General features: G+C 33.7%; 198 protein-coding genes, 1 tRNA gene, 1 pseudogene and 2 riboswitches (2 of these 202 only partly in view). Of the genes and pseudogenes, 65 read left to right on the forward strand and 135 right to left on the reverse strand.

Annotated features, from left to right (window positions below; translation table 11 throughout):
* Positions 1–713: the 3' portion of an AraC family transcriptional regulator gene (locus NNL09_RS03195; RefSeq protein ID WP_152538228.1), read on the forward strand. The gene continues 304 nt to the left of window position 1, outside the view; only the last 713 of its 1,017 coding nucleotides appear in the window; its start codon lies beyond the left edge, outside the window; it ends in the stop codon at positions 711–713.
* Between the two features lie 45 nt (positions 714–758).
* Here the strand turns inward: NNL09_RS03195 and NNL09_RS03200 are convergent, their stop codons facing one another.
* On the reverse strand, positions 759–1,118 hold the full coding sequence (locus NNL09_RS03200) for a hypothetical protein (RefSeq protein ID WP_196909098.1): 360 nt from the start codon (positions 1,116–1,118) through the stop codon (positions 759–761).
* 96 nt (positions 1,119–1,214) lie between these two features.
* Between NNL09_RS03200 and NNL09_RS03205 the strand changes: the two genes are divergently transcribed.
* Positions 1,215–1,763, forward strand: a complete 549-nt coding sequence (locus NNL09_RS03205) for a flavodoxin (RefSeq protein ID WP_025662993.1) — start codon at positions 1,215–1,217, stop codon at positions 1,761–1,763.
* A 6-nt stretch (positions 1,764–1,769) separates the two neighbouring features.
* Here the strand turns inward: NNL09_RS03205 and NNL09_RS03210 are convergent, their stop codons facing one another.
* From NNL09_RS03210 to NNL09_RS03275, 14 genes are all read right to left on the reverse strand, one after another.
* A complete protein-coding gene (locus NNL09_RS03210) occupies positions 1,770–2,597 on the reverse strand; it encodes a crotonase/enoyl-CoA hydratase family protein (RefSeq protein WP_025662994.1) in 828 nt (275 codons plus the stop codon).
* 4 nt (positions 2,598–2,601) lie between these two features.
* Complete coding sequence (locus NNL09_RS03215; protein ID WP_196909099.1) at positions 2,602–3,720, reverse strand: heparan-alpha-glucosaminide N-acetyltransferase domain-containing protein; 1,119 nt, start codon at positions 3,718–3,720, stop codon at positions 2,602–2,604.
* Positions 3,721–3,726: 6 nt separating this feature from the next.
* Positions 3,727–4,665: a sterol desaturase family protein gene (locus NNL09_RS03220; RefSeq protein ID WP_196909100.1), complete on the reverse strand. Its 939-nt coding sequence runs from the start codon at positions 4,663–4,665 to the stop codon at positions 3,727–3,729.
* A 36-nt stretch (positions 4,666–4,701) separates the two neighbouring features.
* A complete protein-coding gene (locus tag NNL09_RS03225) occupies positions 4,702–6,543 on the reverse strand; it encodes an IucA/IucC family siderophore biosynthesis protein (RefSeq protein WP_231389142.1) in 1,842 nt (613 codons plus the stop codon).
* Positions 6,536–7,159 (reverse strand): GNAT family N-acetyltransferase, encoded by a 624-nt coding sequence (locus tag NNL09_RS03230; protein ID WP_231389143.1) that lies wholly within the window; start codon positions 7,157–7,159, stop codon positions 6,536–6,538. Before NNL09_RS03230 ends, NNL09_RS03225 begins: the two co-directional genes overlap by 8 nt.
* A gap of 11 nt (positions 7,160–7,170) precedes the next feature.
* A complete protein-coding gene (locus tag NNL09_RS03235) occupies positions 7,171–9,630 on the reverse strand; it encodes a GNAT family N-acetyltransferase (protein ID WP_025662999.1) in 2,460 nt (819 codons plus the stop codon).
* Between the two features lie 9 nt (positions 9,631–9,639).
* Positions 9,640–10,827 (reverse strand): MFS transporter, encoded by a 1,188-nt coding sequence (locus NNL09_RS03240; RefSeq protein WP_231389144.1) that lies wholly within the window; start codon positions 10,825–10,827, stop codon positions 9,640–9,642.
* Between the two features lie 60 nt (positions 10,828–10,887).
* The gene (locus NNL09_RS03245; protein WP_196909101.1) at positions 10,888–12,219 is read right to left on the reverse strand and encodes a lysine N(6)-hydroxylase/L-ornithine N(5)-oxygenase family protein; all 1,332 of its coding nucleotides are present in this window, start codon (positions 12,217–12,219) and stop codon (positions 10,888–10,890) included.
* Between the two features lie 12 nt (positions 12,220–12,231).
* Positions 12,232–13,734, reverse strand: a complete 1,503-nt coding sequence (locus tag NNL09_RS03250; RefSeq protein WP_196909102.1) for an aspartate aminotransferase family protein — start codon at positions 13,732–13,734, stop codon at positions 12,232–12,234.
* 376 nt (positions 13,735–14,110) lie between these two features.
* Positions 14,111–14,941, reverse strand: a complete 831-nt coding sequence (locus NNL09_RS03255) for a DUF5694 domain-containing protein (protein WP_196909103.1) — start codon at positions 14,939–14,941, stop codon at positions 14,111–14,113.
* 244 nt (positions 14,942–15,185) lie between these two features.
* Positions 15,186–16,289 carry an alkaline phosphatase family protein gene (locus NNL09_RS03260; protein WP_196909104.1) on the reverse strand — a complete coding sequence of 368 codons (1,104 nt, stop codon included), beginning with the start codon at positions 16,287–16,289 and terminating at the stop codon, positions 15,186–15,188.
* 151 nt (positions 16,290–16,440) lie between these two features.
* Entirely contained in the window at positions 16,441–17,877 is a 1,437-nt protein-coding gene (locus NNL09_RS03265) for a SusD/RagB family nutrient-binding outer membrane lipoprotein (RefSeq protein ID WP_196909105.1), read from the reverse strand.
* A 10-nt stretch (positions 17,878–17,887) separates the two neighbouring features.
* Complete coding sequence (locus NNL09_RS03270; protein ID WP_196909106.1) at positions 17,888–21,097, reverse strand: SusC/RagA family TonB-linked outer membrane protein; 3,210 nt, start codon at positions 21,095–21,097, stop codon at positions 17,888–17,890.
* A 408-nt stretch (positions 21,098–21,505) separates the two neighbouring features.
* Positions 21,506–22,234 carry a S24 family peptidase gene (locus NNL09_RS03275; RefSeq protein ID WP_025663007.1) on the reverse strand — a complete coding sequence of 243 codons (729 nt, stop codon included), beginning with the start codon at positions 22,232–22,234 and terminating at the stop codon, positions 21,506–21,508.
* Between the two features lie 310 nt (positions 22,235–22,544).
* Between NNL09_RS03275 and NNL09_RS03280 the strand changes: the two genes are divergently transcribed.
* The 5 genes from NNL09_RS03280 to NNL09_RS03300 all read left to right on the forward strand — a co-directional run bounded on the left by NNL09_RS03280 (position 22,545) and on the right by NNL09_RS03300 (position 40,699).
* Complete coding sequence (locus tag NNL09_RS03280; protein WP_025663008.1) at positions 22,545–22,823, forward strand: hypothetical protein; 279 nt, start codon at positions 22,545–22,547, stop codon at positions 22,821–22,823.
* Between the two features lie 405 nt (positions 22,824–23,228).
* Positions 23,229–24,080: a hypothetical protein gene (locus tag NNL09_RS03285; RefSeq protein WP_152538229.1), complete on the forward strand. Its 852-nt coding sequence runs from the start codon at positions 23,229–23,231 to the stop codon at positions 24,078–24,080.
* Positions 24,081–24,124: 44 nt separating this feature from the next.
* Positions 24,125–24,817: a hypothetical protein gene (locus tag NNL09_RS03290; RefSeq protein ID WP_196909107.1), complete on the forward strand. Its 693-nt coding sequence runs from the start codon at positions 24,125–24,127 to the stop codon at positions 24,815–24,817.
* Between the two features lie 233 nt (positions 24,818–25,050).
* Positions 25,051–28,656, forward strand: coding sequence for a hypothetical protein (locus NNL09_RS03295; RefSeq protein WP_196909108.1), 3,606 nt, complete (start codon positions 25,051–25,053; stop codon positions 28,654–28,656).
* Between the two features lie 73 nt (positions 28,657–28,729).
* Entirely contained in the window at positions 28,730–40,699 is an 11,970-nt protein-coding gene (locus NNL09_RS03300; RefSeq protein ID WP_196909109.1) for a hypothetical protein, read from the forward strand.
* Positions 40,700–41,047: 348 nt separating this feature from the next.
* On the opposite strand, the gene NNL09_RS03305 is transcribed toward NNL09_RS03300, so the two are convergent.
* From NNL09_RS03305 to NNL09_RS03335, 7 genes are all read right to left on the reverse strand, one after another.
* Positions 41,048–41,719, reverse strand: coding sequence for a DUF6796 family protein (locus NNL09_RS03305; RefSeq protein WP_196909110.1), 672 nt, complete (start codon positions 41,717–41,719; stop codon positions 41,048–41,050).
* 131 nt (positions 41,720–41,850) lie between these two features.
* Positions 41,851–42,300: an HAD family hydrolase gene (locus NNL09_RS03310; RefSeq protein WP_196909111.1), complete on the reverse strand. Its 450-nt coding sequence runs from the start codon at positions 42,298–42,300 to the stop codon at positions 41,851–41,853.
* 102 nt (positions 42,301–42,402) lie between these two features.
* Positions 42,403–43,143, reverse strand: coding sequence for a leucine-rich repeat domain-containing protein (locus NNL09_RS03315; RefSeq protein ID WP_196909112.1), 741 nt, complete (start codon positions 43,141–43,143; stop codon positions 42,403–42,405).
* A gap of 224 nt (positions 43,144–43,367) precedes the next feature.
* The gene (locus NNL09_RS03320; protein ID WP_025663016.1) at positions 43,368–43,853 is read right to left on the reverse strand and encodes a hypothetical protein; all 486 of its coding nucleotides are present in this window, start codon (positions 43,851–43,853) and stop codon (positions 43,368–43,370) included.
* A 238-nt stretch (positions 43,854–44,091) separates the two neighbouring features.
* Complete coding sequence (locus tag NNL09_RS03325) at positions 44,092–44,400, reverse strand: hypothetical protein (RefSeq protein ID WP_196909113.1); 309 nt, start codon at positions 44,398–44,400, stop codon at positions 44,092–44,094.
* On the reverse strand, positions 44,397–44,966 hold the full coding sequence (locus NNL09_RS03330; protein WP_025663018.1) for a DNA-3-methyladenine glycosylase I: 570 nt from the start codon (positions 44,964–44,966) through the stop codon (positions 44,397–44,399). The genes NNL09_RS03325 and NNL09_RS03330 overlap by 4 nt, the downstream gene beginning before the upstream one ends.
* Positions 44,967–45,040: 74 nt before the next feature.
* Positions 45,041–45,511, reverse strand: a complete 471-nt coding sequence (locus tag NNL09_RS03335; protein ID WP_196909475.1) for a Crp/Fnr family transcriptional regulator — start codon at positions 45,509–45,511, stop codon at positions 45,041–45,043.
* A 271-nt stretch (positions 45,512–45,782) separates the two neighbouring features.
* On the opposite strand from NNL09_RS03335, the gene NNL09_RS03340 reads away from it, so the two are divergent.
* From NNL09_RS03340 to NNL09_RS03435, 20 genes are all read left to right on the forward strand, one after another.
* Positions 45,783–46,388, forward strand: a complete 606-nt coding sequence (locus NNL09_RS03340; RefSeq protein WP_196909114.1) for an HAD family hydrolase — start codon at positions 45,783–45,785, stop codon at positions 46,386–46,388.
* Between the two features lie 86 nt (positions 46,389–46,474).
* Entirely contained in the window at positions 46,475–47,203 is a 729-nt protein-coding gene (locus NNL09_RS03345; protein WP_196909115.1) for a phytanoyl-CoA dioxygenase family protein, read from the forward strand.
* A gap of 140 nt (positions 47,204–47,343) precedes the next feature.
* Positions 47,344–47,907 (forward strand): Crp/Fnr family transcriptional regulator, encoded by a 564-nt coding sequence (locus tag NNL09_RS03350; protein WP_025663023.1) that lies wholly within the window; start codon positions 47,344–47,346, stop codon positions 47,905–47,907.
* 120 nt (positions 47,908–48,027) lie between these two features.
* Positions 48,028–48,222 (forward strand): 4-oxalocrotonate tautomerase family protein, encoded by a 195-nt coding sequence (locus NNL09_RS03355; protein WP_196909116.1) that lies wholly within the window; start codon positions 48,028–48,030, stop codon positions 48,220–48,222.
* A 5-nt stretch (positions 48,223–48,227) separates the two neighbouring features.
* Positions 48,228–48,971, forward strand: a complete 744-nt coding sequence (locus tag NNL09_RS03360) for an SDR family NAD(P)-dependent oxidoreductase (RefSeq protein WP_025663025.1) — start codon at positions 48,228–48,230, stop codon at positions 48,969–48,971.
* A gap of 10 nt (positions 48,972–48,981) precedes the next feature.
* A complete protein-coding gene (locus NNL09_RS03365; protein ID WP_196909117.1) occupies positions 48,982–49,350 on the forward strand; it encodes a nuclear transport factor 2 family protein in 369 nt (122 codons plus the stop codon).
* 883 nt (positions 49,351–50,233) lie between these two features.
* Positions 50,234–51,625, forward strand: coding sequence for an RtcB family protein (locus NNL09_RS03370; RefSeq protein WP_196909118.1), 1,392 nt, complete (start codon positions 50,234–50,236; stop codon positions 51,623–51,625).
* A 136-nt stretch (positions 51,626–51,761) separates the two neighbouring features.
* On the forward strand, positions 51,762–52,457 hold the full coding sequence (gene prfH, locus NNL09_RS03375; protein ID WP_196909119.1) for a peptide chain release factor H: 696 nt from the start codon (positions 51,762–51,764) through the stop codon (positions 52,455–52,457).
* A 3-nt stretch (positions 52,458–52,460) separates the two neighbouring features.
* On the forward strand, positions 52,461–52,994 hold the full coding sequence (locus NNL09_RS03380; protein ID WP_025663029.1) for a tetratricopeptide repeat protein: 534 nt from the start codon (positions 52,461–52,463) through the stop codon (positions 52,992–52,994).
* Between the two features lie 49 nt (positions 52,995–53,043).
* Complete coding sequence (locus NNL09_RS03385; protein ID WP_196909120.1) at positions 53,044–53,589, forward strand: 3'-5' exonuclease; 546 nt, start codon at positions 53,044–53,046, stop codon at positions 53,587–53,589.
* Between the two features lie 44 nt (positions 53,590–53,633).
* Positions 53,634–55,097, forward strand: a complete 1,464-nt coding sequence (locus NNL09_RS03390) for a cobyric acid synthase (RefSeq protein ID WP_196909121.1) — start codon at positions 53,634–53,636, stop codon at positions 55,095–55,097.
* Complete coding sequence (locus tag NNL09_RS03395) at positions 55,094–56,116, forward strand: histidinol-phosphate transaminase (RefSeq protein WP_196909122.1); 1,023 nt, start codon at positions 55,094–55,096, stop codon at positions 56,114–56,116. The genes NNL09_RS03390 and NNL09_RS03395 overlap by 4 nt, the downstream gene beginning before the upstream one ends.
* The gene (cbiB, locus tag NNL09_RS03400; RefSeq protein ID WP_196909123.1) at positions 56,098–57,042 is read left to right on the forward strand and encodes an adenosylcobinamide-phosphate synthase CbiB; all 945 of its coding nucleotides are present in this window, start codon (positions 56,098–56,100) and stop codon (positions 57,040–57,042) included. Before NNL09_RS03395 ends, cbiB begins: the two co-directional genes overlap by 19 nt.
* Before the next feature lie 72 nt (positions 57,043–57,114).
* Positions 57,115–57,639: an AAA family ATPase gene (locus NNL09_RS03405; protein WP_196909124.1), complete on the forward strand. Its 525-nt coding sequence runs from the start codon at positions 57,115–57,117 to the stop codon at positions 57,637–57,639.
* Between the two features lie 12 nt (positions 57,640–57,651).
* Positions 57,652–57,840: riboswitch (cobalamin riboswitch) on the forward strand.
* A gap of 99 nt (positions 57,841–57,939) precedes the next feature.
* A complete protein-coding gene (locus NNL09_RS03410; RefSeq protein ID WP_025663042.1) occupies positions 57,940–58,761 on the forward strand; it encodes a ferredoxin in 822 nt (273 codons plus the stop codon).
* Positions 58,748–59,563: an SDR family NAD(P)-dependent oxidoreductase gene (locus tag NNL09_RS03415; protein WP_196909125.1), complete on the forward strand. Its 816-nt coding sequence runs from the start codon at positions 58,748–58,750 to the stop codon at positions 59,561–59,563. Before NNL09_RS03410 ends, NNL09_RS03415 begins: the two co-directional genes overlap by 14 nt.
* Before the next feature lie 2 nt (positions 59,564–59,565).
* On the forward strand, positions 59,566–60,285 hold the full coding sequence (gene cobA / locus NNL09_RS03420) for a uroporphyrinogen-III C-methyltransferase (protein WP_196909126.1): 720 nt from the start codon (positions 59,566–59,568) through the stop codon (positions 60,283–60,285).
* 233 nt (positions 60,286–60,518) lie between these two features.
* The gene (locus tag NNL09_RS03425) at positions 60,519–61,457 is read left to right on the forward strand and encodes a sirohydrochlorin chelatase (protein WP_025663045.1); all 939 of its coding nucleotides are present in this window, start codon (positions 60,519–60,521) and stop codon (positions 61,455–61,457) included.
* A 527-nt stretch (positions 61,458–61,984) separates the two neighbouring features.
* Complete coding sequence (locus tag NNL09_RS03430; RefSeq protein WP_231389146.1) at positions 61,985–62,581, forward strand: superoxide dismutase; 597 nt, start codon at positions 61,985–61,987, stop codon at positions 62,579–62,581.
* Between the two features lies 1 nt (position 62,582).
* Positions 62,583–63,032, forward strand: a complete 450-nt coding sequence (locus tag NNL09_RS03435) for a tetratricopeptide repeat protein (RefSeq protein ID WP_109098271.1) — start codon at positions 62,583–62,585, stop codon at positions 63,030–63,032.
* A 111-nt stretch (positions 63,033–63,143) separates the two neighbouring features.
* On the opposite strand, the gene NNL09_RS03440 is transcribed toward NNL09_RS03435, so the two are convergent.
* The 4 genes from NNL09_RS03440 to NNL09_RS03455 all read right to left on the reverse strand — a co-directional run bounded on the left by NNL09_RS03440 (position 63,144) and on the right by NNL09_RS03455 (position 67,546).
* Positions 63,144–64,292, reverse strand: coding sequence for an NAD-dependent epimerase/dehydratase family protein (locus tag NNL09_RS03440; protein ID WP_196909127.1), 1,149 nt, complete (start codon positions 64,290–64,292; stop codon positions 63,144–63,146).
* A gap of 63 nt (positions 64,293–64,355) precedes the next feature.
* Positions 64,356–65,423 carry an AraC family transcriptional regulator gene (locus NNL09_RS03445; protein WP_196909128.1) on the reverse strand — a complete coding sequence of 356 codons (1,068 nt, stop codon included), beginning with the start codon at positions 65,421–65,423 and terminating at the stop codon, positions 64,356–64,358.
* Between the two features lie 304 nt (positions 65,424–65,727).
* A complete protein-coding gene (locus tag NNL09_RS03450) occupies positions 65,728–66,771 on the reverse strand; it encodes a hypothetical protein (RefSeq protein ID WP_196909129.1) in 1,044 nt (347 codons plus the stop codon).
* Positions 66,772–66,940: 169 nt separating this feature from the next.
* The gene (locus tag NNL09_RS03455) at positions 66,941–67,546 is read right to left on the reverse strand and encodes a hypothetical protein (protein ID WP_196909130.1); all 606 of its coding nucleotides are present in this window, start codon (positions 67,544–67,546) and stop codon (positions 66,941–66,943) included.
* A 180-nt stretch (positions 67,547–67,726) separates the two neighbouring features.
* On the opposite strand from NNL09_RS03455, the gene NNL09_RS03460 reads away from it, so the two are divergent.
* Positions 67,727–68,593, forward strand: coding sequence for a winged helix-turn-helix domain-containing protein (locus tag NNL09_RS03460; RefSeq protein ID WP_196909131.1), 867 nt, complete (start codon positions 67,727–67,729; stop codon positions 68,591–68,593).
* Between the two features lie 67 nt (positions 68,594–68,660).
* On the opposite strand, the gene NNL09_RS03465 is transcribed toward NNL09_RS03460, so the two are convergent.
* The 24 genes and pseudogenes from NNL09_RS03465 to cbiE all read right to left on the reverse strand — a co-directional run bounded on the left by NNL09_RS03465 (position 68,661) and on the right by cbiE (position 93,131).
* Positions 68,661–68,879, reverse strand: a complete 219-nt coding sequence (locus tag NNL09_RS03465; RefSeq protein ID WP_025663054.1) for a hypothetical protein — start codon at positions 68,877–68,879, stop codon at positions 68,661–68,663.
* A 14-nt stretch (positions 68,880–68,893) separates the two neighbouring features.
* On the reverse strand, positions 68,894–69,310 hold the full coding sequence (locus NNL09_RS03470; protein ID WP_025663055.1) for a hypothetical protein: 417 nt from the start codon (positions 69,308–69,310) through the stop codon (positions 68,894–68,896).
* Positions 69,307–69,852: an RNA polymerase sigma factor gene (locus NNL09_RS03475; RefSeq protein ID WP_025663056.1), complete on the reverse strand. Its 546-nt coding sequence runs from the start codon at positions 69,850–69,852 to the stop codon at positions 69,307–69,309. Before NNL09_RS03475 ends, NNL09_RS03470 begins: the two co-directional genes overlap by 4 nt.
* A gap of 233 nt (positions 69,853–70,085) precedes the next feature.
* Complete coding sequence (locus tag NNL09_RS03480; RefSeq protein ID WP_196909132.1) at positions 70,086–70,667, reverse strand: fibrobacter succinogenes major paralogous domain-containing protein; 582 nt, start codon at positions 70,665–70,667, stop codon at positions 70,086–70,088.
* A 194-nt stretch (positions 70,668–70,861) separates the two neighbouring features.
* Positions 70,862–72,079, reverse strand: coding sequence for a DUF418 domain-containing protein (locus NNL09_RS03485; RefSeq protein ID WP_196909133.1), 1,218 nt, complete (start codon positions 72,077–72,079; stop codon positions 70,862–70,864).
* An 86-nt stretch (positions 72,080–72,165) separates the two neighbouring features.
* Entirely contained in the window at positions 72,166–72,921 is a 756-nt protein-coding gene (locus NNL09_RS03490) for an alpha/beta fold hydrolase (protein WP_196909134.1), read from the reverse strand.
* A 235-nt stretch (positions 72,922–73,156) separates the two neighbouring features.
* A complete protein-coding gene (locus NNL09_RS03495; RefSeq protein WP_196909135.1) occupies positions 73,157–73,912 on the reverse strand; it encodes a hypothetical protein in 756 nt (251 codons plus the stop codon).
* A gap of 75 nt (positions 73,913–73,987) precedes the next feature.
* Positions 73,988–74,134, reverse strand: a pseudogene (locus NNL09_RS03500) (DUF2200 family protein); the annotation flags it as partial.
* A gap of 16 nt (positions 74,135–74,150) precedes the next feature.
* Positions 74,151–74,579 carry a hypothetical protein gene (locus NNL09_RS03505; RefSeq protein ID WP_196909136.1) on the reverse strand — a complete coding sequence of 143 codons (429 nt, stop codon included), beginning with the start codon at positions 74,577–74,579 and terminating at the stop codon, positions 74,151–74,153.
* A 158-nt stretch (positions 74,580–74,737) separates the two neighbouring features.
* The gene (locus NNL09_RS03510) at positions 74,738–75,235 is read right to left on the reverse strand and encodes a VOC family protein (protein ID WP_196909137.1); all 498 of its coding nucleotides are present in this window, start codon (positions 75,233–75,235) and stop codon (positions 74,738–74,740) included.
* 76 nt (positions 75,236–75,311) lie between these two features.
* Positions 75,312–76,127 carry a helix-turn-helix domain-containing protein gene (locus NNL09_RS03515; RefSeq protein ID WP_196909138.1) on the reverse strand — a complete coding sequence of 272 codons (816 nt, stop codon included), beginning with the start codon at positions 76,125–76,127 and terminating at the stop codon, positions 75,312–75,314.
* Between the two features lie 130 nt (positions 76,128–76,257).
* Positions 76,258–76,701: an acetyltransferase gene (locus NNL09_RS03520; protein WP_196909139.1), complete on the reverse strand. Its 444-nt coding sequence runs from the start codon at positions 76,699–76,701 to the stop codon at positions 76,258–76,260.
* Positions 76,702–76,807: 106 nt separating this feature from the next.
* Positions 76,808–80,554 (reverse strand): cobaltochelatase subunit CobN, encoded by a 3,747-nt coding sequence (gene cobN / locus NNL09_RS03525; RefSeq protein WP_196909140.1) that lies wholly within the window; start codon positions 80,552–80,554, stop codon positions 76,808–76,810.
* The gene (locus NNL09_RS03530) at positions 80,545–81,840 is read right to left on the reverse strand and encodes a cobyrinate a,c-diamide synthase (RefSeq protein WP_196909141.1); all 1,296 of its coding nucleotides are present in this window, start codon (positions 81,838–81,840) and stop codon (positions 80,545–80,547) included. Before NNL09_RS03530 ends, cobN begins: the two co-directional genes overlap by 10 nt.
* Positions 81,841–82,039: 199 nt before the next feature.
* The gene (locus NNL09_RS03535) at positions 82,040–83,704 is read right to left on the reverse strand and encodes a VWA domain-containing protein (RefSeq protein ID WP_196909142.1); all 1,665 of its coding nucleotides are present in this window, start codon (positions 83,702–83,704) and stop codon (positions 82,040–82,042) included.
* 398 nt (positions 83,705–84,102) lie between these two features.
* Entirely contained in the window at positions 84,103–84,555 is a 453-nt protein-coding gene (locus tag NNL09_RS03540) for a tRNA (cytidine(34)-2'-O)-methyltransferase (protein ID WP_196909143.1), read from the reverse strand.
* A gap of 82 nt (positions 84,556–84,637) precedes the next feature.
* Positions 84,638–85,348, reverse strand: coding sequence for a hypothetical protein (locus NNL09_RS03545; RefSeq protein ID WP_196909144.1), 711 nt, complete (start codon positions 85,346–85,348; stop codon positions 84,638–84,640).
* Complete coding sequence (locus NNL09_RS03550; protein ID WP_231389148.1) at positions 85,345–86,442, reverse strand: cobalt-precorrin-5B (C(1))-methyltransferase; 1,098 nt, start codon at positions 86,440–86,442, stop codon at positions 85,345–85,347. Before NNL09_RS03550 ends, NNL09_RS03545 begins: the two co-directional genes overlap by 4 nt.
* A 90-nt stretch (positions 86,443–86,532) precedes the next feature.
* Positions 86,533–87,270, reverse strand: a complete 738-nt coding sequence (locus tag NNL09_RS03555; RefSeq protein WP_196909145.1) for a precorrin-6A/cobalt-precorrin-6A reductase — start codon at positions 87,268–87,270, stop codon at positions 86,533–86,535.
* Positions 87,267–89,123 (reverse strand): precorrin-4 C(11)-methyltransferase, encoded by a 1,857-nt coding sequence (cobM, locus tag NNL09_RS03560; protein WP_196909146.1) that lies wholly within the window; start codon positions 89,121–89,123, stop codon positions 87,267–87,269. The genes NNL09_RS03555 and cobM overlap by 4 nt, the downstream gene beginning before the upstream one ends.
* Before the next feature lie 96 nt (positions 89,124–89,219).
* Positions 89,220–90,233: a glycosyltransferase family 2 protein gene (locus tag NNL09_RS03565; RefSeq protein WP_196909147.1), complete on the reverse strand. Its 1,014-nt coding sequence runs from the start codon at positions 90,231–90,233 to the stop codon at positions 89,220–89,222.
* Positions 90,230–91,237, reverse strand: a complete 1,008-nt coding sequence (locus NNL09_RS03570; protein ID WP_196909148.1) for an NAD(P)-dependent oxidoreductase — start codon at positions 91,235–91,237, stop codon at positions 90,230–90,232. The genes NNL09_RS03565 and NNL09_RS03570 overlap by 4 nt, the downstream gene beginning before the upstream one ends.
* A gap of 172 nt (positions 91,238–91,409) precedes the next feature.
* Positions 91,410–91,811: a hypothetical protein gene (locus NNL09_RS03575; protein WP_196909149.1), complete on the reverse strand. Its 402-nt coding sequence runs from the start codon at positions 91,809–91,811 to the stop codon at positions 91,410–91,412.
* A gap of 123 nt (positions 91,812–91,934) precedes the next feature.
* Positions 91,935–93,131, reverse strand: a complete 1,197-nt coding sequence (gene cbiE, locus NNL09_RS03580; RefSeq protein WP_196909150.1) for a precorrin-6y C5,15-methyltransferase (decarboxylating) subunit CbiE — start codon at positions 93,129–93,131, stop codon at positions 91,935–91,937.
* Between the two features lie 201 nt (positions 93,132–93,332).
* Positions 93,333–93,523, forward strand: a riboswitch (cobalamin riboswitch).
* Positions 93,524–93,627: 104 nt separating this feature from the next.
* Here cbiE and NNL09_RS03585 point away from each other — a divergent pair.
* The 3 genes from NNL09_RS03585 to NNL09_RS03595 all read left to right on the forward strand — a co-directional run bounded on the left by NNL09_RS03585 (position 93,628) and on the right by NNL09_RS03595 (position 97,526).
* Positions 93,628–95,967: a TonB-dependent receptor gene (locus NNL09_RS03585; protein ID WP_196909151.1), complete on the forward strand. Its 2,340-nt coding sequence runs from the start codon at positions 93,628–93,630 to the stop codon at positions 95,965–95,967.
* Between the two features lie 104 nt (positions 95,968–96,071).
* Positions 96,072–96,476: a hypothetical protein gene (locus tag NNL09_RS03590; RefSeq protein ID WP_196909152.1), complete on the forward strand. Its 405-nt coding sequence runs from the start codon at positions 96,072–96,074 to the stop codon at positions 96,474–96,476.
* Between the two features lie 27 nt (positions 96,477–96,503).
* Positions 96,504–97,526, forward strand: coding sequence for a PepSY domain-containing protein (locus NNL09_RS03595; RefSeq protein WP_196909153.1), 1,023 nt, complete (start codon positions 96,504–96,506; stop codon positions 97,524–97,526).
* Between the two features lie 133 nt (positions 97,527–97,659).
* On the opposite strand, the gene bluB is transcribed toward NNL09_RS03595, so the two are convergent.
* The 34 genes from bluB to NNL09_RS03765 form a co-directional block, all read right to left on the reverse strand.
* The gene (gene bluB / locus NNL09_RS03600; protein ID WP_025663077.1) at positions 97,660–98,316 is read right to left on the reverse strand and encodes a 5,6-dimethylbenzimidazole synthase; all 657 of its coding nucleotides are present in this window, start codon (positions 98,314–98,316) and stop codon (positions 97,660–97,662) included.
* 5 nt (positions 98,317–98,321) lie between these two features.
* Positions 98,322–99,677 carry a precorrin-3B C(17)-methyltransferase gene (gene cobJ / locus NNL09_RS03605; RefSeq protein ID WP_196909154.1) on the reverse strand — a complete coding sequence of 452 codons (1,356 nt, stop codon included), beginning with the start codon at positions 99,675–99,677 and terminating at the stop codon, positions 98,322–98,324.
* A complete protein-coding gene (locus tag NNL09_RS03610; protein WP_371877884.1) occupies positions 99,674–100,102 on the reverse strand; it encodes a precorrin-2 C(20)-methyltransferase in 429 nt (142 codons plus the stop codon). Before NNL09_RS03610 ends, cobJ begins: the two co-directional genes overlap by 4 nt.
* Entirely contained in the window at positions 100,056–100,367 is a 312-nt protein-coding gene (locus NNL09_RS03615; RefSeq protein ID WP_254514204.1) for an SAM-dependent methyltransferase, read from the reverse strand. Before NNL09_RS03615 ends, NNL09_RS03610 begins: the two co-directional genes overlap by 47 nt.
* Positions 100,368–100,372: 5 nt before the next feature.
* On the reverse strand, positions 100,373–100,957 hold the full coding sequence (locus tag NNL09_RS03620; RefSeq protein ID WP_074407359.1) for a cob(I)yrinic acid a,c-diamide adenosyltransferase: 585 nt from the start codon (positions 100,955–100,957) through the stop codon (positions 100,373–100,375).
* Positions 100,958–101,003: 46 nt separating this feature from the next.
* Entirely contained in the window at positions 101,004–102,095 is a 1,092-nt protein-coding gene (cobW, locus tag NNL09_RS03625; RefSeq protein WP_196909156.1) for a cobalamin biosynthesis protein CobW, read from the reverse strand.
* Between the two features lie 345 nt (positions 102,096–102,440).
* A complete protein-coding gene (locus tag NNL09_RS03630) occupies positions 102,441–103,283 on the reverse strand; it encodes a universal stress protein (protein WP_196909157.1) in 843 nt (280 codons plus the stop codon).
* A gap of 11 nt (positions 103,284–103,294) precedes the next feature.
* Complete coding sequence (locus NNL09_RS03635) at positions 103,295–104,890, reverse strand: SulP family inorganic anion transporter (protein ID WP_025663083.1); 1,596 nt, start codon at positions 104,888–104,890, stop codon at positions 103,295–103,297.
* A 151-nt stretch (positions 104,891–105,041) separates the two neighbouring features.
* Entirely contained in the window at positions 105,042–105,371 is a 330-nt protein-coding gene (locus NNL09_RS03640; protein WP_196909158.1) for a hypothetical protein, read from the reverse strand.
* A complete protein-coding gene (locus NNL09_RS03645; protein WP_196909159.1) occupies positions 105,368–106,039 on the reverse strand; it encodes a TetR/AcrR family transcriptional regulator in 672 nt (223 codons plus the stop codon). Before NNL09_RS03645 ends, NNL09_RS03640 begins: the two co-directional genes overlap by 4 nt.
* A 94-nt stretch (positions 106,040–106,133) precedes the next feature.
* Positions 106,134–106,703: an RNA polymerase sigma factor gene (locus NNL09_RS03650; RefSeq protein ID WP_196909160.1), complete on the reverse strand. Its 570-nt coding sequence runs from the start codon at positions 106,701–106,703 to the stop codon at positions 106,134–106,136.
* Between the two features lie 520 nt (positions 106,704–107,223).
* Positions 107,224–107,892: a response regulator gene (locus NNL09_RS03655; RefSeq protein WP_196909161.1), complete on the reverse strand. Its 669-nt coding sequence runs from the start codon at positions 107,890–107,892 to the stop codon at positions 107,224–107,226.
* Between the two features lie 12 nt (positions 107,893–107,904).
* A complete protein-coding gene (locus NNL09_RS03660) occupies positions 107,905–109,881 on the reverse strand; it encodes an ATP-binding protein (protein ID WP_196909162.1) in 1,977 nt (658 codons plus the stop codon).
* Between the two features lie 32 nt (positions 109,882–109,913).
* Complete coding sequence (locus NNL09_RS03665; protein ID WP_196909163.1) at positions 109,914–110,069, reverse strand: hypothetical protein; 156 nt, start codon at positions 110,067–110,069, stop codon at positions 109,914–109,916.
* A gap of 578 nt (positions 110,070–110,647) precedes the next feature.
* On the reverse strand, positions 110,648–110,887 hold the full coding sequence (locus NNL09_RS03670) for a hypothetical protein (RefSeq protein ID WP_196909164.1): 240 nt from the start codon (positions 110,885–110,887) through the stop codon (positions 110,648–110,650).
* Positions 110,888–111,652: 765 nt separating this feature from the next.
* Positions 111,653–112,480 carry an endonuclease/exonuclease/phosphatase family protein gene (locus NNL09_RS03675; RefSeq protein WP_196909165.1) on the reverse strand — a complete coding sequence of 276 codons (828 nt, stop codon included), beginning with the start codon at positions 112,478–112,480 and terminating at the stop codon, positions 111,653–111,655.
* 47 nt (positions 112,481–112,527) lie between these two features.
* The gene (gene nagB / locus NNL09_RS03680; protein ID WP_196909166.1) at positions 112,528–114,471 is read right to left on the reverse strand and encodes a glucosamine-6-phosphate deaminase; all 1,944 of its coding nucleotides are present in this window, start codon (positions 114,469–114,471) and stop codon (positions 112,528–112,530) included.
* 170 nt (positions 114,472–114,641) lie between these two features.
* On the reverse strand, positions 114,642–115,541 hold the full coding sequence (locus NNL09_RS03685; protein ID WP_025663092.1) for an ROK family protein: 900 nt from the start codon (positions 115,539–115,541) through the stop codon (positions 114,642–114,644).
* Between the two features lie 10 nt (positions 115,542–115,551).
* Positions 115,552–116,988, reverse strand: a complete 1,437-nt coding sequence (locus NNL09_RS03690; RefSeq protein ID WP_025663093.1) for a sugar MFS transporter — start codon at positions 116,986–116,988, stop codon at positions 115,552–115,554.
* Between the two features lie 17 nt (positions 116,989–117,005).
* Entirely contained in the window at positions 117,006–120,416 is a 3,411-nt protein-coding gene (locus NNL09_RS03695) for a VCBS repeat-containing protein (RefSeq protein ID WP_231389149.1), read from the reverse strand.
* A 40-nt stretch (positions 120,417–120,456) separates the two neighbouring features.
* Positions 120,457–121,944, reverse strand: a complete 1,488-nt coding sequence (locus tag NNL09_RS03700) for a SusD/RagB family nutrient-binding outer membrane lipoprotein (protein ID WP_025663095.1) — start codon at positions 121,942–121,944, stop codon at positions 120,457–120,459.
* Between the two features lie 11 nt (positions 121,945–121,955).
* On the reverse strand, positions 121,956–125,093 hold the full coding sequence (locus NNL09_RS03705) for a SusC/RagA family TonB-linked outer membrane protein (RefSeq protein ID WP_196909167.1): 3,138 nt from the start codon (positions 125,091–125,093) through the stop codon (positions 121,956–121,958).
* A gap of 184 nt (positions 125,094–125,277) precedes the next feature.
* A complete protein-coding gene (locus NNL09_RS03710) occupies positions 125,278–126,762 on the reverse strand; it encodes an alpha-L-fucosidase (protein WP_231389150.1) in 1,485 nt (494 codons plus the stop codon).
* Positions 126,763–126,795: 33 nt separating this feature from the next.
* A complete protein-coding gene (locus tag NNL09_RS03715) occupies positions 126,796–129,102 on the reverse strand; it encodes a GH92 family glycosyl hydrolase (RefSeq protein WP_196909168.1) in 2,307 nt (768 codons plus the stop codon).
* Positions 129,103–129,148: 46 nt separating this feature from the next.
* Positions 129,149–131,485 carry a GH92 family glycosyl hydrolase gene (locus NNL09_RS03720; protein WP_196909169.1) on the reverse strand — a complete coding sequence of 779 codons (2,337 nt, stop codon included), beginning with the start codon at positions 131,483–131,485 and terminating at the stop codon, positions 129,149–129,151.
* 42 nt (positions 131,486–131,527) lie between these two features.
* A complete protein-coding gene (locus NNL09_RS03725; protein WP_196909170.1) occupies positions 131,528–132,880 on the reverse strand; it encodes an alpha-L-fucosidase in 1,353 nt (450 codons plus the stop codon).
* A gap of 25 nt (positions 132,881–132,905) precedes the next feature.
* Positions 132,906–135,227, reverse strand: a complete 2,322-nt coding sequence (locus NNL09_RS03730) for a family 20 glycosylhydrolase (RefSeq protein ID WP_317193927.1) — start codon at positions 135,225–135,227, stop codon at positions 132,906–132,908.
* 93 nt (positions 135,228–135,320) lie between these two features.
* A complete protein-coding gene (locus NNL09_RS03735; RefSeq protein WP_254514300.1) occupies positions 135,321–136,331 on the reverse strand; it encodes an isoaspartyl peptidase/L-asparaginase family protein in 1,011 nt (336 codons plus the stop codon).
* A gap of 101 nt (positions 136,332–136,432) precedes the next feature.
* The gene (locus NNL09_RS03740; protein ID WP_196909172.1) at positions 136,433–138,685 is read right to left on the reverse strand and encodes a GH92 family glycosyl hydrolase; all 2,253 of its coding nucleotides are present in this window, start codon (positions 138,683–138,685) and stop codon (positions 136,433–136,435) included.
* A 57-nt stretch (positions 138,686–138,742) separates the two neighbouring features.
* Positions 138,743–139,852 carry a putative glycoside hydrolase gene (locus tag NNL09_RS03745; protein WP_196909173.1) on the reverse strand — a complete coding sequence of 370 codons (1,110 nt, stop codon included), beginning with the start codon at positions 139,850–139,852 and terminating at the stop codon, positions 138,743–138,745.
* A 1-nt stretch (position 139,853) separates the two neighbouring features.
* Positions 139,854–140,957 (reverse strand): carbohydrate-binding family 9-like protein, encoded by a 1,104-nt coding sequence (locus NNL09_RS03750; RefSeq protein WP_196909174.1) that lies wholly within the window; start codon positions 140,955–140,957, stop codon positions 139,854–139,856.
* An 11-nt stretch (positions 140,958–140,968) separates the two neighbouring features.
* The gene (locus NNL09_RS03755) at positions 140,969–141,937 is read right to left on the reverse strand and encodes a glycoside hydrolase family 130 protein (RefSeq protein WP_304506192.1); all 969 of its coding nucleotides are present in this window, start codon (positions 141,935–141,937) and stop codon (positions 140,969–140,971) included.
* Positions 141,938–141,976: 39 nt separating this feature from the next.
* Positions 141,977–143,800 (reverse strand): sodium:solute symporter family protein, encoded by a 1,824-nt coding sequence (locus tag NNL09_RS03760; RefSeq protein ID WP_196909176.1) that lies wholly within the window; start codon positions 143,798–143,800, stop codon positions 141,977–141,979.
* A gap of 10 nt (positions 143,801–143,810) precedes the next feature.
* Positions 143,811–146,081: a GH92 family glycosyl hydrolase gene (locus NNL09_RS03765; RefSeq protein WP_025663108.1), complete on the reverse strand. Its 2,271-nt coding sequence runs from the start codon at positions 146,079–146,081 to the stop codon at positions 143,811–143,813.
* Between the two features lie 140 nt (positions 146,082–146,221).
* Between NNL09_RS03765 and NNL09_RS03770 the strand changes: the two genes are divergently transcribed.
* From NNL09_RS03770 to NNL09_RS03800, 7 genes are all read left to right on the forward strand, one after another.
* The gene (locus NNL09_RS03770; protein WP_025663109.1) at positions 146,222–147,301 is read left to right on the forward strand and encodes a sensor histidine kinase; all 1,080 of its coding nucleotides are present in this window, start codon (positions 146,222–146,224) and stop codon (positions 147,299–147,301) included.
* Positions 147,301–148,008 carry a LytTR family DNA-binding domain-containing protein gene (locus NNL09_RS03775; protein WP_025663110.1) on the forward strand — a complete coding sequence of 236 codons (708 nt, stop codon included), beginning with the start codon at positions 147,301–147,303 and terminating at the stop codon, positions 148,006–148,008. The genes NNL09_RS03770 and NNL09_RS03775 overlap by 1 nt, the downstream gene beginning before the upstream one ends.
* 142 nt (positions 148,009–148,150) lie before the next feature.
* Positions 148,151–149,512, forward strand: coding sequence for an NAD(P)-binding domain-containing protein (locus tag NNL09_RS03780; RefSeq protein ID WP_196909177.1), 1,362 nt, complete (start codon positions 148,151–148,153; stop codon positions 149,510–149,512).
* 92 nt (positions 149,513–149,604) lie between these two features.
* A complete protein-coding gene (locus NNL09_RS03785) occupies positions 149,605–149,790 on the forward strand; it encodes a hypothetical protein (protein ID WP_025663112.1) in 186 nt (61 codons plus the stop codon).
* A complete protein-coding gene (locus tag NNL09_RS03790; RefSeq protein ID WP_196909178.1) occupies positions 149,781–150,962 on the forward strand; it encodes an MFS transporter in 1,182 nt (393 codons plus the stop codon). Before NNL09_RS03785 ends, NNL09_RS03790 begins: the two co-directional genes overlap by 10 nt.
* Positions 150,934–151,473: a sigma-70 family RNA polymerase sigma factor gene (locus NNL09_RS03795; protein WP_196909179.1), complete on the forward strand. Its 540-nt coding sequence runs from the start codon at positions 150,934–150,936 to the stop codon at positions 151,471–151,473. The genes NNL09_RS03790 and NNL09_RS03795 overlap by 29 nt, the downstream gene beginning before the upstream one ends.
* 178 nt (positions 151,474–151,651) lie before the next feature.
* Positions 151,652–152,704 (forward strand): ArsO family NAD(P)H-dependent flavin-containing monooxygenase, encoded by a 1,053-nt coding sequence (locus NNL09_RS03800; RefSeq protein ID WP_196909180.1) that lies wholly within the window; start codon positions 151,652–151,654, stop codon positions 152,702–152,704.
* A gap of 268 nt (positions 152,705–152,972) precedes the next feature.
* Here NNL09_RS03800 and NNL09_RS03805 read toward each other — a convergent pair whose 3' ends face one another.
* From NNL09_RS03805 to NNL09_RS03950, 30 genes are all read right to left on the reverse strand, one after another.
* Positions 152,973–153,647 (reverse strand): hypothetical protein, encoded by a 675-nt coding sequence (locus NNL09_RS03805; RefSeq protein ID WP_025663116.1) that lies wholly within the window; start codon positions 153,645–153,647, stop codon positions 152,973–152,975.
* A 17-nt stretch (positions 153,648–153,664) separates the two neighbouring features.
* Positions 153,665–154,636, reverse strand: a complete 972-nt coding sequence (locus NNL09_RS03810; RefSeq protein WP_196909181.1) for a hypothetical protein — start codon at positions 154,634–154,636, stop codon at positions 153,665–153,667.
* Between the two features lie 4 nt (positions 154,637–154,640).
* On the reverse strand, positions 154,641–155,327 hold the full coding sequence (locus NNL09_RS03815; protein WP_196909182.1) for a DUF6304 family protein: 687 nt from the start codon (positions 155,325–155,327) through the stop codon (positions 154,641–154,643).
* An 18-nt stretch (positions 155,328–155,345) separates the two neighbouring features.
* On the reverse strand, positions 155,346–156,191 hold the full coding sequence (locus tag NNL09_RS03820; RefSeq protein ID WP_196909183.1) for a hypothetical protein: 846 nt from the start codon (positions 156,189–156,191) through the stop codon (positions 155,346–155,348).
* Between the two features lie 132 nt (positions 156,192–156,323).
* On the reverse strand, positions 156,324–156,914 hold the full coding sequence (locus NNL09_RS03825; protein WP_196909184.1) for a hypothetical protein: 591 nt from the start codon (positions 156,912–156,914) through the stop codon (positions 156,324–156,326).
* Between the two features lie 10 nt (positions 156,915–156,924).
* Entirely contained in the window at positions 156,925–157,431 is a 507-nt protein-coding gene (locus NNL09_RS03830; RefSeq protein ID WP_196909185.1) for a hypothetical protein, read from the reverse strand.
* A gap of 12 nt (positions 157,432–157,443) precedes the next feature.
* Positions 157,444–157,995, reverse strand: a complete 552-nt coding sequence (locus tag NNL09_RS03835; protein WP_196909186.1) for an AAA family ATPase — start codon at positions 157,993–157,995, stop codon at positions 157,444–157,446.
* Positions 157,989–158,291, reverse strand: a complete 303-nt coding sequence (locus tag NNL09_RS03840) for a hypothetical protein (protein WP_025663124.1) — start codon at positions 158,289–158,291, stop codon at positions 157,989–157,991. Before NNL09_RS03840 ends, NNL09_RS03835 begins: the two co-directional genes overlap by 7 nt.
* Before the next feature lie 7 nt (positions 158,292–158,298).
* A complete protein-coding gene (locus tag NNL09_RS03845; RefSeq protein ID WP_196909187.1) occupies positions 158,299–159,900 on the reverse strand; it encodes an SH3 domain-containing protein in 1,602 nt (533 codons plus the stop codon).
* Positions 159,897–160,127: a hypothetical protein gene (locus NNL09_RS03850; RefSeq protein ID WP_196909188.1), complete on the reverse strand. Its 231-nt coding sequence runs from the start codon at positions 160,125–160,127 to the stop codon at positions 159,897–159,899. Before NNL09_RS03850 ends, NNL09_RS03845 begins: the two co-directional genes overlap by 4 nt.
* An 18-nt stretch (positions 160,128–160,145) precedes the next feature.
* Positions 160,146–161,168, reverse strand: a complete 1,023-nt coding sequence (locus NNL09_RS03855; RefSeq protein ID WP_196909189.1) for a hypothetical protein — start codon at positions 161,166–161,168, stop codon at positions 160,146–160,148.
* Between the two features lie 7 nt (positions 161,169–161,175).
* Positions 161,176–161,556 (reverse strand): hypothetical protein, encoded by a 381-nt coding sequence (locus tag NNL09_RS03860; RefSeq protein ID WP_196909190.1) that lies wholly within the window; start codon positions 161,554–161,556, stop codon positions 161,176–161,178.
* 215 nt (positions 161,557–161,771) lie between these two features.
* Entirely contained in the window at positions 161,772–162,377 is a 606-nt protein-coding gene (locus NNL09_RS03865) for a DUF6714 family protein (protein ID WP_196909191.1), read from the reverse strand.
* A gap of 2 nt (positions 162,378–162,379) precedes the next feature.
* Entirely contained in the window at positions 162,380–162,802 is a 423-nt protein-coding gene (locus NNL09_RS03870) for a hypothetical protein (protein WP_025663129.1), read from the reverse strand.
* A 9-nt stretch (positions 162,803–162,811) separates the two neighbouring features.
* Positions 162,812–163,318: a hypothetical protein gene (locus NNL09_RS03875; protein WP_025663130.1), complete on the reverse strand. Its 507-nt coding sequence runs from the start codon at positions 163,316–163,318 to the stop codon at positions 162,812–162,814.
* Between the two features lie 40 nt (positions 163,319–163,358).
* Entirely contained in the window at positions 163,359–163,727 is a 369-nt protein-coding gene (locus NNL09_RS03880; RefSeq protein WP_196909192.1) for a hypothetical protein, read from the reverse strand.
* 134 nt (positions 163,728–163,861) lie between these two features.
* On the reverse strand, positions 163,862–164,260 hold the full coding sequence (locus tag NNL09_RS03885; RefSeq protein WP_196909193.1) for a hypothetical protein: 399 nt from the start codon (positions 164,258–164,260) through the stop codon (positions 163,862–163,864).
* A gap of 126 nt (positions 164,261–164,386) precedes the next feature.
* Positions 164,387–165,184: a hypothetical protein gene (locus tag NNL09_RS03890; RefSeq protein WP_196909194.1), complete on the reverse strand. Its 798-nt coding sequence runs from the start codon at positions 165,182–165,184 to the stop codon at positions 164,387–164,389.
* Between the two features lie 89 nt (positions 165,185–165,273).
* A complete protein-coding gene (locus NNL09_RS03895) occupies positions 165,274–165,714 on the reverse strand; it encodes a hypothetical protein (RefSeq protein WP_196909195.1) in 441 nt (146 codons plus the stop codon).
* Positions 165,715–165,869: 155 nt separating this feature from the next.
* Positions 165,870–166,166, reverse strand: a complete 297-nt coding sequence (locus NNL09_RS03900; RefSeq protein WP_196909196.1) for a hypothetical protein — start codon at positions 166,164–166,166, stop codon at positions 165,870–165,872.
* 2 nt (positions 166,167–166,168) lie between these two features.
* Entirely contained in the window at positions 166,169–166,528 is a 360-nt protein-coding gene (locus tag NNL09_RS03905; protein WP_025663136.1) for a hypothetical protein, read from the reverse strand.
* Positions 166,529–166,632: 104 nt separating this feature from the next.
* The gene (locus NNL09_RS03910) at positions 166,633–166,926 is read right to left on the reverse strand and encodes a hypothetical protein (protein WP_196909197.1); all 294 of its coding nucleotides are present in this window, start codon (positions 166,924–166,926) and stop codon (positions 166,633–166,635) included.
* A 16-nt stretch (positions 166,927–166,942) separates the two neighbouring features.
* Positions 166,943–167,674 carry a hypothetical protein gene (locus NNL09_RS03915; RefSeq protein ID WP_196909198.1) on the reverse strand — a complete coding sequence of 244 codons (732 nt, stop codon included), beginning with the start codon at positions 167,672–167,674 and terminating at the stop codon, positions 166,943–166,945.
* Positions 167,671–168,951: a hypothetical protein gene (locus tag NNL09_RS03920; RefSeq protein WP_196909199.1), complete on the reverse strand. Its 1,281-nt coding sequence runs from the start codon at positions 168,949–168,951 to the stop codon at positions 167,671–167,673. Before NNL09_RS03920 ends, NNL09_RS03915 begins: the two co-directional genes overlap by 4 nt.
* A gap of 38 nt (positions 168,952–168,989) precedes the next feature.
* Positions 168,990–169,331 (reverse strand): hypothetical protein, encoded by a 342-nt coding sequence (locus tag NNL09_RS03925; RefSeq protein ID WP_025663140.1) that lies wholly within the window; start codon positions 169,329–169,331, stop codon positions 168,990–168,992.
* Between the two features lie 15 nt (positions 169,332–169,346).
* A complete protein-coding gene (locus NNL09_RS03930; protein ID WP_196909200.1) occupies positions 169,347–170,195 on the reverse strand; it encodes a hypothetical protein in 849 nt (282 codons plus the stop codon).
* 57 nt (positions 170,196–170,252) lie between these two features.
* Positions 170,253–170,639 carry a hypothetical protein gene (locus NNL09_RS03935; protein ID WP_196909201.1) on the reverse strand — a complete coding sequence of 129 codons (387 nt, stop codon included), beginning with the start codon at positions 170,637–170,639 and terminating at the stop codon, positions 170,253–170,255.
* A gap of 36 nt (positions 170,640–170,675) precedes the next feature.
* The gene (locus tag NNL09_RS03940; protein WP_025663143.1) at positions 170,676–171,242 is read right to left on the reverse strand and encodes a hypothetical protein; all 567 of its coding nucleotides are present in this window, start codon (positions 171,240–171,242) and stop codon (positions 170,676–170,678) included.
* Positions 171,243–171,378: 136 nt separating this feature from the next.
* Positions 171,379–172,116, reverse strand: coding sequence for a LytTR family DNA-binding domain-containing protein (locus NNL09_RS03945; protein WP_025663144.1), 738 nt, complete (start codon positions 172,114–172,116; stop codon positions 171,379–171,381).
* On the reverse strand, positions 172,113–174,305 hold the full coding sequence (locus NNL09_RS03950) for a tetratricopeptide repeat protein (protein ID WP_196909202.1): 2,193 nt from the start codon (positions 174,303–174,305) through the stop codon (positions 172,113–172,115). The genes NNL09_RS03945 and NNL09_RS03950 overlap by 4 nt, the downstream gene beginning before the upstream one ends.
* 240 nt (positions 174,306–174,545) lie before the next feature.
* Between NNL09_RS03950 and NNL09_RS03955 the strand changes: the two genes are divergently transcribed.
* The 10 genes from NNL09_RS03955 (at position 174,546) to NNL09_RS04000 (ending at position 184,140) form a co-directional block, all read left to right on the forward strand.
* On the forward strand, positions 174,546–174,860 hold the full coding sequence (locus NNL09_RS03955; protein WP_152538232.1) for a hypothetical protein: 315 nt from the start codon (positions 174,546–174,548) through the stop codon (positions 174,858–174,860).
* Positions 174,861–175,017: 157 nt separating this feature from the next.
* Positions 175,018–176,235 (forward strand): GTP-binding protein, encoded by a 1,218-nt coding sequence (locus NNL09_RS03960; RefSeq protein WP_196909203.1) that lies wholly within the window; start codon positions 175,018–175,020, stop codon positions 176,233–176,235.
* Positions 176,236–176,246: 11 nt separating this feature from the next.
* On the forward strand, positions 176,247–176,963 hold the full coding sequence (locus NNL09_RS03965; RefSeq protein ID WP_196909204.1) for an ABC transporter ATP-binding protein: 717 nt from the start codon (positions 176,247–176,249) through the stop codon (positions 176,961–176,963).
* A complete protein-coding gene (locus tag NNL09_RS03970; protein ID WP_196909205.1) occupies positions 176,960–178,366 on the forward strand; it encodes a DUF3526 domain-containing protein in 1,407 nt (468 codons plus the stop codon). Before NNL09_RS03965 ends, NNL09_RS03970 begins: the two co-directional genes overlap by 4 nt.
* A gap of 2 nt (positions 178,367–178,368) precedes the next feature.
* A complete protein-coding gene (locus NNL09_RS03975; RefSeq protein WP_196909206.1) occupies positions 178,369–179,793 on the forward strand; it encodes a DUF3526 domain-containing protein in 1,425 nt (474 codons plus the stop codon).
* A gap of 33 nt (positions 179,794–179,826) precedes the next feature.
* Positions 179,827–180,300: a hypothetical protein gene (locus tag NNL09_RS03980; RefSeq protein WP_025663151.1), complete on the forward strand. Its 474-nt coding sequence runs from the start codon at positions 179,827–179,829 to the stop codon at positions 180,298–180,300.
* Complete coding sequence (locus NNL09_RS03985) at positions 180,297–180,836, forward strand: hypothetical protein (RefSeq protein ID WP_025663152.1); 540 nt, start codon at positions 180,297–180,299, stop codon at positions 180,834–180,836. Before NNL09_RS03980 ends, NNL09_RS03985 begins: the two co-directional genes overlap by 4 nt.
* Before the next feature lie 349 nt (positions 180,837–181,185).
* The gene (locus tag NNL09_RS03990) at positions 181,186–182,139 is read left to right on the forward strand and encodes a DUF5829 family protein (protein ID WP_196909207.1); all 954 of its coding nucleotides are present in this window, start codon (positions 181,186–181,188) and stop codon (positions 182,137–182,139) included.
* Between the two features lie 11 nt (positions 182,140–182,150).
* Positions 182,151–182,969: a hypothetical protein gene (locus NNL09_RS03995; RefSeq protein WP_196909208.1), complete on the forward strand. Its 819-nt coding sequence runs from the start codon at positions 182,151–182,153 to the stop codon at positions 182,967–182,969.
* Between the two features lie 88 nt (positions 182,970–183,057).
* Positions 183,058–184,140 (forward strand): DUF563 domain-containing protein, encoded by a 1,083-nt coding sequence (locus NNL09_RS04000; RefSeq protein ID WP_196909209.1) that lies wholly within the window; start codon positions 183,058–183,060, stop codon positions 184,138–184,140.
* Positions 184,141–184,446: 306 nt separating this feature from the next.
* Here the strand turns inward: NNL09_RS04000 and NNL09_RS04005 are convergent, their stop codons facing one another.
* Entirely contained in the window at positions 184,447–184,605 is a 159-nt protein-coding gene (locus NNL09_RS04005) for a hypothetical protein (protein WP_160170033.1), read from the reverse strand.
* Between the two features lie 22 nt (positions 184,606–184,627).
* Positions 184,628–184,852 (reverse strand): hypothetical protein, encoded by a 225-nt coding sequence (locus NNL09_RS04010; protein WP_025663156.1) that lies wholly within the window; start codon positions 184,850–184,852, stop codon positions 184,628–184,630.
* 280 nt (positions 184,853–185,132) lie between these two features.
* On the opposite strand from NNL09_RS04010, the gene NNL09_RS04015 reads away from it, so the two are divergent.
* Positions 185,133–185,762, forward strand: coding sequence for an RNA polymerase sigma factor (locus NNL09_RS04015; RefSeq protein ID WP_196909210.1), 630 nt, complete (start codon positions 185,133–185,135; stop codon positions 185,760–185,762).
* A 1-nt stretch (position 185,763) separates the two neighbouring features.
* Complete coding sequence (locus tag NNL09_RS04020; protein ID WP_196909211.1) at positions 185,764–186,504, forward strand: tol-pal system YbgF family protein; 741 nt, start codon at positions 185,764–185,766, stop codon at positions 186,502–186,504.
* Here the strand turns inward: NNL09_RS04020 and NNL09_RS04025 are convergent.
* The 4 genes from NNL09_RS04025 to NNL09_RS04045 form a co-directional block, all read right to left on the reverse strand.
* Positions 186,481–189,642, reverse strand: coding sequence for a CHAT domain-containing tetratricopeptide repeat protein (locus tag NNL09_RS04025; RefSeq protein WP_196909212.1), 3,162 nt, complete (start codon positions 189,640–189,642; stop codon positions 186,481–186,483). The genes NNL09_RS04020 and NNL09_RS04025 overlap by 24 nt on opposite strands.
* Before the next feature lie 264 nt (positions 189,643–189,906).
* Entirely contained in the window at positions 189,907–190,350 is a 444-nt protein-coding gene (locus NNL09_RS04035) for a hypothetical protein (RefSeq protein ID WP_231389152.1), read from the reverse strand.
* Positions 190,343–191,488, reverse strand: coding sequence for an FtsX-like permease family protein (locus NNL09_RS04040; RefSeq protein WP_196909213.1), 1,146 nt, complete (start codon positions 191,486–191,488; stop codon positions 190,343–190,345). The genes NNL09_RS04035 and NNL09_RS04040 overlap by 8 nt, the downstream gene beginning before the upstream one ends.
* Positions 191,489–191,541: 53 nt before the next feature.
* On the reverse strand, positions 191,542–192,174 hold the full coding sequence (locus NNL09_RS04045; RefSeq protein ID WP_196909214.1) for an ATP-binding cassette domain-containing protein: 633 nt from the start codon (positions 192,172–192,174) through the stop codon (positions 191,542–191,544).
* 163 nt (positions 192,175–192,337) lie between these two features.
* Here NNL09_RS04045 and NNL09_RS04050 point away from each other — a divergent pair, with 163 nt between their 5' ends.
* From NNL09_RS04050 to NNL09_RS04075, 6 genes are all read left to right on the forward strand, one after another.
* A complete protein-coding gene (locus tag NNL09_RS04050) occupies positions 192,338–192,679 on the forward strand; it encodes a MerC domain-containing protein (protein ID WP_231389166.1) in 342 nt (113 codons plus the stop codon).
* 10 nt (positions 192,680–192,689) lie between these two features.
* A complete protein-coding gene (folE, locus tag NNL09_RS04055; protein ID WP_196909215.1) occupies positions 192,690–193,352 on the forward strand; it encodes a GTP cyclohydrolase I FolE in 663 nt (220 codons plus the stop codon).
* Positions 193,353–193,828: 476 nt separating this feature from the next.
* A complete protein-coding gene (locus NNL09_RS04060; protein WP_196909216.1) occupies positions 193,829–194,668 on the forward strand; it encodes a DUF6597 domain-containing transcriptional factor in 840 nt (279 codons plus the stop codon).
* 353 nt (positions 194,669–195,021) lie between these two features.
* Positions 195,022–198,615: a hypothetical protein gene (locus NNL09_RS04065; protein ID WP_196909217.1), complete on the forward strand. Its 3,594-nt coding sequence runs from the start codon at positions 195,022–195,024 to the stop codon at positions 198,613–198,615.
* A gap of 1 nt (position 198,616) precedes the next feature.
* Complete coding sequence (locus NNL09_RS04070; protein ID WP_196909218.1) at positions 198,617–200,545, forward strand: polymorphic toxin type 5 domain-containing protein; 1,929 nt, start codon at positions 198,617–198,619, stop codon at positions 200,543–200,545.
* Between the two features lie 415 nt (positions 200,546–200,960).
* Positions 200,961–201,422 (forward strand): hypothetical protein, encoded by a 462-nt coding sequence (locus tag NNL09_RS04075; protein WP_196909219.1) that lies wholly within the window; start codon positions 200,961–200,963, stop codon positions 201,420–201,422.
* A gap of 409 nt (positions 201,423–201,831) precedes the next feature.
* Here NNL09_RS04075 and NNL09_RS04080 read toward each other — a convergent pair.
* The 6 genes from NNL09_RS04080 to NNL09_RS04105 form a co-directional block, all read right to left on the reverse strand.
* Positions 201,832–201,904 (reverse strand) — tRNA-Met (locus NNL09_RS04080).
* 187 nt (positions 201,905–202,091) lie between these two features.
* Positions 202,092–202,274, reverse strand: a complete 183-nt coding sequence (locus tag NNL09_RS04085) for a CPXCG motif-containing cysteine-rich protein (RefSeq protein ID WP_081748194.1) — start codon at positions 202,272–202,274, stop codon at positions 202,092–202,094.
* A gap of 808 nt (positions 202,275–203,082) precedes the next feature.
* Positions 203,083–204,453, reverse strand: a complete 1,371-nt coding sequence (locus tag NNL09_RS04090; RefSeq protein WP_231389153.1) for a TolC family protein — start codon at positions 204,451–204,453, stop codon at positions 203,083–203,085.
* Positions 204,425–207,652, reverse strand: coding sequence for an efflux RND transporter permease subunit (locus NNL09_RS04095; protein ID WP_025663337.1), 3,228 nt, complete (start codon positions 207,650–207,652; stop codon positions 204,425–204,427). The genes NNL09_RS04090 and NNL09_RS04095 overlap by 29 nt, the downstream gene beginning before the upstream one ends.
* A gap of 2 nt (positions 207,653–207,654) precedes the next feature.
* The gene (locus NNL09_RS04100; protein WP_196909220.1) at positions 207,655–208,821 is read right to left on the reverse strand and encodes an efflux RND transporter periplasmic adaptor subunit; all 1,167 of its coding nucleotides are present in this window, start codon (positions 208,819–208,821) and stop codon (positions 207,655–207,657) included.
* Positions 208,822–208,999: 178 nt separating this feature from the next.
* Positions 209,000–210,922: an ABC-F family ATP-binding cassette domain-containing protein gene (locus NNL09_RS04105; RefSeq protein WP_196909221.1), complete on the reverse strand. Its 1,923-nt coding sequence runs from the start codon at positions 210,920–210,922 to the stop codon at positions 209,000–209,002.
* 57 nt (positions 210,923–210,979) lie between these two features.
* Here NNL09_RS04105 and NNL09_RS04110 point away from each other — a divergent pair, with 57 nt between their 5' ends.
* Complete coding sequence (locus NNL09_RS04110; protein ID WP_109098150.1) at positions 210,980–211,366, forward strand: DUF983 domain-containing protein; 387 nt, start codon at positions 210,980–210,982, stop codon at positions 211,364–211,366.
* On the opposite strand, the gene NNL09_RS04115 is transcribed toward NNL09_RS04110, so the two are convergent.
* The 8 genes from NNL09_RS04115 to NNL09_RS04150 form a co-directional block, all read right to left on the reverse strand.
* Entirely contained in the window at positions 211,361–212,407 is a 1,047-nt protein-coding gene (locus NNL09_RS04115) for an FAD-binding oxidoreductase (RefSeq protein ID WP_196909222.1), read from the reverse strand. The genes NNL09_RS04110 and NNL09_RS04115 overlap by 6 nt on opposite strands.
* Positions 212,408–212,617: 210 nt before the next feature.
* The gene (gene gldN, locus NNL09_RS04120; protein WP_196909223.1) at positions 212,618–213,508 is read right to left on the reverse strand and encodes a gliding motility protein GldN; all 891 of its coding nucleotides are present in this window, start codon (positions 213,506–213,508) and stop codon (positions 212,618–212,620) included.
* A 19-nt stretch (positions 213,509–213,527) separates the two neighbouring features.
* Positions 213,528–215,075 (reverse strand): gliding motility protein GldM, encoded by a 1,548-nt coding sequence (gene gldM / locus NNL09_RS04125; protein WP_196909224.1) that lies wholly within the window; start codon positions 215,073–215,075, stop codon positions 213,528–213,530.
* Positions 215,076–215,124: 49 nt separating this feature from the next.
* Complete coding sequence (gene gldL / locus NNL09_RS04130; RefSeq protein WP_025663344.1) at positions 215,125–215,751, reverse strand: gliding motility protein GldL; 627 nt, start codon at positions 215,749–215,751, stop codon at positions 215,125–215,127.
* Between the two features lie 77 nt (positions 215,752–215,828).
* The gene (gene gldK / locus NNL09_RS04135) at positions 215,829–217,202 is read right to left on the reverse strand and encodes a gliding motility lipoprotein GldK (RefSeq protein WP_196909225.1); all 1,374 of its coding nucleotides are present in this window, start codon (positions 217,200–217,202) and stop codon (positions 215,829–215,831) included.
* A gap of 110 nt (positions 217,203–217,312) precedes the next feature.
* Positions 217,313–218,476 carry a formimidoylglutamase gene (locus NNL09_RS04140; protein WP_025663346.1) on the reverse strand — a complete coding sequence of 388 codons (1,164 nt, stop codon included), beginning with the start codon at positions 218,474–218,476 and terminating at the stop codon, positions 217,313–217,315.
* Between the two features lie 8 nt (positions 218,477–218,484).
* Entirely contained in the window at positions 218,485–220,986 is a 2,502-nt protein-coding gene (gene topA, locus NNL09_RS04145; protein WP_025663347.1) for a type I DNA topoisomerase, read from the reverse strand.
* A 108-nt stretch (positions 220,987–221,094) separates the two neighbouring features.
* The gene (locus tag NNL09_RS04150) at positions 221,095–221,883 is read right to left on the reverse strand and encodes a hypothetical protein (RefSeq protein WP_196909226.1); all 789 of its coding nucleotides are present in this window, start codon (positions 221,881–221,883) and stop codon (positions 221,095–221,097) included.
* Between the two features lie 133 nt (positions 221,884–222,016).
* Between NNL09_RS04150 and miaB the strand changes: the two genes are divergently transcribed.
* From miaB to groL, 7 genes are all read left to right on the forward strand, one after another.
* On the forward strand, positions 222,017–223,462 hold the full coding sequence (miaB, locus tag NNL09_RS04155; protein WP_196909227.1) for a tRNA (N6-isopentenyl adenosine(37)-C2)-methylthiotransferase MiaB: 1,446 nt from the start codon (positions 222,017–222,019) through the stop codon (positions 223,460–223,462).
* 46 nt (positions 223,463–223,508) lie between these two features.
* Positions 223,509–224,774 carry a sigma-54 dependent transcriptional regulator gene (locus tag NNL09_RS04160; protein ID WP_196909228.1) on the forward strand — a complete coding sequence of 422 codons (1,266 nt, stop codon included), beginning with the start codon at positions 223,509–223,511 and terminating at the stop codon, positions 224,772–224,774.
* 5 nt (positions 224,775–224,779) lie between these two features.
* The gene (gene lptE / locus NNL09_RS04165; protein ID WP_196909229.1) at positions 224,780–225,286 is read left to right on the forward strand and encodes an LptE family protein; all 507 of its coding nucleotides are present in this window, start codon (positions 224,780–224,782) and stop codon (positions 225,284–225,286) included.
* A 53-nt stretch (positions 225,287–225,339) separates the two neighbouring features.
* Positions 225,340–226,296, forward strand: a complete 957-nt coding sequence (locus NNL09_RS04170) for a hypothetical protein (RefSeq protein ID WP_196909230.1) — start codon at positions 225,340–225,342, stop codon at positions 226,294–226,296.
* A gap of 7 nt (positions 226,297–226,303) precedes the next feature.
* A complete protein-coding gene (secG, locus tag NNL09_RS04175; protein WP_025663353.1) occupies positions 226,304–226,633 on the forward strand; it encodes a preprotein translocase subunit SecG in 330 nt (109 codons plus the stop codon).
* 155 nt (positions 226,634–226,788) lie between these two features.
* Positions 226,789–227,064 carry a co-chaperone GroES gene (groES, locus tag NNL09_RS04180; RefSeq protein ID WP_025663354.1) on the forward strand — a complete coding sequence of 92 codons (276 nt, stop codon included), beginning with the start codon at positions 226,789–226,791 and terminating at the stop codon, positions 227,062–227,064.
* 120 nt (positions 227,065–227,184) lie between these two features.
* A complete protein-coding gene (gene groL, locus NNL09_RS04185; protein ID WP_025663355.1) occupies positions 227,185–228,822 on the forward strand; it encodes a chaperonin GroEL in 1,638 nt (545 codons plus the stop codon).
* A 130-nt stretch (positions 228,823–228,952) separates the two neighbouring features.
* On the opposite strand, the gene NNL09_RS04190 is transcribed toward groL, so the two are convergent.
* Positions 228,953–230,452 (reverse strand): helix-turn-helix domain-containing protein, encoded by a 1,500-nt coding sequence (locus NNL09_RS04190; RefSeq protein WP_231389154.1) that lies wholly within the window; start codon positions 230,450–230,452, stop codon positions 228,953–228,955.
* Between the two features lie 103 nt (positions 230,453–230,555).
* Between NNL09_RS04190 and aceB the strand changes: the two genes are divergently transcribed.
* A protein-coding gene (gene aceB, locus NNL09_RS04195; protein WP_196909231.1) for a malate synthase A crosses the window boundary here: on the forward strand, positions 230,556–230,686 show its start. Its footprint extends 1,468 nt past the window's final position; only the first 131 of its 1,599 coding nucleotides appear in the window; its start codon is at positions 230,556–230,558; the stop codon falls past the right edge of the window.

Consider the following 230,686-nt stretch of genomic DNA (forward strand, 5'->3'; position numbering starts at 1 on the left):
ATGAGAAAAATTATGATCTGATTTATGAAAGCCAGGAAAGTTATCTCGTATATATATCCCAAACTTCTGGGTCTATTAAATATCATAAAAACAAATATTTTAAAGAGATTAAGATCAGAATGAGTCTGGATTTTATCAAAAAACATAAACTCGACTCGGCATATGGAATTCGTGAAAAATATGAATTAGAAAAACAGGATAAAGAGTTTACAAAACCTCTATGTACCAAAACTCAGGAAATACTTGCAGAGCTATTAACCGATACTCGACAAGGCCTATTAAAACGTTTATTTCTCGAATCAAAAGTACTAGAACTACTATCTCTACAATTAGATATACAAAAGAATTCTAAAACTGAAATATTAAACACTGATAACCACCTAATTAAAAAGTTATATGAAGTCCAATTTATTATAAACTCTGATTTAACCATTCAATATTCTGTTCACGAATTAACCCGTATGGTTGGGCTCAATGACTTTATACTTAAAAAAGAATTTAAACGTGTTTTTGGTACAACAATCTTTGAGTATGCTTTGAATTTGAGAATGAGTAAAGCAAAAAAACTATTACAACACGGCAAAAAACCAATATATGAGATTTCAGAATTAGTAGGGTATAAAAATTCTACTCATTTTACTGCAGCTTTTAAAAAACTCGAGGGTATTACTCCTAAAAAATACAGACAAAGAGGATTAGAGACCATACGGTAAAACGACTTAATTATTCATATTAATGTTTCCTAACAAATTGACCTACTAACTTATCTTATTATTTTCTAGGATATCTTTATATTCTTTATGAAATAAAACTCCTAAGACTAATTCTTCTAATCCATCCAAAATTTCTGGAGTTAACTTAAAATTAATTTCTACTTGAGGAGTATTACATTTTATGGTTTTATAAGAGTTTTGATTATCGCAATTCTCACATTGACACCCTTTTCGGGCAGAGCGAATAACAGTAAGAAAAGTTTTTATTTCTTTATTATTCATCAAAACAGCAATATCACCTATTTGTAATTGTATTTTTTGTTGCGCTTCGTCGTCTTCATCATTTTTTTTTACCGTATAAGCGGCACCAGTACTATTACAATATAATGGATCTAAAATATACATATCTATTAAATTTCGATATTCAAATTTATTGTATTATTTTTATTTAGAATAATTAAAAATAATATATTTTTGTAGAAATATTTAATGATAACCATTATGAAGAAAATAGGCTTGTTCTATGGATCAGATACCGGATGTACTGATGATATTACCAAAGATTTTGTTTCTCTTTGGGATAGTGAAGAGTTAGATGTAAGAGAAATTGATGATGTATCTAAAGAAGATTTTGATCAATTTAAAATCCTAATTTTAGGATTATCAACATGGTATGATGGTGATCTGCAAAGTGACTGGGAGACTTTCTTTGATGATTTTAAAGAAATTGATTTTACCGATAAAGTAGTGGCTATTTATGGTTTGGGAGATCAAATCGGGTATGGAGAATACTTTGTAGATGGTATTGGGATACTTGCCAAAGTCGTATTAGAAAATGGAGGAGAAATCATTGGGCATTGGCCCATCGAAGGATACCGATTTACAGATTCTGTAGCTGTCATAGAAGGAAAAGAAGATTATTTTTATGGTCTCGCATTAGATCATGATAACGAATCTCAATTAAGCGATGAACGTTTAGAAAAATGGATTCATCAATTAAAATTAGAATTAAAACCTTATCTGGTACTAGAAGAAGCCATTTTAAGTTAATCTATTTTAGATTTCTACTTTAGCTTTTCTAGATTGTGCATTTATGAGAATTTCCATTTTACGAAGGTCAAATGTATTGATTTTCATACATGCCTCTACCCATAAATCTGTAACCTTCAAAAGTTCTTCTTTTTCTAGTGGAAAAACACTTTTCTTACATTGTATGTGATGGTATTCAAAATTGAAGTTCTCGGTTATTCTTTTAATAAAGAGATGTAAAGATACTAGAGCAGTTCCTTTTTCGGCCAATTCTTCAATTAATCCTAATGACTGTAAATATCTTGCTTTATAGATTCTTCCGCTTTTTATTATTGAATTGACATCTATTGCGTTTAATTTTCTATACAGTAAACTATAGGCTCCCATTCCTGGAAATAAATTAAATTTATTTTCGGGTAAACAAAACTGTACTTTTTCTTCTGTAATTATAAAATCATGTGCCAATGCACATTCAAACCCGCCTCCATACGCATTTCCTTCTACCAAAGCTACACTTATTACAGGCAGACCAAAAGAAGTGTAAATATTATAAATCGCATCTATACACAAATGCGCATAAGTCGTTAGGTTCTCTACATTTTTTGTTTTAATATTTTTTAAGAAAAAAGGAAGATCTCCACCCATATTATAGATTCCGTCATGTTCTGAAGCCGAAACAATAAATTTAAGAGGACGATCCGGGTGTGAAAAATATTCTTTTACCCAAATTGCGAACTCCCTAAATTCCCGAAGACCATCCAGACAAAAATTTGGCATTCCCGTATCTTTGATTTTCCAAAATAAAAGTTCTTGCTCTTTGAAATATTCTATAGTAACACAATTAAATTGTCGCATGATATTAAGGTTTTTGTAGAGATATTGAATTTTTTGTGATACTATTTTGTTTTCTTGTTTTCTTCGACCAAAATGGTTTATCAAACAGTAATTTTTGGATTCCGAGTGTTAGCATTATATATAAAGGGATCAAAATCAGAACTGCTGTAATCCCAAATTGCTGGTATCCTAAAGCTCCCATTCCCCAACAAATAATTACCCATTGAATGATGTATATTGTAGTTACTCGTTTACTACAGTAATATAGAAACTCAAAAACTCTGTTTGTCTTTATATAGGTAACTAAAATATGCGCTAACCACATTAGAACTAAATTGAATCCTGCCAGATAAATAGTTCCTCCTGGTCCTAAATGAAAATAATCTCCGAAGTGATACTCAAAATTATAAGAACACAATCCGCCACCGATCAGCATCAAAAAAACACCTGCAATAAACATTCTTTTAAATATATGGGCATTACTTTTATTTTTCTCTTTATACCACATTCCGAAGAACATCCCAATAAGTATAAAAGAAAACCAAGGAAATACAGCAAAATATACATTCCACTTTGCTCCCCACATTAGGTCCAGGATATAATCCACACTTCCTATTCCTAATTGGAAACCGTGTACCTCCTTGGTTACTACAGCTATTATAAATGCAATAATTAATGGTACATATTTGTTTTTTGAAAATTTGTTTATAATTCCCATAAATAATAGAGAAACTCCTGCAAGTTGTAATATATCACCAGTAAGCAACATATAGATCATGTTATCTATAGTAGCAGGAACTGTCCAGCCATAGGCTTCTATAAAAGCATCTGGCATTGTCCCAATTAGAACTGGTAAGACAAATTTTAGAAAATTCATAATATACCCTGCAGCCAGAATATATAATGCCCGTTTTATAGACAGTACTATGCTTTGATTTCTGGATAAGGTAAATGAAACTCCCATTGCAATTAAAAACATCGGAGTTCCTTTTCCTATAAAATGAACTACTCCTCCTAGCCAGGTATTTGATTGAGTAGGTATATCGCCATATATCCATAAGGTATGTACTATGATTACCATCAATACACTCACCCCTCTTGCCAAATCAATTGCTAAAATTCTATTACTATTATTATTTCTCATCTATATTTACGTTTGTGCCTCTTTTTGTGTTCGCTTCATTAACTCGTCTCGTATCCATGCTTCAGATCTATAATCACTTGCCTTTTTACCTCCATCAATATGGTTCCAACCGGGATACATAATCAAGTATTTTAATTTGTCTGATACTTTTTTTGCTGTTTTCATATCAGCCCAAAGTTCTTTCCATAGTAGCAATTGAATTTGCCATAAACTCTCACTATTTATACTATCTCCCATTAATCCATACACAGGTTTTTCGTCATCTAGTTCTACTTGTAGGGTTCCAAAAATTTTATCCCAAATAGAAAAAGTCTCTCCGTAGTTTGTATCTAAGTATTTATGATTTTTGGCATGATGTACTCTATGCAAAGAAGGAGTTATAAGGATCCACTCTAACCATGGCTGTCTACCGATTAGTTTTTCGCTCACATGTTCATAAAGTCCATACAAATTTGCTATTAACTCGATGATAAAAATCATAAAGGGGTCAAATCCTAATAGAGGAAGCCATAATATGGTATGCGGCATGTGCAAAAAAATAAGAAATGATCCTCGTACCGCTACCGTTAGCTTCATTTCTTCTGCGGTATGATGCACCCCATGGATACACCAAAAGAATCTAATTTTATGCCCTATAAAATGCAATACATAAAACATAAAATCATATAAAAAATAGGCCAGCACCCATATATACCATTCATATCCTAAGGTAAATAAGCGATATTCATATCCCCACATCATTATCCCCAAAATCACAATCTTACCCAAAAAAATGTACGGAATCGATTCTAATATATAGGATACTATATTTACTACACCTTCTTTATGGCTTTCTATTTTTCTGGTTATAAACAGAATAACCCATTCTATAACGACAAGAGTTATAATAACAATTCCAGAAATACTCTGAAACTTATCTAACCATATTTGAATTGTTTCGTTCATGCTTTGTTAGAATAAATAGGTTAAACTGATCTTCTTTTATGAGTTACTCATAGCCGGAATCCTTACTTTATTATTACGATACTCTGCAATAGGGTTTTTAAGGGTTCCTACTAATTGTAAACTCTCTATAGGGTCTGCCAGATTCAACATTTGTTTTGTATTTTTCAATTGTAATCTATTGAGGCAACATCTATCAAATTCTGGCACAAAAAGGTCATATTTCTTGAATTGTGCTTCTAATTCGGGGTGTTTTTGTTGATATGTGTTAATGCAATCGGCAACCAACTCCCAGAATAGTCCTTCAGGATACTCACAATATTCTTCTAGTATATCTCCCATAAACCTAAAAAAGCAATCAAACACATCTGTAAAAATTGAAAGTATTTTCATTTTATCAGAGGTTTCGGTATACAAGCGTTTTACTTCTTCGGGTAAGTTTAATTCAGAATTAAAAACGATTACTTCTTCGGTAATATCTTTCATTAGCGCCTTTACAGGAGTATGATTTTCCATGACCATAATCAGATTTTCGCCATGTGGCATAAAAACCAACTCATAAGCATAGAAACAATGCAATAAAGGACTTAGATAACACTGTAGATATTTTTTCAACCAGGTTTCGGTATCAAATGAAGAAGCTTGTATCAATTCTGCTAACAATGAAGTATTATCATTATCTATATGTAAAAAGGCTGCCATGGTCATTACCTGTTGACTTTCTTTAATCTTAGACCCAGGAACTTCTCTCCATAAAGCAGAAAGCATCTTATTATGAGCATTTGTCTTACCTAAAACTTCGTAATCAAGGTTTTTATATCCAACAGTAGCAACTTCACCCAGCATGGTAAACCCTGTTTTTTTAAGGTATTTATCATCTTTAAGCAATTCGGTTATCCAAGCAGTGATATGGGGTGTACTTTGCATATAATATGGAGAAAGCCCCCTCATAAATCCCATATTTAAAATAGATAGTGCTGTTTTGGTGTATAATTTATCAGGAGCCGTTTTATTGTATAATGTTCTTATCGATTGTTGCGCAGAATATTGATCTTCTCCTTTTCCCAGAAACACGAGATCCATGTTTGCTATATCGGCTGCAAAAATATGAATGATCTTATTATGCCATTGCCAAGGGTGAACGGGTATAAAAATGTAAGACTCCATATCCAATCCTAAATCTTCTAATACATCATTAAATTTAGCTATAGTAGAAACTCCTAGTTCTCGCCTCATTAATAATTTATATTCAAACCCTTTTACCGCTGTAAATGTTGCTTTATCGCGATGGCCTGCCAGCCATATAATTTGAAACGAATTGTCGGTTTCGGGAGCATATTTAATGTAATCTTCGGCGTCAAAACCTATACGCCCATTATTAGCTACAAAACAGGGATGCCCTTCGGTCATTGCATGTTCGATTACCTGAAAACTACATTGAACCAATTCTCTTGAAGAGCATTTTTTATTATGATATTTATATGCTGCTCCGGATAAAGTACTGGTAATCTCTTCGAGGTAGGTGGGCAACATATCATCAGAAATTCCTAAAGTATATCTAAATTCTAAAATAAAATGTATGGCATCTACAGTCACCAGATTTCCATTTCGTCTTTTTACAAGGCTATTCTCATCGATATGCCAATGATCAAGACTTCGTTTTTTGGCTTTAAACTCATAGGTAATTCCTGGTAAATCTGAGACCAAAACAAAATGTCCCCAATATTTTTCCTGATACTGTGGTTTTGGTTGTAAAAGTAATTCGTGTGTAAATTCACTAATTGCTTTTTTAATAAGAGCTCGATTTACTTTTTTCCAAATATCGAGTCTTAGATGATCAAGATTAACTTCTGGTTGGATTACCATATCTAACTTAGTCATTGATTTTATTTTTATGTGCTATATTTTTATTGTCTTCTCGTAAGAGTGCTTTCTTGTAATCTTTCTTATTGCAAAAAGCTAATGCTGCTGTTTTATGAGGTAATTCAATCTCTTTATGATATTGAAACCCTGCTCGTTTATTGAGTACATGAATTTTTTCATTTCTCACATCTGGTTCTACAACAATGCGATTGGTTTGAGGATCACTAAACAGATATTCGAGAATTGTAGAAAATACATGCCAGGTAAAATTTGGAATCTTTTTTTTGATGGGGCTAACCAAAATATGCATCCCACAGTCTCCTTCCTTTGCTTCATAACATGCTGAAATAGGATCTTTTACAGCAAGGTAGCGTTCCATTAAAAAAATAGGTTGGTTATTTAGTACACCTATGAAAGCATCATGATGATCTGATTCGATTATTTCTTGATACGCAAGTCTTACTTCTTCTAAAGTATACTCTTGCATACCCCAGTAAGTGGCATAAGACCTGGTAACCCAATCGTGGATAATTTCTATATCTTTTTCTATATCCAAAAGACGTAAATGTATATCTCCGAGCTCTTTAATAGTTCTAGAAAAAACTGTGGCTGGTATGATTGCTGCGTTATTCATAAAAAAGGATCTTATACTAGAGGGCTGGGTTTTTCTTTTCTAAAAGCAGCAATAGGGTTTTGTAATCGCCCTGCAAACTGAAGTAAAGCAACAGGATCATCCAGATCAATCATCTGTTTATTGTTGTTTAATTGTAGCCTGTTAAGACACGATAGATGAAATTCTGGCGCAAAAAGATCGTATTGTTTAAATTTGGCTGCTTTTTCTGGATAACGTTGCTGATATTGATGTATATTTTCTGCTACTAACTCCCAGAAATTCTCTTCAGAATATCCAGCATGTTCAACCAGGATATGGGACATGAATCTAAAAAATCCATCAAAAATATCTGTAAAAATAGATAACAATTTCACATCTTCGGGAACAGGAGCATACATACGTTTCAAGTGCTCGGGTAATTTAACTTCCGGACTAAGAATGCAGGCTTCTTCGGTAATATCTTTCATTAATATTTTCACCGGTATGTTATTTTCTAATACCATAATGATATTTTCGCCGTGAGGCATAAACACCAAATCGAAATGATAAAAACAGTGTATTAGCGGACTTAGATATGCTTTAAAATAATTCTGTAACCATTCTGAGATAGATAAGCCTGAGGCAGCAATAATTTTGGGTAGTAATGCTTCTCCGGTTTGATCAATATGTAGAAAAGCGGCCATTGTCATTGGTTTTTGGCCATCATCTATCATACCCATCGGGCTTTCTCTCCATAATGAGGCCAGCATTTTATTATAGTCATTATGTGGCCCAAACTCCTTGAAATATGGATTTACATAACTAACAGAACCTATTTCTCCCAGCATCTTAAATCCTGTTTCTTTAATATAAGAATCATTATATAATAATTCTTCTAACCAAACTGCCATTTTTGGAGCTGTACCCAAATAGTATAAAGGTAATCCTCTCATAAATCCCATGTTTAAGATAGAAAGGGCCGTTTTGGTATACAGTTTATGAGGATTCGAAATATTAAACAATGTACGTATCGATTGTTGCGCCAGGTATTGATCAGGACCATAACCCAAACAAATCAAGTTTCCTTTGGCAACCTCTGGAGAGAATATATTGGCCAATTTATTAAACCATTGCCAGGGATGCATAGGAATGAAATAATACTCATCTGGATCAAAACCTTTATTCTTTATTATGGTATTAAAAGACAAAATAGTATCTGCTCCTAATTCTTGTTCAATTAAGGTTTCATACGGTAAATCCTCGATAGCAGCATATACGGCACTACTCTTATGGCCTGCTAACCATATGAGGTAAAAAGAATTTCCGGCTTCGGGAGCATATGATCTATAGTCGCTACTATCAAATCCTATTCGGCCATTATTAGCTACAAAACCAGGATGACCTTCCATCATTGATTGCTCGATAGTCTGAAAATCTGCAGAGACCAAATCTATAGCCAAAGGATTTTTTTTCACATGTTTAAAAGCGCTTCCGTACAGAGTGCTAATAATTTCTTCGAGATATACAGGCATTGTAGTAGTATCAATCCCTAATTTTTCTCTAAACTCTTTGATAAATAAAATAGCATCTAGCCTTACCGATTTTTCGGATTCATATTTCTGAATAGAAACTTCGCTAATCCATAAATGATGTAATGCCAATTGTTTTCCTCTAAATTCATATCGAATCTCGGGGTTATCGGCTTCCAAAGTATACCTATTCCAACCATCTCCCAGTTTTTCTACTATTCTGGGCTGTATAAGCAACTCATGGCTAAATTCGCATATTGCTTTTTTGATTAGTAAAGTATTTACTTTAACCCATAATTCTGGTTGTATATGGGATACAGATTGTTGGGGCGAAACGGCGTTGTCTAATGTATTCATTGCACTTCGTTTATGGATTTGTGGAAATAATTTAAGTTGGTTATGTTTTTGTCTGGTTAAGAAAGCCAGTTGTGCTGTTTTATGCGGAAGTTCGACAATAGTATCAAGCTGAAAACCTACACGTTGGCAAATCGAAAACATCTTTTTATTTCGTATATCGGGCTCTACTATAATTCGATGTATTTTTTCATCCTGAAAAACAAAATTCATGATCGTATCAAACATATACCATGTAAAGTTTTCAATTTTACCTTCGGATGGCGGTGCTACTATAATATGAATCCCGCAGTCATTGCTCTGGGCCGAATAATATTTTCCGATAAGATCTTGTTGTGGATGATAACGTTCTAATACAAAAACAGGTTGTTCTCTATATACACCAACAAAAATATCGTAATGATCTGGTCGTATTAATTTGGCATATTCGGCTTTTACCTTTTCAACCGAACTTTGTTGCATACCCCAGAATAAAGCATAATCTCGATTTACCCAATCGTGTAATACAATACTGTCTGTTTCAACATCAAAATGTCGTATATGAATATCACCAAAGTTCTTATATGATGACGAAAACTCATATCCTTCTTTTGCAGATGTTACTAAACCTGTATGTTCTTGTACTGACATATAAAATCTTTATGTTTTTGCTAGATTCTTTGCTCTTGCTCTAATTGTTGTTCTGATAAACATGAAATAGTACATTGCTAGTGCAATGAAAAAACCTGCTAATGCTACTGTAAATGGAATTTGTAACCCGTGTTGATCTACCACAATCCCTACGGAAAAAGAAGCTAGTAATACTCCCAGGTTTTGAAAAAAATGGACCTTACTGTAATCGATAGCATAAGAATTTGGTGAACTAAACTCAAACAGTAATACATCAAAACGCACTACTCCCTGAAAAATCGCCCAACCATAAATAATTCTTCCTACAATCACAATGGCCTCAACAGGAAGTCCTTGAAGTATGAGTCCAATCATTCCTAGAAATAATGCTGATATGATACTCTTATTTTTATTTTTTGGACTATACTTTGTATTGATCCACAGTGCAATTAATGCTACAAAACCAGGTATCGCATATATGCTTCCAGAAATTAATTTACCATCATAATCAGAGAGGCTTTCCCAGTATAATGAGAAAAAAGGGCGGATTAGAAAATCACTAAAATATAAGATCATCGTTACTAACCCAATCTTAAGGATAAAACCTTGGGGAATAATTTTATCCTTAGCATCAAGAGTCGATTGAGTTTCAATAATTTTATTTGTATCATATTTTTTGCTACGCAGTACATACATACTTATTCCCATTTGCATAAAATCTCCAGCGGCCATCGCCAGAAAAATATAACTGGCATCAACAAAATCTACTGTCAATCCACCAATCACTGCTCCTAAAATCCCTCCTAGATGTACAACAACAGAGAGCACTCCTATCGTGCTTGTGTGCTCTTTTTTGGTAATAATTTTTAAGATATAAGGGTATACCAAAAGATAACTTCCTTTAAATAATACCATAACCAAGGATATGATCCAGAAATTAATATAAGAGGTGGTCCAATAACAGTATAATGCTAATATTCCTGCTACACATTGCGTATACACCAAAATATTTAACTCAGCTACTTTTTTGGATACATATGCCCAAAACGGAAATGCAATCATCACCATAAAGCAAATAGCGGCAAAATAATACCCTACATATTTGGGGTCTGTAACCCCAAAGCGAGCTTCAAAAAACTGTGGATAAAAGGGGTGTAGCATATAATCGCTTACTACCGCTACCAGAGTCATGAGAATAAGGATTTTTTTTAGAGTCATTGTAGGGTTACAATTTATAGACCTCACAGGTCTTTAAGACCTGTGAAGTCTGATTATGGTTTACCTTAAAACAGGTTCCTCTATACTAATTTCTTCTTCCCGAGTCACTTCAAATTGTTGAAAAGCAATACGTTTTTCTATCGGATAATGCTCTTTTCCTGTTAGTTCTTTAATGATAAAAGAATTGCGATAGCAAGCCATTCCTAAATCTGGAGTTACGAACCCATGGGTGTGCAATTCTACATTTTGTACGTAGATGTCCTTACCTTGCTTATCGATACTATAATTGCGATGTACATCATATCGGTTTTTATCATCCCACTTAACCCGATCTGCTATACCTTCTATAAATTCTGGTTTCTGATAGGTATAGCCAGTTGCTAGTATCAATGCCTCTGTTTGGTGTCGGTATTGTTTATCTTGTTCAATTTGGTGTAATTCGAGATCAAAAGTATCGTGATTTTCATTATACGCTGCAGTGGTCAATTCAGAATTAGTACGCAATGATATCTTAACATCATTAGTCAACTGCTTGGTATAGATTAGATCATAGATATCTGCAATTAGATCTTGATTAATTCCTTTATAGAGATGTTTTTGATTTTGAATTAAATGATCCTTTTTATTCTGTGGCAGATTATAGAAGTAATCTACATACTCTGGCGAAGTCATCTCTAGAGTTAATTTAGAATACTCTAATGGAAAGAACCTTGGAGATCTGGTAATCCAGTTTAATTGATATCCCTTTGTTTCAATATCTTGTAAAAGGTCATAAAAAATCTCTGCTGCACTTTGCCCGCTACCTAAAATGGTAATAGATTTTTTGGATTGTACTACTGCTTTACTCTTTAGATATGATGAAGAGTGAAATGCTTTTCCTTCTAATTGCCTGCAACATCCCGGAACATAAGGTTGAGTCCCTGTACCTAAAACCAGTTTTCTTGCTTTGTATATTTTTAAGTCATCGGTCTGTGTACATTTTGAGGTAACAACATAATACTCTTCTTTTTCATCATATTGTATATGAGTTACTTCAGTATTAAAAAACAAGTTAGGCAGTTTTTCTATTACCCACTGGCAATATTGATTGTATTCATTACGAAGTAGTAAGAAATTTTCTTTTATATAGAAGGAATACATGCGTCCTTGTTTTTTGATATAATTCAAAAAACTAAATGGGCTGGTAGGATCTGCCAGAGTTACCAAATCTGCCATAAACGGAATCTGTAATGTTGTATCTTGAAGTAACATCCCAGGGTGCCAGTCAAACTTAGAGCTTTTGTCTAAAAAAACCCCTTCTAACCCATCAATAGGTTCGGTTAAACAAGCTAGTCCCAGGTTAAAAGGACCAATTCCTACCGCTACAAAATCTATTATTTTAGTATCACTCATCATCGTATTATTTTAATTATTTGTGGCATAGATTAGCCCTTGTTCTTTGATCATTTTAACAACCTCTATAAGGTCTTCTTTTGTCGTTCTCGGATTTAACAAGGTGAATTTTAGGTAGGTTTTACCATTTAGTTTAGTGCTGGCTACAGAAGCTTTACCCGCATTAAAAAGCGTATTTTTAATATCTAGATTCACAGTATCCAAGATTTTTTCATCAGATACACCAGGAATCTTAAACCGAAATACAAGAGTGCTTAGTTCTGGTTTGTGCGCTACTTCAAAATAGATATCATCCTTAATGATGTAATAAACTTCACGGGCTAGATGGTGTACTCTTTCTAGAAATCCTCCCAAATTTTTAGCTCCGGTTACTTTTAAAGTAAACCATAGCTTTAAAGCATCGAATCGCCGAGTAGTCTGAATAGATTTTTCAATCAAATCCGGATGTTCTTCATCCCTGTTTTCTATAGGATTAAGATAATCTGCATAGTAAGAAATATATTTAAAATACTTTGTGTCTCTAACCAGGAAGGCACTAGAGCATACTGGTTGAAACAAAGTTTTATGAAAATCGACTGTCATCGAATCGGCATATTCTACGCCATTAAACATATGTTTATGGGTATCGGTTAGCACATAACATCCTCCGTATGCTCCATCTACATGAAACCAGATATTATACTCATTTGCAATTTTAGAGATCGTTTGCAAAGGATCAAAACTTCCAAAATCTGTTGTCCCAGCTGTAGCGACTATAGCAATTGGTATATTACCTCGTTGTTTTTCTTTTTCTATAGCCTGTACCAGAGCATCTACTTTCATTTTCATCTTATCGTCTGTTTCTACAGGTATTACAGCATCATATCCCATACCTAATAAAGCTGCATTTTTTTTGATACTGAAATGTGCTTTATTTGAACAAAAAATACGAAACTTACTAACCTCATCAGACCACCCATTCTCTTTTAGGTTGATTCCATAATGTGTAAATGCGTAATGATCTCGCGCCATCAAAAGTGCCTTAAAATTGGATTGTGTACCTCCGCTGGTAAAAACACCATCTGATTCTGCAGGAAAATTCATTTCATTACAAATCCAACGAATCATCTCTTTTTCTATTAAAGTAGCAGACGTACTTTGATCCCAGGTTTCAATCGCTGTGTTAACAGATGAAGCTATTAAATCTCCTACCAATGCCGGTAATAAAACGGGGCAATTAAGATGCGCTACATAATGAGGATGATGAAAAGAAATGGCATGATCAAGAAATACATCTTTAATCTCTCGCAATGCCTGATCCAAAGATAAATTAGTTTGTGAATTTACTGAAATTCCTTCTTTGCGAGACTTAAGCATTTCTGCAGATTCTCCACTATAAAAACAGTCATTATCTAAAAAGGTTTTAATATACTGAACAGCTTTTTGGATATATTCTTCATATTCATGTTTAGAATGAGCGTCAAAAAGATAGTCAATCGCGAGGTCAGGTTTAAGGGTAATTTGAGTATCCAACATTATTATTTTTATTTAATCTAAATAAATTATAACGCAAAATTAAGTATCAATTGAAATAACTAAATGACGGAAATTGGATAAAAAATGACGTGAATATTTAACTAGGTGTTACTTAACACATATCTTATATTATTTTAAAATTTTTCAAATAAATACCAAGACAGTTTAAACATTTTTAACTCTTAAATAATTATGGTTTGAATGCTAAAAAGCTCAACCTTTCACAATCTACACCTTTGATATTAAACCGTTTAAATAATCTTTAAAATTGTTTATACTTTACCTGTCTCTATATACCATTGCTTAGATCGAAGTATTCTAAAAACTGTATTTCGGTATATAACATGTAGTAATGACCTAGATTCTAAGCCACTCTCTAGTTTAAATAGTCTGAAATTTCAACATATCTAACATCTTCTCTATCCTCATAAAAATCTTTCAAAACTGCTCGATGAGCTCCTCCTATAATAACTAAAAGTCTATCATCTTTTTGAGTTTGCATATCAATATTAGCCATAATATGAAAATTACGTTCCCACCATTTTGAAACAAACTGTACTCCAATATAAGTCGAATCGGAAACAAACTGGGCAGTTCCTTTTAAATATTGATTCTTATTTTTTAAATCTTCTTCATTTGAGTTTTTATACGCAAAGTATTCTAATAGTGTTGACTTTTTTAAACGCTTAGAATCTTCTTGATCATTTTCTTTGATACTTGATAAGAAAGTTTCAAACTTTTGCTTTTCATATTCTTCTGCATATTTCGACAATGGCCCAAAAGGAAGTGACATTTTTTGATCTATACAATAAAGCTTTTGGTGCCCTAACTCTTTGGCAAGACGAAAACCTAATTGGTCAATTTCATTAATACTTAGCGTATATATACCATTGAGATATTCTTTATAATCATCATTGAGTTTATCCTCTTTTCTGTAAGGATATTCGACCATAATTTTTGTTGGCCTGTATGTTTTAAGTGCTTCTATTAACAAACGAATTTCTTTTTGCCTTTTAGTCGACCTAAAATCATCAAGATCCATCGATGAATAATCTGAAGTAGTGGCAAAATGGAATGTACCAAATAAAGCAATACTAGGTGATTTTATTTTTTCTTTAGACGATTCTAATCGTTTAGTTTTCTCACATGACAGAAATGATAAAATAACAGAGAATACTAGTACAGAAAACAGGTTTTTAGGATTCATTAGTAACACGTTTATAGTAAAGATGTTAATTTACCCAAGTTGTTACAAAAAAAGAGAAGAATGATAAATAGCAATCAAAGAATGATAAGCAATGACTGTTTTTTGAAATAAAAATTTTGAATATTCCTTAAAACACAAGTAAGCTCTCACAAAATGCATTGATAATTATTCATTTGCTTATATAGGAATAAGTAACGAGCATTTTGTGAGAGTTTATCTACTATCTCTTTTGACTAAGAAGTGATTATTTTTTTGATTTCACGATACTCTCAATTGGTTTCCCTGCATTTTTAACAGAATATACATTTCCCATAACCGCAGCAACAGTAGCTGCTATTTGGTTGCTATATAATTGTTCGGTATTTTTTACTTCTCCAAGAGTTGTTATTCCTTTTCCAAAAGCAACAATCCATACCTGCCCTGCATCTTTTATCTTTGTTCCATGGCTCTTCCAGGTATCCAGAGGATCTGTTCCTCGACCATGATCTGTAGAGATAATAAAGACAGTATTATCTTTATAATATGCATCCTGCTGTGTAAACTCCCATAATTCTTTTATCATACCATCTGTATTATGAGCAGCTTTTAGGTAGGCTTCATAATCTCCATCATGAGCAAAATCATCTGTTTCACCATATGCAATATACACCAAGTCGGGATGGTTTTTCTTCATATACTCTACTGCATAATGATGTGTAAAAGCATCTAAACGAACCGTACCCCAAGGACTCGGAATCTGATCCTGCAGCTGGTTTAAAAATACCTCTCTTTGATTAAGATCATTTCCTGTTGCAGCTTCAAAACCTGCATTAACAGGAACCCCAGAACGATCTTCATTTACGATATACGGAAATACATCCCAGCTTCCAAAGGCAGCTACTTTTCCTTTATAACTTGGTAGATTATTTGTTATTTCCAATACTGTTTTATTTGGGTTATTTATCTTTTTATTACTATTGATATTTTTATCATCAGCAACCCCGGTTAAAATCTCATTGTATCCCGGATATGAAAACCACATATTGTTTGTTAGATCAACTTTACTTCCTGCGTTTCTATTTCCGTGTAGTTGACCCATAGCAGTGATTTTTTTCCAAAAAAATGGCATCAGAGCTTCTCTTCGATCTTTTGCTTTTGATCTCCAAAAATCTGCTTTTAACTTTGTAGTATCATTTACATACGTCTTATTTGTTACTAATAGAGAATCGGCACCTGTATAAAGTTCTTGCCAACGTAACCCATCTAAAGTGATCAAGATTACTTTTGGCGAATTTTCTTTTTGCGCATTGCCATTAACTGCAAACAAATGCAAAGCAAGAAAAACTATAAAGATTATATTTTTTTTCATCTGTTTATATGTATTATTTTAGAAATCAGATGGAATCGCATACTAATCATTTTGACTGGTATTACCTCTCTTAGTTATGCTTATTCCATCTGTTATTTTCTTATTTACTATGCTTTAAACATGATATCATTACCTTAAAACCTGGTGATCATTAGTTTTCCCACCAGCCTTTTATATTAATATCGTTGCCTCCCATTTGGGAAACTGCCTGCTCGTAGCTCTCATTATTAAGTGTTTGTTCACTATCAGGATATAAAAAACGTACGGGTACACGATCACCATTTACATTGTCTGGCCCCGGAACAATTGCCGAGGGTAATCCCGTTCTTCTGAAATCATACCAGGCTTCAAAACCAACCAAAAATGATGCTAACCATTTTTGAGTGATTATGGTTTCTAACTTATCATCATATGCCACACCAATTTGTGCAAGATAAGTATTGATATCTTGATTAACCTCCCAATATTCAAAAGATAATCTCACACCATTTTCATATGATGTTTTAGCATCTGCAGTGATCCAACCTCGTTGTGCAGCTTCTGCAATGATGAAATGAACTTCGGCTGCTTGTATGATTGCTGCTTTTACACTATTTGGAGAATCATAAAAAAAGGATTGATTTATTCTGGATACGTTACTGGCTCCACCATTAAATGTTGATGCATTATCTTCACTTAATCCATTAGTTAACCCTACAAAAAGATTAGGATCATCATCTGGGTTATCTGTCGGCTGAAACCACTTTGATAGACGCTGGTCATTAAATTGTTTCAAAACGGCCTCACTGGTTTCACTAAGTCGGTGTTCATCAAATCCCCCAATTCTACCTGTACTTATAGGCCATGAATCTATTTGTGTTGTCGCTGGATAGGGTACTACAGCATTATCGGCATTGGTAGCTATAAAAATGCCGCTATCTACTATCTCTTTCATTTCTGAAGAAACATCTACTTTGTTCGAAATTCTTAATAGATAACGTAGCCTTAAAGAGTTTGCCAGCTTTCTCCATTTTTCGAGGTCGCCTCCATATAAAACATCGCCACCAAGAATAGGCTGTCCTATTGCCAATTGTTCTTCTGCTTTTTTTAAATCCAGAAGAATTGCAGTATAAATCTCTTGTTGACTATCATATTTAGGAGTAAAGTTATTATTTTGGCCATCTATCGCTTCTGAAAAAGGAACATTTCCCCAATTATCTGTTAGAATAGAAAAGACATAAGACCTAAGGATTAATGCCATCCCTTCATAACTTGTATTTCTGGTTTCTTTTTGTAGTGAAGTCTTCAAAATAAGGTCAATTTCTGGGAGAATCCCGTAGTATTCATTCCATAATCCAGATTCTGATCCCCATTCATAACGGTCAAAACCTGTAAAATTGATCTTTGCAGTTAACTGACCTACAATATTACCTCTATCCCATCCAGATTGTGCTGCTCTATTAGCTACAGTAGAGATAACTGTAGATATTAATAAATCTGAACTTACTTCTTCGGGTTGATTAGGGTTAGCGTTCGTTTCTTCAAAATCATTAGTACAGGATAGCACTGATACTAATATTGCTAGTGTTACTATTATATATTTTTTCATCTTTATTGCTTTAGAAAGTTACATTTAGATTAATCCCATAGCTTCTAGAGCTTGGTAATGCCATATCTTCAACTCCTGGTACGATGGTTCCTCCATTAAAAGAGATCGTCTCTGGGTCAAAATGAGGGTTTTCTGTCCATAATGCTAAATTTCTACCTACCAATGACAACGACAAGCTCTTAATTATCGTTTTCTTGAGGATTTTTTGAGGGAAATTATATCCCAAACGCACTTCTCGTAGTTTTAAGAAAGAGGCATCAAATATTCCTATTTCTTCGTTACCACGATTATAGCGCCACCAATAATAATCTCGTCCCGAAAGCACTACATCATTTGGTCTATAACTTCCATCTGCATTTTGGATAACCCCTTCTGAGATAATTCCTGTTTCTCTTCCTACAGCTGTAAAATCCATCATTCCCGAAGTACCACCAATAAGGGTTGTTCTAGACATAATTTCTCCTCCCTGTCTCCAATCAAACAAGAACCCGAAATTAAATCCTTTATACGTAAAAGTATTCTGCCAACCCACAGTAAAATCGGGATTATAATTTCCTAATTTCTTTAAGTTTGGATCTCGTACAGAAAAGCCATCTTCATTATGCACTACCTGGCCAAAAAACTGACTGTTAGGATCATCTACTGTTACCAGACCTGTACCATAAATATCTCCCATTCTACCTCCGACCTGAGCTAATACATTAACATAATTAGAGGATATCTCATAAGTATCTAAATCATCAATTAAAGATTTTACTTCACCACGTGCACTAGTAAAGTTAACATTGGTTTCCCATGTAAACCCACCTTCACTTTTAATAGGTTTGGCATTCAATACAACCTCGAATCCTGTATTTTCAATTTCACCTGCATTAATAATCCTTGATCCAAATCCTGATGTATTCGATACAGGTAAGGTCAGAATTTGATTTTTTACAATAGATTTATAATAGGTTACATCAAATCCCAGGCGATTATTAAAAAATCGGATATCTGCCCCAACTTCGGTCGATGAAGCTTCTTCTGGTTTCAAATTTTCGTTGCGCAATATATCCGATGCACTCACTCGTTGAAAATTCCCAAAAGGCTCATTAAATGAGAATGTATTTCTAAGGGCATAGGGATCGGTATCATTACCAACGACAGCCCAACCACCACGAAGTTTTACAAAAGAAAACATCTCTGGCAACTCTACCATATCAGACACGATAGCACTAAGACCTACTGATGGATAGAAATATGAGTTATTGTCTTTTGGTAACGTACTGGACCAATCATTTCTACCTGTGATATCCAGAAAAAGGAAGTTTTTATACGAAAAGTTCGCAAATGCATATAATGAATTGATTTTACGGGTATCGTTAAATTGTGTTTTTGACAATGGTTCTGCCGAATTTTCAAAATTATAAATCCCGGGAACTGATAACGAGTTTGCACTAATTCGTTTATATCGGTTTTCTTCTTCTCTGGTATTACCTCCCAATGATAATCCCATTGTAAAATCTTCATTTAGTGCTTTATTATACTGCAGGAGAAAATCGGTGTTCTGCTCTTTAAAGAAAATATCATCTTCACGATACTGCCCTTTTGCAAATCGTTGCGTACTATAGGCACGTCTACTGGCGCGTAGTTCACTAAAATAATCGACACCTGTACGCAACATAAGAGATAAACTAGGTGTGATATCTATATCTACTCTGGCATTACCAAAAATTCGATTTTTATCAAACCCATTAGTATTTTCATTCAATGTAAAAAATGGATTATCGTGCCAGTTATAGTTATAATTAAACTGCTGTCTCCCTTCTAAGCCGGGTTGCCAATAGTTTCGAAGAGAATTCATATCTATCTGACGCCCAAACCAAACCCATAAATACATGATATTCTCTGTACCATAAGAGTTATTTGGTCTATTATTACTTTTACTATTAACATAGTTAACCGATGAAGAAACCTTTAACCATTTTGTTAGATTATAAGAGCCATTTAATGCATATGTTCTTCTGTCATAATCTGTATTTGGAAGAATGCCTTCACTTTCTAAATTGGTTAAAGAAAGTCTTAAATTCCCAAATTCATTACCCCCAGTTAAAGCCAGGTTTGTAGTTATCGTTGATCCTGTTCTGAAAAAATCTTCGATATTATTGGGATTAGATTTCCATGGTGTAGCAATAATTTCATCTGCAAAAGTACCATCGGGATTTCTTGGTCTTACTGCAAAATCTCCTGCTCTAAAACCACTAGTTGTTGGACTATCATGTTGAGGAATTAATTGACCATTTAAACGCGGTCCCCAGCTCTCATCAATATTATCATTAACACCGCCTCCAAATCCATCAAGAAATGCAAATTCTCCTCCTGCTCCCTGACCGTATTGGTTTTGATATTTTGGTATTCGTAATGCATTTTCAAAAGTTACATTTTGAGTAAAACTAACCCCTAATCCTTTTGTTCTTTCGGCAGATTTCGTAGTAATTAAAACGACTCCGTTTAATCCACGAGATCCGTAAAGAGCTGTTGCATTAGGTCCTTTAAGAATAGAGACAGATTTAACATCATCGGGATTAATATCCTGTGCTCCATTACCATAATCTGTTTCGAGATTTCCTTCGGCTCGATTGCTAATAGTACGATTACTTATCGGAATACCATCTACCACAAACAAAGGAGAATTATTTCCCGGAATAAGAGAACCTTCTCCACGTATTGTAATTAATGAGGTTGATCCTACACCCGATCCTCCTCCTGTTATTTGAACCCCAGCTGCACGACCAGCTAATGAGTTCGTAACATTCGTTTCTCTAGCCGTTGTAAGTTGATCCCCCTGCACTTCTTGCACCGAGTACCCTAATCGTTTTTTTTCTTTCTCTATACCCAAAGCTGTGACTACAACTTCATCCAGTGCTTCTGCAGAAGCAACGAGTTCAATACTTCCTAAATTTTTAATTTCTCCTGGATGTATCGTTATTGAAATCATCTTATCTTCAAAACCAAGATAAGAAATAGCAATACTGTATTGTCCTTCCTGAATTCCAATGATTTCAAAATTACCATCAAAATCTGTTACCACCCCTTTTTGAGTTTCCTGAAGCATAACATTTGCTCCGGGAAGCGGGGTTTGACCGTCTGTAATTATTCCCTTAATACTAGATTCCTGACCGCTGACTACCGTAGAAAAAAAGTAAAATAATACTGAAAAAAGTGTTAATGAACTTTTCATTTGTTAAGTTTAAATTTTACTAATACTAAATTTACCAGCCAAAATTGTATATAAATTTTAATATTAGTAAAATAGAAACGTTATTTAATCATTACTATAATAATGACAAATCGTAAACCTAACGTTAAAAAGATTAACTTAATTTAACCTCGATTTCTAGTTTTAAGGAATGAAGTGTTCTTTCTTAAAAAATTACTTCAAAAAAAAATAGCTGTTTAGAATGAAGTATGAATCAATCTAAAGGAAGAGTCTTGGTTATTAATTGAAATTGTGCAGCGCTAAAAAAGGTGAAGTTTTACTGAGGAATGAATACGTTGTCGTAAAAGATCAATATTTTGTAGACAGAGTAGTTTTAAAAATTACAGGTATATAACATTTGTATACCTACTTCTTTAAAAAAGTTTATAATTATCGTCGATTTCTATGTCTTCTTACATCGACAACATTAAAAATTTTGGCAACGTCTTTTAGATGCACTTCAATATCATCATAATAATCATTTAAAGAATGAAGGGTTAGTATTCCTTTTTCAACATCATGCTCAATAATTCTTTTTAAAAGAATACCTTCTTCTTTATGCACGATTACAAAATCCCATTTATTAATATGCAATTTACTACTCCAAAAATCCTGTCTCACGTCTCGACAAAGGATAAGATCACCTTCAAGATAACTTTCATAACTACCATTATCCATCGAATCTCCTTTTACCTCAAAAAACACATAATTACCTTTATATTGCCTATCTGCCAGATAAGGCATTTTTGGTAATTCTCCTACATAACCTTCATTTTCAAAACCACTTAAATACCCTGCATATGCATATTGATTTACCAAAGGAACCATCATAACATTAATAGAGTTTGATTGGACCTGCCCGGTATCATTAGTAGGCTCCATACCATGAATCATTTCGGCTGCATCATTGTTAAGTTTAATATTTTGAACCACAGCCAATAATTCTAAAGGCGGAACTTTTAAAACATCCGATATTTTTAGAAAAGCTTCTAAAGTAATAGCTGTTTTTCCTTTCATATAATTGAAAAGAGTTCCTTTCTTAATCCCCGTTTCTTCAATCAAATCCTTGATTAACTTACCTTTTTCGTCTGCTATTTCTTTAATCTTTTGTAAATCCATATTCAAAAAGTTAATATTATAAACTTTACAATTTAAAAGTATATCATACACTTCAATTAAATCAAAATATTAAACCTTTAATTTGTTTAGTTCAATATTTTAAACTATATTTGTATTGCTCACAAACAAATATACAAAAAAATGAACAAAAAGAAATTCTCACCTCTATTAAGTCCTATCAAATTGAATTATACTCCATACTATTCTATTAAAGAAGTTGAAAATTTTGAATCTTAAGATAAGCTAAAAGCTTATCATAGATCAGAATAAAAGTGTATTAAAAACAGTAATCATAAAAGAAAAATAAGTTATGGGTATTATTATTAAACACATTAAAACTATAGAACGAATAGATCAACTCACTCGTTTACAAGCTACCGGATCACCAGAACAATTGGCATCTCGTCTGGGGATTTCAAAAACAAAACTATACCGTATTATAGATCTCATGAAAGAATTAAATGCGCCTATTAATTATGATGTTTCTATACAAAGTTATGTATATGTAGAAGACGTAGGTTTTAAGTTCGGGTTCTACTCAAAAGAACAAAATTCTAATACCCAATCCCATCTAACATCAGTTATGTGATCCTTGGGTAAGTAAGTCTCATGGCCACATAGATTGCATATTTTGACACATTTTAATAATGTATAATCAAACCCATTTTTTTCAACTTATCTTTTTCAGTTTATAAATGCCTAATTTTTGATGACAGATTGTTAATTTCTGTCATGATTATTTCACTTTTAAGAAAAGTACTCTCTCTTATCAAGTATAATTGTAAACTTTCTGATTTTAAGCAACAACCATCATTTTTTCTCTTCTTTTTTATGGTAAAACCCTTGCTGTAAACTTCAAAAACACCACTGTAAACTCCTAAAAAACACGGGTTTATACCTATAGGAAATGTTCTAGTTTAAAGGTATCTTAGTACAAGAGTACATTCATGCTCAATACACCAACTCACACACACAAATCAAAAAGTAAATAGCAATGCCAATAAATTTCAACTATTTCTTTAAACCGGGGCTTTATGGATTTACAACTAAGAGAATTATATCCTTATATATAGTTATACTCTTTTTATGTTTTCCTAATCAATCATCGTGCGTGTTAGCATCCTGTCCTGTAGTGAAATTTAACACCTCTAATATTAATCCTATTGCTTTGAAAGAATTTCAACCTCTTGCTGTAGCAATTGAAACGGCAAAACTCAATACTTGTAAGATTGAAATTACTAGTTTTACCGGGGAATCAATTACTGTAGCCTTTTCGGGACTTCCTGCTAATCAACCATCAACATACAAAAATTTTATAGCTATTTGGGAATCATCTGTTATTCCCTGGACAGTAGAGCCCTTAAAAATGATAGAAATAGGAGTTAATACTCAAAGTGGCACTGTTACTATTGATGGCCTTACTATTACATACAACAGCTATGTAGTGGGATACGGGGTAGGTTCTGGAACAGGAAATATTTGTGCTAGTGCGATTCTGGGTGCGGGGGGTATTAAAGCACCGCTGTCTAATGTACATATTGGAATTGAAAATTTAGGGCAAACTTCATTATCTGTTTTCTATCAAACTCTTTCAGGTTACCTGCCCAAAAAAAACGGAAATTGGGTTGGATTATGGAAAGGCTACGCTTCGCCATATAACCTACCTCCTGATGCTCTTATTAAAACAAAAATAGATAGTTACTCTAATCAAGGGATTGTAGCGTTAAACAACCTATCGCTAGGTCGAGATACAGAATATACCTTAATATACTTTATGGGGGCAGATAATACTACCGCTGCAGCCATCTTAAATTTTAACACAAGTGATCCGGCATCGGATAAATAGATACATTTTTAAAACCTAAAATTAACATTTAAATCTAAACAATTATGAGTACTGCAACATTAGAAAAACAAGGAAAATCAACAACGGTATTAACAACAAAAATTGAGATTACTACCATTACGGCCAACTCTCTTGACATTACTTATGATACTCTTTCGGGGAATCAACCAAATACTTTTGGAAACCAAGTAGTATTATGGCAGAATAGTAACGAGATTCCATTTGGTACACCACCACTTCAAAGCAAGATCATACCTAGTAATACTCAGGCAGGGTCGTTAAACTTTGATGGTTTGGATCTTAACAACAATAGCTATATTGTTGGGTATGCGGTTGGTCCTACATTAAACGACCCTGCACAGACCTATGGAAACATTTGTTCTTCTTCATTTATTCCTGCTGCTGGACAACCAAGTGCTACTAATAATTTTGAAGGAACAATCGTTAACGTAAAACCTGGTACAACTAGTGTATCTTTTGGTTTGGAAAATTTCCCAAATCAAATCGATCTTAAAGGTAATGGTTCATGGGCAGCTATCTGGCAAGCAGGAGCTCCTTCTTTCTACGCTCGTCCGTTGTCTGCGGTTCAGATCACCAGTAACAATGGCGGAGCTTTTAATAATGTAAATATCGGTAGAGGTCTTACCTATACCATAGCTATTTTCATGAGTGGGTATAATCCTACTGGAAACAGTAATCAGGAAACTATGGCTGCTGCCTATACGTTTACTAATTAATAACTCAGGTTAATAATTAGTATCTCCTTTACACTATGATTAGGAGTAAGCATTAATTAATGTGTTCAGATAAGTAAAGGCCTATACACATAGGTCTTTACTCACCTGAATGCTAACAACTTTACTCTAGTCATTTTCAATGCTTTTTTGTCTAAAAACAAATTAGTAGTGCTCTTATATTCTCTTAAAACAAGGAAAAGCTTATCGCTTTTATCCATCTTAATTAGTTAGACATGACAGTTTTCTCTAAGAAGTTTATCAATCAGTTATATATCGCTGAAAATGCAGCAGATGACCGTGGTTTTATTGCTTTTGTTACACCAGAAGGAATAGATCCTCCCGATGGTACTATTTACTTAAAAGATGCTCTGAGCAATGCCTATTATAACGGAAATTTTGTGTTTTCTGCACAGGCACCTTCTATTGAAAATGAAGCAGATGCCGAAATTTTTGTAAAAAACATAAACGAGTTAATCTCCTCTAGCTCTGCCAATAGAGCTATGATATGGCTCGAACAGATTGATATTAATGAAATCGACAAATCTAACACATCTCTCATGGGGCTTAGTGCAGACGGTTCTAATTTAAACACAGGACTACAGGCACCTCTTACCTCGAGCTTAAATCTTACCATACAAAACGGGATGGGACTCATCTTAGATGAGGCTTCTAGTGTAATTACTCTTAATGGCAACCCAGGTAATCTGGTTATCAATTTTTCGGGAACTTCGGCTCCAAAAACTATTCCTACCAAAATAGGATATATCGATTTCTCAGGAGAGTTACGTGGCTGTATACGCTTTTCTAATTTTTTTATTAATAGACTTTCCCTTTTAAATGATCTAAAATGGGGATTTCAATACTTGTTTCCAGAAGAAGAAGGTGATGAAGATTCATTATCAGAATGGCTACCATTAGCCCAAAGCACTCCTGCAGGAGATTATCTTGGTTTTAGTGTTGCAATCGACCCTTCTGATGTTACGAATGAAGCCTTTGATCCTTGCCCGAATGATGATTCTTCTGTATGTAATATCAATACAGCATACAACTCAAGAAGAACCTATTTCAACTTTACTGGTAAAAACAGTGATCAAAGAGATACTACCCTAGACTCGTATTTTACTTCTAACTATGGAAATGAAATAATACTGCTACCTAAGCAAGAATCTAACAATATATACAATGCTCGCCTGGTAATTTCTACAGGTGCTATAAACGATAATAGTAATACAGAAGAATTTCATTTTACTCCCGAAGGAGATTTTGAAATTGAATTTCAAAAAGAAACAACTACTGGTGAATACTACATGATGTGCGGCCTACAGGGTACAGAATTTTTCACCTTAAGTCAAAAAGGAGATACCATTCGTTTTATTTCTAAAAATGCAGCATTGGCACCTAAATTCCCTTTTGAAGCTGCCTCCTCTGTAAAAGCACCAGAATCACCAACAGCTCCTTTATTATCTCATACAAAAGAAACCGCCTGGGCAACTATACTAAACACTTCTGGTAATACGGTCACCTATGTATCTCAACCAAAAGGATCTGCTCTTTTTGGAGAAGGGAGCTCTTCCTATAAATATCAGGACTTATTTATTCATAATAATTTAGGCTTTACCTATAATGCCGATAATACAACCTTATTTCCGATAGTTCCATACCTGGGATTAACTGTAGGAAACGGAATCACTTCTTTTTCCGAATCAGACACAGAAACATTTGAAAGTCAAATCATTAGTCAAACTCGAAGAAATAACATCGGAAAAGCAAGTACGAATACGTCATTACTATCAGCAAAACAAATGGTAAATAAAAACGGAGTAACTCCCACTACTTCTACTACTCCGTCAGGGCTTTTGGCCACTACAACACAAAGCGGAGGGCAAACCCTATGGAACGAAGTTTTCTTAGGTCAGAATACAGACCATAGTGAAGAGTACAAACTAGAGTTTTTAAATCCAGAAAACGAACTGGTCGAAGCACTACAAACCAGTGATCTCTTTTTAGTCACTGCAAATTCAAAATATTTAGGAATACTAGGCGAAGAAGACCCTCTAACAGCTACATTTAACAACATCATGAGTATTGATAGTTGGGAATTGCAGGCCAATGTAGGGCAAGGAAGTGAATACAATAACTACAAAAATATTATGATCATTAAAGGGCGTAAAGGCAAATTATATGATCCTAATCCTGACTCAGAAATCAGTGCTAAAGAAAGCCTGGTTGCTAATCCAAAAAAATGGACGCAACGCGATCAATTTGGTTCTCCGTCTACCATTAATTCTGAAGGAGTGCAACAAGATCCAGATGCTGATCAATTAATCATACTATCACAATGGTTGCAATCCTATTTTAAAGAAACATACGAACAGTCTGACAACGAATATTTCTCTAAGTTTAATGAAATTGCTACCGATGAAAACTGGACCGGTATTCTGGTACTACGAATGGATATTAAAGAAATTCCTACAAATCTTCAAGGTATTATGGCTGGGATTACTAATCCCGAAGCATTTAATGCACATCATTTTGCAGTAGAAATAAGCCCAGTAAAAAAAGGAGATGCCAAAAATACAGGGGCTGTTGTTGATCAATCCAGTACTATGTTTGGTTTGATCTATTATGTAGATCCAGACTTTAATGACACCACCAATCCGCCAGAAACCATCTCTCCCACCACTGCAGACACTTATGATTTTAGGCTACTCTCGCTAAAAGTTTTATTTGAGAATACCGCTGTAAAAAACTTTGAAAGCTATTCTCAATTAACCATCAATAAACTTTTTGATAGTGATGTATTGAGTATGGGAAATCCCAAGAATATTTTCAAAAATATTTTGCTCAAAGGTAGTTTTCAAATTAATAACGGGAATGCAGTATATAGTATGGGTAGTGTTGAGGATAATATCTTTTTGTTTGACAGTAATATCTATAATAAAATAGAAATCACTAATGTATTATTAACTACACGAGACTCCCCTAAAGAAGGGTATGACGAGTCCTGGTTTAGTATGCAGGGATTCATTGATTACAAAATCATTGAGAATACAAGTGATGCAAAAAATGTAACCAATTTTGATATTTTCTCTTTCGGAAGCCCGGATAATGATAACCTCACTCCAAGAACCGGCCTTAATTTCAGCAATCTTGGGATTTCTATGATTTATGAAATTGAACATCCACAACAAAATAAATCTCTGAATTTTGATGCAGGAGAAATCACCTTTGATATCACTACCAGTACTGCCAGAAGCGAAAGTTTATTTATCAATTTTGCATTGGATCTAAAAGGTTTAATTATCGGAAACAGCGAAAAAAGCCCTCAGGACAAAGGTTTCTTAACTGTAATCCCCGACGTTAGATTATCTGGAGTCGATAACTCTGCCTGGTATGGCTTAGATTTTAAACTAAATATGGGAACTCCAGGAGAACTGGCAGGCAAAGTAAGTTTAGATTCTTTTCTACTATTAAGCTGGACACCTGATAGCACAGGAGATACTTATAATGCCAATATTGGTATTTCTCTACCAGGTACTGGCGGTGGAGCAAAATTGATTAGCCTACAATCGGTACTTAAACTCTCGATAGGACAGCTTCGATTAGCTTTTGACGATAGTCAGAAATCGTTCCTTCTTATGTTTACCCAAATTGCTTTAAAGTTTTTAGGCTTACTTAAAATTCCGCCTAATGGTTCTTCTTTATTTTATCTGTTTGGCAATCCTAATTCTGGAGGAAAATCATCTGGATTAGGCTGGTATGCTATGTATAACAAAGATGATCCAAGCACTGTAAAAAGCTTAAAAAGCAATAAGAAAATAGCGACACTAGCAGAGTAGTACAGACATGACATTTATAATCAACATATCATAATTCTGTAAAGAATTACACAAATCATAAAAATATTTTAAGATGGGCGACTTCAATGATCTTTTAACCAAATTAATGCAAGGGCAGGAAGCTAGTGAGTCTACTACCGATGCATCAATAAAGGACATGCTTGCACTTATAAAAAGTAAGGATGAACTACGATTCTATGTAGATGGGACTCCAAATTTTGGACATCAGGCCACTACAGTAAATATTATGAAAAGAATAGTTGATGCTACAGACTATTCTAAAAATATTCTAATGATCTATTCTGGAGCAGATACTCCAGATAAATTGGCTATATTACTTACCGATCTTATCCCAAATGATATATTGACAACCAGTATAACCTATGGTAAAGCCACCATTACCTTTTTAGAATATAAAGACACAAAACCAAACCTGGAACAAATTGATTTTGGTTTTACTGGTGGAGCCGATAACAGCGAAGTAAATTATGCAGATCTTTTTAATGTCACCTATTTTTTAAGACTACAGCCCTATTTATGGGAAAAAGCACCTAATCAAATAGAGCGTAAAGGTAAAGATCCATACGATTTAACAAAAGAATCGGCTTCATTTGCAGAATTAGCGTTTAAATTTCCTGCAGATTCCCTAACAACTGTTCCAGAAACCTTATGGACATGGTATGCAAAAGATCAAACCTATAATGCCGATTTAAAAATAAGATCTATAAATGCCGAGTCGATTTATAATGCCCATACTACTAAAAAAGAGCTTCGACTCTGGCCCATATATGGTTTGCATCAGTTTTCTAGTCCTGCAGAAATGACTTTAAACTTAATCCTTTCTGCTTTTACCGCACAAATGAGCAGTAATACACCCATCGCGCTTTTTATCCTAAGTGATATTGCCAAAATACAAAAAAAGTATCAGGAAATGCCTTTTGATTATGCCTCGGCATTTGCTTTGGATCTAAAAAACAAAAACAGTTCTTTACCCGCCCTTAAAACAAAAATTCAAGAAGTATACATCGATAATGATATGTTTGGAGCTTATGCTCAATTAAGTTTAGATAATTTTATTCTTAAACTGGGGCAACAAGTTAAACCATTAATGGATGGTGGATATACATTATCATTAGTAGAAGGTTATAAAAATGGCAGCTATGTAAAAATTGATGACCTAACCAGTACACTTACCGGGGCAGGAAATAAAGAAATAGTGGCTATCACTCTCGGGCCGGTCCCTCAGGAAGTTTATAATTATTACTATGCCAATTCGGGATTACCCGGAGTTTTTGAAGGTCAAGGATCTTCTAGTTTACCTATTAGTTTAGGACGACCCTTTCTACAAATTCCAAAAACAGGAGAAGAAGATAGGGCTAATTACCCTTCGACTTTATCTGCTGTAAATTATTCGCCCGTCGCAGAAGCAGCAAAAACTGCTGCATTAAACATCAGAAATCAAACTTTTGATACTTATCTAAAAAAAACAAATCCAGGTAAACCCGAAGAGTACTACAATGCACTAGCTATTTCGGGAGCGTTTATGGTAAATTCGTATACCGAATCTAATGATGTACACACCTATTTCACGAATTTGGGAGTTTATTATCAACAAGATATTCATGATAAACTGATGCTTGGTCTGGTAGGAGTAAAATTGGTCTTACCTATTGTTACGCTATTAGCATCTTCAAAAGCTCGTACCAAAACCAGTTCTGACACTGATCTAATGGTTTTAGAAGAAGAAGCACTTACATTAGAAGGGGTATATAATAAACTTATCAATAATTATAGTAATGGTGGTGTAAATATCTTAAATGCATTACCAAATACATACTTATCCTCTTTTTTCAAACTCGTAACAGGTAATTTGTTTTTTATTACTGTAGCTAAAGAGGATATTACAGAACAAAAAGATGGGGATACGGTAACACAAGTTACTTTATCTAAAGGAACAACAACTGCCTTTGGTCCTGATTTTAATATTACGCTAAATTTCACCAGCCCAGAAGAGTCGGTTGTTACAGAGATTGAAACGGAAATAAATCAAAGTTGGAATATCGACGGAATCCCTTGGATAGGTTTCGAAAAGCCTGGTTTCAGTTTAAAAATTAACGAAGCCGGAAGCGCAGTAGAAGGAGGTTTGAAAGGGAATATTATTGGGTCTGGCAAAGATGCCAATAATGATCCTATAGTACTGGAAACAATGATTAAATACCCTGAAGAAGAGAACACCTGGCTTATTACTGGCGGTTTTAGCAGTCCTCTAAGTGTATCCAGTTTTTTCCAGATGGCCGGAGGTATTAATCTGGTTCAAGTACTTCAACCTCCTTTGAATGGAATGGCAGGTTTTGGTTTAAAAGACATTCAACTACATTATAACAATCAAACTCATGCATTTGATTATATGTCGTATGAAATGAGTACAGATACACCCTGGGAATTATCTGCAAATCCTCCTTTTCAAATTAATCCTAGTGTAGATGTACAAGTCTATAACGTACAGGACGTAGCAAACAGAAAAATTGAATTTACGGTAACAGGTGATTTTACAATAGGCAAAGGAACGGTTAGTGTTTTAGGTACTTATCCTGATTTCAAAGTCCACGGGGGGCTAAGTGATGGCGTTATCCAGCTTAGTGACTTACTAGAATTATTTGGTACAGGACCCTTAGATTTAGAAACTGCTGTAACCTTATTGGATTTTGACTTAAAACCTAATGAAAAATATTATCAATTAAATACGATTCTCGAAGCAGACAAACCCTTAGTTATAGGACCTCTTTTCACAATTAATAAACTAACCGCTAATATCATTCACAATACAGGTAACAATGAAGTGAGTATCGGTGGTGAATTTGTGGTATTACCCGAAAGTATGAAAATTGGGTTATCACTACAATCTACCTATGCCACAGGAAGTGGTTGGACATTTACCGGCACACAGACCTCTGGAGCTTTAGAGATTGGGCAGTTACTTACTTTTTACATTGCACCGACCTGGAAACCCGAGGATGGATTTGATTATGCAATAGATGGTCTTGGTTTTAAAATCCAAACAAAAACTAAATATTGGGAATTTAGCGGTAAAACTGCTAAACCCTGGGAGATTGATTTCCTGGATCTTAGTGTAGAAGGTAATGCTATGGTAGCATATGGTAAAAAAGATGAGGAAACAGAAGTAGGATACTATGGTAATATAAATGCTAATGTTACCTGGTTGGGTATTAATTTTCAGGCATTCTATGATTTTGATCCCAGTGTAAAATCCTTTGGGATTATCTGGGAGTTCTTAAAAGGTGAAGTAAAGGACATTGGCACCAATGGAAAACATCATTATATAGCAGAATTAAGTTTTACTGAGTCTACTACTATCGGTAGTATGGTAGAAAAAATGGTTTCCTGGGCAACAGGAACTCAATTTGGACTAGCTGCTCCCTGGAATCTCCTAGATAAGATACCACTTAACAACCTGAGCCTAAAATATGATTTCACATCAAAACAGGTTGGTTTCAGTCTCGGCATAGGCCCTATTTCACTAGGGTTCGCTACGATAGAATCTATTGGAGTTACTTACAAATCAAACCAACCTGATCCAAAAGATAATGGGGTGATGGTTACTTTAGATGGGAGTTTCTTATGGCAAGACAAACCAAAGGAGCCTTTAACCTGGGATGCCGCCAAACCAGAAACCACGCCTTCTCCTTCGGGGCAAGGTAACAAATATTTGGATTTACGCTTACTGGCATTAGGACAACATGTTGCAATACCTGGTTTCCAGAATGTAGAAAAAGTACAGGATGCTATAAAAATTATGGCTGATCTACCACCTACAGAACCCGGAGAAATTCCTGGTATTACTTTAGACCCTAACAGCAACTGGCTGGTAGGAATGAATTTTGGAGTACTTAAGCTTGAGGAAGATAAAAAATCTACATCGGCATTGGCGTTGGCAAATGGATCTGATACTAGCAGCAGTGATTACTTTATTACCATGCAGATTGTTTTTAACGATCCTAATCTATATGCATTACGCCTAGCTCTCGAAGGAGAGCCCGCTCGTATTTTTAAAGGTCTGGATTTTCAGATTTTATACAAAAAGATCAGTGATACAATAGGTCTCTATAAGGCAGAAATCGCTTTACCCACAGTAATGCGAAAAATACAGTTAGGCCAGGTTAACCTTACATTACCAATTTTTGGTATAGAATTGTTCACCAATGGTGATTTTCAGGTAGATATAGGATTTCCCTGGAAAGAAGATTTTTCTCGATCATTTACCTTCCAAACCCTGATTTGGACACCGATAGGTATCCCAATCCCTGTTATGGGTTCGGCCGGAGTTTATTTTGGTAAACTTAGTAGTGCTACAACCAATAAAGTACCAGATGCTACTAATGGTACTTTTAATCCTGTTTTGGTATTTGGTTTCGGTATGCAATTTGGATTTGGCTATGATTTTGATGCTGGTATTTTGAAAGCAGGATTTAGCCTTACTGCAGTAGCAATTTTAGAAGGAGTTCTAGCTAAGTTTAATCCGTATCAATTAACAACAACCTCTTCATCTAATGATGCCCAGGTAGCAGAAGCGTATTATTTCTGGTTTAGAGGTACAGTAGGTGTCATCGGAAAACTATATGGTACTATTGACTTTGCTATCATTAAAGCTGATCTTAATATTGACATCAGATTATTGGCTCAATTAACGTTTTCTCCTTATGATCCTATTGTAATTCAGCTATCAGCCTCGGTAAGTGTTTCACTAAGTGTAAGTATAAACCTAGGGTTATTCAAAATAAAGATGCACTTCAGTTTCTCTGCTAGCATCAGTCAAAGTATTACGATCAAAGCAATAGCAAGCAATCCACCTTGGCAAACTGCCCCATCTGGTATCGCTTTAAAAGCGTATGCGCAGAATGAATTACAAAACGCGAAACAACTTCGTATCGCTTTACATAACCCACTTACAGTAGCATTGACTCAGGTAACACCAAATTGGTCTAACCTGGAAAAAGCCGCAACAGTAGCCCCACTAACAGGATATCTGGGACTAGGGCTTACTATGGCTGGTGATAAAGCTACCGAACTAAGCGAGCAACAAGCATGTTATATTGCTATGCTTTTCTTAGAATCTATGACATCGCCACAAGAGGATCGTGTAGATGGATACCAAAAAGCTTTTAAAGACACTGCAGATTCTTCTTTTGAGTTGTTAAGTAAAGAAATTTTCAGATGGACAGTCGCTGCACTACAGAATGGTTCTATCACTAGTGAACAAGTAGATAATACTCCTGTCACCAGTTCGCAATTAACGCAATTATTAGCGTATTTTAGTGATCCTTCTAATCCTAGTCCAATCCCGACAGAAGCTATAGATTCTTTTATGACAGATCAGTTTGATCTGCATATTCAGGAACAACCACAGCAAGAAACAGATGTCAACGCTACATTTTTCCCAATGGCATTGTCACTAGAATTATCGACACCAGATTATGGTACCGATTATAAAGGAGTGACCTATGATTTTGAAAGTTATAACACTATTTCTTCTACATATATAAGTGATCTTAGAAAATACTTCGATCAATTAGCAATCCAGATGCAAGAGAAAGACCCTTCAACTTTCGCTGCTTTTGCAGAAGGACAAGATATTTCTGTAGGTAACTTTGTATTTAGTGACTATTTCTTACTAATTGCCAAACAAATGGTCCAGAATGCGCAGGATTCCTTAAAAGATTTTAAATATTACACCAATAGCGGAGATAGCCCAGACAGTATTGTAAAATGGGTTAATGATAATGGCGACCTCTCTGGGGATATGGCGTATACTATTGCAGAACTTTTTAACGATAATTCTGGTATAGCATTAAATTCTGGGAAAACCATGTATATCTCTAACAGCACATATACCGTGCAACAGGGAGATACTTTTGACAGTATTGCTAATCAAGCTATTTATGGAAAGAGTTTTGATGGAAATAGCCTGGCAATGCTAAATAAAAAAGTTCAAAACATTCTGCAAGAAGGTATCGCTATTAGTTTTACCTATAACAATTATACATATGATTACACCACTTTACCTTCTCAATCTCTAACCGAAGTCGTTGATGCTATCAATGATACCGTACCAAAAGGAAATCAAATTGATATCAATATTTTGATTACTGATGGTGGTATCGCTTCTATAGCCAATTTATTACTTCCTGTTGCAACATTAAACATTGGATTAATTACATATACTACAGTCGAAGGTGATAACCTGAGAAGTGTAGCTTCCAAATTTAATGTTACTCCAGAAGATCTGGCTAATTCTGGTGATAAAGATCATAATAACGATAAGATTACAGATCTATTTGATTCTGCCACTCTGGATATGGCAAATCTAGAGCAGTTTAAAGTAGGCGAATTACTTAAAGAAATTCAAGCTACTCAAGGAATCCAGCACTTGTCTGGTATGACTTCTCGATATTACCTGGCAGGTCTTAAACTTCCGGTAGATGGAGTTACTCCAAACTATAAAGGGATGTGGGTAGAAGATAATAAAGGTGTTTTATCATACGGGGATTTAGAATCTGCAGGGCTATATGCACTAGATGGTCAGCAGTTTCCTATCCCCACTCTTACAGAAGGTAATAATTTTGAAATTACCTTTAGCAAACCAGATCCAGATGCATTAAAATGGTTATCATTTAACGGTGATGATCCTGCAAAAATGGTAATTACTATTAAACCCGATAGTGATGATGCTATACGCATAAATAAGGTTGCTGAATATGCTACCAAAAACAAATTAAATACTGGCCTTAGTTTCTTAGGTGTTAATGATTTGTTTACCAATAGCGAAGCCAGTTATCCATATACATCAGAGATTGTCTGGAATGCCGCTTCTTCTATTAATCTTCCGTACGGAGGTACTCCTTCTGGTGTACCGGCATTAAGTTTATGGCCGTTACCAGATACATTACTTCAACTACCGGATCTAAGTACCCGAGCGGTTAATCCAAGAATGGAATTTTTAATAGGTCAATATGATGACGTCTCTAAAAAGATGATCAATCATGATGTTGCATATTATGGACTAGGATCCCTGGTAGAGGTTACTATAAAGAGAGTACCTATAGTTTCTGATAGCCCTTCTACACAGACCACTTATGAAGTAGTTGGAGCAAATAGTAACAACGCTAATATTCTTGAAAAAATAGTTAGTGAAATTGGTGATAACAATTCGCTAATTGCCAGTTTGATCCCTGCCTATGCTGTTGATTCTAATGGAAGTACTCCCGATGGTATCCAGACCGATGCACAAAATGCACTCACTATGGGATTAGCCCAGGTAAATCTTTCTACGGAAACCAGGCCTGATATGGCTTTTGATGCATTACTAAAAACTGCATCGATTCCTGAAGAAGAAAAAATGCGATTGCTCAATACGCAAACAGACTTCTTACGATTGCTATGGCAAGCCAGCATTACCAGAAACGGAGGATACTATTTATACTACTATAATACAGATAGTAAACAAGGGCTTCCGGATCGTATTTTTGATGATAACGGGGAGGCTACATTGTCATTTATTGTAATGTACAGCAAACCTTCTGAAGAAAGCCTTCAAAATACAATAACTTCGTATATGAATGTTTTTGCTAATGGAGAGGCCATTAATAAAGATAACTCTGTACTCTTTGCACAATCCAATCCAAATACCATAAAATTAGCATCTGCCAATACACAAACATTAGGTGAACTGGCCTATACATACTACGGAAATATTGCTGATGTCGCTACTGATAATCAAAATCTAACCCTTAGATCAGGGATTAAATTAAATATCAATGAAGGCATCTACGAAGTTGGAGTTGGTGGTAATACACTTCAGGAAATTGCTAGTCATTTTGAGACTACTGTTGCTGCTATACAGGAAATCAATAAACAGAAATCAGGTAGCGAATTACCAGATCAGCTGAACTTATTTGATTCTATTTTCTTACCGCAGCTTACCATCACTGTAGGTACCAGTCCTGGTGGCACTACCTTCGCTTCATTATCCGATTTTTATGGAGAAAATATTTCTTCTATAGCCAATTACAATCAAAATGTTATTGGAATATTTGCCGATAGTCAAGACGTTACAATCACTGGTGGTCCAAAAATCAGAACAGCCACTGTTGCTGCAGGCACTACTTCTATAGATGCAATACGACCTATACCTGCTCCTGTTCCCGATAATCCAAAAACAGCAGATTTTGGAGAACTATTCTTACAAAATGTGTATAGTTCGCTCACTTATCAGGTAGTAGCTAATGATTATTTTAACAGTAGTAACATTGGTTTACCTTCTGGTCCGACAACAGATGCAGAAGATCCAGAGAGTATCGATAAAATCCAGGTTCCAAAAACACTAACAGCCGATGATAACTGGAACTATCAGGTAAGCATACCTTATACTCGTTTTAGTAAAGAGGTAGTAGCTTCAGAAAATGATCTTCCTGATGGAAACGACAGTCCATATTTAGGATTAGGTGATATTCTTCAAGTTAATTTTGCATGGCAGGATATTTATGGTAACAGTATTATAAGCGAGTTATCAGATCCATCGGCAACCAGTAATGAACCATTAAATGAACCACCTGTATTAACAGGATATACAGATGCTATTCTAGGACTTAACCAGTGGCCTTCAGTTAGTTCTTCCTGGATGGTTACCGGAGAAGAAGGGCAAGCCAAACTAGATACGGGATTAAATTTTGATCCTAGTTATTATCAGGGGCTAATCTCTACAACAGCAAAAAGCAGTACTACCATTCTGGGACAATATACTGTAACTGTAGATGAGGCCAGTGCTGTAGACAAAACTAACTATACAATCGATCAAAATGTTAATATCGAGTCTATTGTTCTTAATGCCGATAAAAAATCAGTCACTATTACGGTAGATAACATTCCTGAAAATGTAGAAATAACGGTTACCGTAAGTAACGTTAAAGCCGATATAACGAATCCTGAAGATACTAATGTTCTTGTTTTTAACGGCTGGTCAAAATTTAGCGCCGATAATGATAAAGATCTGGCTACCTCTACAGTGATAGAACAAGCCACCAGGGATCTACAAACCTATACTCAGATTTGGTACCAGTTAACCGATCCTAATGGTATCGCTTTTCAAATAGATACTACATTAACCTCTAATCCTTTTGTTCTAAGCAAAGATGATGTGAGCAAGCTGGTTCAGGAATGGATTGCTTCTATCTATCTATTCTTAGCTAATCGCAGTATGGGAGAAATTACTATTGCGACACCAGATAGTGATCATACCATATCTTTCGATATAGACACTGCACAGGTAAACACTGAGCAAATATTCAGATTAGAGTTAAGTTTTACCATCGAGCGTATCGGAGGTTCTATTTCTGGTGATTTTGAAACTACAGGAGGCATTAAATCTGCAAGTACCAGTATTCCTCCTTTATCAAAAGCAGAATCAGGAGTAACTACAGGTTTAGAAGATTTTGCTGCTGGATTTGAGACTGCTTTATCTAAAAATGATGTGTATCAACTTAAAGTTACTTCTGGTGTAGACCGCGATGAGAATCTAAGTAATGCCGGAGGCACAGAAATATGGGCTACTCGACTAGGTGTTGATTCGACTGCCAGTATTGGATATGAGATCAATGATACCAGTAATCCGGTGATTTTTGCACCAAAACCAATATCTAATAAGCTAGAGACAAAAGATCACATTCCTATCTATTATTTTAATCCTAAGACAGGTATAGATTTTTCTACTCCTTCTACATATACCGATTTTAAAAATATTGATATGGATCTTTGGGGTAAACAGATCTTTTCGAGTATTGATGGTGTATTAACCCCAGAATTTACAGCTGCTATTCAATTAGTTGATGATTTCGGAAGTACAACATTCCTCACCGATATGTTGGCCAATAAAAAACGACTGGCAGAAATCCTTAAGCTATCTATGGTTCCTGTTTTTGCCGGGCAGACAGCAGATACATCAGATATTCAGGAAACCTTTTTACAGCAATTATTAGTAAAACTTAGTAATGCATATACTACTCGCGCCGGAATTCAGTTTGCCGCGACAGTACAGGCAGATACTGTTCCGGAAGGTGCGGACACTCCTCAACTATACGGAAATATAAATCAGAACTTTGTCTTTATGGGGGTAGAATTAGATCAGGATGAAGCTACTATAGTGTATCTTTTCTTCTCTAATTTTATGAGTAAAGAAGAAGCCGAAAAAATAAGTAATTATACTGTTTCTGATGATATACAAGTTGTAAACGCTTCATTGCTTAGTGAAAATAATCGCATTGTACGTTTAAAATTAAGTGGAGATGCCGTAATCGACAAAACTGTAGTAACTATTGTAGATACATTGTTTGATGAAGTTGGAAACGTTATTACACCTCCGCTAAGTCATACTGTACAGAAAAACGTTGATGGCGGTAACTTTAGCACATCCTTTAGTCTAAGTTCGCCAAAATTAGCATTGAGTGAAAGTAAAGATGCCAAGCTGCCCTTCCTGCTTTCTTCTCCAGACATTATTAGAGGTACCGAAAATGAAGTGCTATCCTATATAGACCTGGATATTACCTATGCTGGTTTTGCTATCGAACATCAAATTAGTTCGGTTCCGGGAATCGAAGATTATAAAGCATCATCATGGTTAAGTTTTATTTCAAAAAACAAAACCAATCCATTAGAAACTTCATTAGGGGTGTTTAAAGTTCCTTTGATCTTAAGGTCCTTCCCTACTGCACCAGCAATGGTTAAGCAAGAGGGTTCTTATCCTTATACTACCAGTACTAATAATGCGGTAGATGATATCCTGAACTGGAACTACCAGATTACGTATTCTCAATCTTTCCACTATCCACAAGATCAGGTTAATTTTGAGATTCTGTTTAATGCTCAGGAGAATATGGCTAAAGCTCTTGGCAGTTTTGAAGATGCATTTGCGCAGATGGCCGAGTTTATTTCTGTTTTCCCTAATATCAATCAGGTATTTAATGATACATTGATCAAGATCGATGCTACCACTACAGATACATCTGAGTTCGAATCTGCAGCGGTAGCCTTATCGTCCTATAACCAGATGGTTTCAAGAATGGCAGATGCCGCAGAAACCAGTAATGGCTTTGCTCTTAATGCCTTTAATGAGCTATTAAAGCAAGGTTATACCGCAGATCCGTATTCTTTTTACATCAAAGAAAGTTCTACAACAATAGAAACTACTACAGGAGTATTATTAGTTAATATTTTTGGTGCAGTACCAGAAGGAATAGGTATTCCGGTTGTGAATATTCCTGATTACAATGCAATTAGTATTGATCCCGAAGATGGAGCTAGTTATAGTTATTATTATACTTCTAAAGATACAGGCAAAATCCTTGAAGCTTCTATTGGGCAATCTATAGCAGATCGTATGGTACTTATCCCTACGATGAATATTCTAAACAGACAGGATGCCGATACTACTGCAAACTTAAAGCGTAATGTAGAATTAGTCCCTGGTAAACCATCGGCAGATGATTTTGTATATACGACAGGTAATATTGGATTTTCGAATGCATTTCACCCAACTATAGATAGTAGTGAGCCGCTAAATATTGCGACGATCAATAATCCGTCCAGCCCTAACGTGGGAACATTAGAGCAACAGCTTACCATTTTGTTTGATACACTATTAGCAGAAAACTCTCAGGATACCATTAGTATTTTGATGAATGCTAATTATAGCTATCAAGCAAACAGCAAGTTAAGTGATATTTTCCTTCCGGTAATTATGCAACCATTACAATCGATACAGGTACTGGGCGATGGATCGGATAAAGCATTAAAACAAATGATTTCTGATTGGGCCAATAGCATTAAAGAATGGTTTAGTACAAATCAGGTAGATGATACCGAAGCATCACTTTGGTTTGATCTTACTATATTTTCTAATCTAACTGCACAGCCTAAACCATTAATTCGATTAAGAACATTAACATTATCATTAGATTATATTACAGACATGTAATACATATGTAAAAACAGGCGAGCCAACCAAAAACTCCATACGACTAGTCGTATGGGGTTTTTCTTCTTTCAACCTGAGTTCGATATAAGGATTTAATTTAAAAAAGCTGTCAAATTAAGTGATCTGATACTTCGGCATAACTCTGTACAGGCCCGGGAAGATTGTATCGAGAATAGTGATTTTCTATCCAAAAAAAGCTATTCTCGATACAGTTTTTCTACATTTCATTCTGAAAAACCACTCGAATTGACGCTTTTTATGACATTTTAGCTTAGGTCGAACTAAGTTTTTTTTAATTAAGGCTTAAGAAAGAGCTTTACATTAGGAGCCATTGTTGTGTGTAGTGCTCTATTCATTATTGAGGTTTAGACTTTTTATATTCCATAATGCAATTGTTGATGCCGTAAAGAAGATAACCAATATAAGATTTAAATAACCGCCACAAATAATAATCCAAAAATTACCAGACAAATTTTTACAAATATAGCCTTGTATTAAAAAAGGTACCAGTGGAAAAAAAAGAATAATCCATCTTGGATATAAAGTTTTTCTTTTCCAGACTTGAATGATAAATATAATAGATAAAAGTCCAAAAATTGGATAAACAAATAGTCTCAATACATTATTTGCTTCAGTAGCTAAAGAGACTGCCTCATTTATATTAAGGTTATTTTCGGTAGCTAATCTCGCCGATGTGGCAATAGCAACATAAGCACCATGAATAACTCCATACGCAATTAAGATAGCAGCAAAACAAATTAAAATTGTATTCTTTATTATAGGTTTAGTTGGTTTAAAGGCATGATATATTTGAACCACTCCTAACATATAAAACCAAGCTGCCAACAGAGCAGTAACAGCACTAGAAATAATTCTGAAATCAGATGCATTCCCCATATTTTCTGTTAAATTGGTATTACTAGAATCATAGTAAAAAAGCATATCTCCAGAAAACAAAATTAGCCCGCCAAGCGCTCCTAGTATTCCTAAAATTCTAATACAAAATTTATTCATTTTCATCTATTACTTATTTTTTGCATTGTATACAACGTTTAGTGTATAGATCGTTGGAAATTCCTATCAGTACCAAGGTAACAAAATTGCAATGAATTCCGTTTAAGGAAATCAGATGCAATAAGCTACATATGTTGTTACTCGGCATTTTTTATCCTGCCTTTTATCTTTTCAATCCAATTTTTATCGGCAGGTTCAACAATAATTGCTTTGAAATTAAACCTCTCACTTTCAATCCCAACACCCTCTAAATCATCAATATGTAAATCAAAACCAAAAGCTGGCGGAAATTTAGACGAGTGAATATTCCGAGAGGTCAAAACTCGTCGGTTTTCTGTTTGGTTTACAATTCGATTCACTTTTATTCCATAATATCCTAAAGTCAGTCTTATTTTTCTTTTAGATCTAAATGATGTGGTATAAATATGGATTTTATGACCTTGATTTTGTAAATCAGAAATTAATTTATTTGTCCCTTTTCGTATTTTTTCAATTCCGAGTAGTTTAGCAATTCCGTTACGCTTTTCTGTTTCAAACTCATTCCCATTTGGAATTAAAGTGCTGTCAAGATCAAAACTGATATTCATTTTTTAATGTTGGGTAACGTTTAATGCAAACAGTCGTTTTAATACAGTTTATACATTGTTACCAGCTTTGTAATTTGTTTATAAAATGATCTCAATATTTTACTAGGTACGTTCTAAAATACTTTCCAATCCATAAATCCCTCTGTCAATTAAGGTCTTTATATCGTCCATAGCATTCCGTTTCAGCGGGTTTCCATCAAGTGAAATTCCTTTTAAAAATGGGTGATTTATAAGTGGACTTATATCCTGGATATGATTATCTTTAAGGTTAACATAACTTAAATGTTTAAGCTCATTTAAGAAACTGATATCTTTAATTCCTGTATTCCAAAGATGTAAATCTGTTAAATTAGGAAGGTGTTTTAGAACAGAAACATTTTTGATTTTATTATCGTTTAGACCTAAAACTTTTAATTTTTTCAATCCTTTAAGGGCTTCAATATCTTCAATTTCATTCTCTGCAAGCCAAAGTGTTTCTAAGTCTTTTAGTTTTGATAGCGATGAGATATCTATTATCTTATTTGAAGAGAGATTAAGTACTTCTAGTTTTATGCATTCTTTTAATGGACTAATATCATTAATTTCATTATCCGATAAGTTAATTAAATCTAATTGTTTCATGGATGCTAAAGGTTTAATACTACTTATTTTATTGTTATAAGCGTATAAACTACTGATAGTTGAACATAGTTCTAAGCCTTCCAATGAAGTAATTCCTGTGTTGTAGCAATCTAGTTCTGATACATTGATATTTTCAACATAAATATCTTCATCCTCATTTTTGTTGAAAAATGATTTGATGTGATTCTCTAGGATTTTGTCCTTAAATTTTATTGCATTCATAACAAATTTTATCGTTGAAAGTTCTGATATATGTCTTAGATGTATTGCTGGTACGTTTAATACATGTATCGTAGTTAAGCAATTATTACCTAGTCATCGACATTTTCCGCGCATTGACTGCTAACTTTTCCATTCAGCAAGCATTGTGACTTACCAAAAATACAACAACCATTCGATTAATCACTTAGTTGCTATGATCACATATATCGTGTTGTAAACTGTTTTTAATCAAATTCAGTTTCGATTTTATTTAAACTTGCGATATCCTTATTTAGGTATTTAATACTAATTTTTGGTGGTATTGAAATCTCTATACAGGTTTCGCTAAAAATTAAATCCTCCGTTGAAATCTTGGATTGAAACTCATTTGACATCAACAGCCCTTTTAGAATCAATTTGAACATTTTTTTATTTGAATATTCGTCCATTAATTTTTGAATATGATGTTCATCAAATTCCGTAACTCTGCTAAAATGGATTTCTACCGATGGAGGAATTGATATTCCAACAATTAACCTGTTCGTTCTGAATCCGGCTTTTTCAATTAGGGGTAAAACATCAAAAATATCTTTTACATAATTAACAAATTTATCCTTAGTATTAGTTCCAAGATCACCAATTTTGGATAAACCACTTTTTAGTTGGTTTATTACATTGTCCATTTTATTATTGGATTTGGAAGAATCTGTTACAATTGATTTTTCAGGCATTAATTTGTCAATTTATAATTGTTTACAACAATGTATAAGAAACATAGGGCAGGTAATAAGCACTATGGTTTTGGTTTATTACTTAGCCAAATATAAATATTTTGCTGTTATCTTTTTTTTCTCATAAACGCCAAATTTTATATTTGGCGACTTTGCAAATAAACTCAGACTTTTCGATAAGTCTAAACTGCCCTATGTTTTTTATACATTGTTGTATACCGTTTTTCTTGACAATATATTAATTAGATGATTGAGCTTTTTGTAGAGGTATTAATATCTTCATTGATACAGATCCCAATACTATCAATTCTAACAGATTTTTTAATGATTCTTTATCTGCCATTCTTTCATTTGAAAGATGAGCATTTTCTGTTGTATCCCAATAATATACGTCAAACCAAGTATCTTCTTCGTCTTTATATAAAGTTTGATTAATAAACCCTTCTAAGTTTTTTAAATCAGGAACCATTTTATTGACTGCATCAATCATTTGTTTATCCGAAACATCAGGTTTCGCCTTCCATTTTACAATTTCTACTACGTTCATTTTATATTTTTAATTTCGTTGTATCTAAAACATTCAGTTGTGTGGTCATTTACCATTCCTACCGCTTGCATAAAAGCATAACAAATAGTTGACCCTATGAACTTAAATCCCTTTTTCTTTAATACTTTACTCATTATGTCTGAGATTTCAGTTTTGGCAGGAATATCTTCAGCTTTTTTCCATTTATTTTGAATAGGTTTATTTTCTACAAAACCCCAAATAAAATTAGAGAAACTCCCATATTCTTTTTGAATTTCAAGAAAAGCTTTGGCATTGCTTACTACAGAATTGATTTTTAGCTTATTTCTAATAATTCCAGAATCATTCAGTAATTCATCTATTTTTTTCTGATCATAGGTTACAATTTTGTTTGCCTCAAAATTGTCAAATACGTTGCGATAATACTCTCTTTTAACCAAAACAGTTAACCAACTTAATCCGGCTTGAGCACCTTCAAGAATTAAAAATTCAAATAATAATCGGTCATCATAGATTGGAATACCCCATTCATTATCATGATAATCCTCTTCAATTTTATGTTTAACTGACCAAGAACATTTTTTCATTTTGTTTCAGTATCATTTTACTATTTATAATACCCAAAATTACTGATGATAAATTTTCAAAGCATTAATCTAGATTAAGATTTCGGTGAAATCATTTTTTTTGGTTTCCCTTTAACTTTGCTAAGTGCCTCGGGTGTAATGCCTAGATATGAAGCAATCATTCGTTGTGGAACTCTTTGAATGATTTTAGGATAAGTTTTAATAAAGTGTTCATAACGTTCAAGCGCTGTTGAACACATCATCATTAGGACTCTGTTTTGAAGTGCTTCTAAACGATTAAGGATTTTTTGTAATTCTATTTTGTCTTCTTTTCCTTTTTCAAGAATATATACTTCTGAATTTTCAATGGCATCAATAAATAGTTTACAAGGGGTATTCCTAGCTGTGCTATCTGTCATAACCCAATTTTCAGGTGCAAAAAGAAAAATATGTTCTTTTCCCTTTTCATCTATTACGTAACTACGAAGCAAGCCAGATTTTACTATGTAAATCTTAGTGTTGTTTTCTCCTGCTCTTTGAAGTATTTGTCCTTTTTTTATTCTGATTTCGTTTGATTTTCAATGGTATACAATAATTGGATATATTTCTCTTTTACTCACAAATCTAGAGGATTTTAGATACACCTCAAATTATTTATTGCTACTTGTGTATAGATTTCTGTTGTTTTCGTACTACTCTATACCCCATAAGGTTTGGATATAGCCAGATGCATAGATTTGCACCTTAAATCTGTCATCGGGATGAAACTATTCGATTTATCAAAAATCCGCTAGATTTGTGAATATATATAAAGGATAATTGCCTTTTGTAATCGTTATGAATAATATTAAAACAATAGTTTTTGATTTGTATAATACTTTGATTGAAATAAAAGAATCAAATCATTTCTTTTTGAAATTATTTAAAATTTCTCAAAACGGTTTCGATATGGATGTTTCGGCATACCTACAGCTCGTGATGAAAAATGATCTTAGTGAACTGAGGGATATTCTACCTCCTGAATTTAGTACATTATACGATAAAAATTTACCTGAGTTAGAACAGGAATTAGACTCTATTGTTATTTATGAAGAAGTTTTACATGTTCTTGAAGACTTAAAAAAACATTTTCGAGTTTTCTTGATTTCAAATTTAGCATCGCCATATAAAGAGCCTGTTTTTTATAATAATCTTGATCAGTATTTTGAGAAAATGATTTTTTCCTGTGATTATGGATTTCTAAAACCCAATAAAGAGATTTTTAAAGAAATAGAAAAATTTACCAGCAACAAACCAAACGAAATATTAATGGTTGGAGATTCTTTTAAATCAGATATTGTAGGAGCAAAAAATATGGGATGGAATTATTTAAAAATTAGTCGTTACACTCCTATTTCAAAAGATTATGAAATAAAAAATCTGAACGAAATTATAAAACATTAAAAACGAATTTTATACGAAATATTGAGGTACCCGCTTCCCTTCGAAGAACAAATCTAACCTATAAAAGATAGTATCCATAAATCACAATGAACTATACAAAAAATAAAATAGAGCTTGAAGAAAAAGGATATTCCGTTTTGGTCAACTTATATTCAGAAAATGAAATAAGTCAAATTTTAGCTTGTATAGAAAGTACTAAACAAGAAGGGAATTCTTTTCTAAAAACAAAAGATTTGTTTGCAATTCGGCAGCTTACAAAAAATATTCCTGGATTAACCAAATTATTGTTTAATGCAAAACTAACTAGATTAATTTCTGACCTTTCTGAATCTGACTATTTCTTAACTAAAGCCATATATTTTGACAAACCAAGTGAATCGAATTGGTTCGTAGGGTATCACCAAGATTTGAGCATCTCGGTAGATAAAAAAGTAGATTTGAAAAATTATGTGAATTGGACTTTTAAAAAAGGCCAATATGGGGTTCAACCGCCAATTAAAATTTTGCAAGACACCATCACAATCCGAATTCATTTGGACGATACTGATAAAAATAATGGAGCATTAAAAGTAATTCCAAAATCACATCTAAAGGGAATAATCCGAATAGAATCGAAAGATTGGAAAATTGAAAAAGAGCATATCTGTGAAGTTAAAAAAGGTGGAATAATGTTAATGAAACCTCTAACTTTACATGCATCAAATAGAACAACCAACGGAAAAAAAAGAAGAGTAATCCATTTAGAATTAAATAAACATAAGCTGGCTGAACCGCTAAATTGGTTAGAATATTGGAATAAAAAAATTAGTAAGTGAAACTTCAAAGGTTCTTAAATATTGGTTGTAGCACTAATTTTTTATAAGTTTAACCAGAAGTAAAATAAATACAGAAACCAATGGATTCGGGTATATTTATCTTGCTTTGATTCATGTATCTAGGATTTACAACAATTAAAATGACACACCCTTTACGACAACATATCGAAGAAATAATCAGCCTTACCGATGAAGAATTCGATTTTGTGTTGAGTCATTTTGAACAAATCAAAAGGCGCAAACACCAATATATTGTTCAGGAAGGAGAAATTGTTAATAAAGAATACTGGATCATAAAAGGATGTTTAAAAAGCTATTTTATAGATCAGACAGGAAAAGAGCATATACTACAATTCGGGATGGAGAATTGGTGGATTACAGATTACGAATCATTTGTAAAACAAACCAAATCCAAAACCTCTATAGACTGTATAGAAGATAGCGAGTTACTCTATATAACTTTTGAAAATAGAGAAAAGCTAACGGCCAAAATGCATAAAATGGAACGTTTTTGGGCCAAAAAAAGTAAAATGGGTCGAATTGCGCTTCAGAATAGAATCTTATCATTATTGAAAAATTCGTCTAAAGAACGATACGAATTACTACTCGAGCACTATCCAAAACTTTTTCAACGTGTTCCCAAAAAAATGATTGCCGCCTATCTAGGGGTTTCCAGAGAAACGCTTAGCAGATTAAACTCTTAATTATTTTTACTCGTTTATTGCTTAAAGTGATATACATCACACCAAAGAAGTGACAATCCTCCTTCTTAATAATTTCATTCTACAACACCTTTGTATGACTATTAATTTAATAAAAAAGTCATGCCATACATTAACATTAAAGTTACCGATGAACAGGTAACAACAGACCAAAAACGTCAATTAATAGAAGGAGCTACACAGCTCGTTGTTGACATACTGAACAAAAACCCCAAAACAACTCATGTTGTTATTGAAGAAGTTCCTATCGAAAATTGGGGAGTGAACGCAAAACAGTATTTAGGAACTAAAAAATAAAGAACATGAAAAACAAAACAGTAATTATTACAGGAGCATCTACAGGAATTGGTAAAGAAATTGCAAAATACTTTATAGCAAAAGAGAGTAATGTTGTTATGAACTCTTCTAACGAAGAAAACTTAAAAAACGCTTATAAGGAACTCGGTTCTCCTTCTAACGTAATCTACCTGGTCGGTGATATCAGCAAACAAGAAACAGGACAAAAACTCGTAAGCCTTGCAATAGAAAAATTCAACACGGTTGATGTTTTAATTAATAATGCAGGCGTATTTTCTCCAAAACCTTTTTTAGATGTTGAGGAAAAAGATTTAGACCAGTATTGGAATGTAAATTTAAAAGGAACCTATTTTACATCGCAAGCTGCAATTCCTCATATGATAAAGCAACAAAATGGTTCGATTATAAACATCGGAACCGTTTTAGTCGACCATGCTATTGATGGCTTCCCGGCAACAGCTCCTCTAGCGAGTAAAGGTGCCATCCATGCCTTAACCAGACAACTAGCCGCCGAATTTGGTAAAAATAACATCAAAGTAAACACCATAGCTCCAGGAATAATTAGAAGTCCATTGCAAAGTAAAATCGGAATTGAAAATGCCGATAGCTTAGCAGGATTACATTTATTAAACCGAATTGGAGAAGCCAATGAAATTGCAGAAGCAGCATATTATTTGGCTACATCAAATTTTGTAACCGGAGAAACGATTAATGTGGCAGGAGGACATACAGTTGGACACGCCATCTAAAAAATAAATTATGTATAAAGAGCATATTAAAGAAATCGAAAACTTAATTACTAATTATTTTGAGGGAATTTTTTATGGAGATGTAACCAAACTCGAATCTTGTTTTCATAAAAACGTATATATCTACGGAGATATCAAAGGTGTAGATTACTTAAAAAGTGTAACCGAATATCTTGAAGGAGTTAAAAATAGACAAAGCCCTAAAGATTTAAACGAGAATCTAAAAATGAAAATTATAGGGATCGATATTATGGGTAAAATTGCTATGGCAAAATTACATCTTCCCATGTTAGGTTATAATTATTACGACTATTTATCATTAGCCAAAATCAATAACAATTGGAAAATTGTAAATAAACTATTCACTCATGTGCAATAAATAAAGTGTTCATATTTTAATAACCAAAAACCAGATTATGACAAATCAGGATAAAAAAAAGATGAAGAGTTTCTTTTAGAAGACAAAGCCTATTATAGCTATGAATTCTAATAAATCCTTTGAAGGGTTAAAAAATAACCTCATATTTGCGTCATAATTTTGAACCAAAAAACAAGTTTTAAGCCTATGTTATTATTTTTTACATATAAAAAGGACGCCGTAAAGCCGTTTTTAAATCAAGAATATAGGTAGCAAACTATACATAAGATATAAAAAACATAAGCGTCCAATAAATTTGGACGCTTTTTTTATCATCTTTTTTGTATACCTATTTTATCAAATAAAAATGGTATTTGAGAGATAATTATCAGAACAGCAATTGGTTACCAAACAGGCTAATATCCGTAAAAAAACGGACAGGGATTCTTATGTCTAAAATCAACATAAAATACTGATTATCAATAAATTAAATTTTAAATTTTAGTTGTATAATTAAAAAATAGATTACATATTTGCACCGCAGTTCATAAATTGCAAAACCATAATAGTTAATCTTTAATAACCGAAGTAATATGATTTTTACAAACATATATTGCCACACTCCAAAAGAACCAGGTTCTTTTAAGAGTATGCTTCGGGACTTCGCCAGTACATAATTTCCATTATATATGAGAAGAAGTCCGAAGCCATAAAGTTTCGGATTTTTTATTTTTCCTTTTAATCAGACTGCATTGTCACGCTAAGTCTTTGATACAGGCAGGCAGGCTTTGTCAAAGTGTAATTGAAATCTCAATAAAATCTCTCGAAACATTTTATCAAGTTTATGTCAGTAATGAAAATTCATTACATCACTCATTATTGACAAATATCAAAACCTATACTAATGGGAAAGAAACTAAGCGGAAAGGATCTAATTAAATTAGGTTTTCCAAAGAATAATAGTATTAATGTGACTTTGGGTCAGATTAATAGATATCAAAAGAGAGTAAAAAAAGAACATATATTAATTGAAGCCAAAAAAGTATTGCTTAATCCAGAAGCTTACCAGGGTGACGGTATCTGGGGAAAGATAGCAGAGAGTTTATTAAAACCCGTAGAGGTCAAAAGGCATGCATTGAAAACAACTCGATCTCCTTTCCAAATCTATGGTGAGAATGAAATTGATGAACAGGCAAAATACCAGTTGTTTGATGCCTTAAAATTACCAGTTGCAACTGCAGGAGCTTTAATGCCAGATGCACATACCGGATATGGTCTTCCTATCGGAGGAGTACTGGCAACAAAGAATGCTGTGATTCCTTATGGAGTTGGAGTCGATATTGGATGTAGAATGTGTTTAACGGTCTATCCAATAGCAATATCATATCTCAAAGGAAAAAAGCATCAATTAGAGAATATACTTTCTGAACATACCAAGTTCGGGATGTATGAAACTCATAAGGTAAAGCATGATCATGAGATCTTTGAACGAGATGAATTTAAAACCATCCCGTTAGTCAAAAGATTGAAAGACAAAGCGTATAAGCAGTTAGGTACTTCGGGTGGTGGTAATCACTTTGTAGAGTTTGGAGTAATTACAATTACCGATACAGCTAATGAGTGGGGGTTGAAGACTGGCGAATATTTAGGAGTGTTATCACATAGCGGCTCAAGAGGGTTAGGAGCCAATATCGCCAAACACTATACGTATTTAGCTACCAAGCAATGCCCGTTACCAAAGCATGTACAACAATTGGCCTGGTTAGATTTAAATACTCACGATGGCCAGGAATATTGGTTGGCGATGAATCTTGCTGGTGATTATGCACAAGCTTGTCATGATGATATTCATGCCAGGATAGCAAAGTTATTAGGGTCAAAACCCATAGCAAAAATTGAAAATCATCACAATTTTGCCTGGAAACAAGAAGTAAATGGAGAGGAATGCATTGTACACCGAAAAGGAGCTACACCGGCCGCCAAAGGTAAATTAGGGATTATTCCCGGTTCTATGACAGCCCCAGGGTACATCGTAAGAGGATTAGGAAACGAAGCAAGTTTACAATCTGCATCACATGGCGCTGGTCGCTTACACTCACGTAGAAAGTGCAAAGAGAAATTTACAAGAAGTGAGATCAAAAAGCAGTTAAAAGCGCATGATGTAACACTTATAGGAGGAGGAATTGATGAGGCTCCAATGGCATATAAAAACATCGAAAAAGTAATGGCAAATCAACAAGAGCTCGTAGAAATTGTTGGAACATTTACACCAAAAATTGTTCGAATGGATAAATAAAAGTTAGGGCGTTACCCAAAGGGTCGGGCTTTCGGCAGTCGCTCTCGGCGAGGAGCTTCAACAAAGCCTCAATCCCTAACGCAAAATTAAGACCTCACAGGTTTTAAAACCTGTGAGGTCTGTAAAAAACAATAAAATGAATCAAAAAATTATACAAATAACAGCAGGAAGAGGCCCCGCAGAATGTTGCTGGGTCGTAGCCCAGGTACTTAAGTATTTTTTGGATGATATACGACATATAGGAGTAACCTATAGCATCATACAGAGAGTAAAAGGTATAGAAAACGGCACATTGCAATCTGCTACACTAAAACTGCAGGGCGATCAAGTAAACGATTTGGTAAGTTCCTGGTTAGGAACTGTACAGTGGATAGGAACCTCAACTTTTCGTAAATATCATAAACGAAAAAACTGGTTTATCGGGATCTACGAACTAGACCTTATATCAATAGAAAAAATAGCAGAAAAAGATATTGTATTTCAAATGATACGAAGTTCGGGCCCGGGTGGCCAGCATGTAAACAAAGTAAATTCTGCAGTTAGAGCAACACATAAACTTACGGCTACAAGTGTAGTGGTAATGGATAGTCGTTCACAACATCAAAATCGAAAAATTGCTGTCGAACGATTAAAAAACAAAGTACTTGAAGTGCAATTAGAACAATTAAAAAAATCGGTATCAGATGAATGGGAAAACCACTTAAATATTCAACGTGGTAACCCGATTAGAGTGTTTAAAGGAACTGATTTCAAAAAGAAAAAAGTGACAAAAACCTTTAAAAACAAACGAAATCAATTAAAAACTGATTTATACAATCAATTAAAGAATTAGAAAATGAGTAATTTACTAGACAAATATTTATTTCAGGCATTAGACGCTTATCCTTATAACTTAGAGGAAGCTGTAGAATCTTTGAACTATGCATTGTCTTATGATGAAAAAAATCCAATTGCATTAAGTCTTTTGGGTCAGATATATGCAGAGAGTTTGAAAAACTATGAGGTTGCAAAAGAGTACTATCAGCAGGCTTTAGCAGAAGATATGTATGCATTAGATGTATATCCTAAATATATCAATGTCTTGCTTTGGAATGAAGATTACGAAGAAGCCGAAAAACTAGTCGATTTTGCCCTAACCGTAAAAGGAACAGATAAGGCAATGTTATATCTAAAAAAAGGAATTCTTTTTGAACAAAAAAAGAACTATAAAAAAGCATTAAAATGTCTGAAGTTGGCAAAAGAAAATGCCTACAATAATCATTTTATTAATGATATAAAAGAAGAGGAAGAGCGAATTAAAAATAAAATGCCAAAGCAAAAAAAAGCTAAGGATAAGTCTTCTTCTAAAAAGAAAACGAAGAAATCATAAAGCACATCATTCCAGCAAAAACTGGAATGATGTATTGAAACTAAAAAAAATGAAAACAACAAATACAATTATAATCATAGACCTAGAAGCTACCTGCTGGAATGGACCTATCCCTGCAGGTCAGGTTAATGAAATCATAGAAATAGGAATCTGCCTTTTGGATACGCAAACAGGAAGCATTTCTAAAAGTGAAGGGATACTCATTACACCCGAGCAATCAGAAGTAAGTCCTTTCTGTACCGAGCTCACTACAATTACTCAAGAATTAGTAGATCAAGAAGGAGTTTCTTTTGAAACAGCCTGCGAAATGCTAAGAGCTCAATACAAGGGTCATGAATACACCTGGGCAAGCTACGGGCAATATGATCTAAACATGATGAAGAAACAATGTGCTAACAGAGAAATGAAGTATCCTTTATCACAAAATCATATTAATGTGAAAGCACTTTTTTCTGAAACCAAAGGATTACAAAGAAAGGTTGGAATGAAAGGTGCATTAGGGATTTTAAAAATCCCCCTAGAAGGAACACATCACAGAGGAGTCGATGATGCCAAAAATATTGCTAAAATCTTACATTGGTGTATTCAACAATAAAACAAATTAACTAATTTTGAAACCAATTCATTTCACAAATAAGAATGACAAAATTACGGCCTATTATGTTTGTAGGAACAGGATCAGATGTTGGAAAGAGCATTCTTGTTACTGGTATATGTAGATTGTTAAAACAAAAAGGGTATGCTCCTGCCCCATTTAAAGCACAAAATATGTCGCTTAATAGTTTTGTAACTCCCGATGGATTAGAAATTGGAAGAGCGCAAGCTGTACAGGCCGAAGCATGTAAAATTGATTGTGCTACAGATATGAATCCGATCTTATTAAAACCTTCTGGAGCAAATAAATCCCAGGTCGTTTTACATGGAAAACCTATTGGTGATCAAACCATTAAAGAGTACTTTTTAGGAAATAATAAGCAGCAACTTTTTGAAGAAGCTAAAACCGCATTTTTTCGGCTCCAGGAAAAATATAATCCTGTCGTTTTAGAAGGAGCAGGAAGCATAAGCGAACTTAATCTAAAACATCGTGATATTGTAAATATGCGTATGGCACAAGCAGCCGATGCAGATGTATATCTTGTTGCCGATATTGACAAAGGAGGTGTTTTTGCAAGTGTATATGGTTCAATAGCACTTCTCGAACCCTGGGAAAAGAAACTTTTGAAAGGGGTAATTATAAATAAATTTAGAGGAGATATTTCTTTATTTGAAGATGGAAAAAAGATGTTAGAAAAACTAACCGGAATTCCCGTTTTAGGGATTGTACCTTATGCCAGTGACATCTATATTGAAGAAGAAGACTCTGTAGCCTTACAGAAAAAAGAGAAAACCGTAGTGAGCGGATTAGTGAATATCGCTGTAGTTCTACTACCTTATATTTCTAATTATACCGATTTTAATGTATTAGAAAAGGATGCAAGAACACATCTCTTTTATTCTAATGATCCCAAAAGTATATCTGAAGCAGATATTATTATACTTCCGGGAAGTAAAAACACTGTCCAGGATCTTATATTTCTTAGAGAAAAAGGCATTGCTAAGGTGATATTAGACGCTCACAAATCACAAAAAACCATTATTGGTATTTGCGGTGGATATCAGATGTTAGGAAAAATGATAGAAGATCCTCTGGGAGTCGAAAGTGATATTAAAACGCTTCCCGGATTAGGTATTTTACCTATAACCACGCAGTTGACTTCAGAAAAAACAACTATACAATGTAATTTTAAGTTTAAAGAGTATCCTGAAACCATTTCGGGATACGAAATCCATATGGGAGAAACTATGGTTGAAAATCATCAACCTCTAAATTATATCGATGGTCAACCTGAAGGATATATACTCGAAAATTGCTGGGGAACCTATATTCATGGAATTTTGGATCACTCTACTGTAATTGAAGATGTGTTACAAAATTTTACCAATACCAAAACATCTTTTGATTATAAAGCCTATAAAGAAGAAAATTATGATAAGTTAGCTGCTTTATTAGAAAAAAGCATTGATATCGATTCTATTATTTCTGAAATGCACATTATATCATGATATACGGACACGGTGATGACGGCTATCGTTACGCAATACCATTTAAAGCAAATTTTAGTTCTAATATTTGGCATGAAGGAACTTCAGAGCTGTTACTTTCATATCTTAGAGAGCAACTACCTCTTATTGCGAATTACCCAACGCCGAGTGCAGATATATTAACACAACAAGTAGCAAATCATCATGGATTAAATTCATCACAGGTAATAATAACTAACGGAGCTACAGAAGCTTTTTATAATATAACTCTTCTTTTTTCTGGTAAAAAAGCAGCCATAGGCATTCCTACCTTTTCTGAATATGAAGATGCTTGTTTAAGGAGTAGCATGAAAATTAAGTACTTTGATCGTTCTGAAGTACTACATACTTCTTTTGAAGAGGATCTCGTATTTCTTTGTAACCCTAACAATCCCAATGGGTATAGCAATACGGTTTTAGAAATAGAGAAATTAGTATCCGATTTCCCCGATACTACATTTGTTGTCGATGAAGCGTATATTGAGTTTACTCATAAGATCAAATCTTGTGTTGAGCTTCTCGAAAAATTCACCAATCTCATCATCGTAAAATCGTTAACCAAATTATTCTCGATACCAGGATTACGGTTAGGATACATGTTGTGTAGTACAGTAATAGGAGAAAAACTGCAGTCTACTAAAATACCATGGAATGTCAACACCATGGCAATCGAGGCTGGAAAACACATATTTAAAAACTTTAAGGCTTTATATCCAGATATGGCAACACTTCTAGGATATAGTAGCCAATTACAACAACAAATTGATACATTAGATGGATTTACTGTTACCCCATCAAATACTAATTATTTTGTAGTAAAACTAGAAACACCCAGTGCCCCTATTCTCAAAGATTATTTAGCACACACTCATCAATTATTGATAAGAGATGCATCAAACTTTAGAGGTTTAGATAGTCATTACATTCGTATTGCCAGTCAGAGTCCCGAAAAAAATGAGCTATTAATTAATGCTTTACAGCAATGGAGCATGCTACAGTAATCATTCCCTTGGTAATTGGGTATATTCTTGATTTGATATTGGGAGATCCCCGATGGCTTCCTCATCCTATACGATTATTCGGGAATAGTATTGCTTTTGGTGAAAAAAAACTAAACACAAACCCCTTTGCTTTTATAAAGGGAATGGCACTCACCATTGGATTACTCATAGGTACAATTGCATTCTTTTATTATACTCAAAAACTCATTTCCTCATATACAATTGCCTATTATACATTTACCTCTATATTCGTGTTCTACGCCTTAGCAAATAAAAGTTTGATAGATGAAGGCAAAGCCGTTTTTACAGCCTTACAAGAAGGAATAGCACAAGGTAGAAAACGACTGTCATGGATTGTGGGTCGAGAAACGGATCAATTAAATCCACAACAAATAAAAACGGCAGTATTCGAAACATTATCAGAGAACCTTAGTGATGGAGTCATTGCTCCTCTTTTCTACTATACATTATTTGGTGTGGCCGGTGCTATGGGATATAAAATGATTAATACCCTTGATTCTATGATTGGTTATAAAAATGAGAGGTATATACATTTTGGCAAGTTTGCTGCAAAACTAGACGATGTGGTTAACTATATCCCGGCTAGACTTACGGCATTTCTAATGTTACTGGTTACTGGTAAACTTCATAAAATTTCTTTTGTAGTACAATATGGTAAACAACACTCTAGCCCTAATGCCGGATATCCCGAAGCTGCGCTGGCTGCGATTCTGGATTGCAAATTTGGCGGACCTAATTATTATCACGGAAAATTAGTTGATAAACCGTTTATAGGAACGAATGATCGAATCCTGAAAGACCAGGAAATAAAAACAGTAGCAAGGATCAATCAAAAAGTAACCTTTACATTTGTTCTTTTAATTTGTATGGCTTACTATTTTCTTTATTACATAGCAAGACAATAATTTTTCGATTTAGTAGAAAAAGATCTAAAATCTAATAGTGAAACGGTCTAAATTCTAACATCTAAAAAAAATATGCCCAAAAGATATATCATTACCGGAGCACCGGGAACCGGAAAAACAAGTTTAATCCAGGCTTTACAAGCTAATGGATATCAATGTTTTTCTGAAATTTCGAGAAAAATAATACTTGAACAACAACAGATAAAAAGTAATAAAACTCCGTGGGGAGACCTTCCTTGCTTTGCAAGCCTCGTCTATCAACAAACGATTAAAGAGCTACAGCTTCCTATTAAAAAAAATACATTTGTAGATCGAGGATTACCTGATATTATTGCCTATCTAAAAGCAAAATCTCATCCTATTCCAGAATATCTGCTGGACTTTCCGTTCAAAACACATTATGCATCTACTGTATTTTTAATGCCTCTATGGGAAGAAATTTATATCAACGATCCCCAACGTCCTCAATCTTATCAGGAAGCATTACATATTCATCAATGTCTTATACGAGTCTATCAAAGCCTTAACTTTACAATAGAGATAGTGCCTAAAACAACTTTAACAAAACGTGTAGATGTTATCCAATCGTTTATTTAAACAAAAAAAGTATCTTCGCTGCTGATTTACGGTTCTTTTGGAAACAAAAGATGAAAAGGGAATTTGGTGAAAATCCAAAACTGTTCCCGCAACTGTAATACACATATAAAATTATGATCCATATGCCACTGTAGTACAACTATGGGAAGGCGATCATAATTGTGTAAAGTCAGGAGACCTGCCATAAATCAAAATATAATATTAACTCTCGGGTAAAGAGTTGGTCCTGAATAGCTTTATGAGTATACCTAAAGCAATTCTATTTTTGACTTCTCTTCCTGTTTTTAATTTCTTTTAATTATGGGAAAAAATATAAGTAAAGTAAACACCACCTTTCAATTTTGTGATGGAGGGTCCTGCCGAAAAGCAAATAGTGAAATCGCTATACGAGAAGCCAGAGCATATTTGCGTAATAACGGGCTTTGGGATACTACACATACGATAAAAACAAGATGCAATGGTCGTTGTGAAGATGCACCGACCTGGATTGTACAACCTGGAAACTATTGGTATAAAAACCTGACTCCCGATAAAGCCGTTTCAATTCTGAAATCCCATTTAGAAGAAGATCAACCCGTCGAAGAGTATTTACTATATAAAGAAGGATGGCCAGAATTAGCCACAGAGAATGAGAAAACTATAGCACCAATTGTTTTTAAAGATAAAATAGATCCAGAACTCGGAGAAGCGTTAGTAGCGCGGTCTTTTGCTTCAGATCAACATCTCTATCCTCTATTTAAATACTTATTTCAAGAACCAAAACGTATTGTGGTTCAACAATACGACACAGCTACCGTTGAAATAAAATTACCTCACCATGTCGATTATACTGATGATTATGAGGTAAAAATTACGGGAGAAGAGCTTCAGTTACAATTAACAATTGCCGGAATCCCGAAAGACATTTCAGAAGAGATTGCCGATCGTAAAGTAAGTGTTGCAGAAGTGATCTGGCTTAAAAAATCTACTATCTTTACCAAGGCAATACGTCTAAAAAATAAAAAAGGAAAACACCTGGTCACATTTTGGATAAAAGAAGAGGATACAACCACGTGGGAACATATCCTTACGGTTTATCTGGGAATGTCACCAAACCATATTAGAATCAGTGAAGAAGTCTAAACACATAAGCATACTAGGTTGTGGATGGTTAGGATTACCATTGGCAATAAATCGAATTGCCAATGAGGATACGGTAAAAGGATCTACAACCACAGAAAGTAAAATCGAAAAGCTAAAATCCGAAGGGATTACACCTTATCTTTTTACACTTGGAAAATCTTCGGAAAAAGAATATTTGGATTTTCTATCAGGAAGTGAAATTGTCATTATTAATTTTCCTCCTAAACGAATTCCAAACATTATAGAAATATACCAAAATCAAATAAAAAGTATACTTCCATCTATTTCTGATACTCAAAAAATAATCTTTATCAGTTCTACTTCGGTATATCAAAATACAAATGCAGAGGTAACCGAAACATTGAATATTGCACCAGAAAAAGAATCAGGAAAGGCTGTTGCCGCTGTAGAGCGATTATTGCAAGAACAATTCGAAAACCGAGTGAGTATTATTAGACTATCGGGTCTTATTGGTGATGATCGCTTACCAGGTCGATTTCTTGCCAATAAAAAAGAAGTGCAGAATGGAGATGTTCCCATTAATGTAATTCATAGAGAGGATTGTATTGGATTAATTAATGCGGTTATAGAAAAAGAAGCCTGGGGAGAAATTATAAATGGTTGTGCAGACCAACACCCGATACGAAAAGAATATTATACACTTGCTGCCCAAAAAATAGGACTTACCCCTCCTACTTTTATCAAACAAGAAAAACAAGCTTATAAGATTATCTCTAATACCAAAAGCAAAACACTTTTGGGATATTCTTATATTCATCCCGATCCTTTAAAATTAATTTGACTATGAATATTGTAGCCATAGTAGGTGCTGGTCCCGGAGATCCAGAATTATTAACTGTAAAAGCATCTCGCTTTATCAAAGAAGCAGATGTCATCCTTCATGATAATCTCGTTTCAGATGCTATTTTAGCGATCAATACAACTGGAGAAAAAGTATATGTAGGGCGTAAATTTGGAGATACATCTGATCAAATAGAACGCCAGCAAAAGATCAATGAATTACTTCGTGCTCATTACCAGAAAGGTAAAAAAGTAGTTCGCCTTAAATCTGGTGATCCTTATGTCTACGGAAGAGCGGCTGAGGAAGCACGATATCTGACAGAAAAAAATGTTCCTTTTGAGGTGATTCCTGGTATTTCTGCAGCACTGGCAGCTGCTAATATTTTTAATATCCCTATTACCGAAAGGAAGAAGTCTAATGCCATGCTAATATGTACGGCACATACGGCAGATTATTCTTTTGAACAACTCACTGGTATTGCCCATATGCTTAAAGCAGGAAATACCATCTCGATATATATGGGGCTTAAAAGCCTGCATAGAATTATTCCAAAACTTTTAGAAGTGTGTGAGGATGATACTATCCCAGTGAATGCAGCCTCTAATGTATCGCGATCTAATCAGAAAATTATAACCGGTACGCTAGGGACTATACAGGAACAGATTAAAAATAGTACATTGCAAATGCCTGTAGTGTTATTAATTGGAGCCAATCCTATTTGATAAATCAATAGTTGTCTGCCTGAGCTTCTCGAAGATCAATAAAACCTTCTTTTTCAATTATAATTCGACAAGCTTAGTGAGACATTAGAGTACTATTTTTACTTATAGAATAATATTGACAACTGTAGATAAAACAAAAACAATGAAATGAGCCATAACAATTGAGTTGATACCAACCGAGATGTTCAATGGCGAATTTTATCTGACAACTAAAAGACAATTAAAAAGAACAGATGAAAGAAGGAATATTACTTTGTGGACACGGAAGCCGTAGAGAAGCAGCCATTACTTCTTTTAAACGGCTGGTAAGTATCCTAAAAGAACGTTATGAAAATGACTATGAAGTAGATTATGGATTTTTAGAATTTAATCACCCTACTTACGAAGCTGCAGTAGAGCGCATGTACCTGAACGGAATCCGAAAAATATATGCGCTTCCTGTTATTTTATTTGCTGGATCTCATGCCAAAAATGATATCCCTTATGAATTGAACACCATTCAAAGTTATCATGAGGATTTAACCATTGCTATGGGAAAGCATATCGGTGTTAATTCTTTTTTGTTAGATCTTGCTGTAAAGCGAATCGAAGAGACAGAAGCTACTTTATCTACTCTAGATCGAAAAGAAACATGTCTAGTGGTTGTGGGCAGAGGCACTACAGACCCCGATGCCAATAGCGATGTATGTAAACTAACCAGCATGCTCTGGGAAGGAATGGGATTTGGATTTGCTACTACAGCGTATAGCGGAACAGCTTATCCTAAAGTTGACGAATCTCTACAAATGATCGAAAAACTAGGATTTAAACGAACTATCGTTATTCCTTTTTTCTTTTTTACGGGAGTGTTACTAGAGCGTATTTATGGTCATGTTACCGATATGAATACATCTTCTACCCTAGAGTACATCTATACAGATCCTTTTGGTACCGATGAGTTATTGATGAAAGCTTTTGATGAACGCTTAGAAGAAGCTAAAAGCGGTACTGCCCATATGAATTGCCAACTTTGTAAATATCGAAAGCAAGTAGTAGGGTTTGAGCAGGATTATGGTAAAGAACAAGTTGGACACCACCTCAACGTAAAAGGTATCCTTTTTGAAGAAGATGAAAAACCAGGTGAAGTAAAAAACTCATTGGGTAGCAAAATCAAGAAGATGTTGGGGATTTAGATTTTTGAAATTCTATTCCTATAATCCTGGTAAAAATAAGATTCCGAACTTAGCATACGTACAATACAAGTCTTACAGAATAGTATTAATTCGTTTTTACTAAGCCATTCTATGTGCACTGATATCGTTTTGAGACGATCCCATTCGTTTTTATATCTTCCTAAAGCTCTATCACCTCATTAGACATTGATTATCAGCAACATAAACAAAAATATTCTTCCCTTATGCATTTATCATTATATGTAATTATGGTGTTATACATGCTATAAAAATATTTATAAAATATAATTTGTTAGTTAAGGCTAACTTTTTTAGTTTTATACAACTAATAAATTATATATTTACACATGGACTACGTTATTGAACTATTGGAAATGAAGAAACGGCAGTTAAACCGTGAAGTCATGAATCAAAATCTTCTGCAGAAAGATATTAGAAAAGGAATTTCAGAATTATCAAAAATCACAGAAATAACCAAAGCAATAAAAGTTTTAAAATCAAAAAAATACAAATACAAAAATTAAAACATGAAGATCACACAACAATTACCAGACCTACCGTATGATAAAAAATCACTTGAACCCATACTCACCGAAGAAACTTTTGATTACCATTATGGAAAACATCATGCAGCTTATGTAAACAATTTAAATACATTGATAAAAGATACTCCATTAGTAGACGTCACAGTACAAGAAATAATTCAATACGGGTTTCAACATAATGACACTTTGCTTTTCAATAATGCTGCTCAACATTGGAATCATAGTTTTTTCTGGCATTGTTTATCTCCAGATGAAGGAAAAAAACCACACGGGAAGATCAAAAAACTTATCGAAAGAGATTTTGAGACATTCGAAAAATTTAAAAAGCAATTCTCTACCAGTGCCATTAAATTATTTGGCGCAGGCTGGACATGGCTTGTACAAAACCAGGAAGGAAAATTAGAAATTCTATCCTTGAAAGATGCTCAAACACCCATAATTGAAAATAAAACTCCTATCCTAACACTTGATGTCTGGGAGCATGCATACTATATAGATTATCGTAATGCACGCTCAAGATTTGTAGAGAGTTTTTGGGAGGTTGTAAACTGGAATTTTGCTAACCAAAATCTAAAATAAGATGAGCGAATTATGCACTAATCAAATTGAAAATTATTGGAAAGCCAAAATAACAACTTCTAACACTTTGTTTAATAAAGGTAAATTCGACCAAGCATTATTAGGATATAAAGATGCTCTATATCGAGCCGAAATATTAAACATAAATCAGTCGGATTGTATTCGGGATAATATTCCATTTATACAGATATATATCATTTCTTGTAATAACATTGCTAATACTTATAAGGAATTGAAACAGTACGAAGAGACTGAAAACACACTTAAAAGAGTTGTTTACTACCTTTTACATTTATCCAGTAATATCGACTTAAACATAGATGAAATTAAAGCAGAACTAAAAAGAGCTACCATTGCTTATGTAAATTTTGTGAAGGAAAACGGAGGAGATAGAAAACAACAGGAAACATTATTTACTGTACTAAAAGAACAATTAATAGAAAGCTATTAATTATTACTAAAGCGGGCTATTTTTAGTATAGACCTCACAGGTTTTTAAAACCTGTGAGGTCTCTTAATATATACACTTTTTGTAAATGAATTATTTATGTTTTCAGAAAGTTTATTTTGGTCTGGATACCCATTTTTTTATGATTTCCTCTTCTTTTCCAACACTATAGTATTTCATTTGTTTTCCCTGTATTACTTCTCCAAAGGCGATGTCATTTTTGGGATACCTGCTTTTGTATCCTTCTAGTTGATCAGATATCGTTTCGACCATAGGACGATTTACTAACCCTGCACTAATAGCTTTCTGAACATTAAAATAGTACGCCCCAACAGGTTTTGATCTCCATAAAGGCATTATTTTATAGGGAAGAATACCATTTTGTATAAGAAAATCTCCATCAATCCAATGCAATTTTTTAGGCATATCTGTAGCATGAATAAGACTAGATACATAATCTTTAAAAGGAGTTGGATTAGAAGCGACATTGAATGCTCCATATATTTTTGATGCTGAACAATGAACGATAAAGTTTGCCAAACTTTTTACATCTGTAACCTGCATGTGATGATTATGAACATTTGGCAAGAGTATTTCTCCTCCTCTGTAAAATCTAATCGGCCAGAAAGGCTCTGCATTTGGATCACCTGGGCGAGTAACTCTAAGACTTTTCATTCCATGAGACCTGTATATCGTAAAATTATCTATCCGTTCTCTAATGGCTTCTTCAGCAAATGTTTTTCTTATGGCATATCTAAAGTCTTCGCTTATCGTTTTTGGGAATTTTGGCAGAGGGTTTAAGACTTCTGATTCTTCAATAAACTTTTTATCCCATTTGTCATAAACCGATATGGTAGATATGTAGTGATAATGCCCAAATTGCCCTTTAAACTCTTCAAGAAAATCTGAAACAGCTTTTGGAGATTTTTGCCATGTATCTACAACAATATCCCAATAGATTTCTTTATATTTTTTATCAATATTTTTAAATCCTTCTTTATTTTCTTTCTCCCGGTCACAAATGATAACAGGTAAATATTTAAAAAGTGCGGGATTGGTTTTTCCTCTGTTTAATAATGTTACTTCATAACCTAATGCTAAAAATGTTTCGACAATAGTAGGTCCTAAAAATCCTCTGCCTCCCAGGATAAGTACTTTTTTATTGGTATTACCAAATATTTTAAATCCCGAAGCGGTTATTGGGCTTAAAAAAGTAGCAGTTGAAACAATCCCCAAAGTTTTAATAAAATCTCTTTTATTCATATAATTCATCTTATGTTAGAATACAAATATGGGGGCAAGTAAGAGAATAACGGAATTCCTTAATTAATCAGTACTTATTTCTTTTTTGAATTGTCCCGGAGTTTTCCCTGTATGTTTTTTGAAATGATGAAAGAAAGCCGATTTAGAGTTAAATCCGCACTCATAGCCTATACCTTCTAAGGTTAACTTTAATTTATCTCCCTCTTTTATTCTGTCTATAGCATACGCTACTCTTTTGGAATTGACCAAATCATAAAAAGTAGTATTCATTTCAGAATTTATGATCTGCGAAAGATGGTGTTTAGGAATATTTACAGATTCTGACAAAATAGCTAATGAAAAATCGGGATGTAAATATGTTTTATTTTCCCCAAAAAACCGATTAATAGAATCTACAAACATCATTATCTCATTGTTTTTAAGCGGGCTATGTTTATATTTCTTTTTATCAGCGACAGCATCAAAAGGTACTTCAGGGCGGTATACCATTCCATATTTCAACCCATAAAACCCGATCACGGTTACTAGAATAACATACCGTAAAACATCCCAAACTTGAAAATATGCTACTCCCACCAAAAGTTCTATTGCTAATCTTACAAGACTAATTCCTGTACTTATAAGAAATAAAATTGCTATAACTCTAACCCAGGAGAGCTCTAGCATACTACTATCGGCCTTATAGGTCTTAAAAAACTTATCTGTTTTATAATATGAATATAGTATGTATAATGGATAAAAAGTTAGAGAAATCAATTTTGCAATTAGAATTATTATTTCCCATAACAATTCTGATTCCTGCCTGATAAAAAAACTGAAAAAGGTAAAAATGACAAATGGTAAAAAATGTAAAAGATTGGTTTTGGCAATATATTGATTAAATAAGGATTTGGTATAAAACAGAAAAAAGGGGCCATGCAAAAAGCTAATTGTTGCTATTAATATCCCGGTTACATCAGTTAGGTATGAACTTTTACCTATTCCTAATAATAAATGGACAGAGAATACTAAAAACCAAGTCATCAAAATCAGATCTGATAGTTTTCTTTTCTTTTTCAATACAATGAGTATCGCAAATAAAATACTTTGAATAGATCCAATTCCTGAAATTACGACTAATACATTAGACATTTTATTATAGATTTTGACTTAAGTTGCCAGGTAGTATTAAAAATTAGTGGGAAGATAATATGATTTCTTCTTTAATTTCAAAAAATCTTTAACTCTAATATCTTAGTACAACATTTCTTTATGCCATAATAGGTATTTTAAAACGCTCTTAAAATCTTCATATTTTATCCATCATTTAGAAAATATACTACACTACTGTTTCATAAGATTTTTTGTCGTTAGATCACTCAAATAAAAAATTATAACACGCCAAAAATCTTTAGGATGTTTAAAATTCGTTTCTATAAAACATAATTAGATGGTTTTATAGATTCTTTTTAAAAAAATTAACTGCAAGGTTTAGTGTTTTTTTGTGTATTTCTTTTCTATTTACTTTGGGGTGATCTATTGTAATTGCAGGAATAATTTTTTTTCCAAATTCTGTAGGCTCGTTTAAAAACACATAATGATCAACATTCTCATCAAACAAATGTACCTCACTAGTCGATATCAAATTATGATAATGAAGAGCATTTTGTTTAACAGGAGTATTGGTGTCTCCTTTACCTGCAACTATACATATAGGGGCCGTAATAGATTGCGTTTGTTTTTTAGAGTGAAATCCAAATCCAATAGCTGGAGACATCACAAAAAATGCTTTTATTCTTTTATCCTTAACCTGGTCTTTATATTTAATGTAAGATGAAACGATAAGACTATCTTTTTCAAAATCAATAACTTCATCTGTATTCGGAAATTCTGGTGGTGCTTTTCTATCAACATCACTTGTGTTAGCTGTTTTTCTTTTATTTCTATCGACATACCCTCCTGCAAGAGCAATATTAGTATAACCTCCTAAAGAAAAACCAACGCCTCCTATTTTTGTAACATCTATCTTTTTTTTAAAAAATTCATCCTCTAAAACGGTATTAAGCACATACTGAATATCGATTGCTCTTTCCCACCATTTTACAAATTCTCTTGGTAATTTGTTATCGGTAGAATTTCCATAGTGATCTACAGATACAACTATATACCCTTCTTTCACCATTTTTTCAATAAACCAAGTTAATGAAAACCTATTACCTCCAGTTCCATGTGACACTAGCAATAAAGGACGCTTATCGCCAAGCAAACTTGCATTCGGAATCGTTTCAATAGTTTTGAAAAGTGTTTCTTTTTTAGAAACTGAATCTTTTTTCACAAAAGCATCATGAGTTGGATACCATATTTCTGTCACTAACGGGCGATTCCGTGATTTATCTATATAAGTTATTGATTTCTGTCCTACCTGAATACTTTTATATTTTTCTGAAGAACATGAAGTAAATAAGATTATAGTAATAATAGCTGTTGAAAAAATATTCATTTGCCTAGTTTTAATGATAATTAGTCTATAGATGACTAACCATTTTATTTGTTACACTTTCATCAGGCGTTTTATATTTTTATTGTTCATATAGCTTAAGAAAATAGTATCAAGAATCCTCTGTTCTCTAGTTTTTAATACAACGATATTTTACATATCCTCACAAACTTCATCTTTCCTTTCCTGCGTTAAATACATCACATAACATATCCGCAAAGATCCCAAAGTGAGCAGATACTTGTCGTTTTTCTACAGATAAGACTCCAGAACGTTGTGAAATAACGAATTTTACTTTTTCCATGGTACAACGTGGTTCAATCACAAATTTGATCAAACCAGTTACTTCAAAATCTTTTTGCGAGTTAATAATAAGTTTCTGGGTGTAGGTGGTATTACGTTTTACAAAGTTTACCCTTCCGTCGCTCCAAGGATCATACGTTTCTAACGACTTCGGAAATTCTATAATCGAATCTTTCATGGTAAGATGTTTAGTTTCGCCTAATGAAAGGTTAAAACGTCCCAGGAAATTACCATTAGAGTGTGGAGATACAAAATAGGATTTATCATATAAATCTATCGAAACAATAAGGCGCTGCTCACCCTTATCAGTAGTATCGGTTTTTAACGCTAACGCATAAGGATTATCCATTTTATTAATAGTTGCTGTTTTGGCTGTATCTGTCTGAGCAGTTTCTGTTACTACCTTGTCGTTTTGATTATTTTTAGTACAACCAATACTTAATAGTACTATGAGTATGATGATTGATTTGTTCATTTTTTGATTGTTTTAATGATTAGTAGAGATATACTTTCTTATGATTCTTCTTGTATTATTTTTTATTTTTAGTAAAACTAAATCGAACTGTGATTAAAAGTGTCAAAAAAGTGTCAAAGAAGTGTCAAAGAAGTGTCAACCACTGTAAAATCTCGTAAGATTGTATGTTATTTGTAACACATGGAGAACAAAAAGATATATGCATTAGGAGCTCTGGCAGGAATTATTTTTCTCATTTTAGGTTTCTCTGATATAAAAGAGCAAACAGAAGAGTTTTCAGAAGTAGTAAAAATTGCATTACGCGATGTTGGTAATCAATTACTATTGGCTAATCAAGATAGTACTTCTTTGGTTTTGCCAGTAGTTAAACTAGAAAAGTCAAAGTATCAACTTTCTTTTGAAAATACACTTTCATTCGACCCAAGTGATTTGGTTTCTATTGTAAAAGAAAGTTTTCAAAAAGCCGGATTGCCAGAACAATATCGTGTTGAAGTCTTGCGATGTATAAATAAAGAAGTTCCGTATAGTTACCTAATAAGAAATGACGTTGCAAGAGATATTGTTCCTTGTGGTGGAAGGTTTTTACCAAAAAACTGCTATATTATTGAAGTGCGATTTACCGAAACCGCATCAAGTAGCTTTAATAATCAGACATTAATCTATGGTATACTTTTCATTGTATTTGCTCTCCTTTTGCTGGTTCTATATAGGCAAAAACGACTTCGGGGTATCAAAGAAAATGATGTAAGCTATATATCCATAGGTAGTTTTCAGTTTTATCCCAAGCAACATAAATTGATTAAACAAACTGTCGAAATTAGTCTTTCAAAAAAAGAATGTGAACTACTAGAGATTTTTGTTGCGCATCCCAATCAAATTGTCAAACGAGATGAATTAATTAAAAAAGTATGGGAAGACAATGGTGTAATCGTAGGGAGAAGCCTGGATACGTACATTTCTAAACTCCGTAAGAAATTAAAAGACGACCAGGCGATTAAATTAACAAATATTCATGGTATAGGTTATAAGTTAGAAATAGAACTTTAAGCAGTATCATTTTCACTTTTTAAAATTCAATTTTGGGTGGTTATAGCGGGCTTTCTTCCCAAGAGTTTTAATCCGACAATGTTTTGATATAAAAGCCTTGTATTTCTACCAGGTCAATAACATCTCCCTCTGATAAATTCGTGGTAGCTTCAATTCTAAGTACATTGTCTATATCTTCTAGATCAATTGACCATTTAATAATATCTGAATGATTGTTAAGCACTGGTTTTAATGATCTAACTTTTTTCTTTGATTTAATATCTGTTCGAAATATTAGTAATTCCATATTAAAATGTATTGTTATTCTGAATCTGGTTTTGAAGTGTCTTCTTGCACTTGGTTTGATTGTCGTTCGATATATTGTTTGTAATATTCATCACCTTCTTCTTTCCAAAATTTATCATAGTATTTCCATTTTGAGAAATCAGTCTTCGAATCTTTTTTACAGTTATCGTGTGAATCTTTTGATGATTTTTTACTGCTACCACTACCACAACCACCAAGAAGTATTTTGAATAATATAAATACTCCCACAGCTTGCCAATAGGTAAGCGTTGTTAGTCCAAAAATCTCGGGCATAAGCCAATTCCACAACCACATAATGACAAAGCCAAATAAAATGGCTAATCCCGTTATCGCTATGGCACCAAAAATGATTATTCCTACAATCTCTACTGGTGACTTTTTTCTAAATTTATGAGTGAAAAAATTTGTCATAATATATTTTTATTTTTATTAATCTCTACTTCTATTTTTCTATATAATACTGCAATTGCTCTATGTCTTCTAGACATTAATGTTCCTATAGAAATTCCTGTTTTAGTTGAAATCTCTCTATATGTATACCCTTCAAAATCTACAGCTATAATAATATCTTTATATGCTGGTTTTAACTGTTCGATGCATTTTTTTAATACTATTATCATCTGATCAGAAGTGTAATTATCGTTTGATTGGTGTAGTACCTCTGCCAGCTCTACTAAATCTTCATCAGCATCTACCGAATTCGTTTTTTTTGTAGTTCGCATCACATCAATGATTTTGTTTTTTATCGATCTGTAAACGAAACCAGCTACATTATTTATTGGAGCATATCGATCTGCTCCAGAAAATAATTTTAGAGCGACATCCTGGATGATATCTTCTGCATCACGATTGGCTGTGTCACTTATTTTAGTTTTCACATACCATTTGAGAGACTCATATTCTCTTCCAAAAAAGTCGGTAAGCTTTTTACTGTTTTCTGATTCCAAATTCATTAAAACCTTTTATGAAGGGTCTTCGATTAAAAAGACGATACTTTTTTAATCTATTGCATTTTTTAATATTTTTTTTGAAAAAAAATAAAATTTATGAAGGAGTGTTTCTTTTTACTAGCTACTATATAAGTCGTGCAGTAGAAAAAAGAGTTTAGACTAAAAGATAAGAATCTGTGTTTTAAACACCTAATTTAGTAAATACAAATTCATATGTCGTTGTCTTATTACTCGATTTATTTAATACATCGTATAGAAAAAGCATACGTTGGATGTTGTGAAGCTTTTCTGATTTTATTCTTACCTTTTTCCAAAATATATGTCCAAATAAAATGTTCCTCTTCTTTAGAATCTGACCAAAACAATGTGTTTTCTCCAAAATTATTTGGATGTTCTTCATTATTCCCTATTCCCGAAGGTCTTATAGAAAATCCACTGTCGTTTGAATTTATTTCTCCTTTCCAAAACTGTTTATCTTTATAATTGCCTGCTACATTATCTTTTGAAAAATTAAATAGTTTTTCCCAATCCTCATTATTTGGTAATCTCCACCCTTGAGGGCATACCTTGCATGCAGTTTCAAAATCATATAACAACCCATACAATTGAACATTACCTGAATTATTATCAGGGAAAAAATATTTTATATTATTTCCATTTATATCTCGTCTAACTTTAAGGTTTTCAGTCATCCAGAAAGTTTCTCCATACTTAGTTATCGAATATTGGTTCCCATCAATATCAGTCAATTTTGTTGTTTCACTTTTACAACTAATGATCATATAAAAAAGGAATATTCTATACAATAATTTATTCATATCTAAGCTTTTTATGATGCACAACATTATAAATACAAGTCGTAAAGAGATCAAATGTTATTAGACTCTATCTACAGCGTTGTATTGATACTAAGCCTGGTGTGAGTACAAGCATTATATCTTTTTCTTTCTAAAATCTCGTTCTACAACAAATATACAAGAAACCTTAGCTAATTATTTAACTACTATATCCTTTATACCTTACCAGATATAGTAGCCTTTTTTATGGGTAATAGTTCTTTATATGTTAAGCATCTCCAAATCCACTCTAATGGCCCAAATTGGTAATACGTTAACCAAATTTTGCTCAGTAATACCTGAAAAACAAAAACCACAATCGCTGTTAATAATGTCTGTGAAGGACTTAAAGTCTCATAAAGACCAAATCCTATTGAAGAAAATAAGATCAAACCTATAAAGCTTTGCATTATATAATTTGTAAGTGCCATTCTACCAACATATTTTAAGGGCGATACTATAAATTTATATCGTGTGTTATACCAAAACCAACCTATACTCCAAAGATAAAACAGCCCCATTGCTATGTCTGAAAACACCATTAATTTTATAAATACAGGTCGAAAAGTATCTGTAGAATAAATTGCATAGTCCGGTAGTACAAATAAAAATAATACTCTGTAGATATTAGTGATAACTGCAATAACCAACATTGGTTTTTTTATTCGTTGGATGAATGTATCTAAAGAATCATAAATTTTATTTTTACCAAGATAAAGCCCAAGAAGAAACATCGAAATAGCTACTGGTGCTAAAAAACCAAACAGCATAGGAATGTTTGACAGGTATTCTAATAATCTCAACTGTATTCCTTCTACATAAGTTCCATTTTTTATGATTTGGTTGACCGTTTCTCCTGTATAATCACTCAAATAAATTTCTGGTCTAAAATTTAAAAGGTTGAATACATATTCAAAAAGCTGGTCATAAAAAGGAAAGAAGAGGAAAACTACTGATAAGGTGAGAATTAATTTGTTAGACTTTTTTATCATAACCATGGTTATAAGTCCTAGTAATGCATAAAGATTTAAAACATCTCCCGACCATAAAAATACGATATGCAAAACTCCAAAAAGAAATAATATGAACATTCTTCTCGCAAAGAATGAAAACGAGAGTTTGCCTTTATCAAGCATTTTTAAAGCTTGCATTGAAATTCCTAAGCCAAAAAGCAAAGAGAAGATAGGAAAGAACTTTGTGTAAAAAAATAGTTGCAGGATTTTACCCGAAATTTGATCAATACTTGAAGTCCATTGCTTTGCAAATTCATCCTGATTAAGAAAAGTCGAATTCATTATCACAATATTGACTACAAAAATTCCGAGAATTGCAAACCCTCGGAAAACATCTAATACATCAATTCTTTTTTTTACTTTGATCGGTTGTTCATTCAATTTTACAGTATTTTTTTCGTGCTGTAGTATACAATGCTAAATATAACAAACTTCAATGTTCTGAAAAGGTATTATGAGTAGTAGCATTATCTTTTATTTAGAAACATTTTTGATTTTATGATAAACTCCTCTCTGGTTTCACCCTCATGGGCCCCATGAGAAACATTAGGTAATATCCAAAGATCAGAATTAGGTAGGTTTTCCTTCACACGTACTACTTCATTTAGATTCATCCCTTCATCATCATCTCCAATCATGATTAATACTTCTGGTTTTATGTTTTGTAATTCTTTGTCACTTAGTTTGACAATATAATTTTTAAACTGATCCATTATTGCTTTGATGTGTTCATCTCCATCATGAGATGTCTTGAGCCAAGGAAAATTGGCTCGATTTTCAAAAGTAAATGCTTCTAAATATTCGGGAAAGTCAAGAATTGTCCAAGTCCCTACTGCGCCAATTGTTATCATGCATTCTATCAAAGTTGGATTGATTAAGGCAAGTTGATAAAGTACATCTCCGCCAAAACTGAATCCTATCGCTTTGATTTTTTCTAATTTTAAATATTTGATTAGAGAATTAAGATCTTCAGCCACAGATCTTATATTAAGATCTTGCTTAAAGGGTTCCGATCTTCCGTGGCCGGTTAAATCTACTAAGTACACTTCATAATCTTTTTCATAGTCTTTGACATATGGTTTCCATGAATTAGAAGACTGTGTGTAACCATGTAAAAGAAACAAAGGTTTTCCTTCTCCATAAATTTCGTAATATATGTTTTTTCCATTTACCGAAACCGATTCGGCTTTCCTTGGTGATTGAGAGCGTATATTAGTTGACATTAATATTAAGGTTAAAAATATAGTAGTTCTTATCATTAAATTAGTTGTTGGTTTTTAGTTATTGCAGCAAACGTTATAAGAATGTCCTGTAGCAGAGTAAAATTACCTTGCCATAGATAGTTCTGTACTGATTACATGATTTCTCATCATAAAATCTTTGCGCTATCGCAAATATACAAGAACCTTTGATTAATCATATTACCGCTATGGTCACATACTTGATGTTGTACAATAGCTATTTTATAGCATTAATTAGATTTTCTTTCGCTAACTTTAAAATTTCATGTAATTCTTTTAGAGATATTTCTGCTGCATTATTAAAATCAACTAGAACATGATCATATTTTTTAGGATATTTTTCTTGTATAGCATCTCTAACATATTTTATCGCAGGCCTTAAATGACGATATTCTCCATCAATAACAATAGATGATTCATAGAGTGCACAAAATAAACTATAAGTATCATTTGATTCACATACTCTATTATCATTTTTATTCCAACTTTTCTTAGAATCTAGTAGTTTAATCGTGTTTTCTATAATTTTCACTTCAATTTCACTAGGCTTAAACCAGTTTCCTTGTAATTGTGCATCTTGAAAGTTAAATTTCTTAATGACCATAGGGAGTATTTTTGTCTCGTCTTCAAAGTTTCCCGCATAATAACCATCTGTATATTGAATAAGAATTGCTATTCGTTTAGGCATATCGGGCCAAGAAATCTCTACAAACCTTTGAACTGTATCGTTTTTGATAACAGTGAATTGCATTGGAGGTCTTCCATATGGAGCGAGAATGATGCTAGTTAAAGCCCTACCCTCCTTGATTATGTTATACCTACCTTGATGTACTTTTCCGTTCTCATCTGTGTAAGTCCCAAACCAAAGCAGTTCTTTCTGTGCAAAAATAGTATTAGAGAAGAAAAATAGAAATAGCAAAAAAAGAAAGCTTGAATAAAATAGTGATTTGTTTTTTTTGATTGATGCTTGCATGGTTTTTATATTTAATTAGCTAAATATAAGAGCACAATTACATCAAAACGTTACAATTCAACAAGATAAGTTAGCTTACCCACCTCGCAAAATCTTATCCATCTTACGCCCTTTTGCCAATTCGTCTACTAGTTTGTCTAAGTACCTTACTTGTTGTGTTAACAAATTTTCGATGTCTTCTACTCGATAACCACAAATTACATCAGTAATAAGGGAAGTATTAGTGTATCATCCTTAATTAAAAGTTTATTCTTATCATCGTAATAAAAATTAGCAGCAATGTTACTATCCCAACAATAGTTGTAAACATTCCCACTTTTTTTGATTTGGTCCATCCTGATAATGAAATCATAACTGTTAGAGAAAAGAGTCCAATCATAAAAGTCAGCATCCCAATTATCCTAGGCATTAAAAAGTCATTTATAACAACATTCTTTACATATCCTCCTGGTGTAGTTATCATTGAGATTTGTATCATTGCAAATACAGTAACGAGAAAACAACCAGCAGATAACGTTGCGGACTTCAAAATTTTATTGGTTAGTTTATCTTTCTTATCAGAAACCAACAGATTAGCAACTACTGTAATAGAAAATCCGCTCAATAAAGAACTTATCAGAATAGTTTGATTAGCTAAAGTATTCCAATATTCTAATGTTATTTGCATATTCAGTTTGGTATTTCTGTTTAAATGTTTGGTAATGGTTTGTAAAAGGTACTTCCTTTTATGTAGCAATATACCTATTTAAACACAAAATCGGTTCGAGTTTGTACCCGAACCGCTATTGTTACTATACCTTGTTTTGCGTTTGCTTTTTTCTGTAATCAATTTGGAGAATGTAACCCCATTTTATTTCCTTCAGAATCAAGAAACAATGCGAAATATCCACTTTCATCGGCATGAGGTGTTTTGGGAACAATGATTTTTCCGCTATTTTTCTCGACTTTATCAAGGATTACCTGAAGGTTGTCTCCTCCATTTAGATATATAGTCACACCATCTGCAGAGGGTTTAAAATCTTCTCCTTTCATAATAACACCAGTAACCATTTGTTCTTCATATGGAAATATACCCATTTCCATACCTGGCATTTCCATTTTCTCAATTTTAATATCCAAAATTGCCTGATAAAATTCGATTGCTCGCGAAATATCTGTTGCCGGAATTTCAAAAATTGAAATATAATTTTTCATGTCTTTTGCACTTTGATTTATGACTGAATCACTCTTTTGTCTCTCTAATTTGGGTTTATCTGTGCTATTACAAGCAGCAGAACCCAAGATTAATATTACTATAAAAAGACTACATATTATTCTCCTCATGCTTATTGATTAAAATATTGCGGCAAAGTTAAACTATCTATGAGAAACGAAATTGTAAAAATGCGACAGATCTATTTCATTTGTAGAAAATGGAAGAAAGCGTCATGTTTTCATTTCCTAAAAACTCTTTCGGGCTAATTCCTGTAAACTCCTTGAAATCTTTAATAAAATGTGCCTGGTCATAGTATTCACTTTTATAAGCAATGTTAGTAAGACTTTCTCCTTCTTCATTAAGTAACATTTTTAGGGCACCTTGTAACCGAATTACTCTACCCAACTGTTTCGGGCTGATTCCTATTTGTTTTACAAACATTCTTTCAAGTTGTCTTCTTTTAGATACATCTTTTTTAAGAATATCACGTATAGATGTACTCCCCTTTGTTGATAAGAGAGTATCTATAGTTGTTTTAACAATATTGTCGACCGTGACCTGTTCACTGAGTTTATTAAGAAGAAAAAATTCGATGATCTCTATTCTTTGTTTTGTATCTGTGGCTTGAATTATGTCTTGCTCTAATTTTTTGGCGATTTTTTCTTCAAATAACATTTCAATTGGCGTTTCCTTGTTTGCCAATGTTTTGATTGGTGTAGTTACAAAATTGGCAAAACCATAAGGATAAAAACGGATTGCAAATGTGTTAACATATCCTGTTGGTTCTATATAAAAAGGATCAATAATTTGCCCTAATACCATTGAACGAGGTTGTATAATAAAATTATCCTCGGTGGTATATCGTTTTATATCATCCCCAAGTATAAATGCCATTTCGATTGTGCCATCAGGAATTATTCGTTGTCTCTGCGTATCCTCTGTTACAGGAACTTCCAAAGTCCAATAACAACTAATTAACGATTCTAAATCTGGATGAGGCTGAAAAGTTTGATAGTTCATTAACTGTTTGTTTTTCTTAGGTGAAACATAATGTCTCAGTTATGGTTAGTAAGGAAATTAAAAATAGCAACCTTTTGGTTAAGTACTTAGCCAAAACCTGTATTAATTTTAAACATTGTTGGTAGTAGTTTTATCTTTTTAATTCCATATGTAAAATTGGGTAAGGTTTCCCAGAAGAATCTAATTCAGAGCGCCCTATTACTTCAAACCCGAAATGTTTGTAAAATCCAACTGCTTGTTCATTCTGTTCATTCACATCAACTTTCGTGACATTTAAGTTATCAATTGCATATTCCAATAATGTTTTACCAATTTTTTTTCCTCTATATTCAGGGTGAATGAATAGCATTTCTAAGTTTTGTTCAGCAATACCGACAAAACCAATTATTTTCTTCTTATTGTTCCTTATACAACGCAATTCAACTGCATCCAAGTATGTGTCTAAGATTAGAGGTTTAAAATATTCGATGTCTTCTTCTTTTAAAAAGTGATGAGTCGCTCTAACCGAAGATTCCCAAACATTTACTACTTCCTTGTATTCGGTTTTATTGATTGTATCTGTTTTTTGTTTCATTCTCTTAATTACTGTCAACAATGGAATAAAGGGTATATGTATTTACAAATCTACTGGTTTTTACCTGATCTACGACATTAACCTGTTAGCTTATACAAAGCTATACTTACTCTACCAATCCTTCACCTTCCATATACAGTTCCTCTAATTGTTTTTTAACCTCATCAGATGGATTTGCCCACATCCCTCGCTGTATGGCTTCCAACAAACGTTCACTCATATCTTTTAGTGCCCAGGGATTATTTTGGGTTATAAATTCTTTATTCTCGGGAGTTAACAAATAGCTTTCTGTAATACCTTCATACATAAAATCATCGATCAGATTTGTCGTGGCATCATAAGCAAACAGATAATCTAAAGTAGCTGCCATTTCGAATGCTCCTTTATATCCATGCCGTTGTACTCCTGCAATCCATTTGGGATTGATTACTCGTGATCGATATACTTTTAGCAATTCTTCTTTTAATGTTTTTACCTTAGGGGTTTCTGGTCGAGAATGATCTCCAAAATAGATTTCGGCTTCATTACCTTTTACTGTCTTTACGGCATTGGCCAATCCCCCGTGAAACTGATAATAATCATCACTATCCAAAATATCATGTTCTCTGTTATCCTGGTTTTGCATTACGATCTGCATTGCTTGCAATCGATACTGAAATGATTCATGTGCAGAAACTCCTTTTTTAGAATTACTGTAGGCATATCCACTCCAATTGATATATACTTTGGCAAGATCTTCCTGGGTTTGCCAGTTTTTTTCATCGATTACGGCTTGCAACCCTGCTCCATATGCTCCCGGTTTAGAGCCAAACACACGATACAAAGCGCGTTGCGAAGCTTCTTCTTGTGGTAATCCTTGCTCTTGCCACTGTGATTGTTCTGCTAAAAACCGTTTTCTGATGGGATTATCTTCTATGGATTCATCCAGATTCGCTAAACGTGTAACCACTGCATTAAACAGATTGATCACATCGGGAAATGCATCTCTAAAAAACCCTGAGATCCGTAATGTAACATCTACTCTGGGTCTTCCTAACTTTAGTAAAGGGATTACTTCAAAATCGGTAACTCTTCGATTAGCATTTTTCCATAACGGGCGTACTCCCATTAATGCAAATGCCTGTCCAATATCATCTCCTCCTGTACGCATGGTAGAGGTTCCCCATACCGAAATCCCAATAGTTTCGGGATAATCCCCGTTTTCCTGTAAATATCGATCAATAATGAGTTGTGCACTTTTCTCTCCCAAACGGTAGGCCGTTTCGGTTGGAATGGTACGTACATCAACAGAATAAAAATTCCTTCCTGTAGGCAACAAATCTAATCGACCGCGTGTTGGTGCTCCCGAGGGGCCTGAAGGAACATAACACCCATTAAGGCCACCTAACAAATACCGTAGTTCATCTGTAGTCTGTTGTACCGCAACCAAAGTTGTAGATTTGATGTACTGTAACATCTGGTTTAATACAGGATATTCTTCGGTTATAACATCGTTTTCAATATATGCTATCAGTTGTCTTTTTGCAATACTTTCTAATTGTTGAATCACATGTCCTGCCGTTTTACAAAAAACACCTTCAATAGTCAACTCCATAGATTCTGTATAGGCAACCTCAAGAATATTTTTGGTAATTCCCAAATCTTTGGCCAGTGCTTGTGTGATTCCTTCCTGATGATATCCCGGTACGCGATGCAAGGCAATTAACAAATCTATGAGTTGTTCATCTACAGGAGCTTTTCCAAAAACATGAAGTCCATCCCTAATCTGTGCTTCTTTTAATTCACATAAATACCCATCTAATTTGACTAATAACTCATCTACATCATCTGAAGCGATTCCCAAATCTACATTGAGTTTGGTTTGGGTAACCAGATCAGCTATTTCCTTTTCTAATACTCGCGATCGTTTGGGGTCTAGGGTAGAAGCTTCATAATATTCATCTACCAGATGTTCTAGCTTCATTAGACTACCGTAACTTTCTGCTCGGGTCATCGGCGGAATTAAATGGTCTATGATCACGGCTTGATTACGTCGTTTTGCTTGTGTTCCTTCTCCCGGGTCATTAATGATAAACGGATAAAAATGCGGTAATGCCCCAAAAACAGCTGCAGGGAAACAAGTTTCGGGATCTAGTGAAACACTTTTCCCAGGCAACCACTCCAGATTCCCATGTTTTCCTAAATGAATCACAGCATCTGCCTGATAGTTTTGTTGTAACCAAAAATAATAGGCCAGATATTGATAAGTAGGCGGTAAATCAGGAGAATGATAGATTGCCTGAGGATCCTGATTGTATCCTCGGGATGGTTGAATACTTACAAAAATATTTCCCAATAAAAATCCAGACACTATAAATCCATCACCGGTATAATACGGATCATCTTCTGGTTTCCCCCATTGCGTTATTACTTTATTTTTTAGTGTTGAAGACAATGCAGAAAAACATACATCAAAATCTGCTCGATCAAAAACTAATGCATGTGGTCTGGTCATCGCGGTGGTAACGTCATTTGTAGTTACCTGTGTAATCCAATGCATTAACTCTGTACCACTTTTTGGTAGTTGCTCTCCTACATCATATCCTTCCGCTTTAAGCGTATCTAATAAAACAATGCAGCTTTCGGGTGTATCGAGGCCTACTCCATTTGCGAGACGACTATCCTTATTAGGGTAATTCGGTAAAATGACCGCTACCTTTTTATCTATATTTTTTTTATACTGCAATGTTGCCCATCGCTGGGCTAATTCTGCCATAAAATCACAGGCAGGAATATGGGCTTCATACTTTAAAATAGAACTATCGGTAAGTGTATCTTTACTAATTTCTTTTTTAAACGAAACCGCTCGACCGATAATCCGCCCATCAATTTCGGGCAAGGCAATATTCATAGCAATATCTGTAGGTGGTAAACCAAAGAGCCCTTCTTCCCATACTTCTTTATTCGCTGTAGAAAATATGGCTTGCAGGACAGGAGTTTTAAGTTTTTCGAAAATAAACGCTGAACCATCCATAGGCTTGATCGTAAACCCCGTAGTATTGATAATGGTGTGCACTACGCGCTTCCCATCATGAGTCATTAATGCTTGTACCTGATCTAATAATTTAGGATCTCGCAAGTTACTTGCAAAAACCACAAAAGCATTCATTCCTCGTTCCTGAAGCGCTGTACTCATCGCATGCAATGGCTCCATATTATCAGACAAGAAATGAGTACGATATCCTAGTAATGCCACATTAGGTTTAGAAATATCCATAGTATTTTCTAAAGCCTCTTGGGTCGTCATTCCTAATGTTTTGGTATATAAAAACACCTCTGAAATAGATATAGCAGGAGTAATGAGAAGTTTGGTGTCAAAAAATTGAGTCCGCAAATAGTTCATTAATCCAATCGCATTTTCTTTTCCTCCTTCCTGTAAATATTGTCGGCACTGATGTACAATCTGTATATCGACCGATGACAATTGCATCAATTCAAAATCAGGTTCATGAGCTGGTAAAAACAATATTGTATTACCCGTTTGCTCTTGTAAACTCACCAGGGACTCAACTAAGTATTTGTAATAGCTGATTCCTCCTAGCATACTACAAACAATGACTTTGGCCTTACTTAATACTTCTTCAAGATAGGTATCTATAGTCAATTCTTGTTTGAGATATACCAGGTTAGTCATTCGTAGACTAGGCAACTTGTCACCTTCGGTTTTATATAGTTCCTTGTACGCCTCATTTAAAGTATGAATTTCGGTATCTCCGGCACTCAGAAATACAATATCGCCCGGTTGCTGATCAATATAAAAAATACCATCATCATTGGGGTTCCACCCTCCGGGTATGGTTGCGATTAAATGCATAAGTCTACAGCTTCTTCTAACGCTGCCCAATACAAATGAATGTAGCTGGCATATACGTTTTTATGTTGATATATTTTTGTGGTAACTTCTTTTTCTCTTGCCGAGAACACTTGACCTACTATTGGTATGCTATCATCATTTAGCACTTTGGAATAATGAAATTCATGCCCCCAAATTTCTAATCCGTTATACGCTACTTTTCGATATCCTAAAGATAATTTTTTGTTTTGCATAGAGGTATTAAACGGAAATATTCCTACCATATCATATTCCTTACCTTTTTCATCAATAATGGTATTTCCCAGGTACATCATCCCACCACATTCTGCCAAGATTTTTACTCCTCGATCTGCAGCTTTTTTTAATTGATTTCGCATTGCTATATTATCAGATAACATTTCAAGATACAATTCGGGATATCCTCCTGCCAGATAAATCATATCTGCTTCAGGGAGTTCCTGATCATGAATCGGGCTAAAATATATGAGCTCTCCAATAGCTTCTAACCATTTTAGATTTTGGAGATAGGTAAATGTAAATGCCTCATCTTTTGCTATAGCTATCTTATATTTTTTTTCAGAAATTATAATAGCTGATGTTTCCTGATCTATTTTAGGAACTATTTTTGCGCATTCTAAAAGTGTAGGTAATGATACATGAGCTGCAATATGTGATGCTGCTTTTTCGATACCGTTTTCAAAAGTACCATCGATATGTAACCCCAAATGGCGTGAGGGAATTGCAATTTCATCATTCGGCGGAATGTATCCTAACGATTGAATACCAACAGTATCGCATGCTTCTTTAAGGAAAGCATAATGTGATTCTGTTTTTATAAAATTAAAAATAACACCAGCGATCTTAACTTTGGGGTCAAACGTTTTTAACCCGTGTAAGATTGGGGCAATCGTATATGCCATAGCACTGGCATTAACCACCAGAATCACCGGAATATCTAACAATTTAGCTATTGCTGCCGAGCTTCCTTGGTCTTTTACTGCTCCATCAAACAAGCCCATTACTCCTTCTACAATACTAATATCGGCAGATGCACTATACCGTTCGAAAACGGTTTTTACATGCTCCTCAGGCATCATTACAGTATCTAAATTTACAGCTGATTTGCGCGCAGCAGTACTATGGTGAATTGTATCAATATAGTCGGGTCCGCATTTAAAAGTTTGCACAGTATTTCCCTGGTTACTATACCAACGAGACATTCCTAGGGTAAGTGTCGTTTTTCCCGAATTACTCCACGGGGCAGCTATTAAAAATGCTTTGGACATATCGTTTAGAAAGAATTGAGGTTTTAGATCGTTTCGCTGTTAGAGGTTAGATTATAAAATTTGAATTGGTGTAATTTGGTCGATTCATTGTCATACTGATCTTGTCTAAGCAAATTATTGTATAAATGTCCTTCGACAAGCTCAGGGTGACATTCTTTTTTATACTTGTATATTTCTATATACATAATTATTTACATCATTAAAAATCAGAAACTGTAGTGTACTTCAGTTTTAGTTGTTGTGCTAATTGCCTGGCTTTACCTAATCGTACAAACCCTGTTTCTGTATCAATAACAGTAGTTTTTTGAATCCTAGCCAGATATTTTTTATAGGTAGAAACCGCATATTGAAATGGGTTTTCTGCTCCTGCATTTATTTTTCCATCTGTAAAGACAAATAATTGTACAGTTTGCGTATTTACAGATCGCAGTAGTTCATATACTTTAAAAAAAGCAGCTCCCAAATTCGTTTTTCCTCCTGTTTTTAATTGATGATTTATATTCGAAATTTGTCCTGTATTGGATGTAAACTCCTGGATAATTTTGGCTGTAGTATCCTGTAATCCAACAATAGCATACTGGATTTTTTGCAGAGGATATGACATAATTGTTTTCTCTATGATTCCCTTTAAATATGCCATTTGCTGATCTAGGGCCATAGAAGCACTGGTATCTACCAGGAATATAATACGTGCTACTGCTTTCTGTGTTGCTTGTTTATATACTGTTGTAAATTTCCCTGTCTTTAGATATTGTTGTACAGATTTCAGTACTGATATTTCTTCTTGTCGTTCTGCCAGATGTGATACCGAATATAATTTCTGCTGAGTATCTAAAAGGACTTCTTGTTTTTTAGTTGCCTTTGAAGCCGAAAATTTCAATCCTTGTTGTACAGCCTTTGGCAATTGAAATGCTGTATTATTTTGCTCGTTTTGAGGTGCCGTTTCTTCCTTGGGAGTATGATTTTCTGTATCAGAAGGGTTTTCTTTATTCTGATCTGTTGGAGGCGTATATTCTTTTGCACGGTGTTGCAATACAAAAGGTGCTATACTATCCACCATTTCTGTAGTTATCTGTTTCTCATTATAAAATGCTGCATACGCTCTTGCTGTTTTTAAAAGTAAGATATCTGCGCGCATTCCTTCTACCTGATTAGCTATAGTTAATACAGCACACTGTTCTTGTATCGATTCTGGAATAATTACATCATTAAGTGTACGTCTGGCAGAAATCACCTGATTCTTAATTGTCTGTTCTTCTTCTTGAAACCGATTATAAAATACTATCGGATCACTATCAAAACTAAGACGTTGCATTGCAATTTTGGTACGTGTCTTCATTTCTTTGGGAGTCTGGATAGTAACACTTAATCCAAATCGATCTAATAACTGTGGGCGCAGGGCTCCTTCTTCTGGATTCATAGTACCTACTAGACAAAAACGACTATCCATCCATTGAGAGATTCCTTCACGCTCTAGGTGATATCCTCCTGTTGCCGAAGCGTCTAATAATATATCCATTAGATAATCATTCAGGAGGTTTACCTCATCGATATACAAAAACCCTTGATGCGCCTGCGATAATAACCCTTTATCTACAATCGTAGTTTTCTGGTTAATCAATGCCTCTAGATTAATGCTCCCTAATACCCGATCTTCGGTAGCACCAATAGGTAAGTTAACAAATGGAAAATCTTCTCCCATCAACTGACTCAATCCTCGTACCATAGTGGTTTTTGCAGTACCTTTATCTCCTGTTGCCAGCACTCCACCTATACTTGGATCTACCAGATTAAGTAACAAACATAATTTTAGATCTTCCTGATCGGGGATGGCAGTAAAAGGATAGGTATATTTTGGTTTCATCTGTATTTTTGTATGATTGGTAAAAATACGGAATTAGACGCTGGTAGATTATATAATATTATAATGAAATATCCACTATTCGGATAATTCAATACATAATGACTTTTAGAGATTCTTTATTTAACCCAAAAGACCTTCCGATGGATCAAAAAGATCCTTAGTTTAACTCAAGTAGTTCAATTTTAGATAGTGATCGTTCAAATTTTAACTCATCAAGTCCAAATTTTAAGGTAATTGATTGAAATTTGGACCTATTCGTCTCAAAATTGAAGGTCAATGGTTAAACACTTCGTCAAAAAGACCCATCAGAAGGTCTAAAAGGCCCATTATAGGATCGGCTTAGTTAAAATTTGTACAACAAAAGTTAAAAATTTGACTCTATAAGGTATAACTAAGGGTTATCTAATATTTCTTATCCCTTCATAGACTACAATACTCACTGCATTGGCTAAGTTTAAACTCCTTACTTTATCACTGTATATTGGGATTTTATAGAGTTGATCAGGATATTTTTCTGTTATAGTTTTTGACAAACCGGTAGATTCTTTTCCAAAGACAAAAAATAGATCATCTTCATAAGGTATAGAACAATAGTCTTTTTCTGCATGACTCGATAGGTATACCATGTTTTTTCCTTTATGTATAGCATAAAACTCATCTATACTATCATACATATGTACCGAGATATGTTTCCAATAATCCAACCCGGCTCTTTTTAATCTCGAATCACTTAATTCAAACCCAAATGGTTTTACCAAATGTAGATTTGATCCCGATGCTAAACTAAGTCTACCAATATTACCCGTATTCATGGGGATTTCTGGTTCTACAAGTACAATATTATATGCCATTCTTATAGTCTTTTAGGGATTAAATGGAGTCTGGTCTTTAATTTATTCAATACTAAGCCAGGGGTTAGAGTTACAAAATCATTCAAAAAAGTACACTTTGTAATACGATGCACCCCACTACTATCGAAATGACACCAATAACACCATTCATCCATTTAAATATAGATATATTACGCTCTATAAAACGACTCATGGTAAAGATCAACACATAACTATATACTGCCATAGAAAAGATAATCCCGATAGATTCTACTATTAATATCAGGATAGCATCAGAGATTGTGTCTGCACTAATAATTAATGCAGAAGTAAGTGCACCTCCTGTACCTGCCAACCCATGTAACATTCCTATCCAAAACGACCTGTTAATAGGGTTCATCGCAATTTCTTCACCTCTTTTTCCATGTAGATGAATAGGGTTATTAGCTGCATGTTCATGTGCTTCTATTTTTTTATGATCTGCCATCATCTCATTAATCTTATGATTTCTTCGAATAGCCATTACACCTAGCCAAATCATAATTGGACCGACAGAAAATTCTGCCCAAAAAGAGATACTCTCTACAAATGTATGTAGGGCAGCTCTAAATGCTAACGCAATCCCTCCAAACATCAACAAAGTCACCGAATGTCCAAATGCCCATTGAGACGCTGTAAATGCAGTTTTAAAAGATACTTTCTTTTTCTGAATAGCATTTTCTGCTGCCAATACGGATACCGCAGACATGTGATCTGGTTCAAAAGAATGTAAAACCCCTGCGATCAGAGGGCGAGCAAGATTCATGATGTTCATATAGTGTATGATATGTGAGTTCCATCATTATTAATCAAATACATAGCAATTGTTACATTTGGTGCTATTTTCTGACAATGATAATGGCATTCTTCTATTAATTTTTGATAAAAATTTTCTTGGGCTGTAAAAGTAAAAATTTCCCGGAGACGTCCTGCCATATTTAATGCTAAAACTTTGTTAGCAATTTCCTCTGGATATCCTGCTGATATAGCCAGCTGATATATAAAATCTTTGTCCCATGTTGCTTTTCCACTATGTGTATTCGTTCTACCTTGTGCTAATTTTGCTGCTTTTCCTAGCATAATCCCCATAGACACCTTGGTAATCTGGGGAGATTGATCAATTTTTTCAAAAGTTTCCTGTATCCAGTTTCCGTAATGTATACAAGATACTTCTGAAATATTAGGAAATATAGACCTCAACATCTTCTCACTACGTGCTCCAGAGTTTATTAATAATTCTGTCATACCATTTGCAACAGCAACATCAATCCCTTGTTGAATACTAGCAATATAAGATGCCGCAGAAAACGGAGTAACAATACCCGTGGTTCCTAATATTGAAATTCCATGTAATATCCCTAAGCGACTATTCAATGTTTTTTTAGCAAGCTCTTCTCCGTTTTTCACCGATATTGTAATGGTTACTCCGTATCTCTCGAGCTGATAATCTGATATTATCTTTTTACAAACGATACGCATCATATCCCTGGGGACTGGATTAATGGCGGGTTCTCCTACAGGTATTTCTAAGCCTGGTAAAGTAATTAACCCCACTCCTTTTCCTCTTTCAAAAAGAATACCTCCTGTATTATTAAGAGATACAGTAGCCATGATCTCTGCATTATGAGTTACATCAGGATCATCGCCTGCATCTTTTATTGTCGAATATGCAGCCTCCTTTTGTGTTAACGTATTGGATTGAACTCGAAATGTAGCGATTTCACCTATAGGTAATTGCACTTGTGTTTCGGTAATCTCCTGTTGGGTAACCAAACTCCATAACGCGGCTTTAACACAAGCAGTGGCACAAGCTCCTGTGGTATATCCTCTTCGTAAAGGCCTATCTGGTATGTCTTGTAGTTCGCTCAATATTTTTACTTAATAAATTTAATAAAACTGCATTTTCGATGAAGGCGCAGACCTCACAGGTCTTAGAGACCTGTGAGGTCTAAAGGTTCTTTATTCGTTAGTAATCATTTCAATTAACGCTGCTTTAGTATCGATACAAAGATATCGATTAGAAATTTTTGGTTTTTTAAGAATCACTATCGGGATATGTAAGGCTTGGGCCGCAGCTATTTTTTCTTCCAGTTTTCCATTACTTCCACTTTCTTTAGTAAAAATTATGTCTGGAGATAGTTTGGTAAACAACTCCATTTCGGCGGTCTTAGACTGTGGATATCCAAATAATAATTTTGTTTTTGGAAATCCAGCCTCATCGGCAATCGCTCTAGAGCTATCCCGATCCAAAATACGAAACCAGGTAAGGTGATTCTTCCAGTAGGATCGTAATTTAGCAATAGTTTGCACTCCCGAAAGTGCCAGTAATGAACTATACTTATTTTTGTTAAAATAGCGTATCGCTTCTTCAAAGCTATCTACATAAGATACGTTTTGATCTAGTATTCTTGGAGAAAACTGTCTTTGAAAACGTATTAAAGGCAATGCGATCGAAATATCTGCAATCATTTGATGCAATTGCACCGCAAAAGGATGAGAAGCATTAATAATATGTGTAATCTCATGTTTCTTGCAAAAATTCTCTAAGAGAGAAGTTGTCATTACTCCATCTATAGGAATTCCTTTCCCTTCATAATCCACTTTTGTTTTGGTTGAATAGTAATACGGATATTCTAGTTCATCCAATATTTTGGCAACTTTTTTTCCTTCCGTAGTGCCTCCAAAAACGAGTATCATGAAGATTGAATTTCTTTTTCTTTTTTTCTAAAGATATGGTGCCATTTATCATCATATAACCACGATCTGTTTTTACGAGCGCCTACAGCTTCGCCAACTACAATAAGCACCGTACGAGTTAGCTTATTTTTTTTGATGATAGTAGTTAGTTCTGAGAGGGTACCTGTCCATACTTCTTCATCTTCCCAACTCACACGATATAGTACCGCCAATGGTGTATTTTCTGGATAATGTTCTAGAAGTTGTGCTTGTATTTTTTTAGCGATACCTACACTTAAGAAAATACACATGGTAGCTCTTAATTTTGCCATATCTGCAATTTTTTCGTGTTCTGGCATTGGTGTATTTCCTTCTCCTCGGGTAAGAATAATAGTCTGTGCTACTTCGGGAATAGTAAATTCTGATTTGAGATATGCAGCTGCCGCCTGAAATGAGGAAATTCCCGGAACGATATAATAGTCGTATCCTTTTTCATCAAAAATAGTCATCTGTTCCTGTATCGCTCCATATATAGAAGGATCTCCAGAATGTAAGCGTACAATAGATTTTCCTTGTTCATAATATTGATCAATAATCATTATTTGCTCTTCTAAGGTCATCGATGCAGAATTACGCACTAATGCGCCTTCTTTTGCCATATGTGTCAAAGCTTCTGGCACCAAACTCCCTGCATATAAAATACAGTCAGCATTTTCCAAAATGTACTGCCCTTTTAAGGTTAATAGTTCTGGATCTCCCGATCCTGCACCTACAATTGCAATACTTGCTTTGCGTTCATATCTGACCGACAAACTTAATGCATAGGTAAATTTCTTACCAGATGATGTGAGTGCTTTTGTTTTTTCGACCAACCATGTTGATTGACCTGCTATTAATGCCGCAGCGGCTTCAGAAACGCCATAAACACCTACTTTTTTCTTTACAACTTCTGAAGGATTGGCAACTGTAATAGTATTAAGTTCTTCACTGGTATAGGTAATAAAAGGAATATTATGATACGCTGCAAAATCAAGATATGCCTGTTCCTCATTCTTAATAGTTGCAGATCCTATAGCGTAGATACTTTCTATCGCGATATGTTGTTCTTGTAATGCAGACTCTAATCCTTTCATTAGGAGTTGAGGCTCTATATCTTTTGCACATCCACTACCTAATGCCACACAAGGAGGGTAGAAAGAAAGAACAGGAGTCTCTGTAGCCATAATTTCATAACCCACATATAGTATTAATTCATAGTCGCTATGTTCAAAATCTTTCTGATCATAATAAACATCTACAAAATCCGGACAGGTTTTCTCCAAATATTGAACTCCTTTATTCTTAACTTTTAGAATTAATGCGGTAGACTTCCTGTTTACAAACAATGATATGATCTTATTTATAGGAATAGAGCTTTTCATTTTCCATCCATAGGTTTCTGCCAACGTATCCAGTGCCCATAGGTTTTGTAAATCACTAGATGTAGATAATACGGCTTGAGCATTAAGAATTCTACTAATTTGGGCTGTGAGTGTATTGGCTTTACCAATATGACCGCTAAGTACAGCTTGTACAAATTTTCCCTGATCATCAACATTAATCACAGCAGGATCACTTGCTTTATCCTTGATATGTGGGGCGATACTACGCACACAAATCCCTAATGCACCTACAAAAACCCATGCATCATAGTTATGAAAGGAATCTTCTATCAACTCTGCTACCGAATTGATTTGTTTTATATCTTTATTAACCTCTACTGTTCTTGTTGTAAACAACTTAGAGCGGTAAAATTCTTTTTGCAAGGTTTTAGCAATAGACAATCCCTGATCTGTAAAACAGAGTATTGCAACTTTTATAGTGTGTTCTGACATGTGTTTTTTTTGAAAAAGCTATTAAATTCTCCTACAACGCAAAGATATTAGGTTATTAACGTCTTAAAAAATGTTTATTAAGATTATGCATATCTGTTATGCAAAAAACCAAAAATCAACAACAGGCTTTTTATTCCATAAGAGGAGTAATTCTTCTATTTCTTTTTTCCCTGTTGGAGATGCGACTACAATAATGATTTGTGTATCCTCGAGTGTTTTAACATCATCATAATGCTCTAATCGTACCCCATAAATATCCTTTCCTATTTTTCTCTCATTATCACATACCCAATGAAATTTATCGTTATAAGATTGCAAGAGCTTGGCCATATCTTTTCCGTTTTTTCCTGCGCCCCATAGTACCAAAGGTCGTGTTTTATCTCTATCTAATTCATAGAAAAAGCGTAGCTTAAGATCAAAATATCGATTGTCTTTGTATTCGTCCCAGGTACGTGAAATTCTATTAGATCGGTCTCTCCAGTGATGTAGAATTTTATCAATCCCAACAACTGTTAAACCCAGTCTGTAAAATCGAAAACAGAGGTCGTAATCTTCTGGATATATAATCGGATCAAAAGCTCCTGCCGCATCAAAATCCTCTTTGTGTAGTAACCAACAATGAGATGGGATCACACATTCTCTATAAATCTCTTGATAGTGAGTACTTGTTCTAGCAACTTCATTAAGCCATTTTTCATATTTAAGAAACCCATCACCTACAACTCCCTCGTCAACAAAATGCTCAGTTCCTCCTGCAATCACAGTGCCTTTTCCGTGTTTACTCCATTCTTCTACAAGTACTTCTATTTTATACGCTGGCATTTTATCATCAGAATCCATTCTGTTAATCAACGTTCCTCTGGTTTCTGCATATCCTACTTGTAGTGTTGGGATTAATTTAGGTCTATCACTATTAAAAAATCGAATTCTGGAGTCTTTTTCAGCATATTCCTGCAAAATTTTCGGACTATCATCAGATGAGTGATCATTTACCGCAATAAGTTCCCAATTTTGATACGTTTGTGCCAAAATAGAATCTAAGCAATCCCTCAAATAGGGAGCCGTATCTTTAACGGCCATTATAATAGTAACTAGTGGTTGATCTGTCATTGCTTTAAAGGTTTTCTCCAGGAACTCGGTAGCTTTTTTGTTATTTCAATGTTTTGGAATTCTTTACTAGAACGCGCCCCATGAGTTTTTACCCATTTGGCCATTTCTAAAAGCCCTTTCTCTAAATCTATATGTTTTTTGGGGTTAAAAACAGTATCAAATTTTGAATGATTAGCATAGGCATGAGTCACTTCTTCCCGTTTTTCTAATTGCTCTATATTCAGTTCTGATTGCATTGCATTACTAACTGCTATTGCCAGCTCTTTTACAGAGTAAACTGTATCACTTCCTATATTAAAAACTGTATTATATGCTTCGGGTACTGTTACCGAATTAGCAATATAAGGTGCAATATCATCAATATGTGTAAAAGCTCTGGTTTGCTTACCATCTCCAAAAATAGTTAACGGTTTATTTTCCAGAATCTGATTCATAAATATCCCTACAACATTACGATACTTATCTCCTATATTTTGATGTCTTCCGTATACATTATGAGGCCTAAAAATGATATAATCCATACCAAACATCTTATGTGCATTTATTAAATCTAATTCTACGGCATACTTTGCTATTCCGTACGGATCTTCTGGTTGCGGAAATTGTGTTTCTACCAATGGCAATGTATTTGTTCCATAGACTGCAATAGAAGAGGTGAAAACAAAACATTTTACCTCATGAGCTACCGATGCATTAATCAGATTAACACTACCGATCAGATTATTCTGATAATTGAAATTTCTAATAAAATGACTTAACCCTTCTGCCGCATAGGCAGCCAAATGATAAACATAAGTGAACTTATACTCGTCAAAAAGAGTATGTATTAAAGTAACGTCTAGTATCGACCCTTCATAAAATAGTGCGGCTGGGTTTATATTCTCTTTATCTCCTCCAGAAAGATCATCTAAAACTATAACCTGGTGATTTTGTTTTAGTAAATGATTGACCACATGCGAACCTATAAATCCTGCTCCGCCAGTTACAAGTGAAGTTATTTTCACACGTTTAAATTTTTAATGCTCGTTTCATTTGGCAAACCTACATAAATTGATCATATATGGGACAGATTTTGTTTAAAATGAATTATTTTCAAGATCTATTATAGAGCTTGAAACAAGCTTTCTGTTATTTACACTCTTATATAACAGGCTTTACAACCAAACGTTAATGATTCTAGAGTCTATAACGATAATCCAATATGAGAAATGGTGTTATGCGGGTATTTGTGAGTGATTCGATCAAGTCTTCTGTGTTTGATCCTGGGCAATAACCTTCATTCAATAAAATGTTTTCGTAAGTGACACACCTATTATCATCGTTAGTTTTTGTTGCTTCATCAATAATAATTTCAACATTCTGTAATGGAATGTTCTTTGTATCTAGATCTTCTAAAATAAGATTATTGGTAAGGAATTTTTCAGAAAAAATAGTACTTATAACATTGTTGGTTTCTTCTACCCCTGTTTCTATTTCTATCTTTTTGATGTCAAGTTCGGACATATCAACATCCTTTCTATAAGAATATAGAACAGCAACACCTATCATTAGTAAACTAAGTAGTTTATTTTTTTTCATAATCATGTTCTTTTCCTAATACTTAGACACAAAAGTATACACTATATGAAGTGAAGAACACACTGGAAACCGTGAATTTTATTAAAAACGAGCAAACCAGATACTGTATAAAAAATTAAATTTCTATTTGGTTTTAGATCTTAATTTTATTGCTTTAAGTAACGTAATTGGATTGTATTCATCAAGTGATAATACGGATTCTTCTATGACAGTATACCCTATTTTGTTGCAGCCCGCTTTAAACGCTTGTACCGAACTTTCTTTTACAGCATTAATTACTATACAGGTTTCAAGTTTTAAAACCGGAGTTATCTTTAGAAAAAGTTCTTCTAATCTACCTCCATGACCTCCAATAAAAATTGCTTCAGGCTTTACAAATTGAGTAAGATCCTGCTCAAAAAAATCTCCCATTACAATTTGAATCCCAGGAACTCCAAAGCGTTTTTGGTTTTCTTCTAAAATAACTTTACACTCTGGTCTCTTTTCAAAAGCAATAATATCTAAATCCCTATTTTTTAATTTAGCCTCGACACTAACAGATCCGGTACAAAAACCAATATCCCATAATGTATCAATATTAAGAACATTTAAGTAATGTAGAGTTGTTAATCGAACAGGCATTTTGGTAATCATCTTAGGTCTTCCTGGCAAACCTTTAAAATCAGCATCCTTTATCCCAAAATCAATGTGGCGATGTCTTGTTTTTTTAAGTATAACACAATTCAATGAGTGAAACTTCATTATTGAAGCTTTTTGCAACGCTAGTTCCTGAAACTTTTCCTGTTCTCCTTCTATATCCTCTCCTACTAGCATGACATAATTATCATATCCATACTCCAAAAGTCTTTTTGCAATGATAGCTGGGGTTTTTTCTGCATCTGTAAGTACCCCGATACTTTCTTTTTGTTGGATTAAGATAGCATCTAATGCTTTCCAGCTTCTTCCGTGTACACTTATGGTTTGTAATTGATTACTGTTCAAATTCATGGCATTAGCCAATAATTGAATTGAACTAAAATAGGGTGCTGTTATAATTTCTGCATCAGGATATTTATTTTTTAATGTATTCGAAAACCCATAAAACAGCGGATTGCCAGAAGCAAAAACAATAATTGGTACTGTTGCTTTTTCATATGCCTCGAATACTTGAGACATCGGAGATTGAATAGTTATCCATTCATGATTTTCTGGAAGGTAGTCTTTAACTAATTCATAATGACGTTTTCCTCCACTAAAAAATAGGGTATCCAGAATACTTTGTTGTTGTTCTGTTGTGAAATCCGGGGTTTTATTTCCGATACCTATAATATGGAAGGTCATAGTGTTTTTGATATTATATATGTTCTGATAGTATTAACAAAGCTACAAAGTTAAAGTATATAGAAATGAAAACATTTATCACTTCTCTCTAAAGCTCCTTTCTTTCTATCATTTACAATTGTTTAGTGTTAAAGCAAAATATATTCAGTTATTTTAAATGAAAAAACAACCTTTCAACTTAATCCAACAGCAAAAAAACTATATTTGCGCCCGATAAATGGTTTTTCACCTATGGTGAAAATTAAAAGGGAATTTGGTGAGAATCCAAAACTGTTCCCGCAACTGTAAGATTCACAAAAAAGTAGTACCATAAAACCACTGTAGCAAAGGCTATGGGAAGGAGGTATTTACCGAATTAAGTCAGGAGACCTGCCATAAAATCCAAATAATTATTAACTCTCGGGTAAAGAGTGAAAATAATAATAACTGCCTTTAACCTATAATGGTAGTCTTTATTTATTTCTGCATTTTTCCCTGCTTAATCTCAATTTAAAAAATGAAAAAATTAGTATTATGCAGTGTCTTATTGTTATGGGGTTTCATTACCTATGCACAATCAAACATTACAATTACCGGAACTGTAAAAAGTCAAACTTCCGGAAAAGGAATTTCTAATGTTTCTGTTTTTATACAACAGACAAATCACGAAACAATTACAGATGAAAAAGGAAAATATTCGATCTCATTAGAAAAAGGAAACTATAATATTTTGTTCTCTGCCATTAGCTATCAACAAACTATTAAAAATATTATTGTGGATAGGGAATCTCTCATTTTGGATGTAACACTTAAAAAAAACATTACTGGATTAGAAGAAGTGTTTATTAATGGAGGAAACAATAAAACCAATAAGAAAATACTAAGTGTTAACAAATTAGGAATCAAAAACATAGACATTCCTGTAACCACAAATAGTATTAATGGAGAAATTATGCAACAACGTAATGTTTCTGATATCGGAGATGCAGTTAAAAGTGTTACCGGTGTAAGGCCTATAAACAGGTATGGAGGTTTCCAAACTTTTAGAATTAGGGGATTTAATAATTTTGTTATGTTAGTTGATGGTGTTAGAGATGAAAGGCACAACATATCTACAAGTGCACCTTCTACGAATCTGGTAAATGTAGAAAGAATAGAGGTACTCAAAGGCCCAGCAGGGGTTCTATATGGTCATTCGGCATTAGGAGGAATTATAAATATAGTCCGTAAAAAACCTACATACAACCAAAAAGCCAATTTTAAAGCTACTTATGGTAGTTATGACACTTATAATATTGAAGGCGGTGTTAGTGGTCCAGTTTCGGATAAATTACGCTATAGAGTAGATATAGGAATGACACGTACCCAAGGGTGGAGAGATTATGGCATAGCGACTAATAACGGATCCTTAATGTTAGATTATACCCCTTCTGCAAATGACAAGTTAGCTTTCTACTTTCAGACCAATAAAGATGTATATGATACAGACACGGGTATTCCTGTAGATGAAGATAGCTCTATTATTTCAGGAATGGATCCAGAGACCAGGTACAACGACCCTCAGGATTATCTAAAACACAAGCGCCTTGATTATCAAATAAAATACTCACATGATTTTGATCCTAATTTAAAGTTATCTAATCTCTTATCGTATTCGAATGATGATATAGATTACCTTTCTACAGAATTTCTAGAGTTAAATCCAACTAAAGATTCTATCACCAGAGCTTTCCCGTTTTATTTTAATCATCAAACCAAAACTTTGCAAAATCAATTAGATTTAAGCTATACATTCAAAACAAGTACTATAGAACATAAGGCATTACTAGGGAATTCTATCAGTATTTTAGATCGTAAGACTTTTAGAGGAGAAGTAATTGGCCCTGGAACTTTTACAACTATTTCTGTTCAAAACCCTACTTTAAACCAAGGGCACATTGAGACAATAGATAATAAAGTTGATATAAAAAAGGAGGTAGTATACGCGTTTTATTTGCAAGATTGGATTAAATTTTCAGATAAATTTAAAGCACTAATAGGACTACGTTATGATACATTTACCGGAACTTATTATAGAGATATTATTAATAATAACAGAGCCTTAATTACTTCTGGAGTTCGTACAAAAATTCCTTCATCTTCATTCTCATATCGCGCTGGTATTGTTTACCAACCAGTTAAAGATATGATTAGCATTTTTGCTTCATATTCAAACTATTTTAAACCATCTAGAAGAGTAACTCCGAATGGAAAAGTATTTGACCCTGAAACAGGTTTTCAAAATGAATTAGGAATCAAGTTTCAAAAAAATGAGCTGTTTACTGCTACACTTTCGGCTTATTATATGTTAAAAAATAATATCGTAGAAAAAACAAGTGTCGACGATTACCAGCAAATAGGCTCTGCAGATTCTAAAGGCATAGAATTAGATATTGAATCAAAACCTTTTGAAGGATTTTATATTAAAGCAGGATATGCTTTTGTAGATGCCAAAATTAGAGATTATAACAAAACGCTACAAACTGTACCTGCAGGAAACAGGTTACCATATGCCCCTAAAAATTCTATTAATTTTTGGGGAAATTATGAATTTCAAAAAGGGTATTTACACGGTTTGGGAATCGGTTTAGGACTAAATTACGTTGGTAAAAACTATACCAATTCGAGTAACACATACACATTACCTTCGTATACTACTATAGATGGATCCCTTTATTATCAAGCGAAAAAAGTTAGAATAGGATTAAACATAAATAATATAGCTGATACACTTTATTTTACCGACGCGATCTATTCAAATCAGTTTTTTCCTGGCCAGGGAAGAAACTACAAATTAAGTTTGGCATATAAGTTTTAAACAAATTTAAACGGAGAATGTATCGATGTAATCTAACTATCGATGCATTTTCCATTACTTTAATAAAATCTACAATTACATACTCTGAAATATTATAAAAACAGATGAAAAAGATTATTTCTTTACATCATTGGCTTGGCACCTTTTTTTGTGTCTTATTCTTAATTTGGTTTTTATCAGGCTTTGTTATGATGTATCAAAGTTTTCCACATTTAAATCAAACTGAAAGAATAGAAATGCTTTCTAATTCAGTAAATACCGAGGTATTATCTCCTAAAACCGTTTTTAAAAACGATACTATTCGCGAGATATCCCAACTTAGACTGAACTATATTCTCGATAGACCTGTTTTTCATTTGATTACAGGTCAGGGAAAACTTTTTTCCAAATATGCAGATACTGGTCAAAAAGTGACCTTAACAAAAGAGAGAGCACTAAAAATTGCAATAAAAAATACAAGAATAACGGCTAGTTCTACTATCCAAGCATTAACAGAGTTAGACCAGTGAATTCCAAGAACAAAGTATATACCTCATATGCCTATTTTCAAAATTGAATTTGAGGATGAAAACAATACGTTGGTTTATATCTCATCAGTAACGGGAGAGTTACTTGCTATAAATACGAGTTCTGAAAGGTTTTGGTCGTGGGTGGGAGCTATTCCTCATTGGATTTATTTTAAGGATATTAGAATTCATAATACATTATGGAGGCAACTGGTAACATGGCTAGCCGCATTAGGATTCATCATGGTAATTACAGGTATAATAACTGGATTGGTAAGATATAAAAAGAAACCAAAGGCAAAATTTAAAAGATTCAAAAACAAATGGTACAATTATCATTATTATTTTGGATTGGTTTTTGGGATATTTGTCTGTACCTGGATTTTTAGTGGGTGGATGAGTATGTCGCCTTTTGGATGGACTCCTGGTACACAATTACAAAAAGAAGAAGCTCTAAAATGGCAAATGCAAAAACATACTATATATTACTATAATGAAGATAGTTGGAGTAGTTTTCTAAATCAGTTAAAACAAAAGAAATTTAAAGAAATAAATTTTAATTTTTTTCAAAATAATGTTTACACCCAAGTTTTTTTTCAAAATACAAGTTCTTTATATAGTTTATATAACGCTAACTCTTCTTTAAGTATAGATAGCTATCAAAAAGTTGTAAATTCTTTTTCTTCCAAAAATGAAGTGAAAGAAAGTATTCTCTTAAAAGAATATGACAATTATTACTATAGTCGACATAATGATAAAGATTTACCCATAATTAGAATTAAAACCACTAAAAATATAACCTATTATATCAACCCAAAAACAACTAGGGTAGTATATAAATGTGCTACAAAAAACAAAATTCAACGTTGGATTTATAACGGCTTACATAGTTTAGATTTCTCATTTCTAGCATGGAACAGGCCCTTATGGGATATCGTTCTTTTTATTTTATTAACAGGAGGTGCAGTACTTAGTTTTTCGGCAACTGGATTAGGGATTAAATTCATCAGAAGAAAAAATAGACGAAGGATAAAAAGAAAAGAGAAAAAATAAAGCTTTACAATAGAATATCATTACTAAACTATTACTTTACAATTTGGTTACAGCAATTTTTGTGTAATAAAAATCATAAACCTTAACCAAAGCAATTTATTTTGTTAAAAGTGAAAAATAGTAGCATACCAGATTATTTATATTTTTCTTCAATCACCACCTCTTTTTGAAATTTTTTACGATCCCATTTTTTTAATTCTAATTCGGGTTGGTTGTAAAACATGTCTGTATACCCAAAGCATAAATACCCTATCAATTGGTTTTGTTCTGGAGCCTCAAGTACTTGTTTTACTTTTTCAGGATCCAAAATACTCACCCATCCCATTCCTATATTTAAGGACCGTGCCATAAGCCACATATTTTGTATCGCACAAACTACACTGTATTTTCCCATATTAGGCATACTTGTTTGACCCAAAACAGGACCTTCTGCAGGTTTATAAAATACGGCCATATTTAAAGGAGATTCTAAAATCCCTTCTAGTTTAAGCTTGATATATTCTTTTTGTTTTTCGTCTGTAAACTGCATTGCAGCACGTGCCGTTTCTTCAGAAAAAGTTTCTTTTACCGCTTGCTTTGTTTTTTGGTCCCGGATCAATACAAATTCCCAAGGCTGTGAAAACCCTACCGAAGGAGCAGCTAATGCCGCTTCTATAATCTTATTAATTGACTCTTGAGATATAGGAGTATCTAAAAAGTGATTCCCTCGAACATCTCTACGGTGGATCATGATCTCTTCAAGCAATGCTTGTTCTTTATCGTTAAATATACGTTGTGGATGCTCTTTCATATATTCTATAATTTAGCTTCTTCTAGCGTAAATGCTGCATTAACAATGGCCGCTGCAAAATTACTACCTCCTCGCTTTTTGGTAATTAATGCATACGGAATATGGGATATTGTTTTTAGTCGTTCTTTGGATTCTATTACATTGATAAATCCTACTGGCGCTCCAATAACTCCTGTAGGAGATAATATTCCTTCTTGAATCTGATCTGCAATCTCAATTAATGCTGTAGGTGCATTTCCGATAACAAATAATGCGTTGGGATATTTTTTTGCAGCGAGTTTTATTCCCGCCTGTGTTCGCGTTAACCCTTCTTTTTCTGCAAGTTGAAGAGATTCCTTATCGTTTAATAAACAAACTACTTGGTTACCATATTTGGCAGTATATGCTTTTGTAATACCTGCAGCCACCATAGTTACATCGGTAACGATTGTACCTCCATTTTTAAGATAATCATGCCAGGTAGCAATCGCATGCTTAGAAGTCTCCAGATAGTTTATATATTCAAAATCACCAGAGGTATGTATACATCGTATTGCTGCCCATAAAGTATCGTTTGCTAATGTATTTGATGGGATATTATCTAATATTTCTTTAAAGCTGGCTTGTTGTATTTCTTCACCGGTTTCAGGTTTTCTATTCAAATACCCTCTTGGTGTGATTAGATGATCTTTATATCTAAAGGTCTGACTATTTCCTATTAGCACCACACAAAACATATCTACCTCATCGACATCTAACTCTGCCAAAGTGGTAATTTTAATCTCTTCTTCTGTTCTTCCTAATTGTTTGCATATCGCTACAGGTGTAGTTTTGGGTCTATACTTCAGGTAAATAGTTTTTAACGCTCCCAATTGCCAATACCGTTTTTTACTTTTAGGATTATACAGCCCTGTTACAAAATCTCCCATTGCCGCAGCATGGATGCGCTTCTCTATTGTGGTCCATGGAGTCATTAAATCAGATAAGGAAATACAACAGAAATCATGACCTAATATAGCTCCTAATTTACTTCCTGCTGTAACAAAGGCAGAAATGCCTGGTACAGTCTCTACAGGAATATCTAATTTTTGCTCTGCAACTTTTTGATATACTATAGATGCCATTGCATATATACTAGCATCACCAGAACCAATAACGACAACCTGTTCCCCTTCTAAAGCATGTTGTATTGCGATTTCTGCTCTTTTTTCTTCTTCACTTAATTCTTTACCAATACATAAAGCATCAGGACGCACTAGATGTTGAATAAATTGAAAATAATAGTGATATCCTATGATTACTGAGGCTTCTGAAATTGCCTGTGTAGCCATTGGAATGATATAATCTGAATGCCCGGGACCTAGTCCTACAACTTTGATCATTGTTTGATAATTAATAAAGAGAAATATGGAATTTCTCTATTGGTCAGAGTGGTTAAATCTGTTGTTATATATTCTTGATTGGTTCCTAAACGTTCACAATAATAACATTTCCAATCTTTCTGTACTAATTCTGAGTGAAAATCATTCCAACCAGAGCGTATTTTCATTAATATCACGGTATCAAATTCTAAAAAGTATTTAGAGATTTCTGCGATATTTTTTACTCTTGGAACGATTGCAATTTTATCATTAAGTAAACTTAATGGTATTTGGTGTTGCGATGCTCCCAGCGAAAAAGAATTGATTCCCGGCACCAAAAACACTGGTAATTGCAATTCTTGAAGCCCTGTTAATATATACGAAAAAGAAGCATATAAACTAATATCTCCTTCGCATACAATCGCTATTTTTTTTTCCTGCCTGATAAGCTTTTTCTATGTCTTTTACCGTTGCTGCATATGTTTCTGAAGCCTCTTGGCGATCGTATGACATATTTAGGAAAAACCCTTTTAGCTCTTTATGCTCTAATCCATGATATTGTAATATCGGATATACAAAGCTCTTTTTTTGATCTTTGGTAATAGATCCCGGATAAAAGATAAGATCGACTTCTTTTAATATTCGTAACGCTTTAAGTGTAAGAAGTTCTGGATCTCCAGGTCCTAAAGCTATTCCATAAATTGTATGCAAAATCGTTATGTTCTTTTCTTTTTTCTTTTATACAAAAACAATTGCCATTTTTCTTCTGCTACTCCGGCTTTATCCATTTCTGCTCTGGCCATGGTGAAGAATAAATCTGATAATCTATTAATATAGGCAACTACATATTCTTCTACAGATTCAGGATCTTCATGCATTAAAGTAACCAATCTGCGTTCGCCTCTTCTTATTTGTGTTCTACACACATGACATAATGCTGAAATTTCATTTCCACCTGGTAATAAAAAATAGTCAGATGGAGAGCTAATATTGGCTTCCATCTCATCCATCCATTGTTCACAAAAATCTGCTCCGTCTTTGGGTTTGGGATTAGGGTTTTCTTTTTTAGAATCTGATGGTCTTGCGAGGTGTGACATCATATCCATAAGATCTTTTTGAATTTTATGAAGATTTGGCTGCCACTCGTGGTCATTACCTAACTTTGCACGTAGCAATCCAATAGTAGAATTTGCCTCGTCCAAAGCTCCATTACATTCTATACGTGCAGAATCTTTAAATTCTCTTTTTCCTCCAAAGACTCCAGTTTTACCTGTATCTCCTTTACGTGTGTATATTTTCAAGGGATTAAAAATTTTAAATTAATACTGAAATTATGTCAATGAATGGTTATACTCCTTCTCCTACCAGCAATTTTTCTTCTAATACCTCCTGAATCTTTTGCTCTTCAAGTTCTTCACCAATAATTACTAATCGAGTAGCCTTGATTTCTCCTTCAATCCACTTTCTATCAAAATAGTTTTCAAATCGATCTGCCACTCCCTGAACAATCATACGCATTGGTTTACCAGGCACATGGATAATTCCTTTAATCCTGTAAATATGGTATTTTGCTACTAGTGTTTTTAAATTTTTGATTAACGTTTCTGGAGTATGAGGTACTTTAATTTCTATTACAATAGAATTGATTGAATCATCATGATCGTGGTCATGATGGTGATGACCATGTTCATCATGATCATGGTGGTGGTGTTCTTCGTGATGAGAATGTTTGTCATCTACATGATCTTCGGCTTTAGCATCAATTCCTAATAGTACATCGGCAGGAATATTACCTTTTACTGCAGAAATCAACTTGATGTTACTACCAACACAATTCTGGATAATATCCCTTACTTGATTATATTCTTCTGTATTGATTAAATCTGATTTGGTCATTATAATCAAATCTGCACAAGAAAGTTGATCTTCGAATAACTCTTCGATAGAAGATTCGTGATCCAGGTTTTCATCGTCTAATCGCTGAGATTGTACCTTATCACGGTCGCATATTTCGCCTGTGGCCTGTCCTACACAATCGACAACAGTAATTACAGCATCTACAGTGATTTGTGGTTTCAAATCAGGCCAGTTAAACGCTTTTAATAACGGTTTAGGCAATGCTAATCCCGAAGTTTCGATAATAATATGATCAATATCCTGTTTACGTTCCATCAATTGAAGCATGGTGGGCAAAAACTCTTCCTGTACTGTACAACAAAGGCATCCATTACTCAATTCTAATATATTTTCTTCTTCACACCCACAGTCGTTACCTTTTAGAATTTCTCCATCCATTCCTAATTCTCCAAATTCGTTAACAATTATTGCTAATCGTCTACCATTTGCATTTTTAGCAATTTGATGTATCAAAGTCGTTTTTCCAGATCCCAGAAACCCTGTAATAATCGTTACAGGTATTTTTTGTGTGTTTAAAGCCATATGTTCTTATCAAAAATGATTCTAAGCAAAACTATCTATTATTGCTTAAAGGAAAAAACAAATTATGATATGTTTATATTAGATTGTGCACATGTTTTTATAATGATCTACTAATAGAAATATATTAGATCGTTTTATTGCGATTTTGCCTCATTATTAATCTTTAAAGATACATTCATTTCTATTGACAATCTATAAATAAAAAAAGCTGTCTAAAAATCACTTTTCAGACAGCTTACTTTTAATATTTTGATGATCGGTTATTCTTATTCTGGTAATATCCGGATCCAAATCTGGCATAGGGGTGTTACCTCTATTTAGTATTTCCTCTCATCATCAGCATTTTTAGTTATCCAGTATAAGAACTGGCACATTTGTTTTATTTATAGTTTGTTGAATTTTAGTATCAAAACCAATTGATTTACTTAGTGTTTGTTTGGCTTCTCTTTTTACACAAAGCAATCCTAATTTATTTTTTTCAATATATTTTGAGAGACCACTACTGGTATCCATTCCTTCTTCAAACTCAAAGATTACTGTATTTTCTACAATAGATTGCTCTTCAGGTTGTGAAAATGCCGTTGGTGTTTTAATTTGAGATCCTGTTTTCTTAATTTTAAACAATTTAAAAGGTATATCAGTACACTTTTTTAAATCCTGCACAATCCCGACTTCATTATGGATAGAGGTATCATCAAGAAAACCAAGAGATACATTATGGCCAGAAATAAGATGCTTATCATTTCCAGAAATAAGAATTCCTCCTTTATAATTCTTCAATAAATAAGAAGTTAATCCACCTCTCAAAAAGTTCACTCGTTTAGGTTTTCGTTTACCAATAACAACGATATCCGGATTTGTTTTAGCAATATGGCTTTGTACTTCGGCAATAACATTCCCGAAAGCAAAACTGTAAATAATAGGAATATTTTCGTTGTCTGATACAGTATCGACCAATTTTTGCATTGCCTTTTTTGAAGCAATTCTTTCTTCGTCTAATGTTCGTAATGCGGCTATTTGGTTATCATACTGAACAACCTGCATGGGTGATTTTACATAAAAAACCTCTATTCCTGCATCTATAACCTTTGCCAAATTCACAGCATTGCGTAAAGCTGTGTATGAGGATTTGGTTTGATCAATTAATACTAATAGTCTGTATTTTGTTTTTAACATACGTTTTTTCATAAGTTTTTATTTTAAGCGCTTTTAGGGCGTAATCTGAAAAATTTAATAAAACTGTCTGGATTTTCTATAGTACCTCTTTCTGAAATAAGTTGAATGTCGATATTCCTATTTCTTGCTTTTTCAGAAAAGTCTTCAAGAATTTCGACAATATCATTGTCTAAATATCTTGTTTTTCGAACATCAAGTTCTAGATAGGTATCTCTGGGAAGACTGTCTAATTCTTTAAGAATAGCACCTTTATTAAAAAATGTTACTTCTTCTGCTAATGTCATCTTTATTTTATGTTTTCCGTTACTCTTATCTTCGATATGCAAGAAATGTGAATTTTGAAAACTCTTTATCAAAATAACTACAACACCTACTAATAGGCCTAGTCCTATCCCTACCAAAAGATCTGTAAATACAATACCTGTAACTGTAACTATAAACGGAACAAATTGTTTCCAACCTAATTGATACATGGTTTTAAATAATCCTGGCTTTGCAAGCTTATACCCAACAATAAAAAGAATTGCAGCTAATACAGATAACGGAATCTTATTTAAAAGTCTTGGTATTAAAATTATAGAAATTAACAACAAAAACCCATGTAAGATTGCTGCCATTTTGGACTTACCTCCTGATTGGATATTTGCCGAACTACGTACAATTACCTGGGTAACAGGTAATCCTCCGATAAGTCCAGAAATAATATTCCCCGTTCCCTGAGCTAGTAATTCTCGATTGGTTGGTGTTACTCGCTTACGAGGATCTAGCTTATCAGTAGCCTCTACACACAATAAAGTTTCTAGACTAGCTACCAGAGCAATAGTAAATGCAGTTACCCATATTTGAGGGTTAGTAATGGCTCCAAAATTCGGAAAACTAAATTGCGCTAAGAACGAAGATGCATCTTCTGGTACAGGTACACTTACCAGGTGTTCTGAAGAGATTCCCCAGGTGCTATTTCCTGCGGTAACTATAAAGTATATAATACCGGCAGCAACTGCTACCAAAGGTCCTTGAATAAGTTGAAATATTTTTCCTTTTTTAGAGAGTACTTTACTCCATAATATAAGAACTCCAAGGCCGATAACTGCAATTAAAGTAGCTCCAGGGCTAATAGCATTAATTGCATTTAAAATTTCTGAAAACGTATTTTCTCCATCTACCTGAAAGAATGCAAAATCACCTTCTGGATCTGCATCATATCCAAAGAAATGCGGTATTTGTTTAAGTATAATGATAATACCTATTCCTGTAAGCATTCCTTTAATTACTGATGATGGAAAATAATATCCAATAATTCCTGCTTTCAAAAAACCAAATGCCAATTGTATCACACCACCCAAAACGACGGCCAAAAGGAAGTTTTGATAACCTCCCAATGCACCAATAGCGGTTAATACAATTGCTGCTAGCCCAGCTGCTGGGCCACTAACACCAATTTGGGATCCACTCATGGCTCCCACTACGATACCTCCTACGATACCTGCAATCAAACCAGAAAACAAAGGAGCTCCACTGGCTAAAGCGATACCTAAACATAGAGGTAACGCCACAAAAAAGACGACAATACTGGCCGGAATATCGGCCTTTAAATTTTTAAATAAATTTGAATTATTCATAGCTATTTAGATTTGAAAATGCCATACCCATTAGGTACAAAAACATTGAGCAATTAATAAGTTATTATGTAAATGATAAGTTCCATAATAATGGAACCTAATTGAAATATGATAAGGATTCGGATTAAGAAGTAGAATCCTAATTTAATGATTACACCCGTTCGGGAGGTGGGATGGGAATTTCGAGATCAAAATCATAATGAGGTTGTAGTACCTGATAACAAGAATGTTCTGAAGCATAGATAAAATGACGATCGTAAGAATTTAAAATTTTTAATTCATTTTTTTCATACTTACAATCATCTTCCTGTTTTTCTTCTTCATCAGAATCTTCTTCCCAATCTACTTCAACTAATTCGATATCATCATTAGTAAAAAGTGTAATAGTCTGCACTATTGGCTGTAACAACATACTTACAAGCACAATGATAAATGAACCATACTTTATAAAGCTAAATATGTTATGACAAAATAACTTCATGACGCAATAGTTTTTTGTACTAAATCAGTGTAAAATCTCACTATATTATTTTTTCCTTCTTCAACATCGGTTAATGAAGGAAGATGTTGAGAAAAATAACGTTGATGGTGCGCTCCCTCAATTACTGTTGAGATAAGCATATGCGGAAACTCAAATTTTGGATTTATCTCCAAAACCATATCGCTTACTCTTTGTACAACTCTTTTATAAGTTTTATAGAATCCTTTTTTATTTTCTTCATCTACATCCTTTGTATGATATGCTTTAGCAGATTCTGAAATGATAATTTTATTAAGTAGTACTTTATTAATAAAAGTAAAAGAGTTGTCTTCTTTTACTTCTTGAGTAAATAGTGTGATAGCAATGTTCAATTTATCTTTTGCAGAGGTAATATTTGTCGTTGCAAAAACCAGTTTATACTCAATCCAACTCCAATACCAATTGATCAAGTATACCAATAACGCATGCTTACTTTCAAAATAACGATAAATCGAACTTTCATTAGATCCTATAGCGACCCCTAGTTTCCTAAATGTGAAAGATTCAAAGCCTAAATCATTTATCATCTCGATACTAGTCTGTACTATTTTCTTTCCTAAATCAGAGGATTCAGGATTTTTGGTGTATAACTCTGGATTAATTGTTATATGTATTGATAAACTTTCCATCTAGAAAAGCAAAGATATGAAAGTATTACTATTAAATCGAGGTCGTTTAACTATTTTTTATGAAAGTATAATATTTATAACCCTCTGATATAAGCTAACATACTGCCTTTAGCTCATTATACATTGGATCTTTTTCGATCATATTTAACAGTTTCTTTTTGGCTTCAAATTTCTTTTTTCTGGTATATCCTTCAGAATGTCCTATGATTTTCGAAATTTCTTTCATTGATTTTCCTTCAAAGAAAAGAGATAATAGTTTCTTATTCTCTATACTTAGTTTTTGAAAGTATTTTCTATAAAGATGTTCGCGTTCTTGATTTTCGATATCAGCTACTAAAGAGTTATTGGTTCCTTCTTCAAAATGATACCACCCATCATCGATAACGAGTTTTTTCTTTTTCTTTAATCTATTTCTCCACAGGTTTTTACAAATCCCATAAAAATAGGTTTTTATTGGTACTCGTAGCTCTAAAAGACCTGATCGTAACTTCTGATATAGCACAACTAAGGCATCCTGAAAGACATCTTCTACATCTTCAAGATTTCCATTATTGCGAAGAATATATCCCTGAATGTATCGTATATTTTCTTTATAAAAACAGGTTAGTATTTTCTCGTCCCCATCAATGATTCCCGCTATGATTATTTGATCGTTATTCATCATTATTGTGAGTTTGTATCTTTTAGGGTTTAGGTAATACCATCTATCTTTTGAATTTACTTAGATAAAATATTCTTTTTTCACTTCAGTTTCAGAATGAAAATAAACCGTTCCCCAACTATGCTTGATTTTCATTCATCACTGAAGCAAAAAAAATCTTAATTTTCTTTTCCGGTAAATTCAAACAACAAATGGTATAAGCTCATTGTCATTTATCGCTCACTTGCCTTTATGATACAAACATAAATCGACTACATTAGATGTCCTTACAGATTTCTGTAATGAGGTCTATTTTTTACAAAAAAAGTTATTACGCTGCTTTTGAAGATATCTAATACTTTTTCTGTATCGGTTCGAAATTCGGATAGTGTTTTATGCGACAATAAACCAAAATTTGATATAAGAAAATAACTTCAATTCGAATGATTCGGCATAGGTCAGGGCAGGCTAAAGTCGAGGAGCATTCTGAAAAATTACTCGAATTGACGCTTTTTAAATATTTTAACTTACCTCAAAACTCAAATCATAATATTCCTAAATCCTTTACAATAGCTACCAGATGAGTGGTGTTTTTTGCTTTGAAGTCATCAAAAAGTTTACTTACTCTTTTATCAATCGCACTCTCACTGTTTGGAGATATATTTTGTTTTTTAAGCTTGATTCTGATTTCTTTTTTGGTAAATCCTTGTGATAATTCTTCTAGCAGTATGATATCCAAATCATCTAGATGAATCATAGTATTTGCGGCAGAATTATTGGTTAATTCTGGTGGCCATACTGTATTACCCTGATAAACACCATCTACGCATGCTACTAATTCTTTTATGGCATGCTGACCTTTACAAACGTATCCATCGATGTTAAGTTTTTCGAACAACATTTTGATTTTATCCGGTCTGTTTTCCTGAGAATATACAATCACTTTAATATCCGGTTGTATACTTTTGATATCTTTTATGAGTTCGATACCCGAGGTTCTGGTTTGGATCTTATGGTCTTCTCTAAACGAAAGATCTGTGATCAATAGCTCAAATACTTCCCTGTCATTATGCGCTTTTCTGAATTTTAGATAGGCATCATCACAATATTTAGCTTCCTCAATATTATGGATTCCAATTTTATCATTTAGTACTTTTATAATGCCTTGATTGGCAATTTCATAGTCTTCTGCTACCAATACTTTAGAAAACATCTTGCTGACTTTTTAATTAGGGATTTGTATTTCGGCTTTAAAGCCTTTGCCTTTTTCTGAGTCAAAGATAAGAGTTCCTTGTATAGCCCGAATACGGTTTTCTGTATTTCGGAGTCCATTTTTGGATTGTACATGTTCTTCTGTTACCCCTACACCATTATCGGAGTAGTTAATTGTGAGGGTATCATTAGCATTAGAAAACTTCAATTTAACCAAGTTGGCCTGACTATGTTTCTGCATATTGGTCATCAATTCCTGTAATACTCTGTATACCGTTATTTTTATGGTTTTATCCGTCTCATCCCAATCAATTCTATCAAATCCTATAGCGATTAGTTGAATCCCGTTTTGGCTATAGTTTTGCAACATGTTATTTAATTCTTCTGGATAAGTATCCCCGGTTTCGAACTCATTGTTTTCACGTGAGATATCACGTGCTTTGAGATAGGTCGTATTCAGTTTATCTTTAATATGAGGATTGTGTGGATCGTTTTGATATTGCATCATTACCTGAAAAATATCATTCCCCAGCTCATCATGCAATTGTTTAGAAATACGGGTTTCGGTTTCGTAACTGGCTTCAAACTGTATTATTTTATTTTGCTGGTTGAGATGATGCATTTGTTGTTTAAAAAAATAGATTATAAACCCAATACCTGTAATTAATAGCAACATCCCAAGGAGGTAGATTGTATTTTCGTTACGAACCTCAGATATTTTTCTGTTTTTTTCTGCGTTTTCTTTTAGTAAGTTTTCATTCTCGAATCGTGTAGGTGCATAGATTTCTCGTGTCTTTTTTCTAAGCTGCATAAGCCTAAGACTAGCTTCTTTAAAACGTTGATGATCTTCAATGGAACTTGTATCTAAATCAGTGATTAAATCTAAAGCTTCAAAAATCGATTCTTGATTATTCTTAATTACTGCATTTCGATAAGCTTCTTTAGCATGATGAAGTGATTTTGTTAAATTCTTATTACGATAATATTTTGTAAGGTGTACGTTACTAGAAACTAAGCCAGATATAATTCCTTTTTCTTTCCTAATTCGTAATGCCTTTAACAATAAAGATTCACTTTCCGGATTTAAAGAGTCCTCATGGAATTTAATATACCCTAGATTGCTCAAAATTTGAGCAAAACGTGTTCGTTTTTTTATTACGTTCTGATCTTTTAGTAAAGATTGTAAAATATCAATACTTTCCTGGTATTTTTTTTGCTCTGCCAAAATATTTGCACGAGTATTTTTAAAAATCGGTAAATTGTGAATCCCTATCTTCTTTTTAGCAATTGAATCTTTAACCATATTCATAATTTTATTATTCCATAGAAGAGATTGATTATAGTTTCCCAGTTCTTTAAATGCTATAGAAATATTTTGGTACAATCCACAGATAGTTTTATATTGATCAGAATTTTCTACGTATTTTAAACCGTCTGTAGCTGTCGTTTTACAGGCATTATGATCCCCTAATGTTCTTTGAACATTAGACATCGCCATCAAACACCTCCCTGCATTAATACTATCCTTAAGATCTCTATGAACCTTAAACGATTGGTTATAATACCCAAAAGCTTCTAAATAGTTATCAAGCTTTTTATTATAAAACCCTAATTTATAAAATGCATTTCCTATATATACGCTATCCTTATTTTGTTGAGCTAATTGTAATAGTAAATAAGATTGTTCAATCGCTTTTTCAGGACCTTTATATTTATTAAGTAGCTTTATATATAACGAGAGCCCTTTATGGTGCAACGAATCTATTTCTAGTTTCTTAGTTCCTTGCAAAAAATGATCTATAGCTTCTAATCGCTTCTTTTCAGCATTCGAATTATTGGAGGCCGTATCATAATAGGCATGTAAAGAATCAATCTTTTTGATTACCAAGGGAGAAATCGAATCATCGGTAACATTATGATTACAGGAATTGAAGAAAACACCTATCAATATACACAAAAAAAAGAGGGATAAAACTGTATATCGTTTCATCCCCCAAAAGTACTAAATTATAATGATTAAGATTAAATCTCATCGTCTTCAATTCCTTCATCATCTCCATCAGTACTTAACACTTCAGTTTTTAGGGTTTCGTTTTCTTTAACGCTATCATCTGGCGTACAAGAAGCAAAGTTGACTCCTAAAAGTATGGCTATTAGTATGTATTTTAAAGTTTTCATTGTTGCTAAATTTTTTGTTTTCCAAAGTTTAGGGTACGCCCATAGGTGTCAACCCCGGATCGGTATGTTGTTACATACCCATTACCTATGGGAATCATCAATTGGTTTTTGGGAAAGTGTAATCCAATACAGTTGCGATACCCTACTTTCCCCTTTTGGGTAGCAGCAAACTGTAATTTGGATGTTTTTGATGGGTCAGTTTTCTGTATTTTCTATGCAATCCAGGTTGTAACCCTAACAATTTGTTAAGTATACACGCTGTGGATATTGATTTCTTAGATATACTTGGTTTTCAGGCTTTTTACACCAAAAACTATATATAGTCCTAAAAATCCTATAGTGTTATAGAAAATACTGGTTGGTAGTGTTAGTAACAGTTAGAGTATGTAATTAATGTATTAGCGATCTTACATTGTTAGATACTTGATCGATCATCCTGTTCGGTTTTTCATATTAGCACTTGCTAATACGGTGTGTTCATTGCTCGAATGGAAATCGATTTTTTTCTTACTATTGCTTGGCTTGCCTCGAGAGGCAAACTCAATCACTTATACGAATTATCATTACTCTTATAAAGTTTACGAAACGAATACTTTACAAGAAACATAACTGCCTTTGATTACTACTTCATGGAAGTTTTTACTTATAAATTGAAGTGTTTCTTCCAATCTTTCGCCATCTAATGATTCGGATATCACTTTTGGAAGAGGATTAACAACCGAAGTATATAAACCCATCCCAAGGACACTTCCGAATGCATCGGTTAACAGATGGTTTCTGTCCTCCTGTCCTTTTTTAGAATTTTGATTATACTTCATTGTTTTATTTTTTAGTTAATTAATTAGCATATAAATATTCAGTATGAATACGCATTCTTTTTACGTAGTCAATTAGTATTATTTTTTCTAAAACTGAACAAATAATATAATGCTTGTATTGAGATACAAAGATACGGATATTTTTAGGATTCTGCAATTATTTTTAAGAATTAATTTATTGATAATCAGTAACTTATGATAAAAATTAAGCAAAGAAATCCCTGTCCATTTTATAACAGATTTTGGATATTTTGGCAATCACCTAACTACCTGATACTTGCTTTCCAATCACTTACTCTTTATGTACTAATTAGCTTTTACGCATTCCTTTAAAATTTTACTTATTTTCTTTTAAATTGTTTTATAACATATTACTATTTAAGTGTGTTTTTTACTATTTCCCTCTATTGGTTTTATGATTACGATCAGGTTTTATGCTTTTGAATTTGGTTTATACCAAAAAACCTGAATAAAAAAAGCGTCCAATTTCTTGGACGCTTGCTATATTATATCGTTTTCTAATTTATATCATCTCAAAAAACAATTACAATAGTCACATAGCGTCCTCTCTTGTAGAAAGACTTCATTAATCCATCGATAATCGCACTGATTAAGCCGCAATATTAATGCCATATGTATACTATTCTGTTTCATTTTGTTATACAAAAAATAACGATTTTAGTCTTATTTTCCAAATTAATGCGCAAATATATGTATTTGAATATGAATTCGATCCAGGTTATAATCAAAATTTAATAAAGTATCTTATTTTATTCTAATTAAGACCGGTAAATGATCTGAAAGCAATAGGTTATTCTTTCTTCTATCATCAACATTGGTATAGCTACTCACTATTATATTTCTGGTCAGGATGTAATCTATTCTTGAAGTTATCTTTTTTTCTGAATTGAAACCATTAAAAGTTCCCTTTGGACCGTATGGAGGAGTTTTACTAATCTCAAATGAATCTTCTAACTTGGTTTTTAATATTTGAATAGGTTTTGCTTTTGGCAAACAGTTTAAATCTCCAATTACTGCAATGCATTCGTCTTCTATTTTCATTTTTTTAATTAGACTGAGTACTAATGTAGAAGAATTTTCTCTTGCTACTTCTCCAAGGTGATCATAATGACAATTAAAAACATGAATAGTATCATTAGTAGATTTATCTTTAAATTTACCGTAGGTCACAATTCGCTCCATTGCGGCATCCCAACCAATAGATACTGTATCTATTTTTTCTGAAAGCCAAAATGTTTTAGTTGCTATCAGCTCAATAGTATTAGTATTAAAAAATAAAGCAGCATATTCTCCTTTTTGGTTACCATCTCCTCTACCTACACCAACAAAACTGTAATTTGTTAACAGGCTGTCTAAATATGTTACCTGGTCATTTAACCCTTCTTGAATTCCTAAAATATCGGGAGAGTAATATTTTATCATCTGTACTACGTCTAGCTTTCTATTCTCCCACCAATTTTCGTTATCATTAGGATTGTTATACCTTATGTTATAAGACATTATAGATTTTTGAGCGCTAAGGTTTAAAGTAACTAATACGAATAGAGCGATCAGCTTTATATTTTTTTGCATTTTTTGTTTTATTATCATTAACGAAAATCTATATATTGTTTAGTTACTTAAAAATAATACCTTTTAAAAGCTTCGATCCCAGCATAATCTGTTAACCCCAATTCATGATATTTCTTTGCGGTATCTTTATTACGTTCTTCTGCTCTTACCCAAAACTCTCTGGTATCATCTCCCTGAAACATCACATTATCTTTTTGAGATTGATGAAAAAATATTGCTTTTCGTTTTTTAAGTACCTCATCAGGACTTAGAGGAACGGCCATTTCGATATCATGGATATCCCATTCCTGCCATGCACCACGATATAACCATACCCAACAATCTTTCATAAATTCTTCCTCTTTAATATTGTCTATTACTTTAAACAATATATCCAAACAGACTTTATGGGTTCCGTGAGGATCTGCCAAATCTCCTGCGGCATATATTTGATGTGGTTTTATGTCTCGTATTAAGTTGGTAAGAATGGTTATATCTTTCTTATCATAAGGCTTCTTTTTTACCGTTCCGGTTTCATAGAATGGTAAATCCAAAAAACTCACATGAGTATCAGGTAATCCCAAAAAACGAGTCGCTCCTAATGATTCTACTCTTCTTATCTGCCCTTTAAGGGTTCTAATCGCTATAGCATCAATAGCATTCTCCTTTTTCTTTTTAAGTTCGGCAATGATAGCATCAATATTTACACTTCCTACATTTTCTAATGACATGCTTTTAGCAACCTCTGCATATTTAATGGCTTCTTCGTCAGATACTGCTATATTCCCCGAGGTTTGATACGCTACATGTACCTCATGTTTTTGTTCGATCAAGCGAAGAAAAGTACCTCCCATTGATATTACATCATCATCTGGATGAGGACTAAGGATTAAAACTCTTTTTTTATGAGGTGTATTACGTTCTGGCCGGTTAGTGTCATCTGCATTTGGCTTACCACCTGGCCACCCTGTAATGGTAGATTGTAATTTATTAAACATATCGATATTAAGATCATAGGCTGATCCTTTTTCTGCCAATAATCCAGACATTCCGTTGTCATTATAATCTTTATCGGTAAGTTTCAGTATTGGTTTTTGTACTTTCTGACTTAACCAGGCTATTGATTTGTTTTTGATTTTTTCATCCCAAATACAAGACGCTACTATCCAAGGGGTTTTAATTCTGGTTAATTCTCCGGCTGCTTCCTGATCCAAAACAAAAGTGGTGTTTTTATGTTCTTGTAGATACGATGCAGGAATATCAGATTTTATAGCTCCTTCTATTGCTTCTTTTACGACAGGTGCTTTTTTATGCCCGAAGGCCATGATTACTATTCGCTTAGCTTTCTTTATGGTTCCTATTCCCATAGTAATGGCTCTTTTGGGGACATTTTCTAAGCCCAAAAAAGCTTCAGCAGCATCAGATCGGGTTATGTGATTTAACGTGATAATTCGTGTTCCCGAATTTGGATGTGAACCAGGTTCATTAAATCCAATATGCCCTGTTCTTCCGATTCCTAATAACTGAAAATCTAAACCTCCTACTGCATTTATTTTTAGCTCATAATCTATACAATATTGATGAAGATCTTTTTGTGACACCGTGCCATCTGGTATATGAATATTTTCTGGCAAAATATCTATATGATTAAATAGGTGTTCATGCATGAAGTAATGATAGCTTTGCACATTTGTTTTTTCCATAGGGTAGTATTCATCTAAATTGAATACTATAACATTAGCAAAGCTTAGATTGTCTTCTTTATGAAGTCGAACTAATTCTTCGTAAACCTTAATAGGGGACGAACCTGTTGCTAGTCCTAAAACACAATAGTTCTCTTTTGTTTGTTTTTCTTTTATTAATGCAGCTATTTCCTGAGCAATTACTATAGATGCATAATCTGAGTTTTTGAATATAACATTGTGAATTTTTTCAAACTTGGTGTTTTCATAAATTCCGGCTTCCTTATAACTAATATCTTCAAACCCTTTTAATTCAACTTTAGTAATCATAATCATTTTCAATTGCTATTAGATTTCACGGTAAGAGTAATTGTACTTACTCTTCTTCAGGTTTACTATGACTTATAGTTTATGTAATGAAATCTATTTGTATTAATTTTTAAATTGCTTAATATTTCTAAAATGTACTGCTACCCTTATACATCGGTACTTTATTACCGTTATAACTCATTAAAAAAATCATTATCTATTAATCTGGCCGCACCTATAAGAGCTGCACTCTCTCTAAGTGTACTTTTATAAATCGGTATGGTAATATTTAGTTTGTTAAGTGTTTGGATTAAGCTTTCAATAAAAAACGTCCAGGCGTTACTAATATTACCTCCAATTACTATAGCTTCTGCCTCAAAATCTCGTAGCCAGGGAGCTAGAAAAACTGCTAAATTCTCTGAGAATTCTTTAAAAATTTGTACGGTTACCGTATTATCTTTTTCATACCTAATGAGTTCTTTTACTCCACTTATTTCTTTATTAGTAATTTCTTTATAACGCTTTTGAAACCACACAGTAGAAAAATTAGTATCTGCTATGTCATTTCCGAATGGTAAATGATACAACTCTCCGTATAACGGAACTCCTTTTCCTTCTAATGTAGGAATTCCTTTTTCTAAAAAAGTAGCTCCCAGACCTGTTCCTAAAGTAATTGCAATAGCTTTATTAAAAGAAATCAACTCTCCTACCCAGGCTTCTCCTATTCCGAAACAGGCTGCATCATTATAAAACCGAACAGAAACAGAAGGTTTTAGGCTTAATTTTTTGATAATATGATCTTTAAGATTAAGATTACTTAGCTTCTGAAACTTATTTTCTCCTTTACCAGGAAAAACTCCTTTCACATAATCAAAAGGGCCTGGCATAGCTATACCTATTCCCTTTAATTTTTGATTTCCTAAATTATCAATCGCCATTTCTATAACACCGATCCAGCTATCTAATATCAGATCTGAATCAGATGTATTACTAATTTTCATTGTATAGATGTTTTGTACTTGATTTGGTACGTTTTCATCTATAATAGCTACGGAAATATGACTACCTCCGATATCTACTCCTAGAACCATTTTTATATTTTTAAAGTGTATGTTTTATCTTGTATCCAACCAGACCATAGAAAATTAAATACCCATAGCATGCTAGAGGTATAAAAAAGGATAGTTTAATACCTATATAATCTGCTACTACTCCCTGTAATAGGGGTATTAGCGCTCCTCCGACTATCATCATTACTAATAATGAGGATGCTTGACTTGTATATTTTCCTAAATCTTTTATCGCTAGTGTAAATATATTTGACCACAAGATTGAATTAAATGCTCCAATCGCTATAGCGCTCCAAAAGGCTAGCTCTCCATTATATAAGATCATGATTAATAATAATACTATAATTATTCCTGCAAATAAGGTTAATACTTTTGAAGGTTTGGTGCCTCCTATCAGGAAAAACAAATAGTTACTAATTAAGAAAACTACAAATAACCAAATTTTAGAAAATGATAAAAATTGCAGTGAAAATGTACCATCCTCAATCTTTATCGCAGTAATAAAATAAAGAACAAAAAAGAACAGAATCGATAACGAAGCCATAAGGAGATATTTTTTCGTTTTGCTGGTAATTTCGCTCATAGATACTGATCCCAAAAACCTACCAATCATTGCACCTCCCCAATAATATGACAAAAATACTCCTGCCTCTGCTTCTTCCATTCCCATAATGGTTTCCAGGCCAAAGAAATTTATCAAAAAACTACCAATAGATACTTCACCACCTACATAAAAAAAGATAGCAAACATACCCAAAACAACATGCCTGAATTTTAATACTCCAAGCCCTTTCTCAATTTTTTCGTTATTGATAAAAGATGGTAGCCTAACAAATTTTATGATAATAGCTAATATAAAAAACAGGCTTCCATATATTAGATATGGCATCTTTAAAGAAGCTACTGTAATTTCACCATCAGAGAACACTTTATATAGCAGTATTGCTCCTACAATCGGGGCCAATGTAGTGCCAAAAGAATTGAACCCTTGTGCGAGATTAAGTCTACTTGATGCAGTTTCTGGTTTTCCTAATATGGCCGCATATGGATTGGCAGTAATTTGTAAAATTGTTACTCCAGAAGCAAGAACAAACAAAGCTCCCAAAAACACAGGGTATCGTTGATAAATAGCTGCAGGGTAAAAAAGGCAACAGCCAATCCCACATAAGATAAGCCCTATAATAATTCCATTTTTATATCCTATCTTAGAAATGGGGTCTCCTATACTTATCGAAGTGATAAAATAAATAAGAGAAATGATAAAAAAGGCTCCAAAAAAAGCAAACTGTATTAATGCCGCCTGAAAATAACTAAGTTCGAAAACAGCTTTTAAATGAGGAATTAACACATCATTCATAACCGTAATAAAACCCCATAAAAAAAACAAAAAGATAATCGCAAAAAAGGGCTTGTTGTAGTTGTTTTGCTTTTCTGACTTTGTAAGCAAAGAGTTGGTTATATCTGACATATTATTCTTAAGTTCTTTTAATTATTTTTTAGAATAAAGGATTGAAGTATTCCATCATTATTTGCTATTAATACTTTCTTACTATTCTTATCATTAAGTATTTCAATTTTTTTAGCATCTTTTCTAGTAAAAAAACCGCTTTCTTTTCCTAATAAAGCAGAAAAATTGCCCTTACCATCTCCCAACATTAATACTCCTGTCCCTGCATCATTTCTTGGCGTTTCTATTTCTGACACAAATAAATTTCCAACCATTAATGCATCCAGATGACCATCTTTATTGAAATCTTCAACCATGATATCATTAATACTCGAAAACTGCGCCTGGTATGGTAAAGGTGAAATCTTATATTCTCCTTTACCTAAGTTTTCGATATAAGAAGAAGCAAAAGTTTCTGTTTTATAGTGTAATGCCCCTTGTAATTTTTTTTCACCATAAACTTGGTTTATCTCTAAAGACGCAAATAAATCATACTTGCCAATCTCCTTTTTAAGAAGAGGTATTTGTTCTGCCGAACATGAAAATCCTCTTAATGGATAGTGCTTATTTTTATTGTAATATCCCAAAACTATGTCATTGCTACCATTATTATCAAAATCATCATAATAGATATCAAAAGGAGCTTTTTTGGATGTTTTATATTTATAATTTAGACCTATATTACCTGCTATAAAATCTATATCACCATCATTATCAAAATCTCCTTTTTCGATACTAAACCACCATCCTGATGAGTTTTTTAAACTCTCATTAGTCTCTTTATAAAATTTACCATCTTCATTTTTTAATAAAGTAATGGGCATCCATTCTCCTACGAGTATAAGATCGATATCATTGTCATTATCATAATCGGCCCATACTGCATCTGTTACCATCCCAATGTTCTTTAATTCTGGAGCTATCTTATCTGTAACGTTTATCAACTGACCATTTTCATTATTTAAAAGCATGCTTGTGGCTGGCATAGGATATTGATGAGGTATAACTCTTCCTCCTATAAAAAAATCTATATCACCGTCTTTATCATAATCTTCGGCTATTACTTTTGATCCACTATGACGATTTACATTAAGAATTGCTCCTTTAGAGAAATTTCCTTTTCCGTCATTAAGATATAATCGATCTATATAATGAGGATCACTTTTTGGATATTCATTACCACCACTTACCACATATAAATCCAGAAATTTATCTCCATTTACATCTGCAAAAATTGCATCTACATCTTCGTAAGCATTTTCTTTTTTCCAGAAATTTTTATCACTTCTAACAAATATCTTTTCTTTATTTTGAATATAAAGCTCTGCATCAAACCCTGTAGCTCCTCCTAGAAATACATCTTCTAAACCATCATTATTAACATCTCCCACTGCCATAGCTGGCCCGAACTGAGATAGTTTATGTGGTAATAGTAATTGATTCGCATAATCATTAAATACATTTTCCTCATGCTTAAAATCAATCCCAAACGATGAGGTGTTTTCGGTAAATAAAAAATTCTCTTTATGCATATCTACTCTACTAATATCCTTAGCAGAAGCATTGTTCATTTCTAATTGTAATACTGTATTTGCTGAAATATTTTTTTGTATCGTTTTACGGCCATTTGGCCAGGTAACAATTAGGCTATCTATTTTTTCATGATTACCCACTCCAAAATGCACTAAAGGATCACTGGTCGAATAAATTCCTCTAACATTAGTGGTCTCCTGGGTTTGCATATCATCTCCACAATATAATTGTATCCTGGTTCCAAAAACAGGTTTTCCTTCTTTGTCTGACAATTGAATTCTAAGGAAATTAGATGTTGGTATTTTCTCAGAATTATTGCGATATATAAATGCTTCTTCATTGATATTATTCACCACAATATCTAAGTCACCATCGTTATCAAAATCGGCATAAGCGGCTCCATTTGAAAAAGATTCTTGATCTAGCCCCCATTCATTTATAACTTTTTTAAATTTTAGATCTCCATAGTTTTTAAATACATAATTTTGTAATGGTTGTGATGGTATTAGGGATAGTGCCTTATCCAAATCCAGTATTTCCCAAATACTAATTTCTCCTGCATTAGGGTTTTTCTTTATCCATTCATTTGCTGTTTCAATAACAAATTCTCCAACTTTTTTATCTGCATCGGTATTACGAATGTCACGTAGCAATCCATTTGTAACATATACATCTTTTAGTCCGTCGTTATCAAAATCTGCAATAAGATTGGCCCAACTCCAATCTGTAGCTGCCATATTTGTTAGCTGAGCAACATCACTAAAAGTTGAATTCCCGTTATTGAGTTGAACAGTATTGTACATATACTGGTAGTGTCCTCCATTTTTTACTACTTTCTGAAAAGCTTTTGGATTCATCCCGCTCATATTTGATTTAGATCGAAAATTATCCTCAGACACCATATCTACTACAAAAACATCTAATAAACCATCATTATTAATATCTGCAATATCTACCCCCATACTATAATAAGACATATGATTTAAGGCATAATCAGCCTGATTAGTAAAAGTGCCATCCTTATTATTTACAAAAAGAAAATCTGGTGCGTAAAAATCGTTTGCTATGTAAATATCTGTCCATCCATCATTATTGATATCACTGGCAGATACAGCATTGGGGAAACCTGTTCGCATGAGTCCTGCCGCTTCTGTTACCTCTACAAAGGCTTCTTTTCCTGTATTCTTTAGTAATTTGATATGATACTCTGGTCGAAGTAGCTTTGTTCCAAAATAATCTGAATAACTCCCTGGATTAGGAGGTTGTGTTAATAAAAGTAAATCTAGTAGACCATCTTTATCATAATCTAAAAACGTAGCGTGTCTGGTTCGTTGAGAATCTGCAATACCATATTTAGTCGCAGATTCTATAAAAGTTCCATCTCCATTATTAATATACAATAAATTAGTTCTCCATTCTGGTTTATCATCATAGAGTTCTCTACTTACATAAACATCAACATATCCATCATTATTAACATCTGCAATAGTTACTCCTGTAGACCAACCACCATCATCTTTTACTCCTACTTGTTGGGTTACATCTTTAAAAACAAGATTTCCTTGATTAAAATATACTTTATCAGGGACCATATTTCCTGCAAAATATAAATCCTGTAAGCCATCATTATTAAAATCGCCAACTCCAACTCCAGCACCTCCATAAAAATTAGCATATTTCAATATATTTCTTTCTTTGGTATCTTTTATCGTATTTGAAAAAGTCACTCCACTATGAGAAGAATCTAGTATCGAGAATCTTTTCTGTATACTATTATCTTTCACTTCTTTTTTCCCATAAAAAAGAAGAAACACTATTATAATAACAGGTACACAATACAAGTATAAATTACCATTTTTCATTTCATCATAAGTATATTTCTCAAAAAATGAAGGGGAAATTAATTTCCCCTTCATCGATTTTGGGCGACAAAAGGGTTCAAAAAAAACACATAAACTATTCTTTATCCCACCACACTCTTGTGGTTAATACATCTGGCCCTTGTCTTGATATTGCTGCGTTGTAATTTTCGGTATTATTACTTTGTTCACTAACAGCGTATGTTAATCTTCTAGGTATTGTTCCATTGGTAACATTTCCAGGGTAATTAACCGGAGTTAATACGGGATACCCTGTTCTTCTCCAGTTTGCAAATGCTTCATATTCATTTAAAAATGTTGCTGCCCAATATTGTGTATTGATTTGCTCTAAGGCATTGGCCACAACAAAAGGATTATCAATTAAATATTGATCTATATCTGCATCTGCAATTGCTCCTGCTGTACCATATAATTCTAACATTTTCATAGCTGCTCTTACTCCTGCATTATAATGGGATTCGGGATCACCTCCTGCAAGACCCCATCGATGTGCTGCTTCTGCTAACATAAATTCAACTTCTGCATAAGTTTGGAAAAACATTGGGGCATCTTCTCCTGTAATAATATTTCTATTAGGTTCTGTATAAGCATCTGTGTCTTCTTCTCCTGTTAATGCCATTAGCAAGCTAGCATCTAATCCATTAGGTAGTCCTTTTTGGTCTGCCGGATCTGTACTTTCATCACTTCTTCGTGCTCCAAGAATTGGTAATCTCGGGTCTCCGGTTAAGAAATCTACAAATGTTTTACTCAAACGAGGGTTTCCATCTGCAGTAAAAACCTCTCCGATTCCATTTTTGTTAATACCTTCGGGACCTGTTGTATGCTGAATATAAGCGATATCAGCATTAGATGTCATAACACCTCCTGCAATAGCCTTTGTGACCCATTCTTGAGAAGCTGCAGGGTCTGCTTTAATCAATCGTAATCCTAAACGTAACATCATAGAATAAGCAAATTTTTTCCACTTTTCCTGATCCCCGTTAAACATTAAATCTCCTGATCCAAAACCTGAAGTACCAGTGCCCAAAGCAGCAGCAGACTCTTCCAGTTCTTTTAACATATCAGCATAAATTTCACTTTGCGCATCATATTTTGGTTTCAGTATTCCTTCTAAAAAAGCTTTACCAGCTTCACTATATGGAATATCTCCGTGCAAATCTGTTAATCGATGAAATACAAAAACACGCTGTATCCTGGTGATCGCTTTCATCTCTTCGGGATGTCCTTCCTCTTCTAATTGGATTAACATATCTTCTAATGTTTTTACAGCATTCCCATAAATCCTGTCAATCATTGAAGAGGCATACCCTTCGTTTAAAGTGTATTTATCTCCAGCCCAGTAACTCGCAGTTGTAGACATATGCTGCATCATGGTAGAGCAGTAAATTAGGTTTGCTCTCCAATTCTCATATCTTTCTCCAGATGTGTATAGTTGTGTAGCAGATAATTTATTTACTACACTTACTTGTGTTGGCTTAGTAGGGTCAACATTTAATTCCTCAAAACCTTGATCACATGAACCCAATAGTATTGTCAAGAATATTATATAAATTGATTTTTTCATGATTCTTTTTTTTAAAACTTTAAATTCACATTTAATCCGTAGCTTCTGGTAGAAGGAAGTCCAAAATATTCAAGACCTTGTGCATTACCTACATTATAAGCACTTTCTGGATCTATATTATCTACTGTTCGCATGATATAGAATAGGTTAGAACCTATCACAGAAATCGTAGCACTATCTAAAAAAGTATTATCTAGCAACTTATCAGGAAAACTATATCCTAAACTCAATTGTCTGAATTTTATATAATCTGAATCCTCAACAAATTCTTCTGCTATTTGACTAATTCTACCGTAATAGGTTTGTAAATCCTCTGGAGCCACTGTGGTGGTAAATTGCTCTCCGGTTTCTGCATTTACACCTGTAACGGTCAATCCATTTTCTCTACCAGCCAGAGTACCTTTATGTAATCCGTTTCCATAAGTAACTGTATTAGTTCCGGAAAAAATCTGCCCACCGAACTTACCATCGATCAAAAAGTTCAATATTAGATTCTTATAGGTAATTGTATTTGTAAACCCTAGTGTTAAAGGAGGAACTCCTTCTCCAAGAATTTTTCGCTCTCCTCTTTGTGCTAGTGGAACACCATCACCATCAATTTCATACACTATGTTTCCATTATCATCTCTCACATAGGATACGCCAAAAATGGTTCCATATGCTTCTCCTACGATTTGTTTGATTTCGACATTTCTCGATCTGGGTTCTCCCAGGCTAATTTCTCCATCATCCTTGTTGGTTGCTATTACTTTTCCTGAGTTATGGGCTCCATTGATACTAGTTTCCCAACTAAAATTTTCCGTTTTTATAGGTGTTCCTGATATTAAAAATTCAATTCCTTTATTTTCTACTTCTCCAATATTTGCCAAAGCTCTTGAATATCCTGAAAATACAGAAGTACCTACCGGAACTATATCATTAGTTGTTTTATTATTATAATATGCAATATCAAATGACAGTCTATTATTAAAGAATCTTGCGTCTAGACCTACTTCAAATTCACTTTTATTAAATGCTACCAGATTAGCATTTGGCACCTGATCTCCTGCTATGGCTCCCAGAGGTTGTCCCTGATGCCCTTGTCCAAAAATCTCATATGTCAAGGCCAATTGATATGGATCTTGTGCTCCTCCTGCTACTTTTGAATACCCTGCTCTTAGCTTTAAGAAATTAATTTTTTCGGGTAACTCTAATGCTTCCGATAAGATAAAACTTGCACTTACAGAAGAATAGAAATCATCATTTGGAGTTGTTTTTCCTGGAAATGACAATGTAGAAAACCAATCATTTCTTCCTGTAAAAGTTAAGTAAGCAAAGCTATCGTAAGAGAATTCAACAGATCCATATAACGATCCTATTTTCCGTTTTCCATTACCAGGATTGTCCCTGTTGGCCCCAAAAATATTTTCCGAGGATTGATTAACAGTATTCCCAAATTGCTCTAATCCTGGTACTATAAAATCATTACCTCTAAGTATTTTTGTTTCCTGAGAGACACTATTCCCATTTGCCCCGATAAAAATATTTGTAGCTAACCTGTCTGTTATATTTTTTTCTACTCCAAGTATTAAATCTGCATCAATTTGACTATATCTAATTTCTCTCTCTTCTATACCTCCTAATGGTTTATATGCGGTTCCGAAAGGCTCTACTGCAGTTCTTCTAATTGTGTAGTGATCTACTCCTGCTCTACCAGAAACATAGAACCAATCAAGAATATCATATCGTAACGATGTAGAAGCTATAATTCTATTTTTTGTGTCTTCATTTCTAAAATTATAAGCGGCAAAGTATGGGTTTTGAGAAAACGTATTTGACGAATATTGTCGTTCTGTTAAATCTTCATTTGCTCCTGGATTCATAAACCTAACATCTACATTTGGAGATAAATTAGATACTGTAAAGTTTCCATTTCCTGGGGCATCAGACAAACGAGGCCTATTCATTACTTTCTCTACAACATACTTTACATTTACCTGAGTCGTAAGTTTTTCAGCCATAACCGCACCAGAATTCAATGAAAACGTTTTTCTATTCAATCCAGAATTTGGAGTGATATCATTATTAGACAGATCAGAAGCAGAAAATCTATAATTGAAATTATCTCCTCCATTTGTTAATGCTACAGAATTAATATATGTCGTTCCTGTTCTGTAAAAGTGATCCAAATTACTACCGACATACGAATATGGTCTAGATACACCATCCCATTGTATAACACTAGAACCATCTAATCGTTCTCCCCATGAAGATAGACCTACATCCAATGCCTCTTCCTGATTTACTGGTTTTGTTGCTCGCCTACCCTGGCCATATTCGGTCTGAAAATCCTGTAATGAGGTATCTACTTTATCAAATGTTACAGAGCTACTGATTTCTACTCCAAAACCTTTTTGCTCTTTCCCTGATTTTGTTGTCACTATAATAACTCCTCCTGCAGCTCTCGAGCCATATAAAGCTGAAGCAGCTCCTCCTTTTAATACACTTACAGATTCAATATCGTCGGGATTGATACTAGAAATACCGTCTCCTCCATCCGAACCTCCCCATAAACCAGCAGATCCATTATTATTATTACTAATCGGAATACCATCAACAACGTATAAAGGTTGATTATTTCCAGTTAATGAACTTGAACCTCGAATGATTACTCTACTCGAACCGGCTGCACCTGTTGAATTTTGAGTAACATTAACTCCGGCAACCTTTCCTTGTAATGAATTAACTGCATTGGTCAATTTAATTGTAGATAACTCTTCTCCTCCAACTTCGGTTAAAGAATACCCTAGAGCTTTAGTGGTTTTCTTTATTCCTAAAGCTGTTACTACTACTTCTCCTAGTTGTTCAGAATCTGTGGCTAATGTTACGTTTATATTTGCTTTCCCATTTATAGCAATTTCTTTTCCTTCAAATCCAAGAGAAGAAAATATTAGAATACCCGATGAGTCTGAAACTACAACAGTATAATTTCCATCAAAATCTGTTGATGTACCATTAGATGTTCCTTTTTCAATTACATTCACCCCAACCAGAGGTATCCCGTCTTCACCCGTTACAATACCAGAAACGGTTTTTTTATTTTGCGCTAATGTTACACTACTTGATAAACACAACACAATTGTTAAAAAAATCAGTAATTTATCAATCATACTATCTTCTTTTAGTTAATTTATTTCTATATCGACAGTACAAATGTTACTCTAATGTTAATTTTTTATATAAATTTTTCGATCAATGACAACTCAAAAAGGTTAAATAACATCGAATTGATTTATAAAAGAAGTGGCTTAACACGGCATGTTTTTTAAAAATAATAGCGCCAAACAAGTTACTTTATTCGTTAATCTTTACTACAAAAGCGAGTGTATTCAAAAGTTTGGTTTTCATTTTTTTGGGAATGTCTATTTCTATGGTATTACCTTTCCTTATCCATTTTAAAGGAATATCGAACCCAAGTAGTTTTAGTTTCGCTTTATCTGAAGGTACATATCCAGAGAATATAATTTTGGAAGGTATCTCGGTTTTAGTCTCTTCTATTAGGTAGATGAGGTAGACTGTTCCATCTCTTTTCTTTGTGATGCAAATGTTCTCAAATTTGTAGGGAGGTATAGATCTTGTATTGTAAATGGCTTCATTATTTACGTTCATCCATTTGCCAATTTCTTCAAGTAGTGTATAAACACCTTCATCCCATTCTCCCATAGCATTGGGAGCTATATTTAATAATAGATTTCCTCCTTTTGCTACAATATTTACCAATGTATGTATTGCTTCTCTCCCTGTCATATATTTTGCATCTGGTGTCCAGGACCACCCACCACCCGATATGATACAAGACTCCCATGGGTATGGAAGTGGACTTTTAGGAACTCTATTCTCGGGAGTCAAATAATTTTGGTTTTTTCCGTGAACAGCCCGATCAACAACTATTAATCCAGGTTGTTTTTTTCTGGCTTTAACCACTAGTTCGTCCATTTTGATATCCTGATTTACTATACGATGTTTTAAGTAGCCATTTTTTTTATTGACTAATTGTTTGTCGTACCAACTTGTAATTTCTGATTTTGAGGTTTTAGCTACCCATCCACCATCTAGCCACAAAATATCTACTTTTCCATAGTCTGTAAGCAATTCTAAAATTTGATTATGTGTAAAATCAATATACTTGCTCCATTTTTTGGGATATGCTTCGGGCTCATAATTTACATTTCTGTCTTTTGGCGGAAAATATGGATCCCAATAATTCTCATGGTTCCAATCTGGTTTTGAAAAATAAGCTCCCGTCCAGAATGTCTCTTTTCTAAAAGCATCAAAAATCTCCCTGGTAATATTAGCTTTAGGGTTTTTACAAAAAGGAGTTTTAGAATCTGTTATTTTATAATTGGTATACTTCGAGTCAAACATTGAGAAGCCGTCATGATGTTTTGTAGTAAAAATCACATATTTCATCCCCGCATTCTTAGCTGCTTTTGCCCACTTCTCAGGATCGAAATTAATAGGGTTAAATGTTTCTTTTAGTCCTTCGTATTCTTTTTTATAACTATTGTAATTATTGGGATTAGTTCCTTTTTTACGCTCACACCATTCATATTCTTCAGGGCATAACGACCATGATTCTACAATTCCCCATTGACTGTATGTTCCCCAATGCATTAGCAGTCCAAATTTGAGGTCTTGCCATTCTTCCAGTTTTTTAAGCACTACAGTATCTGTTTCAGGAACATAACGTTCTTCCTCATAAATCACTTGAGCCATGCTATTCTGTACAAAAATCAAAACTACCCAAACTACTAAAAAACTTGAATTAATATCTTTCATGTATTAGAATTTATAATAAATGGTCAATCTTATTTATTTCAAAATAAACTGCAGTCTTCCTCGATTAATTAATTCCTGATGTGAGATAAAATAACTCTCATGTGCTTTTTCATTCACCAATATGGTATTAATAAAAGCTTCTTTTTTGGGAGTATTAGAAGTGATTACGATCTTATCATTGTTATAATATTCTCTATTTAAATGAATTGTGATTTTATCAAATTTTGGAGTACAAAACGTATATATCGGTTGCGCTGGTGAAACTGGGTATATCCCTATCATCGAAAATATAGCCCAGGCAGACATAGTACCTGTATCATCATTTCCTGGTAACCCACCAGGAGTATTTTTATAATACGTTTCTAAGAGCTCATTAACTGTTTTTTGTGTTTTCCATTCTTCTCCTCTTATATAATTAAACAAAAAAGGGTATGCTATATCTGGCTCATTTGCCATGTCGTATTGCTTATTGTCAAAAACTTTCTGTAATTGCTCTAAAAATGGTTGATCACCCCCCATAAGTTTTTTTAATCCAGAGATATCGTGTGGAACCATAAAAGTATATTGCCATGCATTTCCTTCTATAAACCCAGGGTTTTTTACAAAATTAGCCCCTGTATCAGGATTATAAGGCGCTAACCAGCTTCCATCATCATTTTTAGGTCGTAATAAATTGAATTCTTTATCAAATAGATTCTTGTATGTTAATGATCTTTTTGAAAAACGCAGGTAATCTTCTTCTTTTCCCAGTTCTTTGGCTAGCTGTGCTATGGCAAAATCTGTGATATTATATTCTTGTGTTGTAGATACCGATCCGCTATTCGTTGTTTTTGTGGTAAGATATCCCTTTTCGATATAATCTTTGATACCGGGACGCAGTGGGTTATCATCCAATTGATCTGCACTTTTGAGCATAGCTTCATATGCTTTTTCAATATTAAAATCCTTAATTCCTTTTAGATAAGTATCTGCAATAATAATTCCTGCCGGATCTCCAACCATGGTTGTTGTTTCTGTTGCATTTAACTCCCACTTAGGCAGCCATCCTGTTTCATCATAAATCTGCAACATGCTCTTGATCATATCTGATTGTTGTTTTGGATATACTAGACTCATCAATTGATGTAAATTTCGATAGGTATCCCAAAGTGAAAAAACAGTATATCGCGTTCCTTCTGTTTTTAAAGTCTCCCTGGTTTTCATTTTAGGGTATTCTCCATTTACATCATTCAGAGTATTTGGATGTATAAGCGTATGATATAGGGCTGTATAGAATTTTACTTTATCCTCTTTTTTTCCTCCTTCTACTTCAATTTTTGACAAGTATTGATTCCAGTTTTCCCTGGTTTCTTGTCTAATTTGATCAAAAGTCTTATCTGAAGTTTCTTTTTCCAGGTTTTCTCTGGCATTCGCTATACTTACATACGAGATTCCTACTTTCATTTCTATCTGTGTTGGGGCTTCAAAATGATATTTCATATACCCTCCAATACTATCTCCTACTACTTCTTTTGTGTATCCTTTCTTTATTCTTTCTTTTCCATTATACCCCATCCACTGCGCTTCAACCCCCTTGTATTTCTTTGGTTTTTTCCATACTCCAAATTCATCTGCTGGTCTAGAAAATCGAGCTACAAAATACACTGGATATGCTTCTTCTGGTTTATAATAACAAAATGACCCTACAGTACGTATTCCTTCTATTTCTGTTGAAGATACTATTTTGATCATTCCACCTTGTTCATTGGTAAGCCCTAATCCCAAATTGAGTATTATATTAGATTCTCCCTTTGGAAAAGTATATTTGCTTACCCCTGTTCTGGTCGTAGCTGTTGTCTCTACTTTAATAGTATACTTATCCAGCATATTAGAATAATAGCCTACTTCTGCAATTTCATTAGAATAAGTACTACCATATAAAGAATGATCAGTTTTAATTGCTCCTGTGGTTGGCATTGTGAGAATCACACCCAATTCAGGGCATCCTACTCCGCTAAGATTTACGTGACTAAAACCTGTTAAATACTTATTTTCGTGAACATAAGGTGTAGAAAACCAACGGCTATCTTTTTCTAAAGGAAGATTTTGTTTTCCTGCTACATTAAAAGGGGATACACTTGCCATTCCTCGTACAGCAATTGGCCCCGGATTGGTTGTTCCAAAATTTGAGGTTCCGATAAACGGGTTTACATACTTTGTCACATCAATTGACAGTTTTTCAGTACTATTATTTTCTGTTGTTTTTTCTACTTTAGTTTCCTTTTGACAAGAGAAAAACAATAGGGTAATTATTATCCATAGTTTCAAAAAATATATCTTTTTAAAAATAATACTATTCATCTTCTCTTATTTTTATGTAATACCTAAAGGTCTATTTTAAATTAATCTATTCCTTACTTAAAGAATAGGGAACTTCTTCATTTGAGTTGGCCCAATCTTTATTTGGAGTATTGGTCATTTTGAAATCTAAACGGCCTCCCTGCTGAATTACTTCATAATCCAAATAACTATTATGATATGTTTCTCCGTTTAACAAAGCTGATTGGATGTAAACATTCTCCTGATTATTTTCTGGAGCATTAATTACAAATTCATTTCCATTTTCTAATGTAATTGTAGCTTTCTTAAACAATGGACTTCCTATTACATATTGATTCACTCCCGGAGTAACCGGATAAAACCCTAAAGCACTAAAAACATACCAGGCAGAGGTTTGACCATTATCCTCATCTCCACAGTATCCATCTGGTGTTGCAGAATACAGTTTAGTTAATACTTCTCGTATTTTTTCCTGAGTTTTATACGCAACATTAGCATAATTATAGAGGTAAATCATATGCTGGATAGGTTGATTTCCGTGGGCATAGTTTCCCATATTTACAATTTGCATTTCTCTAATTTCATGGATTGTAAATCCATAGTAGGAAGCATCGAATTCTGGCGGCATATTAAACACATGATCCAATTGCTTTTCGAATTCAGGTTTCCCTCCCATCAATTGAATCAGACCTTCTATATCATGAAAAACAGACCATGTATAATGCAAACTATTGCCCTCGGTAAAGGCATCTCCCCATTTTAAAGGGTTAAAAGGGGATTGAAAACTACCATCTTCGTTCTTACCTCTCATTAATTTAGTAGTAGGGTCAAACAAATTTTTATAGTTTTTAGATCGCTCATAGAATGTTTTTGCGATCTCTTTTTTTCCTAGTTTTTCTGCCATTTTAGCAATGGTAAAATCTGCATATGCATATTCTAATGTTCTTGCTGCATTTTCGTTGATATTAACATCATAAGGGACATATCCCAATTTGTTATAATAATCAATCCCTTCTCTTCCTACAGAACGTATTTCTTTACCATTAGATAAGGGACGCCCTTCCGATGTTGTTGCATTTTTGAGGATCGCTTCGAATAAGGTTTCTACATCCATATTAGGAATTTCTTTTAAAAATGCGTCTGCTATTATGGGTGCAGAGTTAGAACCAATCATGCAATCTCTATGTCCCGGACTAGCCCATTCGGGGAGCCACCCTGATTCTTTATAGGTATTTGCTAACCCTTCCATTATCTGGCTATTCAATTCGGGATACATCATGTTGAAAAAAGGAAATACTGCTCTGAAAGTATCCCAAAACCCATTATCTGTAAACATATAACCTGGCAACACTTTCCCATTATATGGGCTATAATGTACTACTTCATTCTTTTCATTGAATTCATAGAACTTCCTTGGAAAGAGCAATACCCTATATAGACAGGAATAAAAAGTTTTGATATGATCAGAATTATCATCTTCGATCTTAATTTTACGTAATTCTTTTTCCCAGGCTTTTTTTGCCTTTATTTGAGTTTGTTGGAATGTATCGTTTCCTACTTCTCTGTTTAAATTTAATTGTGCTTGTTCTGGGCTAATAAAGGATGATGCTACTTTTACATGTACCGTTTCTCCTTTTTTAGTTTCAAAACCTATGATGGCCCCTACATGCTCTCCTTCATTTTCTTTTGAATTTTCTACCAATTTCCAATCCTCTCCCCAGGTATGATTGATGTTAAAATCTTTATCAAACTCTGCTACAAAATAATTATGAAAATTATCTGGAACCCCTCCACTATTATTTCTACAATATCCTATTATCTTACGTTCTTCTGGGATAATTTTTACCATAGAACCTTTAAAAAAGGCATCCAACATAATATAGGATTGATCTGCTTTGGGGAAAGTGAATTTAAAATGTGCTGCTCTTTCGGTAGGTGCAACCTCTGCCACCACATCATAATCTGCCAAATATACCTTATAGTAATATGGTTTTACGGTTTCTGCTTTATGAGAAAACCATGAGGCTCTTTCATCTTCTTTATACTTAAGATCTCCGGTTATGGCCATTACTGAAAATGCTGCATAATCATTGATCCAGGGACTTGGCTGATGCGTCTGTTTTATTCCTCTTAATTTATTCTCATCATATTTATAGGTCCATCCATCGCCCATTTTTGAAGTCATGGGTGTCCAGAAATTCATTGCCCAAGGAGTAGCAATTGCAGGGTAGGTATTACCATTAGATAAGTCAAAAGCTGAGTCAGTTCCCATTAATGGGTTCACATAATCTACCAAACTCTGTACTAGAACGGTTTCTTTACTTTCTGTCTTTTCTATATTTTGTTCTTTACAAGATAGTATTGATATCACTATCAGGCAACTCCATATTCGTCTAGCTTTCATCTTTTATTTTTTTTATATATTAATCTGCTATATCATCTATTGTTAATTTAACTCTACAGCATTTCCATGACCTCGATACAGTTTTAATTCTCCTTCTAATTCTACTTCCAAAACAGTTACATAGGTATCTAAGTTTTCTTTTTTAGGAACTTCTATTCTTACAATTCCCGGAATATTGTTCCAGGATGCTCCTCCGTTTCGAACAAAAGTTAATTCTTGATTTTTTCCGACTACTTTAATTGATTTTATTTTATTCTGAATTCCTTTTAAAGAGATATAGTTTTTTGGCTCATTAAACAGACATAAATACAATTTTGTAGTATCCTTACTTAGGAGTGTGGGGCCATAAAAATGACCATATGGCAATCCTGCTTTAGTGTCAAAAACAACTTTTTTATGGGTATTAATCCAGTTTCCCAGTACTTCTAATCGTTCTTCTTGTTTTTTAGGAATTGTTCCGTCTGGTTTCATTCCAATATTAAGCAGTAAGTTTCCTCCTGTGGCTATTACCTCAACAAAAGTTCTGATAATCTGCGAAAATGGCTTGTAGTTCGTATCGGAAGGAAAATACCCCCAATTATCATTCATGGTCATACAAAATTCCCATGGACCTTTTGGCCTTACCACAGGAATTCCTTGTTCTGGAGTACTATAATCTCCATATGTTTTTAATCTAGAATTCACAATGGTTTTAGGGTTCCAGGATAGTAATGAGTCTTTTAAGGATTGTGCTCTCCATTCTTCACTTGATTTTTCCCAATCTCCATCAAACCAATACAAATCGGGTTGATATCGATTACTGAGTTCTTTTAATTGTCCTTTATAAAATCTAACAAAACGTTCCCATCTTGTTAAATTCTCCAATCCTTTTTGAGGGTAGTCATTTTTAGTGTCTGGTCTGGGAAATACAACATCATAATCTGGATGCGACCAATCACATAAAGAATAGTATAATCCTACTTTTAATCCTTCTTTTCGTAGTGCTTCGACATATGGCCCTATCAAATCTCTATTTGCAGGTGTTTTTTCTTTAACATTTAGAGTACTGTATTGGGTGTCCCACAGAGAAACTCCATCATGATGTTTGGTCGTCATTACAGCATATTTTGCTCCTATTTTTTTAAACAGTTTAGCCCATTTTATCGGATCATAATGTTTTGCAGTAAACCCTTCGCCTTGTTTCATATATTCTTCATAGGAGATTTTTTTATGGTATAAGGACCATGATTCTGCTATTCCATTTACACCATAATATCCCCAGTGGATGAATATACCCAGTTTGGCATCTTCAAACCAGGATAATCGCTCATCTTCCGTCGGTTTTTCGTTTTGCGCAACCATCAAATTTCCAATACTCAACAAAACAAGCATGCAAATTGTTCTTATGTATTTCATCTGATTTATTTTAAACTAATATCTATCAGTTAATTAAAATTTCATCTACAAATAACCAGGTATCTCCTCCTCTTGGGTTTTCTTTTAAGTTTCTTATTTTCACTTTAATAAATCTTGCTGTATGCTCTTCAACATTAACTTTGAAATCTTTTAATTCAATAGTAGCATTATCAGCATAGGATCGTTTTACTTCTCCTACTTTTTTAAAATCTTTTCTATCTATTCCTGTAAATACTTCTATTGCAACCGGAAAATATATTCCCGGGCCTTGATGTTCCATTGATCCAACAATTACCTGATTTATGGTATCTTCTTTTTTAAGATCTATGATAATTTCCATATCATCCTTTAACCATGCTTGCCATTGCCCATCCTGAAAATTTTTGGTTCCTCTTAAGGTATTTACTAATGTAGATTTTCCTGTTCCCGTATATCGATCACTATAAGGAATAGTATATGCTACAGTACTGGCTACTCCTTTATGAAATACAATAGTGTCCTGAAATACTTTACCAATCGGTTTGTTCTCTTTAAATATTGACGCTTTAACTATTGTGGTCTGGTCTAATACAATAGGATCCATATATTTAACAGGAGTATCCTCTAGTCTACTATCGTTTAACGCATATCGTATATCTGCATCAGTATATTCGCTTTGTAGTGTTAATGAAACTGATTTCTTTTCTAAATTTGTCTCGACTTCTGGTCGTATTAGATACGAGCTTTTTGCATAGTTAATTCCTAAAAATTCATACCGTTGAAACATATTGATCATTCTATTTGAAAAATCATCCCAATCTTTCTGGTTTTTGGCGCTCCATACCGCTTCTGATAAGGCAGCTAATCTTGGGTAAATCATATACTGGGAGTGTTCTTTTGTAGGGATATACTCTGACCATAAGTTTGCTTGTCCACCAAGCACATGCTCAGCTTCTTCTGCAGTCATTGAATCTACTATAGGATCAAATTGATATACTTTACTTAATGGTGTATATCCGCCTATTGCCAAAGGTTCTTCATTTTGTGGTCCTTGGTAATGATCAAAATAGCAATGAGTTCCGGGTGTCATAACCACATCATGTCCTTGCGCTGCGGCTTCTAGTCCACCTTTTACGCCTCTCCAACTCATCACAGTTGCATCTGGAGCTAATCCTCCTTCTAAAATCTCATCCCAACCTACTAATTTTTTTCCATGAGAGTTTATAAATTTCTCCATTCGTTTTACAAAATAACTTTGTAATTCTTCTTCATTTTGTAATCCTTCTTCTGCTATTCGTTTCTGGCAGTGCTGGCATTTCTTCCAATTGGTTTTGGTCGCTTCATCTCCCCCTATATGTATATATTTTGAAGGAAATATTTCCATAACCTCGACTAATACATCTTCTAAAAAAGTAAACGTACTTTCTTTTCCTGCGCAGTATATATCTGTAATTGGCCAAACTCCACCAGAAGGCACTCCTATTGGTTTTTCAAAACATGATAAATGTGGGTATGCTGCAATCGCACTAGATATGTGAGCGGGCATTTCTATTTCGGGTATAACCTCTACATTTCTAGATTGTGCATAGGTAACTATTTCTTTTAATTCTTCTTGAGTTAAAAAACCTCCATAAGTCCCTTTATCTTCTGGTTTTACAGGTAGTCTGGCATTCCAATGTAAGCTCTCCTGATCTACTCTCCATGCTCCTACCTTTGTAAGTTTTGGGTATTTTTTTATTTCTATTCGCCACCCCTGATCATCAACCAGATGCAGATGTAACACATTCATCTTATGCATAGCTAAACCATCAATTACCTCCTTGATGTATTCTTTATCAAAAAAATGACGAGAAATATCCAACATTAAGCCCCTCCACTTAAATCGGGGACCGTCTTTAATTTCTACATTCGGAATTTCCCAGGTTCTATTTTCTAATTTAGTTTTGCTGTCTATCTTGGGAGGTAGCAATTGACGTATTGTTTGTATTGCATATGAAAAACCTGATGGGCTACTTGCCGTAATTTCTATATGATTATTATCTACTTTAAGATCATATGTTTCTGGTTTACTGGTTTTGTCAATCGTAAAGGCTACATAATTCTTTTTTGGCTGTTCTTCTGTTATTATTAAATCCCATCCTGCTACTGTTTTAAAATTATCTTTTAAGACATGAATTGGTTCTTTGGATATGTCATTTGAAATAAAAAACTTAGTATTTTCATTAAATTCGAATACTCCAGGATTAATTTTAACCATCTCCGGCTTAGGAATGATTTTAATATCCTCTTCTGTATATATTCTCTTTTCATTGGTTTTACAACCTAATACCAATAGAATGGTGATGAATATTGTGAGTTGTTTCATCATAATATGGTTTTTGTGTTGATTTAATCTGAACACCTTGTTATACTTATTTTTGATAGACCTAAGCTAGTATTATCTATAAAACCACCTTCATTTCTAGTTTTCCCAAGCCATTTTAAACGCTGCATCTTCTAGTCTGTTTCCTTTCTCTATATCATTTATAGCATAATTAAAGCCTGATCTTAAGCTATAGCCTCCGTATTCTCCATTTTTATTTAAAGCTATGAATCCCACCTGAAGGTATTCCATATCTTTATGGTTCTTATGTTTATTATAGATTCGTTCTACGATTTCTTTACAAGCTTCGGCAGGAGATTTTCCCTGACGCATTAATTCTACAACCATGGCACTTCCTGCTGTACGAATAACAGCTTCTCCTAAGCCGGTCGCTGCTGCTGCTCCAACCTCATTATCCAGAAATAATCCGGCTCCAATTATTGGAGAATCTCCCACTCTTCCATGCATTTTCCAGGCTGCACCGCTGGTTGTACAAGCTCCTGATATATTTCCATCCTCATCTAAAGCCAGCATACTTATCGTATCATGGTTTTCGATATTTATTACGGGTTTATAATTAGATTTCTGTAACCATTCTTCGTACGCTTTTTTGGTTTCTGGAGTTAATAAATTTTCTTTTTCAAATCCCTGGTTTAAAGCAAATTGCAATGCTCCCTGACCAGTTAACATAACATGGGGTGTTTCCTCCATTACTTTTCGAGCTACAGAAATAGGGTGTTTGATATGTTGTAAAAAGGATACGGCTCCGCAATTGCTATTATGATCCATTATACAAGCATCCAAAGTAACATTACCTTCTCTATCAGGAAATCCTCCTATCCCAACACTTTGATTTTTTGGATCTGCTTCTGTTACTCGTACTCCTTGTTCTACTGCATCCAATGCATTGCCTCCTTTACTTAATATTTTCCATGCCTCGTCATTGGCTGCAATGCCATGATTCCAGGTAGAAATAACAATGGGCTTTACACTCTTTTTAATTTCTTTTTCTTCTTTAATAACAGCTGTTACCTCTTCTTTTTCATTTGTTTTACAACCAAAAGTTGTTAGTATTAAAAAAAGTGATACGTAGCAATACTTAGTGTTAATTTTCATCTGTTCTTTTTTTATTGTTCTTTTAATTGTCAGATGGAATTCACCATTGATCATATCGGTTGGTATTAACCTAATAATTATGGCTCATTTCATAATCAATATATTTTATTTACTTCTGGTAATGATGAGTTTTTAAAGGCTTCGTCATTTGGAGAATTACTCATTTCAAATTCGAGAAATCCTCCATTTACAATTTCTTTATGTGTTATGTACATACGGTTAAGTGGTTCTCCATTTAATCGTATGCTCTTGATATATGTATTCTCTTTAGATAGGTTTTTAGCCGTGATCAAAAATGTTTTTCCGTCTGATAGATGTATTTCGGTTTCTTTAAATATTGGTGCTGTAATATGATATACTCCTTGCGCCGGGTTTACAGGATAAATCCCAAGAGAACTAAATATGTACCAGGATGACATCTGCCCGCAATCTTCATTCCCGCAATGTCCATTGGGTTCATTTTTGTATTGCCCTTCTAAAATTTTGTGAGTTAATTTTTGTGTTTTTGAAGGTTGATTTACGTAATTATACAGATATGCTACATGATGACTTGGTTCATTACCATGTGCATATTGCCCAATCATTCCTGTACTAAAAATAGGTAGTTTATCTCCTGGTTTGGGGTCATAAGAAAACATTGAATCCAATTTTTGGATAAATCGCTCTTTTCCTCCTGTATTTTTTATCAACCCTTCTATATGTTGAGGTACAAACCAGTAATATTGCCAGGCATTACTTTCACAATAAAAAGGTGTATATTCTTTTGGTTTAAAAGGAACTACAAATTCTCCCAGCGTGTCTTTGGGTTGAATCCAGTTATTCTTATGGTTATACAATTTTTTCCAGTTCTCAGAACGTTTCATAAAATATATATAATCCTCTTCTTTACCCAGGTCTTTTGCAAACATAGCGATACACCAGTCATCATAGGCATATTCAAGAGTTTTAGAAACAGACCAATTTTCATGATGCTCTCCTATCGGGATATACCCTAAACGCTTATAAATATCTATTTGCCTATCCTCTACCATAGCACTTTCCTTACACGCTTTGTAAGCAAATTCGGCATCAAATTGAAAACCTTTAAAATATGCATCAACTATAACCGGAACGGCATGATACCCTATCATCATATTGGTTTCATTTCCTTGCATAGACCATACAGGTAATACTCCAGTTTCTCTATAATGAGCCAGTATAGATTGGATCATATCAGGAACTCTTTCTTGCTGAATTATTGTATATAAAGGATGTGCTGCTCTAAAGGTGTCCCATAACGAAAATGTATCATAGCGATTAAACCCTTTGGCATTTACAATAGAATCGTTAGCTCCTTTATAATTTCCGTTAGGATCACTTAATAATGTTGGGGCCAACATAGATTGATACATCATTGTATAAAAAATACTCTTCTTATCATCATCTGCAGTTGTAATTTGAATCTTTTGTAATTCACGTTCCCAAATGGCTTGTGCTTTTCTAACATAGTGATCAAAATCGAAGTCAGGAGCTTCTGTATTTAATGATTCTTGGGCCCCTTTAATACTAGCTGTAGACAACCCGGTTTTAATAGTAACCTGTTCATTTTCTTCTGTATTATAATGCAGTATAATTTTTGTATTTGTTCCTTGAACAGGAAGTGTAGTTAGCTTTTCATCTTTAAATACCTGATATGTTGTAAAAGGCTTTGAAAACTGCATTACAAAATAGACTCGTTGATCTTTTGCCCACCCGGTAGACATTCGATATCCCTGAATTGTTTTGTCATTTACTTTTTCTATGTAAGTATCTGTAGGTTTATCCCAGTTTATAGCATATCCCAGATCCACATGTATTGCAGTTGCAGTATCTTTAGGAAAGGTATATCTATGTATACCTACTCTATTGGTTGCTGTAAGTTCTGCTTTAATCCCATAATCCAATAAATCTACGGTATAATATCCTGGTGTAGCAAATTCTTTAGCATGACTATATGTAGAGAATGGTTTATAATTGTTTTCTTTTATTTTTTTTGAAAACCTGCTATTGGTGGGCATTACCAAAATATCATATAAATCTCCTGCTCCGGTCCCGGTAAGATGTGTATGAGAAAAACCACTAATGATAGAATCTTTATAGTAATATCCTGCAATTCTATCCCATCCAGGAATTCCTATATCCGGACTTAACTGTACCATCCCAAATGGAAGTGTTGCTCCTGGATATGTATTACCAGGACCATCTGTTCCTATAAATGTATTTACATAAGAAGTTAATGATTGTTTTGGTAGATTTACTGAAACCTTCTCTTGATTGCATGACCAAAACAATAGTAAAAGAACAATATGTGAATAGAATATTTTTTTCATTTTTGGTATGAATAAGATCTCACAAATTTTAAAAACTTATTAAGCTAGCACATCGGATTATTTTTTTGATTTTTTAATTACCTCTAGTTGTTCTTCTGTTATTGCATTGCCGTCAAAAAATGAAATCCCTGACGCTCCATTATCTTTTGCCAATTGTATGGCTTTTGATACATCATTTGCACTCATAGGAGGAAGATATATTCCTGTATGCAATTTAGTTTGCTTTCCTTGCAGATCATTAACTCCTTGTTTGGTAGCAAAACCAATCCAATCTACCTCTTCGTTATAAAAGTTGTGATAAATCATGGGTAATACTTCATCTACATTCCATTTATCCCATCGTTGTCTAACCATATGATCTGCCATTTCGGGATATGGAAATACGGCTGCGGTTAACTTTTTATCATATTTATGAGCAATTTCATAAGCCTCATCTACTATTCTTTTTATCTGATTTAATCTGAATTGTTTCCACTCCATATCTATTGCAATATTTTTAGCTTCTTTTGGATTTTTATGATGCTCTTGCTCAAATGTTTTTATACATACATCGCAATAACAAAAATCGAACTCTGGTAATTCTTCATCTTGTACCAAGTTATATTTTGGTAATAACCCAATCGGTAGATAGATATCTGGATATCGAATATAATCGAGATGTACACTGGTTACTCCTTCAACCTTTGCCAGTTGTTCTACTAACCCCAAAATATGTGCTCTAGATTCTTTTCTGGTAGGACATAACCACTGATAATAATCTACATATGGTCGTGTATCGTAACACGATTTACCTTCTCTACTCACAGCATACCATTCTGGATGTTGTAAAGCCGCTTCATCACCTGGTCGATTCATGGTAAACATCCAGGCATGAACTTCTAATCCTTCTTTTGTAGCTATAGGTGTTAGTTTTTTTAACACTTCGGGATCAGCCAATGTATTTATTAATACAGCGTCTATGCCATTTTCTTTGTATTTTTTAAACTCTTCTCTATATTCATCATTTGATTTTGAAGGATCCGCAGTAATCCAGGTCCAGTACTTAAATGGTGCTGTCTTCTCTTCTGAAACTTCTTCTTTTATAATTACTTCTTCTTTTTCAGTTTCGGTTTTACAACTAACACTGACTAGTATACTACATAAGAGTATAATTTTGAGCATCTTCATATTAATCTTCTTTTTGGATAATTTTACCATCTTCTTTAATAATAAACAGGTGTTTTGTATATGGGCTTACCACTGTTATATTCCAACCTGTTTGATGACTTTCTAAGGTTTTAACAACTTTATTTCCGTCAACCAACAGATCATCTGCTTCTAGTTCTTTAAAGGTTTTTGCCCAACGGGTATTCTTTTTAAAATATTCCTTTTGTTTTCTATACAATTGATACAACAATCGTTTTACTTTTTCATCTTCAGGAATTCTGAAATCATCATTCTCTTCTACTTCTTTTGAGGAAAAATATACATATCCCCAATCTTCGGGTTGGTGCATATTAATTACACCGATAGGAGACCACACCCAATTGTATTCTGGTTTAAATTTTCCGTTATCATCTCGCTTTCTTGAGTATTTATTATTCTGAAGTTCAAAATCCCAATTCACTCTGGAAAAATTTACTCTCCAAAATTTATCTTTAGGAATGTTTTTGTGATAATATGAGGTTCTAAATACTTTAAACGGAATAGCTATTTCTAGTATCCATCCTTTATCGATATCGTTTGGATTATTTATGGTTCCGTTTATTTTAACTGAAGATTTAAATCCATTCGCATCCCAATCGTTTAATACCGGGGTTCCTTCTCTATATGGTTTTGTAATAAACAAATCCCACAATGTATTTAATGCATTAACTTCAAATTCATAATAATTATGAGTGTCGTTATCTGGATCGATAAAAATTTCGAAGTCATTATCATAAAAGATAATAGTATCCCTTTGCTTTAGATTTCCCCATACATGAGGTTCTTCCATTTCTGCTAGAAAATAGAAATACTCGTCATCCCAAAGCATTTTTACTGTAGTCTTATATTTTGGGATTTTGCTTCCTTCAATATCTATAAACAACTCGGTAGATTTTGCTTTACTCCATGAAGATTCTAGGGCAGATCCATCAATATCTATTGATTCTTTGGTATAATGTGCGACATAAGATTTTGGAGAAATTTTACTGTCATTACTTTGCCCATACACACTAATTGCATTACTAAGCACAAATACTATAACGCAAAATATTTTGTTGATTCGAGCTTGAAAAAATTTCAATTTCATTGTAAATATTTCTATAATGAATTTTCTTTAGTAAACTTAATAATTTCACTTATCCTTCCAAAAGCTAATGCAACTACAGTATCTGCGGCTCCATAATAAATAGCGACTTTATCCTGCTCTATATCTTGTAGAGTTGCACAAGGAAATATCACATTAGGGACATCTCCTATTTGTTCATAAGTCACAGAAGGTGTTAAGAGGTATGGTTTTGTCCTGTACTTTACCTTATCCGGGCTATTCTTATCCAAAATAGCAGCTCCCATAGCATATCTAAATCCATTACATGTATTTATGACTCCATGATAAAACATCAACCACCCTTCTTCTGTAAGAAAAGGAACGGATCCAGCTCCTATCTTAGTACATTGCCAGGCACTTTCCTCGAAAGGAGTTGCCTGCATTACATTTCTATGTTCTCCCCAATATTTCATATCAGGGCTATAACTAATAAATATATCACCAAAGGGAGTATGCCCGTTATCACTTGGACGGCTTAACATTGCATACTTGCCATTGATCTTTTCTGGAAATAATACTCCGTTTCTGTTGAAAGGTAAAAATGCATTTTCGCATTGAAAAAACTCTTTAAAATCAAAAGTATATGCAATTCCTATGGTAGGTCCATAATACCCATTACACCATGTAATCCAATATCTATCTTCAATAAAAGTAACGCGAGGGTCATACTTATAATCAGAAGCTATCATTTTGGTATTTCCTGCCTCCATGACAATGGGCTCTTCATTAATTTGCCAATCAATCCCGTTATGACTAAATCCTGCAAAAATATTCATCTGTACAGCTTTATTATCACATCTAAATACTCCGGCAAACCCATCATTATATGATACAACTGCACTATTGAATATGCTATTAGAAGTGGGTATAGCATCTCTAGAGATGATGGGATTTGCAGAATACCTCCAAATAGCATTAGTGCATCCTTTAGGTTTATCCTGCCATGGTATTTCTTTTTTCATCATATTTCTAGTATAAATATTACTACTTTTCAAAAAGTATTATTTTGTCTTAAGTTTATCATACCATGTTTTTTTTAATATTATCGATGTAATAATCATTAATACTATCGCGAAAGCCATACTATAATATTCTTTTATTATTAAATACATCGGAACCAAAACAAAAGTCATTTGCCAAATAATCCCTATGCAACAATTAAACATGTCTTTCCAGAAATTTTTATTAGGTAAAAAATCAGGATTTTCTTTTTGTATTGCATTAACTACAGGTTGCCACCATCCCCAGGGCTTGGTGGTTCTATAAAAGTTTTTTAACACCTCTATATCATCTTGTTTCCCTAATATGACTCCTATAAAGCACCCAATAAAAGACACCAATAAGATAACTGGAAATAGGTAAATGGCCGTTGTGTCGGGAAAAATTATAGGGACTATTGTTGCTGCAATAAGTCCTGCCAGCATTCCTCCAAAATACCCATAAGAATTAAATCTCCACCATATCCACTTTAATACATTTGCTGCTGCATATCCTCCGTACAAAGCTGAGGTTAACCATATGGTTAGTTCATTAATAGATGATGCAAAAAAACCACCAATCACTCCTATTAATACAATAAGAACAGATGATAAATAACTATACTTAATATATGTTTTATCTGATGCTTTTGGGTTGATATATTTCTTGTAAATATCATTAACTATATATGCCGGTGCGGCGTTTATAAATGCTGCAAATGTTCCCATAAAAGCGGCTAATAAACCTGCCAACAATAGCCCTTTAAAACCTATTGGAACAAATCGATGAATAGCTACTGGTAATATGGTTTCGAAATCTACATCTATACCTGCTTGTTGTAATTCTGGTCCTAAATATACCAAACCAAGTACGGCAAAACCTGTGATCATTAAATACCTGGGTACGAAAAGAACAATAATTGTAAAAGCACTCATTTTTGAGGCTTCGGCTTCATTTTTTGTAGATAAAACACGCTGCATATCATAGCTAGGAACAGGGCCCGCCAGGCTGGCAAAAATGCCTTTAAAAATCATCATCATAAATAGGAAACCAAACAAAGAGAATCCGTCTTTCTCTATCTTTTCGTTCACACTATCGATATATCCGGTCCAATCCAAATCTAATTTCATATCAAAGAACAAATTATTCCAGTTTTCTGGGGTAGCGACTGCGATTTGCTCTGCAGTAACAGTGGTAAAAGCAATATATCCGATAACTAAACATGAAACGGTCATGATTACAAACTGGATGACTTCTGTTCCTACCACACTATACATTCCTCCTTTTAGAGTATATAAAGTAGTTATACCAATAATTATCAAAGCATAAGATTGTTCTGAGGCCACTGTAAATAATCCCAGATCTATAGATAAGTCCCAGGGGAAAAATATAATTGCAAATTTGCCAATCCCTTCAAAAAAGTAGGCTATAAACCCTAATGTACTGATAACAGCAAAGATTGTTACTATGATATGAGACAGTTTTGCTCCCATTGCAGATCCGAATCTATAGGTTATCCATTGTGCTCCTGTTATCACATTTGACCTTCGTAACCATGCGGCCATAAAAATCATAATAAAAACCTGATTCCATACGGGCCATAACCAGGGGAGCCAGGCACTTTTCATCCCGTAAACAAAAAGAATAGTAACTGTCCACATCGTACCAGAAACATCAAACATCCCAGAAGCATTTGATAATCCGAGGTAATACCAGGGTATTTCATTTCCGCCCAGGAAATAGGATTTTATATCTTTTGATGCCTTTTTAGAAACATAAAATCCAAAAAGAAGAGTAATAATAATATAACATAGAATTATTACAATATCTACGGTAGCTAGGTTCATTTAGAGTTGGTTATTTCTGTACACCCCAGTTTTTGTTAGGAGATGCTCCCATTACAAAATGTAATGTTCCTCCTTCTGTTATTTCCTGATGAGTAATATATGATCGATTAAATTCTTTTCCGTTTAGAGTTGCAGATTGGATATATATATTTTTATCTGAAACGTTTTCGGCTTCTATACTAAAGCTAAGATCGTCTGATAGTTTTAAAGTAGCTTTTTCAAAAACCGGACTTCCAATTTGATATTCTCCTGATGCAGGATTCATAGGATAAATCCCTATAGAACTAAATATATACCAAGCTGACATTTGTCCGCAATCCTCATTACCACTTAATCCATTAGGTGTTGTATTATATTGTGTTTTTAATATTTGACTTACCCAGTATTGAGTTTTCCAGGGGGCATTAGCTTTATTAAACATATAGGCAATATGATGACTGGGTTCATTACCGTGTGCATATTGCCCTATAAGGCCTGTAATATCTGCAGAAATATTATCTCCTGTAATTTTAGAATCTTCAGTAAATAACTGTTCGAGCTTTGCTACAAAAGTGGTTTCATCTCCAAACAATTGTATCAGCCCCTTAACATCATGAGGTACAAACCAACTATGTTGCCATGCATTTCCTTCTGTATAATCAGCATGCACTCTATGTGCAGAGTATTTGGGATCAAATGGCTCATGCCATTTTTTTCCATCTTCAGATTTTCCTCTCATGAATCCTGTTTTAGTATCAAAGAGATGTACAAATGCTTTGGATCGTTCTAGGAAATACTTATAATCTTCTTCTTTCCCCAGAGCCTTGGCAACTTGTGCAACACACCAGTCATTATAGGCATATTCTAATGTAATGGTAACCGATTCATCTAGTAAAGTATATGGAATGTATCCATATTTTTTATAATATTCTAACCCTCTTTCATCTTGCATCATAGTGGTTTTCATCGCCTCATATGCCTTCTCAATATCGAATCCTTTGATGCCTTTTAAGTATGCTTCGGCAATCACAGAAACAGAGTGATACCCGGTCATCGTATTAGTTTCATTAGCATATAAAGTCCATACAGGTAAAATCTTACTATTTTCATAATATACCAACATAGAATTTACGATATCAGAAACTTTATCTGGTTCTAAGAATATCAATAATGGGTGTTCTGCTCTAAAGGTATCCCATAGCGAGAGTGTAGAATATGCAGTAAAGTTCTTTGCAAAAACGATACTATCATTTTCTTTTCTAAATGCACCATCCTGATCACTATACGTAACCGGTGCTACTTGAGCATGGTATAATGCGGTATAAAAAATGGTTTTTAATGAATCATTTTTAGTATCTACTTCTATTTTAGATAATACATTTTGCCATGATGCCTTGCTATTTTCAGCAATTTTATCAAATTCAAATTTATTTTTATTTGCAGAAATATTATTTTTTGCATTTTCAACACTTACCGAAGAGATTCCAACCTTAACTTGTAATTGATTTTTATTTCCCTTATTAAAAAACAACTGTGCAGATGACTTGACACCTTTAATGATATTACTGTCTTCAGCATTTTTGGTATCTGTATATAAATCATAGTTATTAATGGCTTTAGAAAATTTTATTACAAAAAATACTTTTTGATTTTTTGCCCATCCGGTACTATTTCTATATCCCGAAACTGTAAATTTATCTTCAATATGTATTTGCGATTCTAGGGTTTTATCCCAATTAATAGCATATCCTAAATCTAATACTACAGATTGTGTATCTCCCTCTTTATATTCGTATCTATGAAAAGCTGTTCTAACGGTAGACGTTAATTCGGCATTAATATCAAAATCTTCTAAAAATACACTATAATATCCAGGTGTAGCTTTTTCTTTATTATGGGAATATTTGGATTTAAAAGGTATTTCATCTCTTGTTTTAAAAGAAGTAGATAAATCAACTTTTTTATTAATTGGCATCAATCTAATATCATTAAGATCTCCAATCCCTGTGCCACTAAGGTGTAAATGACTAAAACCTATAGTTAATGAATCAGAATAGTGGTATCCTGAGCACCAATCCCATTCTGAAATACCATTATCCGGACTTACTTGTACCATACCAAATGGCATTGTCGCTCCTGGGTAGGTATGACCATGACCTCCTGTCCCTATAAAAGGGTTTACATACTTAATAACATTACTATCTTTATGCGTTATGCTACTCTTATTCCTATGCTCTTTCTTACACGAAAAAGTACTCAATATTACTATTATCAATAATTTAATATTACGAGGTATTTTCATCTATTTATATTTATTTTTTTATCATTGTTCTACAGAAAGAGCAAGTAAAGACATAAATATTTACAAAACTTATGGTTAAAAGAATAATTTTAGATCAATAACAAAGCAACTCAGTTAAACGTCATAAAATTTGGGGAAATATGCTGCAAAAAATTAAAAATGCACTTAATATAACATCTGGGAATAATTATACTATAACGGTAAAACATCATGTTATATTCTGGCTGGTATATTTTCTATTTACCACTTTTAAATGGGGTAGTTACTTTAACGATTATGCTTATTCTTTAAAAACCACTATTCTAGGGTTTATTATACATATGTCTTTAAGTTATTTCAACATCTATTACTTAATGCCAAAATTTGTAGAAAAACGTAAATACTTGATATACATATTTTTATTACTCGCATCTCTTTTTACAATGGTCCTAGCAAAATTTTATTTTACTTATTTTCTTGTTAACCAAAATGTTTGGCCAGAAGGTCCAGAAGTAACCAATAAATTGTCCCTGAATTATACTATAGAAATGATGTTGGGAGAACTTTATGTGGTGTCTTTTGTTTCTGCTATTAAAGTAACTTTAGATCGGTTAAGAGAGCACAAAAAATTAATTGATGTAGAAAAATTACAATTAGAAACAGAGTTGCGCTTTCTTAGGGCTCAAATGTCTCCTCATTTCTTTTTTAATACCTTAAATAATATTTACTCTCTTTCTGTAGAAAAATCAGACAAAACTCCAAAAACCATATTAAAGTTGTCCGAATTAATGCGGTATTTATTGCATGAGACTAATCAAAAAAGACAATGTCTTAGTAAAGAAATTATGTGCCTTCAAAATTATTTGGATTTAGAAAGAATTCGATATGGAGATTCTTTAAAAATACATGTAAATATTTCTGGAGAAATCGAAGGTAAAAAAATTGCTCCTATGCTTCTTTTATCCTTTATAGAAAATGCTTTTAAACATGGGGCGAATAAAAATGTTGGAGAAATCGAAATTGATATTTCTTTCAACATAATAGATGACTTTCTGTATTTTCAGATTACTAATCCGATTCCTGCTAAAAACAATAAAAACAAAATTGATTCTTTTTCTGGTGGTATTGGGATAGGAAACGTAAAAAAAAGACTTGAACTGGGGTATAAACCTGATGAGTATAATCTAACGATTAGTGAAAATAACAATCAATATATTGTTGAATTAAAAATTAAAGTATAATGGATTTAAAATGTGTTATAATAGATGATGAACCATTGGCTATTAATGTTATAAAAAACTATGTTGACCAAACGAAAGGATTGACTTTTTTAGCTTCATTCAACGACGCAACCGAGAGTATTGATTATTTAAGAAATAACGAGATCGATCTTCTTTTTTTAGACATTAATATGCCTCTTTTAGATGGATTGAATCTGTTAAAAAGTATACATCAAAAACCACTTACCATAATTACTACAGCACATGAGGAATTTGCAGTAGAAAGTTATGAGTTAGAGGTAGTAGATTATTTGGTAAAACCTATCTCTTTTCATAGGTTTATTATGGCCGTAAATAAAGCTTTCAAAATAAAAGAGTATCAACAAAAAGATAACTTTACTACTCCTAACAAACGAGCATATATCTTTTTGAAAATCGACAAAAAAAAGATGCAAAAAATATATCTGGATGAAATATTATCTATCGAAAGTCTTGGAGATTATATTAAAGTAAATACGTCATCGAGCAACTATATTGCTCATCAAACATTAAGTAATTTTACAGATGACTTACCCTCTGATAAGTTTATTAGAATTCATAGATCTTATACCATATCAATTGATAAAATAGAATCTATTGAAGGTAATAGTATAGAAATTGCAAATAATCGATATCCAATTGGAAGAAGCTATTTAAATGAAGTAAGAAGTGTTATTTTTAAGGTGTAATCACTTGATTAAATCTCATATATAAAATGGTAAAACACGGTCATTTTTCATACCCTAACCTTAATTTCTTGAAATTTTATTTATAGTACCCCGCATCATTTTTTAAAGTTGTCGTCTTAAGAGATGAATACAAATTTTAAAAATGATGCAAAACAATAATTTACCCATAGCAATAATAGGTGCTGGCCCAGTAGGATTAGCTGCAGCTGCACATTTACTAGCACAAAACCTCCCTTTCATTGTATTTGAATCGGGAAGCTCTGTCGGGCAAAATATACGTTCCTGGAGCCACGTTCGTGTGTTTTCTCCCTGGAAATATAATATAGATCGAGTTGCAAAAGAATTATTAGAACAAACCGATTGGATAGCTCCCGATGAAAATGAATTACCTACAGGACAAGAGTTAGTAGAACACTATTTTCGACCATTAGCAAATTTACCTCAGATTAAACCACACATTCATTTGAATAGTAAAGTTCTTTCTATCGGAAGAAAAGGTTTGGATAAAATGAAAACCTGGGGACGTGAGAGTAAACCTTTCTCTATTAAGGTTCAAGAAAATGGAAACATTAATTATTATGAAGCAAAAGCGGTAATTGATGCTACAGGAACCTGGAATCAACCCAACCCTATTGGTTCTGGCGGTGTGTTTGCAGAAGGAGAACAAGAACTAAATGAGCATATCTTTTATGGTATCCCTAATGTAAAAGCAGAACATCTAGAACGTTATAAAAACAAAAATGTAGTTGTTGTAGGAGGAGGACATTCTGCGATTAATGCTTTATTAGATTTAGGAAACATTCAAAAAGAATACCCAGAAACACAACTTAATTGGGTATTAAGAAAAGATAATATGAACAAGGTGTATGGCGGGAAACAAGAAGATGCGCTAGAAGCCAGAGGTGCTCTTGGTATTCGTATTGAGCAATTGGTCAATAGTGGAAAATTAAATGTCTATACGCCTTTCCATATCTTAAAACTGACCAAAAAAGAAGACGGTATCCAAATCATCGGTGACCTAAATGGCGAAATAGAAGCTATCAATCAAATAGATGAAATAATCAGTAATACAGGTTCACGACCAAATTTGGAAATGATTCGAGAGGTACGAACAGATTTAGATGCCTCACTAGAATCGGTTTTTGATCTTGCCGAATTAATTGATCCAAATGTTCATAGTTGTGGAACAGTAAGACCCCACGGAGAAAAAGAGCTTCGCCATCCCGAAAAAGATTTTTACATCGTGGGTTCTAAAAGTTATGGTAGAGCTCCAACATTTTTAATGGCCACAGGATATGAGCAGGTACGCTCTATAGTAGCTCATATGGCTGGTGATATTGAAGCTGCAGAACGAGTTGAACTTAATTTACCAGAAACAGGAGTGTGTAGTACCGATTTTGCAACCGACAAAAAAAGTGACAGTGTAGCTTGCTGCTCTTCAGAACTAACCATAGAAGGAGTAGAAACTACAAGTTCTGGTTGCAGAACGTCGGGATGCAATTAAAAAAATAAAAATGATGCATCATTATAAAAGTCTTGCGTCTTAAAGAGTGAAAACAATACATAACAACATAGAAGTATTAAAAATTAATAATTATGAAAAAGAGAAATACAAATAAGCAGGTAGAAATAGCTGAACAAGGTAGTGTATGCTGTGGGTCTACAACGGTACAAGCACAATCTGCACAAAGCTCTTGTTGTGAGCAACCTACAGATGGATCATCGTGTTGTGATAAAGAAGAGAGTAAAGAAATTAATATTGAAAAAACTGGATGTTGCTAACCAAAAGCTCTCCTATCTCCAAAGAACAAAGCTCCTCATTTCGAGGAGCTTTGCGTGCTAGTGGAGTGATGGCTTTTGCAGGATTAGGGGATGCCGTTTTATACCCTGTACTTCCCATTTATGGTAAAGAATTAGGTTTTTCTGTATTTTTTATTGGTATGTTATTATCGGTAAATCGTTTCGTAAGAATTATTGCAAACACACCTATTGCAAATTGGATACATCGAATCGGAATCCGAAAAATGTTAATTATCGCCGCAACACTGGCTACACTAACTACTTTTATATATGGACTGAAATTAGGTTTAATTTCTTTTTTAATAGCAAGAATTTTTTGGGGACTTAGCTATTCTGGATTAAAAATATCTACTTTATCTTATGCTTCACAAGCTAAAGAAAAGTCTGGTTTAGCATTCGGATTATCACAAAGCATCAAATCATTAGGAGCTTTATTTGTACTTTGGTTTGGGCCAATCGTCATTAGTGAATTTGGTATTCAAAATGGGTTATTTAGCATAGCATTAATCAGTTCGTTAGGTATACTTCTAGCGTATTCATTACCAAAAATTGAATCTGAAACAAAAGACGATGTCGTAAAAACAAATCTTACTTTTTATCCAAATGCTATCAATTTATTAGTATTTATAGTATCTGTTTCAATAGATGGAATTTTAGTCGTATCTCTATCATATTTATTATCAGAAAACATGATCAATTCGAGTAAGTTACTTGGTTATGTAGCGTTTTATTTGTTATTAAAACGATTATTTGTTTTGTTGTTTTCTATAATCGGAGGCATGCTCACCATACATTTTCGACCACTATTCTTATTTTCAATTTCAATTAGTATTTGCTTATTAGCAATGGCATTGATTGCATTCGACAGTACCATTTTGGGTATTATTCTAGCTTTTTTATTCAATACAATTGTGGTTACTTTTTCGCCACTTATTGCCATCAAGAATTCACAAAACAAAGATAATTCCTTACAGGCAATTTCTAGTGTAAGTACATGGTGGGATATAGGTGCTGCCGTTGGTGCATTTATCGGAATCTACGCCATCGAATTTCTTGGAATACAAAACCTATATTTATCTTTGTGTATAATAGGAACAATTTTATTCATCAATTTCTCTATAAAAAATGCAAAATCAAGTCGTTCAACTATATAATCCTTTATTGGGCTATGTTAAAAAGCGTGTCCGCAATCAGGAAGATGCTGAAGATTTAACCCAAGATGTATTTTTGAAATTATCCAAATCGAATGGTAATGGTGTCGATAACCTTAAAAGCTGGGTGTATACCATTGCCAAGAATACAATTACCGATTATTATCGTAAAAAACAATTGCATACAAATACCATTAAAGATGATGCATTTTTTGATTATGACACCGATAATGATGCTGGTATAGAGCTGGGTAAATGTGTACATTCTTTTGTTAATCAATTACCAGAAGAGTATCGAGAATTAATGATCTTATCTGAAATAAAGGAAATACCACAAAAAGAAATAGCCGAACAGCTTAATATAAACTATGTTACGGTGCGTTCTAAAATTCAGCGGGGAAGAAAAAAACTTAAGGAACTGTTTGAAGGTTGTTGTACTATTTTACAAGGTGGAAAAGGAAGTATTTTGGACTTCGAATCAAAAACTGGATGTAATAAGAAATCATCCTGTTAATAATTACCATTGGTATCATTTCTCACATACTACGTCTACAGAAATAAACTAATTATATGAATTTATTTGATATACTTCACAATAATTATGTGCATCACTTTGCTGAGAGTAATCTTTGCATGTTAATACCTATGTGTCAAAATTCGGGAAGTATCCTACCAAATAAAAATAGCTATAAATGAAAATATACGATACTCTTGTAATTGGTGGTGGACAAGCAGGGCTTTCGGTAGCTTATTTTTTGCGCAGACAAAAATTAAACTATCTAATTCTGGATGATAAAGATAAACCCGGAGGTTCTTGGTTACAAACCTGGGATAGCCTCAAATTATTTTCACCAACAGAATACAGCTCATTATCTGGTTGGGCTATGCCCAAAAGTAAACATGAATATCCAACCAAAAAAGAGTTCATCTATTATCTCGATGCCTACGAAAAACGTTATGAGTTTCCGATTCTGCGAAATACACAAGTAATTTCGATAGCTAAAAACAATGATCTTTTCACAGTCGAAACTAATCAAGGAATTTTTCACAGTAAAACTTTGGTTAGTGCAACAGGTACAGCACAACAACCTTTTATCCCGCAATACCCAAATCAGGAATTATTTCAAGGAGAACAACTACACTCTTTACATTATAAAAATTCTGAAGGTCTTATCGGTAAAAAGGTGTTGATCATTGGTGGAGGGAATTCTGGTGCTCAAATTTTAGCCGAAGTTTCAAAAATAGCGCAAACACAATGGATAACATTAGAAGAGCCTCATTTTTTGCCTGATAATATAGATGGGCGTTATCTATTTAATGCTGCCACTCAACAATTTTTAGGAAAATCTAGCCAAGAAAAAGGCAAAAGTACTAATGTCTCTTTAGCAAATATTGTTATGGTAGAAAGCGTAAAAGAAGCCCGAAACAGGAATGTATTACATGCCAAACGTCCTTTTGCTTCCTTTTATGAAAAAGGAGTCATTTGGGAAAATAAAACCAAAGAAGAGTTTGATACTGTGATTTGGTGTACAGGTTTTAAAGCAAATTTAGATCATTTACAATCCCTTAATATCATCGAGAACAATCGTATTAAAACCCAATACACACGTTCTATAAAGGAACCTATGCTTTGGTTAGTAGGTTATGGCAGTTGGACCGGTTTTGCATCAGCAACCATTTACGGTGTAGGTAAAACAGCAAGGCAGACCGTTAAAGAAATATCGGCAGTTATACATCAAAAATAGATTTTCTAGCCATTCTGTTATTTAAAAAAAAGAGAGAGAACCTCTACCGACCTTGCCTATATTCAATTGAGTTGGAGTGACTGCATACAAACTTATGTCTAAGATCAAGATTGGAGAATGAAAATGATGGATTGTTACTCATTATAACCCCTTCTTGTTTATTAAGTTTGAAAGTGAAATTATTTCTAAACTTTTCATCTCTATTTCAATAGAAATACCTCCGAACTATCAATTAAAATAAAATTTTTAATTGATATGATCATAAATTTTAGTTTACTAACTTTTGACATACAATACGCATTAAACTCTTAAAACTAGTTTGATGTAATTCTACTTTGAATGAATCCGCAATACATTCGAAAGTGCTATCATGAAAACCAAAAAAGAAGTGCTTGGCACTTTTCCAATTATCTGCATTGTGGTTGGTATGTATACTATTTATTTTCTTAATTTCTTTTATCCAATTCGAGTTGATAATTTGTAGAGGAGCATAAAACTCAAGACCTTTACCGTATAATGGATGTCCTTCGAATACTTCATCATTTGGAGAACCCAACTTGGCTGATGTGCAATGCTCAAATTCTACTAAAGCTAAAGAGGTAACTTTATCGCTAGCAGTGTCGACTATGGTTGTGTAAGTTCCATCCCAGTTTGGATCTACTGATTTTACATAAAATAATAAATATGCCTTATGATCATTAAGGAATACATGAGGTAGTGGAGCTCCTACATCCCATGCAACTGGAAAGTCAATAACGTCGGCATATTCTTCGTTTTTTGAAACAGCGAGTTGGCGTTCGCATATGAGGAGGTTCTTAGAAGCTTCATCAAACTCTGGCCATTCAATACCAGTATTTTTTGTAGAAACAGCAATACTTGCTTTTTTAAGTCTTGCCTTGGCTTCATTCAATTTATTCTCATAGTGTTTAATAATTGTTGACATAGTTTGATCTTCAATTTTTATTGTCTTGCTCCGATATTTTGATCAGTAATTTTTATTTTGGTAATGTTGTTTAGATCTATATCAATAATTGTCCCTGTATCTCCATAGCAGACTAAATGTGTATCTATGACTTCTACTTTATGGATTGGGTTTGAAAACGTAAAAAAGATGGCCCAATTTAATTCTCCGTTTACTGTTGTTGATGCGACATAACCTTCATTTCCCATAGCGCCATCGCCAAATACAAATTTTTGATTTTCATATTCAAAAGCTCCATGAAAAATACTAACTTCTGTCCAGATATCATCATCATATTTTTCAATTCCCTCTAATGTTGTGTCACATAGAGGTGACCAATATTGTTTGGTTTTTCCATTATTCGGATCGTAGGTACTGTATACATTTCCTATTACAAAATCTCCCTCTCCCATGACGATACAATCAAAACCTGGCAAATAGCCTTGTTTCCATTTTTCTTGTATTTTAGGATGCAACATATATTCTAATTCATCAAAATTTATTTTTTCTATTTCTTGTAAAAAATGGTTAGGTAAATCTTCTAAAAATTGTCTTACCTGGTTTAGTTTATCTGTTACTAAATCGACGTCATTAAGTCTTCTAATTTCTATTGTTTCTGTTTCCTTTGGTTCTAACAACTCATTGAAAGAACTGCACAATTGGCACTTAAAATGAATGTATTCTGTACCTACACTTAAATAAACCAATGCATTTAAAAAATGTGGTTTTACGGTTTCGTTTGACCATTGATACTCATCAAAATCTAATTCTAATCGCCATTGCTTATTTAATCCCCAAGCGGCATATTCAAACTGGCAAATAATAGGCAAAGGATGGTTAAACTGTTTTTCTTTTAAAATTTGCTCGTATGCAGGATCTATATTTTGTTTTATTTTGGTTAACCGTTCACTTAAAATTGCATTGAGTTCTGTATAAAATTTACTTTTTTTTACACTTTCTAAATCATCCATATTCCTAAATCAATTTTGTCCAGCTTTTATAATACCAATCGTCTTTGGCTGGTAGTTGATGATCTAAGCAATCAAAGGTTTCTTGTACAGAAAAGATGTCTCCTTTGTCTACTGCTTCGGGTGTCCATAAATCCAACAAATCATGTTTATCTTTAACTTCTTTAAGTTTTTCTTTTACCTTTTTAAAACAATATATATTACCAAACATACCATTTCCAAAAGGGCTATAATTAGAATACTTACAGCTTAAACAGGTTTTTAAATAGATGTTTTCTGGTAATTGATTCTGTAAAGCTATTAAGGCATCTTCGATCCATTCTAGTTTCTTTTTAATCATAAATTCACCAAAAGAAGTGATCAGCGTCAAACTGTTAAGTTCACTATCTAAACCATCTATGGTCGTGGTTTCGCCCACTTCAATATTAGCGGTTAGATTTTCTATAAAGATTTTATCTGTTTTAGTGTTAAAGAGTTGTATTGGGATCGTTATGGTTAGTTTAAAATTGGTTACATCTCCAGAGCCGTCTTGAAACATTTCATAATCAAATTTGGTATCATCAATTTTATTTGCTGTTAATTGATCAAAATCCGGACCTTCAAAATCAATACCTCTCAAATTAAAAGACATATCACTACCATCAGACTTTATATAGATAGTTTCTGCTCCTCTTTTATCTTGGTATGTTGCCACGTATTTTCGCATAGTACTTTATTCATTAACAGGTTCTATCCCCTTTTCGGGGTTGTAATCAGGAAAAATATAGTAGTTCTTTAATCCTACATTTGCACTGTCTTTTACCAAGGTTAGCATTGATTTTTCTGGAAATTCTTTTGGTTCATAAACTATAGAGTAGGCAATATTAAGGGTATCTTCTTCTAGTGTGATGAGCTTTGTAATAGGTTCTAAAAATTTGTATTGTACTATTTGTATTTTACTGCCTCCTACTCTTTTTATGAATTTAGCAATTACTTTTATAGTATCTTGTTTATGAGTGTAAGGGTTAAAACTACCTCTAGCTTTTTGCTCTTGTTTTATGTTGTATTGCAACGTACTATTGGTATTAAAATAATCGTCGATTATTTTTCGGTGGCTACTCGTATGCTTATCAGGAGTTATCGTATAGTTTGAACCTCGATAACCTTCTCTCGTATCAAAATAAACACTACCTATTTCCTTTTTGTACGAAAACAAATCATGAATAGTATAATCGGTACTGTATTCGTGTTGGGTATATTCATCAATTCCGTCGCCATATTTAAAAAAAGTCAATCTCCAACTCGCATTTTTGTTTTGAATCAAAAAGGAGTCCTTCTTTACATGATTAACTACAAAACTGTCTATTTTAATTTTGTGATGCTCGTTATTTATATCATAATTTTTCACTACAAAAAAATCATTTCTTCTTTTAGAGAATTTTCCATTAACTGCAGCAGTATCAATATAAATTCTATCGGGTTTTAAATGGAATATTTTAAAGGTTTTATCTGTTACTTCGTTTTTACAAGAAATGAAGCTCATAAGAAATAGTATACAGATTAATCGGGTGGTTTTCATAGAATTTAGTTAATGATTTTTTCAAATGCTACTAATATCTCTTTTATATCGTTTAGCGTTTCTTTTTACTCTTTCCCTACATCTAAACCGTCATCTGAAACAAATTCTTGATGTATATGCTTTTTAGCTTCTTCAATTCTCATCTTTTGCTTTTTTTGTTGACTGTCTTTCTATTTTTTTCCAGTGATGTAATTCTTTTGCAGGAATATCATTAAATCGTTTTATACGACCATCACAATAATGTTGGTAGATTGCATTTTCCAAAGTTTCTATTTCTTCTAGTTCCTTGTCGTCAATCAAAGCATCATTACAGAAAGGAACCCCTAACTCTCTTCTAAGAAAGTATTCTCTTTCTTCTCTATTTTTAAATTTTCCTTTTCCTGATTTTAATTCAATAGTAAGTTTTGTGTCTGTAGTAATTGTATATGATTTTTCAAAAGGTTTATAGTTCATTCCGAATACACTAATCTTAATGTTATGGTTCACTATTTTTTTAGAGCATACTTCCCAAATACCTATTCCATCATAATCTGTATCAATTACATCAATCCTTTTATTTCCTGAATTAATCACGATAACTGCTATAGGAACTTCGGTATGTGAATCTGCATCGATAACTTTAAAAAAAGTATGTAGTATTTTGTTTTTACTATTTGTGGATTGAGCCCTACAATTCAAAAAAAGTAATAGTGCTGATAGATATATTAGTCCTACTATTTTCATCTTATATTATTTAAGAATAATCATCTGGGTCGTTTCTGTACTCTACTAATTTTCGTACATAATTCTTTAAAAATCGTTCCTTTTCAATGACATCTAATTTTCCACAATTTTCTACGTCTTCATAGGTTTTGGACCATTCTAGTGCTTTTAGCAATGACCAAATGATATGAATTCCTGCTTTATAGGCTTCGTTTGTGATTTCTGGGTATATTTCTTTTATGTTTTCTGGTATTTCTTCACTTTCGGTTATCAAACCAAACAGATCGGATAACAATAATTCAGAATCTTTTAGGCCTAACCCTTGCTTTTTTACTTCATCATCTCCTTGTTCTATATCGGGCCTTTGTTCTACCCATGTTAATTGTTCTACCGTTGGCCACATAAATTTTGCAGTAGAGCCATGCAGGAGCAAACCTGATTTGATACGGTTTGTAACTTTTTCTAACTGCTGCTTTGTTGTCTTTTTTTGAGAATATTCACTTAATAAAGACAATAGTATTTGTTTTCCGCTTGCCATAGTATAAATGGATTAGTATCCTGAAATATCTATAATTTTAAGATTTTGCTCTACAATTTGTTTGTAGGTTCTTCTAGCATTCCTATTTGATCCGTATACATTGTCCCGTTTTGCTAATTTCTCTGTTAAATCATTTTCGTTTTCTTGCGAAACGATTAATTGAATTGATTTTTTACCTTTTTTTAGATCATCCAATCGTTCAATTAAAATTTTAATGGTTCTTTCTACATAGCCTACTTCTTTAGGGTTGATTTGATCTAATTCATCTATTATCATCAAACAACTATTATCCTCTTTACGTAATATATCGTGGTGCGAATACACCAATTGTAATGCTGGAAAAGGCGGGTATCCTGCTGTTTTGTAATCAGGGTTATACATTTTTACTTTTTTAATAAAATCTGCATAATCGTCTAATCTTGTTATTCCTCTTGGTGTTCTAACCACTTCTCTATTAACATCTTCTATCAGATTGTTAATAAATAGCCTTCTATCGATTTCAGATCTCCCAATAATTAGCAGGTGCTTATTACGATATAATTCCTTTTTGGCTTCTTCTAGCATCCTTGATTATTATTTAATTCTGACTCATGACGAATTCCTTTTTTGTCAATACGTATATTCCATTTACAGCTGGTAAATGCACCGCTGTTATTGGGTTCTACTGTTCCACATGCAATTAAATTATCTGGTTTTCCAAATTCGTCTTCATCTTCCATATATACGCAGATTTTCATTCCTTCTTTGAGTTCTATTGTATTTCCGTTTGCGTCTTTTTTGAAATCGGTTTTTGATAACAGTACCAAATCACATGTTATCATTGCATTGAAATCAATATATATTTTTCCTTCTTTTTGCATTTTATGATTATATCCTTATACCTTGAAATTCCCATTCGAATGGTTTGCCTAATGATTTTAAGGATTTAAGTTGTTGTATTTCAATTTTTTTCTGAAGATCTTCTTCGCTTTTTTCATCCGTCTCATCATCGAAATACATCCTTGAGGTATTCATTTTTTTAGTGATAAAATTAACCTTGTAATCAGTTTCTTCGCCAGAACCTCTATGCCGTTCACTTGATTCATAAGCTATTAATTCAAAAGCCTCATTTTGATATCTAAATGTATATTGATGGTCTGACATTTGCCAACTACCCGCGCTGTACCAAAAATGAAAATCAATCTGTAAATCTCCATTATCAAGGATTTTTACACCATCAAAGGGTTCATCCATTGTTGGTGAATCTCGTAATATGATGAATTCATTTGACTGTAGTTTTTTTTCAAAAACATGATCTGATTTTCCAAAATATATCCCCAAGACTCTTGGGTTCAGGTCAAGTGTATCAATTCCGGGACCATCATTAAATTCTAAATTTTCTGGTAATGTATTTTGTATTGCAAAAACTATATCATCTATATCATCATTATTTAAATCCCCAGATGAAGTAGATAAAACTTTCCACCCCTGGGGTATAAGATCACTTAATTTTGTGCCTGACCCAGGTAATTCTACAGGATAGTCTTTTATTTCTGTTTTAAAAAAAACATCATCGCCTTTGTGATTAATTATCTTATAGATAAATGTAGTTTCATTTATCCAATAAAACTCTTTGATGGTGCAGATATCGTAATTATTATCAAACTGGGTTAAATACGTAAACTCATCGTTTATCTTTTTTTGCAAAAAATAAGTAATACATTCATGCCCTCCAAAAATACCATTTAAACGATGTGTATTTTGGGGTGATGGAATTATATACTCGGGATTGCCTATAGTTAATTCAGTTTCTCCAGTTTGGATTGAAAAACAGACATCGATAGTATGTCCTCCTTCTAAAACTAAAATATCATATTCTGGATAATATCCTGACCAACCTGCAGCAAATACATAATCCTCTGCACTATTTTGATTTACACTTAGTTTTTGTCCATTTTTTGTTTTAATGCTTTTAATTAAATCATCTCTTTTATGTTCTTCACTTTCAAATTTAGTAGTCCATTCTATGTGATTTTTTAGCATCTTTTTAATAGAATCCAGGCTACCTATTTTCTTTGGCTTATGAATTTGTCTGGATGATTTCTGTTTTAATTCATTAAATTCGAAACTACTTATTTGAAATCTATTTATGATACTATCATTTATTATTATTTTTAAATAACCATCAAATACATATCCTTCTTTTTCGAATGGTTCGGTTTCTTTTGATACTAAATACAAATAGTTGTTATATTTTATTTTTACCCAGTTTCCTGTGATTATTTTTCCATTATCATTAATGGTCATTTTTTTGTTGGTATCGAATATTTTTTCTACTAAAACTCCATATGGAATTTTAGCAACTTTTGCCGATAACAAATCACTGCCAGAACGTACATTTAAGCCGTTTTTAGCATTTATAAAATAATACTCTTGACTATATATGTTCAGAGAAATAAAAGTTGTAAAAATGATGGTAATTATTTTCAATTGTTTTTCTTTATCTGTTTATATATGAGTGTTCCTGTAAGAAACACTCCTAAAAGTGCTAAAATGCCATATACTTGTTTTGCTTGCTCGTAATAAACAACACCATCTGGGGATAAAAACCTGCCATTAGCATTGTATTCGATATTGGCTCTTTGTAAAAACATCCCTATACAGAAAATGGTTATTAACCCTAGTATTATAGTTAGTATAGACAGTGCATGTTTCATTTGTTTAGTTTAAATTAGTTAGTAGGTTATATGTCCTTTGTCTTCACCCCACCGTCTATTACTTTCTAGGTAGATTAAAGTTCCTTTATCGTCATATTGGTAACTGCCTATTAGTTCTCCATTCAATTTCTTTTGAATGAAGTTTCCATTAGTATCATATACAAAATCCCAGTCTTCAAAGGGAAAATCTGGATAATGTGTGTATGTACTAATTTTAATAATTCTATTTTGAGGGTTGTAGTGATAGATTAAACGCGTGTTTTTGAATGTTTTATTTCGCCATGTTTTTACGTCACTAACTTTGATTATTTTATTGTGCTTATTGTATTCTAATACAATTTTACTTCGCTTATTTTTTATGATTTCTGATAGTAGTCCTTTGTTATTGTATCTATAATCCAGATCGTTTTTACCATCTTCTGAGGCGGTTACAGATGCAATTAATTTATCATCCTGGTACTTGTACTTTCTGGAACAGGATATTTTTTTGGATTTCGCATTGCGATAACACTTTTCAATTAACTGCCCCTTGTTATTATATCTAAATACACTATTTTCTTTTTCTATCAACAACCCATATTTATTGTATTTATAGAGGTTTTCACCTCCAAAATGATAGTCATCTCCATCTGCAATATCGTTTGGACAAATTTCTTTATATCCTGTTTGTAAGCCTAAATCATTATAAAAGTAATTTACAGAGCAAAGTACTATGCCTGTATCAACATATCGATGTGTATATAAATAGGTAGGAAATGTTTCTTCTGAAATTTCTATGTGCTTCGGAATTTTCCCATCGTAGATAATATCTTGTACTTCCTTTGGTACTCCATAAGGAGTAGATTTTTTACTGTTTAAATTAACGATCTTTCTTAACTCACCTAAACTAGTATAAAAGTAAATAGAATCGTTTTGCTTTTTTATGGCTATGGTGTCGTTTTCAAAACGAACAATTCCATTTTGCTGCGCATAACTATTGAATTTAAAAAATAATAGTAATGTAATGACAAAATTTACTCTATATATTAAACAGTACCTCATGACCATATTAAGGTTTATACATATGTATGGTTTTGAACGCTTTTTGTTCGTCAAGAGTTAATTCAAGCCCCCTAAAATCCCATATTTCTCTAGAATTCACTTCATATTTCTTTGGATATAGGACATAATAATATTCTTTACTATGGTCACTATAGCCAATTTTTTCGTTAAGATCAAACTCCTTTTTTAGTTCTGTTTTTAGCTTATTGACATGCACACCACCACTTCTTCCAATTGCATTAACTACTTTTTTGTAATTCGTAATTGTTAATTCTCTATCTTTAATTACTTTGGCACTAAAATTTGCTTCCAAATAGTACCAGTATGCTAATCCTCCAAGCAGTATTGTTGAAATTGCAAGTAAGAAGGTTAGTAGTTTTAGTTTCATTTTGATTTTAAAGGTTTATACCATTTTTAGTATGTAACTAATTTAAGCTTATTTATGTTACTGTACTATAGTTAACCTATATTCGTAGAGGAAGAATTAATATTTGCAAAAAATCGATTCTTAAAAAGTTTTCTTGTTATTAAATACGAGAAGATTGTTCTAAATCTGAAGTTATCATTTGATCGAAATCAATATACTTATGATCATTTCAATACTTATTCGATTTCAAAATTATGTATCCAACAGTTTAATGCTTCTTGCAATTGCATATAGTCCTTGTTGTATTTAACTGCTGTAGGTAATAAACCTAGTTCTTTTGCATCATTACTTTTATAATACATTTCTAATTCACTCAATTTAAACTCAAGGAATTTTATAATGCATTTTAATTGCTTGCCAGAAAATAATGAAAATGGTTTGGTATATAATTGTTGGTACCCTAATGAATCTTGAGCGTAATCGGTAATCGTTTGTAACCTATTTTCAATATCAGGGTCAGAACAGCCATTCAAAAGTCCTTCCTTTTGCAATTGTTGTTGTTCTTTTTGAAAAACTCCTATGGCATATAGTAAAAACATGGGCGTATGAAAACGCATTCCTTTGGCATCAAAAAATGTTAATGAACTACTACATTGATATAGATGAATTAATGGGATATTATTCCAATCTTCTTTTTCATCTTTAGCTCTTAGTTTTTTACATTCTAAATCACTTACTCTATCATCATGTCCTTGTGCTTCCCATAGACCTATTCCATCTTCGAGTTTCACCTCTTTAAAAGCTTCACTTATTTCTTGGATTAATACTTCTTTGTTACTCATTTTCAAGGTTCCTGCCTATTGTTCTTTTTATTGTCTAACCAATGTGCTATACTCTTAAAATCGCTTTCAGAAATTTTGCTTCCACAGTCTACTCTGGTGGTTTCTCCTCCTTGTCCTTTTTGATATTGAATATCAAAGTTGTTTTTATCTGAATTATATCTAATATACACCATTGGCAGATCATATCGTTTATCATAATTTTTACCTAATGAAAGCCCTAATGCATAATGTGATTGGCTAGGATAATAACGCTTCCAGAAACCAATTTCTTTACACTCTTTTATGAACTCAAGAAGCGGTTTTAATTCCTTTTTTTCAACTTCAATCCATAATATACACCATTCGACCATAATGTTCCATTGTACCTGTTTATCATCAGATTTCATTCCGTTAATTATTTCGGTATAGCGATCTCTACTATTCATACTACAGGATTACTCTTTCCAACGGTATGGATTTTCTTCTACCAGGGAGAAGGAAGTTAATTGAAAACTATTTGAGCTTAATCCTTCAATGTCATTTATATTTTCAAAGGTCAATTCAACACCACTTTTTAATCGTAATAAAACCCCCAGGTTATCGGTTTTCTTTTTATAATCAATATCGTGTTCGTTTAGTTTTGTTATCACAAATAAGAGGTTGAGTTGGCTAACATCTTCGAAGATCCATTTGTTTAATTTTAGTTGATTACTGCTATCTAATTTCCCATCATACCAATAATCTGAAAATATCAAATAGAGCTTTTTGTTTTCAAAATGTAGTTCAATCCCCCCATAGGTCCAGATATTAATCTCTTCTGTCAAAAAATCAGCTCCAAAACAATCTGGGTCGGGAAAGTTGTTTACAATCCATTCTTTGGTTTGTCCCAGTTTTAGATAGTCAAACTTTCCTATCTTAAAAAACTCTAACAAATCAATTTCTATAGGTGTTTTTAGTTTCATCTGTACTTTTTATGGTTTTTTAGAGCGTTGACATCCGCGTTTATTCTATTTGAATTCTTCCTGTACATATCAGTTTTAGATATTTCCAAAAACCGAAGTGGTATTTTTTTATTTCTTTTAGCTCGATTGCTTCATAAATTTCGTCAAAATTTTCGTAGAACAATCCGTTTATTTTAAATGAGGTTCTGGATGATTTATCTACAAGATGAACTGTCCTATAATCTTCATACCGACCATATTCTACAGATTTTATATATCCCTTAAAGTCTTGTAATCTGACTGTTTTTCCTAAAGGATAATATATCGAACGCCACCTGATTGTTTGGGCTTCTCGATCTATAACGATGTATTTAAAGTCTTTAAAAATAATGAGCACTACCATTACGATTAGACTCAATAGGAATACCATGAAAAGTAGAAATGTTTCAACGCCTTCATATAAAAGTGTTTTTAGAAGTAACCCTATGAGTAAGAGCAACCCCATTGTGCTTAGGCTCATGGATATGAACCATAGGATAAATCTTAATTTAATTTTGCTTTTCGTCATTTTAATACTTCGGGAATTTTATCAATTTTTTCGAAAGAAATAATTTTTGCACAAGCATAACCACCAAAAATTAAGCGCTTTGTTTCATAGTTGAACTTTATGGTGTAGTTCTTTTCCTTCATTTTTATTGGGCTTTCGGGATGAAGCTTCTTGAAATCTATTTTAGATATATACAGCCATTCTATATCTTTATTTTGTGTTCTTAGGAATATTCTTTTTTTTCCTAATATAGATTCTAATCCATGTCTAAAAATATCCTTCTGCCCCAGGTCAATCATTTTATATTTTACTTCTGATGCTCCTCTAATTATTTTAGAGTGAACCAGTCGGTATCTTACCAAAATAAGGGTTAATAAAACTAAAAGCGCTATGATAATAAATAGTATGATTTTCATTTTTTAAGACTTTTGACGTACCAGATACAAGATCAGTTTTGTTTTTTTAGTGATACTAACATCTGTTGTATTTTATGATTGCATCTCACAGATTACATATAAACTATCAAATTGATGACTATAGCTTTATATACTATTCATTATTCCTGTAAATACGTTGTGTGTTTTATTACAACTATGGCAATTTATATCTCCTTTAAAATATTTAATTAATGGTTTTAGCGAATTAATATTCATTATGCCAATTGGTTTTTCTAACCACTTAAGACTTACATTAGATTCGTTTAAAACAATTCTTAACTTTTCTTGGTTTTTGTTGGTAGTAGGATCTCTACTATACGCATTTAAAACATTTTCTTCATTCCATAAGAAGGTTTCTTCTTCGCAGTTAGGACATACAAAAATATATTCGTCATTTATATTGAAGGTTTTAAATATTTCAGCTTCTTTATGTCTTTTTATTGAAACTAAAAATGCTATTAAATAAAATCGTTTGGACTCCTCATCTAAAACCTCAGTATTACGTGCATAATCATTTACTAAGCTCTTAAACTTTTCCATAGCATCAATAAATGTTATCTGAATGCTATTTTTTTCCTTTTCATCAAGATTATGCTCTTTGAATATTTGTTCTAGATATAATATGTTGTCAAGGTCAATTAAAACAACTCCCAGAGAAGCTATTATATCGAGATTAAATTCAATGTTATCTGACTTCTCAATTATTTTTAATAAATGAGGTACAGTAGCAAGTGTATTTTCATATACTGACCCTTGATGATAAATGTGTTCCCAGATTAATTCATCTACAATTTTTTTATCCAAAGTTTTTGAAAGCTTGTCAATTAGCGATGGTATTACTTCAGAGTTCCCATATGGGCTACTTAATTTTTTCCAAATATGTAATTCATCTAGTCTTATCATTGTTTATGAGTTGTAGTTATTCAACATACGAGTGTTCGAAATTTTATTTTTATGTAAGTTCAGCCGTTTTTACTGCTCCTGTTTTTTTACTATTCTTCTTTGTAAAATGAATCGATTAAATGAAACATTTCTTGTCTGGTAGGATTTAGAGGAAACTCCTTTTCTAAAACTTCTTCAAAAAGTAATCTATAATCAGCTACAAGATTGGTAAAATCCTTTTCTGTTAATTTGTTAAAATCTTCTACACTATCGGGTAATGCTCGGGATAAAATCTCATCATATACATCTTCTTTGGGAAAATGACTGTTTTGCCAATCATCACCTGTATTTTCCCAAATAGATACAAGGCCTAATACTCTTAATGGGTCACCACCAATAAATTTACGATTGCCTTTAACTGCACAGAAATCCCCAAAATATTCTTCTCTTTTGTCTGGTATAAGGAAAATTTTATATCCTTTAGATAGTATAATTCTTAATGCAATGTTATACGTGTTCATCGCATCTACAATAGTGCATCCGTTTTCCATGTTTCTAATAGATTTTGACTTTAAAACTCATCTCCTTTGTTCCATATATAGATTTCTTTAGGTACTGATTTTTTTTGTTGAACTTCATACCAAACCGTAATCCAGGTTTCTTGATCTTTTTCCCAGGTAAGTTCATCTATTACAATAGATTCGTTTTACCTTTCTTTTTGGCTGTATTTATTGGTAATAGTATTTCTAAATTCTCCATGGGCGTCGTGTAAAGTAAATTGTTCTATAGAAGAAGGTATACCGTATTTATGTATGGCTTCTACTTTTGTTAAAAGCTTCAATTCTTGAATAGATATACTATCTTTTGAATTTTCTATTTTTTCAATTGTTTGATTACTATTAGTTTTAGCTTCTTTTCCGTTTTGAGCACAAGAGCTGACTATGACTAAAATTATATAATAAATATGTTTCATTTTTAGGTTTTTATCTCTTGATTTTTTCATGGCTACTTTTCCTCCTTAAAAACATACTCAACTACTTTTCCATTTAAATGTGTTATGCTTGCAATAAGTTTTTTATCCCTTAGCTCTAAAGACAAATGCTCTGCATAAGTACCTTTTGTTTGTTCTAGAATAAAATCAATACTGATTTCCTTACTGTACAACAATTCCCAGTTATAATTTCCTATCTCGTATACTGATTCTTTACCACAGGTTGATATTTCTACTTCTGATACCTTTACTTGTTTTTTATCAAAAAACAACGATAAATAGATTTCACTACCTGCGCAAGGATTGTCATCGGGTGTTTCCTCGCAGACAGCTCCAACTTTTGCTATGAGTTTTTTGTTTAAGTGATTTTTCATTCCCTGGGCATGAGATGATAAACAGCATATGCAAAACAGTATCATTACTACAATAATCTTTTTACTACAGATAGTAAATTTTATATTTTTTTTCTTACACATAATTAATGTAATTCTATTTCCCAATCTTTATAAGGAGGTTCTACTTCAAATTCTGGATCACAATACGAGCGAAGGTAATCTACCGCTCTTTTTTCGGCATATTTTGCATTTAATACGTTTCCGTTTTCGTCTAACTCAACCACATTAGCAAATATGGCAAAGACTTGCTCTATAGCACTAGGTTCTTTTCCATACAGTTTTAGGTAATCAACCCCTTCTAACTGATAGTGTGTACCACTTGCCATAAAATAGGCAAAGGTTCGTAGTGCACCGCTAAATGAATTGCTTAGTCTCATGTGTTTATTGTTAGAATTAAATTTTTACCCAACCAATGATACTTTGATCTTTTTCTTTTAAAATCACTAAAAACCACTCGTTTTGTTTTTTTATAACAGTTACAGCTTTGTTTTCTATGACTCTTATCTGGTTTCCTGTTTTGAGATCTCCCGTACAAGGATCTGTTTTCTTTTTATCATCTGTAACAGGTTGCGTTCTTAGTGTTCCTGAAATTATTTTCTGTTCGAATGTCTTATTAATTACACCCATTTTTGTATCCGAATAGAGCGCTATCGTGTTTTCGGTAAGGATATTATCGCTATTAATAACAAGCACTGACAACATCGTCATATCAAAGCAACCTATAGCACTACTTAAAACATACATAGTAGTTTTTTCTCCTTCTTTTAGGCTAACTAATGCTCCTGAACCATTCCATATTTCAACAAAATCATTACCTTTTTTTATGAGCAATACAGTTGCATGATAATGGCGATTATCTTGATAGATGATATCTTTTGCTCCATCATTATTAACATCTACTATATGTATGTTTTTGCTATTGATATCAAACACATCTGTATCGCCATTTTTGGTATAGAATTTAGCATTTTTAATGGCTAGAAAACCAGTATTGTCCAAAAGGAATTTACATTCTGATGGATTTTGTAATAACTGCAATTGTGTTTTTAAACTGCTGTCTTGAGCATATCCCGATAAAGTTAAAAACAGGTAGTATATACCAAAAAAGAAAACCTTGTTTTTCATGTATTCTTTTTTAAATATTCTTTTCCATTAAATTGTAATACTGTTGTTGCAGAGGAGGTTTTATTTTCTTCATCACATTCTCCATTTTCATCTACAAAAGTTTTACTTTCCAGAACCGTGCTTTTTACAATAATATCAAAGTATGCATTAGTCTTTTCTTCAGACATAATGAGTGTGTTTTTTATACTTGTGGATTCTCCAGCACATTGGGTATCCCATTCTCCACCATAATCCTCTACGTCATAATTATGTAACACTTTTTTTAAAGTATCTCCCGACTTTACAAACAAAGAAATAGTTCTGTTACTATATGGGTTTGGTTTAGACATACCATAATGAAATACTCGTACCCCAAATGCTCTTGTATTTTGGGCAACGATGTATGGGGCGGTATCAATTGAAATTTCTGAAAGTACCACTGCATCAGAAACCCAGCCATTTGTTTCAGAGCTTTCAAAATATTTGTAGATTATTTTCCCAGTGATATTATTAACTACAATTATATGGCTATTTAACTCAAAATGATACTCATCATTATGATCATCTACATATTCTGGAATAACGATGATAGTTTCTTTAGGGTTGTTAGGCATTACTTTTGTAACCAATAAATCGGTATTAACCTTAGAAATCTCTAAATTAAGTTGTTGTATTGCGCTATCAATAAGGTTTTCTTCTTGAGAAATAGGTTCTATTTTTCCGTTAGCTTTTATTTGAAATGATGCTGTTTCTACTTTCTTTTCATCAATCCATAGAATGTTATTAACGGTTAACTTGTTTTCCTCAATTTTGGATTCAATTCTCGATTGACCTTCGGCTATTTCATCATAAGAGATAACTTTAGAGTCGATAAGATCTCCATTCGAGTCGTAATTAATTAGTACCGACTCCATTTCGTGGTCGCCTTTAAGAATAGTTACTACTACAGAATAGAATGCTTTAGATAGTTCTATTCTATAACAATTTATTGCTCTATAATGATGACTTTCTTTATTAAAATTAGGATATATTTTTTCTAATTTTAACGCTTTAACATCTACTTTTTTATAATCATCTTCATCAATAAAGCTATCAAAATTTGTAGCGTCTATTAGTGGGGTTGATTTGATTTTAATTTCGCTGATGATCTTGTTAAAACTTATAGTATCTACCTCTTTAACGGGGTCGATTGATTCTGCAACAGCATCTTGCACTTTTACAACGATTTCTTCTTTTCCTTTTGCCTTTTCAGAACAAGAGGTTAATACAAGTAAGACTAGAATGTATAGGTTTTTCATTTTTTTATTTTTTTCAATTATTTGAAGAGTACTTTTTTCTAGATAACATCAACAACTTTTTCTAATATATAATGTACTACCCCAACAATCATAGCAATACCAAGAAGTAATATAAACCGGGTAATTGTTGCTTGTATATTGTTTTTTAATTTCTTTTTCAGGTAAAAAACATCCAAAATAATAAATAAAAAGGCCATTACACCTCCGATTCTTGCACCTATATGAAGTAGGCCTAAATTGTAAAAAATATGGAACAAGTACCATAGTCCTTCAGAAGGTACTTTGTTGGGACCTAAAAGAATACGCATATAAACTATACCTAGTATAAGCGATACTGCTATCCATATTAAGTAGGTAAAAATTTGCTTTAAGGCTTTCATAGTTTTACTTTGGGTTTACTCTTTATTCAATAACTCCATAAGATTATATTTTTTATTTAAACCAGGAAGTGCGGTCTTACCCAAATTTGTTTGTATTTCTGAAATACAAACGTCATCGTATTTACTTCCTTTATAAACGCTTACAGGCTCTAATGTAATGATATCGTTAGTTTTAAAAATCGCATTCACTTTGAATTCTTGCACTAAAGGTGTATCCATTAAAACTACTGTTTCTATGTATTTATGATTAACATATACTTTTACTTCTTTAACTCTAGTGTTCTCATAAAAAAGCGCTTTTGATTTTACGTACCCATTGATTAAACTTAGCTTTATAGGGTTCATAATAACCTCATTTGTATTCAGCAATTTTTTGTTTGAATACTTACCGCTTAAAAAAGATTTATCTGGGTCTAACTGTATATTTATTTTGACTTTGGTATTAGGTTTAAAAACATATGCTGTTGAATAATCGGTATCCGAGATATTTGTAATCGGATATTTTTCATTCTTAACGTTAGAATTTATTTTATAAAATAAATTCTCAGTAAAAGTTAAATCTGCATTTGAGCAACACCTCCCAAATAGTTTGTCAGACCAGGCACTATGCTCTTCAACTAATTCTTGTTTGTAATAATCGAAAATCGTGGGCAGCTCATCATCAATATATCTTTTTATTTCGTTTATGCTTACAGAATCAATTGTCGCTAAGGTTGCCTTTCGGTTTTCATCCAACCCTGAAGTAACTATAGTATTACTTGTATCTATTTTAATAGCGTCAACAACTGGTATATTGGTATCTTTCTTTTTATTCGAATTACAAGCTATACATACTAACAATAAGATTACTAATTTTATTTTCATTCGAATGAGTTCAATAGATTTGTATACTAAGTAAGTTAGTATAAAAAATAAACATACTTACATAGCAGCTTTATTAATCACTCCTTCTAGTTCTTGAAAAGCTTTTTCCTGAGAAGGAGCTAATACTGTTTCCTTTATTTTTCCAGCAATTATTTCAATTATACTTCTTCTTGCTTTAACACTTTTTCCAAAATAAGCATTCATGATCGAACTTGGTATGATATGATTTATTTTTATTGTATTTTCTTCTGCAAAATATAGTTTTACTGCATGCATTGCACTTTTTTTAAGAACAATACATTGTGCCATTTGCCCGTTGGCATCTGTTCTAACTTCCCAGTTATCATAGTTTTTATAACATTCAAAAGAAGATGTTGTTTTTAAAAAGTCATAAAGTGTATCTAACGAATTGTACTGTTTCTGGACTGTAATTATTTTTTCCATTGATTTATTTTTTTTGATTTTAGGTAGTTCTAAATATTAATAATCCATTTCAATAAGGCTACCATCTAACTTATAATTAAAAGTAAAAGTGGTTCCACCGTTTTCTGGTTTCAACATTACTATATATTCAGTTTTGGTTATGTCTCCATTTTCTGGGAATTTTATAAATGCTATATGCAAAACTGAGTTTTTAATATTCTTTTCGGTTTTTAGTTGTACACTAGATTTTTCTACTAATTCTCCTAATTTTGAGAGATTAATCTTTTCGTTTAGCTGAAACATAAAGTTTGCCGCCTTGCTACCATCAGGAACTTCAAGAGTGATTTCTGAAGTTTGTCTCCAAGAATCCTGAGATAAAAGCCATTCTCCCATTTGTAAAGATTCTGGTGCTTCTGTAACGGTAACTCCAATAGAATTTCCTAGAGATTCATTATAAATAATATTCAAATTCGTGAAATAGGCATTTTCGCCAAACTTGCTTTTTATTTCTTTTTCTATGGCTTCAAATCCTTCTGCATTGGCTGGTTTCTTACTAGTTCCCCCACTACATGAGATTAGCATAATTAATACTGTTACTATTACTGTAAATTTTAATACTTTCATTTTTAGTGTGTTTTTAGTTCATTTCAACACAATAAAAGTATATCGTATGTTTAGGATAGGAAATAGGAAATCTATTTCTGTAGTTTTAGAATACATAAGTGCGATACTTCAAAAAATATCCGCATTAGAAAGAAGTTTAGTTCTTATTCCAATGTAAAAAAGCGTTTAAGAAGTGTTCCTTTCTTCGGGAAGATACTGGTATTTTTTTGCCATTTTTTAAATAAATAACACCCGATTTATCATACTTGTCTATAAATTTTAAGTTAACCATAAATGATTGGTGTGGCCGTGTAAAATTAGCTTTAGAAAGGCGTTCTTCAAATTCTTTTAAGGTTTTTGAAACCATATACTTTTTATTATCACTACAATGAAAAGTTGTATAACCTTTGTCTGACTCACAAAATAGTAATTCGTTTAAATTTACCACCTGAAAACTATCATGAAGCGATAATATTAATGTAGAGTCTTCATTATTCCAGACCTCTTTTACCGTTTTTATCTGCTTTTTTTGTTCTGTTATTGGTAATGCTATGACTTTTTGTAATGCTATTTGTAATTCATCTACATCTACAGGCTTTAATAGATAATCTACAGCACCAATTTTTAAGGCTTGTAACGCATGTTCTTCATAGGCCGTAATAAAAATCACTTTAAAGTTTAGATTTTCTGTCTGCTTTAAAAAATCAAACCCAGTACCATCGGTAAGATTTATATCTAAAAAAATTAATTCTGGTTTACAGGCGTTTGCTACAACAACAGCATCTTTTACCGATTCACATTCCCCTATTACTTCTATTTCGGCATCTATTAATTGCAATAGATTAAGTAAGCCTTTTCTAATGTATTCCTTATCTTCTACTATTACTGTTTTCATTGTACTTCCTTTATTTTATAAGGGATGATTAAAGTGACTAATGTTCCTTGCTCGTTATATTTCTTTCTATCTTCAACGGTAACCGAACTTTTCATTTTGAAATCTTTGGATAATATTTTTAATCGTTCAGAAGTTATCGTTGTAGATAATGATTTTTTATTATCCTTTTTATTTTCTTTTTGAGAGTCGACCCCAATACCATTATCTGTAATGGTACATATCAAATTTTTATTAGCATAAGATAGGTGAACATCAATTATTCTATTTTCTTTTTGATTTACAAACGCATGCTCTATAGCATTTTCAACAAATGGTTGAATAAGCATAGGAGGTATTTCAAACACAGATACGTCTATAGTAGCCTCTACAAAAACAGTATATTTATAGGTTTTGTTTTCTAAATTCTGAAGTGCTAAATAGTTTTCTATAGCAATTAATTCTTGAGAAAGCGATACTGTTTTGTCTCTAGAGTTTTCTAATATAATACGCAGTAATTTTGAAAACTTTGACAGATAAGCAACTGATTTTTTTTCTTCTTTATTCAATATCATTCCTTGTAAAACAGAGAGTGAATTAAAGATAAAATGAGGAGTCATCTGTGAGCGTAGCAATTTCTGTTCGATGATGATATTTTGAGTTTTGGATTTTTCGTTCCTTAATTTTAAAAAGAAAATTATTGCTCCTAAAAGTAAAGTTGTCGTTAAAAAAGCAATCACCCCAAGTAATAAATTTCGTTGTGACTTTTCTAAGTTATTGGTTGTCGTTTTAACTGTTTGCGTAAGTCTTAGTTCTCTTTTCTCTGCAGATTCTAACTCGTTTTTGTACTTATATTCATACTCTACTTCTGTAATTTTCTGAATATTCTCTCTATTAAAAAGACTGTCGTTTAATATTTTTAGTTGTTGATTACTTAAAAGGGCTTTTTGATGTTCTCCTAATTCATTGTTTATTATAGAAAGTAACTCATAGGCATCACGCTGATGCTTTAAAAGTTTATATGTATTGGCTAGTTGAGCTGCTTTTTCAGCATTAATTAATGCCAGGTTACCTTTTTTCATATAGTAATATACGTATGCCATTCCTACATACGATTCTACTAATTCGTATTGCTGTTGATTAACAGAAGTAATTTTATTCGCCTCTTGAAAATTAGCTAAAGCTTCAGAATATCTTTTCATTCCCAAATATGCAAAACCTAAACCATTAAGACTAGTCGCTAAATGTTCATTATCTTGAATTGCGCTACTAAGCTTACTTGTTTCCTCAAAATAAGAGACAGCCTTAGCAAATTCCTTTTTATCGATATAGATGCCTCCCATATTATTTTTTATGGCAGTGATACTTTTGCTATTACGATTAGCCTGTTTAATAGCTAAAGCCTTTTTATAAAAATCCAGTGCTTTATCATAAAGTTGTTGTTGTCTATAAATATTTCCGATATTATTTAACGATTGGAAAATACTAAGGGAATCATTAGATTTTTTGGCTATGTCTAATGATTTATGGTTGTATTCTATTGCCAGAGGATAATTACCTTGATCAAGGTACACTATAGCTATTGAATTGAAACAGCTAAGTATTCCGTATTCATTTTTATTATTTGTATATACTTGTAGTGCTTTTTTAAAATTACCTAAAGCTTCTTTATGTTTTCCCATATCAGAGTAAATACTACCAATATTATAGAGGTAATTAGGCATATTCTTTTTCACTCCCAGTTTCTGATCAATTGCTAAAGCTTTTTTATAATATTCTAAGGCGAGTTTTTGATTCCCCTTATATTTATTTAGAACTCCCAAGGCATTATTACAACCTGCAATACTTTTTAAATCACCTATTGAAGTATATAACTCAATTGCTTTTTCATAATTAGCAATAGAAGTTTTAAAATTACCTTGTTCCATATGAGTAATCCCTTTCATATAAAAACTACGAGCTTTTCCTTTTATGGATTTTATTTCATCGGCAAGTTTCCCTGCTTGTTCGGCATATGCTAATGATTGAGAAGGATTATTTCTATAGTGATAATAAGCTAAATGATTAAGGATTTTTACTCTAACGGTATCTTTTTTGGTATAGATTTTTAGTTCTTTTTTTAAACTGTCTATTTTTTTATTCTGAGATAAAACAGTTGCAGAAAAAGACAAGAAGCATAATAAGTAAATAATAGGTATATTTATTATTTTCATAAAATAAAGAACGGTTATTAAAATTTTAAATCAAAAAAATAGAGAATCATTCTACTCGATCTTGCTTTGTAGATTTTGATAAAAACACTAAAAAAGAATTTGTATTAAGGTAAAAAAAGAGAAAACGTTCTTACACTATAATAGTTAGGAACAGGATTATAAATCCAAAAATTTTGCCAAAGTTTATTCCTTATAAATATCTTAAGATTTAAGAATCCAATTAATTACTATATTTGGCAAATGAGAATGAACATTTGGAAAAATATAATTACTCTTTTTTTTCTATCCGCTTTTCTATTTCTTAGAATTGTTAATGTACATGCTATTTCTCATTTTTCTGATGACGATGATCAAATACATTGTGAGTTGTGTGAAATTATCGCGGTATCATATAAACTTACTCCTTTTACAGATAGTACATTTGTAGAAGTAGAACAAAAATCTGCGATAGATTTCCATGAGTACAAAATCAATTTTTGTTACGAAACATCGCAATACAGTATTACACTCCCTAAAAGCATCTATAATAAACCTCCGCCCAAATATTTAGGGTAGTTGCATTTTATTTATGAAAATTTTCTTTTTGTATGTTGATATTTACAACGATATGATTTTATAAATCATATCATAGTGTATACAATAGATCAATTACCCTTCTCTGTTAGTCAGAAAATTTTCTTCCAACTTTTTTAGTATTTAATTTTTTTTAGTCATGAAAAAATTACCAGTTACTGTATTGAGTGGTTTCCTAGGTGCAGGCAAGACCACATTGCTTAATCATATTTTACATAATAAACAAGGGTTAAAAGTTGCTGTGATTGTCAATGATATGAGTGAGGTCAATATAGATACTCAGCTCATACAAAATGAAAACAGCCTTTCTCGAACAGAGGAATGCCTCGTAGAAATGAGCAATGGTTGCATTTGTTGCACCCTTCGAGAAGACCTGATGATAGAAGTCGAAAAATTAGCTAAGGAAAACAGATTTGATTATCTAATTATCGAGAGCACAGGTATTTCAGAACCTATTCCTGTGGCTCAGACCTTTAGTTTTGCAAGTGAGGACGGCAGTATCGACCTAAGTCGCTTTAGTTATGTCGATACTATGGTTACCGTAGTAGATGCATATAATTTTTTGAAAGACTTTTCGAGTGCCCAATATCTCTCGGATAGGCAGCTTACTAATATTGAGAACGATGAGCGTACGATTGTAAATCTACTTACCGATCAAATAGAATTTGCAAACGTGATTTTACTCAATAAAGTAGATCTGGTTACCAAACAAGAATTAAAAAATGTATATGATATTCTTCAAAAATTAAATCCGGGAGCCAGAATATTTCCTACCAAAAATTCACAAATAGCATTACAGGAAATTATCAATACAGGGTTGTTTAACTTTGAAGAAGCCGAAAATTCTGCAGGTTGGATACGAGAACTCGAAAATGAACATGTTCCTGAAACCGAAGAATATGGTATTGGTTCCTTCGTATTCCGCAATAAAAAACCGTTTCATCCAGAACGGTTCCTCGACTATGTTTCTAACCATTTTCCTTCAAATATTATTCGAAGTAAGGGTTTGTTTTGGTTGGCCTCTCGCAGTAATCAAGCCTTAATCTGGAGTACGGCAGGAGGCTCTACAAAAATTGACCCCGCTGGGGTATGGTGGGCATCTATGTCATTTGCAGAACGAATCAGCTACCCTTCCTTTCTGGATAACCAAAAATTAATAGAGTCAGATTGGATAAACCCTTTCGGGGATCGAAAGATAGAACTCGTCTTTATTGGGCAGCATCTCGATGTTACCACGATAACTCTACAACTTGAAAAATGTTTGCTTACCAATGAGGAGGTGCTGGATTGGAAAACAGGAGAGTTCTCTAATATCGATAATTGGCCCATCCCAAGCTATCAAGATTCAAACATATAAATAATAGTATTATGATCAATATTAACAATCTTACAAAGAAATACGGCGAACACGTTGCTCTGAACCAATTGAGCCTTCAAATCAAAGAAGGTGAAATATATTGCCTTCTCGGAGCTAATGGTGCCGGAAAGACTACAACAATCAACCTCTTGCTAGGTTTTACGACACCAACCTCGGGCAATGCCTCTATTAACCAAATAAACGTACAGGAAAATCCTAGGGCAACCAAGCATTTCTTAGCTTACATACCAGAGAATCTGATGCTTTACCCAAGCTTAACTGCTTTAGAAAACCTTGACTATTTTTCTGGAATAGCAGGAAAGAAGCTTTCGACAAAAGAATTAAAAGGCTTTTTGGAAGAAGCGGGACTACAAACAGAAGCCTTTGACAAACGTATCACTACGTTTTCTAAAGGTATGCGCCAAAAAGTAGGAGTTGCTATTGCCTTGGCCAAAGATGCCAAAGTCCTGCTATTGGATGAACCCACTTCTGGTCTTGATCCCAAGGCTAGTAATGAGTTCGGATTGCTGTTGCACAAATTAAAATCAAAAGGTATAGCCACCCTAATGGCAACACATGACCTTTTTCGTGCCAAAGAAGTAGCCACTCATATAGGTATCATGAAAGATGGCAAATTACGGCAACAATTTGTGTCAGACGATATTTCTCTTGCCGAGTTAGAAAAGGTATATCTCGATACCATGGACTATAAAGAAATATTATCATGATAACAAAAACTTTTCTTAAGGAAACCAAGGAATTGTTGCGTGACGGTCGCGTTCGCATCTCCTTAATCATTGTATTCATTTTATTAAGTGTTGCAGTGTGGATCAGTGCTCAACAATACCAAAATGTGAACGCACAGTACTCGGCTGCTAAAACTGCAGAACGTGAGGTTTGGGACAATCAAGGTGAAAAGAACCCACATTCTGCAGCGCATTATGGTACTTATGCCTTTAAACCAAAATATCCTCTTTCGTTAGTAGATCAAGGTGTAGATAAATATACAGGTACTTCCATTTTTCTGGAGGCCCATAACCGCAACGAGGCACAATTTAGCGCAGCGGCAGATCAAACGGGTCTCGCTCGCTTTGGAGATTTGACACCAGATTTTATGTTGCTCTTCATCATTCCCTTGCTCATTGTTCTTCTGGGGTATAATGGTTTTACCAAAGAACGTGAAATGGGTACCTTAACATTGCTCAAGAGTCAGGGCATTTCCCAATGGAAATGGATCTGGGGAAAATGGATGGCGCTTTTTTTCCCTATTTTGTTGATTACGGCTATTCTGTTCTTTATAGCAGGCATCCTATTGTCTAACTTGCAAGATTTTGGAGTGTTCAAATGGGAATCATTGTTCTCATTGTTTGTGGTATATATAGTTTACTATATTATCTTTATCAACTTAGTACTGTTGATTTCTATCAAAACTAAAAAATCAGGCATCTCGCTTGTAGTGTCGCTGTGTATTTGGATCATTGCCTGTTTAGCAGCACCAAAAGCCGCGAGTAATTTTGCCGAAAACAAATATCCCTATCCAACACGACAAGAATTTACGGCCAATGTCTTAAAAGACAAAAAATCCGGGCTCGATGGTCATAATCCCTGGAACAAGGAGGCTAAACTTCTAGAAGAAAAAATATTGAAAGAATACGGTGTGGATAGCTTATCTCAGCTTCCCTTTAACTATGATGCCTATAGAATGCAAAAAGGTGAGGAACACCAGGCAAAGATCTATCTAAAACACTATAATCATCTCAAGAATCAATATAAGCAGCAATCAGATGTATACAGGAATTTGGCGCTTCTATCTCCCTATCTTCCTACTCGATTTTTGAGCATGGCTATTGCCCAGACCGACTATGCCACGCATTGGGATTTTGCCAACGCTGCAGAGGACTATCGCATCGCTACTCAAGAATTTTTGAATGGTAATTTTGCTAAAAACTCAGAATATGGCAATTGGTCGTATCAAGCAGATGCCGAAACCTGGAAACAGTTACCTGACTTTGACTACACTCCTCCTCAACTCGGAGTCATTCTAGAGCAAAATACTTCCAACCTCATGGTCATGGGGCTTTGGTTCTTAGGTTCTTTTGGATTCCTTTTTTTCATTCCTAAAAATTTATAAGTATGTTTAGTTACAATTTTAAATATGAATTAAAGCTGTTGCTCCGTAGCCGATGGATACAGCTCTTGAGTTTGATATTATTACTTCTCTTCGGTTTTTCGGCCTTTAATGGAAAACAAAAAGTAGAGAAGCGTAAAAATATCATTGTAAAGGCACAAGAAGAATTACGGGAAAGCGATGCCGAAATGTTAAAACTTCTCGACTCGGTACAACGCGGAATGGAAGTAAGTGCTTCTCGATGGACTTTACCCACAAGTCCAATGGCTGTAGGAAATTATCATCCCAGGGTAGCTACCATGGAACCCCAGCCTATGGCATTTGTATCAACGGGCCAAGCAGATCTTTTTACCCATTTTGTAAGACCAACGGCAACAGGCGATGATTTTGCTCTAAATTTTACCGAAATGACGAGCCCTGTGCAATTGCTGTTCGGTAGTTTTGACCTGGCATTTGTGATTGTGTATCTACTACCTCTTTTGATCATTGCTTTTTCCTATAACGTGCTTTCTGCCGAGAAAGAAAGTGGTGCACTCCGATTACTGGCCGCACAACCCATTGGTATTCCCAATTGGGTCATGCAAAAACTAGGATTACGTTTCTTCTGGATGTCGGTTTTGGTCATTGCAGCATTAACACTTGTTTTTCTTATCATCGGTATTGACATCCTAAGTCAAAGGAATTTATTTTTAGGACTACTTACTTTGGTGTTGGGATATATGTTCTTTTGGTTTACTCTAGCCTTTTTGGTTAACCTATGGGTAGGTAGTTCTGCCAAGAATGCAGTAGCTATGCTAGGGCTTTGGGTATTGTTTGTATTATTGGTTCCTTCTGTATTGAACCAATTAGGAAATACTCTTTATCCTATGCCATCACGTACCCTTATGGTCAATGAGATGCGTGAAGTGAAAGCAGAAATCACCAAAAAACAGGACGAAATCCTTGATAATTATCTACGTGACCATCCAGAGTATGCGATTAATGATACTTCTCAAAGGAGGTCTTTTTGGCACAGGTATATGGCTTCGCAACAGTTGGTCAAAGAAGAATTAGAACCTGTAGTAAGCTCTTTTGAGAATCAATTGCGAAAACAACAAGACTGGATGAATAAATTCAAATGGATATCTCCGGCAATCACTGTTCAGGAATCATTCAACCACTTGGCAGGAACTTCTACAGAAGACTACGAAAGTTACCGAAAACAGGTCATCGCCTTTGCAGGAAATTGGCGGGAATATTTTGTCCCTCTTCTTTACAATAATAAAAAGTTTGCGCAAAAGGACTATGCTACATTACCAAAGTTTCAATATAGCCCGGCCTCATATCAATTGATTCCAGTGGCTTTAACACTCTACCTGATATCCATTGTACTTTTTGGCCTTGGATTTTTCAGTTCGAAACATCTAAAAACAAAAGGTATACTCAATTAAGAAAATAATGTTCAATTTTTAAATAAAACAATAATGATTACCAAAGAAGAAGTACAAAAAGCACAAACAGAATGGGGTAACGGGGTTGTCGAGATCGGTGCTAAAAAAGATCAAAGAGAGGAATGCGAGCGTTTTACAAGCAAGTTCCTGGATGAACGCTATGCTTTTGATAAAAAGAAGGTACTGTTTAAGCCCACCAAAACATCGCTCATTCAATTTAGGCCTGATAAGGAAGGAGCTCTCTCATATTTTATTGCAGGAAACGATCAATATCCAGAGGATGGAGGTTTTGCTATTCAACCCTGGACCAAGGTACGTTTTGAAAACGAGGCTATGCTACTCGAAGAAAAAAGAGCTTTGGCCATGGGTAACTATTACTTTACTGGCCTAGATGGGCAGGAGGTCAAAGTTGAATATACCTTTGGCTATACTCTTGATCCTTCTGGAAAATTAAAGATAGACGTTCATCATTCCTCCCTACCTTATAACCCTGAGGCGTCGGTATGATTTTCTTCGGCAAACGGCAAGAAAAAACCCTTTTTCTGGTTTGTCCTATGGATTTTATGGAACCCGTGATCAGGGAAAGGTATAAAGGAAATTCTTTTTTTTACACCGCCCTGGGGGTTTTTCTTGAGTTCGATGAATCCACCCAGTATAATCTTTATAAGCTAATAAAGAAAGAGGGGATAGATTATATCACATTGGTCGCCAAGGCTGATGGGGATTTCTACCAGGGGGCATTGCTCGATTGGCAGACGCCATTGCACCTTCCTGTGGAGCGATCTTTGGCGCAATTGAAAACTGGTATTGCTCCAAGGATAGAACGACAGAAAGGCTCTTTCTTAAAATCGAGAATGATTATAGGCGAACACCTGGACCAGCAAAGAGAACGTCTTCTTAATACTAAACTTCTAGGGATTGGATTGCTACGTAATGGGATAGGTGTAGATAGTCTTGTTTATGAACCTTCTAATAAAAGCTTTACAACTACTGGAGATGTTTTAAATAGGGCAAAATTATTTGATGGGATGATGGTTAATTAAAAAACGATATGAAATGAAAAACTCATGTTTTTAGTCTTTTTGCTTTAGATAAAGATTCTCTTTGCCGTACAAAACGAGATAGACAACTTCCTCCTTCCAAATACCTATCATTATTCCGATGGTAGGTATTGGATGTTGATGAGAAATTAAACAAGTCCGATTTTTTGAACTTAAGTCATTGAAAACAGAAAATCCAAAACTAAAATTTAAAATCAATGAAAATAAAGCTTAAATAAAATGACCTCGAAAGACCTACACTATCTTATGTTAAAGGCAGTAGAGGTTGAGAATATATTTTAAGACAAAAAATAAATTATCAGTAAACTCACTTTTTAATACAGTTTTAATCATGTTTAACCGAATTGCTCTTTATGTTTTTCTTTTGATGCTTTTAGTTTCCTGTAAAGATCAAGTACAAAAAAAGCACGTCCCATCTGCAATTGATCGAGAAAAGATTGATGCGGCCTTTGGCAAGCATGTTTCTGCGATAATGTTGAATCATTTATATATAGTTCTGGATAGTCTCTCATACTCTAGTTTAACAAAAGATATTGGATGGGGCAAAACTTATGGAACATTAGATAAAGGACTTCCTTCTTTTGCTCCAATAGATAATGATACACCTATGTGTTATCTAAGAGGACATAAACATTATATAGAAATTTTAGGGCCTAACAATGTATTCAACGAACCTGTTGGAAAAAGTGGCGTAGGTTTCACTCTAGAGAATAATGATGAACATTTTCATTTAGGTGTTAAACCAAAGCTAAAAGTAGAAAACACTCGATTTCTTAATGCTACAAAAACTGTAGATATGGAATTAAGTAACCAAAAAGAAACTTGGTTCAAAGCATTTTATACCCCAAGTCCTGGTACTGCTTTACACACCTGGTATGCTTTTTATAATCCTATTTTTCTTGATAGTCTTTACCAAAAACATCATCCTTTTTATTCGCGTGAAGCGTTTTTAAAGCCGAACTACGCAAACCAAAAGCTTTTTAACGGTATAAAATCGATTGCAATGACCTGTACTACTGATGACTACATCCGTATCACACAAGAATTATATCATCTGGGATGTAAATTATTAGAAAAAGATGGTCACATGCTTAGTATTGATGGAGGAGATATAATCATAAAAATTACGGCATCTAATGAGGTTGAATATAGCCAAATCACCCAGATACGATGTCATTTAAATAGATCTGACGATAGTGTTACTAATCTGGGAAATGTCACCATTATTAACAAAGGGAAAGAATCTATATGGAATTTTGATAATCTTCATAAAAATAACTTTTAAATCATATAAAAATGAAAACTCATTATTTAACCACCGTAATCCTGTCCTTATCTATTACTTTAATAGGGTGTAAACAACAAAAGAAAAATGTTACAGAAGAAGAAATTGCAAATCCACATGTTAAAGAATCTATAGAAGTTCAACAATCGATCACCATAGAAAAGTTAGAAAATTCTCCGGCCTATACAGATGCTGCACTTACTTTGGATTTACCTGAAACCATTAAAATTTCTCAGGGAGGTGATATGGATTTTACGTTTAATTTAAAGAATTATGAATTAGGTGCTCAAACCCAGGGACCAAATTCTCTAAGGTTGGCAAATTCGGGAAAAGGGCAGCATATTCATTTTATTTTGGATAATCAGCCCTACTCTGCACATTACGAACCTAATTTTAAAAAAGAAATCCCTGATGGTGTACATCATTTAGTTGCTTTTTTAAGCCGTTCATACCACGAATCGGTCAAAAATACAAACTCGGTAGTAGTTAGAAAACTTATGGTTGGTGCCAATCCCCAAGATTCTCAAGGGTTAGATATGAAAGCTCCGACGCTTATCTACAGTCGACCTAAGGGAGAATATGCCGATAAGGATGCTGAGAGTTTATTACTTGATTTTTTTGTATTGAACACCACTCTTTCTGAAGATGGACATAAAGTTCGTGCTACTATTAATGGTGAAGAATTTATCATTACAGAATGGGCTCCGCAGGTTATCAAAGGGCTTCCAATGGGAGAAGTTAGTATTCAACTAGAATTGCTGGATGAAACCGGAACGCTGATTCCTGGTCCTTTCAATAAAGTTACCCGTACCGTACTATTAAAAGAATAATAACACGGCTTATCTATGGTAATGAAAAACGTTATCATTTATTTTTTTACAGTTACCAAAAAGTGAAACAATGTAATTAAATAATCACATGGAAAACCCAGCTCTTGAATTTCTATCTAAGCATGTTATGTCCAAATACATACAACATCAAGTGTTAACCAAGCCATTTAATGATTTAAAATATGATCAATTTGAATCGGCAATTAACACCCAAATGATAAAAGAGGCTAGTGTTGAACAACGAGAATTTCTATACATTTATACAGAAAAATGCATTATAGAGCCTACTTTTGGGTGGGCTCTTTCAGAAAATTTTCGGTTGATTGCAGAATCTTACCCTTATGCTCAATTTGTGCTTGACCAGTTCAAACCAACGATTACAAAAACTCATTATTTTCGGCAAAAGAAGGTAACCCTAAACAAGGCTATTTTGTTATCAGAAAATTACACCAACTACTTTCATTTTCTGAATGATTTTGTTGGACGATTAGCACTACTTGATCGTTTAAATGTATCTCGAGATATTCCTGTTATTGTATCTGAAAAATTAAGATCAAGTATTTTTTTTCAGCAATTTAACATGTTATGTCCAAAATTCTTCGATCGTAATTGGGTGTTTCAGGCTACAAATGAATATTATGAAATTGAAGATGCTACTTATTTTGTTCAAAATATAAGTTGCAAACATGAAAATTTTTGCCCATTGCTTGATGAATTGCCTTACGAAGAAAACGCTGTTATTTCTCCTGATAAAATATTTATTACTCGTCGAGGAATCTATGGAAGAGGTTTAACAAACTCCTCGGAAATTGAAAACATTGCTCAAAACAATAATTTTAAAATAATCGACGCGCAGAACTTTACCATTGCAGAACAAGTTAAGTTATTTTCCAATGCTACACATATTATCGGATTACATGGTGCAGGGCTTATGAATATGATATATTCTAAAAACAAACATATTAAAATACTTGAATTATTTCCCGGGAACTTTTATAAAGCCGTTTATTATTGGCTGGCATCACAATTTTCGCACAGCTATGATTGTATCAGAGGGTTACCAACTACGGATAATGAGCAGACCATTACTTCAACATCTGTCATTTTTAAGAGTAATTTTTATATGCCACCAGATACTTTTTTGAATAAATTAATAGCATGGCTTAGGTAATAATTTTGGCTGAAAGGACTTAACTAAGTCTAAAAAACAATGCTATAGATATTACAAGAGATAGATTTAATAAAGATGTAACTTTTAAGATCACTCCTATCATCAAAGGTCTTAGAGAATTAATGCATATTTTCGGGTACATCAATTTCTATATAGAAAACCTATCCAGGTAAATAATGAAACCAAAAATCGTTTTGTAGTAGATGTGATCATATTTTAAATATACAAGATCTCGCTAATTGTATATCGATCTTTAGAAAACGTAAAAAAACAAGAGCTCAAAATCAGAGCTCTTGTATATAAGCTTTACAGTAAGCAATTACCCATAAAACAAGGAACAGGACATCTTGGTGCGTTTGCAGGACTATTTCCTCCAGGACAATAATATCCGCCTGATTTACCATTGATTTGCTTAAGTTCTTCTCTGCTTAAAGCTTTTCCTAAATTTAACAATGATTTTTTCATACTTCAAAGTCATTAAATGTTATTAATACGGACAACACATTCCATTCTGAACGCTACCATAGCATCTTGCTCCAGGAAAACCACCGGCTCCAGTTGGCTCATATGAACACTCTATACCGTTTCCACCTTCTAAAGTATATTCTGAAGAACAACCGCAAGTTCCAAAACTTCCTCGCAATCCTCCATGGATATTTTTTTGCTCCGATTTACTAAGTGCTTTTCCTAAGTTTAACAATGATTTTTTCATAAATAATAATAATTTAAAAAAATGATTAAGTCCCCGAACATTTAATGACACTCAAGGTTTATGTCAATTCCCTTTTACACCGTATTCCATTTGTTATCCCCAGGTTTTGCAATACATTAAGCATAAAACTCAATGGCTTACATATTACTAATGCAGGAATCAAAAAACATAACAGACATTTTTTTAATTTTTTTCAAATTCTTTTTGATTATTTTTATCCCAATTGACACAATTAAGTGATAAAAGTGGTCTATAATCAACAGGTCAAAATAGGATCAGGTTGCTTAAAAAGAAATTATCCTTTGATATGATGAATAGCAGTAAGCTGAAAAAGATAGTCGAACAGGCAATACAAGGAAACGAATTGCCTTTTGATCGATTTGTTAAAGATCTTTTTGAGCAGCTAAAACCAAAACTTTTATCCTTAACCCAATCCCAACAAGAAACCGAAGATATTTTTATTGGTGCTATGCAAAAATTTTGGGAACGATTTGTAGTTCTTCAGGAAAAATTACCAGAAAATAGCATTGGTTATATTTTTGTGATGTGTAAAAACAATTGGCTTATTTCGAAACGTCATCCCTGGAATTCTGTAGTATTAAAAGAAACAATTTCGGAAGATCAAAAATTTAATGATCATAATAATAACATTAATGATTCTCTAGAAAACCTGGAAATAGAATGGCTGCAAAAAAGAGCTTTATCAGAAGCGTTGGATAGCTTATCTCAAAAATGCAAAACCCTTATGCAAACAGAAATAGATTCTGATACAAAATTAAAAGATTTACAAGAACAACTAGGGTATGTTAATTATCAAGCACTAGTGCAAGCAAAATATAATTGTAAAAAGAGACTTATTAAAAAAGTCTACGAGATATTTGATCAATTAATGGCTCTCAAACAACGTTAAGATGAAGGAGATACAGGATAAAGACATCGTATTGATTACCCGTTATTTTGATCTGGATCTTTCAGAGAAGGAAATGGAATCATTTGATCAAAGGCTTCAGGACGATCCTATTTTTGCCACTAAGGTTAAAAAGTACCAACACAGTATTAATCTTATTGACAAAAACTACCCTAATGCGAATCAAAAGCAACGCACCAAAAAATGGAAGGAGCTAATTGCTGAAGGTCAGGCTTCGAATAAAAAGACCTCCTGGAAACGGATTGCGGGTATTGCTGCTATCTTTTTATTACTCATTTCTTCCTGGTATTTTATGTTCCCTATACAAGAAAGCAATCTTAATGAACTAGCCAAAAATGCCTGGAACAAGAATGTAGGTTTTAGTGATTATCAGGTAAGAAACACAAAAGAATTCAACCAAAAAAAAGTAGTGATCGATGCTTTTAAGTTGTATAAAAAGAAAGATTATTTATCAGCAATTGAAACCTTAGAAAAATACGATCCTTCTTCATTATATTATGAAGATGCCCTATTGATTCGAGCCTTATCCATTCATAAAACAGGTATGTCTAAAGAGGCTATACAGCTTCTGGATTCTTTGACCAATCATCCAACAGGAAGATTATTAAATGAAGCTCTATGGTATAAAGGATTAATTTATCTTGATCTAAACGATCTTGAATCTGCCAGAAAATACCTTAAAATACCTAACAACTTTACTTCAGAGATACGATTGAAACAATGATTTGATTGATTTTCTTTTCATATAAAAAAATACTCCCAACGTGATTAATCCAATCAATCCATAGAATATCCAACTCATATGGATAGGTTTTTCAAACTCTATAGCATCATAATTACCAACAAGATAAAAACCTCCCCAATAAACCGGATCCTGAGTAAACACATCAGTGGTTTGTAGAAATTTTAGCTTAGCTTGTTGTAAGGCTTCTGCTTTATTCATCCCCTGACTTAGATTACTATAAAAATTCTGCATTATCTCTGGAGTGGTTTTATCTGACACCTCCCAACCAGTTAGTAAAAGGCTTTTTGTTCCTGCATATTGAAAGGCAGTACCAAGACTTAAAACACCTTCGCCTTTGGCTATTTTACCCATTCCCGTATTACAGGCGCTTAGCACAGTCAATTCTGCAGGAATATTCAATGCATACAATTCATGGCTATATAAAATATTATCCTCTAATGAATCTTCAGTTTTGGTAAAATAAATTCTGGAATTCTCGGGGTTTTGATCATCTACTTCACCATGAAGCGCCAGATGTAAAACATTATAATCTGAAAGGTTATTTTTAAAGTTTTGTTCGATCGCCTGTGAACCAAAAAAGTATCGTCCTTTAACTATAGTGGCAATTTTTTTAATCTCTTTTCTTGTTCCTGGTAAATCCTCATGAGCATCTCTTAGGACTTCAAGATCCATTTGATTGCCTACAGATAATGAGTCTTCATTTGAAAATGAAAATGCCAAACATTCTTTACGAATCTCAGATGTTGTTATCGATTTATAAATTCCTTCATCAAACAACAAACTAGCTGAATTAGCATAACTAACAGCATATTCTTTTATTAGATATGATAACTTACTATTATTTTCTTTTTTTACATCAGAGGTCAACAAAAGATCAAAGTTAAGATGCCATAGAGATTCATCTGGAATGATTATTAACTGGTTACCAATTATTTGATCCTTCATCGGAGCTAAAAGTTCATTAAACAATGCGTATCCTAATCGTTTATACTCTACTTTGTTTTTAAGCAAAATACTTGATCTGAAAGCCTCAATTTTTTTATCAATTTCAGAAATCGATAATTCTTTAATACCGGCATCATTTTTTGTTATTACAAAAGCATATAATGTACTGTCTACCATAAAATATTCCAAAAGCGTAGTGTTTTCTTGCAATCGTTTTTGAATTTCTTTAATGGATAGCGTGTTATTGTCATACTTTAATTGGTAATATTTAGAATATTTCTTTTCGAGTACTTCTTTTAAAGAATCCTGACGACGGGAAATATCGGTAATCTTACTTTCGATATCAGAAACTTTGGTTTGATCTGTATTTTCTTTTCCGATTGTAGCGTAAAAAGCAGATTTAGCATCTGCCAACTCTTTTCTTAAGCTTTGTTCCAGATTCAGGAGCTTTTCGGGCAATCCTGAAAACCCTTTGGCATTAGCATCATTCAACAATTCTTTAAGCAAGTTTGCCTTACTTCTTTCTGCATAATTAAAAGCTTTTTCTATCTTCTCATCCTCATTTCCTGTATCAGATAATAATTGGGTAGCAATACCCCCGTAAAAAACATTTTTTACATCCTTAGCAAAAGTTAGCTTATCTTCTTTATTGTATTGAGTTCTCCTGATTGTTTCTACCAATCGACCAGCTTTTTCATATGTATTTATGCTTTCCTCAAGAATCTTTGGATCGTTTCCTTTTTCGTATATTGATTTTAGCGTAAATGCTTTCCGCTCCAGCGATTTCAACAATCGAGTTAGACTTAAAAACATATCAAACTCTCCGTAATTTCCTACCCCACTACTTTTAAGTTGTTTATTTGCTGTAATTGCTTTTTCTAAATAATTTAATGCATTATTAAATTCCTTTTTATCGATTTCAAAAGTTGCCATCATAATATAGGATTCTACAGTATAAAAACTATGCTCCCCAAAAACCTTTAATCGAATATCAAGTGATTTTTGAGCATATTCATTTGCTCTTTTATATTGACCGATTTCATGATATAACTCACTTAAGTATGTATGAAAATAGGCTGTTCGTACATTATCCTCTCCATAAGCTTTTCTAGCTAGAATAAGCGCTTTTTTGACATAAACAATTCCCTCTTCTCCTCTTATCACCAGTCCCTTGAGGCTATAAGGCAATGCAAGGTTAGGAAAATCTTCGCCAAAAGCCTTGATCCCTATTGTTATGGTTTTATCTACATGAAACAGCGCTTTATCGTTATTTTTCTGAAAATAATATATGTTCGCAATATTATAGTGCATACGTACCTGATCAGGATGATCAACTCCTAATTGCAATTCGCTTAAATGAAGAGATTTTATGTAATACTCCAAACTTCTATTCTCTTCTTTTTTATAGCTATACATCAGTCCGATATTGTTGTATAGATCTACGAAATAAAAGTTATCTGGTTTGTAAATTTTATTTGCTATGGCCAATGCTTTTTTAAGATATACTAATGTTTCGTCATATAATCCTTGCTCAAAAAGTGCATTGCCCATTTGTCTATAAATTTCGGCTATTTCGATCGGATCTTCATTTGCTTTTTTCTTCCTGATCTCAATTGCTTTGTTAAAATGATCCATAGCTTCTTCATAAAGCCCTTTATATGTTTTGACAGTACCAAAATTATAATGAGATCTGGCAAAGTCCTCATCTTCATCTGTAAAGCTTTCGGATCTTAATTGAAATGCTTTTTCAAAATATTCTAACGAAAGATCCAGATCAGATTTACCTTTCATATAATAAGCCCCCATATTATCCCAAGCCCTGGCCTTTTGCTTTGGGTTAATATCGGTTTTTTGTTCTATAATTTGTAAGGCTTGCTCTGTGTGATGCAAAGCTTTGGGAAGATTAAATGTATACATATAATTTTCAGAAAGCTTGTTATGAGATGCTATAACCTGATTCCAATCCTGATTCCTTTCATAAATTTGTTTAGCTTCTTCATAATTTTGAATCGCTAGTTTAAAATTTCTATAATACAGTAAAGAATCTCCTTTTTTGAAAAACCTATTTGCCTCATCAATGTCGTCAGCCTTTTGAGCATAAATGGGGTGATAAAAAATTATACTTAATACTAGTAAGGCTTTAAAAAAGATGTGTGAAATGAGTTGAGACATGAGTTTGTGTTTGAAAGAAAACAAAAGTAATTAATTTAGTTAATTAAGTATTTTTCGTCAAAAACTGATTACATAATCTGTCTTTAAAAGAACGACTCAACTTATTTTATCTGAGAGGTATTGAGATTATTTGAAAGTGTCGATGATATCCTGAAAAATGGCTCTCAAATTGAGCATACAAGGTATAGAAGTTATGATAATTTCATAATCAACTTACTATCTGAGGTAATCGCTTATTGAATATTTACTTAGTTACTTATTTTTTTAATTTATCAACCTTCCTGTCGCCTCTTTTAGTATATAATTACAGTGATCTACATCATCTGTATTAAGTTCAAGAATACCGGTAACCTCTATAATTTGATCTGTTTTAAATTTTGGCTTTTGTTTAAAAATAACTTCAACAATACTTTCTGGACCTGCTGCACCACAAAAAAAACAGGAAGACCTAGGGTTTTTAGATACCATATAGAATTCATCTTCTTCAATAGAAAAATCTAAAAAGTAACCTTTAATACGAATTTGAGCACCTTGGTATGACTTTATAATAGGTCCGAATCTTGGTTTTAAAAAGATATCATCATATTTTGAACTGTAAACATTATAAAATTTTACATCAGCCAAATCGTGCCAGGTTAATTTTTCTTGAGAAAATAGGTTGAATTTAGTTACTATAAAAAACAGGATTAGGAAGACTATTTTATACATCAGATATTGTTTTAGAAACATTTAATTTAAATAAAGGCAATGAGGCCAGAATCGCTGCCAGGAAGGTGGTTAGAATCACTAGTATCAATATGAGTAGTTCTTTATTAGTGGGAAAGCTAAATACAAAATGGTATCTATATATATTTTCTGTAAAAGCTGAAAAAAACCAGATACTTATTCTTCCCAAAACCCACCCTAAAATAGATCCTAATAGAGATAAAAAAAGTGCCTCCAGAAAGACCAATTTTATCAACTGAAAAGTGTTGGCCCCATAGGTACGTAACAAGGCCAACTCTTGTTTTCTTTCTCTTACCGTTTTGATTAGGTTAATAAATATACTAAGACCTGCTACCAACAATATTGCAATAGCAATACCATTAATTGTACGAAAGCCAATTCCTAAAAATCTCATTAATCGCTCGATTTCAAATTTGGGGAGTGCCGCTTGCATGGTCGTTTTTTCATTAATACGTCTAGACATTTGCAAAGCCCCAAAGGGGTTTCTAAATTTAACTAGTAAAGAGGTTATTTCTCTTTGTTGTTCATGCTCTTCTTCATGATGATTGTGTTCATCGTTATGTTCATGTACCTCCCAAATACTTTGTAGATTAGTGATGATAAGGTGATCAATAATCGCCCCTGTTGGTTTTAATACTCCAGTAACGATAAAAGGTTTCTCATCATGAGTTTCTAATCCATTTTCGGCTAAACCATGTGCACTGGTAAAAGTATCTCCTATTTGTAGGTTAATTTTTTTTGCTACTTCATTTCCAATAACTACTTCAAAAGGTTTTTCATATAACTTCCCTTCTTGCAAGGTTGCATCATACTTATCCAAGTACTCATTTGACGTACCTAACACTCTATACCCTCTATAATTATCTCCATAAGAAACGGGTATCATTTCTTTAACCATAGGATTTCTAGCAATTTTTAAAGCTTCATCTAATGGTATATTACCCGTAGGATCATCAATGTGCAAAACAGAAGACAACACTAGTTGTAGCGGACTTCCTTTAGCACCAATAACCATATCAAATGGTTTAGTATTATTTTCTAAATGTTGATTAAGCTGATTTCTTACTTGCAGAACAAAAGTTGTTAGCGAAATACTTAGCAATAATAGCGAAACACTCAAAATAGTGTTTAAAGGTTTAGAAATTAAGTTTTTGTAAGCCAGGTATAACAATTTTATAAACTTATATGATTATCAAAATGTGATTTCACTCTTTTATCATGAGTTACGATCACCAAATTACTTTTACAGATTTGAGCCTCTTTTTTTAATAGGGAAATAACTTTTTCACAATTGGTATCATCTAGGTTAGATGTAGGTTCATCTGCTAATATAACTTTAGGTTTATGTATGACTCCTAAGGCAATCGAAAGTCGCTGTTGTTGTCCTTCACTTAATTGATACACTCTTTTGCTTTGAAGATCTGAGAGTCCTAACTGCGTGATCAATTCTTCTTTTCGATAACGATCACTTTTCTTTTTGGAAAGTTGCTCACGTAGCGTTAAATTTTCTAATAAAGATAAAGATCTGATAAAATAAGCTCGTTGAAAAATTAGCCCAATATTTTGTCCTATGAAATGGTCTAATTGTTTTCGCGTAAGTGTATTCAAACAAGTATTGGCAATAAAAATATCTCCTTCTTTTGGAGGTAAAAGACCTGCCAAAAGATGTAATAATGTCGTTTTACCAACACCTGAAGGCCCCAAAACCAATATATCTTCTTTCGAGGGCAAATCAATATCTGGAAAACAAAAGGTACGATTTTTTGTATCCCGATAGGTAAACTGAAGAGATTTGGTTCGTATCATAAAATGATTTTTTCAAAAATAAGTAAATATTACTAAAGCAACAAAGTTGCATTTGTAAAATAATACTATCTTTACCAAGCATAAACAAATACATTTTCTTTTGAACATATCTCACATACGTAATAACTCAGATACTTTAGGAATTATAGCAAGTAGCTTATGTTTGGCGCATTGCTTAATTACTCCTTTTCTTTTTATCGCTAATACTGGTTCAGTAATGTTACAAGATGTACATCCTACCTGGTGGAAATCTTTAGACATTATTTTTTTAGGCTTTTCTTTTATAGCGATTAGCAGATCTGTTAAAACCACTTCAAAGCCCAAAATGAAGTATGCTTTTTGGATAAGTTGGCTGCTGTTATTCGTTATTGTTCTAAATGAAAAATTTCTTTTAATTTCTTTACCAGAAGCACTCATTTTTGTAGCATCTCTATTATTAGTGGTTTTACATTTCTACAATCTAAAATACTGTCAATGCAAACAAAAATGTTGTAAAACCAATTAATCCCAGTAAAATGAATAGAAAGAAAATAGAATTGATAGGAGATGCACATATTTCTAATAGCATAGAAACTCCTTTACGAGAGGGTGCCTTTGAAAAATCTGATAATGAAAAGATCAAAAATATTCAACATCACTTTTCTGAAATAATGAAAGAGTTGGGGCTCGATTTAACAGATGATAGTCTTTCGGGAACTCCATACAGAGTAGCCAAAATGTATATAAAAGAACTTTTTTATGGTTTAAATCCTAAAAACCGTCCAAAGATTTCAACTTTTGATAATAAGTACGGGTATCAAAAAATGTTGGTAGAACATAATATTACTATTGATTCTGCTTGTGAGCATCATTTTTTACCCATAATTGGTACTGCGCATGTAGGGTATATTCCAAAAAACAAGGTAGTAGGATTGTCAAAAATTAACAGGTTAGTCGATTATTACTCACATCGCCCTCAGGTACAAGAAAGATTATGTCTGCAAATCTTAAATGACTTACAACAAACCTTAGAAACCAAAGATGTTATTGTTGTAGTTAATGCTAAACACCTATGTGTTTCTTCTAGAGGAATTAAAGATAAAAGTAGTTTTACCACCACGATTGAGTATGGAGGGCAATTTATAGAGCCTTCTCTACGAAATGAGTTTTTTGGCATTATTAAAAAAAACAATGAGTAATCTTTTTCATTGGTTCATACATCCTTCGATTTCAAACGTTGCCTATAACATCGCGAAACAGCAGTATAGATTTTTTTGGATGTAACATCCAATATATATTGTACTTGTATTTAGCTCTCTTGGATACTCTATCCTAAAATTAATAAGCTCTGCACTATTAATAGCCTGAAAAAATAGGAATTATATAGTTTATTAAATTGTACGTTTTAGGTAACTAAAAAACTTATTATTATAAATAGCAACAGGGCATATCCCCCATGTAATACGGGATATTCAACCCGACATAATGAAGCTAAAATTCTTTATTTTTAAGAATTATTTTAGTATTTGATTTTCTATTTATCATTTCTAGGGACTATATAATTTTAAGTTTAAAGGAAAACCTTCAATTTAATTAATAGTAAACTATGCTGACCATTATATGGGACAGTAATGCATGCAAAACTTGAATACGATTCTAAATTCTATTTTCAAATATGACTTCTCAAGAGTTTATTACGCATAAGCCTTCTAAATTATTGGAACCATATATTTCATTTTATTTTCAACAAAAAATTTTGAATAATGAACAAGATGGTAATTTTCTGTATAAACAGCACACCTTACCTACAGGTTATACTTTTATCGGGTTTAATTTCTCAAATCCAATAGAATTTGAAATCTGTAATCAATCTCCTTGTCTTATAGATTTTCCAATCTATTTTAGTGGTCAATATGATAGTTTTTATTCTATAAACTTTTTAAAAAAGACTGATTTATTTGGAGTAGTTATGCACCCTACGACCATTAGTCGGTTAATAAAAATCCCCGTTAATGAATTACGGAATTCGACATTTGAAGCCGATTACCATATCTCCAAAGGTCTTAGGAAGCTTCATGAAAAAATGTCTAGATCTCTATTTAACGATCGTATCCAGCAATTTGAACAATGGTTTGCTTCCTTCATTGGGCAGACCCGGCAAGATATAGTTTTCACCGATTGGGCGGTAGCGGAGATCATTAAACGAAAAGGCGTTATTACCACAAACACGCTGGCTAAAACTTTAAAAGTAAGTGAGCGACACTTACAGCGATCCTTTAAAAAACGTATTGGTCTATGCCCTCATCAGTACGCCACCATTGTTAAGATCAATCATATTGTAAATGGTTTTAATGATGCTAACTCTTCGTTGATCGATCTACTATGCCAATACGAGTACCACGATAAGTCTCATTTTCGTAAACAATTCAAACAGTTGACGCAGACGACTCTCGCTTCTTATCTAGGTTTTCAGAACGAGGCTGCTCAAACATTCTTAGATAAGATTACATTTTAGTCGTTTTTTTACCCCCCACCTAGTCTTTCTTCTTTTTATCTTCATTTCATGAAATAATCCTCGGATGGAGACAAATACATTTGAGTCGATTATGGAAAGAATTATCTAGTTACATATTTCTATAATATCGAAAAGTTTAACAGAAGCCTTTTGATTTTAGAGGTTACGAAACCACTGAAGATTTTCTGAATATAAAAAACAATCTCTTATAAACAATATTTCGAAGGTTCGTGGACTGTTTTTATGATTTGTGAATCATAAAAACAGTGTCGAAATCTTCTACGAGTTAATTTATGATTTTCACTAACTAACTCCCTTTTTACTAAAAAGTATTAATGCAACATTAGACGAACATGGAGACTAAAAACAAAATAACTGGACGAATTGTTAGAGCAGATAACGGAAGAGGTATTGAAAATCTAAAAGTTGTTGTATTTGACATCGATTCAGCAACCACAAAATATATAATGGGTGATGCCTCAGGGATGATGAGTTACAACACACCAAAAGAACCTGATTCTAGGTCTTCTTTTAATGTGCTTAGAGCAATATTTGGATCTGCTGACGAAGAAGATTTAGATTTGCGGGGTCTCGCTCCTGCTGGTGACCGATTGGGTTCGGTTTTGACAAATGACAAAGGATATTTTGAAATTGAATTTGACGATGTCGAATTTAATGACAGCGGTAAGGAAAAACGTCCAGACATTCTATTAACAGTTATTGGACCGGATACTACTCAAGTAATCGATGGTCTTGCGATTGGAATGTTCGAAATTTTGAGGTTAGTGCATATGGCCATGTTTCCGAGTTGGAACGCAGGGCGACAAGAAAGCTTCTTCATTAAGGTGTCAGAGGAGTTATTTGAAAAAGCTGGTGTCAAAAATGATGGAGTTCAGGCCTTAGATATTGGTAATTTTTTTGGTAATCTTGCCTCTGATGAAGGTCAAGCGCGGCGCACGCAACGAGCCGAAATTGCCAAGAAAATTCCAAACATGCTTACACCTCGTGCTTTAGCAAAAAATCCTCAATTTATTCCAAAAACCTTCTCTACTTCTGAGGCTGACCTAATGCAACGTACTGTCATCAAATCAGGAATTGAAACACTAAGCAAAATAACAATTCCTCCAGCAATAGTTTATTTAACGGATCTGGAAATTGTGCCTTTTTTCCCAGGAGGGACAACCACAAGTTCGGTAACCGTGTCGGCATGCGATTTGTTAGACCTTAAAGGTCTTGGTGTGAGTTATAAACGAGTACGATCATTGGTCACTGAAGCCCGTGCGAAAAAACAAAGTGCCGATTTCCGCAAATCAGAGTTGCCCAAATGCGAAACCAAAACCCCTCCTGCACCACCAGATATCGACTTAGCAATGCAGACAATCAAGGAGCGGGTTCTAGGGCAAATTGAATCTTTGCCTGCATTTAATTCGCCGGAAAAAAAAACCATTATCGACGATTTGAAGGCCATTAAGGCGCGCATTAATGAATTAGAAATGGGAAGTGGTCCTGCCAATGTAACTGCCTTTCGTGATTTTCACAATCTTCAGATGGCCTTCAAAGATGTGTGGACGGCAGCTTTTGATAAAGAACTAGAGACAGATGTTCAGAATCTCTTTGATGAGATTAATCGCATAGATGACGACTACGGTAATACATTTCCTCGCCCCGATGATCTTCGAGATATTAGGGATTTTGAAGATTTTATATTATCTATTTCAAATGATTTAGGAGCCTTCCAAGAATTATGGGTATCTGTGCCCCCCGCATATAGTGATTTCTTTACTGATGCAGAGTGGAATCGGTTAAAACCTAGATTACAAATGCAATTTGGTACTGTGTTTGAACAAGCGACAGTGATATATCCGGATGATACAAATGCTCAATATCTTCACCGAAACACTTACGCCGTTTTTCTAAAAGAAACACCAACAAGCTTGAATGGTATTGGAAGAATGCAACAGCTTATTTCTGATATCGGTGATCGGTTAAGCAGACCCTACTCATTTAAATACTACGCTGCTGATTCCGTTAATTATGGTACTCTCATCAAATATCGACAAGAATGGAAACCACTTAATTATCAAGTTGGCAGGCTTGTCTCAACACTTCCTTTAGCACCAGGTGAAACTCGTGAACTAAAAGTCACTCAGAAGGTAAAACGGACTCGTGCTGAAAAAGAGATGCGTAAAGCTTTGTCCGAAAATAGTTATGAAAGTTCGTCGTCTATAAAAAGTGAACTTGATGTTATTGCGAAACTAGCCACCGATACAAACTTCAAAATGTCTGCAAGTGGGTCTTTTACTCTTGGTATAGGATCTATTGAAAGTGCCAGTGAGTTTTCTCATAATCAAAAAACAGAATCCAACCGACAGCATAAGCAGATATCTGAGGTTACACGTAAAGCTGCTGAAAAAGTACGGCAAGAGCGGGAAGTAAGCATTGAAAGTACTCAGGACTTCGAATCCAACTTAGAATCCATACAAAAAATTCATAACCCAAATAATGAAGTAACTGTTACCTATTTAATGTATGAATTGGAGCGTCGTTATCAAGTTCATCAAAGATTGGAAAGTGTTACCCCAGTTATTATGCTGGCTTTGGACCTACCTTCACCACATGAATTAACCGAAGGCTGGGTTTTGGAGCATGCTTGGATTTTACGTAGGGCTTTGCTAGATGATGCCTTTGAGGAAGCTATCCACATTATCGAAAATGGACGCGCTTCTGAAGCGGTTGATATCGAAATTAAGAAAGCAATTTATGAGCGAGAACAAGCTACAATGTCCGGGATATCTACTGAGTTTGATGCTATTGTAAAAGATCGTGCCGCACTTCGTTCCCAAATCATCAATTTTCAAAAACAAGCTGATGATTATCAGGCAGGCAAAGAAAGTACTGGTGATAAAGTTAAAGATTTCTTTCTTTCGGGCGGATTTTCAATTTTTGGAGGAGGAGACAACGAGCCCAATCAAGGAAAGTTATATGAGTCCATGATCAAGGCTGCCGAATCGCGCCTAAAACATATTGACCAACAAGCCGAAGAGCTCGCCACTACGCAACGGGCTGCAAAACGCGAAGCACGTGAGGCGGGACAACAATATGCTAATGCTCTTAAGGCAATTGCTCAAAAAGACACCCAAATAAAACAATTGCTTCTACACATTCGTCAAAATATTTTCCACTATATGCACGCCATTTGGGAGATGAAGCATCCTGATCAATGGTTCTTCGAATGGGCTGAAAAGATGGTCTACCATGTTGGTGCTGGCGAAGTTACTTGTACGCTATCTCGCTGGAAAAACCTTTTGCCTATGCCTCCTGGGGTTGAGCGGAAAGGCAATCCATATGAAATTCATTGTGATAAGCCATTACCACCAGATCTTGATATTTTATCCGAAGAGGGTAAGGTTCCACTTGGTAGTATTGCTCATGTGGATCAATTGCTCGGGTTTAAAGGTAATTATGCTGTATTTCCACTGAAGGACTGTACGCATATAACTGACTACATGATGCGAGAATTTGTTGATGATTATTTAGGCGTTCGCGATCCAGCTCTTGACATAGGCGTGACCTCGGCCGAGCTTATCGACTATGCAAAAGAAGTTTGGGAAGACGAAACTCTAAGTGATGAAGATCGCACTACCCTAAGCGAGATTCTCGCTAAATCTTTATCATCTCCTGTTCCCGATACACAGGAAATTATACTTCCTACAGGTCAAATTTATATGGAGGCGCTAAAAGGAGAAACAACCCTACTAGAAGACTTCAAGCTTGCTCATCGTGGCCTAGATGTTCTAAAAGTTCAAGAAGAAGTTCGTCAAGGGCGACTTGATAACATACGACGCGCTGGACTTATGGTAGGCCCGGATGTCAATTTTGATGATCCTGACGTGGATAAGTATGTAAAAATTATTGGTGGGAATGAAACTATTGTAGATACAGATTGATATGATTGAAATTCCCGAAAATGATCGACCTATCACCGTTAGCGATGGAAATCAAATCGATATCTATCCTAGCGGTAGTATAGTTGAGTTTCGTGCTTTCGATGGTGTTGTTATACATAGATATGAATCCGGTGATCCATTACCGCCGAACATCGCGCAAGCCGTTGCTCGTTTTCGTGACGGTCGATTGTCCAATAGCAACTCAGGAGTTATTTGGGTAGAACATGATGGCACTTCCAACAATGTGACATCAAGAAATCGCTTTTCTGAGAACCCCAATTCAGCAAGAGGGTTGGGTGCGTCAAGAACTCCAAATCCAAATGAGTTTGATATCATACCTCCGACAATAAGACGACGAATGCGGACGAGAGGAGATTCTATCCGTGAAACTCGCTTAAGAACGAGAGAAGAAGATCCTGAGAATTACACACAAGATTTGGAACGAGGTATAGTCGATAATATGGTTTTGGGTTCACGGGCTATTGCTTCTGATTTAGTCGCTCAAAGACAGGCTTTAGCTGACAACCTTCGCGTCCAAGACCAGTTATCTCCATTGGAGAATCCTTTTAAATTGAATGATGAAGCTGTTGATGCACTATTAATAGGAGCAGTAGATATTGGTCTTGAGAATATTGAAGGCATTTTTCGAATACCACAATCACTTATTGAGATGCGCCAGATGCTTTTTGAATTTAGAGCAGCCACAACAGAGGCTTTTCCAGCCATTCGAAGATTATATATTGAGGTCTCGCTGAATACCGCATTACGTAATCAACTTCAGGGTGAAATTTTGACTTTTCTGGCACAACCGGAAGTGAGGGAACAAATAACAGAGATTACTCACAACATCGCCTTTGGAACCTATGAGGATGAGTTGGAAGCATCAAAAAATGCATATCAATTAGGACAATATCGCATGTCCTGGTATTATCAAGGTAGATTCATAACAAAAGTTATTACTACAATTCTTAGCTTGATTTCACTAATTACAGCTACAATCTCAATCGTCAGAAATATAGGCCAGGTGCCAAATACTCTCGTATCTCTTCTATCCAAACTTAAAAACATTAAAGCTCGTCTCGGTAATCTTGGAAGGCGCATTCCGAATGTAAATTCTGTGAACTCAATACCGACGAATAATCCAAACCCACGGTATCTCAACCCCAATCTTCGAAATCCCATACATAATAATAGACCAAATGGTCCAGCACAAACAGGAGGAACTAACATTGCTAATCAAGGAATTATTGAAGAGCCTAGAAATTCTCCTACTATTAATCCGGCGAATAGAAGACGAAATATAGACTCTGAGTCAGGTATTTTGTCAGCTGAAGGAGCTAGGATATTGGATGAAGATGCAATAAGGAGGAGGAGAAATACAGCAAGTCAGCATATAGCTCGTTTAGTAAGAAGGCAGCGATTGACAGATGAAGAAATGGCCTTATTTATGGAGCGTTTTAATGTGCGAGTTGAAAGTGCTGATAGGAGATGGCAAGCAGGACGGTTTTCTTTCGATGACTACGATGTCAATTGGGGACGTGAGGAATCATTGAGAATTATTTTAAGAAGGAGAGGACACCCTCTAGAATTTTTACTAGACCCAGAAAGAGGAAATTTTCTGCCTTCCAGTGGTGCAACTGAGAATAGAATAACTGTTCATATGGGGCATGTACACACTAGACATATTTCAGGTCAAAAGTTTATTGCTCTAGAAGATGGCTGGGCAAATTCAGTAGCTGGCAGCAGATGGGAACGCCGCAGGAGGTATGGAAATGGAGTTGTTAGGAGAGAAGTGATTAGTATTGAAGGTGTGCCTGTGGAACGTGAAACAGCTGTGATGTGGGAACGGTTAGGCCTATTAAGTCCTGGCACTGTATTAAGATCACCACTTTCGCGAGGCATTCCGATTCCAATTTTAGAAGACTATTAAGTAAAACTGAAGCTACAAGTGAGCGTTGAGAATCAAATATAATTGTTAAAATTCTTGGAGTATTTACAATTATGGAATTGTTGCTGACTAAAAGTAAAATTGTCATCTTCATCAAATAGACTTATACCTAACGTGAAAAAGTCCATGATTTTTCAATACTAAAGCTATTGGGTAAATTTCATAATTCCATACCCCCCCTTTTAATAAAGTTAAAAAAAGGGAAGACATCATAAGAAAGGATATTATTTATAAAGAAGAATATAAAGCTTTATTAGATCTAATTAACCCAAAATTAGGCAAACAATTTATTAATAACAAAAGTGGATCATATTATAAACAACGATATAGACCATATCTAAAAAATGGTATCAGATTAGGATTACATACAGGGTGTCGAGGGGAAGAAATTGTAAAGATGAAATGGAATATGATTCATTTTAAAAATAAAAAACCTCATTTCATTGAGATAAGAAACTTTAAAGTTGAAAGACAAAAAGGCGAAGGCTTTAATGCTAATGTACAGCCAAAAATTATCCCAATCACAAAGAAATTATTAAAACTATTATATAAAATGGGTTTAAAAGAAAAAATTGGCACAGATGAATATATTCTCCACCCTGAGAGAATTACTACTGCATCTACAATAAAAGATAATTTATCCAAAGGGTTTACGCATTTTTACAAACAACTAAATACTGGAAGAGAAATAAGATTCAAACATCTTAGAAAAACATATTTAACTTACTTAAATGCAACGATAAAAAGACAAACGAAACTACTATCATCACATTCATCTAACGAAGTGTTAAGGAGACATTATATAGACGAAAGACTTATCTCCAAAACTATAAAAAAACTCAAAATATTTGGAAGTTGAAGTTTTCTAAACTAAGATCATAATCTGAGCCTGATATAGTAGTATTATTAAACAATTTCTACTCGAAAAACAAACCCGAGAGAGCGGCTCTCATATTTTAAAAACAAAAAATAGATACTTTTTAACCTCTATCACCCTACTAATACGACTCTTACTAAATTATAAACGTCTAACAATAGGCTATTTACAAAAAATGAGCACTGTAACCGTGCTTAAAAATCGTGCTTGAAGTATCTTATAGAAATCTCTTTTAAAAAAAATAATATACTAAAAATCAGGAGATTAAAAGCAGTAGAAACAGGACTCCCTTCGACTCGTATCTCGCTCAGGATAAACTTCTCGCCCTGTCAAGTTTTACCAACATTATGACAACAAAAAAGCCTCACATTTTTGTGAAGCTTTTCTTTAGTAGCGGGAACAGGACTCGAACCTGTGACCTTCGGGTTATGAGCCCGACGAGCTGCCTACTGCTCTATCCCGCGATGTATATTATGTAAATCAGAAATCTGATTTGTAAATTTTATTTTATAAGAACTGCCGATTATATCCTGTTCATATCTCATCTTCTAATCGGAGTGCAAATATACAACCATTTTTAATTTAAACAACACTATTTTTATTAAAAAAAAGTAAAAATATCATAACCCCCTTGAAGTAAGCTATTTAGTCTCATTGTTCGATATTCAATGATTCAAAAGATACTAATTCCTGATCCTCAAATCGTGGATGCAACTCCATAGGGTTACAACATACTTCACAGTCTTCAACATATACCTGATACGGTACAGAAGGATCCAGAAGCATCGATATTTCCTCCCAGCAATATGGACATTGAAAATAGTGTTCGAACATAAATTAAATATAACACCTCTTATACTTTTGCGGGGCCAAGAGTTTAATTTTAACAGTTCTTGTTAAAAAACCTCACAAAATCACCAAAAAGGTACTTATACAAGTGGGGAGGGGGTACTTACTATAGTGGGGGTACCACAGAAACTGAAGTACAGCACCCTCTTCAACAAGTGGATATATCTTGTTATCATACAATGTATACCCACTTCAGAAGTCCCCAGGGGGTACCTCAAACAGAAGATAAACCTAGTAAAAAGAGAGGTGGCACCGAGTTCTGAGATAGGATCATCCTGTGTTTGAAGTAGGGGGTCCCCACTTCTATAAGTGGTAGGGGGTACTTATGAAGTACCCCCTACCTATCAAAAACTCTTAATTTTTTAACATTAGAGAAGAGGTTATAACCCAATATTTGGATAAACACACTAGTTACCGCTTAATGAATAGATAAGAAAAATTCATGTTTATAATTACTTCTCAGCACTTTTATCGTTTTGACTACGGGTTGTTTAATTAATGAAATATCTAAATGCAAATCTAAAGGAGCACCCCACTTTGGGGTGTGGTTGTATCGACATGTAGCTTAACCAAGTAAGTTACCCCAGATTTGATCTGGGGTTCATTTTTAAGGGATGGATTATGGGATTCCGGATCTAGTCCGGAATGGCAGGATAATTATTTGTAACAAACCACTCAAACTGGTCAAAAGATTTAAAACACATATTAGAACAATAGTTAAAAATGCCTTCCTTATGTTTTTGGTGTCTTAAAAAAAGAAAAAGACAGAGGGTGTAATCTGATATTTTGTTCTTTAGAATTCAATATTCAACAACTGCCCTGTTAACTGCAATAACTGAAGTTCTGCAATTTTAGCATCGTATTTTGCCGAATTCTTATTGGTTTCTGCCAAAATCAGATTGATCTGCGCCTGCCTGAATTCTATAGAAGTGATTTGTCCTAGTTTAAAACGCTCTTGCGAACGCTCAAAATTATTTTGATTTGTGATTACATTCTGCTGCTGAATCTTAAACACATTCAAACGGTTTTCATAATTTCCTAATGCATTAGCAATATCTCTATTTACTTCTTTCTCTATCTGGCTTTTTATAATTTCCTGATTATCCAATGCTATTTTAGCATTTTTTACTCTTGTGATCGTATTTCCTCCGTCAAAGAGATTCCAGGTAAGACTTACTCCTGCTCCCAGTGTGTAGGTATCTGAAATATTACCAGGAAAGAATGTCGATGGTGGATTTCGGTTTTGGTTCCAGCCATAAGATCCGGTTAATCCAATCGAAGGTAAGTACCCGGATTTACTCACTTTAATATCATAATCACTAATTCGAATATTACTTTCATTTTGTAAAAGTGTTATGTTATTCTCTGTCGATTTTGATAAATACTCCTCTAGTTCCAGTTTTGGGATAAATTTTATAATGGTATCTACCTCAAATTCATGTGCTAGATCATTATCCAAAATTACATTTAGATCTCTCTTTGTATTTATTAATTGTTGTCTTGTATTTAATAAATTAATACTATCATTTGCGACATCAACCTCTGCATTAAGTACATTAAGTTTTGTATTCTGGCCATACTCAAACTGATAATTAGACCTTAAAATACGTTCTTTCGAAATACGAAGTGTTTCTTCGAGAATCTCTACATTTTCAGATAGCCTGGCTACTTCGTAGTATACAGAGAACAACTGCAAAATTGTATTTTCTATAGTTTCCCTGGCTTGTAATTCGGTAAGATTATATTGCTCTTTTAATCTTTTATAATTATAAAAACGTCCCAAACCATCAAACAGTGTATAATTAAGATTTAACCCTGCATTATACCGTTGCGTTTCGGCATCTTCGATCTTGATATCTGCTCGTGGTTGTCCTGTGTTTTGATCTATTGCTCCCTGAAAATTAGTGTTCGATGTTGCTGATTGATAATTCGCTCCGGCATTACCGGTTAATGTAGGCAAATATCCAGAATTAAGAATTCCTTTATTGTTTTTTGCCACGGCTATAGTATTGGTAGCAATTAATATCCCAAAGTTATTTTCTAAGGTAAGTCGTATAGCTTCCTGCTTTGTTAATTGCTGACTGATTACATTTCCAGAAATCAAAAACAGAAAGAACACTAATTTTAGTATACTGCTACCCTTGCAATTCATGATGCTCTTCATTCTCTTCTTTTTGTTCTTTAATGGCACGTTCTACTTCTTCTTTGGTAATCTTATTTCCGGTAACTAACCACTTGGTTCCTACTTTCACATTGTTACTAAACGATAAAAATAATGGTAACAGCAATAGAGTTAATACAGTCGCAAAACCAATCCCGTAAGCAATAGAAATAGCCATAGGTTTTAAAAATTGCGCTTGCCTGCTTTTTTCTAATAATAGAGGTGCTAACCCGGCAATAGTAGTAAGTGAAGTAAGAAAAATAGCCCGGAAACGTGATCTCCCAGCCTGATAAATAGATTCATCAAAACTCAATCCCTCCCGAAGATTACTATTAAACTTACCAATGAGTACCAAACCATCATTAACCATAATGCCTATAAGAGCAATAATACCTAGCATAGATAATATATTGATAGGAAAATTATGCGCCCAATGCCCTAATGCCACTGCTGGTATACTTAGCGGAATCAGTAATAAGAGTAGTAATGGCTGACTATAGCTTCTAAACGTAAATGCAATGGTTATATAAATTAATGCAAGTACAGTAAGCCCTACGGGTTTTAAAGATCCCAAAAGTTTACCTGCTTCTCTATTTTGCCCTTCATAAGAAGGTGTAACTGTTGGGTATTTAGAAATAATCTCTGGCATAGTTACCGTACGAATTTCTTGTAATATGTCTGTAGCACTGGTATTTTCTGCATCTTTTAAATCTGCAGAAATCTGTATTTCACGACGTCCTTCGAGGTGGTTAACCGCTACATCACCTCTTTCTATGCTATAAGTTGCAATCTCATTAAGTGGTACTCGTTCTCCACTAATCGTAGTAATACGCATATCATCCAGATTAGATATCGAAGAACGATTATCTCTATCATATCTCACCCAAACTCTAATTTCGTCCTGCCCGCGCTGAAAACGTTGTGCCTGTACCCCAAAAAAACCTGCACGAACCTGTGTCATAATATCCCGAAGATTTAATCCCAGCAGATATGCATTTTCTTTTAATTCTATACGAATCTCTTTAATTCCTGCCGGATCATTATCTGTAACATCCTTCAATAATGAATTATTTACCAATGCTCCTTTTAGCTCTGCTTTAGCTGCTTTCAACTCTGCTATATTATTTCCTAATAATGAAACTGAAACTGGTCTTCCCCCAAAATTACCTCCACTACCGTATACAAGGCTTTCTACACCAGCTACTTCTCCCATTTTTTTACTAATAAGGTTTGTAACCATAGCCGATCCTACTGCATCGGGACGTTCTTCTCCCGGTAGTAAATTAATTCTTAATGAGGCCGAAGACGATCCGGGGCCAATATTGGTAATCACATTTTTAAATAATTTCTTACCTGTATATTCGGGCCCTTTTAAATACTGTTCTGTTAATTCTTCATTAGTTTCCCAGGCTTTTTCTGCTATCAAAGAAATGATACTGTCTGTTATTTTTTCATTAGTTCCGTTGGGCATTGCCAGGTTGATTGATACTTGATCACTTGCTATCTGAGGGAAAAAAGAAGTTCTAACTATTCCTCCTCCTACAGTTCCTATAGTTAGAAAAAGAAGAACAATAAAAATAGAAAACGTAAAAAGTTTATTTTGTAATGAAAAACGCAATGCCGGACTATAAATTTTGTCTCGTAGCCAACTCATAATAGCATCTCCAAATGTATTGATATATCGTAATTTTGCAAATAGTTGTCCAATTCCTGTTTTAGGTTTTGAATCTTGTGGTTTAAGCGCTTTGGAATGTGCTAAATGAGCTGGTAGAATAATCAAAGCTTCGATCAGAGAAACTGTTAATGTAAGAATGACAACTACAGAAACTTCTCCAAAAAACTCTCCTATACGACCATCTAAAAACAAGAAAATACCAAAAGCTAGTATCGTAGTAATAATAGCAGAAATAATGGGTGGTATTACTTCCATAGTGCCATCTATAGCTGCTTGTACCGGGGTTTTTCCTTTTTCGTAATGTTGATAGATGTTTTCTGCAATTACAATTCCATCATCCACCAGAATCCCAATTACGATGATCATCCCGAACAGGGATAATACATTTATAGTAACATCAAATGATCCTGCAAAAATAAACATTCCCAAAAAAGCTACGGGAAGTCCAAAAGCAACCCAAAATGCCAAACGTGTATTAAGGAATAAGGATAAAAAAGTAAGCACCAGCAACATTCCGATAATAGCATTTTCTGTAAGAAGTTCTGTACGTTGTACCAGTGTAATAGATCGGTCACTAATCACATTAAGTTGTACGTTATTATACTTCTGATTAAATTCTGCTATATATTCTTTTGTTTTTTCTGCTGAAGAAATAAGGTCTTCGGTATTTGTGCTTGTAATTTCGACATTAACAGCCAAGTTTCCATTAAAATAAGTAGCGTTTGCGGTTTCTGAAAAACGATCACGTACCTCGGCTACATCTTTAAGGCGTATTACACTTCCTGAAGCATCTGCACGTACGATGAGGTTAGAAAGCTCATTACCATAATACGAACGATTATTTGCCCTGATCAAATATTCTTCGGCATCTGTTTTTATGGTTCCCCCGGTAGTTAGAATATTGGCTCTACTTACTGCCTGTGCTACTTCACTAAAACTAAGGTTATATGCAAGTAAGTTTTTTTCGTTTATAGCGATTTCAATCTCCTCTGCAGGATAGCCACTCACAGAAATCTGGGAAATCCCTTCTATCCCACGAAGATCATTTTCTACCTGTCGTGCAATCTCTTTAAGGGTAACCAATGGTATATTATCTCCGCTTATAGAAAAATTGATTGTAGGTCGAATCGCTTCTTGTTTTGCCACTACCAAAGGTTCCATACCTGTTGGGAATGAAGGCACACGATCTACAGCATTTTTTACTTCTAACAGCATGAAATCGATATTCTTTCCTTTTTCGATTTCAACATTTATTGTCCCGTTATTTTCTCTCGAAGTTGAAGTTACACGTTCTACTCCATCCAGCCCTTTTAGGTTATCCTCTATCTTAAGTACAATTCCTTCTTCTACTTCTAATGGAGAAGCTCCCGGGTATGTAATATTTATAATGATATTTTTGGAATCTATTAGTGGAAAAAATGAAGATTTTAAGGATAATGCTCCTACAACTCCAAATGCAAAAAATGCAAGTACAATCACATTTACCGCTACGTGATATTTAATAAAAAAAGCAATAATTTTACGCATCACTATTGTTTTTTAGCTGTACTAGCAGAACTATCACTATGCACATTATTATTTTCTTTCTTTCCCTGGTAGATCTTTATTAGCATTCCTGCATATGCTCCCGGAACACTTTTGGATAAAATTACGGTCTCTTCAGGAACTCCCTTAAGCACTACTTTTTTATCAGAAAAATATACAGGCTGTACATCTATAATATCAAGAATACTGTCTCTTACCACAAATATCTTATCCCCTTCCTGAAGCAATCCTCTTTCGATTTCGATAGCATTTTCTTCTTTCTTAGCATCAAGATTGGCCTCGAGGTACATCCCTTCTCTAAGAGATGGATCTGCTACTTCGATAAAAGTTGTAATGGTCTGGGTGGCCTGATTAACACTACTATTAATCCTGGACACCTTTCCTGTAAACGTCTTTGTTTTATTAAGGTTAGAAAGTTCTACCGATTCTCCAACACGAAGCAGATCTCCATATTCCTTGCCTATAGCAACCTGCATTTCATATACTTTGGTATCTATGTACTCTCCTAATTTTTGTCCCTGCCGAATTAAAGTTCCCTCGGTGACCAGGGCTTCGGTAAGCACTCCATTAAAAGGAGCAGAGATCGTATATTTTGCCAATCGTTGCTCCAGATTTTTCACATTATAATAGGTAGTATAAATATTTCTTCCTGTTATAAAATATTTTTCTTTTTCTGAAGTAACTTCTGGTAACTTTGGTGTGGCTTTACTCATATCAAAGGTATTGAGATACCCTTGCCATTTTTCATAAATATCTGGATAATCCAATCGCAAATCTGGCATAATTGAAGTAACCAGGTTGTATAAATTACTCTTGGCAGATTGTACACTAGCATAATATTCTGAGGCATCAATTCTTATTAAAGCTTGTCCTCTTTGATATTTTTGACCGGGTTTAAATAAGTGAGTTCCTCCTTTAAAAATCCCCTGAACTTCGGCATATAACTCTAACCTTCTTTTTGCAGTTAAATTACCATTTGCTGCAATTTGAATAGGAATAGTTTTGTTTTTTACCGTATCTACAAAAACGGTTTTTATCACTTTTGCAGGTCTGGGTCTGAGTCTTTTTTTACTATCTATTATTGTATTTGCAGCAAAATAAGCTGCTACAATCAAAAGTATCCCCAGGATTGAAAGTATAATTTTTCTCATAGTGTATCGGTAACCACAACTTTTTGTAGAATCGCTACAAAACTATCAACCACACACTTGGGATGCAGTTAAAGAACTCATAAAAGTTAATACGAGAGATTTTTACATTATAAATAGGTTAGCGATATAGAGAGATATAATAATAAAAGAAAATTAGAAGACAATATAAAATAACTTCTTATACATTGTTTAATGCATCCATTTCTTCTTGTAATATTTCCCAATCTTCCATTAGTGAGGATAAGAGATCCTTTTTTGCCTGGTAATTATCAAAAAAGTTGGGTTGCGCAATCGTTTCATCATAATTGATCGCCAGTTCTACATCAATTTCTTTAATTTCTCTTTCCAGCTTATTGATTTTGGATTCTATATTACTCAATTTATTTCCAAGTGATTTCACTTTTTTCTGATCCTGATAAGATTGTTTTGCTGTTTCTTTGGTATCAGAAGTTGTTTTCTCTTGCTTATCTTTCTTTTCTATATCTCTTAGATCATTTATTCTTTTTTCTTCTAAGTAGAAATTTATATCACCAAGATATTCTTTGATTTTTTTATTCTTAAATTCATACACTGTATTGCTTAATCCTTGAAGAAAATCTCTATCATGCGATACCAAAATCAGGGTTCCATCAAAATTTTTCAAAGCTTCTTTTAATATATTCTTAGATTTGATATCCAGGTGGTTTGTTGGTTCATCCATCACCAATACATTAAAAGGCTGTAAGAGCATCTTACATAGCGCTAATCGGTTTCTCTCTCCTCCAGAAAGCACTTTTACCTTCTTATCTACCTCATCTCCTCTAAATAAGAAAGCTCCGAGCATATCACGAACCTTGGTCCGCGTCTTTTCGTCGGCCGCATGGATCATAGTATCATGAACCGTTAATTCTCCATCAAGATATTCTGATTGATTCTGAGCAAAATATCCTATCTGTACATTATGACCTAATTTAAACTCTCCTGTATACGGTATTTCATCAATAATAATCTTAGCCAATGTTGATTTACCCTGACCATTCTGACCCACAAATGCTATTTTAGATCCTCTCTCTACCAGTAGATCAATGTCTTTTAGAATTTCTTTATCACCATAACTTTTGCCTACACTATCAGCTTCAATAACTACTTTTCCTGGTTGTACACTTACAGGAAAACTAATATTCATTACTGCATTATCATCTTCATCTACTTCTATTCTATCAATCTTATCTAATTTTTTAATTAAAGATTGTGCCATCGCCGCTTTAGAAGCTTTGGCTCTAAACTTTTCGATCAGTTTTTCGGTCTGTTCTATCTGCTTAGATTGGTTCTTTTGCGTGGCTAATTGTTGTTCTCTAATCTCTTTACGAAGCACCAAATATTTAGAATAAGGTTTGTTATAATCATAGATACGTCCCAAAGAGATTTCTATAGTTCTGTTGGTAACATTATCCAAAAACATTTTATCGTGTGAAACAATAACTACAACTCCGGTATAATTTTTTAAAAAATTCTCTAGCCAGATAATAGATTCTATATCCAGATGGTTTGTAGGCTCATCTAATAATAAAATATCATTATTCTGTAATAGAAGTTTTGCCAATTCGATTCTCATTCGCCACCCGCCAGAGAAGGTATCTGTAAGTTTATTAAAATCTTCACGAGCAAATCCGAGGCCTTGTAAAACCCTTTCTGTTTCTCCTTGGTAGTTATACCCACCCATGATCTCATAATGGTGTGTAAGATCACTTAAGTCGGTAATTAGCTGGTTATATTTTTCACTTTCGTAATCTGTGCGTTCTGCTAGTTGAGCATTAATTGCATCGATATCTCGTTCTGCTTTTTTAATTTCTACAAAGGCTTCATAGGCTTCTTCTAGAACTGTACGCCCAAATACAAAATCTATATCCTGCTTTAAAAAACCAATCTTCACTTCTTTATCCATAGCTATTTGACCAGAATCTGGTTCTTGCTCTTTGGACAAAATCTTAAGCATGGTAGATTTTCCTGCACCATTCTTTCCTATCAATCCAACTCGATCCCCTGCATTTAATCTGAAGCTTATTTCTTCAAAAAGGTACTCTCCTCCAAACGAAATCGATAAGTTATGTATGTTTAACATCTGCTTTTGAATATTTTGTGCAAAGATGATTAATTTTGCGTTAGAATAAAAACGCTCATGAACTTCTTAAAAGGAACAAAAATTTATAGCATTATAACTGGTAGCTGCCCTGTATGCCAGGAAGAAAGTATGTATAAGGAATCTAACCCTTATAAATTAAGCCAAACTTTAAAAATGCAGGAACGCTGTAGTCATTGTGGCACCAAATATAAAATAGAACCTTCTTTTTTTTACGGAGCTATGTATGTGAGTTATCCTGTAGGGATTGCTTTTGCGGTTGCGGCTTTTGTGATTAGTAATCTCATTTTTAAGCTTGATCTAGTGGCTACTTTTATTATAATTTCTATAACGATGATTGCTTTTTTGCCAGTTATTTTAAGGTTATCCCGAAATATATGGATCAACTTTTTTATGCATTACAAAAAAGAAGAGCATTCTTCATAGGTTACTATACCGTTTACAATCTATTTCTTTGTCTAAAGAAATTCCTTTTTCTATATGGTTATATAGCTCTTTTGCCATAGTAGGAGCCAAGAGGATGCCTCTACTCCCCATACCATTTAAAATATGCATATTAGCATACCTCGTATGCGTTCCTATCAAAGGTCTTCGATCTTTAACTGTAGGACGTATTCCTGCTACCTGATCCACTACTTTGTAGGGTACTTTTAAAAATTTTTCCAGCTTTTTTTGCAATTCTTCCCTGGCAGTAGTTGTTATTTCTGGAGATTTATCCTGATTGTTATATGTTGCTCCCACTTTATACAAATCCTCTCCCAGAGGAATAATAAATATCGAAGATTTTATCGCTTCCTTTTGCTTAAGTGCTTCGGACTTAATAATAATATATTCACCTTTATTACCATATAATGGCAGATCATTAAAAAATGGATTGTTTTTTACTCCATAACCCTCAGCAAATACAATATGTCTGCATTTTATTTCTTTATATTGAATATAATCTTCTGTTACGGTGATTTTATCATACTCAAAGGATTCATCGATTAAAATATTGTTTTCTTTAAGTTCTTTCGCATAGGCAGAAAGCATATTGCTGATATCAATTTTCCCGGTATGTTTTACTTTTCCATAATGAAATGGAATATCTAGCGCCGGATTAGTATTTCGGATCAATTCTGAAGAAAGAAATTCTCCTAAAAGGGGTTTATCACAAGCTTCAAACCAGTTATTTTGCTCCTCTACGGCATTAAATCTACGTAATATCGGAAGTTCTGAAACTAACGTTTTCTGGAGCTTTGTTTCTACATTTTTATAAAAAGAGACTGCTGTTTCAATTTGCTGCGAGGCATGCCAAGCCATCGTAAAGCGCTTTAAAATTACGGGGTTATATAGGCCTCCTGCTACTCTTGATGATTTCTGTGAAACGTCTTCGAAAACTACATATGATTTGTTATGACTTTCTAATTCTTCTACAAAAGATAATCCCGATAACCCTAACCCTACAACAATATAATCTAATAGCATTTAACTTCTGAATTTATGTAACTAGCAGTACTCATTTATAAATAATATAATCATAAAATGTAAGTTTGAGATTATAACCTAATTCGTAAAAATCATTTGGATTAAATGGTTTTATGATCTCAAACCCATATTAACATAGTTCAAAAATAACAAAACGCCCAACTATAGTTGGGCGTTTCATCTATTATTTATTGAGGAATATCAGAGTCGTTAATAACTCCACATATCCATTTCAAAATTTCGGATACTTTCTTTAATTCTTTCACTTTCAAGTAGTTGCATCAAGGCGTTATCAATAACATAATCTTTGATTTCGCGGTCACCTTGAATATTATCTTCTTTATAAATCACAGAATTAAAGCGTCTTGCATTAAGGATATGATCATACGTAAAAGGCATTGATGTATTTTTCCTATTAAATGCCATTGCATTATGAAATATTTCTCTGGCATCAGGATACCATATCCAGAATAATGCTACCATATCTGGCTCATCATCATCGATAAAGTTAACATCGGGTGCTACAGGTGCTAATCCAAGCAATCTGTATCTTAATTCCCCTAGTCTTTTATCAAAATACCAATATCCTCTTATTTTGTATTCTGATATATCTGCAGAAGTAATATCCCTTCTGTTAATGTACTGAGGATCTACTTCTTCTCCAGCATTATACTGCTCAAATCCTAAATCGGTAGTATCGATTTTAGACATTGTAGACTGAAGATCTTCAAAAGTACGTGTCTCAGTAAAATATGAATCTGAATAAATATTCTTGATTTTTCCGTTTTTGATATTTGTTACCAATACATCATATAAAGATCGACGATTAGCACCAATATTAAATGTATCAATAGGATAGTACAATGGGAAATTTATTCGCTCATCAAGATCAATAGTTTCCCAAGTGGTTTTTGCCCACAATACATCACGTTTATCTACATATCCGTACTCTAAGGGACGATCATTGTCATATAAAATCTGTTCTTGAGTTTTCTTTCCAATCTCATCAGGATTATTGGCATTTAAAACATTTGCCTGCCCGAAAGAAAGAGAAGAAACCAATAGACCAAAAACGGCTAATACAAAATTTCTCAAATTCATAACTACGTAAGTTTATTTTTTAATTCGTTAACTCAATAATAACCGGAGATATTTTTTTCAACTTATATCCAGAGCTATTAGCTAACCGTGCTTTTATATCAATAATTTGAACAGAAGAACCTCTTTTCGCTTTACGCAAAGCTGATTTTGCTTTAGCGTTAAGCCTTCCTCCAGGAACACTTACTGTTGGCTGTCCTTCTACTTTAAATTTAAATCCAGTCACTTTTAATTTAATATCAAAGTCAAAATCAGGCAGAATAGCACCTACAGATGAAATTTCTAAGGCATTTCTCGCCATTTTGATTGCTCCATCTTCACCACGTACTGTTCCTACAGGTCTTGGTATACCTTTAATTCTAAATTTCTTACTGTCGCTTACTGTTGTACCATTTGCTAGTTTACCACTAACTTTGATATTTACTTCACGAGCTTTTACAGCAGTAACATTCATCATATATTTTCCTGCTCCTCCAACTTTTCTTAGTCCAGGGGCAGAAGCATTTACAGCTGGCACACCAGGAATAGAAATAGTCATTGGGTTATTAACTCCACGATACACCACATTCATTTTATCTGCAGAAATTACAGCAGAATTTGGTCTAGGAATTACAGTATATGAACTCTTAATTGGAATCGTTACTGTAGAATCTCCTTCTTTAAATTGAAGTTCTCCAGCCACATCTCTTTCTCCTACATTTCCTGCAGGGAAATCTAACATGATTTGTCCGTTTGTAACTTCTGTTTGCTCTTTACCATTAACCATTACTTTGGTTGGTTTTAGTGTAGCATCAAAACGTCCAAGAACGATTCTACCTTTAAAACTCTCTCCACTAAAGAAAGCTGTTTTATCTGCAACTACAATCGCTTCATAGTTACTAAAAGAAAGTTCAGACGCTTGTTGTCCAGCTAATAAAGCTGAAAGCACTTTACTTTCTGTAGTTTTAACATCGGCTTGCATTTGAGTAAGCTTAGTTAAAGAAGCAACCAAAGGAAATCCTTCAAAGTTATAGTTTAACCATTTTTTAGTTACTCCGGATCTGTCTTTTACATCAGCTGTAGAAAAGGTTTTAATCACATCATCAGCAACCGAAGCATCTACTTCTTTTACTTCTTTGATTGCAGCAGATACACCATCTCTATATTTTGTGATTTTATCCAAAAATTCCTGAGCCCCGGCAGTAACCTTACCGCCTTCAAAAAACTTTTGGTCTAATCTATCTGGTCTATCCATAGTTTCATAATCCGTAGGATCTTCTCTATCGTCAACCAATTCAGCTTTAAGTTGATCTAGATACGAGTTAAATTCATTAGATAAAACACTTATCTGATCTGCTTTTTCTTTTAATGGGGTATATTTTTCTGGCTGTTCTGAAACCTTTTCGGCCAGACCTGCCATAAATCCAGTATTTCGTTGACTAGCCAACTCATTTGATTCTGTCAATTTTTCTGACATTAAACCAAATGCAGTTAATACTTCTTTTGACATATTTAATGCCATCATCGCGATGAAAACCAAGTACATCAGGTTAATCATCTTCTGCCTTGGGGATAATTTTCCTCCTGCCATATTCTTTTTAGATTTTGGTAGTTATTATAAAATATTTAATTAAAAAATGTTAACTTCTGTTCATTGCAGTTAACATACCACCATATACTCCATTAAGCGAAGAAAGGTTACTAGCAAGGCTTTCCATTTGACTTTGAAGCTTAGTTGCGTTTTCAGCAATAGCCTGGTTAGCTTCAGCCTGACGTGCAGAAGATTCTAACTGAACTTTGTATAAGCTATTTAAAGATTCAAGGTGCGACGCTGCGCTTGCCATCTCTTCACTATATTTTTTAGTTCCTGCTATAGCATCTGTTGTAGGACCAAGGTTTCTTGCTGCTCCTTCAAAATTACGGATACTATCACCAAGGCTACTCATAAGAGTAGTATCAAGTCTAGCCTCTTTAAGCATATCGTCTAATTTTTGAGACAATAATCCTTCTGGAGTTTCTTTTTCTTTTTTGTCTTTTTTGTTTCCTCCTGCTAATTCAGGGTACACTAGAGACCAATCTAGATCGTTGTCTACAGGTTCGAATGCAGAAACAGTAAATACTAATGCTTCTGTGATCAAACCAACAATAAGCATTTCATTACCAAATGGCCAGTGCATAATTTTAAAAAGTGCACCTAATATTACAACGGCTGCTCCCAGACCGTAGACCATGTTCATTAATTTCTTGCTTGCTTTTGAATTTGCCATAATAAATTTGTTTTGTTTTTTTAAATCTTAAGTTTTAAAAAAGGGTTAGTAATTAAGTTGATAGAAAATTTTGGGACTTAGTTTTGATTTTGAGTATTAGCTTCTCCAGTCGATTCAGTACCCATGTAGTCCTGAACTGTTCTAAATCCGATAAAACTCCTCGCAGAATCTGCGTATTCGTAATCTCTGGTACTTACCTGTAGGAAGTAAGCAACATCTTTCCAGGATCCTCCACGTACAACCTTACGTTTGTTTTCATCATCATTGACATTTGGGTTCATTGATGACACATACTCGTAAGCTGCGGGATCATAAGACGACTGTACCCACTCAGAAACATTACCGGCCATGTTATATAGGTTATAATCATTAGGGTCGAATGTTTTGGCTTCTACAGTATATAAAAAGTTATCTGCTGCGTAGTTTCCTCTAAGAGGCTTAAAGTTTGCTAAGAAGCAACCTCTATCATTTAACGCATATGGGCCTCCCCATGGATACGTAGCTGACTCAAGGCCTCCTCTAGCGGCATACTCCCATTCTGCCTCTGTAGGCAGTCTGAAGTAATTCACGAATTCTTTACCTTTTTTCTTTTGATAGGTATTTTTCTCGATAGTTCTCCAACGACAGAAGGCTCTAGCTTGTTCCCAAGAAACACCTACTACCGGGTAGTCATCATATGCACTATGCCAAAAATAGTCATTATGCATAGGCTCATTATATGAATAGTTAAAATCCTTGATCCAAACTGTAGTGTCTGGATATACTTTTATAACTTCTTCTTTTACAAAATCTTTTCTTCCTCCTTGTCTAGCACGTGCAGCTGCCTGGATATCCATCCATGTAAATCTGAATTCAAATTTACTTACATCTAAAGTACGTCTACCATTATAAGATTCTTCTAGAGGAATATACATAGTATCCATAACTTCGGCATAAAACTCATCGGGATAATCATTTACATCCCATTCGATATCTACATCCTTATTAAGTTTTCTACCTTCGTAGCCAGTTTCTCCTGTACCACTATAGTTATCGTACATATATTTTTCATAGACGGACATGTTTTCGGTATCAGCATCTAGAAATGCAAATTCTCCAATACCGTCATCACCTGGGGTTTTACCCAGCTCATCAGCCATTATTGCTAGCCTCATCCTAACAACAGAATCGCGAACCCAATTTACAAATTGTCTATACTCGCTATTAGTTACCTCAGTTTCATCCATGTAAAAAGAACGAACCGTAACCATTCTTGTAGGGGCATTTGCAAGTGCTGCTTTATCATCATCCGACTTACCCATAATAAATGAACCTCCGGGGATGAGGGCCATACCATATGGTTTTTGCGGGTGCCATTTTTTCCCTTGTGCTCCTACCAGTTCTCCTCGGTTTCCACCACCACAACTGTAGAGCATTGCTAAAATAGCAAAGAGTGATACAAATTTCTTCATAACGTGTTTTAGGTTAAGATCTTCTAGATTTAAGGACGTAAACCTATTTATTTATTTCCAGAAAAACAATTTTTTTCTAAAAAAAACCTTAAATCGACCTAATAAAAATGTTAAACTTCGTTTTTTTGTTTTGCCTTATACCATCTTTCAGGTATTTCCTGATTACAAGCACGCTCATAATCGTTGTATGTGCAAGGTAATAACGTATGTCTTTTCAATTTATTATTACCAGATGAAATAAATGGTATTTCTATCCACCATCTTCCGGTCATAATACTTTTATAAAAAGACAAAATTTCGTCTTCTATCGGCACATTATAATGTAGTGTACTTTTTAAATTTTTAATATCAATTTCGTTAGACCTGTAATTGATTCCTTCTACAAAATACCATATCATCTGTGCAATCAACAAGGAAGCAGTTTCTTCGTTTTTAAAGTTTTTAAATTCATAAATTCCAAAACTTTTAACCTTATCACTTATTCCTGCATATCTCGAAATCGCACAAATTTCGCGACCATCAAAACCATTAGGAGAAGCAGCATACCCACTTAAACTTGTAGAATTAACAACTCCCAAATCTATAGAAACGATATCAGCATCTCGCATAATTGGCTCTACAACAGTTACGTCCGAAATAACCTCTCCCAAACGATAAGCATCAAAATATAATTTTTCTATCAGATCTATTTCTTCTTGAGTATTAAAATACGTTTGATACCCTATATTACTATAGTTAAACAAATTATACGGTTGTTCTACAATAATTTTACCTACAAATGAAGTATTCGTGATAGGCTTAGAAGAATTTCCTAAGTCAAATTTACTATCTACATTAACCAAATTTACCATTCGTTCTAAAATATCGAATGATCTATATTGCGCATAGACTAAATCTTGACTCCCCCCTATAATAATGGGGATAATATTTTTCACCAATAATGCAGACAATACTTCCTGCACCAAATAGTAAGTATCGCTAACCTCGTTACCTGGAGTGATATCTCCCAGATCTACCATATTAGTACTCCAGTTCCCGGGGTAAAGCTCGTATAACGATTTACGAATGGTATCAAAATTTAAGTTTTCACCCAAAAAATTAATATCATTCCTATTCTCCCGAATACCGAGAATAGCAACATCTATTTTTTCCAGATCAGGTACTCCGCTAGCTGTTGTATGAATTTTAATTTGATTTCCTAATGCATGTTCAGAAAGTAAATTAGTATGAGCAGTAACTAAATCACTAACTGGTATAAGAAATTCGAAAGACATATATTGGTTTATTTCTTTTTAGTGGTCTTTTTTGTAGTTTTCTTTTTTGCTGCAGTTTTTTTCTTGGGAGCATTTTTCTCTATGAGATCTTTTACTTTATCCAGCGTTAATTTTGAAGCATCAACGGTCTTAGGCAGTTCAATTTTAACTTTACCTTTTATAATATTACTACGACCCCATCTGGCTTTTTCAACTCGAATCCCTTCTTCTTCCCAATTATGAATAACCTTATCAATTTCTTTTTGCTTCTTCTCTTCTATAAGTGACACGATATCATCATCAGATAGATTATCAAAGTCATACTTCTTATTTACATTGATAAACATTCCGTTCCACTTAATAAAGGGGCCAAATCGGCCTTTCCCTTTTTGAACAGGAAGGTTTTCATATACATATATAGGTGCATCAGCTTTTTCTTTAGCGTCGATTAACTCAATAGCCCTATCTAAAGAAGTACTTAATGGATCTTCTCCTTTTTCTAAGGAAACAAATTTTTCACCAAAACGCACATAGGGCCCAAAACGGCCATTATTAACTACAATAGTCTCTCCTTTATACACACCAAGTTCTTTTGGCAGTTGAAACAAATCCATTGCTTCTTCATAGGTAATACCACTTAATGTTTGTCCAGGAGGCAAACTAGCAAATTTTGGTTTATCCTCATCATCGGCAGTACCAATCTGAACCATTGGTCCAAATTTACCCAATCGCACACTTACTACCTTACCTGTAGCCGGATCTTCTCCTAAAATACGCTCTCCCACTTCTCGCTCTGCATTCTGTGATACATCCTCTACTCTTGGATGAAACTCTTGATAAAATTCTTTCATCACATGAGTCCAATCTTCCTGACCTTCTGCTATTTCGTCAAAATCCTGCTCTACTTTTGCAGTAAAATTATAATCGAGAATTGAAGCAAAATGATTTACCAAAAAATCATTTACAACCATCCCTACATCGGTTGGAATTAACTTTCCTTTATCGCTACCTACTTTCTCAGATAGTTTTTTCTCATTCACAGCATCTCCCGAAAGAATCATTTGAATATAATTACGAACCTCTCCTTCTTTAGATCCTTTTTCTACGTAGTTTCTATTCTGAATTGTAGAAATCGTAGGAGCATATGTTGATGGTCTTCCTATCCCCAGTTCTTCTAATTTTTTAACCAGCGAAGCTTCTGTATATCGCCCTGGCGCTCTTGTAAATCTTTCTGTTGCAGAAATATATTTATTAAACAAGCTTTCTTGCACTTTCATTGCAGGAAGGATTCCTTCTTGCTCTTCATCCTCATCATCATTACCTTCTAAGTATACTTTTAAAAAGCCTTCGAATTTTATCACCTCTCCATTGGCAGTAAATTGCTCTTTATGTGTGTTGGCATCAATCTTTACATTAGTTCTTTCTAATCTGGCATCACTCATTTGCGAAGCAATAGCTCGTTTCCAAATCAATTCGTATAAACGTTGTTGATCATAATCAACATTTACACTATGTCTTGAAAAATCTGTAGGACGTATTGCTTCGTGAGCTTCTTGTGCTCCTTTAGATTTCCCTTTATATTGTCTTGGATTGCTATATTCACTACCATAAGCCGAATCAATTTCTGCCTTTGCTCCATTTTGAGCTTCTACAGATAGGTTAACACTATCTGTTCTCATATAAGTAATCAAACCTGCTTCATACAACCGTTGCGCCATCGTCATTGTTTTACTCACAGAGAAATACAATTTTCTTGAGGCTTCTTGCTGTAATGTTGATGTTGTAAATGGCGGAGCTGGTGATTTTTTTGCAGGTTTTGTAGAAAGATCTGCTACCTTAAACGATGCTCCAAGGTTTTTCTTTAAAAATGCTTCTGCTTCTTCTTTGGTTTTAAAATTTTTAGGAAGCTTAGCTTTAAAAGATTTACCAGCTTGATTAGAAAATTCTGCATCAATCCTATATGAAGCTTCTGGTTTAAAGCCTAAAATATCACGTTCTCGTTCTACGATCAATCGTACCGAAACAGATTGTACTCTTCCTGCAGACAACCCTCCTTTTACCTTTCTCCACAATACAGGAGACAGCTCATACCCAACCAAACGGTCCAAAACACGTCTGGCCTGCTGCGCATTTACAAGATTGTAATCTATAGAGCGAGGATTCTCTATTGCTTTAAGAATAGCATTTTTAGTAATCTCATGAAAAACAATACGACGTGTTCTGTCTTTATCTAATTTAAGAGTTTCTGCAAGGTGCCATGCAATAGCCTCTCCTTCTCGATCCTCATCACTTGCCAGCCATACCATATCAGCATTCTTAGAAAGATCTTTCAGTCTTTTCACAACATCTTTCTTATCCTTGGAAACAATGTATTTGGGCTTAAAATCCCCATCCACATCAACTCCTAATTCTTTGGAAGGTAAATCTGCAATATGCCCAAAACTGGATGCTACTGTATATTCTTTTCCAAGAAACTTTTCTATCGTTTTGGCCTTAGCAGGCGACTCCACAATCACTAAATTCTTAGCCATAGTCCTTTAATTTCTGACGACAAAAGTATATCAATTTTTTGATATCAAGATTCTTTATCAAAAAAATTAGTTCAAAAAAAACCTGCTGATCAGCAGGTTTCTTATTTTTTATTTTACAAATAATGTTTCTTTGTTTTCAAATTCATCATCTTCAAAACCCAATGCATCCTTATATATAAAATAGATTGGCAAATAAACAAAAGAGGCTGTAAAAAACACCCCCACAAAACACAAAATCATCCCTACTAATTGAGATAAAATAGACGCTACTAGTATTAAACCAAAACAAACGCCCCAAACTTTATTCCCAAATTTAAAGCTAGCTTTTATAAGATCTGAAGCACTATACTCTGGATTAAAAGCAAATATAGCACCTAACAACTGCAGAGGAACCATTACATAAAGAATCGGAAGGTAACACAATAGTGCAGCTAAAATTGCTATCCCAAATATTGCTATTGCCAACGTAAATACTTTTCCTAAATATTTTCCTTTAAGAAACATAAAATATGAAGATGTCTCTGGCAAACCTAAATCTACCTGTTTACAAACTCTATAAAAATGTGCGGTAATCCCAAATTGAAGTGCAGAAGCAATCATACTCATAATCAAAACCAGCACAATAAATAAAAACATTAGACCCACAGACAATTCTTCACTAGGGTATCCGTAGTCACCATAACTTTCATAACTATTTTCGAATCCTGATATGCCGGCAAGAGCAATAATAGGAATATACATCACAAAAAATAAAGGAAGCATAACCAATATCGTAATAAGCAAGTGTACAAACCCCTGAAGCCATACTTTTTTAAAAAGCTCAATACTTTTATTAAAAATATCACCAAAATCAATGGCCTTACTGTTTTCTATTTTCTCAAAGAGTGTATTTGTCATTACATCTACATTTATGGGTTGAAAGTTATCAAATATAGATTTTTTAGAAAATAAATCCCTGCCACTTTGTCACAAATCGTATTAAAAAGTATCTTTGCACACTATTTGACCCCAATCGGTAAGGAATTATTTTATGGAGAAGATTATTGACGAAAGTATACAGGGACAGTCGCTTGCTCTTGATCAGAACAAAGAAAATAAACGTAAGCTTTTTATAGAAAGTTACGGTTGCCAGATGAATTTTAGCGATAGTGAAATTGTTGCTTCCATTCTGGCCAAAGAAGGTTTTAACACTACACAACATCTTGAAGATGCTGATTTGGTATTGGTAAACACTTGTTCTATTAGAGAAAAAGCCGAACAAACAGTTAGAAAAAGACTAGAAAAGTATAATGCAGTAAAAAGAATCAATCCAGGAATGAAAGTTGGAGTTCTGGGATGTATGGCAGAACGCCTAAAAAGTAAATTTCTTGAAGAAGAAAAAATAGTCGATCTTGTCGTTGGGCCAGATGCATATAAAGATCTCCCTAACCTGATCGAAGAAGTAGATGCAGGGCGTAATGCGGTTAATGTTGTCCTTTCTAAAGAAGAAACTTATGGCGATATTGCACCTGTTCGTTTACAAAGCAATGGCGTATCTGCTTTTGTATCTATTACCCGGGGTTGTGATAACATGTGTACGTTTTGCGTAGTACCATTTACCAGAGGTAGAGAACGTAGTCGCGACCCCCAAAGCATCTTAAAAGAAATCGATGACCTGGTAGCTCAAAATTTTAAAGAAATTACTTTATTAGGGCAAAATGTAGATAGTTATTTATGGTATGGTGGTGGCCTAAAAAAAGATTTTCAAAAAGCTAGTGATTTTCAAAAAGCTACAGCAGTAGATTTTGCCAAATTATTGGATATGACAGCCCAGAGACATCCAAAATTACGTATTCGTTTTTCTACATCTAATCCTCAGGATATGACATTAGATGTGATAGAAATTATGGCAAAACATAAAAATATCTGTAAGCATATTCACCTCCCTATACAAAGTGGTAGTGATCGTATTCTTGCAGCAATGAATCGCCTACATACGCGACAAGAGTATATGGATTTGATTGATAATATTAAACAAATAATCCCAGATTGCGCAATTACTCAGGATATGATTATTGGTTTTCCTACAGAAACAGAAGAAGATCATCAAGATACATTGTCTCTATTAGAATATGTAAAATATGAGCACGGATATATGTATGCTTATTCTGAAAGACCAGGAACACTTGCCGAGCGTAAATTAGAAGATGATGTTCCTGAAGATGTAAAAAAGCGAAGACTCGCAGAAGTTATTGCTTTACAACGAACACACTGTGCCTATAGACATCAAAGTTATATTGGACAAACTTTTGAAGTATTAATTGAAAAAGAATCTAAAAAATCTGATCAACATTGGAGCGGGAGAACTACAAAAAATATTGTAGCCATATTCCCAAAAGGAGAATATCAAATAGGAGATTTTGTAATGGTTCGTATCGATGAGTGTACCAGTGCGACTTTACTTGGTGAAGCAATTGGATATTCTGACAATAATTAACGATAACTTTATAGCACGCATTTAAAACAAAAAACAAACTCCATAAATGGAATCAATTCAAGCCATAAAACAACGATTCGGAATCATAGGAAACGATCCTAAGTTAAACCGTGCTGTGGAAAAAGCGATCCAGGTAGCTCCTACCGATATTTCGGTTTTAGTGACCGGAGAAAGTGGTGTAGGTAAAGAAAGTATTCCTAAAATTATACACTCTCTGTCTCATCGTAAACACGGCAAGTACATTGCCGTAAACTGTGGAGCAATACCCGAAGGCACAATAGATAGTGAGCTTTTTGGTCACGAAAAAGGAGCCTTTACAGGAGCGACACAAACCCGAAATGGTTATTTTGAAGTAGCCGATGGCGGAACGATATTCCTAGATGAAGTAGGAGAATTACCGCTTACTACACAAGTACGTTTATTAAGAGTATTAGAGAATGGTGAATTTATTAAAGTAGGATCGTCAAAAGTTCAAAAAACAGATGTTCGTATTGTAGCAGCTACCAATGTTAATATGTTTGATGCAATTAAGAAAGGTAAATTTAGAGAAGATCTTTACTACCGTCTTAGTACAGTAGAAATTCTTTTACCTCCACTTAGAGATCGCAAAGAAGATATTCATTTATTATTCAGAAAATTCGCTTCCGACTTTGCTACCAAATATAAGATGCCTACAATTCGGCTAAGTGAGGATGCAGTTATCTTATTAGAAAAATACCACTGGAGTGGTAATATCAGACAATTACGCAACATTGCAGAGCAAATTTCAGTCCTTGAACAAAACAGAACGATAACAGGAGCCACCTTACATGGATATCTACCAAATATCGGAAGTAATTTACCCGCGGTGATTTCTGCAGATAAAAAAGAAAGTGATTTCAGTAATGAAAGAGAAATATTGTACAAAGTGCTTTTTGATATGAAAAGTGATCTTAATGATCTCAAAAAACTAACCATGGAGCTAATGCAAAGTGGTAACACACAACAAGTACAAAAAGATAATGAAAGGTTAATTCAAAAAATTTATCAGGAGAAGGAAGAAGAAACACATTTTGAAGAACCTCAGAGACCAGCAACAACCTCTGAAGTACTCGAAATACCGCCTCAAATTGCAATTCAGCGACAAGAAGATGATAAATACCATTTTGCCGAAGAAATTGAAGAAGAAGAAACATTATCATTGCATGATAAAGAACTGGAATTGATTAAAAAATCTCTAGAACGCCATAGAGGCAAACGTAAAGCTGCAGCAGAAGAATTAGGAATTAGTGAACGCACCTTATACAGAAAAATAAAACAATACGATTTATAACATTGATGAGAAAATTAATATATATAGCAGCGACACTAATCGTAATGGTCTTGCTTCAAGGATGCGGAGCATACTCCTTTACCGGAACAAATATTTCTCCCGATACAAAAACATTTCAGGTTAATTTTTTCCAAAACCAATCCCCAAGAATTTTTCCTGGAGCCGATCAAACCTTTACAAATCAGCTACAAGATTTAATCCTTAATCAAACTAATCTTAGTTTATCTACTTCTGGAGGAGATATCATCTACGAAGGAGAAATCGTACAAGATTATGTTTCACCAAATACAGCAACATCAAACATAACAGCTGCTCAAAACCGATTAACGATTGCGATAAACATGAGGTTTTATGACACAAAAGATCCAACTCAAGACCTAGAACAACGTTTTTCTTTTTTCTTTGATTATCCCGCGTCTTCATCAGAAAATACGATAAGAGATCAGGCCTTGGATGTAATTTTTGAAAGAATCACACAAGATATGTTTAATGCCACACTGGCCAGATGGTAAAAACAATGGTAAACTCTATCAAAGAGTTGAATAATATATATAATTAGTACTAGTTGAATATTAAAGAGTTTTCATATTTGCTTCAAAATCCTGCCCAACTTAATAAGGAGCAGGCAAAATCCCTTGAAAAAATCACAAGGACATTTCCTTATTTTCAGTCGGCAAGAGCATTGGCATTAAAATCCTTAAAAGATCAGGAAAGTTTTAGGTACAACCAGGAATTAAAGACCACCGCAGCATACACTACAGATCGCAGTGTATTATTTGATTTTATCACCTCTGATCTTTTTAAAGAAAGTAACATTACCGAAGAAGTAAAAAAGAAACATAAGTCCGATATAACAGTTATCGATCCAGAAGAGATTAAAATGCTTCCGAGAATAGCTATGGATGATGCTGTAAGAATGAAAATGAAAGAAGCAGAAAATGTTCTGGATCCCAAATTATTTTCTAAAAGAAAAGAAAACAGCACTCTTAAACAGATCGAAATTGCTAAGTCTGCAACTCCTGATATAACAGAAAAAGATCAAACAAAAAATATTCAAGATAAAAACAAAACTCCAGAAGAAACTTTACAAATTGATAAACCTCTGGATTTTAATAAAAAAGAAACACATTCTTTTGCAGAATGGTTAAAACTAACCTCTTTACACCCAATAGATAGAGATTCTGATCAGGAAACCAAAGCTCCGATTCCTGAAATTGAAGAACAAAAACCTGTTAAATCATTAGATCAAAAACATAAATTCGATTTGATAGATGAGTTTATCGCTAACAATCCTAAGATACAACCTGCTGCCAAGAATACTCCTGCGCGTAATCTGGCTAAGGAAAATCTAGTTCCTTCAGACGAATTAATGACAGAAACTTTGGCCAGAGTATATTTGGTTCAGAAAAACTATAAAAAAGCAATTCAGGCTTATAACATATTAATTTTGAAAAATCCCGAAAAAAGTGGTTTCTTTGCAGACCAAATTCGAGCGATAAAAAAATTACAAGAAAATAAATAACAATATAATGACAACGTTTTCAATATTCTTAATCCTAATCGTTATCGTATCTTTTTTACTGGTAGTAGTAATTATGGTACAGAACCCTAAAGGAGGTGGATTATCTTCTTCTTTTGGTGGTGGCGGAACACAACAACTAGGTGGTGTAAAAAAGACTACAGATTTCTTAGACAAGAGTACCTGGACATTAGCGACACTATTACTGGTATTAATCCTACTATCTAATATAGATTTAATGGGCGGAAGCTCTATTCCCGAATCAAAAGTTAATACCGAGGATGTTCAGATAGAAACTCCTGTTACTCCTCCGGCAACAGAAAATGATGACAAAGAATAACATCTATTAAAAAAAACAACAACAAAAATGTCGACTTGTCATATAGTCGACATTTTTTGTTTCAATTTGTCAGTATCGTCCCACTGGCATAATTTCTGAAATAAGAAGCATCGAAGATTTCATTTTAATTTTAACAAAAAAAACAACAAATCATAATGGGAGTAAACATCAAACCTCTTTCAGACCGTGTGGTTGTAGAGCCACTTCCTGCAGAGACGCAAACAGCATCAGGATTATTTATTCCTGACTCAGCCCAGGAAAAACAACAAAAAGGTAAAGTAGCTGCTGTAGGTGGCGGTAAAAAAGATCACGATATGACTGTTAAAGTTGGTGATACCGTACTTTATGGTAAATACGCTGGTACTGAATTAAAATTAGATGGAAAGGATTATTTAATCATGCGTGAGGATGATATCCTTGCTATCGTATAAGAAGTATCAATTTAAAAATCACAAAAAACAAATCCACTGCTTTATTCAATATATTCTATGAAAATATTCTGGAAGTTTTGAATGTTGAGATTTGGATTTTAATTTTTTAAAAAATTAATTATGGCAAAAGACATAAAATTTGACATAGAAGCACGTGATGGTATCAAACGTGGTGTAGATGCATTAGCTAATGCGGTAAAAGTAACTTTAGGACCTAAAGGTCGTAACGTAATTATTAGTAAATCTTTTGGAGCTCCTACAGTAACCAAAGATGGTGTTTCTGTAGCTAAAGAAGTAGAACTTGAAGATGCTCTTGAGAATATGGGAGCACAAATGGTAAAAGAAGTAGCTTCTAAAACTAATGATCTTGCAGGAGACGGTACTACTACCGCAACTGTATTAGCTCAAGCTATCGTAAAAGAAGGACTTAAAAATGTAGCTGCTGGCGCAAACCCAATGGATCTTAAGCGTGGTATCGATAAAGCTGTAAAAGCAATCACAGAAGATCTTTCAAAACAAACAAAAGAAGTAGGTGACTCTTCTGATAAAATCAAACAGGTAGCTGCTATTTCTGCTAACAACGATGAAACTATTGGAGACCTTATTGCCAAAGCTTTTGAGAAAGTTGGTAAAGAAGGAGTAATCACAGTAGAAGAAGCAAAAGGAACTGATACTACTGTAGATATCGTAGAAGGAATGCAGTTTGACAGAGGATATCTTTCTCCATACTTCGTAACCAACAGCGAAAAAATGACAGCTGATCTGGAAACACCATACATCTTACTTTACGATAAGAAGATTTCTGCTATGAAAGATCTGCTTCCAGTTTTAGAGCCTGTTGCTCAAACCGGAAAACCACTTTTAATTATCGCAGAAGATGTAGACGGAGAAGCATTAGCTACACTTGTAGTAAATAAACTACGTGGAGCTCTTAAAATTGCAGCTGTAAAAGCTCCAGGTTTTGGAGACAGACGCAAAGCAATGCTAGAGGATATTGCCATCCTAACGGGAGGTACTGTAATTTCTGAAGAGCGTGGTTTTACACTAGAAAATACTACTATTGAACACTTAGGTACTGCTGAAAAAGTAGCTATCGACAAAGATAATACGACTGTAGTTAATGGTGCTGGTGGAGAAGATTTAATCAAAAACAGAGTAAATCAAATCAAAGCACAAATAGAAACTACTACTTCTGATTATGACAAGGAGAAATTACAGGAGCGTTTAGCAAAATTAGCTGGTGGTGTTGCTGTACTATATGTTGGTGCTGCTTCTGAAGTAGAGATGAAAGAAAAGAAAGATCGTGTAGACGATGCACTTCATGCTACTCGTGCTGCTGTAGAAGAAGGTATTGTTGCCGGTGGTGGTGTTGCCCTGGTAAGAGCTAAAGCTGTATTAGACAAAGTAAAAACGGAAAACGCTGATGAAGCTACTGGTATACAAATTGTAAACCGTGCAATTGAATCACCGCTTAGAACGATTGTAGAAAATGCAGGAGGTGAAGGATCTGTTGTAATTTCTAAAGTTCTTGAAGGTAAAGATAATTTTGGATACGATGCTAAATCTGAAGATTACGTAGACATGCTTAAAGCTGGAATTATCGATCCTAAAAAAGTAACACGTATAGCTCTTGAAAATGCAGCTTCTGTATCTGGTATGATCCTTACTACAGAATGTGCACTAATAGACATTAAAGAGGATGCTCCTGCTGGAGGCGCAATGCCACCAATGGGCGGAGGTATGCCAGGAATGATGTAGTCGCCTGGCGACAGCAAAAATATTTAGCAAGTTTGCGAATATAAATTTGTTAAGAATACAAAACCCCATTCTGAAAATTCAGGATGGGGTTTTCTTTTATCGAAAAGACAGTCTTTAAACTTATCTAACACTAAGAATATTGTTTCATGATACCCTCTACCAACTCTGCTGTCTTTTTATGTTTTTCCTTAGCTAATAGTTGCTTGGGAGGAGCCATCCTAGCTTCACAATCTACCAACGAACACGATTCGCAAGTGACCCCCACTTTTTCTTTTAATATTTTTGCATCATTAACAAAATTGATTTTTTTCTCTAGAGTAGAAGATTTCAAAAACCCAATCCCTATACTACGATAATAGTCTTTTTTAAAAGGGTCCTTTGTCGCCGAAGTAAATACCAAATATTGCTGATCTGTATCTACATAATCAGAGATTTGAATATTAAATGCATACTCCAAATCTTTAGTAGCCGTATGCTGCAAAATCTTAATAGCCATCCATCGTCTACAGTAATGCTCGTTTACCTCATTAGCATGAGGTTGCTGCTGGTGCGTGATATGTAACTCTTTAACCAAATTAAATTTCTCTGCCCCTAATTTATGAGTAAACCGAAGAAAGAATACATTCTGCATACCAAAATCTTTTGGTAGTACATTAGTAAGACGTTGGTAAAAAGATTCTGGAGAAGCATTATACAATTTCATAATCTTATGAAAAGCTTTCTCAGAGAATCGTTTCATTAAAAATAATTCCTTAAGGTGCTCTTTCAAATGAGCTCTAGGAATAATTAAGGCACCAGCAAAGTACGACGCATAAAAATTGTGTAATACTTCTTCAAAATTATCATACTTTATCCATGAAAAGGTATAAGGTCTTTCGGTAATTTCCAGGTATTGATATCCCAATTCCTTGGCATAAATAAACGTTTTTTGAGCCTCATCTACTCGATCTGACAACAATAGTGTTTTTGTAGAGGGCACAAATACCGATCTCAGGTTATCCAATTCTTCCTGTTTTGGAATCCCGGCAACATTAATCGTATATCCATATTCTTCCTTAAGAATATCTTCTAAATCAGCCGAAGTAATTTTTCCACTTAAGTCCAACTGATATGAGTTAGCACATCGCAAAGCCTTATCCTCTAGATCTTTAAAAAAGTTGTTATGCGCTTCTTGATAAGATCGTAAAGAAGCCAGATAAAAACCTTCACGACTCATGTTATAATGCTGTGCAATTTCAATAATCGTACTTATAAACGCATTTACTTTTGATGGTGCATTAGCTATAATATCAATTAAATCGCTTTGCTGTATACCAAACAATTCTAACGGAATCTCATCTAGTATTCCAGATTGTAAAATTTCACCAATTGGGGCCAGGTTTTTATCTAATTTTAGAGAAACCAAATTATCATAAGGAACATCAAATGTCTCTGCAAGTTTGATAATTTTATCTGTCTTAGGGTATTTTTTTCCTTTTTCTATTTCATTTAAATACGATTTAGAAAGCCCGCATAACTTTGACAATCCGAAAAGAGACAAATCCTTCTCTGTTCGTATTTGCTTGATTTTCAGACCGAAAATCAACCTAATATATTCTTCTGCTATCGCCATAAGTTCAAAAGTAACCATTTTTGCGTAATTCACGAAAAAACAAAAAGTTCACATTTAGCGAACGTTCGCTTGTTTTGTAAAAAACTTTTTTATAATATTGTTCACTCAAACGATATTAGTTATGGAAACACAGACAAACCTTAATCAGAAAATTAGCTTCACCAAAGAAGTTAAAAACTACCATCCAGAAATATTGACCGATGGAGCCCTGATTTTTTTAGAGGCCTTACAAAATCGTTTTAACGAAAGACG

Source organism: Aquimarina sp. EL_43, assembly GCF_943422735.1.
Taxonomy (GTDB): Bacteria; Bacteroidota; Bacteroidia; order Flavobacteriales; family Flavobacteriaceae; genus Aquimarina; species Aquimarina megaterium.

Bases quoted from the DNA above. Each gene is read 5' to 3' on its own strand.
- bluB (WP_025663077.1), bottom strand. From the start codon at position 98,316: ATGAAAGAGCATCCACAACGTATATTTAACGATAAAGAACAAGCATTG.
- NNL09_RS03645 (WP_196909159.1), bottom strand. From the start codon at position 106,039: ATGGAAAGTTTATCAATACATATAACAATTAATCCAGAGTTATACACC.
- NNL09_RS04110 (WP_109098150.1), top strand. From the start codon at position 210,980: ATGAACTTCTTAAAAGGAACAAAAATTTATAGCATTATAACTGGTAGC.
- NNL09_RS03920 (WP_196909199.1), bottom strand. From the start codon at position 168,951: ATGAAAAACCTATACATTCTAGTCTTACTTGTATTAACCTCTTGTTCT.
- NNL09_RS03380 (WP_025663029.1), top strand. From the start codon at position 52,461: ATGAGTAATTTACTAGACAAATATTTATTTCAGGCATTAGACGCTTAT.
- topA (WP_025663347.1), bottom strand. From the start codon at position 220,986: ATGGCTAAGAATTTAGTGATTGTGGAGTCGCCTGCTAAGGCCAAAACG.
- NNL09_RS03935 (WP_196909201.1), bottom strand. From the start codon at position 170,639: ATGGAAAAAATAATTACAGTCCAGAAACAGTACAATTCGTTAGATACA.
- NNL09_RS03460 (WP_196909131.1), top strand. From the start codon at position 67,727: ATGGAGAACAAAAAGATATATGCATTAGGAGCTCTGGCAGGAATTATT.
- NNL09_RS04095 (WP_025663337.1), bottom strand. From the start codon at position 207,652: ATGCGTAAAATTATTGCTTTTTTTATTAAATATCACGTAGCGGTAAAT.
- groES (WP_025663354.1), top strand. From the start codon at position 226,789: ATGGGAGTAAACATCAAACCTCTTTCAGACCGTGTGGTTGTAGAGCCA.
- NNL09_RS04085 (WP_081748194.1), bottom strand. From the start codon at position 202,274: ATGTTCGAACACTATTTTCAATGTCCATATTGCTGGGAGGAAATATCG.
- NNL09_RS03285 (WP_152538229.1), top strand. From the start codon at position 23,229: ATGCCAATAAATTTCAACTATTTCTTTAAACCGGGGCTTTATGGATTT.
- NNL09_RS03975 (WP_196909206.1), top strand. From the start codon at position 178,369: ATGTTTAGTTACAATTTTAAATATGAATTAAAGCTGTTGCTCCGTAGC.
- NNL09_RS03900 (WP_196909196.1), bottom strand. From the start codon at position 166,166: ATGAAAAAATCAAGAGATAAAAACCTAAAAATGAAACATATTTATTAT.
- NNL09_RS03760 (WP_196909176.1), bottom strand. From the start codon at position 143,800: ATGAACCTAGCTACCGTAGATATTGTAATAATTCTATGTTATATTATT.
- NNL09_RS03880 (WP_196909192.1), bottom strand. From the start codon at position 163,727: ATGGTATTCCTATTGAGTCTAATCGTAATGGTAGTGCTCATTATTTTT.
- NNL09_RS03660 (WP_196909162.1), bottom strand. From the start codon at position 109,881: ATGAAACGATATACAGTTTTATCCCTCTTTTTTTTGTGTATATTGATA.
- NNL09_RS03255 (WP_196909103.1), bottom strand. From the start codon at position 14,941: ATGAATCCTAAAAACCTGTTTTCTGTACTAGTATTCTCTGTTATTTTA.
- NNL09_RS03410 (WP_025663042.1), top strand. From the start codon at position 57,940: ATGGGAAAAAATATAAGTAAAGTAAACACCACCTTTCAATTTTGTGAT.
- NNL09_RS03540 (WP_196909143.1), bottom strand. From the start codon at position 84,555: ATGGCATATAATATTGTACTTGTAGAACCAGAAATCCCCATGAATACG.
- NNL09_RS03405 (WP_196909124.1), top strand. From the start codon at position 57,115: ATGCCCAAAAGATATATCATTACCGGAGCACCGGGAACCGGAAAAACA.
- NNL09_RS03780 (WP_196909177.1), top strand. From the start codon at position 148,151: ATGATGCAAAACAATAATTTACCCATAGCAATAATAGGTGCTGGCCCA.
- NNL09_RS03395 (WP_196909122.1), top strand. From the start codon at position 55,094: ATGATATACGGACACGGTGATGACGGCTATCGTTACGCAATACCATTT.
- NNL09_RS03240 (WP_231389144.1), bottom strand. From the start codon at position 10,827: ATGACTCTAAAAAAAATCCTTATTCTCATGACTCTGGTAGCGGTAGTA.
- NNL09_RS03690 (WP_025663093.1), bottom strand. From the start codon at position 116,988: ATGTCAGATATAACCAACTCTTTGCTTACAAAGTCAGAAAAGCAAAAC.
- NNL09_RS04160 (WP_196909228.1), top strand. From the start codon at position 223,509: ATGGAATCAATTCAAGCCATAAAACAACGATTCGGAATCATAGGAAAC.
- NNL09_RS03905 (WP_025663136.1), bottom strand. From the start codon at position 166,528: ATGAAAAATCACTTAAACAAAAAACTCATAGCAAAAGTTGGAGCTGTC.
- cobW (WP_196909156.1), bottom strand. From the start codon at position 102,095: ATGGCTTTAAACACACAAAAAATACCTGTAACGATTATTACAGGGTTT.
- NNL09_RS04075 (WP_196909219.1), top strand. From the start codon at position 200,961: ATGAAATGGAATATGATTCATTTTAAAAATAAAAAACCTCATTTCATT.
- NNL09_RS04000 (WP_196909209.1), top strand. From the start codon at position 183,058: ATGGAAAACCCAGCTCTTGAATTTCTATCTAAGCATGTTATGTCCAAA.
- NNL09_RS03430 (WP_231389146.1), top strand. From the start codon at position 61,985: ATGAAGATCACACAACAATTACCAGACCTACCGTATGATAAAAAATCA.
- NNL09_RS03490 (WP_196909134.1), bottom strand. From the start codon at position 72,921: ATGTCAACTAATATACGCTCTCAATCACCAAGGAAAGCCGAATCGGTT.
- NNL09_RS03675 (WP_196909165.1), bottom strand. From the start codon at position 112,480: ATGCAAAAAAATATAAAGCTGATCGCTCTATTCGTATTAGTTACTTTA.
- NNL09_RS03435 (WP_109098271.1), top strand. From the start codon at position 62,583: ATGAGCGAATTATGCACTAATCAAATTGAAAATTATTGGAAAGCCAAA.
- NNL09_RS03700 (WP_025663095.1), bottom strand. From the start codon at position 121,944: ATGAAAAAATCAATTTATATAATATTCTTGACAATACTATTGGGTTCA.
- NNL09_RS03890 (WP_196909194.1), bottom strand. From the start codon at position 165,184: ATGATAAGACTAGATGAATTACATATTTGGAAAAAATTAAGTAGCCCA.
- NNL09_RS03265 (WP_196909105.1), bottom strand. From the start codon at position 17,877: ATGAAAAAATATATAATAGTAACACTAGCAATATTAGTATCAGTGCTA.
- NNL09_RS03425 (WP_025663045.1), top strand. From the start codon at position 60,519: ATGAAAGAAGGAATATTACTTTGTGGACACGGAAGCCGTAGAGAAGCA.
- NNL09_RS03755 (WP_304506192.1), bottom strand. From the start codon at position 141,937: ATGAAAAAAGAAATACCATGGCAGGATAAACCTAAAGGATGCACTAAT.
- NNL09_RS03310 (WP_196909111.1), bottom strand. From the start codon at position 42,300: ATGAATATCAGTTTTGATCTTGACAGCACTTTAATTCCAAATGGGAAT.
- NNL09_RS03595 (WP_196909153.1), top strand. From the start codon at position 96,504: ATGCCTATTTTCAAAATTGAATTTGAGGATGAAAACAATACGTTGGTT.
- NNL09_RS04065 (WP_196909217.1), top strand. From the start codon at position 195,022: ATGGAGACTAAAAACAAAATAACTGGACGAATTGTTAGAGCAGATAAC.
- NNL09_RS03925 (WP_025663140.1), bottom strand. From the start codon at position 169,331: ATGAAAGCCTTAAAGCAAATTTTTACCTACTTAATATGGATAGCAGTA.
- NNL09_RS03830 (WP_196909185.1), bottom strand. From the start codon at position 157,431: ATGGCAAGCGGAAAACAAATACTATTGTCTTTATTAAGTGAATATTCT.
- NNL09_RS04045 (WP_196909214.1), bottom strand. From the start codon at position 192,174: ATGATACGAACCAAATCTCTTCAGTTTACCTATCGGGATACAAAAAAT.
- NNL09_RS03655 (WP_196909161.1), bottom strand. From the start codon at position 107,892: ATGTTTTCTAAAGTATTGGTAGCAGAAGACTATGAAATTGCCAATCAA.
- NNL09_RS04035 (WP_231389152.1), bottom strand. From the start codon at position 190,350: ATGTATAAAATAGTCTTCCTAATCCTGTTTTTTATAGTAACTAAATTC.
- NNL09_RS03630 (WP_196909157.1), bottom strand. From the start codon at position 103,283: ATGAAAAAACGTATGTTAAAAACAAAATACAGACTATTAGTATTAATT.
- NNL09_RS03480 (WP_196909132.1), bottom strand. From the start codon at position 70,667: ATGAATAAATTATTGTATAGAATATTCCTTTTTTATATGATCATTAGT.
- NNL09_RS03590 (WP_196909152.1), top strand. From the start codon at position 96,072: ATGAAAAAGATTATTTCTTTACATCATTGGCTTGGCACCTTTTTTTGT.
- NNL09_RS03990 (WP_196909207.1), top strand. From the start codon at position 181,186: ATGTTTAACCGAATTGCTCTTTATGTTTTTCTTTTGATGCTTTTAGTT.
- NNL09_RS03930 (WP_196909200.1), bottom strand. From the start codon at position 170,195: ATGAAAATAAAATTAGTAATCTTATTGTTAGTATGTATAGCTTGTAAT.
- NNL09_RS03205 (WP_025662993.1), top strand. From the start codon at position 1,215: ATGAAGAAAATAGGCTTGTTCTATGGATCAGATACCGGATGTACTGAT.
- NNL09_RS03495 (WP_196909135.1), bottom strand. From the start codon at position 73,912: ATGCAAGCATCAATCAAAAAAAACAAATCACTATTTTATTCAAGCTTT.
- NNL09_RS03220 (WP_196909100.1), bottom strand. From the start codon at position 4,665: ATGAACGAAACAATTCAAATATGGTTAGATAAGTTTCAGAGTATTTCT.
- NNL09_RS03885 (WP_196909193.1), bottom strand. From the start codon at position 164,260: ATGAAAATCATACTATTTATTATCATAGCGCTTTTAGTTTTATTAACC.
- NNL09_RS03710 (WP_231389150.1), bottom strand. From the start codon at position 126,762: ATGAAAGATATTAATTCAAGTTTTTTAGTAGTTTGGGTAGTTTTGATT.
- NNL09_RS03505 (WP_196909136.1), bottom strand. From the start codon at position 74,579: ATGCAAATAACATTAGAATATTGGAATACTTTAGCTAATCAAACTATT.
- NNL09_RS03810 (WP_196909181.1), bottom strand. From the start codon at position 154,636: ATGGATGATTTAGAAAGTGTAAAAAAAAGTAAATTTTATACAGAACTC.
- NNL09_RS03280 (WP_025663008.1), top strand. From the start codon at position 22,545: ATGGGTATTATTATTAAACACATTAAAACTATAGAACGAATAGATCAA.
- NNL09_RS03390 (WP_196909121.1), top strand. From the start codon at position 53,634: ATGACAAAATTACGGCCTATTATGTTTGTAGGAACAGGATCAGATGTT.
- NNL09_RS03245 (WP_196909101.1), bottom strand. From the start codon at position 12,219: ATGAGTGATACTAAAATAATAGATTTTGTAGCGGTAGGAATTGGTCCT.
- NNL09_RS03850 (WP_196909188.1), bottom strand. From the start codon at position 160,127: ATGAAACATGCACTGTCTATACTAACTATAATACTAGGGTTAATAACC.
- NNL09_RS03270 (WP_196909106.1), bottom strand. From the start codon at position 21,097: ATGAAAAGTTCATTAACACTTTTTTCAGTATTATTTTACTTTTTTTCT.
- NNL09_RS03225 (WP_231389142.1), bottom strand. From the start codon at position 6,543: ATGACTAAGTTAGATATGGTAATCCAACCAGAAGTTAATCTTGATCAT.
- NNL09_RS03995 (WP_196909208.1), top strand. From the start codon at position 182,151: ATGAAAACTCATTATTTAACCACCGTAATCCTGTCCTTATCTATTACT.
- NNL09_RS03765 (WP_025663108.1), bottom strand. From the start codon at position 146,081: ATGAAAATACCTCGTAATATTAAATTATTGATAATAGTAATATTGAGT.
- NNL09_RS04190 (WP_231389154.1), bottom strand. From the start codon at position 230,452: ATGGTTACTTTTGAACTTATGGCGATAGCAGAAGAATATATTAGGTTG.
- NNL09_RS03515 (WP_196909138.1), bottom strand. From the start codon at position 76,127: ATGAACTATCAAACTTTTCAGCCTCATCCAGATTTAGAATCGTTAATT.
- NNL09_RS04060 (WP_196909216.1), top strand. From the start codon at position 193,829: ATGACTTCTCAAGAGTTTATTACGCATAAGCCTTCTAAATTATTGGAA.
- NNL09_RS03455 (WP_196909130.1), bottom strand. From the start codon at position 67,546: ATGAACAAATCAATCATCATACTCATAGTACTATTAAGTATTGGTTGT.
- NNL09_RS03520 (WP_196909139.1), bottom strand. From the start codon at position 76,701: ATGAAACAAAAAACAGATACAATCAATAAAACCGAATACAAGGAAGTA.
- NNL09_RS03960 (WP_196909203.1), top strand. From the start codon at position 175,018: ATGAAAAAATTACCAGTTACTGTATTGAGTGGTTTCCTAGGTGCAGGC.
- NNL09_RS03910 (WP_196909197.1), bottom strand. From the start codon at position 166,926: ATGAGACTAAGCAATTCATTTAGCGGTGCACTACGAACCTTTGCCTAT.
- NNL09_RS03965 (WP_196909204.1), top strand. From the start codon at position 176,247: ATGATCAATATTAACAATCTTACAAAGAAATACGGCGAACACGTTGCT.
- cbiB (WP_196909123.1), top strand. From the start codon at position 56,098: ATGGAGCATGCTACAGTAATCATTCCCTTGGTAATTGGGTATATTCTT.
- NNL09_RS03870 (WP_025663129.1), bottom strand. From the start codon at position 162,802: ATGAATAGTAGAGATCGCTATACCGAAATAATTAACGGAATGAAATCT.
- NNL09_RS03725 (WP_196909170.1), bottom strand. From the start codon at position 132,880: ATGAAATACATAAGAACAATTTGCATGCTTGTTTTGTTGAGTATTGGA.
- NNL09_RS03300 (WP_196909109.1), top strand. From the start codon at position 28,730: ATGGGCGACTTCAATGATCTTTTAACCAAATTAATGCAAGGGCAGGAA.
- NNL09_RS03475 (WP_025663056.1), bottom strand. From the start codon at position 69,852: ATGAATTTGGAATCAGAAAACAGTAAAAAGCTTACCGACTTTTTTGGA.
- gldL (WP_025663344.1), bottom strand. From the start codon at position 215,751: ATGGCAAATTCAAAAGCAAGCAAGAAATTAATGAACATGGTCTACGGT.
- NNL09_RS03290 (WP_196909107.1), top strand. From the start codon at position 24,125: ATGAGTACTGCAACATTAGAAAAACAAGGAAAATCAACAACGGTATTA.
- NNL09_RS03940 (WP_025663143.1), bottom strand. From the start codon at position 171,242: ATGAAAGTATTAAAATTTACAGTAATAGTAACAGTATTAATTATGCTA.
- NNL09_RS03315 (WP_196909112.1), bottom strand. From the start codon at position 43,143: ATGAATGCAATAAAATTTAAGGACAAAATCCTAGAGAATCACATCAAA.
- NNL09_RS03790 (WP_196909178.1), top strand. From the start codon at position 149,781: ATGTTGCTAACCAAAAGCTCTCCTATCTCCAAAGAACAAAGCTCCTCA.
- cobJ (WP_196909154.1), bottom strand. From the start codon at position 99,677: ATGATCAAAGTTGTAGGACTAGGTCCCGGGCATTCAGATTATATCATT.
- NNL09_RS03325 (WP_196909113.1), bottom strand. From the start codon at position 44,400: ATGAACGTAGTAGAAATTGTAAAATGGAAGGCGAAACCTGATGTTTCG.
- NNL09_RS03770 (WP_025663109.1), top strand. From the start codon at position 146,222: ATGCTGCAAAAAATTAAAAATGCACTTAATATAACATCTGGGAATAAT.
- NNL09_RS03915 (WP_196909198.1), bottom strand. From the start codon at position 167,674: ATGAAAAACAAGGTTTTCTTTTTTGGTATATACTACCTGTTTTTAACT.
- NNL09_RS03330 (WP_025663018.1), bottom strand. From the start codon at position 44,966: ATGAAAAAATGTTCTTGGTCAGTTAAACATAAAATTGAAGAGGATTAT.
- NNL09_RS03800 (WP_196909180.1), top strand. From the start codon at position 151,652: ATGAAAATATACGATACTCTTGTAATTGGTGGTGGACAAGCAGGGCTT.
- NNL09_RS04005 (WP_160170033.1), bottom strand. From the start codon at position 184,605: ATGAAAAAATCATTGTTAAATTTAGGAAAAGCTTTAAGCAGAGAAGAA.
- NNL09_RS03345 (WP_196909115.1), top strand. From the start codon at position 46,475: ATGAACTATACAAAAAATAAAATAGAGCTTGAAGAAAAAGGATATTCC.
- cobM (WP_196909146.1), bottom strand. From the start codon at position 89,123: ATGTCAGAACACACTATAAAAGTTGCAATACTCTGTTTTACAGATCAG.
- cbiE (WP_196909150.1), bottom strand. From the start codon at position 93,131: ATGACCTTCCATATTATAGGTATCGGAAATAAAACCCCGGATTTCACA.
- NNL09_RS03685 (WP_025663092.1), bottom strand. From the start codon at position 115,541: ATGGTTCTAGGAGTAGATATCGGAGGTAGTCATATTTCCGTAGCTATT.
- NNL09_RS03365 (WP_196909117.1), top strand. From the start codon at position 48,982: ATGTATAAAGAGCATATTAAAGAAATCGAAAACTTAATTACTAATTAT.
- NNL09_RS03650 (WP_196909160.1), bottom strand. From the start codon at position 106,703: ATGATGAATAACGATCAAATAATCATAGCGGGAATCATTGATGGGGAC.
- NNL09_RS04090 (WP_231389153.1), bottom strand. From the start codon at position 204,453: ATGAAGAGCATCATGAATTGCAAGGGTAGCAGTATACTAAAATTAGTG.
- NNL09_RS03385 (WP_196909120.1), top strand. From the start codon at position 53,044: ATGAAAACAACAAATACAATTATAATCATAGACCTAGAAGCTACCTGC.
- NNL09_RS03775 (WP_025663110.1), top strand. From the start codon at position 147,301: ATGGATTTAAAATGTGTTATAATAGATGATGAACCATTGGCTATTAAT.
- NNL09_RS03665 (WP_196909163.1), bottom strand. From the start codon at position 110,069: ATGAAAACTTTAAAATACATACTAATAGCCATACTTTTAGGAGTCAAC.
- NNL09_RS03450 (WP_196909129.1), bottom strand. From the start codon at position 66,771: ATGAATATTTTTTCAACAGCTATTATTACTATAATCTTATTTACTTCA.
- NNL09_RS03535 (WP_196909142.1), bottom strand. From the start codon at position 83,704: ATGAAACCAAAATATACCTATCCTTTTACTGCCATCCCCGATCAGGAA.
- NNL09_RS03635 (WP_025663083.1), bottom strand. From the start codon at position 104,890: ATGAATAATTCAAATTTATTTAAAAATTTAAAGGCCGATATTCCGGCC.
- NNL09_RS04115 (WP_196909222.1), bottom strand. From the start codon at position 212,407: ATGCTATTAGATTATATTGTTGTAGGGTTAGGGTTATCGGGATTATCT.
- NNL09_RS03840 (WP_025663124.1), bottom strand. From the start codon at position 158,291: ATGCAAAAAGAAGGAAAAATATATATTGATTTCAATGCAATGATAACA.
- NNL09_RS03875 (WP_025663130.1), bottom strand. From the start codon at position 163,318: ATGAAACTAAAAACACCTATAGAAATTGATTTGTTAGAGTTTTTTAAG.
- NNL09_RS03820 (WP_196909183.1), bottom strand. From the start codon at position 156,191: ATGAAAACCACCCGATTAATCTGTATACTATTTCTTATGAGCTTCATT.
- lptE (WP_196909229.1), top strand. From the start codon at position 224,780: ATGAGAAAATTAATATATATAGCAGCGACACTAATCGTAATGGTCTTG.
- NNL09_RS03955 (WP_152538232.1), top strand. From the start codon at position 174,546: ATGAGAATGAACATTTGGAAAAATATAATTACTCTTTTTTTTCTATCC.
- NNL09_RS03200 (WP_196909098.1), bottom strand. From the start codon at position 1,118: ATGTATATTTTAGATCCATTATATTGTAATAGTACTGGTGCCGCTTAT.
- NNL09_RS03795 (WP_196909179.1), top strand. From the start codon at position 150,934: ATGCAAAATCAAGTCGTTCAACTATATAATCCTTTATTGGGCTATGTT.
- NNL09_RS03275 (WP_025663007.1), bottom strand. From the start codon at position 22,234: ATGGATTTACAAAAGATTAAAGAAATAGCAGACGAAAAAGGTAAGTTA.
- NNL09_RS04105 (WP_196909221.1), bottom strand. From the start codon at position 210,922: ATGTTAAACATACATAACTTATCGATTTCGTTTGGAGGAGAGTACCTT.
- NNL09_RS03230 (WP_231389143.1), bottom strand. From the start codon at position 7,159: ATGAATAACGCAGCAATCATACCAGCCACAGTTTTTTCTAGAACTATT.
- NNL09_RS03440 (WP_196909127.1), bottom strand. From the start codon at position 64,292: ATGAATAAAAGAGATTTTATTAAAACTTTGGGGATTGTTTCAACTGCT.
- NNL09_RS03445 (WP_196909128.1), bottom strand. From the start codon at position 65,423: ATGTCTAATGTATTAGTCGTAATTTCAGGAATTGGATCTATTCAAAGT.
- folE (WP_196909215.1), top strand. From the start codon at position 192,690: ATGAATAGAAAGAAAATAGAATTGATAGGAGATGCACATATTTCTAAT.
- NNL09_RS03695 (WP_231389149.1), bottom strand. From the start codon at position 120,416: ATGAAGGGGAAATTAATTTCCCCTTCATTTTTTGAGAAATATACTTAT.
- NNL09_RS03745 (WP_196909173.1), bottom strand. From the start codon at position 139,852: ATGAAGATGCTCAAAATTATACTCTTATGTAGTATACTAGTCAGTGTT.
- NNL09_RS03350 (WP_025663023.1), top strand. From the start codon at position 47,344: ATGACACACCCTTTACGACAACATATCGAAGAAATAATCAGCCTTACC.
- NNL09_RS03950 (WP_196909202.1), bottom strand. From the start codon at position 174,305: ATGAAAATAATAAATATACCTATTATTTACTTATTATGCTTCTTGTCT.
- NNL09_RS03730 (WP_317193927.1), bottom strand. From the start codon at position 135,227: ATGATGAAACAACTCACAATATTCATCACCATTCTATTGGTATTAGGT.
- NNL09_RS04025 (WP_196909212.1), bottom strand. From the start codon at position 189,642: ATGTCTCAACTCATTTCACACATCTTTTTTAAAGCCTTACTAGTATTA.
- NNL09_RS03510 (WP_196909137.1), bottom strand. From the start codon at position 75,235: ATGAGGAGAATAATATGTAGTCTTTTTATAGTAATATTAATCTTGGGT.
- groL (WP_025663355.1), top strand. From the start codon at position 227,185: ATGGCAAAAGACATAAAATTTGACATAGAAGCACGTGATGGTATCAAA.
- NNL09_RS03355 (WP_196909116.1), top strand. From the start codon at position 48,028: ATGCCATACATTAACATTAAAGTTACCGATGAACAGGTAACAACAGAC.
- NNL09_RS03215 (WP_196909099.1), bottom strand. From the start codon at position 3,720: ATGAGAAATAATAATAGTAATAGAATTTTAGCAATTGATTTGGCAAGA.
- secG (WP_025663353.1), top strand. From the start codon at position 226,304: ATGACAACGTTTTCAATATTCTTAATCCTAATCGTTATCGTATCTTTT.
- NNL09_RS04100 (WP_196909220.1), bottom strand. From the start codon at position 208,821: ATGAGAAAAATTATACTTTCAATCCTGGGGATACTTTTGATTGTAGCA.
- NNL09_RS03565 (WP_196909147.1), bottom strand. From the start codon at position 90,233: ATGACAGATCAACCACTAGTTACTATTATAATGGCCGTTAAAGATACG.
- NNL09_RS03640 (WP_196909158.1), bottom strand. From the start codon at position 105,371: ATGAAGTTATTTTGTCATAACATATTTAGCTTTATAAAGTATGGTTCA.
- NNL09_RS03715 (WP_196909168.1), bottom strand. From the start codon at position 129,102: ATGAATAGTATTATTTTTAAAAAGATATATTTTTTGAAACTATGGATA.
- NNL09_RS03705 (WP_196909167.1), bottom strand. From the start codon at position 125,093: ATGATTGATAAATTACTGATTTTTTTAACAATTGTGTTGTGTTTATCA.
- NNL09_RS03575 (WP_196909149.1), bottom strand. From the start codon at position 91,811: ATGAAAAAAAATAAACTACTTAGTTTACTAATGATAGGTGTTGCTGTT.
- nagB (WP_196909166.1), bottom strand. From the start codon at position 114,471: ATGATTACTAAAGTTGAATTAAAAGGGTTTGAAGATATTAGTTATAAG.
- NNL09_RS03305 (WP_196909110.1), bottom strand. From the start codon at position 41,719: ATGAAAATGAATAAATTTTGTATTAGAATTTTAGGAATACTAGGAGCG.
- NNL09_RS03465 (WP_025663054.1), bottom strand. From the start codon at position 68,879: ATGGAATTACTAATATTTCGAACAGATATTAAATCAAAGAAAAAAGTT.
- NNL09_RS03555 (WP_196909145.1), bottom strand. From the start codon at position 87,270: ATGATACTCGTTTTTGGAGGCACTACGGAAGGAAAAAAAGTTGCCAAA.
- NNL09_RS03825 (WP_196909184.1), bottom strand. From the start codon at position 156,914: ATGAAAATAGTAGGACTAATATATCTATCAGCACTATTACTTTTTTTG.
- NNL09_RS03865 (WP_196909191.1), bottom strand. From the start codon at position 162,377: ATGAGTAACAAAGAAGTATTAATCCAAGAAATAAGTGAAGCTTTTAAA.
- NNL09_RS03585 (WP_196909151.1), top strand. From the start codon at position 93,628: ATGAAAAAATTAGTATTATGCAGTGTCTTATTGTTATGGGGTTTCATT.
- NNL09_RS03970 (WP_196909205.1), top strand. From the start codon at position 176,960: ATGATAACAAAAACTTTTCTTAAGGAAACCAAGGAATTGTTGCGTGAC.
- NNL09_RS03670 (WP_196909164.1), bottom strand. From the start codon at position 110,887: ATGAAGTATAATCAAAATTCTAAAAAAGGACAGGAGGACAGAAACCAT.
- NNL09_RS03720 (WP_196909169.1), bottom strand. From the start codon at position 131,485: ATGAAAGCTAGACGAATATGGAGTTGCCTGATAGTGATATCAATACTA.
- NNL09_RS03530 (WP_196909141.1), bottom strand. From the start codon at position 81,840: ATGTCCAAAGCATTTTTAATAGCTGCCCCGTGGAGTAATTCGGGAAAA.
- NNL09_RS03250 (WP_196909102.1), bottom strand. From the start codon at position 13,734: ATGTTGGATACTCAAATTACCCTTAAACCTGACCTCGCGATTGACTAT.
- NNL09_RS03210 (WP_025662994.1), bottom strand. From the start codon at position 2,597: ATGCGACAATTTAATTGTGTTACTATAGAATATTTCAAAGAGCAAGAA.
- prfH (WP_196909119.1), top strand. From the start codon at position 51,762: ATGAATCAAAAAATTATACAAATAACAGCAGGAAGAGGCCCCGCAGAA.
- NNL09_RS03740 (WP_196909172.1), bottom strand. From the start codon at position 138,685: ATGAAAAAAATATTCTATTCACATATTGTTCTTTTACTATTGTTTTGG.
- NNL09_RS04150 (WP_196909226.1), bottom strand. From the start codon at position 221,883: ATGACAAATACACTCTTTGAGAAAATAGAAAACAGTAAGGCCATTGAT.
- NNL09_RS03835 (WP_196909186.1), bottom strand. From the start codon at position 157,995: ATGCTAGAAGAAGCCAAAAAGGAATTATATCGTAATAAGCACCTGCTA.
- NNL09_RS04070 (WP_196909218.1), top strand. From the start codon at position 198,617: ATGATTGAAATTCCCGAAAATGATCGACCTATCACCGTTAGCGATGGA.
- NNL09_RS03295 (WP_196909108.1), top strand. From the start codon at position 25,051: ATGACAGTTTTCTCTAAGAAGTTTATCAATCAGTTATATATCGCTGAA.
- NNL09_RS03750 (WP_196909174.1), bottom strand. From the start codon at position 140,957: ATGAAATTGAAATTTTTTCAAGCTCGAATCAACAAAATATTTTGCGTT.
- NNL09_RS04010 (WP_025663156.1), bottom strand. From the start codon at position 184,852: ATGAAAAAATCATTGTTAAACTTAGGAAAAGCACTTAGTAAATCGGAG.
- cobA (WP_196909126.1), top strand. From the start codon at position 59,566: ATGAATATTGTAGCCATAGTAGGTGCTGGTCCCGGAGATCCAGAATTA.
- miaB (WP_196909227.1), top strand. From the start codon at position 222,017: ATGGAGAAGATTATTGACGAAAGTATACAGGGACAGTCGCTTGCTCTT.
- gldK (WP_196909225.1), bottom strand. From the start codon at position 217,202: ATGAAGAAATTTGTATCACTCTTTGCTATTTTAGCAATGCTCTACAGT.
- NNL09_RS03320 (WP_025663016.1), bottom strand. From the start codon at position 43,853: ATGCCTGAAAAATCAATTGTAACAGATTCTTCCAAATCCAATAATAAA.
- NNL09_RS03985 (WP_025663152.1), top strand. From the start codon at position 180,297: ATGATTTTCTTCGGCAAACGGCAAGAAAAAACCCTTTTTCTGGTTTGT.
- NNL09_RS03470 (WP_025663055.1), bottom strand. From the start codon at position 69,310: ATGACAAATTTTTTCACTCATAAATTTAGAAAAAAGTCACCAGTAGAG.
- NNL09_RS03980 (WP_025663151.1), top strand. From the start codon at position 179,827: ATGATTACCAAAGAAGAAGTACAAAAAGCACAAACAGAATGGGGTAAC.
- gldN (WP_196909223.1), bottom strand. From the start codon at position 213,508: ATGAATTTGAGAAATTTTGTATTAGCCGTTTTTGGTCTATTGGTTTCT.
- NNL09_RS03895 (WP_196909195.1), bottom strand. From the start codon at position 165,714: ATGGAAAACGGATGCACTATTGTAGATGCGATGAACACGTATAACATT.
- NNL09_RS03370 (WP_196909118.1), top strand. From the start codon at position 50,234: ATGGGAAAGAAACTAAGCGGAAAGGATCTAATTAAATTAGGTTTTCCA.
- NNL09_RS04140 (WP_025663346.1), bottom strand. From the start codon at position 218,476: ATGTCTTTCGAATTTCTTATACCAGTTAGTGATTTAGTTACTGCTCAT.
- NNL09_RS03235 (WP_025662999.1), bottom strand. From the start codon at position 9,630: ATGTCAGTACAAGAACATACAGGTTTAGTAACATCTGCAAAAGAAGGA.
- cobN (WP_196909140.1), bottom strand. From the start codon at position 80,554: ATGCATTTAATCGCAACCATACCCGGAGGGTGGAACCCCAATGATGAT.
- NNL09_RS03805 (WP_025663116.1), bottom strand. From the start codon at position 153,647: ATGTCAACAATTATTAAACACTATGAGAATAAATTGAATGAAGCCAAG.
- NNL09_RS03855 (WP_196909189.1), bottom strand. From the start codon at position 161,168: ATGAGGTACTGTTTAATATATAGAGTAAATTTTGTCATTACATTACTA.
- NNL09_RS03945 (WP_025663144.1), bottom strand. From the start codon at position 172,116: ATGAAAACAGTAATAGTAGAAGATAAGGAATACATTAGAAAAGGCTTA.
- NNL09_RS04020 (WP_196909211.1), top strand. From the start codon at position 185,764: ATGAAGGAGATACAGGATAAAGACATCGTATTGATTACCCGTTATTTT.
- NNL09_RS03545 (WP_196909144.1), bottom strand. From the start codon at position 85,348: ATGAACATCATGAATCTTGCTCGCCCTCTGATCGCAGGGGTTTTACAT.
- NNL09_RS03860 (WP_196909190.1), bottom strand. From the start codon at position 161,556: ATGAAACTAAAACTACTAACCTTCTTACTTGCAATTTCAACAATACTG.
- NNL09_RS03785 (WP_025663112.1), top strand. From the start codon at position 149,605: ATGAAAAAGAGAAATACAAATAAGCAGGTAGAAATAGCTGAACAAGGT.
- NNL09_RS03260 (WP_196909104.1), bottom strand. From the start codon at position 16,289: ATGAAAAAAAATATAATCTTTATAGTTTTTCTTGCTTTGCATTTGTTT.
- NNL09_RS03340 (WP_196909114.1), top strand. From the start codon at position 45,783: ATGAATAATATTAAAACAATAGTTTTTGATTTGTATAATACTTTGATT.
- NNL09_RS03360 (WP_025663025.1), top strand. From the start codon at position 48,228: ATGAAAAACAAAACAGTAATTATTACAGGAGCATCTACAGGAATTGGT.
- gldM (WP_196909224.1), bottom strand. From the start codon at position 215,075: ATGGCAGGAGGAAAATTATCCCCAAGGCAGAAGATGATTAACCTGATG.